The sequence below is a fragment of the Prevotella marseillensis genome (assembly GCF_900625065.1).
Taxonomy (GTDB): Bacteria; Bacteroidota; Bacteroidia; order Bacteroidales; family Bacteroidaceae; genus Prevotella; species Prevotella rara.
The window spans coordinates 1,531,029-1,761,714 of record NZ_UYXY01000001.1; the positions used below are offsets into that span (position 1 = coordinate 1,531,029).

At 43.8% G+C, this 230,686-nt stretch carries 194 protein-coding genes, 2 tRNA genes, 1 other RNA gene and 1 riboswitch (2 of these 198 only partly in view); of the genes, 97 read left to right on the top strand and 100 right to left on the bottom strand.

From position 1 onward, the window contains the following. Positions 1-874: the 5' portion of a carboxynorspermidine decarboxylase gene (gene nspC / locus EJL04_RS06415; protein WP_125104425.1), read on the bottom strand. It extends 302 nt beyond the left edge of the window; only the first 874 of its 1,176 coding nucleotides appear in the window; it begins with the start codon at positions 872-874; its stop codon lies off the left edge, out of view. A gap of 364 nt (positions 875-1,238) precedes the next feature. Here nspC and EJL04_RS06420 point away from each other — a divergent pair, with 364 nt between their 5' ends. The 3 genes from EJL04_RS06420 to EJL04_RS06430 are packed head-to-tail and all read left to right on the top strand — an operon-like array spanning position 1,239 to position 3,382. Beyond that, positions 1,239-1,847, top strand: coding sequence for a thiamine phosphate synthase (locus tag EJL04_RS06420; protein WP_021854402.1), 609 nt, complete (start codon positions 1,239-1,241; stop codon positions 1,845-1,847). A gap of 24 nt (positions 1,848-1,871) precedes the next feature. Continuing rightward, positions 1,872-2,810 (top strand): ribose-phosphate pyrophosphokinase, encoded by a 939-nt coding sequence (locus EJL04_RS06425; RefSeq protein ID WP_021854403.1) that lies wholly within the window; start codon positions 1,872-1,874, stop codon positions 2,808-2,810. Positions 2,811-2,815: 5 nt separating this feature from the next. Further along, positions 2,816-3,382, top strand: coding sequence for a TlpA family protein disulfide reductase (locus tag EJL04_RS06430; RefSeq protein ID WP_241209953.1), 567 nt, complete (start codon positions 2,816-2,818; stop codon positions 3,380-3,382). A gap of 1,136 nt (positions 3,383-4,518) precedes the next feature. Here EJL04_RS06430 and EJL04_RS06435 read toward each other — a convergent pair. The 4 genes from EJL04_RS06435 to EJL04_RS06450 form a co-directional block, all read right to left on the bottom strand. Then, positions 4,519-4,592: transfer RNA gene (locus tag EJL04_RS06435), tRNA-Arg, on the bottom strand. A gap of 78 nt (positions 4,593-4,670) precedes the next feature. After that, positions 4,671-5,288, bottom strand: a complete 618-nt coding sequence (locus EJL04_RS06440; protein WP_125104426.1) for a trimeric intracellular cation channel family protein — start codon at positions 5,286-5,288, stop codon at positions 4,671-4,673. Next, complete coding sequence (locus EJL04_RS06445; protein ID WP_125104427.1) at positions 5,288-6,241, bottom strand: D-2-hydroxyacid dehydrogenase; 954 nt, start codon at positions 6,239-6,241, stop codon at positions 5,288-5,290. The genes EJL04_RS06440 and EJL04_RS06445 overlap by 1 nt, the downstream gene beginning before the upstream one ends. 15 nt (positions 6,242-6,256) lie before the next feature. Next, positions 6,257-7,531, bottom strand: a complete 1,275-nt coding sequence (locus EJL04_RS06450; RefSeq protein ID WP_021855601.1) for a replication-associated recombination protein A — start codon at positions 7,529-7,531, stop codon at positions 6,257-6,259. 118 nt (positions 7,532-7,649) lie between these two features. On the opposite strand from EJL04_RS06450, the gene EJL04_RS06455 reads away from it, so the two are divergent. The 7 genes from EJL04_RS06455 (at position 7,650) to trxA (ending at position 15,369) form a co-directional block, all read left to right on the top strand. Beyond that, positions 7,650-8,405, top strand: a complete 756-nt coding sequence (locus tag EJL04_RS06455) for a nitrilase-related carbon-nitrogen hydrolase (protein ID WP_125104428.1) — start codon at positions 7,650-7,652, stop codon at positions 8,403-8,405. Positions 8,406-8,434: 29 nt separating this feature from the next. Further along, positions 8,435-9,241, top strand: a complete 807-nt coding sequence (locus tag EJL04_RS06460) for a hypothetical protein (protein ID WP_021855599.1) — start codon at positions 8,435-8,437, stop codon at positions 9,239-9,241. Between the two features lie 186 nt (positions 9,242-9,427). Next, positions 9,428-9,612: riboswitch (cobalamin riboswitch) on the top strand. 40 nt (positions 9,613-9,652) lie between these two features. Continuing rightward, a complete protein-coding gene (locus EJL04_RS06465; RefSeq protein ID WP_125104429.1) occupies positions 9,653-11,641 on the top strand; it encodes a TonB-dependent receptor plug domain-containing protein in 1,989 nt (662 codons plus the stop codon). Between the two features lie 12 nt (positions 11,642-11,653). Continuing rightward, positions 11,654-12,769 carry a YncE family protein gene (locus EJL04_RS06470; RefSeq protein WP_125104430.1) on the top strand — a complete coding sequence of 372 codons (1,116 nt, stop codon included), beginning with the start codon at positions 11,654-11,656 and terminating at the stop codon, positions 12,767-12,769. Then, positions 12,762-13,892, top strand: coding sequence for an ABC transporter substrate-binding protein (locus EJL04_RS06475; RefSeq protein ID WP_125104431.1), 1,131 nt, complete (start codon positions 12,762-12,764; stop codon positions 13,890-13,892). The genes EJL04_RS06470 and EJL04_RS06475 overlap by 8 nt, the downstream gene beginning before the upstream one ends. Then, positions 13,889-14,905 carry an iron ABC transporter permease gene (locus EJL04_RS06480; protein ID WP_125104432.1) on the top strand — a complete coding sequence of 339 codons (1,017 nt, stop codon included), beginning with the start codon at positions 13,889-13,891 and terminating at the stop codon, positions 14,903-14,905. The genes EJL04_RS06475 and EJL04_RS06480 overlap by 4 nt, the downstream gene beginning before the upstream one ends. A 161-nt stretch (positions 14,906-15,066) precedes the next feature. After that, on the top strand, positions 15,067-15,369 hold the full coding sequence (gene trxA, locus EJL04_RS06485; protein WP_021855594.1) for a thioredoxin: 303 nt from the start codon (positions 15,067-15,069) through the stop codon (positions 15,367-15,369). A 199-nt stretch (positions 15,370-15,568) separates the two neighbouring features. Here trxA and EJL04_RS06490 read toward each other — a convergent pair whose 3' ends face one another. The 3 genes from EJL04_RS06490 to EJL04_RS06500 form a co-directional block, all read right to left on the bottom strand. After that, complete coding sequence (locus EJL04_RS06490) at positions 15,569-16,291, bottom strand: nitroreductase family protein (protein WP_241209954.1); 723 nt, start codon at positions 16,289-16,291, stop codon at positions 15,569-15,571. Beyond that, positions 16,264-16,800, bottom strand: a complete 537-nt coding sequence (locus tag EJL04_RS06495; RefSeq protein WP_164511727.1) for a GNAT family N-acetyltransferase — start codon at positions 16,798-16,800, stop codon at positions 16,264-16,266. The genes EJL04_RS06490 and EJL04_RS06495 overlap by 28 nt, the downstream gene beginning before the upstream one ends. Before the next feature lie 64 nt (positions 16,801-16,864). After that, a complete protein-coding gene (locus EJL04_RS06500; protein ID WP_125104434.1) occupies positions 16,865-17,461 on the bottom strand; it encodes a YqiA/YcfP family alpha/beta fold hydrolase in 597 nt (198 codons plus the stop codon). Positions 17,462-17,869: 408 nt separating this feature from the next. On the opposite strand from EJL04_RS06500, the gene EJL04_RS06505 reads away from it, so the two are divergent. Next, positions 17,870-18,169: a glutaredoxin-related protein gene (locus EJL04_RS06505; RefSeq protein ID WP_125104435.1), complete on the top strand. Its 300-nt coding sequence runs from the start codon at positions 17,870-17,872 to the stop codon at positions 18,167-18,169. A 92-nt stretch (positions 18,170-18,261) separates the two neighbouring features. On the opposite strand, the gene recQ is transcribed toward EJL04_RS06505, so the two are convergent. Beyond that, the gene (recQ, locus tag EJL04_RS06510) at positions 18,262-20,079 is read right to left on the bottom strand and encodes a DNA helicase RecQ (protein ID WP_125104436.1); all 1,818 of its coding nucleotides are present in this window, start codon (positions 20,077-20,079) and stop codon (positions 18,262-18,264) included. Between the two features lie 241 nt (positions 20,080-20,320). Continuing rightward, the gene (locus EJL04_RS06515; protein WP_125104437.1) at positions 20,321-21,004 is read right to left on the bottom strand and encodes a GIY-YIG nuclease family protein; all 684 of its coding nucleotides are present in this window, start codon (positions 21,002-21,004) and stop codon (positions 20,321-20,323) included. A gap of 464 nt (positions 21,005-21,468) precedes the next feature. Between EJL04_RS06515 and EJL04_RS16335 the strand changes: the two genes are divergently transcribed. Then, on the top strand, positions 21,469-21,609 hold the full coding sequence (locus EJL04_RS16335) for a hypothetical protein (RefSeq protein ID WP_164511728.1): 141 nt from the start codon (positions 21,469-21,471) through the stop codon (positions 21,607-21,609). 503 nt (positions 21,610-22,112) lie between these two features. Here the strand turns inward: EJL04_RS16335 and EJL04_RS06520 are convergent. Next, on the bottom strand, positions 22,113-23,564 hold the full coding sequence (locus EJL04_RS06520) for a hypothetical protein (RefSeq protein WP_125104438.1): 1,452 nt from the start codon (positions 23,562-23,564) through the stop codon (positions 22,113-22,115). A 740-nt stretch (positions 23,565-24,304) separates the two neighbouring features. Here EJL04_RS06520 and EJL04_RS06525 point away from each other — a divergent pair. Next, positions 24,305-25,093, top strand: coding sequence for an inositol monophosphatase family protein (locus tag EJL04_RS06525; RefSeq protein WP_053397751.1), 789 nt, complete (start codon positions 24,305-24,307; stop codon positions 25,091-25,093). Positions 25,094-25,144: 51 nt separating this feature from the next. Here EJL04_RS06525 and EJL04_RS06530 read toward each other — a convergent pair whose 3' ends face one another. Both EJL04_RS06530 and EJL04_RS06535 read right to left on the bottom strand, forming a co-directional pair. Continuing rightward, complete coding sequence (locus tag EJL04_RS06530) at positions 25,145-25,939, bottom strand: ADP-ribosylglycohydrolase family protein (protein WP_125104439.1); 795 nt, start codon at positions 25,937-25,939, stop codon at positions 25,145-25,147. Between the two features lie 48 nt (positions 25,940-25,987). Then, complete coding sequence (locus EJL04_RS06535) at positions 25,988-26,668, bottom strand: NUDIX hydrolase (protein WP_125104440.1); 681 nt, start codon at positions 26,666-26,668, stop codon at positions 25,988-25,990. Between the two features lie 408 nt (positions 26,669-27,076). Between EJL04_RS06535 and EJL04_RS06540 the strand changes: the two genes are divergently transcribed. Continuing rightward, on the top strand, positions 27,077-27,475 hold the full coding sequence (locus EJL04_RS06540; protein ID WP_125104441.1) for a BamJ family beta-barrel-assembly machinery protein: 399 nt from the start codon (positions 27,077-27,079) through the stop codon (positions 27,473-27,475). A 35-nt stretch (positions 27,476-27,510) separates the two neighbouring features. Here EJL04_RS06540 and EJL04_RS06545 read toward each other — a convergent pair whose 3' ends face one another. The 13 genes from EJL04_RS06545 to nusB all read right to left on the bottom strand — a co-directional run bounded on the left by EJL04_RS06545 (position 27,511) and on the right by nusB (position 37,958). Then, complete coding sequence (locus tag EJL04_RS06545) at positions 27,511-28,272, bottom strand: arginase family protein (RefSeq protein WP_125104442.1); 762 nt, start codon at positions 28,270-28,272, stop codon at positions 27,511-27,513. Positions 28,273-28,416: 144 nt separating this feature from the next. After that, entirely contained in the window at positions 28,417-29,229 is an 813-nt protein-coding gene (locus EJL04_RS06550; protein ID WP_125104443.1) for a TrmH family RNA methyltransferase, read from the bottom strand. Between the two features lie 820 nt (positions 29,230-30,049). Further along, positions 30,050-30,619, bottom strand: a complete 570-nt coding sequence (locus EJL04_RS06555; RefSeq protein WP_125104444.1) for a hypothetical protein — start codon at positions 30,617-30,619, stop codon at positions 30,050-30,052. Positions 30,620-30,887: 268 nt separating this feature from the next. Beyond that, on the bottom strand, positions 30,888-32,156 hold the full coding sequence (locus EJL04_RS06560; RefSeq protein WP_125104445.1) for a Y-family DNA polymerase: 1,269 nt from the start codon (positions 32,154-32,156) through the stop codon (positions 30,888-30,890). Between the two features lie 7 nt (positions 32,157-32,163). After that, the gene (locus EJL04_RS06565; protein ID WP_021855570.1) at positions 32,164-32,601 is read right to left on the bottom strand and encodes a LexA family protein; all 438 of its coding nucleotides are present in this window, start codon (positions 32,599-32,601) and stop codon (positions 32,164-32,166) included. Continuing rightward, positions 32,598-32,882, bottom strand: a complete 285-nt coding sequence (locus tag EJL04_RS06570; RefSeq protein WP_125104446.1) for a hypothetical protein — start codon at positions 32,880-32,882, stop codon at positions 32,598-32,600. The genes EJL04_RS06565 and EJL04_RS06570 overlap by 4 nt, the downstream gene beginning before the upstream one ends. A gap of 353 nt (positions 32,883-33,235) precedes the next feature. After that, positions 33,236-33,934 carry a DUF2461 domain-containing protein gene (locus EJL04_RS06575; protein ID WP_125104447.1) on the bottom strand — a complete coding sequence of 233 codons (699 nt, stop codon included), beginning with the start codon at positions 33,932-33,934 and terminating at the stop codon, positions 33,236-33,238. Positions 33,935-33,990: 56 nt separating this feature from the next. Further along, on the bottom strand, positions 33,991-34,638 hold the full coding sequence (gene nth / locus EJL04_RS06580; RefSeq protein ID WP_053397743.1) for an endonuclease III: 648 nt from the start codon (positions 34,636-34,638) through the stop codon (positions 33,991-33,993). Beyond that, positions 34,622-35,056, bottom strand: coding sequence for a DUF5606 family protein (locus EJL04_RS06585; protein ID WP_053397742.1), 435 nt, complete (start codon positions 35,054-35,056; stop codon positions 34,622-34,624). The genes nth and EJL04_RS06585 overlap by 17 nt, the downstream gene beginning before the upstream one ends. A 46-nt stretch (positions 35,057-35,102) precedes the next feature. Next, a complete protein-coding gene (gene coaE / locus EJL04_RS06590; RefSeq protein WP_125104448.1) occupies positions 35,103-35,663 on the bottom strand; it encodes a dephospho-CoA kinase in 561 nt (186 codons plus the stop codon). Positions 35,664-35,669: 6 nt separating this feature from the next. Next, entirely contained in the window at positions 35,670-36,530 is an 861-nt protein-coding gene (locus tag EJL04_RS06595; protein ID WP_338142710.1) for a CdaR family protein, read from the bottom strand. Between the two features lie 122 nt (positions 36,531-36,652). Beyond that, on the bottom strand, positions 36,653-36,985 hold the full coding sequence (gene yajC, locus EJL04_RS06600; protein ID WP_021855563.1) for a preprotein translocase subunit YajC: 333 nt from the start codon (positions 36,983-36,985) through the stop codon (positions 36,653-36,655). Positions 36,986-37,016: 31 nt separating this feature from the next. Then, positions 37,017-37,958, bottom strand: coding sequence for a transcription antitermination factor NusB (gene nusB / locus EJL04_RS06605; protein ID WP_021855562.1), 942 nt, complete (start codon positions 37,956-37,958; stop codon positions 37,017-37,019). A gap of 228 nt (positions 37,959-38,186) precedes the next feature. On the opposite strand from nusB, the gene EJL04_RS06610 reads away from it, so the two are divergent. The 6 genes from EJL04_RS06610 (at position 38,187) to EJL04_RS06635 (ending at position 43,836) form a co-directional block, all read left to right on the top strand. Beyond that, positions 38,187-38,786 (top strand): 50S ribosomal protein L25/general stress protein Ctc, encoded by a 600-nt coding sequence (locus EJL04_RS06610; protein WP_021855561.1) that lies wholly within the window; start codon positions 38,187-38,189, stop codon positions 38,784-38,786. 10 nt (positions 38,787-38,796) lie between these two features. Continuing rightward, positions 38,797-39,369, top strand: a complete 573-nt coding sequence (gene pth / locus EJL04_RS06615; RefSeq protein WP_021855560.1) for an aminoacyl-tRNA hydrolase — start codon at positions 38,797-38,799, stop codon at positions 39,367-39,369. After that, positions 39,369-39,797 carry an RNA-binding S4 domain-containing protein gene (locus EJL04_RS06620; RefSeq protein WP_021855559.1) on the top strand — a complete coding sequence of 143 codons (429 nt, stop codon included), beginning with the start codon at positions 39,369-39,371 and terminating at the stop codon, positions 39,795-39,797. Before pth ends, EJL04_RS06620 begins: the two co-directional genes overlap by 1 nt. A gap of 29 nt (positions 39,798-39,826) precedes the next feature. After that, positions 39,827-40,402 carry a phosphoribosylglycinamide formyltransferase gene (purN, locus tag EJL04_RS06625; RefSeq protein WP_021855558.1) on the top strand — a complete coding sequence of 192 codons (576 nt, stop codon included), beginning with the start codon at positions 39,827-39,829 and terminating at the stop codon, positions 40,400-40,402. 499 nt (positions 40,403-40,901) lie between these two features. Then, positions 40,902-43,367 carry a TonB-dependent receptor gene (locus tag EJL04_RS06630; protein WP_241209955.1) on the top strand — a complete coding sequence of 822 codons (2,466 nt, stop codon included), beginning with the start codon at positions 40,902-40,904 and terminating at the stop codon, positions 43,365-43,367. Between the two features lie 55 nt (positions 43,368-43,422). Beyond that, positions 43,423-43,836, top strand: coding sequence for a secondary thiamine-phosphate synthase enzyme YjbQ (locus EJL04_RS06635; protein WP_125104450.1), 414 nt, complete (start codon positions 43,423-43,425; stop codon positions 43,834-43,836). Positions 43,837-44,049: 213 nt separating this feature from the next. Here the strand turns inward: EJL04_RS06635 and EJL04_RS06640 are convergent, their stop codons facing one another. Further along, positions 44,050-45,909 carry an SLC13 family permease gene (locus tag EJL04_RS06640; RefSeq protein ID WP_021855555.1) on the bottom strand — a complete coding sequence of 620 codons (1,860 nt, stop codon included), beginning with the start codon at positions 45,907-45,909 and terminating at the stop codon, positions 44,050-44,052. A gap of 301 nt (positions 45,910-46,210) precedes the next feature. Between EJL04_RS06640 and EJL04_RS06645 the strand changes: the two genes are divergently transcribed. After that, positions 46,211-48,346 (top strand): Tex family protein, encoded by a 2,136-nt coding sequence (locus EJL04_RS06645; protein WP_125104451.1) that lies wholly within the window; start codon positions 46,211-46,213, stop codon positions 48,344-48,346. Between the two features lie 868 nt (positions 48,347-49,214). Here the strand turns inward: EJL04_RS06645 and EJL04_RS06650 are convergent. Further along, entirely contained in the window at positions 49,215-51,644 is a 2,430-nt protein-coding gene (locus EJL04_RS06650) for a T9SS type A sorting domain-containing protein (protein WP_125104452.1), read from the bottom strand. 323 nt (positions 51,645-51,967) lie between these two features. Between EJL04_RS06650 and EJL04_RS06655 the strand changes: the two genes are divergently transcribed. Beyond that, positions 51,968-53,269 carry a helix-turn-helix transcriptional regulator gene (locus EJL04_RS06655; protein ID WP_125104453.1) on the top strand — a complete coding sequence of 434 codons (1,302 nt, stop codon included), beginning with the start codon at positions 51,968-51,970 and terminating at the stop codon, positions 53,267-53,269. 93 nt (positions 53,270-53,362) lie between these two features. Here the strand turns inward: EJL04_RS06655 and coaW are convergent, their stop codons facing one another. The 6 genes from coaW to EJL04_RS06685 form a co-directional block, all read right to left on the bottom strand. Beyond that, positions 53,363-54,202 (bottom strand): type II pantothenate kinase, encoded by an 840-nt coding sequence (gene coaW / locus EJL04_RS06660; RefSeq protein ID WP_125104454.1) that lies wholly within the window; start codon positions 54,200-54,202, stop codon positions 53,363-53,365. Between the two features lie 132 nt (positions 54,203-54,334). Continuing rightward, positions 54,335-54,679 (bottom strand): 50S ribosomal protein L20, encoded by a 345-nt coding sequence (gene rplT / locus EJL04_RS06665; protein WP_021852324.1) that lies wholly within the window; start codon positions 54,677-54,679, stop codon positions 54,335-54,337. A 33-nt stretch (positions 54,680-54,712) separates the two neighbouring features. Continuing rightward, the gene (gene rpmI, locus EJL04_RS06670) at positions 54,713-54,910 is read right to left on the bottom strand and encodes a 50S ribosomal protein L35 (protein WP_021855552.1); all 198 of its coding nucleotides are present in this window, start codon (positions 54,908-54,910) and stop codon (positions 54,713-54,715) included. 89 nt (positions 54,911-54,999) lie between these two features. Then, entirely contained in the window at positions 55,000-55,683 is a 684-nt protein-coding gene (gene infC / locus EJL04_RS06675) for a translation initiation factor IF-3 (protein ID WP_053397739.1), read from the bottom strand. Positions 55,684-55,819: 136 nt separating this feature from the next. Next, a complete protein-coding gene (locus EJL04_RS06680; RefSeq protein ID WP_021855550.1) occupies positions 55,820-56,332 on the bottom strand; it encodes a flavin reductase in 513 nt (170 codons plus the stop codon). A 198-nt stretch (positions 56,333-56,530) separates the two neighbouring features. Then, positions 56,531-58,144 (bottom strand): leucine-rich repeat protein, encoded by a 1,614-nt coding sequence (locus EJL04_RS06685; protein ID WP_125104455.1) that lies wholly within the window; start codon positions 58,142-58,144, stop codon positions 56,531-56,533. A gap of 544 nt (positions 58,145-58,688) precedes the next feature. Here EJL04_RS06685 and EJL04_RS06690 point away from each other — a divergent pair. Further along, positions 58,689-59,081, top strand: coding sequence for a VOC family protein (locus tag EJL04_RS06690; RefSeq protein WP_021855548.1), 393 nt, complete (start codon positions 58,689-58,691; stop codon positions 59,079-59,081). 199 nt (positions 59,082-59,280) lie between these two features. On the opposite strand, the gene thrS is transcribed toward EJL04_RS06690, so the two are convergent. Further along, positions 59,281-61,233: a threonine--tRNA ligase gene (gene thrS, locus EJL04_RS06695; RefSeq protein ID WP_021855547.1), complete on the bottom strand. Its 1,953-nt coding sequence runs from the start codon at positions 61,231-61,233 to the stop codon at positions 59,281-59,283. A gap of 412 nt (positions 61,234-61,645) precedes the next feature. Here thrS and EJL04_RS06700 point away from each other — a divergent pair, with 412 nt between their 5' ends. The 6 genes from EJL04_RS06700 to EJL04_RS06725 all read left to right on the top strand — a co-directional run bounded on the left by EJL04_RS06700 (position 61,646) and on the right by EJL04_RS06725 (position 67,531). Next, entirely contained in the window at positions 61,646-62,212 is a 567-nt protein-coding gene (locus EJL04_RS06700; RefSeq protein WP_125104456.1) for a hypothetical protein, read from the top strand. 329 nt (positions 62,213-62,541) lie between these two features. After that, positions 62,542-63,669, top strand: a complete 1,128-nt coding sequence (locus EJL04_RS06705; RefSeq protein ID WP_125104457.1) for a helix-turn-helix domain-containing protein — start codon at positions 62,542-62,544, stop codon at positions 63,667-63,669. A 264-nt stretch (positions 63,670-63,933) separates the two neighbouring features. Next, on the top strand, positions 63,934-65,199 hold the full coding sequence (locus EJL04_RS06710; protein WP_125104458.1) for an IS4 family transposase: 1,266 nt from the start codon (positions 63,934-63,936) through the stop codon (positions 65,197-65,199). Between the two features lie 245 nt (positions 65,200-65,444). Continuing rightward, positions 65,445-65,723 carry a type II toxin-antitoxin system RelE/ParE family toxin gene (locus tag EJL04_RS06715; protein ID WP_125104459.1) on the top strand — a complete coding sequence of 93 codons (279 nt, stop codon included), beginning with the start codon at positions 65,445-65,447 and terminating at the stop codon, positions 65,721-65,723. A 10-nt stretch (positions 65,724-65,733) separates the two neighbouring features. Further along, a complete protein-coding gene (locus EJL04_RS06720; protein WP_164511729.1) occupies positions 65,734-66,078 on the top strand; it encodes a HigA family addiction module antitoxin in 345 nt (114 codons plus the stop codon). A 187-nt stretch (positions 66,079-66,265) separates the two neighbouring features. Next, on the top strand, positions 66,266-67,531 hold the full coding sequence (locus tag EJL04_RS06725) for an IS4 family transposase (RefSeq protein WP_125104460.1): 1,266 nt from the start codon (positions 66,266-66,268) through the stop codon (positions 67,529-67,531). A gap of 441 nt (positions 67,532-67,972) precedes the next feature. Here EJL04_RS06725 and EJL04_RS06730 read toward each other — a convergent pair whose 3' ends face one another. The 5 genes from EJL04_RS06730 to EJL04_RS06750 all read right to left on the bottom strand — a co-directional run bounded on the left by EJL04_RS06730 (position 67,973) and on the right by EJL04_RS06750 (position 72,620). Then, positions 67,973-68,908 (bottom strand): alpha/beta hydrolase, encoded by a 936-nt coding sequence (locus EJL04_RS06730; protein ID WP_125104461.1) that lies wholly within the window; start codon positions 68,906-68,908, stop codon positions 67,973-67,975. A 198-nt stretch (positions 68,909-69,106) separates the two neighbouring features. Then, entirely contained in the window at positions 69,107-71,077 is a 1,971-nt protein-coding gene (locus EJL04_RS06735) for a tetratricopeptide repeat protein (protein WP_125104462.1), read from the bottom strand. 66 nt (positions 71,078-71,143) lie between these two features. Then, positions 71,144-71,704, bottom strand: a complete 561-nt coding sequence (gene def / locus EJL04_RS06740) for a peptide deformylase (RefSeq protein WP_125104463.1) — start codon at positions 71,702-71,704, stop codon at positions 71,144-71,146. Beyond that, positions 71,704-72,123: a Holliday junction resolvase RuvX gene (gene ruvX, locus EJL04_RS06745; protein WP_021853347.1), complete on the bottom strand. Its 420-nt coding sequence runs from the start codon at positions 72,121-72,123 to the stop codon at positions 71,704-71,706. The genes def and ruvX overlap by 1 nt, the downstream gene beginning before the upstream one ends. Positions 72,124-72,125: 2 nt before the next feature. Beyond that, positions 72,126-72,620, bottom strand: coding sequence for an SPOR domain-containing protein (locus EJL04_RS06750; protein WP_021853348.1), 495 nt, complete (start codon positions 72,618-72,620; stop codon positions 72,126-72,128). A 294-nt stretch (positions 72,621-72,914) separates the two neighbouring features. Between EJL04_RS06750 and EJL04_RS06755 the strand changes: the two genes are divergently transcribed. From EJL04_RS06755 to EJL04_RS06765, 3 genes are read left to right on the top strand one after another with little or no spacing between them, the layout of a single operon-like run. Then, complete coding sequence (locus EJL04_RS06755) at positions 72,915-73,133, top strand: YtxH domain-containing protein (protein ID WP_021853349.1); 219 nt, start codon at positions 72,915-72,917, stop codon at positions 73,131-73,133. Between the two features lie 14 nt (positions 73,134-73,147). Continuing rightward, positions 73,148-73,495: a phage holin family protein gene (locus EJL04_RS06760; RefSeq protein WP_021853350.1), complete on the top strand. Its 348-nt coding sequence runs from the start codon at positions 73,148-73,150 to the stop codon at positions 73,493-73,495. Between the two features lie 4 nt (positions 73,496-73,499). After that, the gene (locus EJL04_RS06765) at positions 73,500-73,745 is read left to right on the top strand and encodes a hypothetical protein (RefSeq protein ID WP_021853351.1); all 246 of its coding nucleotides are present in this window, start codon (positions 73,500-73,502) and stop codon (positions 73,743-73,745) included. 730 nt (positions 73,746-74,475) lie between these two features. Here EJL04_RS06765 and EJL04_RS06770 read toward each other — a convergent pair. The 3 genes from EJL04_RS06770 to EJL04_RS06780 are packed head-to-tail and all read right to left on the bottom strand — an operon-like array spanning position 74,476 to position 77,158. Continuing rightward, positions 74,476-75,237 carry an MBL fold metallo-hydrolase gene (locus EJL04_RS06770; protein WP_021853352.1) on the bottom strand — a complete coding sequence of 254 codons (762 nt, stop codon included), beginning with the start codon at positions 75,235-75,237 and terminating at the stop codon, positions 74,476-74,478. A gap of 2 nt (positions 75,238-75,239) precedes the next feature. Further along, complete coding sequence (murB, locus tag EJL04_RS06775; RefSeq protein WP_125104464.1) at positions 75,240-76,253, bottom strand: UDP-N-acetylmuramate dehydrogenase; 1,014 nt, start codon at positions 76,251-76,253, stop codon at positions 75,240-75,242. 56 nt (positions 76,254-76,309) lie between these two features. Further along, a complete protein-coding gene (locus EJL04_RS06780; RefSeq protein ID WP_021853354.1) occupies positions 76,310-77,158 on the bottom strand; it encodes a DUF4348 domain-containing protein in 849 nt (282 codons plus the stop codon). 141 nt (positions 77,159-77,299) lie between these two features. Here EJL04_RS06780 and pheS point away from each other — a divergent pair, with 141 nt between their 5' ends. Both pheS and EJL04_RS06790 read left to right on the top strand, forming a co-directional pair. Then, entirely contained in the window at positions 77,300-78,337 is a 1,038-nt protein-coding gene (gene pheS / locus EJL04_RS06785) for a phenylalanine--tRNA ligase subunit alpha (RefSeq protein WP_053397724.1), read from the top strand. A 115-nt stretch (positions 78,338-78,452) separates the two neighbouring features. Then, positions 78,453-79,688: an MFS transporter gene (locus EJL04_RS06790; protein WP_125104465.1), complete on the top strand. Its 1,236-nt coding sequence runs from the start codon at positions 78,453-78,455 to the stop codon at positions 79,686-79,688. Positions 79,689-79,920: 232 nt separating this feature from the next. Here the strand turns inward: EJL04_RS06790 and EJL04_RS06795 are convergent, their stop codons facing one another. Then, the gene (locus tag EJL04_RS06795) at positions 79,921-80,586 is read right to left on the bottom strand and encodes a B3/B4 domain-containing protein (RefSeq protein ID WP_125104466.1); all 666 of its coding nucleotides are present in this window, start codon (positions 80,584-80,586) and stop codon (positions 79,921-79,923) included. Between the two features lie 172 nt (positions 80,587-80,758). Beyond that, positions 80,759-82,759: an NAD-dependent DNA ligase LigA gene (ligA, locus tag EJL04_RS06800; RefSeq protein WP_125104467.1), complete on the bottom strand. Its 2,001-nt coding sequence runs from the start codon at positions 82,757-82,759 to the stop codon at positions 80,759-80,761. A 551-nt stretch (positions 82,760-83,310) separates the two neighbouring features. Here ligA and EJL04_RS06805 point away from each other — a divergent pair. Both EJL04_RS06805 and EJL04_RS06810 read left to right on the top strand, forming a co-directional pair. Continuing rightward, positions 83,311-84,600, top strand: a complete 1,290-nt coding sequence (locus EJL04_RS06805) for an MATE family efflux transporter (protein ID WP_125104468.1) — start codon at positions 83,311-83,313, stop codon at positions 84,598-84,600. A 12-nt stretch (positions 84,601-84,612) separates the two neighbouring features. After that, complete coding sequence (locus EJL04_RS06810) at positions 84,613-85,263, top strand: CatB-related O-acetyltransferase (RefSeq protein ID WP_125104469.1); 651 nt, start codon at positions 84,613-84,615, stop codon at positions 85,261-85,263. A 97-nt stretch (positions 85,264-85,360) separates the two neighbouring features. Here the strand turns inward: EJL04_RS06810 and EJL04_RS06815 are convergent, their stop codons facing one another. After that, complete coding sequence (locus EJL04_RS06815) at positions 85,361-85,597, bottom strand: hypothetical protein (protein ID WP_125104470.1); 237 nt, start codon at positions 85,595-85,597, stop codon at positions 85,361-85,363. 211 nt (positions 85,598-85,808) lie between these two features. On the opposite strand from EJL04_RS06815, the gene EJL04_RS06820 reads away from it, so the two are divergent. The 3 genes from EJL04_RS06820 to EJL04_RS06830 all read left to right on the top strand — a co-directional run bounded on the left by EJL04_RS06820 (position 85,809) and on the right by EJL04_RS06830 (position 87,859). After that, positions 85,809-86,234 (top strand): HIT family protein, encoded by a 426-nt coding sequence (locus tag EJL04_RS06820; RefSeq protein ID WP_021853361.1) that lies wholly within the window; start codon positions 85,809-85,811, stop codon positions 86,232-86,234. A gap of 263 nt (positions 86,235-86,497) precedes the next feature. Further along, entirely contained in the window at positions 86,498-87,175 is a 678-nt protein-coding gene (gene trmD, locus EJL04_RS06825; protein WP_125104471.1) for a tRNA (guanosine(37)-N1)-methyltransferase TrmD, read from the top strand. A gap of 150 nt (positions 87,176-87,325) precedes the next feature. Beyond that, positions 87,326-87,859, top strand: a complete 534-nt coding sequence (locus tag EJL04_RS06830) for a DUF805 domain-containing protein (protein WP_082335140.1) — start codon at positions 87,326-87,328, stop codon at positions 87,857-87,859. A gap of 439 nt (positions 87,860-88,298) precedes the next feature. On the opposite strand, the gene EJL04_RS06835 is transcribed toward EJL04_RS06830, so the two are convergent. After that, the gene (locus tag EJL04_RS06835; protein ID WP_021853366.1) at positions 88,299-89,147 is read right to left on the bottom strand and encodes a patatin-like phospholipase family protein; all 849 of its coding nucleotides are present in this window, start codon (positions 89,145-89,147) and stop codon (positions 88,299-88,301) included. A gap of 362 nt (positions 89,148-89,509) precedes the next feature. Here EJL04_RS06835 and EJL04_RS06840 point away from each other — a divergent pair, with 362 nt between their 5' ends. The 4 genes from EJL04_RS06840 to EJL04_RS06855 all read left to right on the top strand — a co-directional run bounded on the left by EJL04_RS06840 (position 89,510) and on the right by EJL04_RS06855 (position 96,157). After that, entirely contained in the window at positions 89,510-90,907 is a 1,398-nt protein-coding gene (locus tag EJL04_RS06840; protein WP_125104472.1) for an aminopeptidase P family protein, read from the top strand. Between the two features lie 25 nt (positions 90,908-90,932). Further along, positions 90,933-92,138: a C1 family peptidase gene (locus EJL04_RS06845; RefSeq protein WP_021853368.1), complete on the top strand. Its 1,206-nt coding sequence runs from the start codon at positions 90,933-90,935 to the stop codon at positions 92,136-92,138. A gap of 294 nt (positions 92,139-92,432) precedes the next feature. Next, positions 92,433-94,169 carry a single-stranded-DNA-specific exonuclease RecJ gene (gene recJ / locus EJL04_RS06850; RefSeq protein ID WP_021853369.1) on the top strand — a complete coding sequence of 579 codons (1,737 nt, stop codon included), beginning with the start codon at positions 92,433-92,435 and terminating at the stop codon, positions 94,167-94,169. Positions 94,170-94,240: 71 nt separating this feature from the next. After that, complete coding sequence (locus EJL04_RS06855; RefSeq protein WP_125104473.1) at positions 94,241-96,157, top strand: RecQ family ATP-dependent DNA helicase; 1,917 nt, start codon at positions 94,241-94,243, stop codon at positions 96,155-96,157. Positions 96,158-96,298: 141 nt separating this feature from the next. Here the strand turns inward: EJL04_RS06855 and ilvC are convergent, their stop codons facing one another. From ilvC to EJL04_RS06885, 6 genes are all read right to left on the bottom strand, one after another. Continuing rightward, complete coding sequence (ilvC, locus tag EJL04_RS06860; protein ID WP_021853371.1) at positions 96,299-97,342, bottom strand: ketol-acid reductoisomerase; 1,044 nt, start codon at positions 97,340-97,342, stop codon at positions 96,299-96,301. A gap of 124 nt (positions 97,343-97,466) precedes the next feature. After that, entirely contained in the window at positions 97,467-98,237 is a 771-nt protein-coding gene (locus EJL04_RS06865) for an acyl-[acyl-carrier-protein] thioesterase (protein ID WP_125104474.1), read from the bottom strand. Further along, positions 98,231-98,788 carry an acetolactate synthase small subunit gene (ilvN, locus tag EJL04_RS06870; protein ID WP_053397766.1) on the bottom strand — a complete coding sequence of 186 codons (558 nt, stop codon included), beginning with the start codon at positions 98,786-98,788 and terminating at the stop codon, positions 98,231-98,233. Before ilvN ends, EJL04_RS06865 begins: the two co-directional genes overlap by 7 nt. 8 nt (positions 98,789-98,796) lie before the next feature. Beyond that, complete coding sequence (gene ilvB / locus EJL04_RS06875) at positions 98,797-100,512, bottom strand: biosynthetic-type acetolactate synthase large subunit (protein WP_053397712.1); 1,716 nt, start codon at positions 100,510-100,512, stop codon at positions 98,797-98,799. Between the two features lie 169 nt (positions 100,513-100,681). Further along, entirely contained in the window at positions 100,682-102,484 is a 1,803-nt protein-coding gene (ilvD, locus tag EJL04_RS06880) for a dihydroxy-acid dehydratase (RefSeq protein ID WP_125104475.1), read from the bottom strand. Positions 102,485-103,326: 842 nt separating this feature from the next. Next, positions 103,327-104,469, bottom strand: a complete 1,143-nt coding sequence (locus EJL04_RS06885; protein ID WP_125104476.1) for an OmpA family protein — start codon at positions 104,467-104,469, stop codon at positions 103,327-103,329. A gap of 569 nt (positions 104,470-105,038) precedes the next feature. On the opposite strand from EJL04_RS06885, the gene cobU reads away from it, so the two are divergent. From cobU to cobC, 4 genes are read left to right on the top strand one after another with little or no spacing between them, the layout of a single operon-like run. After that, the gene (cobU, locus tag EJL04_RS06890) at positions 105,039-105,566 is read left to right on the top strand and encodes a bifunctional adenosylcobinamide kinase/adenosylcobinamide-phosphate guanylyltransferase (RefSeq protein WP_125104477.1); all 528 of its coding nucleotides are present in this window, start codon (positions 105,039-105,041) and stop codon (positions 105,564-105,566) included. A 46-nt stretch (positions 105,567-105,612) separates the two neighbouring features. Beyond that, positions 105,613-106,665, top strand: a complete 1,053-nt coding sequence (gene cobT, locus EJL04_RS06895) for a nicotinate-nucleotide--dimethylbenzimidazole phosphoribosyltransferase (protein WP_125104478.1) — start codon at positions 105,613-105,615, stop codon at positions 106,663-106,665. Next, entirely contained in the window at positions 106,640-107,461 is an 822-nt protein-coding gene (locus tag EJL04_RS06900) for an adenosylcobinamide-GDP ribazoletransferase (RefSeq protein ID WP_125104479.1), read from the top strand. The genes cobT and EJL04_RS06900 overlap by 26 nt, the downstream gene beginning before the upstream one ends. After that, the gene (gene cobC / locus EJL04_RS06905) at positions 107,443-107,970 is read left to right on the top strand and encodes an alpha-ribazole phosphatase (RefSeq protein ID WP_125104480.1); all 528 of its coding nucleotides are present in this window, start codon (positions 107,443-107,445) and stop codon (positions 107,968-107,970) included. The genes EJL04_RS06900 and cobC overlap by 19 nt, the downstream gene beginning before the upstream one ends. Positions 107,971-108,366: 396 nt before the next feature. On the opposite strand, the gene EJL04_RS06910 is transcribed toward cobC, so the two are convergent. The 7 genes from EJL04_RS06910 to ffh form a co-directional block, all read right to left on the bottom strand. Continuing rightward, a complete protein-coding gene (locus tag EJL04_RS06910) occupies positions 108,367-108,903 on the bottom strand; it encodes a 2-oxoacid:acceptor oxidoreductase family protein (protein ID WP_021853315.1) in 537 nt (178 codons plus the stop codon). A gap of 12 nt (positions 108,904-108,915) precedes the next feature. Continuing rightward, a complete protein-coding gene (locus EJL04_RS06915; protein ID WP_021853316.1) occupies positions 108,916-109,689 on the bottom strand; it encodes a thiamine pyrophosphate-dependent enzyme in 774 nt (257 codons plus the stop codon). A 3-nt stretch (positions 109,690-109,692) separates the two neighbouring features. Then, a complete protein-coding gene (locus EJL04_RS06920) occupies positions 109,693-110,778 on the bottom strand; it encodes a 3-methyl-2-oxobutanoate dehydrogenase subunit VorB (RefSeq protein WP_053397706.1) in 1,086 nt (361 codons plus the stop codon). A gap of 3 nt (positions 110,779-110,781) precedes the next feature. After that, entirely contained in the window at positions 110,782-111,015 is a 234-nt protein-coding gene (locus EJL04_RS06925) for a 4Fe-4S binding protein (protein WP_021853318.1), read from the bottom strand. A 206-nt stretch (positions 111,016-111,221) separates the two neighbouring features. After that, complete coding sequence (locus EJL04_RS06930; RefSeq protein ID WP_021853319.1) at positions 111,222-111,401, bottom strand: tetratricopeptide repeat protein; 180 nt, start codon at positions 111,399-111,401, stop codon at positions 111,222-111,224. Then, positions 111,401-112,279: a bifunctional methylenetetrahydrofolate dehydrogenase/methenyltetrahydrofolate cyclohydrolase FolD gene (gene folD / locus EJL04_RS06935; RefSeq protein ID WP_021853320.1), complete on the bottom strand. Its 879-nt coding sequence runs from the start codon at positions 112,277-112,279 to the stop codon at positions 111,401-111,403. Before folD ends, EJL04_RS06930 begins: the two co-directional genes overlap by 1 nt. Positions 112,280-112,385: 106 nt before the next feature. Further along, positions 112,386-113,732, bottom strand: coding sequence for a signal recognition particle protein (gene ffh / locus EJL04_RS06940; RefSeq protein WP_125104481.1), 1,347 nt, complete (start codon positions 113,730-113,732; stop codon positions 112,386-112,388). A gap of 484 nt (positions 113,733-114,216) precedes the next feature. Between ffh and EJL04_RS06945 the strand changes: the two genes are divergently transcribed. Both EJL04_RS06945 and EJL04_RS06950 read left to right on the top strand, forming a co-directional pair. Continuing rightward, a complete protein-coding gene (locus EJL04_RS06945; RefSeq protein ID WP_125104482.1) occupies positions 114,217-114,786 on the top strand; it encodes a helix-turn-helix domain-containing protein in 570 nt (189 codons plus the stop codon). A 218-nt stretch (positions 114,787-115,004) separates the two neighbouring features. Then, on the top strand, positions 115,005-116,909 hold the full coding sequence (locus EJL04_RS06950) for a heavy metal translocating P-type ATPase (RefSeq protein ID WP_125104483.1): 1,905 nt from the start codon (positions 115,005-115,007) through the stop codon (positions 116,907-116,909). 302 nt (positions 116,910-117,211) lie between these two features. Here EJL04_RS06950 and EJL04_RS06955 read toward each other — a convergent pair whose 3' ends face one another. After that, the gene (locus EJL04_RS06955) at positions 117,212-118,363 is read right to left on the bottom strand and encodes a PD-(D/E)XK nuclease family protein (RefSeq protein WP_125104484.1); all 1,152 of its coding nucleotides are present in this window, start codon (positions 118,361-118,363) and stop codon (positions 117,212-117,214) included. 126 nt (positions 118,364-118,489) lie between these two features. Continuing rightward, entirely contained in the window at positions 118,490-119,176 is a 687-nt protein-coding gene (locus tag EJL04_RS06960) for a hypothetical protein (protein ID WP_241209956.1), read from the bottom strand. A 345-nt stretch (positions 119,177-119,521) separates the two neighbouring features. On the opposite strand from EJL04_RS06960, the gene EJL04_RS06965 reads away from it, so the two are divergent. From EJL04_RS06965 to EJL04_RS07000, 8 genes are all read left to right on the top strand, one after another. Beyond that, the gene (locus tag EJL04_RS06965) at positions 119,522-120,391 is read left to right on the top strand and encodes a tetratricopeptide repeat protein (RefSeq protein WP_021853325.1); all 870 of its coding nucleotides are present in this window, start codon (positions 119,522-119,524) and stop codon (positions 120,389-120,391) included. Between the two features lie 315 nt (positions 120,392-120,706). Continuing rightward, positions 120,707-121,555, top strand: coding sequence for a prephenate dehydratase (locus EJL04_RS06970; protein WP_125104485.1), 849 nt, complete (start codon positions 120,707-120,709; stop codon positions 121,553-121,555). After that, entirely contained in the window at positions 121,530-122,720 is a 1,191-nt protein-coding gene (locus tag EJL04_RS06975) for a pyridoxal phosphate-dependent aminotransferase (RefSeq protein WP_125104486.1), read from the top strand. Before EJL04_RS06970 ends, EJL04_RS06975 begins: the two co-directional genes overlap by 26 nt. Before the next feature lie 43 nt (positions 122,721-122,763). Next, a complete protein-coding gene (locus tag EJL04_RS06980; RefSeq protein ID WP_021853328.1) occupies positions 122,764-123,828 on the top strand; it encodes a bifunctional 3-deoxy-7-phosphoheptulonate synthase/chorismate mutase type II in 1,065 nt (354 codons plus the stop codon). An 84-nt stretch (positions 123,829-123,912) separates the two neighbouring features. Beyond that, positions 123,913-124,707, top strand: a complete 795-nt coding sequence (locus EJL04_RS06985) for a prephenate dehydrogenase (protein ID WP_125104487.1) — start codon at positions 123,913-123,915, stop codon at positions 124,705-124,707. Positions 124,708-124,790: 83 nt separating this feature from the next. Continuing rightward, positions 124,791-125,744 carry an endonuclease/exonuclease/phosphatase family protein gene (locus EJL04_RS06990; protein WP_125104488.1) on the top strand — a complete coding sequence of 318 codons (954 nt, stop codon included), beginning with the start codon at positions 124,791-124,793 and terminating at the stop codon, positions 125,742-125,744. 176 nt (positions 125,745-125,920) lie between these two features. Next, a complete protein-coding gene (locus tag EJL04_RS06995; RefSeq protein WP_241209957.1) occupies positions 125,921-126,286 on the top strand; it encodes a rhodanese-like domain-containing protein in 366 nt (121 codons plus the stop codon). A 40-nt stretch (positions 126,287-126,326) separates the two neighbouring features. Next, positions 126,327-127,859, top strand: a complete 1,533-nt coding sequence (locus tag EJL04_RS07000; RefSeq protein ID WP_125104490.1) for an endonuclease — start codon at positions 126,327-126,329, stop codon at positions 127,857-127,859. Positions 127,860-128,117: 258 nt separating this feature from the next. On the opposite strand, the gene EJL04_RS07005 is transcribed toward EJL04_RS07000, so the two are convergent. The 7 genes from EJL04_RS07005 to EJL04_RS07035 all read right to left on the bottom strand — a co-directional run bounded on the left by EJL04_RS07005 (position 128,118) and on the right by EJL04_RS07035 (position 133,899). After that, entirely contained in the window at positions 128,118-128,900 is a 783-nt protein-coding gene (locus tag EJL04_RS07005; protein ID WP_125104491.1) for an SDR family NAD(P)-dependent oxidoreductase, read from the bottom strand. A gap of 4 nt (positions 128,901-128,904) precedes the next feature. Continuing rightward, the gene (locus EJL04_RS07010; RefSeq protein ID WP_125105317.1) at positions 128,905-129,993 is read right to left on the bottom strand and encodes a UDP-N-acetyl glucosamine 2-epimerase; all 1,089 of its coding nucleotides are present in this window, start codon (positions 129,991-129,993) and stop codon (positions 128,905-128,907) included. Between the two features lie 218 nt (positions 129,994-130,211). Continuing rightward, a complete protein-coding gene (locus EJL04_RS07015) occupies positions 130,212-131,165 on the bottom strand; it encodes an SPFH domain-containing protein (RefSeq protein WP_021853335.1) in 954 nt (317 codons plus the stop codon). A gap of 27 nt (positions 131,166-131,192) precedes the next feature. Then, positions 131,193-131,642, bottom strand: a complete 450-nt coding sequence (locus tag EJL04_RS07020) for an NfeD family protein (protein WP_125104492.1) — start codon at positions 131,640-131,642, stop codon at positions 131,193-131,195. Positions 131,643-131,888: 246 nt separating this feature from the next. Beyond that, positions 131,889-132,266: a DUF2023 family protein gene (locus EJL04_RS07025; protein ID WP_053397693.1), complete on the bottom strand. Its 378-nt coding sequence runs from the start codon at positions 132,264-132,266 to the stop codon at positions 131,889-131,891. Between the two features lie 22 nt (positions 132,267-132,288). Then, positions 132,289-132,792 carry a flavodoxin FldA gene (fldA, locus tag EJL04_RS07030; protein WP_125104493.1) on the bottom strand — a complete coding sequence of 168 codons (504 nt, stop codon included), beginning with the start codon at positions 132,790-132,792 and terminating at the stop codon, positions 132,289-132,291. A 744-nt stretch (positions 132,793-133,536) separates the two neighbouring features. Next, complete coding sequence (locus tag EJL04_RS07035) at positions 133,537-133,899, bottom strand: hypothetical protein (RefSeq protein ID WP_021853339.1); 363 nt, start codon at positions 133,897-133,899, stop codon at positions 133,537-133,539. A 454-nt stretch (positions 133,900-134,353) separates the two neighbouring features. On the opposite strand from EJL04_RS07035, the gene EJL04_RS07040 reads away from it, so the two are divergent. From EJL04_RS07040 to EJL04_RS07050, 3 genes are all read left to right on the top strand, one after another. Further along, a complete protein-coding gene (locus EJL04_RS07040) occupies positions 134,354-135,019 on the top strand; it encodes an FKBP-type peptidyl-prolyl cis-trans isomerase (RefSeq protein ID WP_021853340.1) in 666 nt (221 codons plus the stop codon). A 150-nt stretch (positions 135,020-135,169) separates the two neighbouring features. Beyond that, positions 135,170-136,246, top strand: coding sequence for a chorismate synthase (gene aroC / locus EJL04_RS07045; RefSeq protein ID WP_125104494.1), 1,077 nt, complete (start codon positions 135,170-135,172; stop codon positions 136,244-136,246). Between the two features lie 333 nt (positions 136,247-136,579). After that, entirely contained in the window at positions 136,580-137,488 is a 909-nt protein-coding gene (locus tag EJL04_RS07050; protein WP_125104495.1) for a TraB/GumN family protein, read from the top strand. A gap of 983 nt (positions 137,489-138,471) precedes the next feature. Here EJL04_RS07050 and EJL04_RS07055 read toward each other — a convergent pair. The 4 genes from EJL04_RS07055 to holA form a co-directional block, all read right to left on the bottom strand. After that, on the bottom strand, positions 138,472-139,386 hold the full coding sequence (locus EJL04_RS07055) for a dihydroorotate dehydrogenase (protein WP_125104496.1): 915 nt from the start codon (positions 139,384-139,386) through the stop codon (positions 138,472-138,474). Beyond that, complete coding sequence (locus EJL04_RS07060; protein ID WP_125104497.1) at positions 139,374-140,150, bottom strand: dihydroorotate dehydrogenase electron transfer subunit; 777 nt, start codon at positions 140,148-140,150, stop codon at positions 139,374-139,376. Before EJL04_RS07060 ends, EJL04_RS07055 begins: the two co-directional genes overlap by 13 nt. Positions 140,151-140,461: 311 nt before the next feature. Beyond that, positions 140,462-140,929 carry a helix-turn-helix domain-containing protein gene (locus tag EJL04_RS07065; protein ID WP_125104498.1) on the bottom strand — a complete coding sequence of 156 codons (468 nt, stop codon included), beginning with the start codon at positions 140,927-140,929 and terminating at the stop codon, positions 140,462-140,464. A gap of 775 nt (positions 140,930-141,704) precedes the next feature. Beyond that, positions 141,705-142,733 carry a DNA polymerase III subunit delta gene (gene holA, locus EJL04_RS07070; RefSeq protein WP_021853450.1) on the bottom strand — a complete coding sequence of 343 codons (1,029 nt, stop codon included), beginning with the start codon at positions 142,731-142,733 and terminating at the stop codon, positions 141,705-141,707. A gap of 194 nt (positions 142,734-142,927) precedes the next feature. On the opposite strand from holA, the gene EJL04_RS07075 reads away from it, so the two are divergent. Beyond that, the gene (locus tag EJL04_RS07075) at positions 142,928-143,377 is read left to right on the top strand and encodes a type I restriction enzyme HsdR N-terminal domain-containing protein (protein WP_053397688.1); all 450 of its coding nucleotides are present in this window, start codon (positions 142,928-142,930) and stop codon (positions 143,375-143,377) included. A 218-nt stretch (positions 143,378-143,595) separates the two neighbouring features. Here EJL04_RS07075 and EJL04_RS07080 read toward each other — a convergent pair whose 3' ends face one another. The 12 genes from EJL04_RS07080 to EJL04_RS07135 all read right to left on the bottom strand — a co-directional run bounded on the left by EJL04_RS07080 (position 143,596) and on the right by EJL04_RS07135 (position 159,453). Continuing rightward, positions 143,596-144,420 carry a DnaJ domain-containing protein gene (locus EJL04_RS07080; protein WP_125104499.1) on the bottom strand — a complete coding sequence of 275 codons (825 nt, stop codon included), beginning with the start codon at positions 144,418-144,420 and terminating at the stop codon, positions 143,596-143,598. Between the two features lie 317 nt (positions 144,421-144,737). Next, entirely contained in the window at positions 144,738-145,841 is a 1,104-nt protein-coding gene (locus EJL04_RS07085; protein WP_125104500.1) for a DUF3276 family protein, read from the bottom strand. Between the two features lie 229 nt (positions 145,842-146,070). Further along, on the bottom strand, positions 146,071-148,407 hold the full coding sequence (locus EJL04_RS07090; protein WP_125104501.1) for an outer membrane beta-barrel family protein: 2,337 nt from the start codon (positions 148,405-148,407) through the stop codon (positions 146,071-146,073). A gap of 241 nt (positions 148,408-148,648) precedes the next feature. Continuing rightward, a complete protein-coding gene (locus tag EJL04_RS07095) occupies positions 148,649-150,436 on the bottom strand; it encodes a fibronectin type III domain-containing protein (protein WP_125104502.1) in 1,788 nt (595 codons plus the stop codon). Between the two features lie 683 nt (positions 150,437-151,119). Beyond that, positions 151,120-151,722, bottom strand: a complete 603-nt coding sequence (locus EJL04_RS07100) for a thiamine phosphate synthase (RefSeq protein WP_125104503.1) — start codon at positions 151,720-151,722, stop codon at positions 151,120-151,122. A 150-nt stretch (positions 151,723-151,872) separates the two neighbouring features. Next, positions 151,873-152,643, bottom strand: a complete 771-nt coding sequence (locus EJL04_RS07105; protein WP_021853457.1) for a sulfide-dependent adenosine diphosphate thiazole synthase — start codon at positions 152,641-152,643, stop codon at positions 151,873-151,875. Between the two features lie 173 nt (positions 152,644-152,816). After that, positions 152,817-154,517 (bottom strand): phosphomethylpyrimidine synthase ThiC, encoded by a 1,701-nt coding sequence (thiC, locus tag EJL04_RS07110; protein WP_021853458.1) that lies wholly within the window; start codon positions 154,515-154,517, stop codon positions 152,817-152,819. Between the two features lie 7 nt (positions 154,518-154,524). Further along, positions 154,525-155,163, bottom strand: coding sequence for a thiamine phosphate synthase (locus tag EJL04_RS07115; RefSeq protein ID WP_125104504.1), 639 nt, complete (start codon positions 155,161-155,163; stop codon positions 154,525-154,527). Between the two features lie 12 nt (positions 155,164-155,175). Further along, entirely contained in the window at positions 155,176-156,012 is an 837-nt protein-coding gene (thiD, locus tag EJL04_RS07120; protein WP_125104505.1) for a bifunctional hydroxymethylpyrimidine kinase/phosphomethylpyrimidine kinase, read from the bottom strand. 459 nt (positions 156,013-156,471) lie between these two features. Further along, positions 156,472-157,779 carry an MFS transporter gene (locus tag EJL04_RS07125; protein ID WP_021853461.1) on the bottom strand — a complete coding sequence of 436 codons (1,308 nt, stop codon included), beginning with the start codon at positions 157,777-157,779 and terminating at the stop codon, positions 156,472-156,474. A 27-nt stretch (positions 157,780-157,806) separates the two neighbouring features. Then, the gene (locus tag EJL04_RS07130) at positions 157,807-158,664 is read right to left on the bottom strand and encodes a zinc ribbon domain-containing protein (protein ID WP_021853462.1); all 858 of its coding nucleotides are present in this window, start codon (positions 158,662-158,664) and stop codon (positions 157,807-157,809) included. 3 nt (positions 158,665-158,667) lie between these two features. Next, positions 158,668-159,453 carry a Nif3-like dinuclear metal center hexameric protein gene (locus EJL04_RS07135; RefSeq protein WP_125104506.1) on the bottom strand — a complete coding sequence of 262 codons (786 nt, stop codon included), beginning with the start codon at positions 159,451-159,453 and terminating at the stop codon, positions 158,668-158,670. A 349-nt stretch (positions 159,454-159,802) separates the two neighbouring features. On the opposite strand from EJL04_RS07135, the gene EJL04_RS07140 reads away from it, so the two are divergent. Next, positions 159,803-161,287 (top strand): Na+/H+ antiporter NhaC family protein, encoded by a 1,485-nt coding sequence (locus tag EJL04_RS07140; RefSeq protein ID WP_125104507.1) that lies wholly within the window; start codon positions 159,803-159,805, stop codon positions 161,285-161,287. Positions 161,288-161,784: 497 nt separating this feature from the next. Here EJL04_RS07140 and EJL04_RS07145 read toward each other — a convergent pair whose 3' ends face one another. Next, a complete protein-coding gene (locus tag EJL04_RS07145; RefSeq protein ID WP_125104508.1) occupies positions 161,785-162,648 on the bottom strand; it encodes a DNA/RNA non-specific endonuclease in 864 nt (287 codons plus the stop codon). Positions 162,649-163,187: 539 nt separating this feature from the next. Here EJL04_RS07145 and EJL04_RS07150 point away from each other — a divergent pair. From EJL04_RS07150 to EJL04_RS07160, 3 genes are all read left to right on the top strand, one after another. Beyond that, on the top strand, positions 163,188-164,234 hold the full coding sequence (locus EJL04_RS07150; protein WP_125104509.1) for an agmatine deiminase family protein: 1,047 nt from the start codon (positions 163,188-163,190) through the stop codon (positions 164,232-164,234). 92 nt (positions 164,235-164,326) lie between these two features. Further along, a complete protein-coding gene (locus tag EJL04_RS07155; RefSeq protein WP_125104510.1) occupies positions 164,327-165,202 on the top strand; it encodes a carbon-nitrogen hydrolase in 876 nt (291 codons plus the stop codon). A 72-nt stretch (positions 165,203-165,274) separates the two neighbouring features. After that, entirely contained in the window at positions 165,275-166,054 is a 780-nt protein-coding gene (locus EJL04_RS07160) for a ZIP family metal transporter (RefSeq protein WP_021853472.1), read from the top strand. A gap of 107 nt (positions 166,055-166,161) precedes the next feature. Here the strand turns inward: EJL04_RS07160 and EJL04_RS07165 are convergent, their stop codons facing one another. The 4 genes from EJL04_RS07165 to EJL04_RS07180 form a co-directional block, all read right to left on the bottom strand. Beyond that, complete coding sequence (locus EJL04_RS07165) at positions 166,162-167,922, bottom strand: 1-deoxy-D-xylulose-5-phosphate synthase (protein WP_125104511.1); 1,761 nt, start codon at positions 167,920-167,922, stop codon at positions 166,162-166,164. A gap of 271 nt (positions 167,923-168,193) precedes the next feature. Further along, positions 168,194-169,129 carry a cation diffusion facilitator family transporter gene (locus EJL04_RS07170; RefSeq protein ID WP_082335311.1) on the bottom strand — a complete coding sequence of 312 codons (936 nt, stop codon included), beginning with the start codon at positions 169,127-169,129 and terminating at the stop codon, positions 168,194-168,196. A gap of 161 nt (positions 169,130-169,290) precedes the next feature. Further along, complete coding sequence (locus EJL04_RS07175; RefSeq protein ID WP_021853475.1) at positions 169,291-170,598, bottom strand: MFS transporter; 1,308 nt, start codon at positions 170,596-170,598, stop codon at positions 169,291-169,293. 21 nt (positions 170,599-170,619) lie between these two features. Beyond that, positions 170,620-174,411, bottom strand: a complete 3,792-nt coding sequence (locus tag EJL04_RS07180) for a DUF4922 domain-containing protein (protein WP_125104512.1) — start codon at positions 174,409-174,411, stop codon at positions 170,620-170,622. A 977-nt stretch (positions 174,412-175,388) separates the two neighbouring features. Here EJL04_RS07180 and rlmN point away from each other — a divergent pair. From rlmN to EJL04_RS07230, 11 genes are all read left to right on the top strand, one after another. Beyond that, entirely contained in the window at positions 175,389-176,426 is a 1,038-nt protein-coding gene (rlmN, locus tag EJL04_RS07185) for a dual-specificity RNA methyltransferase RlmN (protein ID WP_021853477.1), read from the top strand. Then, entirely contained in the window at positions 176,423-177,427 is a 1,005-nt protein-coding gene (locus EJL04_RS07190; protein ID WP_125104513.1) for a DUF4837 family protein, read from the top strand. The genes rlmN and EJL04_RS07190 overlap by 4 nt, the downstream gene beginning before the upstream one ends. A gap of 43 nt (positions 177,428-177,470) precedes the next feature. After that, complete coding sequence (pdxA, locus tag EJL04_RS07195) at positions 177,471-178,607, top strand: 4-hydroxythreonine-4-phosphate dehydrogenase PdxA (RefSeq protein ID WP_125104514.1); 1,137 nt, start codon at positions 177,471-177,473, stop codon at positions 178,605-178,607. A gap of 282 nt (positions 178,608-178,889) precedes the next feature. Beyond that, positions 178,890-179,912: a lysylphosphatidylglycerol synthase transmembrane domain-containing protein gene (locus tag EJL04_RS07200; protein WP_053399257.1), complete on the top strand. Its 1,023-nt coding sequence runs from the start codon at positions 178,890-178,892 to the stop codon at positions 179,910-179,912. 289 nt (positions 179,913-180,201) lie between these two features. Then, positions 180,202-180,342, top strand: a complete 141-nt coding sequence (locus EJL04_RS16340) for a hypothetical protein (protein ID WP_164511703.1) — start codon at positions 180,202-180,204, stop codon at positions 180,340-180,342. Positions 180,343-180,374: 32 nt separating this feature from the next. After that, complete coding sequence (locus EJL04_RS07205) at positions 180,375-180,872, top strand: hypothetical protein (protein WP_241209958.1); 498 nt, start codon at positions 180,375-180,377, stop codon at positions 180,870-180,872. A 577-nt stretch (positions 180,873-181,449) separates the two neighbouring features. Then, positions 181,450-182,682 (top strand): sigma-54 interaction domain-containing protein, encoded by a 1,233-nt coding sequence (locus EJL04_RS07210; protein ID WP_021853481.1) that lies wholly within the window; start codon positions 181,450-181,452, stop codon positions 182,680-182,682. A gap of 74 nt (positions 182,683-182,756) precedes the next feature. Continuing rightward, entirely contained in the window at positions 182,757-183,272 is a 516-nt protein-coding gene (locus EJL04_RS07215; RefSeq protein WP_053399317.1) for an LptE family protein, read from the top strand. A gap of 18 nt (positions 183,273-183,290) precedes the next feature. Beyond that, positions 183,291-184,049: a tetratricopeptide repeat protein gene (locus EJL04_RS07220; protein ID WP_125105318.1), complete on the top strand. Its 759-nt coding sequence runs from the start codon at positions 183,291-183,293 to the stop codon at positions 184,047-184,049. 6 nt (positions 184,050-184,055) lie between these two features. Next, positions 184,056-184,469 (top strand): preprotein translocase subunit SecG, encoded by a 414-nt coding sequence (secG, locus tag EJL04_RS07225; protein WP_021853484.1) that lies wholly within the window; start codon positions 184,056-184,058, stop codon positions 184,467-184,469. A gap of 92 nt (positions 184,470-184,561) precedes the next feature. After that, positions 184,562-184,638: transfer RNA gene (locus tag EJL04_RS07230), tRNA-His, on the top strand. 680 nt (positions 184,639-185,318) lie between these two features. On the opposite strand, the gene EJL04_RS07235 is transcribed toward EJL04_RS07230, so the two are convergent. From EJL04_RS07235 to EJL04_RS07245, 3 genes are all read right to left on the bottom strand, one after another. Next, positions 185,319-186,476, bottom strand: a complete 1,158-nt coding sequence (locus EJL04_RS07235) for a lipocalin-like domain-containing protein (protein WP_125104516.1) — start codon at positions 186,474-186,476, stop codon at positions 185,319-185,321. A gap of 944 nt (positions 186,477-187,420) precedes the next feature. After that, positions 187,421-188,407 (bottom strand): type II toxin-antitoxin system antitoxin SocA domain-containing protein, encoded by a 987-nt coding sequence (locus EJL04_RS07240; protein WP_125104517.1) that lies wholly within the window; start codon positions 188,405-188,407, stop codon positions 187,421-187,423. 2 nt (positions 188,408-188,409) lie between these two features. Continuing rightward, positions 188,410-188,757, bottom strand: coding sequence for a toxin (locus EJL04_RS07245; RefSeq protein ID WP_125104518.1), 348 nt, complete (start codon positions 188,755-188,757; stop codon positions 188,410-188,412). Between the two features lie 1,445 nt (positions 188,758-190,202). Here EJL04_RS07245 and EJL04_RS07250 point away from each other — a divergent pair. Further along, positions 190,203-191,417: a tyrosine-type recombinase/integrase gene (locus tag EJL04_RS07250; RefSeq protein ID WP_125104519.1), complete on the top strand. Its 1,215-nt coding sequence runs from the start codon at positions 190,203-190,205 to the stop codon at positions 191,415-191,417. 260 nt (positions 191,418-191,677) lie between these two features. Here the strand turns inward: EJL04_RS07250 and EJL04_RS07255 are convergent, their stop codons facing one another. After that, positions 191,678-192,964: an IS1380-like element ISBf11 family transposase gene (locus EJL04_RS07255; protein WP_125103926.1), complete on the bottom strand. Its 1,287-nt coding sequence runs from the start codon at positions 192,962-192,964 to the stop codon at positions 191,678-191,680. Between the two features lie 326 nt (positions 192,965-193,290). On the opposite strand from EJL04_RS07255, the gene EJL04_RS07260 reads away from it, so the two are divergent. The 15 genes from EJL04_RS07260 to EJL04_RS07325 all read left to right on the top strand — a co-directional run bounded on the left by EJL04_RS07260 (position 193,291) and on the right by EJL04_RS07325 (position 212,710). Then, complete coding sequence (locus EJL04_RS07260; protein ID WP_241209959.1) at positions 193,291-193,932, top strand: transcription termination/antitermination NusG family protein; 642 nt, start codon at positions 193,291-193,293, stop codon at positions 193,930-193,932. Between the two features lie 1,034 nt (positions 193,933-194,966). Then, positions 194,967-195,119, top strand: a complete 153-nt coding sequence (locus tag EJL04_RS16345; protein ID WP_164511730.1) for a hypothetical protein — start codon at positions 194,967-194,969, stop codon at positions 195,117-195,119. A gap of 374 nt (positions 195,120-195,493) precedes the next feature. Next, entirely contained in the window at positions 195,494-196,228 is a 735-nt protein-coding gene (locus EJL04_RS07265) for a hypothetical protein (protein WP_125104520.1), read from the top strand. 1,663 nt (positions 196,229-197,891) lie between these two features. After that, positions 197,892-199,430 (top strand): lipopolysaccharide biosynthesis protein, encoded by a 1,539-nt coding sequence (locus tag EJL04_RS07270; protein ID WP_125104521.1) that lies wholly within the window; start codon positions 197,892-197,894, stop codon positions 199,428-199,430. Next, positions 199,427-200,644: a Coenzyme F420 hydrogenase/dehydrogenase, beta subunit C-terminal domain gene (locus tag EJL04_RS07275; protein ID WP_125104522.1), complete on the top strand. Its 1,218-nt coding sequence runs from the start codon at positions 199,427-199,429 to the stop codon at positions 200,642-200,644. The genes EJL04_RS07270 and EJL04_RS07275 overlap by 4 nt, the downstream gene beginning before the upstream one ends. Positions 200,645-200,651: 7 nt before the next feature. Beyond that, positions 200,652-202,004, top strand: a complete 1,353-nt coding sequence (locus EJL04_RS07280; RefSeq protein ID WP_125104523.1) for an O-antigen ligase family protein — start codon at positions 200,652-200,654, stop codon at positions 202,002-202,004. Then, the gene (locus tag EJL04_RS07285; RefSeq protein ID WP_125104524.1) at positions 201,967-203,082 is read left to right on the top strand and encodes a polysaccharide pyruvyl transferase family protein; all 1,116 of its coding nucleotides are present in this window, start codon (positions 201,967-201,969) and stop codon (positions 203,080-203,082) included. Before EJL04_RS07280 ends, EJL04_RS07285 begins: the two co-directional genes overlap by 38 nt. 40 nt (positions 203,083-203,122) lie before the next feature. Beyond that, positions 203,123-204,124, top strand: coding sequence for a glycosyltransferase family 2 protein (locus EJL04_RS07290; protein WP_125104525.1), 1,002 nt, complete (start codon positions 203,123-203,125; stop codon positions 204,122-204,124). Continuing rightward, positions 204,121-204,642, top strand: coding sequence for an acyltransferase (locus EJL04_RS07295; RefSeq protein WP_125104526.1), 522 nt, complete (start codon positions 204,121-204,123; stop codon positions 204,640-204,642). The genes EJL04_RS07290 and EJL04_RS07295 overlap by 4 nt, the downstream gene beginning before the upstream one ends. Position 204,643: 1 nt before the next feature. Further along, positions 204,644-205,543 carry a DUF6492 family protein gene (locus EJL04_RS07300; protein WP_125104527.1) on the top strand — a complete coding sequence of 300 codons (900 nt, stop codon included), beginning with the start codon at positions 204,644-204,646 and terminating at the stop codon, positions 205,541-205,543. 8 nt (positions 205,544-205,551) lie between these two features. Beyond that, complete coding sequence (locus EJL04_RS07305) at positions 205,552-206,607, top strand: acyltransferase family protein (protein WP_125104528.1); 1,056 nt, start codon at positions 205,552-205,554, stop codon at positions 206,605-206,607. Beyond that, complete coding sequence (locus EJL04_RS07310) at positions 206,604-207,668, top strand: glycosyltransferase family 4 protein (RefSeq protein WP_125104529.1); 1,065 nt, start codon at positions 206,604-206,606, stop codon at positions 207,666-207,668. The genes EJL04_RS07305 and EJL04_RS07310 overlap by 4 nt, the downstream gene beginning before the upstream one ends. Next, complete coding sequence (locus EJL04_RS07315; protein WP_125104530.1) at positions 207,665-208,417, top strand: WecB/TagA/CpsF family glycosyltransferase; 753 nt, start codon at positions 207,665-207,667, stop codon at positions 208,415-208,417. Before EJL04_RS07310 ends, EJL04_RS07315 begins: the two co-directional genes overlap by 4 nt. A gap of 222 nt (positions 208,418-208,639) precedes the next feature. Next, positions 208,640-209,659, top strand: a complete 1,020-nt coding sequence (locus EJL04_RS07320; protein ID WP_125104531.1) for a type I phosphomannose isomerase catalytic subunit — start codon at positions 208,640-208,642, stop codon at positions 209,657-209,659. Between the two features lie 621 nt (positions 209,660-210,280). Continuing rightward, positions 210,281-212,710, top strand: a complete 2,430-nt coding sequence (locus EJL04_RS07325; RefSeq protein WP_125104532.1) for a DEAD/DEAH box helicase — start codon at positions 210,281-210,283, stop codon at positions 212,708-212,710. Positions 212,711-214,292: 1,582 nt separating this feature from the next. On the opposite strand, the gene EJL04_RS07330 is transcribed toward EJL04_RS07325, so the two are convergent. Then, positions 214,293-215,810 (bottom strand): DUF4301 family protein, encoded by a 1,518-nt coding sequence (locus tag EJL04_RS07330; RefSeq protein ID WP_021855396.1) that lies wholly within the window; start codon positions 215,808-215,810, stop codon positions 214,293-214,295. 351 nt (positions 215,811-216,161) lie between these two features. On the opposite strand from EJL04_RS07330, the gene EJL04_RS07335 reads away from it, so the two are divergent. Further along, positions 216,162-218,372 (top strand): RelA/SpoT family protein, encoded by a 2,211-nt coding sequence (locus tag EJL04_RS07335; protein WP_125104533.1) that lies wholly within the window; start codon positions 216,162-216,164, stop codon positions 218,370-218,372. A gap of 251 nt (positions 218,373-218,623) precedes the next feature. On the opposite strand, the gene EJL04_RS07340 is transcribed toward EJL04_RS07335, so the two are convergent. Further along, positions 218,624-219,100 carry a DUF4252 domain-containing protein gene (locus EJL04_RS07340; RefSeq protein ID WP_125104534.1) on the bottom strand — a complete coding sequence of 159 codons (477 nt, stop codon included), beginning with the start codon at positions 219,098-219,100 and terminating at the stop codon, positions 218,624-218,626. Between the two features lie 245 nt (positions 219,101-219,345). On the opposite strand from EJL04_RS07340, the gene EJL04_RS07345 reads away from it, so the two are divergent. Continuing rightward, the gene (locus tag EJL04_RS07345; RefSeq protein ID WP_125104535.1) at positions 219,346-220,632 is read left to right on the top strand and encodes an IS1380-like element ISBf11 family transposase; all 1,287 of its coding nucleotides are present in this window, start codon (positions 219,346-219,348) and stop codon (positions 220,630-220,632) included. Positions 220,633-220,974: 342 nt separating this feature from the next. On the opposite strand, the gene EJL04_RS07350 is transcribed toward EJL04_RS07345, so the two are convergent. Then, positions 220,975-223,266, bottom strand: a complete 2,292-nt coding sequence (locus EJL04_RS07350) for an NADP-dependent malic enzyme (RefSeq protein WP_053398630.1) — start codon at positions 223,264-223,266, stop codon at positions 220,975-220,977. 155 nt (positions 223,267-223,421) lie between these two features. Here EJL04_RS07350 and EJL04_RS07355 point away from each other — a divergent pair, with 155 nt between their 5' ends. Continuing rightward, positions 223,422-224,060 carry a TetR/AcrR family transcriptional regulator gene (locus tag EJL04_RS07355; protein WP_021855392.1) on the top strand — a complete coding sequence of 213 codons (639 nt, stop codon included), beginning with the start codon at positions 223,422-223,424 and terminating at the stop codon, positions 224,058-224,060. 938 nt (positions 224,061-224,998) lie between these two features. On the opposite strand, the gene EJL04_RS07360 is transcribed toward EJL04_RS07355, so the two are convergent. From EJL04_RS07360 to ssrA, 3 genes are all read right to left on the bottom strand, one after another. Further along, complete coding sequence (locus EJL04_RS07360) at positions 224,999-226,591, bottom strand: glycoside hydrolase family 28 protein (protein WP_338142711.1); 1,593 nt, start codon at positions 226,589-226,591, stop codon at positions 224,999-225,001. Positions 226,592-227,054: 463 nt separating this feature from the next. Continuing rightward, positions 227,055-228,773, bottom strand: a complete 1,719-nt coding sequence (locus tag EJL04_RS07365) for a glycoside hydrolase family 43 protein (protein WP_125104536.1) — start codon at positions 228,771-228,773, stop codon at positions 227,055-227,057. 314 nt (positions 228,774-229,087) lie between these two features. Further along, positions 229,088-229,488: a transfer-messenger RNA gene (ssrA, locus tag EJL04_RS07370) on the bottom strand. A 244-nt stretch (positions 229,489-229,732) separates the two neighbouring features. On the opposite strand from ssrA, the gene EJL04_RS07375 reads away from it, so the two are divergent. Both EJL04_RS07375 and EJL04_RS07380 read left to right on the top strand, forming a co-directional pair. Beyond that, positions 229,733-230,320 carry a sugar transferase gene (locus tag EJL04_RS07375; protein WP_053398628.1) on the top strand — a complete coding sequence of 196 codons (588 nt, stop codon included), beginning with the start codon at positions 229,733-229,735 and terminating at the stop codon, positions 230,318-230,320. 17 nt (positions 230,321-230,337) lie between these two features. After that, positions 230,338-230,686, top strand: partial view of an SLBB domain-containing protein gene (locus tag EJL04_RS07380; RefSeq protein WP_125104537.1) — the 5' portion only. The gene runs 2,222 nt beyond the window's last position; 349 of the gene's 2,571 nt are visible here — the first part of the coding sequence; the start codon lies at positions 230,338-230,340; its stop codon lies beyond the right edge, outside the window.

Genomic DNA, 230,686 nt, shown 5'->3' on the forward strand with positions numbered 1-230,686 from the left:
CAGGCATATATGGCATTTCCAGGCAATCTGGCATATGACAAGTGAAACTGACATTTAAAATAGCCGTCTTTATACCTTTGTCTTCAACCAAATCTACTACTTGAGCCACAAGACATCCTGTCTGCCATCCAAAAGCGCTTCCTGGCTCCAATATAATCTTCAGCAAAGGATACCTGTCATGGAATCTATTCAAAGTATCAATCAAAAGATCCACGTCATAATCTTTTCGCGTCATCAAATGCCCGCCGCCGAAATTAATCCATTCAATCTGCCCAAACCATCTTGAGAATTTATCTTCAATATGTCCTAATGTACGTAAAAAAACATCAGCTCCACTCTCACAGTGACAATGACAATGAAAGCCCTTAATATCATCAGGTAAAACTTCAGGCATCTTATCTGCGGTAATGCCAAAACGAGTACCGGGCGAACAAGGATTATACAAATCCGTACCGATTTCAGAATATTCCGGGTTAATCCTCAAACCAAAGTTCAAATCAGGATTCACTTCTTTTGCCTTTTTCCCATAACGCGAATATTGTGACAGGGAATTAAAAGTTAGAAAACTTGAACATCTCGAGATATCCTCTATTTCATAATCCGTATAAGCAGGAGAATACGTATGCGCCTTTGTTCCAAACTTTTCATAAGCCATACGCGCCTCATAAAGAGAACTTGCAGTTGTTGCCTTTATATATTCTCTAAAGATAGGGAATGTCTTCCATAAAGCATAAGCCTTGAATGCGAGTATTATTTCAACGTTGGCTTTTTCTGCAACACTTTTTATCAGCTCCAGATTTCCACGCAGACGCTTTTCTTCTAATATATAATAAGGAGTACTCAATCCTTCAAACGTATTTAAATCAAATGTCATACTAAGAATTTATTTTTTGTCCGCAAACTTACACATTTTTTTTCATTCAGTACCATTTATAATAAAGATTTCGTACTCATCACACCCATCCAAAACTATTATTCTGCAAAATCAATCAAACAATGTCTTCACCAACACGCCTCAACAAGATATATTAATGCTAAATACAATTGAATTACGCTAATGTCCAAAAGTATTTTCCGAGCCTATTCGGGCTAATCACAATTACTCCAAATGCCGTACAAATAATACATGTCAAGAATAATTATTTGTCGAAAAAATACATTCTTCATTTTTATTGCATTATAGATTGTAGGTTTGGCTTTTTTTTTATACATTTGCATTTGAAAAAAAGAAATAAACGATGAAACTCGTTATAATGACTCAACCTACGTTTTTTGTAGAAGAAGACAAGATCCTGACAACTCTTTTCGATGAAGGGATGGACAACTTGCACCTATATAAACCGGGAGCATCACCTATGTATTCCGAACGCTTGCTCTCGCTTTTACCGGAGGCTTATTACAACAAAATAACCGTCCATGACCATTATTATTTAAAAAATGAATATGGTCTTGCCGGCATACATATCGACAATAAAGAAAAAGAAATTCCAAAAGACTATAAAGGAAAATTCAGCAGAACGTGTACAAGCATAAACGATCTCTATGAAATAAAGAAAAAAGCTGAATATGTATTTTTATACAATGTGTTTGACAACCATAACAAAAATGCTGAAGATAAACTCATTGCATATAAAGACATAGAAGGCGCAGCGAAAAAGGGACTCATTGACAAACACGTTTACGCTTTAGGAGGCATCAGCTTGGAAAACATAAAAGCCGCTAAAGACCTTGGATTCGGCGGTGTTGTCATATGCAATGACCTATGGAACAAGTTTGACATCCACAATGAATTGGATTATAAAGATTTAATAAACCATTTTGAGAAATTAAAAAAAGCTGTATCATAATAAATAATAAAACAAAAGACAGAAATGAGTGCCAAAAACTCTTTTATGGTATTTTCTGGAACAAACACCAGGTACCTGGCAGAAAAAATCTGCCAAAGCCTTGATTGTCCGCTAGGCAATCTTCTTATTACTAAATTCTCTGATGGAGAATTTGCCGTATCGTATGAAGAATCTATACGTGGACGCGACGTGTTCTTAGTCCAAAGCACATTCCCCAACTCTGACAATCTAATGGAATTGTTGCTTATGATAGACGCTGCCAAACGTGCCTCAGCCAAAAGCATAAATGCTGTCATCCCATATTTCGGCTGGGCACGTCAGGACAGAAAGGACAAGCCGCGTGTAAGCATTGGTGCCAAATTGGTGGCAGACCTTCTCGGAGTAGCAGGTATCGACAGACTCATAACAATGGATCTTCATGCAGATCAGATACAAGGATTCTTCGATGTTCCAGTAGATCACCTATATGCGTCAGGTGTAATACTCCCATACCTTCAGAGCCTAAAACTTGAAGACATGGTCATTGCATCTCCAGATGTAGGCGGAAGTAAACGTGCTAATACTTACGCTAAATACTTTGGATGTCCTCTTGTTTTATGTAACAAAACACGCGCAAGAGCAAATGTTGTTGAAAGTATGCAGATTATCGGTGACGTCAAGGACAAGAACGTAATTATCATTGACGACATGGTAGACACTGCAGGCACAATAACAAAAGCTGCAGACATAATGAAAAAAGCTGGTGCAAAAAGCGTCAGAGCATGCGCTTCGCATTGTGTAATGAGTGGCCCTGCAAGCGAAAGAGTTCAGAACTCCGCACTCGAAGAAATGGTTTTCACTGACTCTATACCATATTCTAACAGATGTGCAAAAGTAAAACAGCTCTCTGTTGCAGATATGTTTGCAGAAACAATCAGAAGAGTCGTAAACAACGAAAGCATCAGTTCGCAATATTTAGTATAATAAGTATGAAAATATTTCGACAGATAACATTTTCAACCATTATAATTATGTTTTTGACAGCGTGCCATTCACAAAAGAATGGCACGCCTCAAAACGGCAACACGCCCAACGATACAGAAATCAGCGAACAGAAAGAAAGCGAAACACAGTCTGAACAAATCAACTTCGTAATGGAAGACATCAATGGTAATAAGGTGTCTGTAAAAGACGTATTTTCAAAAAACAAAATAACAATCATTGACTTCTGGGCAAGTTGGTGCGGTCCATGTAGACAAGAAATGCCTAATTTAGTAAATACATATAATAAATATAAAGAACAAGGATTGGGTATTGTCGGCGTCTCTCTTGATGAAGACAAAGAGCAATGGAAAGACGCCGTAAAAGAAATGAACATGACCTGGATCCAATTGTCCGACCTTAAGGGTTGGGGCAACAGTGCCGCTCAGATGTATGGAATACAAGCCATCCCATTCACTATAATTGTTGACGAAAAAGGAAATGTTTTAAACATCGGACTGAGGGGGGAAGCACTTGAAAGCTTCGTACATAATTATATAAATAGCACAAAATAATATTGCAATATTATTTTGTGCTATTTATACCAAGGCAAAGACACAATCATCAAACATACTATACATAAAATACTCTTAACCTCATATTAAGGTGACATTTAGCATTTTTACACTATTTATCAAACATTTACACACATAAATATAAAACAAAAAAAGACAAAGGAAAGACCTTTTTGCTCTGTCTTCTACTCTAAAATGAGTTTATATTCAATACCGCATTTTCAAAGATTATTTCACCTAACGACACTCTAATTAGAGACAAATTGGGTAATCACTCAATTGTTTTTGCATCCTTATAGGTAAAAATCAAATAGCGACAAAAAGATGCAACGATGATTATCGAAAACAAAATTATAGAACTTTATTATATAATTGACGAGTTTTTCAAAGAAATTTGCCTCTGAAGCAGACTAAGGTCTGAAAAACATATAGTCGTAACGACAGGTAACGTCACCTCAAATGTCCGTGCCGTTTGTCGAAAAGTGAAACAATGTCCCTATTTGTATATTTTCATTTTGGCACATTCTGAAAATTCAAACACAATTAACCCTTCTTTGCCAGTCAATGCTTTCAATAGACAACCTTGCAAATTCATAGCCTTATAACCACTTTACCGAACTAACTTCAAACACGCACATGAATAGGACGATTACAACTTATGCACTTTTAGCCGATGCCTTGTTGGGCTCAAATTGATTAAATATCACATTATGAGTACAATACGCAAAATGCCATCTTTTATCACCCCAAAAGTAGCCTTTTACAAGCCCAAAAGCCACCTCTTGCAGGCAATTTTGGTGCAGTAGAAATTTAATGGGATATCCGTAGAGCTTTGCGATTCTAAAGAGCAATAATTCTGAATTCATCAAGGTGAATATGAATCTCTGTCGAAGATTCTTCAACACTTACTATACTAACAGAATCAGTATTTCTGAAGGCAGCACTAGGCGAGCTAACACTTCCAATTGATTCGTTTCCATATTGCAAATGGTCGGGATTTCTATGGAATTGCAACAAAAAATCCCAATTAAATTTCTACTGTCCCTAAATTTCTATTGTCCCCAAAAGAAAGCACAAGCATCAGAACCCTTTATACGAACAAATTAGGCCACCAATTATTAAGGTGGCCTAATTTGTGATCCCGACAGGATTCAAACCTGTAACCTTCTGATCCGTAGTCAGATGCTCTATTCAGTTGAGCCACGGGACCATTTCTTAAATGCGATGCAAAGGTACGCATATTTTCTAATACAGCAAAATTTTTCCGTATCTTTTTAATGAAAAACTATTATTTTTCTTCCATTTCATGTAAATGAGGCAAAGAAATATGATATTTCACAGCCATAAGCCTTACAACAACAACAGTTACAAAGCTTGAAATAACAATAATCTCCAAATTTAATCCCCAATAATAACATATCTGATATACAAAACCGCCTAATATGCACGCAACAGCATAAATCTCCTTTCGGAATATCAGCGGAACTTCATTTATCAGTACATCACGAATAATACCTCCGGCCACGCCTGTGATACACCCCATTATGATTGCGACCCAAAACGGGAAGCCTGCATATAATGTTTTTTGTATACCGGCTATAGTAAACAGTGCAAGTCCCAAAGTATCAAACAGGAACCATGTACTAGAAAACTTTACTATAGCCTTCTTAAATATTATAGCAAGCACCAAGGCTGCCGCCGTACATATTATATATATAGAGTTTGTCATCCAAAAAGGAGTTACGCCAAGCATAACATCACGAATTGTACCGCCTCCTATTGCCGTGGCCAACCCTACAACATACCCTCCAAACCAGTCAAAGTTTTTAAACGCCGCCCATCTTATACCAGATATAGCAAATGCGAATGTTCCCAAAAACTCTATAACAAGCTGCACTGTATTCATTAGCTGACAACATTTACCGGCTTACCGTCAAGAAAAGCCTTAATATTAGAGGTCACGATATTAACAAGACGCACACGAGCCTCATAAGTAGCCCATGCTATATGAGGAGTTATATAGGCATTGGGGGCGCTGAAAATAGGATTATCCTCAAGTGGAGGTTCCTGACACATAACATCAGCACCATACCCCCCGAGCCATCCTTCATTTAAAGCCTCTGCAACGTCATTCTCGTTCACCAATGGGCCTCTACCGGTATTTATCAATATCGAACCTTTCTTCATCTTTTTTAAGGTAGCCTTATTTATCATCTCTTTAGTCGTTTCCGTCAAAGGACAATGCAACGTTACTATATCACTGATACCTAAAAGTCCGTCCAGCGTCGTCTTCTGGATACCATCAGGAAGATCTGCAGAATTCTTGCTTGTAAAAGCAAAAACATCCATACCAAAATCACGTGCGATACATGCCACCTTATATCCAATACTACCAAGTCCAACCACACCAAGAGTTTTTCCGGCAAGTTCATTCAAAGGCGTATCCCAATAACAGAAATCTTCATTACTGCTCCATCGGCCATTACGATTTTGTTTTGAATAATGAGCAACGCGATTGGTAATGTTTAAAATATGCGCAAAAGTCATCTGAACCACACTGTCTGTGCTATAAGCAGGCACATTCGTTACAATGACACCACGTTTCCGCGCTGCTGCAATATCAACAATATTGACTCCTGTAGCCAATACTCCTATATATTTCAAATTAGGCAACTTAGCCATTATGGCATCAGACAACACAACTTTATTTGTCAACACGATATCAGCCTGCTCAGCACGCGACACTACATCATCAGGAGACGTTCTGTCATATACTGTCAAATCACCTAATTCTTTTATTCCGTTCCATGATAAATCACCTGGATTTACACTATATCCATCTAAAACAACAATCTTCATAGTTATATATTTTTGTTATTCTTTAAATCTGTTTCCCCAACACTTCAACATTCGTTGATACAACTTTTCCTCATTGGGCGAATGTTGCCCATGCCATATCCGCTCATTAACAAGTTCATCAGGCAAGAATTGTTGTTCAACAAAATGTTCCGGATAATCATGTGAATACTTATACCCGTCACTATATCCTAGATCAGCCATAAGTTTCGTAGGAGCATTACGCAAATGCAATGGCACCGGTAGATTACCAGTCCTGGCAACAACTTCAAGTGCATGATTAATGCCGTTATATGCAGAATTGCTCTTGGGACTCGTCGCAAGATACACCGTTGCCTCGGCCAATGGAATTCTCCCCTCAGGCCATCCTATTTTATTTACGGCATCAAATGCTGCATTGGCAAGCAACAACGCATTCGGATTCGCCAAGCCAATATCCTCTGAAGCACTTATAACAAGTCTGCGAGCAATGAACTTAGGGTCCTCACCACCTTCAATCATACGTGCTAGCCAATACAACGCTGCATCAGGATCCGAACCTCTAATACTTTTTATAAACGCAGATATTATATCATAATGCATTTCTCCGTCCTTATCGTACGCAAGAGGATTTTGCTGCAAGCACCCTACTACAGTTTCATCTGTTATCTCAATTTTTTCACTATTGACAGAATCAACGACCAACTCTAAAATATTCAACAATTTACGGGCATCTCCCCCGCTATACCTTAGAATGGCATTAGTCTCTTTCAGTTCTATATTTTTTTTCTTCAGTTCAACATCTTCTCTTAAAGCGCGCTGCAAAAGTCCGAGCAAGTCTTCTTTTTCCAAGGGCTTCAACACATAAAGCTGACATCTTGAAAGCAATGGTCTGATAACTTCAAAAGAAGGATTTTCCGTGGTTGCGCCTATCAACGTAACTATACCTTTCTCAACCGCAGCCAGCAAAGAATCTTGCTGACTCTTGCTAAAGCGGTGTATCTCATCAATAAACAATATAGGAGTAAAATTATTGAAGAAGCCAGCATTCTTGGCTTTATCAATAACATCCCTGACATCTTTCACACCACTTGTAACAGCACTCAATGTATAAAAGGGTACTTTTAGGTGATTTGCCACTATCAAGGCCAATGTCGTCTTTCCTACCCCAGGAGGCCCCCATAAGATAAAAGATGTCACTCTTCCGGCTTCCAACATATTACGGAGAACGGCATTCTTACCGACAAGATGTTTCTGTCCGATATAGTCGTCAAGAACCTTGGGTCTTAATCTCTCTGCTAAAGGCTTAACCATAAATGCAAAAGTAGAAAATATATGTCATTTATGCAAAAAATATCTATTAAAAACTTGCGAATAAAAGATAATATATTACTTTTGCAGCATTCATAGAAACTGAAAACGAGAATAAATAGTGAAAGTTACAATCCTCCAAACGGATATCAAGTGGGTGCAGCCTGATAAGAATCAGGTTGTAGCAGGTCAACTTATATCCAATAATCCTGGCTCTGATTTATACATATTGCCAGAAATGTGGGCGACAGGATTTATAACAGATCCAGCAAAATATTCTGCTGAAGTCAATTTTCAGGAATCACTTGAATGGATGAAAGAAACAGCACAATCCAACAGATGTGCAATATGTGGAAGTCTTTCTATCCTGACACATCAGTCGCAGTACAGAAACAGATTATATTTTGTAATGCCTGACGGAGAATATTATTACTACGACAAGCACCATTTGTTTAAATACGGAGGAGAAGACGTATACTATACAGCAGGCGACAAAAGAGTAATTGCGAAATATAAAAATTTCCGTTTTTTATTACAGACCTGTTATGATTTAAGATTCCCTGCATGGATGAGATATAAAGAAGACTATGACGCTATAATTTTTGTGGCCAACTGGCCTCAAAACAGGCAGGACGCATGGAACATCCTATTAAGAGCAAGGGCCATTGAAAATCAATGTTATGTAATTGGATGTAACCGCACAGGGGAAGATGATAGATGTCAATATAACGGAAATAGTGCCATCATTGACCCCAAAGGCGCTTTACTAGCCAAGTCTGACGAAAAAGAACAGGCTATCACTGCTGAAATTGATTTAGACAAACTGAATCATTATCGTTCAAAGTTTCCTATACTGACAGATAGAGATATATTTTAAAAATAAAAAGAAATTAATTAAAAAGAAATATGAAAGATATTGATAAGAAGTCACTTACATTAAAAACCATCAACAAAAGTAACGTTTGGGATATTCAGGAGAATGATGTTTTCAGGATGTTGGAAGTTGCAGAAAAAGACTCCGATATAAGAGAAAACATCAAGCACTACATTGATATCATCAAAAGCGCATTTGAAGTTGAAGAAATAAAGATAGACCGCCCTGAAATAATCAAGAAGTATGAAGCCCGCGGTTTCCAGATTGGCACAATGCCTGTAGATGAAAGCCAGAAGGTCAAAATAGGAATAAAAAAACGTCCTATATTAAGGGTAACAGACCTAACATACGAGAACATCCGCCATATTTCTGCAACAAAACTGCTTGAAGTTATCGATCGTAATTTTGGCGGAGGTTGGGATTCTTTGTCACAAAGCATTCAGGATATCATACAGAGCGGATTTGACATAAGTACAACAACTTTACCCAAAGACAGATTACATAAAGTTGGCGGAATGTACGAAAAGAAAGTTGCTGACGGATTTGAAGTATTGGAAATTTCAAAAGGTGCATGGATTGAAGCTATTTTTGCAAAACTTAAGCCCGAAACAGAAAAGCCCCGTCTTAAATTTGGAACAGACGACTCTCGCAAATACGATTCTGACGAAGATGACGACGAGGATCTGCCAGAGATTGATGAAAAGTATGACAATGACGATGATGATGACGCATTCGACGAAGATAAGCTGACAGAAGAAAGCTACAGAACAACAATCGAGGAAAATCCTGAAGACCTCGATCTTACAGCAGAAGATGTCGCAGATGATGACGAATACTAAAACACAAGCATACATTTAGCATCACAATTGTAAATATCATATAATAGCCATACCGTGCTTATCGCTGGTATGGCTATTTTTCGTACCACATCAATTTACCAAACATATATACGCACTTTCTATTAAAAGGAATGTATCATATCATCTTTTTAACTGTTTTATTATTAAAATTATAATTATTATCATTACCTTTGCACAATCAATCGGTTCATCATACGATGATTAAAAGGGAACAAGGTGAAAATCCCTGACAGTCCCGCTGCTGTAATTTGTCGTTTATGAAGCAAACAAAATAGCCACTGTGTATTATAGGGAAGGCGTTTGCTTTTATGACAATAAGTCAGAAGACCTGCCATTGAAACAGTTTATCCCACCAGCTTCGAGGAAAGCTGTTGATAAAACATTTTACACATGAAAAAAATAACGGCATTAGTTCTGGTATGCTCAGTTCCTTTTTGTGCTCAAGCGCAATCTGAAAAAAATGATACAATTGATAACACATATCAGTTGCAGGATGTTGTGGTCACAGAAAATAAAAAAAAGCAAGAAGTTACCAGTACATCGCCATTATATGTAATCAACAACAAAAGCCTTAATACTGCAGGCATCACTGATATAGCTGATGCCCTTAACCGTATGCCCGGAATAACCATACGTGATTATGGTGGTGCCGGAGGTATGAAAACCGTTTCTGTCAGAAGTTTCGGCACTCAGCATACAGGCGTTAGCTATGACGGAATCATGCTTAGCGACTGCCAGAGCGGACAAATCGACCTGTCGCGCTATTCCTTAGAAAACATTGACAACATGTCGCTTGTCATCGGCGATAATGACGACATTTTTATACCCGCAAAAAATGCTAGTTTACCGGCATCCATTAACATAAGGACAATAAAGTCTCCTACAGAAGACACAGCTCCTCATCTGACCACTCAGCTGAAAGTTGGTTCATTCGGATATATTAGTCCATTTATAAGATACGAACAGAATTTTTCAAACAAATTTTCTTTCTCGGCAATTGGAGAATTCGTCTATGCGGAAAACGATTATCCTTTCACGCTACGCAATATTTCAGTCGTTACAAAAGAGCGCCGCACAAACAGTCGTATGAAATCAGGGCATGGTGAGACTAATTTTATATGGAACATTAATACCCGCAATGAATTAAGCGGCAAAATATATTATTATGATAACGACAGACAACTGCCCGGACAAGTCAGATATTACACAAATATAAGCAATGAAGAGCTCAGAGACCAGAACTTCTTTGCCCAAATCGGCTACCGCACATTTAACAGCAGCAATCTATCTTTAAAAGTTAATGCAAAATATAACTGGGCAGCTTCAAAATATAAAGACGGTTCATATAGCGACGGCATAAAAGATGCTGATTATTGGCAAAGAGAAGCTTATACATCTGCAAGTCTCCTATACACTCCATTTAAAGACTGGGCATTCTGCTATTCTGCCGACTACAGCTATAACAACATGAACAGCAGCCTTTCAACAGATACACACCCATTTAGACATACCGTTCTTCAGGCAGCTACAGCTAAATATAAATCAGCAAGACTGTCTATCATCGGAAAATTGCTGCTTTCACTATATTACAATGGTGCAGAATATGGAGAATCTGCACGCGACATGAGCAAACTCTCACCATCTCTGTCACTCTCATATAAAGTTTTTAAAAATAATGACTTTTATATTAGAGCATCATATAAAAATATATTCAGGGCACCAACATTCAATGAGTCATATTTCTATCATTACGGCAGCACAAATCTGCTTCCTGAAAGCACTGATCAATATAATATAGGATTCACATTATTACAAGATGTCACAAAAAAGACAAATATCAAAATAACATTAGACGGATATCTCAACCATGTTAAAGACAAAATAGTTGCCGTACCATACAATATGTTTATATGGACAAACATAAATGTCGGAAAGGTAAGAGTGTTGGGCTTAGACGCAACGGCTAATGTAATGCATAAGTTTTCAGACAAGCATTTGATAACTCTTACAGCCAGCTATAGCCTGCAGAATGCAGAAAACCGTACTAATCCGGAATCTCCATATTATGGATACCAGATTGCCTACACACCATTACACTCTGGAAGCGTTTCTGTTTGTTACGAAAATCCATGGATAAACCTCACAGTACACGGCACCGGTATGAGCAGCCGCAGTTCAAATAACGAACATTATGAAGACTCTAACATACCGGGATTTTTCGAAACCGGCATAACCCTTTTCAGATCGTTTAAAATAGCCAAAAACACGATTACCCTACGAGGAGATATCAAGAACCTTCTCAACAAGCAATACGAAATTGTCAAGGCATATCCGATGCCGGGAATAAGCTATCAATTTTCAATAAATTATAAATTTTAATCAAAAAAAGAAATGAAAAAATTTTTAAGTTTTGCAGCAATTGCATTATGCGTATCATTTACATCGTGCAGCGACGATGACGATAATTACGTTCCGAAACCTATTGATGTCAGCACAGGTGCTTTCATTGTCAACTCAGGAAACATGAGTTCTCAAATCAGCGGCAGCATCACATCTATAGACTATTCTACACAGACAGCCGCCCAGAAGGTATTTCAGGCTGCCAACGGACGCAATCTTGGCACAACACCTAATGACGCACTGATTTATGGTGACAAGATGTATATTGTTGTAACGGGCGAAAATACAGTTGAAGTTGTCAACAAGAACACAATGGTGTCTGTCGGAACAATAAAGACAACCGAAGTTATGGGAGCAGACAAGGGTGAGACACCCAGACGTCTTGCAGCAGGAAACGGAAAAATTTATGTGTCAACATTCAAAGGCTACGTTGCAGCAATCGACACAGCATCTTTAAATCTGGATAAGATTTATCAGGCTGGTTCATATCCTGAGGGAATTGCTATAGACGGCAATATGCTTTATGTAGCAAACAGCAGCTATGGCAATGGCCAAAATCCTTCTATTTCATACATCAACCTTACCGATGGAAGCGTTACAAATCTCACCGACCCATTGATAACAAACCCTGTTGGCATCAGTGTTATCGACGGAACACTTTATGTGATGGACAGTGGTCTTTATGATTCTAATTACAACCAATATGGCGCCGGTGTAAAGAAGATTACTGCAGACAAGAAGGTTACAAACCTTATCGACGCAACAATGATGGCGACAGATAAGAAAAACATCTACGTAATAAATGCTCCTTACAGCTATGTTTCTCCCGTCACTCCTACTTACAGCGTCTACAACATTGCAAGCGGCGAAGTTAAGACATTCATAACAGACGACCTGCCGTTCAGCCCATCTGCAATTGGAGTTGACCCTGTTAACGGATATGTGTTTATCACTTCTTACAGCAAGAATCCTGACACCGGATATGCAAGCTATACTACAGATGGCTATGTCAACATGTACAAAGAAGACGGAACCTTCGTTAAGATGTTCTCTACCGGAGTTGGCCCTAATGCAATAGCATTCAATACTGGTGTTGTTTATGAATAAAAATTTAACGATAACCTCTTTACTGATATCAGTGCTGATTACCCTGTGCGCATGCCGGGGTAACAGCACTGATACATCTTTTAGCGGTGACACCCTAGAACTTAAATATGCCAAGCAGCTTCATATAATCAAATGCGACGGTTACAACGTTGTCACCCTGAACGATCCTTGGAACAAAGGAAAAATACTTCATACATACATCCTTGTACCGTCAGACAAAGAACTGCCTGCCAATCTGCCACAGGGCACTATTGTCAGAACACCTTTGCAACGTGCGGTTGTAACGACATCTGTTCACTGCGGCCTGATTATGTCTTTTGGCAAAGGTCAGAACATCAAAGGGGTTTGTGATGTCAAATATATTAATCTGCCATGGATTCAGCAACAATGCAAAGAAAACAAAATTGCTGACTGCGGCAGCGGAATAACCCCAACACTCGAAAAGATTATAGGTATAAACGCTGACGCAATATTGATTTCACCATTTCAGAACAGCGGAGGCTACGGACGTCTTAATGAGTGGGAAAAGCCCATCATTGAAACTGCTGACTACATGGAAACTACAGCATTGGGAAGAGCAGAATGGATGAAATTCTATGGAATGCTGTTTGGTGCAGAAAAACAGGCTGACAGCATCTTTAATGACGTTGAGACAAAATACAACAGCCTCAAGCAAATTGCTAAAACTGCCAAAACAAGACATTCTGTAATTATCGACAAGATAAACAGTTCTGTATGGTATGTGCCTGGCGGACAAAGCACCATCGGACAGATAATTGCTGATGCAAATGCGGCATATCCTTTTTCTGCCGAAAAGAGCAGCGGCAGTCTACCTCTACCTTTTGAAATAGTCCTCGAAAAAGCCGGCAACAGCGACATTTGGCTTATCAGATATAATAGTCCTCAAAAAGCCACCAACAAATCATTGTTGACGGAAAACAGCGGATACTCACAGTTTAAGGCATTCAAGAACAAGATGGTCTTCGGATGCAATACTTACAGTAACACGTTCTACGAAGACACCCCATTCCATCCAGACTTGTTGCTGCGTGATTTCATCATAATAACACATCCGGAAATAACCGAACTTGGCAAAGCGAAATACTTTGAACATATAAAATGAAAAAATATTGCAGATTTTTTGTTGTAATAACTTTGGCAATAATTGCTCTGTTTGTAATTAACATCATCTATGGAGCCGTGAAAATACCGATAAACAGCATTATCGATATTTTCAGCGGCAATGATGATGTTAATGAAAGTTGGAAATATATAATATTGCAGACTCGCCTGCCCCAGGCTCTTACGGCCATTTTATGCGGTGGAGCATTAGCTGTCAGCGGATTATTACTTCAGACCGCATTCTGCAATCCTCTTGCCGGTCCGTCTATATTCGGTATCAACAGTGGTGCCAGCCTTGGCGTGGCTTTCGTTATGCTTCTGTTTGGTGGAAGCATAACGGCAGGAGCAGTTTCTGTTACTGGATTTCTGGCAGTACTTATTGCCGCATTTGTAGGTGCTGTGGCAGTAATGGCTGTATTATTGTTTTTCTCTAATCTTGTAAACAATAACGTCATGCTCCTTATCACCGGCATTATGATAGGCTATATATCCTCATCTGCAATATCACTGCTCAACTTCTTTGCGACTGAAGAGGGCGTTCACTCATATATGATATGGGGATTGGGCAACTTCGGAGGAGTGTCTATGGCTCAGATGCCTCTGTTCGCAGCTGTTACAATAGTAGGTCTAATATGTGCCTTGCTTCTCATTAAACCTCTCAATGCCGTGTTGTTAGGCGAACAATATGCAGAAAATCTTGGTATAAACACCATCAAGTTGCGCAATTGCCTTTTATTGGTAACAGGCCTTCTTACCGCTGTTACCACCGCCTATTGTGGCCCTATTGCATTTATCGGACTTGCAGTTCCACATATAGCACGTATGCTTCTTAAGACAGACAACCACCGCTATCTCATACCTGGCACTATTCTTTCCGGAGCAGCCATATCACTTCTGTGCAACATAATATGCGTTCTTCCTGGCGACAACGGCATCATACCCCTTAATGCTGTCACCCCAATAATGGGCGCACCAGTTATCATTTATGTAATCATCAAAGGGAGACATCAATAACAGCCAGTGTATGTAGCATGATGATTTATTACAGAAAAATAAACCTCATCCATACAAAAACGAAATACCTGAAGCTCTGTTGCCCGTTTACATACGCCAGCTTGGCACACACTTTGCTTGTTAGAATTACAAATAAGTTATTAATTTAATCACGAAAAGCGATGGAAACTTTTAACGACGTAATATCCGGCAATGGTCTCGTCCTAGTAGACTTCTTTGCCACATGGTGTGGTCCATGCAAAATGATGCACCCTGTATTAGAACAAGTTAAGGCAACTCTCGGCGACAAGATACGTATCATTAAGGTTGACGTTGACAAACACAATGATACAGCCGGACGCTATGGCATACAATCAGTCCCCACTCTTATGCTCTTCAGAAATGGAGAAATTCTTTACAGACAAAGTGGTGCAATGTCTAAATCAGATTTGATGGCTCTTCTCGATCCGTTCTTGAATCAATAAACATCGCAGATACAATGCTGTAGTTGGCACAACTGATAAGAATAAGTCCAAACCGACAAAAGTCAATAATCGGTTTGGACTTATTTTATTATAATGTCATAAGGTCTTAGCTCTAAAATTTGATAATAAGTCCACAGACAATTGAGCTACCTCCACTAGCCGTCGGTCCATCTGTGTTATAAGCATTTAATATCTATACTTATTCTGTCCACACAAAGTTCTCCAGGCCTGCTCCTATTTCGAAATGCAGTTTGGCTATACCTAAATCCATTTTAGTATAACCTACCAATGAGAACTGACGCCTTGCACGTACCTTTGCAGGATTTATTCCGTCGGCACTAACATACTCAAAATAAAACTTCTGCTGATTCACTGCTGTAGGAGCGAGCAAGGCGGCCTCAACTCCACTCTTAAACCATTCAGGAGTTGCCCCGTCAGCATTGCTCACCTGCTCCATGCGCTTTATTTTGTGCGACACGCCGTTTGTCTCGCCGTAGCCTATCGAAATATAGGCTTTTATTGCTTCATCATCATCAAGCACATACGTTCCAGGCACTTTCTTATAGCTCAATCCTACCCAACAGGTATTCATCCCGGCCATCTGCGCTGCCAGCACCAGTTGTTCACCATAATAGCCGATACGCTCATCAAGGTCATCTGCCTTCTTTCCTGCCATAACGATATAGTTGTTAACGTTTCTGAACTTGCCATACTTTGCCAGCATACCATGAAAAGCCTTAGGCTCATTCTGTATCAGCTGCATATGCAGATGCCCCATGGCATTAAGTTCTTCTATCTTACCCTCAAGCAGTTTCACATCGTTGTCTGTCAGAGGCATGTTCTTATAAGCCCTCACGCTATGCCTTTGCTTTATAGCTTCATCTATCGTCATCATCAGTCCTCCTTTGGCAGATTCTTCCAAAACTTTCTTAAATCATCTATTATGCTGTCGTAGTCATTTTGCGTAAACGTTCCTTCCCCCAGCAACAAAATTGTGTAGTCAATACTTTCAAAACTCTTTGCCGTCTGGGTGTCGCGGAATCCGTTACGCTTATAAAACTCATATCTTCTGCAACGCTGCTCCTTGTTGTTGCAGTCTGTCTGCCATGGCGATTCTATATCTATAACCAGTCGTCTGTCTGCATATTTTGCCTTCAATGCAGTTAGAATATGCTGTCCGTATCCCTTGCCGCGCAGCTCTTCCCTTACGGCGAAATACCAGCCCCAGTTAAAATCTTTGCGGTTAAGAACCATCGTCAAGCCAACAAACACGTCTTCGTCATAATATGCCATAAAGTCTATGGGCATAACTCCCAACAGCCCTTTTAACTCATCATATGGTATACGCTCTTCCTTCGGAAACGCACTCTCATACAGACTTTTCAGTTGCACGTTGTCTACATTCTCTGCGGTTATCTTTTCTGTCCTCATAATATCAATTATTAACATCTGTCAAGATAAGAAACACTTTCCTTCCTGCCGTTAGCATTTACAGCTATAAATTTTGTACCAGCATTTTTTCAGCCAACGGCACATACCATTCCTTCACCTCATCTGCCGTAGGTGTATGTCCTCCCGGGAAATGATAAGCATGTTTATAATGTTCCATAAACAACGGTTCGAAATGCGCCAGAGTGTCATTCTCGCCGAACAGTCCCCATATCCGTTCCTTGTTTTCATCCTTGCAGCACTCAAACTGAACAGCTTCCATCTCGGAAAATTCACAGATAAGTTTCTTGTCAATCACCAGACGTTGCCTGCCGTTTTGGCGCGGCGACTTATATTCATGCTCACCTATTCTGGTTTTCAGAAACTCCGTCATCATAAAATACGGATTGCCCAGCAGTGCCGGTATGCCTTCTATGTTGGCAGCCATCTGTGCATAAAACGACCCGCAACTGTTGCCTACAAGCACGTCAGGTTTCTCACTGTCGCAGATGTCTTTAATCATCGCCATGGCCTCATCTGGATGTATCGGCAGGTCGGGCGTTATCACCTCAGCCTTTCCCTTTAGAGCCTCTCTAAGACTAAGTGCCGGCACACATTGGCCACTGGCAAAAAATCCGTGAAGGAATAATATCTTTTTATCCATATTCGTCATTGAAAAATTCAAACTATACATGCCACAAACAAATGAATGCCCAATGATTCTCTATACGAAAACCACACAAACCGGCACTATTCATTAAGCGGCAAATATTCTACACTTTACAAAAGTACAAAATTAAAACCAAATACATCATCACAAAGCCACAATATCATATAAGTTTACACTGCTGCTACAGCTTTTACGCTCATTGCCTTACAGCCGACATGCATTTATACTATTTGCCGCCAAACCTCACATTCTGTAATCCTTGCCGGCCGTTTCTGACATATATTTCATATTTTACACAACATTTATCGCCGCAGCACATACTGATATAAGTAAATTTCCTTAACTTTGTCATTGGCATTATATGCCATGACATTTATTCGTCAAACTAAAAACATTTGCATTATGATTAAAATTTATGTAATGAACACATGCCCTGACTGCACCGACGTTAAAGAGCATGTTAAGGGGAACGACAAATATGAAGTCGTCGACATCGGCGAACATGTAAGAAATCTTAAAGAGTTTCTAAGGCTGCGCGACAAAAATCCAGCCTTCGATGTCATGAAGCGTGTAGGCTCTGTAGGTATTCCATGTTTTGTTCTTGAAGACGGCACCATTACATTCCGTGCGGATAAAGCCGGCTTACAGCCGCCTGTAAAGGAAGAAGGACAATCATGCAGCATTGACGGAAGCGGATGCTAGAACGCTCCTTGTTCCCATTTTATGTTATTGTCTACGCAAATACGATACGTAGACAATAACATATGCAGTCATCATTCCCGACACCACCATCGTCATGAATTGACATATCCTTTTATCACATCCACAAATCTCTTGCCGTAGGTATTCAGTTTATATTCGCCTATGCCATATATGTTGCTGAAGGCATTCAGCGTTGTGGGTTTTTCTTTGGCAAGGGCGTGCAGTGTCTTGTCAGACATAACCACATACGCCGGCCAGTTGTTTTCTTCTGCAATATTCTGCCTCAGCTTACGCAGCACACTGAACAGGGCCGGGTCTTCCGTCTTATCGCCATTACTATACTGCATGGGCAATTCCTGCTGCGCCTGCTTGATTTTATTCTTCCGTCTGTCCTCTCTCCTAATCATCGCAAGCTCCACTTTTTTGTCGCCAAACAATGCTTCACGTCCCAGCATCGTAACCTTCAGATGCTTGTCTTCGGTATATGCTATCTCTATAAAGCCCATCTGCAGCATCTGCAACAGATAGTCGCGCCAGTCGCGTGCCGGAACGTCGTGCCCCACTCCAAAAGTCTTAAGCAGATCATATCTGTTTGCCGCCACGTCGGCAGACATCATGCCGCGCAGAATGTCTATCGTCGTAGTAAAGCCTATACACTCTTTTGTGCGCATTATTGCCGACAGTGCTTTCTTCACTATCATCGTGCCGTCAAAATGCTGCGGAGGATTGTTGCACACATCACAGTTGCCGCAGTCGTGTTCGCTCACCTCACCAAAATAGTTTAACAGTATGCGCCTTCGGCACACCTGTGCTTCGGCATACTCCTGCATTCTGTTCAGTTTCTCGTTGTTAAGCTCGCTCTGTCCACTCTCGTCGGCAAAGCTGCGCAGGGTTACAAGGTCGCCTATGTTATAAAACAGCACCGTCTCCGTGGGCAGTCCGTCGCGTCCTCCGCGTCCTATTTCCTGATAAAAGCTCTCTATGCTCTTAGGCAGGTTATAGTGTATCACATACCTCACGTTGCTCTTGTCTATGCCCATGCCGAAAGCCACCGTTGCCACCACTACGTCTATCTTGTCTTTTATAAAGTCCTCTTGTATTCTGCTGCGCTCTTCCATCTCCAGTCCGGCATGATATGCTCCGGCTGCAACGCCCTCACGCTTCAGCTTCCCTGCAAGCCGCTCTGTTTCTTTACGCGACAGACAGTATATTATCCCGCTCTCATAAGGATGCCTGTCTATTATGTCCAATATGGTGTTCAGCTTCTCCTTGGCCGAGTATCCGCGCCTTACATCAAGACTAAGATTGGGGCGGTCAAACGAACTTACAAATATTTGTGGATCGCGTAGGTTCAGTTTGTCTATTATGTCTGCCTTTGTCGTTTTGTCGGCAGTAGCAGTCAATGCTATTATAGGTACATCGGCAAAGCGTTCATGCAACACGCCAAGATGTACATATTCAGGCCTGAAGTCGTGTCCCCATTGTGATATGCAGTGAGCTTCGTCTATTGCGAACAGCGACACCTTCATCATCTGTCCTATCCATACTATTTCTGTCATAAAGCGTTCAGGCGAAATATACAGCAGTTTTATCTTTCCCTGTCTGCATTGTTCGCGTATCACTCTGTCTGTTGCCTCATCGTTACCGCTGTTCAGTGTTGCAGCCATTATTCCGTTTGCACGCAGTGCCTCCACCTGGTCTTTCATCAGTGATATCAGAGGCGATATAACCACAGCCGTACCTTCAAGCATCAGCGCCGGCAGTTGGAAGCATATCGACTTTCCGCCGCCTGTAGGCATAAGCACTAAAGAATCTTTCTTTTGTATCACATTCTTTATTATCTCTTCCTGCATCGGTCTGAAACTGTCATATCCGAAATATGATTTCAATATCTGTTTTAATGCTTCCATTTATTTTTACACATCTTCTATTAAAAAGATCTCACTTTAAAAATATCACTTCTAATTACGAACACGTGAACATTATGCCATGCTTACTAAATATAAGGAATGATACGAAAAAAATAACTATGCGACAAAATTGAAAATATTTTCATTCCTTTCACAGTCCATATAATCATTATATAACTGAACCTTTTGATTTATAATCAATATTTCCAAAAGTTCCAGTTTTAAATGTTCTTTTATATTATTATTTTAATAAAAAATCTTCCTTTTCATTTCTCAAGTCACTTAATATTTTGCCATTATAGCTAAAATATTTAGGACCTTGATATGCACCGGATGAGTTTTGTTTTTCTTCTGGCAAAAAGTTTGCCGTAAAAGCTGATAAACTGTACAACCGTCCTTCATACTCAATCTTATCATCGCTGGCTATTCTTACAGGAAGTTGAAGAGCATCAAAAATTATAGTGTCGCCTACATTAAGGCCAATCATATGAAACTTAAATGGTGGCTTTGGTGCCTTACGTTGTTTTTCTTTCGACTCAGCCTCAATCTTCTTATCCTCATCCTTACTCTTACTAATCACTGGCTTGCCGTCAACGTACACATACAACTCAGCATCATCAAGCAAATCAGCAATATCACGCATAATATCTAAAGCAACAGACGGTGCAATATTAAAGAATTCACGATTCTGTCTTATCCTTAAATCTGTCAGGCGGTCAATTTGTTTATGTATCTGTTTCTCAACTTTAGCATATTTACTAGTCTTGAGAGTTGCATAAATTTCAAAAGGTAAAGGCACAGCAGTATTGTCAAGCTCTTTACTCCGAACATCTACAGGACGTGAACTTTTACCAATCTTTACCCAATCTTCTCTAAAACTTGGATTGGTTAATATATAAACAAAGCCAGAATCATTTTTCTCCATAATCATTACACATTAATGGCCTTTATCAGGCTTGTACCAATATTGTTCTATTAAAATCAAACAACATATAATCAGTTTTTATATAACTAAAAACAGAATATACCAAAACATTCATAATGTCCTTATTTCAAAATACAAAAATACAAAAATTTATCGAGATAAAATTCAAAACACAATATTATTATTCCAAGGAATAATCGAACAAAGAAAACTAATTCATTATACAAACTAATCCAGCATATCAAATCATCCACCCTCCTCAATCATTTTAAGGCACAAAAATTTGAAACAAGAATATATACTTTTCGTTAACAAACAAGAGAAATGAAGATCAATTTAGTACAGACCGTAAGCAAAACAACACCCATAGGTTTCAAATCATTAACCTATTGTTTTTGAGTCGTAACTCGGCCACTTTTGATGCAAAAGTGACTGAGTTTTTAGGCACAAACAAATGAGTTTTAATGGCAAAACTGATGCGTCGGGATATGTCGCGAGCAGCTAAACAAAAATGGGGTAAAAATGCAGGCAACAAAAACCGGCCTATACAGTCAAAAGGAGAAAAGGAAGAGTTAATAAATCATAAAAATAATGACGGCATATAAGTTACGCCGCAACATAACAGCAAGCGACGTAACTATCAGATAATCAATGCCTATTTAAAACAAAGTAAAAAATAAGGCTTTAAGCTCTTTGAAAACGCCTGAAATGCCTTTACGCCGAACAGCATCGGACAGCGACACGACAAAAGAGGATTTGGCAATATGAACAAAACAGACTATATTTGCTGCGTATTTAACCCATATTATATGAAAGATTTTACTGAAGAATTGATTCTCTTTATCAGAAGACACAAAATCCTGGCATTAGTTGTCTATGCGGCTGCAGTAATGACGGTGTTGACTATGACGTTTAGCGAAAGCAATGACGAAAGATGGTTGAACCTTAATCTTTTAGACATCATAAATCGGATGTCAGATTAATAAACGACCTAACAAAAAAACAGAACACGGAACAGTTTTTATTGATTCCGTGTTCTGCTGCTATATGTTTAATCCTAAACCGGCCATCCGGCCGCATACTTGGTTTACAATATTATCACTGCGCTTTATTTAACAAGCACTTTATATGAATTATTGTTGATGCGAACAATAAACAGACCCGGCTCTGAGCTTATGTCAGATGCCTTGCCGCTATAAACCATCTGTCCGCCAACGGTGTATACCTGCATCATCTCTCCGTCTGCACCCTCAACAACAATTCTGTTGTCAGCTGCATAGACATTGATATTGTCATTAAACGTCTGGCTTGCAATTCCGGTGCCGATAGACTCCATGAAGCTCAAAATCGGGAAGCCGTTGTTTATGTTCTTTGTATCAGCTGCCCATACCTTATCTTCGCTGCCGCTACCGTTGTTGAGCGTAGTAACAAAATCTTCAGCCTTCATCTGCTCTGAAGTCATGACAGGAGCATTTGTTATTTCGAAGGCACCAAAGATATCGGTAACTTCACCGCATGAAGAACCGGCAAACACATCAGAGCTGAAATACATGTCGTGCATCTTAAGCGTGTTGAAATTCAGGAACATGGCAAGACCAATGATACCGCCTAAAGTAGAGTTGCCATCTATTGCACCGACATTATAGCAGTTGTATAATTCACAGTTATCTCCACGGCCTAAGGCATCACCAATGATACCGCCGAGACGCTCCGGACCACTCACTTTACCGGTATTAATACAGTTGCGTATAACGCCACCCTCAAGCAGTCCGATAACGCCGCCTGCACCATTTGTCATAGCTTTAACATCACCGAAGTTTGCACACTCTTCAATCAGGCTGTAGCATGTACCGGCAACACCTCCTGCTGACATACCGTTTCCGCCTTCGCTTCCGGCTGTAATATCTCCATAATTAACGCACTGTCTGATGACGCCTTCTCTGTAATTAGAACCAACGATACCGCCGGCATAATAGTAAACACATGATATGTCAACCTTGTTGACACAATTCTCAATGATACCGCTGTTTGAGCCTACAAACGGACCAACAACCATATCGCCCGTAATCGAACCGCTCTCAATTGTCAGGTTTCTCAACTCAAAGCCCGGATCAGTGCATCCAAACATACCCATTGACTTATAGTCAGTCAAACCAGGAATGGTCAGATTAGTAATTTTATGGCCGTCGCCGTCTACTTTTCCGCTGAAAGCAACTATTACATTTTCCTCACCAACAGAACAGTTGTATCCGATAGGGAACCAGTCGTGACCTGCCAAATCTATATCAGCAACCAGTTTGAAATATGTATTTTCGTATACAGAGGTACCGTCGTAAACATCTTTAGCCAGTTTAGCAAGCTGCTCCGGAGTTTTTATCAGATAAGGCGATTCTGCCGTACCCTCGCCACCTTCAAAACTTGAAGCAGCGAAATCTGTCCATTGTGTCCCGTCGGCAACAGCAGATACATGATTGACACTTTTGTCGAACGAATAAGACGCTGAAGCTGTCAGACTCTGCATAGACAGTCCTAAGCAAAATAAAAGTAAAGTTTTTTTCATAGTTAAATTATTTTATAAGAATTTATATGATTATATTTGTCAAATATAGACAAAATAAAACAAACCGCAATGAATTATTACAATTAAATATCATTTCGCTTTATAAATTAAGCCATATAGACATATATTTTAATTTATTAATATTAAAACTTTTCACTTTCAGATATCAGCTGAAAGGGTTAATGTAAAGATATTTTCTGCCTACCTAAACGGAAGATGAGATGCAAATATTAGAACACTATATAGGATTATGAGAAACTATTTCGCAAGATTTACCCCCAATCGGTTATCAGACCGCATATAACTTTATCAATTTTATGTATTCATGCTTTCAGCCCGCCTTTTGTTTCTGTTAGCGTCTTTTTGTTCGCTTTTTCTTGACATGGCCCGCTATGCCTGCAAAAAATCCAACAAAAAAGCCGCTCTATATAAAGCAAAAATACAGACCGAATGCAAATAACCTATTAGGAGTTAAAAGTAATTAAAGAAAATAACATTGGCTTTTATACTTTTGCCCATGACCCTGTTATGACAGTAATCATAAGGTCTAAAACAAAAGAATAAAGTAACAGAAAAGCCTATACATCAGAGCAAGAAAAAAGAAACAACAACAGGTCATTATAATCAAACAAGAAAAAAGTATAAAATATGAAAATATGACGACAAATGAGCGTAAATTTAATAATTTTGCAAGTTGAACGGCTTAAGCCGGAATCAACAACATATTAACAGAACAGAATATGAACACTCCATCGTTACAGCAAATTATAGACATAGTTAAGGAGGCTGCGGGACTGATGCAGACCGATGCCTTCGAAATATCAGAAAAAGAAGGATTTGCCAACATCGTGACATCATCAGATGTGGCTGTGCAGGACTTCCTGTGCGGCAGACTGAAAGAACTGATGCCTGACAGCGGATTTCTGTGTGAAGAAGAAGACATGTGGGACACATCGCACGAATACACATGGATAATAGACCCAATTGACGGCACGGCAAACTATAGCCGCGGCATAGCGCAATGCGCAATATGCGTAGGCCTGAAGCACAATGAAGACATGGCTATGGGCGTGGTGTATATACCGATGACAGGAGAAATGTTTTATGCCGAGCAAGGCAAAGGTGCTTTTCTGAACGGACGACAGATACACGTGTCAGACCGCCCGTTTGAGAACTCGCTGCTATGCACAGCCCTGCCTGTATACCACAAAGAGTATGCACAGATGTGCTCTGACATTATAGTTGAAGCCTTCGGCCGCTGCAACGACATAAGGCGCTTCGGCGCTTGCGCCCCGGAACTGTGCTATCTGGCAATGGGTCGCTGCGAACTCTACTTTGAATATCTGCTCAGCCCATGGGACTATGCTGCAGCCTCACTAATTGTGACTGAAGCCGGAGGCACAATAACAGCCACAGACGGATCGCCTGTAAAACTGACGCAAAAGGGCGGTGTCATAGCAGCCAACAACGCAGCCAACCATAAACAGATGGCAGACATCGTGGCAGAAAAGACCAGAAGCACAAACTGACAGGCACGCACGCGAAGGCATAAAGACCTGAGCGGCACGGACAAGACGCGGCTATAAAGAGACAGCCGCGTCGAAATCGCTGTTGACCCGGCGCATCCATTCAGGAAGCATAGCCAAAGCCTCATCCTGCAAGTTGTCAGGCATAGACCTGTAGAAGGCATAAGCCATAGGCCCGGCAATGGCTGCAAGAGTGTCGGCATCGCCGCCGAGAGAAATGGCAAGCTTGATGCAGTCGACATAATCTTTCGACTCAAGAAAACAAATAAGAGCTGCCGGCACCGTGCCCTGACAGGTGGTGTCGTTTACGTAGTCATCATGAATATCGGCATAACCTTTTAATGCCCAGTCTGGATAGAAATGTTCGAGAACACAAGACCTGACATACGCCTTGTCGCGGCCCAACTTGAGATGATACACAGCCAGTGCCGTTGCCATAGCCCCCTTTATACCTTCTGGATGATTGTGAGTGGGCATAGCCGTAAGACGTGCCATATCGACACACTCTTCTTCTGTTCCGGCAAGCCATCCGGCAGCACTGCATCTCATAGCGCTGCCGTTGCCATAACTGCCATAAGGATTATGGACAGATGAAGCCATCCAAAGCCTGAACCTGTAGCCGTAGCCTGCATGCGGATGCCCGTTGGTACGCTTCCACAGATTATCGGCCATGTCGAGATTGTTCAACAAGGCTTCGGCACAAGCAAAAGTACATACTGTGTCGTCGGTAAAACGTGCGTGAGAAGCAAACATCTCAACGGCATCATAATTCTTCGTACTATTATATCTGCTCTCATAAGCACTGCCGGCAATGTCGCCAATGGCTGCACTCAACAATAAATTCTTCATATCGAAACAACTATTATCTGATAATAACAAGCAAAACTCTGCCGGCAGCTAAAACTCCGGAAATATGCCGTTACGCCTGAGTTCCTCATACTTTTCAGCGTCAAAGCGATAGACTGAACTTTTATGACCTGATGCAGGCGCAACCTTAACAAGAAGGCCTGTACGCAACATTCTGCCACCAAAGCTCCGATGATCAAAGCTAACACAAAATACTGCTTCATAAAGGGTGCGCAACTCCTTCATGGTAAACTCTTTTGGCAGAAGGCCGAAGGCTACGGGATGAAAATGGATGCGCTCACGCAAACGTGTAAGGGCATCTTTCAATATACGTGCATGATCGAAGGCCAAAGGCGGCACCTCGTTGAGCGAAAACCACCGCGCCCTTGAAGCATCGTCGCCGGGACGCACCTCACTTGTGCGTACAAGAGCATAATGTGCTATTGTTATTACACGCTCACGCGGATCGCGGTCAGGGGCACTATATGTATGAAACTGCTCCATATAAGCCCCGGTCAGTCCTGTTTCTTCTTCAAGTTCGCGCATGGCACCCTCGTCTGCCGACTCATCCATATTGAGAAATCCGCCGGGAAATGCCCAACAGCCTTTAAACGGCTCAGCACCACGCTCGATGAGCAACACCTGGAGACTGGAGCCATCAAATCCGAAAATGACACAGTCAACCGTAACTGACGGGTGAGGATGCTTATATGTATAAACCTTATTTCCCATATTGTCTTTGTGTATTGATTCTGTTGCAAATATAGTGAAAGGCGAGAGCAATGCAAAACAAAAAAAACATTTTTTTGAATCTGCAATGCCGAGCCGAATCCTATATTATGAAAATATAGTGAAAGGCGAGAGCAATACAAAACAAAAAAAAGTTTTTTGAATTTGTATTGCCGAGCCGAATCCTATATTATGAAATATATAGCGAAAGGCGGGAGCAATGCAAAACAAAAAAAACATTTTTTTGAATCTGCAATGCCGAGCCGAATCCTATATATATCAGGCACGAAATGTCCAGTCTGCCCAAAACATGAGCAGCAGACAAATGTTTGCAATATAAAAGGCACAGAATAATCAAAAAAACAGCTATATTTACAGCCGGAAAAAATTATATAAACAAAGAAAAACAGAATGGGAAAGAAAGAATATATCAAGGCTAACCGCGAATGGCTTGAGGCAAAAGCCGGCGAAGACGGCGTAATGGCTCTGCCGAAAGGCGTTTATTACAAAGTGCTTTCGGCTGGAAACGACAACGGCGTACACCCTACTCCACGAAGCATTGTAACGGCACACTATACAGGACGCACCATTGACGGCAAAACATTCGACTCAAGTGTTGGCGGAACTCCTGTGGCTTTCAGACTGAGTGACCTCATTGAAGGATGGATTATTGCCATGCAATACATGTGCGTAGGCGACAAATGGGAAATTTATATACCGGCAGAACTGGGTTACGGAAAATTCTCACAACCGGGAATACCGGGCGGCTCAACATTGATATTTGAGATAGAACTGCTCGGCATTGCATAAAGTCAACGCAAAGATAAAGACAGACAGCAGGGCCATCAACGGGCAGAAGCAAGTCTGCAATAAAGAGACAAAAGTTCGTGATTGGCCTTGCCGTCAATACTAATGCTGCGCTGTTCGTCAAACAGGTCGAGCGAAGGGGGACATTCTCCACATACATCTATACCTATGACGTTCTCGTTTCGAAGTATTATTGAAAGCAAACTCTCAAGTGATGCAAGCGACAAAGAGCCCTGATCCCAGTTGGTAACGGCAGAGTCAGTATTAAGCACATCCTTGTCTACTGAAATATACACAGGCTCGTCGACATGTTCAGCTGAGAACTTTCTCCATGCCTCAGCATGCTCTAAAGAAGACTCACCATAAAACTTTACCCGGTCGCGATACTCATCAGGAACAGCCAGGATAAGTCTGTCGGCTGCCCCAACGATAAGCACCTTGCGCAAGAACTTATTAGTGTCGAGCATGGTCTTAACCCAAGAGCCACACGAAAGCATCTCATCGAATAAAGACGGCTGCATGTCGGGATGATGGTCGAATACTACCATTGAGAACGGTTCGATTATTTTATCGGTCCAAAACTTGCTGACGTAATGATAATTGCCAGAATCGATAAAATGCAGTCCGTGTGGACTGTAAGGCTTCATCCTACGTCTGAGCGCATCGGCTGCTTCAGCATCACAGTAACAGTCGGTGCCATTAAGGTCGGTACAGTCAATCCAGCGGAAATGACTGTTTGACAGAAAACGCTCCTGCTCATATACATGAGTGAAGTTCATCACCACAATTTCAGGTTTCATCTTACAGTTAGTTTTTTATGTTTATTTGCTGTATTGCGCCTGCAAAGCCACAAGCTACTCGACCGCAACACTTCCGGCATTAATCCTAAAAACTGCCGCACAGAGCAAGAGCGAGCAGAAGAGTCAAAAGTCAGGCATGAAAAATCAGCCTTGCTGACGCTGCGGTCTAAGTTCCCAAAAAGCTACGGCTGCCGCAGCAGCCACATTAAGAGAGTCGACCTGATGTGACATAGGGATGCGCACCACATAGTCGGCCTTACAGATAGCTTCAGCAGGAAGTCCGTCGCCCTCGGTACCCATAATGAGCGCAAGACGCGGCTCGTCTTTCAGCGGTTTATAATCAAGAGGCACAGAACGGTCGGTAAGAGCCATTGCCGCCGTGCGGAAGCCAAGGCGTGACAACTCGCCAAACGGATCGTCGCACCATGTCCACGGAACAAGAAAAACCGAACCCATAGACACCCTGACAGCACGACGGTTAAGAGGATCGCACGAATCGGGCGTTATCAGCACGGCATCAATGCCCAAGGCTGCAGCGGAACGAAATATAGCACCAATGTTGGTTGTGTCGACAACACCATGAATGACTACAACCCGGCTTGCATCACGGCAAACATCACTGACAGAAGGCATGACAGGACGACGCATGGCACACAGCACGCCACGCGTAAGTGTATACCCGGTAAGTCCAGACAAGACATCACGCTCACCGGTGTATATCGGCACATCACCTATACGCTCCACTATATCGGCAGCATCGCCTGTGATATGCTTACGCTCGCACATAAGCGCCAAAGGCTCATATCCGGCATCGAGAGCCACACGTATAACCTTAGGACTCTCAACAATAAACAGACCTTTTCCCGGCTCTACACGGTTACGGAGCTGTGCTTCGGTAAGTTTACCGAATATTTCTACTCCGGGATGACTTAATGATGTTATCTCTATTACAGGCATGCAGCAATGATAATCTTTTTACGTTTGTATTATGACGATACAAAAGTAGCATTTATTTGCCACACTCCATAAATATTCATGCACAAAAGACTATAGGCAGATGCTGTTTTTATAGAACTTATAAGAAGTTAACGGAAGTTTGCGGCATATCAAGACATTAGATTAATGCCACAATTATATGGATGCACAATATTCTCCCGCATGATAATGGCATATAAAGAACAGCCACAAGACAAACCTACATTAAAATGAAAAATGAACAACAAAACAGCCAAAAACATCTATGACCAACCGGGAATAGCATAAAGAAAACCTGCCGCACCATAATGGCACGGCAGGGCAATCGCTAAATCTAAAAGACACTCACGTGCCAATAAAAAAGAAACCAACACGACACTCACGTGCCAAAATAAAAGGAAAATCAAATTACAACGCCAATATAAATGTAGCAATTGTATGACATCAACTACCAACAAATCCGTAATCGGCATTAAGTTTCCATATCAACAAATTACTTTAACCCAAATCAGTAATCAGGCTATGTATTGTTTAATACAATTGGTATATTCATACTTTCAGCCGTATTTGTATTTTCTATCGTCGGAGTTCATAAACCGCACGCCAGTGAAAGTTATACGGCAATCAACTCAATATAAAATGACAATACAGCAGAAAGCCAATAACCAGTTGGGGGTAAATCTCATCAAGCAAATTGTCTATGAAAAGACATCTGCAAGACTTCATCAGCACTCCGCACAAAAGTCATAATAAAGCTATAATTTGAACATAAAGCCGAAAGCATAATCAAGCAGCAATAAAGTCAGGCTTTTTCTGGGAGGCCCAATTCCCTACGCTGCCGCTGAAGGTCAAGTTCGCGTTTTTGCCGTTCTCTCCTTTCTTTCATCATATCCTGCCATTTTGCATATTGTCCGTCATCAAGAATCTTTTTCATCTTCTTGTCCATCTTCTCTTCACGCTTTTTCATCTGTTCAGCCTTCTCGCTGAAATCTGCATTATCCGTTCCATCACCTGGTCTAGGCCTCATTCCTCTACCGGGCCCCATGCGCATACCATCAGGTCTCATTCCCGGATGCATTCCGCCGCGACCTTCCCCAGGGCCTACCATGCCATCAGGCATTTCTGGTTTATTTTCATCGGCCATGGCCTCAGCTTCTTTCAGGTTGAGCTTGTAAACCTTTTTATATTGCTTTTCTGTAAGTTTCAGTTCCTCTTTCATCCTGTCTGTAAGCTCACGCACCGAAGTTTCTGGGTCAACAACTTTTCTCATTGCCGGTTTACGGCCCTGTTGCTCTTGTGCATAAACACCCGGTGAGCCCAAGACACAGAAAAGCGACATTGCAAAAGCAGCTATAAAAGTTAACTTTTTCATATCATTTAATTTGTTTATGAAACATTTCTGCGGCAAAATTACAAAATGCGTAATTCAAATAAAAACATAATCAACAAACAGGAAGATTATATATACCAAAACGAATAGAAATCTTAACCCGAAAAAAATTTTTAATAATCTATCATAAAATCAGTCCGCTACATATGCCGGAATACAGGAAATGACTAATAATGGAAAATTACGAAAGCAAATAATAAAAAGGCAAAATATGCATGCAAATGCCTAAAAAATATGAAATAATCAGGATTTATGCCTTCACCTTTATTATCTCATTCAAGTCTGTCGTATATCTTTGTGAGGCATGTTCGTGCTTGAGATGCCAATTGTTGCCTGTGCCCTGCACGGCAATCTTAACCATGCCATAGCCGTTTTTGCGGTTTATACAATCTATTGCGGCAGCAAGTCGGGCCTGCTTTGCACGGTCAACCTTATCAAAAAGATAAGTCTGAACTGCCGTGTCAGGACAAATGTCCCACACTATTACACCAGCCTTCTTAAAGCGGCATGTATCAGCCGGCCACTGAGAGCGCAAGGCATCTACTGCCGTTGACACGAGTTCACGCAAATCATTTGTGGGAACTGTCATCACTGACGTATGGTTTATTGCACGGCGAGGCACATCTGTACGGAAACGGCATGTATAGGCAAACACTGTAACGGCACCACAACAGCTGTGCTGTTGCTTAAGCTTGCGAGAACATGCCGAAGCAAAGTTTGCCACGGCCTCCTCTAAATGACTGAGTTCAGACAAGCCTTCATCGGCAAAACTTCGGCTCGTGCATATGCTCTTTTTCTGCGGCAACTCTTCTATATCTATGCAACTTTCGCCATGAAGTTCGCGCCAGGTTCTTACTCCTGATATGGTAAGCATTTTGCGCACCCAACTCTCACTGCGCTGCACCAGGTCGTAGGCGGTGTGTACTCCATAATAGTTGAGCTTAGACACGCTGCGCCGTCCAATGCCCCACACATCAGCCACATCAAGTCCCTGCAGAGCTTTTATACGTTTGTCAGCTGTATCGATAAGGCATACGCCGTGATAGCCCTTGAAACGTTTGCCATACTTAGAAGCCACCTTAGCCAAAGTCCTGGTAGGAGCAATGCCCATGGTTACCGGTATACCCGTACCCTTGCCTATGGCACGCACAATCTTCATTCCATATTCGCGCAGCATATCGCCGCTGCCAAAACCAGAAAGGTCAACAAAAGCCTCATCAATTGAATATTGACTGACATCGGGAGCGAACTCGGAAAGAAGCATCATTACGCGCCTGCTCATGTCGCCATAAAGGGTGTAATTTGAACTGAACACGGCCACCTTGTTTCTCTCGAGCATATCTTTAACCTGATAGAACGGAGTGCCCATGGCAATGCCCATGGCCTTTGCCTCATTGCTGCGCGCTATGATGCATCCGTCGTTATTTGAAAGCACTACGACAGGCGACGTTCGCAAGGCCGGATTGAACACACGCTCACACGAACAGTAAAAATTATTGCAGTCAACCAAGGCAAACATTGTATAACTATCTTCTTAGCTGCCGTTTTATATTATAGGTAAGAACGCCCCACACGATAAAATTGTTCTCCTCTGTTACCTTTATCGGAGGATAATCGTCATTGGCAGGAATTAGCCAAAGACAACTGCCATCTGGATCTATCCTTACTTTCTTCAGTGTAAACTCGCCGTCGATAAATGCCACGACAATATCGCCGTCATGCGGGTCGATAGACTTGTCTATAACGAGCAAATCGCCATCGTCAATGCCACATCCCTTCATTGAGTCGCCGACAGCACGAGCGTAAAACGTTGTGGCCGGATGACGCACAAGTTCACGGTTAAGGTCAATGCTGTCAGACAAATAATCTTGTGCCGGTGAAGGAAAACCTGCACGTATGCCTCCGTCTGCATAAGTAAGGCTTAACTCACTGCTAAGATCTGCCGAATATAGTATAAGGGTCATCTTCTGAGTGCGTTTTTAATCATATCCTCTCTTACAAGTTCCTTCTCCATAGCCGAGAGTTTAGGCAACTTCACCCTGTCGGGACATTCAGTCTGATACGCCTTAACCTCGTTAATAAGCTGTTGCCAATCGTACAAGAATTCTTCAGAGCAGCCATGCTTACGGTAAATGTCCATAGCCGCCTCCAATATTTCGGGAGCACAGCTGTCGTCACCCTGAAACACAACAGCCGGTATATAGTTGGTTATACAATCTCTCAGTAACCTTAACTGGTCCTTCATTAGCGTTTTTAATTAAATTAATGCATAATAGACGTAACTGCCACAGAAATATGCCAAACGGCAATATGTCAAAGAAAATAGCTTATCTGACAACGGTATCATGTATCACCTGTAAATATCTATTTTACAGCTTATTATGAAGCATGCTGCAAAAGGCCTTGTTTTAGCGTTCAAAAAGCCGTCTTTTACAATCCAATATGCCGTCTTTCGGGATGCAAAAGAATGTCTTTTGCAATATCACTGCCGGAGCTCAATATAAAAACTTGCCGTGCAATATTCACTCAGCACAATACATTGGCATGCGGGGCGTATCGCACATAGCTCTAACAGTAGCCATAATATCTGATTAGCGGTTATTCATAATCATCTATAACCGAATTGACAAAGTCCATCATTGGCTTACCGACAGCCAGGATGTCTGACATCTCGTCGAGCCATGTGCTCTTTGAAAAGAATATGTCGGGCACAGCTGTCCAGCAGCAGTAATCTTTCATTCGCAGATACTGGATAAACTCATAATCGCGCGGAAATCCAGACGGAGCAGTCTTCAGACTTTCCAATCCAAACCCCTTAGGTGAATCCCATGTTCCTTCGCCCGGACGGCCAAAGAGTTCTACAAACTTCTTGCTCTCAACAATGCCTCTCCATGTATCTATGTTAGCCATTATCTCGTTTCTGCAGGAAGTAAGGATATTGGTAGGAAGCCAATAGCTGCCACATGACAACAGACAGTGTCCCGGCTCAAAATGGATGTAATAACCTCCATGAAGCGCCTTCTTGCCATGGGCTGCAATATATGCCCCAAGATGAGTCTTGTACGGAGACTTATCCTGCGAAAAACGTGTGTCGCGATAGAAACGGTAAGTTACATCCTTTATTGTAAGATGTTTTACCGAAGGGTCGAACTCTGTAATCCTTGCTATTGCCTCTTCTATACATTTTTCAAACACAGCCTTGGCTGAAAGATATTCGTCCTTATGGCTGTTAAACCATTCCCTGTTGTTATTTTTTCTTATATTTTCAAGAAAATCGAATATTATTTTTGTTTGCATAATACCTACAGACCATTAAATAAGACTACAAAATTCAATAAAAAAGAATACCGGTTCTACAACTTTGAGCCGTCCATTATTTTAGGACAGAAGTGATCAAAAGGACACTTCTCACAATGAGGCTTACGGCTCGTACATACGTACCGGCCGTGCAACAACAGCCAATGATGTGCATCTGTTGCATATTCTGCCGGGATGTTAGCCATAAGTTCACTCTCAACTTTAAGCGGCGTGTTGGCCTTACGTGTTACAAGTCCGAGCCTGTGGCTCACACGGAACACATGCGTGTCAACGGCAATGACCGAACGCCCGAAAGCTACGGCCTGAATGACATTGGCCGTCTTGCGCCCCACTCCCGGCAGTTTTATCAACTTATCCATTGTGTCGGGCACTTCGCCGTTGAAGTCAGATATCAGCATACGTGCCATGCTGACAAGATGCTGCGACTTGGCGTTAGGATACGACACGCTCTTTATATACTCGTAAACCTCATCCGCCTCCGCCTCGGCCATAGACTTAGCATCAGGATAACGGTCAAACAGCTGCGGCGTGATAGAGTTGACGCGCTTGTCGGTACATTGGGCACTGAGAACAACGGCAACCAATAATTGAAAAACACTACCGAATTCTAATTCGGTAGTGACTTTCGGCATTTCTTCTTTGAAATAATCAATTATGTACTGATACCTATCCTTCTTGTTCATTCTCTTCAGCTGAAGCCTCGGTATTGTTCTCAAAATCAGTTATTCCGTTCTTAACCAATATGTTGTACCATTGATACAGCTTCTTGATGTCGCTGTCGTGAACTCTGTCCTGATCGAAATCCGGAAGAACCTTTGCAAAGTGATCACGAAGTTCCTTTGAAGGACATTTTCTGTAATCTATTGATACCTCGCCACCATTCTCTACTTTATAGAGGTCAGCAAGAATCTTTGTCAAAGGCACATCATCGGCATTTGTATACATGGCTATGTCGTTAAGACTTGTTACACAGTCACTTGCAAACACCGGCATACGCTTATGTGTTTCGTCTACTTTTTCAACTATTAAATTAGCCTTGCCTCTTGATACCAAAATATAAAGGCCTGGTTTTCCTGAGATAGAAAGAATTGTCTGTTTCATCTTTATATTCAAAAAAATTATAATTAAATTAATTACATTATTATCATTACTTGTCCAACGACTCGAGCACCTTGTTTATCTGGCTTTCGATGTCGCTATGACCATCGTTCACGATAACATAGTCGCTCAGCGCAGCCATATCCTCCTGAGACATCTGATGGTTTATCCAGTCGCACGCCTTCTGACGAGAAATGTTATCGCGCTCCATCACTCTCCTTATCCTCACCTCCAATGGAGCAGTGACGCATATTGTCTTGTCTACCAACCTATCGAAACCGCTCGAAAACAAAATAGCACATTCCATCCATGTATAGTCAGAATGAACAAAATCGTCTGCCACGGCAGGATGTACAATAGAGTTGATCTTTTCTGTATTTTCAGGACTCTTCAGCAGAAATGATGTCAGAGCCGGCTTGTTGAGCACTCCGTTGACATAAGCATTGTCGCCCACTAATGCCGTAAGTCCGGCATGTATCTTTTCGGATGTGGCCATAAGCCGCTTTGCAGCATCATCACAGCTGTAAATACGTATGCCACGCTTCTCAAGCATACTGCAAATATAACTTTTTCCGCTTCCTATACCGCCTGTAACTGCAACTTTCACCATTTTACTCTACTGCTCCTCTATTAAATAGTCAACCTGATTCACATCCATCTTTGCATTGCGTACGCCGTGAGGAATATAACGCAGATATACATTACATTTTTCCGACGGACTGTCAATCAGTTCGTTATAATCAACAATAACCTTAAACTTATCAGGCTGAATGGTTCTGAACATGCTGGCACCAACCGTAAACGTAACAGTTACGCGAGACGGGAACGTGCGCAATATTTTTCCTTCCGGCATATTCACTGCAACGATAGGCACCTCGACCTTTTCTTCTGTCAGAATATCCGGGAACAATGATATCTTTACATTATCAGGCACACTCTTGACTCCACGTGTCTTAAGCAACGGCACCTGACGTATCACAGTATCTGTTAAATTTGTTATGTTAAGGCGTTCTGTATATACATATTTAATACTGTCGAGAACATCACGCCCTGCATATATGTCTATTGAATCCGGAGAGAACATGACCTTGGCAAGATAATAGCTTCTACCAAGACGTATCTTTCCGTTTAACTTAACGGGCACCCGCTTCTTTAATCCATAATTGAAAAAGAACTCATACTTGTCGGGCTTTATGCTCGTTATATGGGAAGAATTAAAAAGCTGCTGATATATCAGTTTCTGCAATTCAGCAGAAGCTACGGTTCCTGTACCTGTGTTTTTTGCGTAACTGTTGAACTTGACTTTTATTGGATGTATCTTATTGCTGTACAAATATGTAAGCAGATAATAGCCTTTATCACGAACCGTAACACGTATGTCAGTTGTTGTGTCGCTTGTTAAAACAACATTTTTAGGTATATCGACCAATGTGACCGGTACCTCTATTTCTTTTTCATAGGTTTCATTCAAGGTCATCAACAACCAGAATGTACCGCTTAATATTAAAAAAAACAAGAAAATCAGAAACTCCTTGTTTACAGAACTAAACAAGAAGCTTCTGATGACTTTAAATATATGAAACAATTTTGAATCGTTCATTATTTGTTTTGACCAGCTGTAAGCTCTGATGATGTCGCATCGGCAAATACATAACCTTTGTCAACACGAATTGTCACACCTTTTGCAATCTCTATTTCAACAATATTGGTTGCAAGGTCTATTCTTTTAACTTCACCATAAATTCCACCGCCGGTTACGACCTTTGTACCTTCCTGAAGAGCATTCTGGAACTTACGGATCTCTTTCTGCTTCTTCTGCTGAGGACGTATCATAAAGAACCACATGATAGCGAATATAGCCACCATAAAGATTAGAAAACTCATACTTCCTCCCTGCTGAGCCTGAGAAGCCAAAAACATAAATGTGTTCATTTCGTTAATTCAGTTAATTTTATTTATTAATTCATTTTTTATTGTCACTTATAGGTTTCAACAGCACGCCAGTATTTATAAGATGCCTTGCGATTGTGTCAAGCATACCGTTGATATATCCGGCACTCTTAGGAGTGCTGTAAACCTTTGCCAGATCAACGTACTCATTAATAGTAACGTTAATAGGGATATTGGCAAATGTAAGCATCTCGGCTATTGCAATCTGCATAATCACGACATCCATATATGCCAGACGTGAGAAGTCCCAGTTACGTGAAGTCTCGCTCATATAATGCTGATACTTGTCTGCATTTAATATCGTTGAGCGGAAAAGTTTACGTGCGAAGTCCTTGTCTTCGTCGTCTTTATACTCCGGCAGCAGTTCCTGCTTATCATCATTTGCAGGATCAAAGCGCTTTATTGTCTTCAATACAAACGTATCAACAATCTCTTTGTCATCATTCCAATAAAGACTTTTTTCCTCGAGCAGAGCATCAAGTTCCTCATTTTCCATAATGAATGTCTTATAAAGCTTGCGCCACAATTCACGGTCTGCCTCATAAGAAGAGTCGTCACTGCTCATATAGTCTGTGTAGATTCTGCTCTGAACGATCTGAGAATATAGTTTTCTTACGAACTCTATATCATCATCCCATGTCTGTTTCTGAGTTGAGATAAAGTCACAGAGCTGCTGGTTTGCCTCCAGCTGTATGGCAAACTTATTATCAACGAACTTACTTGACGGCATGGCAGTATTTTCTCGGTTGGCCCTTGCCACTTCGACATCATAATGCTTGCGTGCCTCTTTTGACACGGCAACAACCAATGCCAATAAATAATGGTAAAGATGATAAGCTTTTGAAAGACTGAACAACAATTCTTTCTCTGCCACATCTATATTCCGATTGCCGTTTTGATAGTATGCATAGGTTAACTGGACTATCTTTATTCTAATTAATTCCCTGTTAATCATTATTTTATAGATTATTTTCTATTTTAATACGTGCAAAAGTAGGTAAAAATAAGAACATTTGCAAGAAAACGGTATAGTTTTTATATGTTTTTATTGTTATTATTTGCTCATTAGAATAAAAAGTAATAACTTTGCATCGCTTTTTCAGAGCACATCGTGAAATTTATTCTCGTGTGATGGTGAATTAAGCAAGATTTTATTAACTTAATTTAGAGTAACACAATTATTATGAAAGAAATTGAAGTAACCGGTAAAAAAAGAAGTACCATCGGTAAGAAATCTTCTAAGAACCTGAGAAAAGAAGGATTTATCCCATGTAACCTTTATGGTGAGGCAAAGGACGAAAACGGCGCACCTAAAGCATTGGCATTCACATGCCCGATGAACGAGCTCCGCAAAATCGTTTACACTCCTCACATCTATGTAATAAACCTTATTATCGATGGTGAAAGCCATACTGCAATACTGAAGGAACTGCAGTTCCACCCGGTAACAGACGCACTTCTGCACGTAGACTTCTATGAGGTTAACGACCAGAAGCCTATCACAATCGGTATACCTGTTAAGCTCACAGGTCTTGCACAGGGTATCCGCGACGGTGGACGTATGAACCTTTCTATCCGCAAAATCAACGTTACAGCTAAATATCAGGATATTCCTGAGCACCTCGACATCGATGTTACTGACCTGAAGATCGGTAAGAGCATCAAGGTTGGCGACCTGCACTTCGAAGGTCTGGAGATGGCTACAAGCAAAGAGGTTGTTGTATGCTCAATCAAGGCTACACGTAAATCTAATGCAGCCAGCAAAGCTGAAGACGCTGAATAATAACTAAAGAATGGATAAATACTTGATTGTAGGACTGGGAAATCCTGGTGATGAATACCAGAATACCAGACACAATACCGGATTTATGATATTGGACGCTTTCGCGAAAGCGTCCAATATTATTTTTGAAGACCGCAGATACGGCTTTATAGGAGAAACATCCATAAAAGGCCGCAAGCTCATACTGCTTAAACCAACTACATACATGAACCTCAGCGGCAATGCCGTTAGATACTGGATGAACAAAGAGAACATATCTCTTGAACATCTTCTTGTTGTAGTTGACGATTTGTCACTGCCTTTAGGCGCATTACGTCTGAAAGCAAGCGGAAGCAATGGCGGGCACAACGGTCTGGGAAATATCCAAAGCGTTATCGGTACGCAACAGTATTCACGTCTGCGTGTAGGCATCGGCAACGATTTTCCTAAAGGAGCACAAGTAGACTGGGTATTGGGAAAATACGACGAAGAAGACATGAAGACGCTTACTCCGGCAATAGACACATCTATTGAAATAATCAAAAGTTTTGTACTGGCTGGAGTCAACATTACAATGAATCAATATAACAAAAAGCACCAATAATGGCAGACACTGCGAGAATAGACAAATGGCTGTGGGCGTCAAGAATATTCAAGACACGCTCACTGGCCGCCAATGCCTGCAAGAACGGAAGAGTAACCATAAACGGCGTCAACGTAAAGCCCTCGCACATGGTTAAAATAGGGGAAACTGTATCCGTGAAGAAGCCTCCTGTAACATACTCATTTAAGATATTACAATGCATAGAACAACGCGTAGGCGCCAAGCTCATTCCTGGCATTTATGAGAATGTTACAGATCCTAAACAATATGAAATTCTTGAGATGAACCGCATCAGCGGTTTCATTGACCGTGCACGAGGAACAGGTCGTCCGACAAAGAAAGAAAGAAGAAGTCTGGACGCATTTATAGAACCGGCAGAATTCGGATTCGACGACTGGGATGACTCTTTCGATGACGATGAGTTTTGAAAACAATAATATCATTAAATACAAACCAAATGACAAACATCGCAATATTTGCATCCGGAAACGGCACTAACTGTGAAAATATAATAAGATATTTCACTGACCACAAAGATATAAACATTAATCTTGTTATCAGCAACAAGCAAGATGCTTATGTCTTGACTCGTGCCAGCAAATATAATGTTCCCTGCAAAGTATTGACAAAAGCAGAAATAAACAATGCGGAGATAATGTTGTCTTTGTTAAAAGAGAATGATATTAATTTCATCGTATTAGCAGGATTTCTGCTCATGATACCTGATTTTCTCATTGAAAATTTTGAAAATAGAATTATAAACATACATCCGTCACTACTGCCCAAATTTGGTGGCAAAGGCATGTACGGACATCATGTTCATGAGGCCGTTAAAGCTGCAAAAGAAACAGAAACAGGCATCACGATACACTTTGTGAGCAATGTATGCGATGGTGGCGCAATCATAAAGCAATATACAACCCCACTCACAGAAAACGACACGGTAGAAGTTATCGAGTCAAAGGTTCATGAACTTGAACAGAAATATTTTCCGAAGACAATAGAAGATGTTGTGTTAAAAATGAATTCTTAATCTGATTCCCTAGATTTCTGTACAATATATAACACAATAAGCTCCACACTTTAATATGTGTGTTTCACACAGCTTTAATTACCAAGTTATATCTCCATTTAGATAAACGCATAAAAGCCAGTGATATATTTTGCTGACTACATTAATTGTACAATTTATTCTGCATGCAATGCAATATAAAATCGGCATAGTATATAAATCAAAATGCCAACTCAAAACCAGTTTTACCACTAAACAATATTAGACTTACCATATTAACACTTTCCTTTTTATAATACTATCTGTTTTATAAAACAACCAATATACCAGCAGAAACCATAGACGACCTATTTTATATAAATAAAAATACGTCAGGAGCTTATGACCTGTTGTGATAAAAATAGAACGAAACCAACAAAAAACACATACAACTACAATACAAAAATCCACATAAATAAGGATTGCACATAAAATGTGTAATACTTAATTTTGCAGGCGAAAATAAAAACGGTGAATACAAATGGATACAAAAAAAATAACATACATGGCAGTTGCCTTGATGTGGTTAACAACAACCGAAAGTCAGGCTGCAGTGTTTAAATATTACAGTAACACAGCATTTTCTGAAAACAAAGTTTCTTTGACAAACGTTGCAAATAAAATTGAAGCAACAGACACTTCACGAGTATACAACCTTGATGAAGTTGTCATCGTATCACAGCCCAAAGAAGCTTTGCTTCTGAGGCAGCAGCCACTTAGCTCTTCAATGTTCACCGGCAACGACATAAACAGCCTTGGAATAACAGACCTGAGCATGCTTGCCAGCTATGTACCTTCTTTCGCAATGCCTGCATACGGTTCACGTCTTACATCTTCAATGTATATCCGTGGTATAGGCTCGCGAGTAAACAATCCTGCAATAGGAATATATGTCGACGGCATCCCCATGGTAAACAAGAGCGCATTCAACATACATACATACCAGATTGACCGAGCCGACATTCTGCGTGGTCCACAAGGCACACTGTATGGCATGAATACAGAAGGCGGACTGTTGCGCTTATATACAAAAAATCCGATGAAATATCAGGGAACAGACATTCATCTTGGTCTGGGCACACATTTTCAAAGGGATTTTGAAGCAGCTCATTACGGAAAGCTTGGTGATAACGCTGCCTTCAGCATTGCAGGTTTTTATAGCGGAAGTAACGGATTCTTTAAAAATCAGACAACAGGCAACAGAGCTGACAATTATAATGAGGCTGGCGGCAAGGCACGCTTTGTGTCAAGACTAACAGACAGGTTCACCATAGACTTTACAGCCGATTATCAGTATGTAAACCAAAACGCCTTCCCATATGGTCTGCTTGACATAACGACCAACAATGTTGAATCACCATCGGCCAACAGACAAAACAGCTATAAACGAAATATGCTTAACACTGGCCTTAACCTTAAATATGCAACAGACAAATTTACACTGACATCAACCACAAGTTATCAATTCATGGACGATTGCATGATGATGGACCAAGACTACCTTGCATCAGACTTCATGCATCTGGAGCAGCGGCAGCTCACTAACGCAATAACACAGGAACTGACCGTAAGAAATAACACAGAAGGTAAATGGAAACATGCTACAGGCCTTTATGGATCGTACCAATGGCTAAGAACTGACGCCCCTGTATTTTTCGACGAAGACTTTACCGGCCGTATATCAGGCGGAATACAATCGGCAATGTATAATTCAATACTTAAGGCAATGATCGACAAGATGGTTGCAGCAGGCATGCCGCAGGCTGCAGCCGAAAAAGCAGCAGCCGCGGCAATAGAGAAAGCTGGAGGAATTAATGTAAGCGCAGACATGAAAGTTCCGGCTACATTCAACACTCCACAGCTCAACATCGGCGTCTTCCATGAATCTAACATCAGTCTTACAAACCGGCTGACAGCCACACTTGGACTTAGATACGACTACAACAGGGTAAAAGTTCATTACGACACATACGCTGCAATGGCAATTACGGCAAATGTTATGGGACAAAGCATGACAAACACATTGACATCAATGCTCAACAACATGTCGCACGACAACTATAGCCAACTACTTCCGAAAGTAGGTCTTAGCTACACAATTGACTCTAACGGAAGTAACGTGTATGCCACTGTATGTAAGGGATACAGGGCCGGAGGCTACAACATACAGATGTTTTCAGACATACTTCAACATGAACTTAACGAAAACAGCAACAAAGCCATGACAGGAAGCTATGACATACCTCACACACAGGCAGACTATGATGAAATAAACAATACGATATCATACAAGCCGGAGGAAAGCTGGAACTATGAAATTGGTGCACATCTTAACCTGTTTGACAATAAGATTCATGCCGATTTAGCCGTGTATTACATGCAGATACGCAACCAGCAATTATCAGTAATGGCCGGTGAATACGGATTCGGACGAATGATGGTCAATGCAGGAAAAAGCATAAGCTGGGGACTTGAAGCAGCACTGCGCGGCAGTGCGTTCGACAACAGTCTAACATGGTCGGCTGGATACGGCCTTACAAGAGCGACATTCAAAGAATACAACGAGACAAGTAATGACACCGAGATAAGCTACAACGGAAAACGTGTGCCATTTATACCAATGCACACTCTAAATGCCAGAGCTGACTACAGAATAAGACTCAATGGGTCAGCCGTACAGTCTGTTGTCATCGGCGCAGACGTAACAGCTCAGGGACGCACATACTGGAATGAGGCCAACACATACAGCCAGCCATTCTATGCTCTGTTAGGAGCACATGCCGACATTAACTTCACCGGCGTAAGCCTGAAACTGTGGTGCCGTAACATTACAGACACTCATTACAACACATTCGCATTCGACAGCAGCGCATCCGGACAAACCATTTATCTAGCTCAGCGCGGCACTCCGATACAAGCAGGATTTGACATCGACCTGCATTTCTGACACAATGGAGGACAGAAATTTACATAACAACAAGCAACAGATAATTTTATAAGAAATGATAAAACAGACGGAATTTACACTGAAACCGCGTACACGAGGCTTTCATCTTATAAGCAACGAGATAATAAGCCAGCTGCCGCAACTGCCTAAAAACGGACTGCTGAATCTATTTGTTAAACATACAAGCTGCGGACTTTGCATAAACGAAAATGCTGACCCTGACGTACGCACAGACATGGAAGGCATATTCAACCACATAGTACCCGAAAATCAGCCATACTTTTGTCATACCCTTGAAGGAAGCGATGACATGCCGGCCCATGCAAAATCTGTCATATCAGGCGTAAGTCTCAGCATACCCATAACTGATGGCCGTCTGAATCTCGGCACATGGCAGGGTTTTTATCTCTGTGAATACAGGAGCCACGGCGGCCCGAGACGCATAGTTGCCACGATTATAGGCGAATAAACACACCCCTGCCAGCACTGTTTGGCATTTAAATTGACAAGAACCCGCACAAACGGAGCAGACAATAATAAAACTGGCCATATCATCACTCAGAAAAGAGTGTCATGATATGGCCAGTTTTGCTTTAATAGACAATTATATTAAAAGTAAAACCGGATAATTTTGTATGAATGGTTTATCACTGCTTATCCGTCCACAGCAAATACCGGTTTGTCAGAACGGGAAAAGCAGAGGCAGAACAAACACCATAACCAGACCTATAATTATCTGCAGAGGAAGTCCAACTTTTACATAGTCCATAAATGTGTACCGCCCGGCCTGCATGACAAGTGCATTTGGCGGTGTTGAAAACGGTGAGGCAAAACACATGCTGGCACCAAGCGTAACGGCAAAAAGGAAAGGATATGGACTTAGCCCAGTTTCCGTTGCGGAAGCCAAGGCAATGGGAGCCATAAGCACGGCCGTAGCAGTGTTGCTTATAAACATAGTAAGAAGCGACGTCGTGAAATAAATTCCTGCAAGCAACACAAACGGGCCGTATGCACCCAATCCGCTTACAAGCGAATGAGAAATCAATGCCGAAGCTCCGGTTTTCTCCAATGCCACAGACATAGGCAACATGGCAGCAATAAGCACCACGCTCTCCCAGTTAATTGTCTTATATGCAGCCTCAACGTTACGGAAACATCCCGTAAGCACCATCAGCACGCCGGCTATCATAACAGCCGTAACTGGAGCTACAGGAATAAAGTCGAACACCATCATGGCTATCATTAGCAACATTATGCAGGCTGCCAGCGGTGCCTTATAGTCGAGAGTTACCTTTGCGGCCTCTTCGAGCGGCTGTCCCAGCACCACCCAGTCGTCTTCATCCCTGCCTAAACGGCTTATGTTGGCCCATGTTCCCTGAACCAGAAGCACGTCGCCCCCATGCAGGCGCACATCAGGCAGACCCTCCATTATATATTCGCCCTTACGCCTTATACCGATTATGTTTATGCCATATTTAGAGCGGAACGACGATTCCTTTAGCAGACGGTTTACGAGGCGCGACGTAGGCAGCAATACTATCTCAGCAATGCCAATGTCATAAAAGTCGAGTGACTCATGTTCTGCATGTCCGTCAGAAACAGCCTTTGAAGGGATGTCCAAAGAGTAGTCTGCAGCAAGCCTCAATGCCTGTTCTCTCTCCCCTATCACGTATATTATGTCGCCGTCCTGCATTATTGTATTCGGACCGGCAAGTTTCTGACTTACACTTTTTATTATACCCTTCTGCCTGGTTGTCTCACGCCTTATTTCCAGCACAGTAAGTCCATAACGGTTGTGTACGTCAAGCTCAGCCACAGTCTTTCCCTTAGCCTTAGATCCGGCCCCTACGACAAAGCGCGAAAGATTTTCATCAAGACGATATTCACGCACAAGTTCGTCGAGAGATTTTGTCTTGTGCTCCTTATCCTTGTCGCCATCATTTTTCTTGACAAGCAGCCACTTGCTGAGCGGCAGAAGCACGATGATGCCGATGACAATGCATATCAGTCCGACAGGAGTGAACGAGAAAAACGACAACGGAGCATAGCCATTCTCAGAAAGAACGCCCTGAATAACAAGGTTGGGCGGCGTACCGATAAGCGTCAGCATACCGCCAAGGCTGCTGGCAAAGGCTAACGGCATGAGCAGGCGCCCCGCACTTATGCCGGCCTTGGCTGCAAGACTCACAACGATAGGCAACATAAGGGCTACCGTACCCGTGTTGCTGACGAATGCCCCAATAACGGATGTAACTGTCATAACCAGAAGAAACAGGCGCAGTTCGCTGTCGCCTGCCAGCTTCATTATGCGTCCGCTTATCATCTTTGCAAGTCCTGTCTGAAATATAGCTCCGCCAACAACAAACAGGCCTACCATCATTATCACCACCGAATTTGAAAAGCCTGAAAGAGCCTCTTCTGGCGTCAGTATGCCCAACGACATAAGCAGTATAAGAGCACACAGGGCAACAATGTCTGAACGTATTTTTCCTATTGCAAAAAAGAAAGCGGAAACAGCAAGTATTATTAATGTCGTTATCATATAAACAAGAATAGTTTTCTGAATCAGTCTATCAAAAAAAACATGACATACACCTACGGCCGCAAACCTGCCAGCACGACAGACATACAGCTCAGGCAACCATGTTATATGGTTATATGCAAAGATAACCATTTTAAAAGAAAGACTGCTGACGGGCTTCTCTTTTTTACTATCCTTTAACGAAACAAATAAAACCTGCACTCCGTGCTACATAACATTTAACTTTTAAAAATAGGTGCACAGGATTGCATTTTAACCGAAAAGCAGTATTTTTGTAACAAAGTTAATCAATACAGTAAAGATGAATCTATTTGCCAAACGAATATCCGACCTTCTGAACATCAACATAAAATATGTTGACAACACCCTGGAGCTGCTCGACTCGGGATGCACCATCCCCTTCATAAGCCGTTACAGGAAAGAACGTACAGGAGGGCTTGACGAAGTTCAGATAACACAGATTTGTGAACTGAACGAGCGCATGAAGGAAACCGCCAAACGTAAGGAAACCATAATAAAGACAATAAGCGAACAGGGTAAACTTACCCCCGAACTGGAAAAGCGTATTAACGAATGTTGGGAGCCGGAAGTGCTTGAGGACATCTACATGCCCTACAAGCCGAAACGGCGCACAAGGGCCCAGGTGGCAAGGGAGAACGGCCTCGAACCGCTGGCAACAATAATAATGCTGCAACGCGACAACGCCCCCGAGACAACAGCACGGAGATTTATAAACGAGAACGTCAAAAGCGAGGAAGACGCCATAAAGGGAGCTTTGGACATTATAGCCGAGAATGTCAGTGAGGACGAACGCTCACGTAGCCAGCTGCGCAATGCCTTCAGACGCGGGGCAATAATAACCTCGAAAGTAATAAAGAGCAAGGCCGACACTGACGAGGCCGCAAAATACTCCGACTACTTTGATTTCTCCGAACCGCTGAAAAGATGCTCGTCACACAGATTGCTGGCAATGAGGCGGGGCGAGAAGGACGGCATACTGCGCGTAAGCATTTCTGCCGACGACGAAGAATGCGTTGAAAAGCTAAAACGTCTTTTCGTAAGAGGCTACGGCAGGTGTTCAACACTAGTAGGCGAAGCTGTGACCGATTCGTTCAAGCGTCTGCTTAAGCCTTCAATAGAAACGGAGTTTGCCACCCTGAGCAAGGAGAATGCCGACGGCGATGCCATAGCCGTATTTGCAGAGAATCTGCGCCAGCTTCTGCTTGCCGCGCCTTTAGGACAGAAGCGCGTGATGGGCATCGACCCAGGCTTCCGTACAGGATGCAAGGTGGTATGCCTCGACGAGCAGGGCAACCTGCTTCATCACGAAGCCATATTCCCCCACCCTCCGCGCAATGAACAGATAGAAGCATCAACACAGATAAAGGAGATGGTGAAAAAGTATGGCGTAGAGGCCATAGCAATAGGCAACGGCACGGCAAGCCGTGAGACTGACAGATTCGTAAAGACTCTCGGACTTGCAGACAGCATACAGGTCTTCACAGTAAGCGAAGACGGAGCTTCAGTTTATTCTGCCTCAAAGACTGCGCGCGAGGAGTTTCCCGACAAGGATGTAACCGTGCGCGGTGCCGTAAGCATAGGCAGGCGACTTATGGACCCTCTGGCTGAACTTGTAAAGATTGACCCTAAAAGCATCGGCGTAGGACAATATCAGCACGACGTTGACCAGGCCAAGCTGAAAAAAAGCCTTGACCTTACCGTTGAAAGCTGTGTCAACTCGGTTGGTGTAAACCTTAACACCGCCAGCAAACACCTGCTCACCTATGTGAGCGGCCTTGGACCGACGCTTGCACAGAATATAATAGACTACCGCACGGCCAACGGAACATTCAGCAGCCGTTCTCAACTGCTGAAGGTGCCACGGCTCGGCCCGTCGGCATTTGAGCAGAGTGCAGGTTTCTTGAGGATACCTGACGCAAAAAATCCGCTTGACAATACAGCCGTACACCCTGAAAGCTATAAGATTGTAGAGAAAATGGCAAAAGACTGTGGATGCAGCGTGACAGAACTGATTAAAGACAAAGACAAGCGAAAGAGCATCAGGCTTGACAGATATGTAAGCGAAAAAGTAGGCATGCCAACGTTAACAGATATTATGGCCGAACTTGAAAAGCCTGGACGCGATCCGCGCGAACAGCTCGAAGAGTTTGAATTTGATCCTAACGTGAGCACTCCCGATGATCTTGTTGAAGGCATGGTTCTGCCGGGCATTGTAACCAACATTACCAACTTCGGAGCTTTTGTCGACATTGGAGTTCATCAGGACGGACTGGTGCACATATCACAGCTTGCCGACAGATATGTAAGCGACCCCACACAGGTTGTCAAATTACATCAGCACGTAATGGTGAAGGTTATAGAGGTAGACCGCAGACGCAACAGAATATCGCTTTCGATGAAAGCCGTAGACAAGTAATGCCAAAGGCAGACAGGATGTCAGAGGGCATTTACGATGTCTGCAAGACTGAAAAAGGACACATCCTGCCGCCGCTACACACACGACAATATAACGGACAAATGTCTGGACATTAAACTCCTGCATTTGTCCGTTATGTTTTTTCAATCCCAATAGTGCATAAATTAAGCGGAAACGTCATATTTCTTACACATTGGATTTCGTTGATGCGCTCAGGCTGAGATATTTGAAAATAAAAATCCGACGGGCGTAAAAATGCCACAAATCCGTGTGCAATTGTAACATACATTCAATCAAGACATTACATACACAATAAATGTTTTGTGCATTATTTTCTTGCCATTTACACATCAAAAACCAATTATCTGATGCCCGGAAATGGCCGTTTTGCCTTAAAGAAACTGCCGTTTTACGATGCAAAAGACAGTATTTTGTCATACAAAAGACATTGTTTGAATATGCCAAAGCCTACATTTCGTCATTATATGTAAATATAATTTACCTAAAAGACTGACTCTATCTTATTGCGTTCTCTATTTTATCTAAAATTTATGACATAACTGAAATATCATTATGCACATCCATCCGCCGTTTTTACTTACACAAAGCAAAACGCATAAACTCGTGGCCAGATTACAGGAAGCACAGGCTCAGGCATGCCGAATACAGCCAATAAAAAAACAATAACAAACACAAGCAGCTTATTAAGATACACCGAAACGTAAGAATCGTCATAATCCCCCAATAAAAAAAGGAGCATTCAGGAGAGTCTGAGGCCATACAGTCGGGCGTATGTCACGCTGCGCCAAAGGCCCTCTCCCAAATGCTCCGCAATGCTAACTCTCTCTATTAATTAAGCCACGTGCAATCAATGCTTAACGATAACCTTGAAGCTCTTATGGTTTCCGTTGGCATTTACGTCAAGAATATACAATCCTTCAGTCAGGTCGTCAACATTCATTGTGTTGCTTACGCTTGTTGTTGTCATAGACTTAACACAGCATCCCTGAGCACTATATAAGCTGATACGTGTGCTGACGCCCTCGAAAGGCAGGTCTATATGCAGCTCTGATGCAACAGGATTCGGATAAACAGCAGCCTTTGTCTGCTCTATTTCCTTTTCTATACTTGTAGCATTAGCTTTAAGGTCTGCCACATACGCATATTTACCAAGGTCTTTCATACACCATCCTGTTATATATCGTCCATTAGGCGAAAGGTCCATCACGCCGCATATTGTATGTCCGTCAAGATCAATACCGAGATATTCTGTCAGATATCTGTTCATCTCAACCATTCCTGTCTCTTCGCTCCAAATCCATGCACTATTACCAGTTCCAAGCTGACCAACCACGAAAGATCCGTCGTTTGTCATGTCATATACCATGTCATCTGCACCTTCTTCAGGATTAAGCAGCTGCAATCCTTTCTCTTCGCTCCAAAGCCATGCACCCTCTACTGCATACAAAGAATTACCACGGCCACCAATAATCTTTCCGTCTGAAGACACTGCGTTACACATACCCAACAGTTTCGACTGCATGTCAAGATATCCTGCTGCTGTATCGCTCGTGTCAAGGTCATCTTCTGTCATTTCAGGATCTTTAAACATAAAGCTATGGTCATATCCTCCATCTGCGTTTTTACGCCAAACAGAGCTAAACCAAGGTCCGTGATGATCCTGCCAACCAACGATAACACTACCGTCATAGCTTGCTTTATAGGCCAATGAAGCACGGTTCATTGCTGCAAACTTATTACCCAGGTCTATCAATTTGCCGTTTACCCATGCTGCTGCGTCACATCTGATGGCGCTACTTGCAGTTAACTGCTCATAAGCATAAACTCCACCAACAACAGTTGAACCGTCTCCTGATATATCATACGCATTTGATGCAACGCCATCTGATAAATATCCGGTACCAGAAAGTCCTGTCCATTCACCCGTTTCAACATCGTATATAGCAGCAGTGTATCCGCTTACACTTTCAGCCTTTTCCTGGTGGAAGAAGGTCCCGTTCTCTGCACAGATATTAATTGAAGACTCCTCATTTGCAATGCCGAACAAATTGCAGTTATCAGCATCGGCAATATCCACCTTATTCCAATTAGCACCCATGTCTGAGCTTTCATAAACATTGCCATTGTTTCCAACTATCATAGCTGTACCGCCAGAGAAAGAAACATCATTCCAACTTATATCTTCTGTACCAGAAGCAACTTTAGCATTAGTCCATGTTGCACCGCCGTCTGTAGTAATATATATGCTTCCTACGCACAATGCCATACCATTATTTTCGTCAGCAAAACGTATACGGTTGAACACCTGTGTGTTTTCATCAGAATAAGGATTTACAGAAGCGCCTGCTTCATATACAGTTGTCCATGTCTTTCCGTAGTCTTCAGACTTCTGTATAAATCCATTGTCTGTAACCATAAAATAAATCTGGCCTACATGACAGAAACTTACAGGAACACCCTTAACACCTGTTGCAACTTCAAAAGTTTCAGAGGCATCTGTACTATACCAAACAGCACCTGTGCCATCCTCAAGTTTCATTCCCAACACACCATATTTGTAGCGATAATTTTCCTCTACAGGAATGAAATCCATAGCACAATAAACATCAACCTTATCTGTATTTCCGGCCGGATGTGGATCTACTTCAGACCATGAACTTCCATTATTGTTCGTAAAATAGAAACAGCCATTATATCCGCCTGCAAATCCATTGTATGTAGACAACCATGCCACAAATTTAAGACCGCCTTTCCAAGCCTGGATCTGACTTCCGGAACCACCTTCATTGTTGATTACAGCAATACTGGATGTCATCCAAACCTTACCATTATTGGTGGTCTTTGTCATATATCCTTTCTGCTTATCTTTGCTGGAGCCGACAGTAAATAAGCTTGAGCCTTTAGCGCGAGAAAATTCGGTAAAATTAATGTCTATATCTTTTAAAGTTGTTTTTACCCATTCTGAGAAAACATTAATTTTATCACTATGCATAACAGCTGCTATGCTCGCGCCGTCATCTGAGTAACGGCCTAATCCTCCCACACCATTTCCGGCAGATATACCGCCTATAGTTTTTATATCTCCTGTAGTTGGTGTCCATATTTCATAAGGCTTACCTTGATCGACGAAAACAATTGCCTGTCCTTCATTATTCACACCACTAGAATAATACTGTGTTTCAGTAAACCATGCCTTCTTTCCATCATCACCGCTCTGTGCAAATACTGCGCATCCGCCACAAAAGCCGGCAAGCATAAGTAAAAAATGTTTTTTCATAATTATATAAATTTAGATTCGTGAATAAAAGTTTTCCCAAAATTATTACATTTAAAAATTAATGCAAAGAAAACCTTATGGACAAAGGACGGGACACGTTTGTTAAAATATGTTTCATCATTGATATTAAAGAATTTACGACATATTATTATTCAGAAAAATATGTTACCTTTGCGTTAAAGTTTACTGCATTTAAAATGATGAAAAACCATATAAAACTCATATCAAGTCTTATTTTACTATTCATTTCAGCTCTTATAATAACAGGATGTGCCAATAAAAAAGAAGAAGGACAAGCTCTATTTGAGAATGGACTGAAAAATATGAAAAACGGCAATCTGCCGATAGCATACAGACAAATACGCCAGGCTGTCATGGTGTTTGAAGAAGAGAATGACAGTATCGGCATGTTTGAAGCAAAAACCCATCTCAGTCTTTTATGCAGTGTCATCGGACAAAAGAAAGAAGGTTATGAGCTGATAAAATCTACACCATATTTCCATGTAAAGCGTAAAGGCATCTATAGTTCACAATACTATTGGCGCATGAAAGCATATTATGCCTTTACTCTTGAAAACGACTACCAAACGGCCTCTGTCTGCATAAACAATCTCCTGAAGCTTGACAGTATAGATTTTCCTGAAAAAAAGACTTACCTTTACATGGACAAGGCCAACCAGGCGGAAATGTATTTGATGACAAAACAGACAGACAGGGCATGGGAAGTAATCAGAGAACTGGAAAACAACCCTTTGAAAGATGACCAATATCTGTCGCAGACATATTATATACACGCCCTTCTGCTTATGCAGGAAGGAAAGGCTGACAGTGCATGTGCGTATGCAAGACGAAGTATAGAATACTCTTCAAGATACAATGCCCCTGAAAACGAAGCCAACGCAATGAAAATAATAATGAAAAATGACAGTGCCAAAGGAGACATTGCTTCATATATCAGACAACGCAACTCTTATGACAGCCTGACAAACCATATAAGGGGAAACGAAATAACACATCATATTGCTGTTATTCAGGAGCAGCATAAGTTTGATTTGACGCTTAAAGAAATACAGAGAAAGCACATGGAAAGAAATCTATGGTTCGGTGGATTTACCATCGGCATCGGAGCTTTATGTGTAATAATTTTCCTGATATACAAGCAGAATAAGCTGAAACTTAAGTCTGAAACAGCTGAACGCATGCGCCTTGACCAGGAAATAGAATACAAAAAACTGGAAAATGAGCTATTGACACTGAAAATGCAACAAACAAAAGAGGAACTGCAGAAGCAGCACGACGACAATGCAGATGCGATAAGACAGCTGGCATCATCTGACGACAGAAAGAACACTAACACCAGACTGAAAATGCTGGAAGCCACACTGAACACTAACCATAATGCATTCATCCAATACATCAACAAGAACTTTCCGCAGCTTACGCATAATGACATCTTAATATTAGGGTTTATGCGCATGGATATGAAACCTCAGGAGATAGCCTCCGTATTAGGAATTTCTGTAGACAGTCTGCATAAAGCAAAATACAGACTGCGCAAAAAATTATCCGTAGACTCAATGGCTGCACTAACCGAGTTCACCAAAAACTGGAACGACAACGATTAACAGTATAAAAAATAAGCATCCTGCAAACCGTTGCAATAAACACGGTTGCAGGATGCTTATTTCCAGGTTTAAAAATTTAAAAGCCGTAAACGTTTATACCTTCATCTTAAACCTCTCATCATAATAACAAAGTGCAGCACCTATGGCTGTACAGAATTCTGAATTCTCAGGAATGACAAGTTTCACGCCATAAAGTTTCTCGATTGGCGGGAAAACCATTCTGCACTGCGGCAGTAAGGTCAGGTTACCAATCATTATATACTCACGGATGTTGCTGCCCAACGATGCCAAGACTGCAGACTGGCCAACAGACTGCAGCACCATCCAAATTAGTCCAATAGCAATGTCTTCTCTCGAGGCGTCACTCTTGGCATTGCCAAAAAGTGAGGCAACGGCACTCATAGGCAATCCGGGCAGCGGATGAGCGCTGATATCCTTAATGCGCAGATTTACGTTTGACACATCTCCTTTTACAGCAATCTCTGACACAGTACGTATGTCATCTGTCTTCAGCATAAGACGCGCCAAACCCTGCAAAGTTCCGCCTCCAATCCCTATTCCGCCAATGTGCTCTATCTTATCGCCGTCACATTTTACAAGAGATGTTCCGGTGCCCATGCTCACAACAATTATCTTGTCCCTTCCTGACTCATGTCGGGCGCCAAGTCCGTCAGCTATAAACTCGTTAGCTTTATCGGTAGGCAAGCCATAAACAGGTTCGTTTATATATGCGCTGCCAACACCTGTAAGCATAACATGCTCTACATCAGAAAGTTGTATCTTATTGTCATACAGATACTTTCCGAATGCGCCATATAAAGAAGTAACAGGGTCTGTTGCCTTGACACGTATAGGCGAAACAACATGCCCGTCACGTATTCCAACTATTTTTGTCGTACTGATTCCGACATCAATACCGATAACTATTCCCATAATATTTAAACTTTTTACAAAGACAATGATTAGCAAGAAAAAAGCCTAAGCAGAGCTCACTCTATAATATAAAGAAAAACCGCAACCTCTCATCAAAGAGATTGCGGTTAATATATAAGATTCGGTTACATCTTATTTAACTTTCTCAACGATAGCCTTGAAAGCCTCAGGATTGTTTACAGCGAGGTCAGCAAGAACCTTACGGTTAATCTCGATACCAGCCTTGTGCAAAGCACCCATAAGTGTTGAGTAGCTCATATTCTCAAGACGAGCTGCAGCATTGATACGCTGTATCCACAAAGAACGGAAGTTACGTTTCTTGTTACGGCGATCACGGTAAGCATAGGTCAAACCTTTCTCCCATGTATTCTTGGCAACTGTCCAGACATTTTTTCTAGCTCCGTAGTATCCACGAGTGAGCTTTAAAATTCTTTTTCTTTTTGCTCTTGAAGCAACGTGATTTACTGATCTTGGCATAATTTTTTTCCTCTAATTTTTGTTCGACATTGATTAACGGAGACACAGCAAGTCGCGTACCTGCTTCATGTTGCTCTGGTCTACGATTGTCTGGTGTACCAGATTACGTTTCTGCTTCTTTGTTTTCTTAGTCAGGATGTGACTGTGGTAAGCATGATGTCTCTTAATCTTACCTGTACCGGTGAAACGGAATCTCTTCTTTGCACCGGAATTTGTCTTCATTTTTGGCATTTTTTCTTAAATTTAAATTAGTTGTTATTTATTAGCTGTGGCAACGTATATACCAGGACGTTACGCACATATTTATTATTTCTCGTTAATTAGTCGTTTCCTTCACTGAGCTTTTTCAGTGCATCAGCTCCGTTCTTGGCGTTATCAAACAAGCCACCGGCTGCAGAAACATTCTTCTCTGCAACGCTGTCAGCAGCTTTTGCTTCAGCCTCACGACGCTCACGGTCCATCTTCTGCTGGCTCTTCTTGGCAACGCCAGCCTTTTTCGGACTTAGATAAAGGAACATCTTCTTGCCCTCAAGTGCCGGCATCTGCTCAACTTTACCATATTCTTCCAAATCGTTAGCGAAACGCAACAACAGCACCTCACCTTGCTCTTTAAACAAAATTGAGCGGCCGCGGAAGAATACAAAAGCACGAACCTTATTGCCTTCTTCAAGGAACTCTTTCGCATGCTTCAACTTAAAGTTGTAGTCATGCTCATCGGTCTGAGGTCCGAATCTTATTTCTTTAACCTCTTGCTTAACCTGCTTTGCCTTAAGTTCCTTAGCACGTTTTTTCTGCTGATAGAGGAATTTACTATAGTCGATGAGACGACATACAGGTGGCTGTGCATTAGGAGATATTTCCACAAGGTCAACACCTTCCTCACGCGCCATCTCCAACGCCTGACGTGTTGGTACTACTGTTGATCCGTTATCACCTACGATACGGACTTCCTTTACGCGAATTTGTTCATTCACGCGATAATGATTGTTCTTGTCGTTCTTCATTCAACTATTTCATTCAACTATTTTATGAAAATCGGGTGCAAATTTACTATTTTTCAATCAATCAACAAAAATATTTCTTACCTTTTTTATCTTTATCGTCAAAATCATTATGACGGACATGTCTTGCACACCTAAATTATTGACTTACATATACATTTTTGATTTCCAGAATGTAAGCATCATGGTATCCGCCATGCGAACCGCCGTACCATTTGCTTATTTCAGGATTGAGAAAACACTCTGGCTTGATGTTGTCTTTATAAAGCTTTTCACACTCAAGCGTAAGACGTGCCTGCTTAAACGTAACGCTGCCGCATTCTGTGTCAACCGGCATAAGTCCTGTTGCCTTGACTTTATCACATTCACGACCTGACTTTGAACCGCAAAGATTGTATATGCTGCGCATATCTGGATCTTTTCCTAGAAAGGACAACGTCACAACGGCATTGTCTTCAATAAAATCATGAGTAAAACGTTCGGGCCTAACAAATATCACGGCTACAGGTTTATTCCATAACCATCCTACACAGCCCCATGAAGCTGTCATGACATTAAAATGGTCTCTGTTTCCTGATGCTATAAGCATCCATTCTTTGCCTATTGCTTCTATAAAATTGTCGTTCAGAGTTTTTATATCTACCTTCTTCATCTTCTGTCATTTATAAATAATAGTTGCAAAGATAATGCAAGATTACAGCAAAGCAAAACTAAGAGCCGAGTTTTTGTATTGCCGGCAAAGATATTGTCATATTTGAAAAAGATTTCTTTTTGAAATATGCATAAAAAAATATGAAACTGCCCTGCTTACTGAGGACAGTTTCAGATAAAAACTTAAACATTCAAACTGTTATGGTATTAACACTTTTGACGCAACATCGTTTATGCAAACCACATACATACCAGACTGAAGAGCAACCGACATACTGCCGGATTCTGATGCCGCCGAATATACTTTCTGCCCGGCCAATGTATAAACAGAAACTGCCGAACCATCATTCATATTATCTATGTTCAACATTCCCGGCACAACTCTAATCAGCGGCATTTGTCCCTCTGAAACAGAAGTAATTGATGTTGTTGTGGTCATGAAGTCTTTCCATTGTTCTGCCTCTTTATACTTATCGATACTTTCTTCAGGAACAAGCAACTTGCACTTGTCTACCGGAGTGAGATTAAAGACATAAGAACCGAGACTTGGAGGCTCAACGGCATAAACGCTGAACTGCTGCAAACCAGATAACCCGGAGAAGCACTCTGTACCTATATGTGAAACGCGACTGCCTAAAGACACACTGAGCAATCCACTGCAATCCTGGAACACGTAATCGTCTATATATTCAACACTTTCGGGCAACGTGATATCATCTAAAGATTTACATGAATAAAAAGCACTCCAGTCTATACGGGTAAGTTTGTCATTCCAAGCTATATCTTTAAGTGCCGTACACTCAAAGAATGCTCCATTTCCAATAGTCTCAAGGTTTGCGCCCAAAGTCAGCTTCTCTAAAGCCGTACAGCCTTGGAACATCTTTACGCCTATCTCTTTATAAGAATCAGGAATAGTAACTTCTGTCAGTGAAATACATCCCTGAAATGCACCCGAAGCAAAAGAAACAACATGGTCAGGAAGCACAAGAACAGACAGTTTTGCACAGTCTAAAAACGCCTGGATTTTTACTGTCTGCAAAGCATTCAGGCCAGACATATCCAGACTGGTTAATCCGCACCCGCTAAATGCCCCTTTACCGATGGTCTCTAAAGAAGTATTGAAATGGATGTCACTAAGCTGAGAACATTCTACAAAAGCATTCGTGCCAATCTCCTTCAATGATACAGGAAACGATATTTCCGTAAGTGACGAACACAACTTAAAAGCCTCCTCGCCTATTGTCTCTACCTTGTCACCAAAGGTAACAGACGACAGACTATAGCAGCTGTTAAACGCTCCGTCAGGCACAGATGTAACCTCTGCCGGAATAATAATTTTATCTATTGCAGCACAATTATAAAAGACAGAATTTCCCATACTCTTCAACGAGGTTGGCAAAACCACATTCTTCAGTTCTGTGCAACTTGAAAAGCCGGCACGTCCTATAGTTTCAAGACCATCAGGCATCACAACTTTTTCAAGAGAGGTACAATCTAGGAATGCGCCGGCGCCTATCGTCTTTACATTCTCTCCAATCACTATGCTCTTAACGTTCGTATTACCGTCAAAAGCATAGTCTGCAATCTCATTAACACCTTTCAAATTTGCATCAGAATTCATGTCGATGTCTGTCTCATCCCCCTTCCAAATCTCAAGCACAGTCTTGTCATCAGACAGTTTGTAAGACGTTTCGGGGTATCCTTGTGCAAAAACTGAAGATGCAGCACAAAGAAATATTGCCGCAAATGCACATCTACGCAAATTAAATCTCCTGATTCTTTTCTGCTCTAAAAAATAAGTAAATTTTTCCATACACTTTTTATCTTTAGTTAAACAATTGATTGCAGAGCTTTATCGTAACCATTTTTCGAATTAACCCATATACTAATACCAGACTTGTTTTAAGAGGCATCAACAAAATTCCATTTTATAACAGCCATAAAAATACGGCTACATGACACACATCCGACAAATGTATCAAAAAAGGAAATAAGTTTCCAAATATATGACATTTTCTATATGAAACAAGATAATGTCACCATAAAAGACAATAAATTAACAATTATTTTGTAATTAAGTGGAGAAACGACGCTTCCTTGTCTTATGGAGACATCTATCTACAACGTTCGCAACCTTTATATAATATAAGGTATGACAAGCTATCTCCCGCCCCATCATTTGACAGGCCAGCCAACGATAAAGATCAAAATCCATACATTAAAATAACATGTTATCGCTATCGTTTAATATAGGATGCAGCCCGGCATTATAAATTCAAAAAATGTTTTTTTGTTTTGCATTGCTCTCTCCTTTCATTATCTTTGCATAGTCAAAAAACAAGATAAACAAAGAAATTATGAAAGTAACTGGATTTTTAGACCACTGCAACATCAACGTAACGGACATCGAACGCAGCATTAAATTCTACGAAGAGGCTGTAGGACTGCACGTCAATTCACGTATGGAAGCGAAAGACGGCTCGTTTATTATAGTAAAACTTACAGACGACAAAGGTCTGTATGAACTTGAACTTACCTGGCTTAAAGACCATCCGCAGCCATACGAGCTGGGAGACAACGAGAGCCACATCTGTTTCAGAGTTGCAGAAGACTATAATGAGGTGTTTGAATTCCACAAGTCAAAAGGATGGGTTTGTTATGAAAACCATGACATGCATCTCTACTTCATCAACGACCCTGACGGATATTGGATTGAAATTCTACCGGTAAAGAATAAAAGCGACAAATAACATTTGCGACAGAATAGCACAAAAATCTGCCAATGATATTTGCATAGTCTGCCTATACAAAAAAGTATTTTGCACATACTTTCACTAAAAACGCAGCCTTACGCAATGGCGCATGATATTACTATGTCATACAAAATAAAAAGAGGTAAAAGACGCATATTGTCTTTTACCTTTTTTATATTATAGCATTCGCCAGAAATTACATTTCAGTTGCCTTCAGCTGCTCTGCAACCTCATCATTAATTTTCTTTGCGAAATCTTCCTTAGTCATTGTACCCTGGTCACCCTGTCCCTGCTTTCTTACAGCAACAGTGCCGTCAGCCTGCTCTTTCTCGCCTACAACAAGCATATAAGGAATACGCTTCATCTCGTTGTCGCGTATCTTACGTCCGATTTTCTCGTTGCGGTCATCAACAATTGTGCGCACTCCAACTGAATCGAAATACTTAGAAAGCTGAGCTGCATAGTCGTTGAACTTCTCGCTGATAGGCAGAATTGCCACCTGATCAGGTGTCAGCCACAACGGGAAATGACCTGATGTATGCTCAATAAGCACGGCAGTGAAACGCTCGAGTGAACCAAACGGAGCACGGTGAATCATCACAGGTGTCTTCTTCGTGTTGTCATCGTCTGTATATTCAAGCTTGAAGCGCTCCGGCAGGTTATAGTCAACCTGGATTGTTCCGAGCTGCCAGCGACGGCCGATGGCGTCCTTAACCATAAAGTCGAGCTTAGGACCATAGAATGCAGCCTCGCCATACTCTATCTTGGCGTTCAGGCCTTTCTCCTTACATGCATCGATAATAGCCTGCTCTGATTCAGCCCAAACCTCGTCCGAGCCTATGTATTTCTCGTGGTCGTTAGGATCGCGCAGAGAAATCTGAGCCTCAAAGTCAGTAAAGTTGAATATTGAGAACACCGTATTAATGATATCCATTACTCGCAAGAACTCGTTCTTTACCTGGTCAGGACGGCAGAAGATGTGTGCATCATCCTGAGTGAACGAGCGCACACGTGTAAGTCCGTGGAGCTCACCGCTCTTTTCATAGCGGTAAACAGTGCCGAACTCAGCAATACGCAAAGGCAGGTCACGATATGAACGCGGTTTCCATGCAAACACTTCGCAGTGATGAGGACAGTTCATCGGCTTCAGCATGTATTCCTCATCGTCCTCAGGAGTATGTATCGGCTGGAATGAGTCCTTGCCGTAATGAGCATAGTGACCTGAAGTTACATAAAGATTCTTGCTTCCGATATGCGGAGTGATAACCTCCTGATAGCCGTAGCGCTTCTGTATACGGCGCAGCATATCCTGAAGGCGCAGGCGCAACTCTGTTCCTGCAGGCAGCCAGATAGGCATACCCTTGCCCACACGCTCAGAGAACATAAACAGCTCCATCTCCTTACCTATCTTGCGGTGGTCACGTTTCTTGGCCTCCTCAAGCATAACGAGATACTCGTCGAGCATCTTTTTCTTCGGGAAAGAGATACCGTATATACGCGTCATCTGCTCGCGCTTTGCGTCACCGCGCCAGAATGCTCCTGCAACGCTTGTTATCTTTATCGCCTTAATAGCGCCAGTGCTTACGATGTGCGGACCTTTACAAAGGTCAGTGAACTTACCCTGAGTGTAAGTTGTAATCTCACCGTCGGCAAGATCCTGCTCTATATGCTCGCACTTATAGTCCTGACCGTCGGCCTTAAACTCCTTCAAGGCGTCTGCCTTAGATATTTCTTTTCTTACAACCGGCTCGTCTTTTGAGGCCAGTTCCTTCATTTTCTTTTCTATCTTCTCGAAGTCGCCTTCCTTTATGACATCGCCTTCCTTCGGCATAACGTCATAGAAGAAACCGTTTTCTATAGCAGGACCAAAGCCAAACTGTATGCCCGGATACAACTCCTGAAGAGCCTCTGCCAGCAAATGGGCTGATGTATGCCAAAATGCATGCTTGCCTTCCTCGTCCTCCCATTTGTAAAGCTCTATCTTTGCATCCTCGTTAATAGGGCGATTAAGTTCCACTGTCTCACCGTTTACGCCGCAAGCCAACACGTTGCGCGCCAAAGCCGGCGATATGCTTTCTGCAATCTGAAGCCCCGTTACACCCTGTTCATACTCACGAACAGAACCGTCGGGAAATGTGATTTTTATCATAACAGCTTTTGTTTAAATCTATTTTGGGCACAAATTTAACCATTTATTTCTTGACATGATACATTTTATAGTAAAATTTTGCAAACCAGTGTATTTTTATCACGCATTTATAAATAAAATGTAGATGCATTAATAGTCATGCAATTTTCTTACAGACAAAAGCGTAGACATTAATAATATATATATTCACGCAGAAATGCATATACGGGCACTCTCCGTTATGCCTTGAAATAAAGCGGACGATATAATAATTTTCATAAAAAAGTATTCTTCGATTAAACCAAAAGCAGTTTTATCAGTCTTATAATTGTAAACGGATTAAGACTGCTGCTCTAAACGGCGTAAGGTACCAACCGCACAGAGTCAGTTGTATCCCAATAAATCAGAATAATAAACTTAAAAGTAGAAACTTATGAAAAAAATTATTATGTCTCTGGCCATAGCATTCATGGCAATAATGCCTACAATGGCACAGGACAACAAAGTTGAGAAGAAACAGCTTACACCGGAAGAGAGATTTGAGCGCAAGGCTAATGCTCTGTCTGACAAGATGATGCTTGACGACGCCACAAAGGCAAAGTTCGTACCGATGTATACAGAATACCTAAAGGAGCTTAAAGAAGTATGCCCCAATAAAGAGGTTGCCAAGAAGCCTTGCTCAGAACTTACGGAAAAAGAAATTAGCGAACGTATAGAAAAGCGCTTTGACGCCAGACAGAAACGCCTTGACGTTGAAAAGAAATATTATAAGAAATTTAAGACCGTGCTGAACGCACGCCAGTTGCAGCAGGTGTTCTGTAAAAACGGAAAAGGCAAACGTGCCTGCGCAAAATTCTCACCCCGTATGAACTGTAAAAACAACAAAGCATTCAAGCGCGGCCCACAAAACATGCGTCAGTGCAAAGGCGTATGCCCGGGCAATCAGGCAAACTGCGCCGGCAAGGAATGTAATAACAAAGAATGTCCCAATAATAAATAACATTGTTGTATAATTCCCCTCATATTTTTATGTCTTAATAATTTATAAGGCTTAAAATATGAGGGATTTCTGTTTCCATAAGCTACATCTGCCTATGCCATAAGATTATGCTGCATCTAAGATGTCTTGCATCAAATGCTTCTGTATTATTCCGGCGTATCTAAGCCACAGGCACTCTTACAAATTTGCGTTTAAGCCTTATTGCCTGCACTGTCTTTTGATTTATATTCATTATTACAGAAAAAAAGACAAAAAAAGAAGGAAAACCAGACTACCGACTGATAATTTTTTATACCTTTGCAGTATAACATAATCGCAGACAACACCTTATGGACGATTCTATATACAGTTTTTCATTATGCATAGCCCTGCCGTTGATGATATTCTTCGGCTTTTATTTTTTATTGGCGCACACGCCCGACAAGGCTATCTTCAGCAATTATATACATTCACGGCGCATCATGGGCATAGCCATGCTGCTGCTCGCCGCCAACTATTCGGTACATTTCTTTTACGGCATAAGGTTTAAGAATGTCAATGCCGCCATACTGATGAACCTCTCAACCTATTTTCTGTGCTACTGGCTCTTCAGTTCGGCACTCACAACTCTGCTCGACCGCTTCTACATCACACGCCACCGACTGCTCACCCACATCTGTCTCTGGCTGCTGTTCTCCGTGCTTTCGGCCATTGTTCTGCTTATGCTGTCCGAGGGCATAGCCCAAAAGACCGGACTGCTTATCATGGCCACATGGCTCGTGATCTACGGCTTGACTCTTGCCCGAAGGCTCGTCCTGGCATACCGCAGGGCGGTAAAGATTTTCGACGACACTCATTCCGACAACATCGGGGCCTACATACGCTGGCTCTCCGTCTTCACCTATTGGGCCGTCGTGTTTGGCGTTGGCTGCGGCCTGCTCACGTTCCTGCCCGACAAATACATCTATGTGTGGATACTTTCGTCGATACCTTTCTACATTTACCTGTTCCACTGTTACCATAACTACATGCTCTTCTATGAGAAGGTTGAGAATGTCATGGAGAGCGAGATTGCTTCTGAAGACGACATCCTGTGCGATGCCGACGCCGGTGAAATCTGCAGCGACGACTTGCCTACGTGCCATACCGATATTGCAGATAATATAAAGAAATGGATTGAAAATGAAGGCTATCTCATACAGGGACTTACGATAAAGGAACTTGCCGAAACCCTGCATACCAACCGCACCTATCTCTCTGTCTATATCAACACATCGCTCAACACAACCTTCCGCGACTGGATAACGCAACTGCGCATAGACTATGCAAAGCAAAGAATGGCCAACCATCCCGACCAAAAGATCACCGAGATAGCCGAAGCCTCAGGCTTCCTCTCGCAGAGCCACTTTATGAAGACTTTTAAAGACAAGGAAGGATGCTCACCAGCAAAATGGAGAAAGACCAAGAATAATTCATAATTCACAATTATTTCCAATCACCACAAGTAGCATATCCGCCAGAGCATTAGCCTTATTGCTTCTCTGAAACAATTCTCCCTACAAGCGGCATATACCAACAAGACTAATGTCCGGCTGATTTGTAATCTGCCGGAATTAAGTATAAGGATTTTTCAATCACTAGTGTTCGAAAGATTTTAACTATCTGAAAGTCAGTTGTTTACTTGCATATATCAATATTTTTTTGTATCTTTACATCATAATAATAGAGCAAAAAATATTGAAATGAAAGATGTAAAAGTTCATGCAAAAGACATCCTGCGCATGATACCCGATGAAGAACTGGCCAAACTGTCCAGCTCTACAAAGGTGGACTATTGCGCCAAGGTATTGAGCGGCGAGCGGATGTTCTATCTCCTTGTCTTTGCCCTCCTGGCGGCAGATCAGATAAGTCAGCGCAAGCTTGAGGTCGTATTCAACAATTCCATTTTCAAGACGCTGTTCAACATAAGTGCAGACGCCCATGTGACGCACAGTTCCATTTCCACCCGCCTGTCAAAGATAGACCTGAGCTTCTTTGAGAAGGCCTATGAGATTATATACGGGCGCTTCTCCAAACTGTACACTGAAGAGGAAATCCTGCATCTGTACCTTATACGGGTCGACAGCTCCATGGTGGCCGAATGCTGCAACAGGCTCAAGGCCGGTTTTACCGTCGGCAAGAAACCCGGAGACGGAAGGCAGCCGCGCAAGCAGATAAAGTATACCATGGCATATGACGGTTTCGCCGTAAGGCTTGCCGAGGCGTTCAACGAGGCTGTATATCTTAGCGAGGACATGGCCATCCCGAAGGTCGTGCTCAAGCTTGTCAAAAAAGACAGCAAGCATACGAACTTATATGTTATAGACCGCGGGCTCAGCTCCCTGGACAACTTTAACGCCATAAACGAGTATAATGGAAAATTTGTCGGAAGGATAAAGACCAACCGCAACATGGAGGTAGTGGAAAGCCTCATGAAAGAAGACACGGACACCGACCTTGGCAATCTTGAGCTGTATGAAGACAATATCGTACATCTGTATGACAATGAGGAGAAGAAATACTGCGAAACGCCATACCGCGTTATAAAGGCACGCTTCAAGCAGCCGCGTGACACTACGCGCCCTGCAAACAAAGGCAAGGTAAGGAGGGTTGAGAACGAGGTGTTCCTGATAACCAACGATTTCGGCCTTACGCCGAAGCAGGTAGCCGAGGCATACAGGAGACGTTGGGATATAGAAGTGTTCTTCAAGTTCCTGAAGCAGAACCTGTCCTTCTCACATTTCGTGTCAACAAGCGAGAACGGAATAAAGGTTATACTGTACATGACGCTCATAACAGCTATGCTCGTGATGATTTACAAGCGTGAGAACGGCTTGGGATTCTCTATAGGCAAATTCATGTTCTTTATGGAGATGCAAGATTGGGTCTGTCAACTTATGGTCGTGCTAAATGGCGGTAATGCGGACAAACAGAATGGTGACATCCGGTTGAAGGCAAGAATTCCGTAAAACGGATTTTAGCCATTGCAACATAACCTGAATAAAATAATCTTTCGAACACTAGTGATTTTTCAATCCGCTTGCTTCCTATTTTTTTGATTAATAGGTATGAGTTTCGGATTACAGAAACTTATGGCAGCTATACAAAATAAATCCACCTAATTAGTGGACTATTGCAAATAATTTACTATCTTTGCCACGTGAACAGGTCAGAATAGCATGGAAATCATATTCAACGAAAAAATTTGCAAGAAATGTATGTCACAGGACATACTGACAAAAAACATCGATATCAACCACAAGTGGTGCGCAAATATATTCGCGTAATAGACGTAATGATGGAAACTCCCAACGTACAAGGGCTTATGAGATATAACTCGTTGAATTATGAAAAGTTGAAAGGCGACAAGGCCGGACTTTCGTCAGTAAGGGTCAACGACCAGTACCGCATCGAGTTTGAAGAACGGACAAAGGAAGGCGAAACCATAGCTACGATTTGCAATATAACAGATTTGTCGAACCATTATAAATAACGGACAGATTATGATTGAGATACAAGGAACAGATCCGAATATGATTGCCAACAACCTTAAGTCAGCATATCCCACTCATCCGGGTGAAGTGCTGAAAGAAGAAGTTGAATACCGCAAGCTGTCGCAGCGCAAGCTGGCAGAACATATGGGCATTTCATACAAAATGCTGAACGACATACTTAACTGTCGCCGTCCTGTCACGGCTCAGACGGCCATGCTCTTCGAGGCGTCACTCAATATACCGGCTGATTCACTGTTGCGCCTGCAGATGAAATACAACATACGGCAGGCCGCCGAAAACCCGTCGTTCATGGAGCGGCTCAAGCAGGTGCGCAAACACGCCGCCATGCTTTAGACTGCTTACATGCCTAAATCTTCCCGTCCCGGCATATTCCACAAAATGAATATGCCGGAATAGATATAAGGATTTTCAATCACTAGTGTTCGAAAGATTTTAACTATCTGAAAGTCAGTTGTTTACTTGCATATATCAATATTTTTTTGTATCTTTACATCATAATAATAGAGCAAAAAATATTGAAATGAAAGATGTAAAAGTTCATGCAAAAGACATCCTGCGCATGATACCCGATGAAGAACTGGCCAAACTGTCCTGTTCTACAAAGGTGGACTATTGCGCCAAGGTATTGAGCGGAGAGCGGATGTTCTATCTCCTTGTCTTTGCCCTCCTGGCGGCAGATCAGATAAGTCAGCGCAAGCTTGAGGTCGTATTCAACAATTCCATTTTCAAGACGCTGTTCAACATAAGTGCAGACGCCCATGTGACGCACAGTTCCATTTCCACCCGCCTGTCAAAGATAGACCTGAGCTTCTTTGAGAAGGCCTATGAGATTATATACGGGCGCTTCTCCAAACTGTACACTGAAGAGGAAATCCTGCATCTGTACCTTATACGGGTCGACAGCTCCATGGTGGCCGAATGCTGCAACAGGCTCAAGGCCGGTTTTACCGTCGGCAAGAAACCCGGAGACGGAAGGCAGCCGCGCAAGCAGATAAAGTATACCATGGCATATGACGGTTTCGCCGTAAGGCTTGCCGAGGTGTTCAACGAGGCTGTATATCTTAGCGAGGACATGGCCATCCCGAAGGTCGTGCTCAAGCTTGTCAAAAAAGACAGCAAGCATACGAACTTATATGTTATAGACCGCGGGCTCAGCTCCCTGGACAACTTTAACGCCATAAACGAGTATAATGGAAAATTTGTCGGAAGGATAAAGACCAACCGCAACATGGAGGTAGTGGAAAGCCTCATGAAAGAAGACACAGACACCGACCTTGGCAATCTTGAGCTGTATGAAGACAATATCGTACATCTGTATGACAATGAGGAGAAGAAATACTGCGAAACGCCATACCGCGTTATAAAGGCACGCTTCAAGCAGCCGCGTGACACTACGCGCCCTGCAAACAAAGGCAAGGTAAGGAGGGTTGAGAACGAGGTGTTCCTGATAACCAACGATTTCGGCCTTACGCCGAAGCAGGTAGCCGAGGCATACAGGAGACGTTGGGATATAGAAGTGTTCTTCAAGTTCCTGAAGCAGAACCTGTCCTTCTCACATTTTGTGTCAACAAGCGAGAATGGAATAAAGGTTATACTGTACATGACGCTCATCACTGCCATGCTCGTGATGATTTACAAGCGTGAGAACGGCTTGGGATTCTCTATAGGCAAATTCATGTTCTTTATGGAGATGCAAGATTGGGTCTGTCAACTTATGGTCGTGCTAAATGGCGGTAATGCGGACAAACAGAATGGTGACATCCGGCTGAAGGCAAGAATTCCGTAAAACGGATTTTAGCCATTGCAACATAACCTGAATAAAATAATCTTTCGAACACTAGTGATTTTCAATCCGATTGCTTCCTATTTTTAATTAATAGGTATGAGTTTCAGATCAAAGATTAGCTTCGCTGACCGTTGGTTCTTATATTTTTTGCTGTCGAATTTTTCGCTGCGCTCAACAACACGTGCATATCCGACAGAACATTTGTCTTACTGTTTTTTAAAACCGACGATTATCGGATTGCACAAAAAGCTCTATGGTTTCCGGTCAGAAAACAGGCCATTTATCACACAAAAGTGGCCGAGTTACGATGCAAAAACATATCACTAACAGTCTGAAACAAAAGCCAAGCCGGAGGGTTAACAATCACCAGTATTTCAATACAAATGTATCAAATCAATAACATAAACAGCCGTAAAAGTTACGATTTTTACGGCTGTAAAACTACTCCTTCTCCAGAAGGAACATAAATGGTATAAAAAGGCGCTTTGCCCAGTCGGTCTCAGTATGAGCCATGCCTGCATAATAATTTGTTGTCCAATAAGGCACATGCCACCCTTTTCTGCGCAAGACATCGTCTATTTTCTGCTGATAAGGGGCATAATATGAGTCAAGAGTCTTGTCTCCATAATCTATGTATATCTTCGACCTGTTGGCCTCGGGCAGCTTTTCTTCAAGATATCTGCAAAATGCCGGAGCCGCAATCTCCGTATTACGGATGTTCATCAGTTTTGAGGTTACCATGAGCGTGTGCATCGAAAGACAAGCTGCACCGCCAAACACATCGGGGTATTCGCACAAGCCGTAGAGAGAAATCAGTCCGCCCATGCTTGACCCCATAAGAAAGGTGTGTTCACGGCCTTTATTTGTAGAGAAATTCTTGTCTATATATGGTTTCAGCTCATTTACGATGAACTTCAGATAGCTGTCTGCATTCATCCTCGAGGCGTCAAGTTCCTTGTCGAACTCACAAAATTCTGCTTCAGACATATAGTTAAGCGTCTTCTGCGGAAAATAATCGTGAAATCTGCTTTCAGCAATATTCCACACTCCTACAACTATGCAGTCTCGTATTTTGCCTTCAGCTATCAATGCCGAGACGTTCTCGTCAACCTTCCATTCCTGATGATTCCACGTTGTCTCCGCATCAAAAAGCATCTGCCCGTCGTGCATATACACAACATCGTATCTTTTCTGTGAAGAATAATTCTCAGGAACCCACACATAAACGTTTCTTGCCCGAATAAGTGAAGTGGGAAAATTCTTATACTCGTATAACTTTCCTCCGGATACGCCGGCATCGGCCACAACCATGCCATCGCCTGCCGCATTGGCGCACAGCATCTTTGTCAACAACAAAGCAATAAAAAGTTTTTTCATAATCTATATTTCATTCACTAAAAAACAATAGTTCCATGCAGACAATCGGATAAGGCAATAAAGCCATACGGACATAAGTCCGCCGCAACGAATTGCAAAATATACGATAACGAATTATCATGTTTTTCATCTGCGGCATCAAAGCAGCAGTATTATCATATAAGACATTTTAAGGGCAAGCCTCGCGGCAAGGCCGCATCACTTCTTATTGCTGTATTTCTTTATGATACTGTATGCATTATATAGGCCTAATTCGCCCGCCTTGCTAAGGTCGCGTATGCCCTCTTCGGTTTTCTTCAGGTTAATGTTTGCAATGCCCCGGTTATAATATGCCTCAGCAAAATTGGGATCAAGCTCAATGGCCTTTGTATAGTCAGCAACAGCCTTAACATAGTCTTTACTTACAGCATGCAGATTGCCGCGGTCGTAATAAACATAGGGATTGTGCGGGCTCAGGCTTATCGCCTTGTCGAGGTCGGCCATGGCATTAAGCGTCAGCAGTCCGACATCCTTACCTTGCGATGCCTCAAACTCGTTCATGCGGGCCTGACACACCGCACGCTGCCAATAAGCCATGGCAGATGTGCTGTCGGTACTGATATAAACAGTCAGGTCGCTTATAGCATCGGCATAATTCTGCACCACGGTATTTGCCACGGCACGCTGAATAAGAAGTCCCTTCTCCTTAGCAATGTTACGTGATGCGCCGATAGCCGCCGACAACGAGTCGATTACAGCAAACACGGCCTTGTTCTCGTCTTCGGTAAGAGTCTTTACATCACAGCGCACATATAACTTGCGCAAAGGCTTTTGCCTGAGGTTGAACTGCTCTACATCGCGATCGTATGCCTGATAAGACTTTACGCCATTGTCATACTGGCTGAACGACAGCTGGAACATTGGCAGGAACACGGCGTCAATCTTACGGTTCTGCACACGTCCGCGGTATGACGAAGAGTATTCATGAGTGACGGCATTGTCGTCTGCCACGACAAGCTGGTTATACTTGTCGAAATCAATCTCGCTTTTCTTGCGCACCTCGTGCTTTTTCTTCTTGCTCCAGCGCGGCTGAACACCATAATGCTTGTTCATCTGCGCCTTGAATATGCGGAACTCGTCAAGTTCGGCCTTAGCCGTCATGCCAAGTTTACGGTAGCATCTTGCACGGCTGTTAAGACCAACCCAGAAATTAGGATACTGGTTGATGATAGTGGTATAGTCGCGTATGGCTCCCCGTATGTTTCCTGTGCGTTCGAGCAATATGGCGCGGTTGTAAATGGCCATCACATTGTTGGGCTCCATGCTTATAACATAGTCGAAGTCTTCAATGGCCCTGTTGTCATCACCTACCATCACACGCAGCTGGCCACGGTTGTAATGGGCAAGAAAGTTGTTGGGATCAATCTCTATGGCCTTGTCGTAGTCGGCCATGGCACCTCGCAGATTATTATAGTTATAACGGGCCAAGGCACGGTTAACATAATTGTTGGCCGTATTGGGCTTAAGATGTATAGCCTTGGACAGCTGTGCATCGGCGTCTTTCCACTTCTGCTGCGAAAGACTTATCATGGCACGCATTGTCCATGCGTCGCCGTCGTAAGGGTCAAGTTCAAGACTCTTGTCAAGATATTTGGCACAGCCCACGGTGTCTTTCTGCTGGAGGCAGACCTCGGCCTTAAGTGAATACGTCTTCGAATAATTCTTCCACATATTCATCATCGAGTCGAGATCGGCGTTGGCCTTGTCGTAGTCCTTCTCCTCTATCCTGCACAGCACACGATTGTACCACAGATTCTTGCTGTAAGGATTAAATTCGAGCGTCTTGTCATAGTCGGATATTGCCTCGCTAAACCTGTTTTGCTTGATAAAGCACAAGCCTCTGAGTTCGTAGATGTCAGACACATAAGGATTTATCCTGATTGCCTCAGTACAGTCTTTTTCCGCACCGACATAGTCATCAAGATAAAACTTTGCCACAGCCCTGAAAAACCACGGCTCATAAAGATAAGGCTTAGAAAGGATGGCCTGATTAAAGTATTGTATGGAGAGAACGTAATCCTCGTAATAAAGCGCGCTCCTGCCGACATCAATGAGCCGGTCGGTACGAAACTGTGCCGACGCTCCTACAGATGCCAATAATAGCAGCAGCGATATTACGAACTTACGCATAACAACCTTTCAGAATAAACTACAAATACCTACAAGCCAAAAAATCAGACGAAAAGCCGGAAGGGCTTATCGTCTGGCAACCTTAGTGCGATAGCTGCAGCGGAAACGTCCCTGCAGAATAGCCTTCAGCTTGCTCTTTATCAGCTGACGGCGCAAAGGCGACACACGGTCGATAAACATCTTTGCGTCGAGATGATCAAACTCGTGCTGCATAACACGGGCAAGATAACCCTCAACCCACTCGTCGTGCTCATTGAAGTCGGCATCCATATACTTAACATGTATGCGTGTTGCACGCTTTACGCTCTCATGGATGCCAGGGATTGAGAGGCAGCCCTCTTCCATTGAAACGACCTCGCTGTCGTCAACCTCAACAATATGGGGGTTGATGTAAGCACAGCGGAAGTCCTTGTATTCAGGATATTCTTCCGACAAGACGTCTAGGTCGATAACAGCCAGACGTATATTAAGTCCCACCTGAGGAGCAGCCAGTCCGACACCGTCTGACTCGGTAAGCGTCTCGAACATATTGTCTATGAGCTCCTTCAAGCCCGGATAATCAGCATTAATATCCTGTGACTCCTTACGCAGCACAGGATGTCCGTAAATATATATAGGTAATATCATTATCTTCTTCTAACAGATTCTAAATAGCTTTGCAATATTATCGTGGCACTTATCTCGTCGACAAGCGCCTTGTTCTGCCGTGCTTTTTTATGCAGACCGCCGTCAATCATCGCCCTGTGAGCCAGCACGGAAGTAAAACGTTCATCATAAAATTCAATCGGGATTTCAGGATAAGCCTTGCGCCAGCGGTTTACAAACTGTACCACTCTTGCCATATTCTCACTTGGCCTTCCGTCCGGTTGCTTAGGCTCACCTATTACAATCCGCTCAACGGGTTCTTTTTTAATATAATCCGTCAAAAAGCTGAACAGTTCAGACGTGGCAACTGTTACCAGTCCGCCTGCTATAATCTGAGCCGGATCGGTAACAGCCAGTCCTGTCCGTTTCTTGCCGTAATCAATCGACAGTATACGGGCCACAATTATTTCTGATTAAACAGTAACCATGCGTCAGGATACTCAGAACGCAATTCGTTACGGCTACGCACAGCGTCGGTCTTGATGTCGAATGTACCGGCAACGACACGATACATCTGATTAGAAGAATTGTATGCGATCTGTGCATCATAGCCACGGCTCTTCAGCGTGCTCTGCAATCCTTCAGCGTTAGCCTGTACAGAGAAAGAACCTACAACGACGCTAAAGTTTTTAAGTCCTGCACCGCTGACAACAGACAGGCTCTCCTGACGTACAGGCACATTGTCTACATTGTCAACAACGACCGTTTCTGTTGCAGGCTTCTCAACAACCGGAGTAACAACAGCTATCTCCTCGCTGCCTTGATTCTGAACTGCAGTCTGCTCTTCCTGAGCCTTAGCTTTCTCATAAGCTTTTCTGTAAGCGCTCTCTGATGATTTACAACCAGTGAATGCCAACGCCACACAAAGGCCGGCGCACAATACAGTGTACTTTTTCATAATTTCCCTTATCTTATTATTTAGAAATTAAACATATTTTCTACGTAATATTGTGCGAAATTACACAAAAACAGCCAAAAACTCTGACAAACCGCACATAAAGTTTGTTAAATAAAAGAAATACGCCCTTTCAGACAAAAAAAACCGGTAAAAACGTTGGTATTTAAGAAATAATCATTAAATTTGCTTACGAACAAAATCAAAGCACCAACGGCAGAAAAGCCTAAACAAAGACGACTGCCCACATGCCGAGAGAAATAAAATTATTATTCACATAATTAAAAATCAAAATTTATGAAAACACTAGGTTACATCGGCGCATTCTTAGGAGGCGCAATCGCCGGAGCTGCAGTAGGTCTGCTTCTGGCACCCGAAAGAGGAAAAGACACTCGCGAGAAAATAACTGACGCAATTGACGATTTCTGCCAAAAGCATAATATCAAGCTGAGCCGCAAAGAAATGAGCGACCTCGCATCAGATATTAAAGACGCAGCTGAGGCTGAAGAAGTTTAACAAACAGCTGACAAATGTTCTCAAGCGATAAAAACATTGAAACAATAGGCCAACTGGTAGAGTTGGTGAAACATCGTATCGGGCTTCAGGGTGAATACCTGAAGCTCGAAATTACAGAAAAGACAGTGAGGCTGATTACTGCCATACTGCTCTTTACGCTGTTTTCGCTGATACTCATCGCAATACTCATATATGTGTCGTTTGCCATCGTATTTGCAATGGCGCCGTCTATGGGTTTCCCTGCCGCATTCGGAATAATGGCATCGTTCTACATATTAATCTTTGTATTGCTGACAATTTTCAGAAAAAGCCTAATAGAGAAACCGCTCGTAAGATTCATAACCAGTCTGTTAACAGAATAAGCACATGGACAACGCCACAAAACCACAGACATATAACAGCATAAGCGAAATAAGAGAACGCAAAGAGGCCATTCTTGCTGAAATGAGAAAAGACAATGCCGACATTGGCAAAAAATGGAAAAGCTTGTTTCAGAAATCACCAGAAAGAAAGAAGGGCATCACCGTGGCGTCTGTAATAAGCACAGGGACGGGTCTTATTGACGGTTTCTTGTTCGTATGGAAGATATACCGTAAATTCAAGAAACGGTAACATATCTGACAGTATCATTTTCACACAACGGTCATCCTGCATATCTGTTTCGTACAGAATATGCAGCAATGTGTGCAAACCGTTTTTATGCAAGCACCGGCACAAAAACCAAGGATTTAAGTACGTATTTACATACGACACAAGATATTAAGCCCCAACCGGCCATTATGCCATATACGGCTTAATCACACAAGCAAGCCGACATCTTCTGCCGTCTTTTTGTTTTCTATTGGTATTTTTCAGTTTTTCCTGACACAACCCGCTACCCCTGCAAAAAATCTAATGAAAATCAGCTCAATATAAAACAAAATCAAGACCGAATCCTAAACCGATTTGCGCCCAAAAGGCAAGACACCATACGCAAAAATAAATCCATGCAGAAATATTATGCTCATGACAACGCCATGACAACGTCCGGCTAACCATCAAAATATTTAAGTTTCGTCTGACTGCATACACAAAGAAAAGAACATTGAACATAAAAAATTTAAGCCAGCACCGGCCTGCTTATAACACGCAAAAAGCACGCCTCTACTGACTTAAACCCGTGTCCCTAAAACTTACGGACACAAAAAAAGGAGTACCGCTGTACTCCAACCTTGTTAACCTTAAATCTAATACTATGAAAAACACGATGCAAAGGTATGCATTAAATCCCATACTTCCAAATTTCAGTGTAAAAAATACATCCTATTTATACACTTTTAACACTTTAAGCCCATTTGAGGGGCTAAATCTCAATAATCTGACCATCGTAAGCCAAATTTATATCTTCAGGCAATATGCCGTTAGTCTCACTATGCAGGCCGATATCATGCCCCATATGCGTAAAATATGTATGTTCAGCACCTACCCTTCTTGCAAAGGCAATTGCGTCTGCAACAGTCTGATGGGAATGATGTTCGGGGGCAAAGCGCAGCGCATTGACAACAAGCGTCTTTATCCCGCTGAAATAAGAAAATTCGCTCTCGCTGATTGTCTTCATGTCTGTTATGTAAAGCAGGCGGCCTATTCTGTATCCAAGAATTGGCATCTTGTCGTGCATCACCTTTACAGGCATAATATCAAAATCTCCAATGCGCAATGACTCATGGGGCTCTATTGTGTTTAGATTAATCTTCGGCACACCGGGATATTTGTTTTCATCAAAACAATAAGGCATTGTATGCATCAGTCCGTCGGCGGTATGCTTATCGGAATAGACATTAACCTCTCCGAACTGGCAGAACGGGCGGAGATCGTCTAATCCGCCAACATGGTCATAATGAATATGGGTCAGCAATACGGCATCAATCTTTCTGAACTCAAGTCCAAGCATCTGCTCCCTGAAGTCAGGGCCACAGTCGATAACAACTCTTGTATTGTCCGTTTCAATCATGGCAGACGCCCTCAGGCGCTTGTCATGCGGATCATTGCTCGTACAGACCTTGCACTTGCAGCCTATAGTCGGCACTCCAACCGAAGTACCCGTTCCAAGAAAAGTGAGTTTCATTGTCAGATTATATTCACTTCTGGAACAATATCAATGCCAAACTTGTCCTTCACGTCACGCTTTATGGCATCACAGAGTGCAACAATATCCTTACCCTCGGCACCGCCTCTGTTGACAAGCACCAGCGCCTGACGCGAATGAACGCCCGCCTTACCGAGAGACTTGCCCTTCCAGCCGCATTGGTCAATCATCCATCCGGCAGGAATTTTCTCATTATTATCATCAACGCTATAATGAGGCACATTGCCAAACCTGGCCACAAGTTCCTCATATTTTGCTTTCGGTACAACAGGATTCATAAAGAAACTTCCGGCATTGCCTTCAACCTTAGGATCAGGAAGTTTCTCGTTACGTATGTCTATTATCACGTTGCGGAGCTGCTCTGCCGTAGGAACCTTTATGTTGCGCTTCTCGAGTTCAGCCCTTATATTGCCATAATCAAGGCATGGGCAGAACACTTCTGAAAGTTGGTAGGTTACATATGTTATCACGAAGCGGTTGCGCCACTCGCCCTTGAACTTGCTCTTGCGGTAAGCATATTCACATTCTTCGTTTGTAAACTCACACATCTTTCCGGTCTGCAGGTCCACGGCCTCAACCTTCAATATTATGTCCTTAGCCTCAGCTCCATAAGCACCTATGTTCTGCACGGCAGACGCGCCTACATCACCGGGAATAAGCGAAAGATTCTCTGCTCCGTACATACGGTTGGACACGCAAAGGCTTACTATGTCGTCCCACACCTCTCCGCTGCCGCAACGCAACATTATGCCTTCGTCCGTCTGGACAGCGACATGGCCCTTTATAGCCGAATGCAGCACTGTGCCTTCATAATCGGCCGTAAATAACATATTGCTGCCGCCACCAAGCACCAGCAACGGCTTGTCAGCGTCTGTAAGCGAATTTACGATCTGCAACAATTCGTCTACACTCTCAAACTCTATAAAACGGCGACACTTTACATCTATACCGAATGTATTGTGCTCCTTGAGATTAAAATCGTAAAAATCTTTCACTTAAATCTTAATTTTAAAATCCTACAACAAAAATATCCGGCATGACAATACATGTCTTATTCAGACAGCTTTGTCAGTTTCCAGTTTCCTCCGATACGCTTGAACGTCAGCTGCATTTCCATACCATTGGCTATTCCGCGCATAACAAAAATCTTCTGGCGTCCCTCGGTATATTTCTGTCCATACATTATATTGTAAATGAAGTCGGCAGGGAGTTCCGGCGCAAAGGCCGGCCATGTGCCCGGATCAATCTCGCCTGTCATTGTGCTGAAATCATCGTCAGGGTCAGGTCCGGTAAAAACAACAGGATTGTTCAGGCTCTCAACCTGGAAAGCAGAGTCGGTGACAAAACGCTGATAAAATGCGAGGAATGAGGCATTTGTGTTCTGATACATGGCGTTGGTCTGAATAGACTCAAGCATCCATTGGCCGTTTTGTCTTTCAAACATGTACTTTTTCACTTTTTTCCTTTTCAAGTACACTTTTTCTACCACGACATTGTTTATCGACGTATCTTTAACAACGTTCATCTGCCGCGTATTGTCGAAGATAAGCGTATAATAACCCTGATTCATGAAGAAGTGCTCCATTTTCCATTTTGACTTCTGAATATAGGACACTTTCTTTCCGTCTACAACCTTCAATGGGAAAACAATACGCTTCATCTGCAACTTGCGGTTTGCCGCAAAGTTAAAAATAAAGTCGTCAAACAATTCGTCGGCGGCCTTAGGCATCTGCTGCTCAGAAATCAGCTGATCCATGGTGTCTACTGCCGTAGTGTCGGGAACAGAATCAACAACAAGTGTGTCTGCCGCAGGCTTCTTGTCCGTACATCCCGTTGTCCACATCATTGTAGAAACACAGAATGCACAAATTACAAAGACTGATACAACCCCTTTTTTCATAATTTTACTACTCCTTTCGTAAGTAACAATCTCTCAAAATTTGCGCAAAAGTACAACTTTATTTTGATTTATGACATTATTCAATGTAAAAATGTTACCTTTGCAGCAATATTTTAATACGCATATAAATTTATCGTTAACATGATACTCGACAAAATTGAGAAACTTCTTGAAGAAGTAAAAGGTCTTACGGCCTCTAATGCCGAAGAGATTGAGGCAATGAGACTGAAATACCTTAGCAAGAAAGGCGAAATTAATGCCCTTATGGCCGACTTCCGCAATGTGCCGGCAGAACAGAAAAAAGAGGTCGGAATAAAAATCAACGAACTTAAGCAAACTGCACTTGAGCGCATCAACTCGCTTAGAGAACAGTTTGAGACTGCCGAAGCTCAGGACGACGACCTCGACCTTACACGCACGGCTTATCCGATAGAGCTGGGCACACGCCACCCGCTCACCATCGTAAAGAATGAGATTATCAACATCTTCTCACGCATGGGCTTCACCCTTGCCGACGGTCCTGAGGTTGAAGACGACCTGCACGTGTTCACAAAGATGAACTTTGCCGCCGACCACCCGGCACGCGACATGCAGGACACATTCTTCGTAGAATCTAATCCGGATGACGTAACAAAGAACATTCTGCTCAGAAGCCATACCAGCTCTGTACAGGCACGCGTGATGGAAACGACACAGCCGCCTATCAGAATTATCTGTCCGGGACGCGTTTACCGCAATGAGGCAATCACTGCGCGCGCCCACTGCTTCTTCCATCAGATTGAAGGTCTTTACATAGACAAGAACGTGTCGTTCACCGACCTTAAGCAGGTGCTGCTGACATTTGCACGAGAGCTGTTCGGTCCAGACACCAAAATACGCCTGCGCCCAAGCTACTTCCCGTTCACAGAGCCTAGTGCCGAGATGGACATATCATGTCACATATGCGGCGGCAAGGGATGCGGATTCTGCAAACACACAGGATGGGTGGAAATCCTTGGATGCGGAATGGTAGACCCCAACGTGCTTGAGCTGTGCGGCATAGACAGCAAAGTGTACAGCGGTTATGCCTTCGGACTCGGTGTGGAGCGCATAACCAACCTGAAATATCAGGTGTCAGACCTCCGCATGTTCTCTGAAAACGATGTAAGATTCTTAAGAGAATTTGAATCGGCCAACTGATAGAATATAACGACATTTCAAGGAGGTGAAAAGTAAAAACGACTTTCACCTCCTTCGTTTTTATCCCTTTATGCCTGTCGGGCAGATGCCATAAACCCTTAAATCAGTTATCAACATGAAAGAGCGCCTTTTCACACGCAGTTATATGTTCATCCTGGCAGCCAACTTCCTCCTGTTCTTCGGCTTCTGGCTGCTAATACCTATTCTTCCGTTTTATCTCAAAGAAACATACAGCTGCCCTGAAGCCATGCTTGGTGCCATACTGTGCTGCTACACGGTCAGCGGCCTGTGCGTCCGCCCGTTCTCGGGCTTTCTGATGGACAAGTTTCCGCGCAAGCCTATCTACATTCTCTGCTATTTTGTCTGCGCCTTAATATTCCTCGGCTACATGACAGCAGGATTGCTTACATGGTTCATCGTGCTGCGCGCGCTCCACGGAATAGCCTTCAGCAGCGTAACCGTAGGAGGCAATACGCTCTGCGTTGACATAACGCCCAGCAGCAGGCGCGGCGAAGCCCTGGGGTATTATGGACTGACCAATAACACGGCAATGGCTCTTGGCCCTATGACCGGTCTGTTCATGCACGACCACGTTAGCTATGAGGGCATCTTCATCACAGGCATGCTGTTCAGCTTGGTCGGACTGCTATGCGCAATATGCGTAAAGGCACGCACTCCGGAATCGATAAAAAACAGGCAACAGGAAAAACAACAGACAGAAACAGCTACCACAAACAGCAAGCTCTCGCTCGACCGCTTTATCCTTATAAAAGGCATACCCGTAAGCATAGCCTTGATGATGCTGTCGATACCTTATGGTGCCACAACCAACTTCGTTGCAATGTATGCCCGCGAAATTCATCTCGATGTGCCTTCGGGCTTCTTCTTTACACTCATGGCCGTAGGCATGGGAGCATCGCGCCTTGTTGCAGGCAAGAAAGTTGACCAAGGCTACATCACACAGTGCATACACGTGGGGCTATACCCTGTCATCCTTGCCTTCTTCATGCTAAGCATGTGCCGCTTCATTGCTCCAGAGAGCATGAACGCAGCCGAATGGATTTTCTTTGTCGTGCCGCTGCTTCTCGGCATAGGGTTCGGCATAATCTTCCCGGCAATGAACACGCTCTACATCAACCTTGCACCCAACAACCAGCGCGCCACGGCCACAAGCACTTATCTTACGGCATGGGACGTAGGCATTGGTATCGGTATATTAAGCAGCGGAGTAATAGCCCAGCACTTCACATTTTATATGGTATATCTTATAGGTTCTGTTCTCTGCACTGTCTCACTGATATTCTTTGTATGCAAAGTTACGCCGCATTACAACAAAAATAAGCTGAGATAACACTAATTTTACGCTTTCATCAGAAAGCTGTATAAATGAATGGAAAAAACGTAAAAAGTGCATTTAAAGTAGATTCGTTTTTATATTGCAAAGAGATAGTTTCTGCAATGTAAAAGACAATAATAATGCAGTATATATAGAAAGGCAAAGGGATTAAAGTCATCACAAAAGGAATGGCTTTAACCCCTACTATTATCAAAAGCTTTTTTAACAGGAAAAAATGCCGAAAGGGCTATCTGTATACAAAATAGCTGCAGTTTTTTCCTTGCGCATATTTCTCGAACAGTCTTACAAGAAATTCGGCGTTGGCCCTTACATTGTCTTCATTACCGTCGTATCCGTTGATAAGCACCAGCACATTTTTAGTAGACATCTCCATCTTTGTGCGCTCGTTGTCGCTTGTAGGAGTGCCCACACCTCCTTCGGCATCACGATACACGGGCAATCCGGCTATGTTGAGCATTCCACGGCCTATACCCTCATAAGGTTCGCCTTCACGCCCGACACCGAGCGTGAGCGTGTCGCCGACGAACTTGTCTGCGTCAAAGCCACCTATGCTGTAGCCATAGGCAATGCTTGCAAGATTTACAAGGTCTACCAACGTGTCAATCTGATACAGAGCCTTGCCCTGAAGCATTCGCCTTATCAGAGCCTCCGAAGCCGGACGATAGCGGCTGGGATCCTTGCCGCAGGCACGATACACGCGGCGTGTGGCCTCAATTCCGGATATATGCTTTATTGTCTCCGTGGTGTATCCGGCACGATACTTTGCCCCCCACTCTTCTATTTCTTTCCAAAGGTCCTCGTTATATTTCGTGTTGACGACCTCTGCGCTCACTGCCGCGCCTACAAATCCCGGGCAGACGCTCTCTATCTCTTCTGAAACCAATACTTTCATCTTCAGTTATTTTTATACTTCAGTCAATTGTCAAACTTAATTATCGCTATACTTTAATTCTGTCTGTAATGCCCATGTCAAGACATTCTTACCACATTTTAACCGCGCACAGCCTTTCATCATCACTAAACGTGTCATATCCTTACAGACAAAGAACAAGTAACTAAGTCCATTATTCTATCATCTTAAGGAACGTCTCTTCGTCCACAATCTGTATGCCAAGCTTTTCGGCTTTCTGCAGTTTTGCCGGTCCCATGTTCTCGCCTGCCAATATAAACGATGTCTTGCCGCTTATGCTGCCTACATTTTTACCACCGTTCTGCTCTATCATCTGTTTATATTCGTCGCGGCTATGATGTGCAAACACGCCACTTATAACAATGCTTTTTCCGGCCAATTTGTCGGTAGCCGACGACATCTGCTCTTCGCTCAGCGCCATCTGCAGCCCGTATCCGCGCAAGCGCTCTACTATCTGCATCGTTACAGGGTTTCTGAAATAGGTCATAACGCTCTTGGCTATAACCTCGCCTACACCCTCCACCTCTAAAAGGTCTTGCAGGCTTGCCGCGGCAAGAGCATCTATAGTCTTGAAATGGCGGGCAAGCAGGCGTGCCGTTGTCTCGCCTACAAATCTTATTCCAAGCGCAAAGACCACACGTTCAAACGGCACTTGCTTAGATGCCTCAATGCCGTTTACAATCTTTTCGGCCGACTTCTGACGGCTGCCGTCGCCGTTTATCTGCTGCACTTCAATGTCATACAGGTCGGCAACATTACGAACAAGTCCGTGTCTATAGAAATCGTCAACGGTCTCAGGTCCAATACTGTCTATGTTCATTGCCTTGCGCGAAATGAAATGCTCAATGCGCCCCTTTATCTGAGGAGGGCATCCGGCATCATTAGGACAATAATATGCGGCTTCGCCCTCATACCTTACCAACTTGGCTCCACACTCAGGACAGTGGGTTATAAACGTCACTGGCTGGGCTATAATCGGGCGCTGCTCAATGTCAACGCCGACAATCTTAGGAATAATCTCGCCACCTTTTTCAACATACACATAATCACCTATATGCAGGTCAAGGCTGCGTATAAAGTCTTCGTTGTTGAGCGTAGCACGCCTTACGGTTGTTCCGGCCAGTTGAACCGGCTCCATATTGGCAACAGGAGTAACAGCTCCGGTACGCCCCACCTGAAATGTCACTTCATTAAGACGTGTGCAGGCTCTTTCTGCCTTAAACTTATAAGCTATGGCCCAACGCGGATTCTTAGCAGTATAGCCAAGAGCTCTCTGTTGTCTGAGTGAGTTCACCTTCAGCACAATGCCGTCTGTTGCCACAGGCAGGTTTTTACGCTCTGTATCCCAATAGTCAATAAAGTCATAAATCTCCTGCAGCGTCTTCACCTTACGCATTCCTTCACTTATCTTAAAGCCCCACTCACGTGCCTTTTCAAGATTCTCATAATGGCCGTCGCCGGGCAGTTCGTCGCCAAGCAGATAATAGAGATATGCATCGAGGTTGCGACTCGCCACCAAAGCAGAGTTCTGACTCTTAAGCGTTCCGCTTGCCGCATTACGCGGATTGGCAAACAGCGGTTCTTCAGCAGCCTCACGTTCCTGATTAAGTCTTTCAAACACGTTCCAAGGCATAAGAATTTCGCCCCTTATCTCAAACTCCTTAGGCCAGTCGCCATCTTTCAACACCAGCGGTATCGACCTTATCGTCTTCACGTTGGCTGTCACATCATCGCCATGAACGCCGTCGCCACGCGTCACTCCTCTAACCAGTTTGCCGTCTTCATAGGTAAGAGATATAGACAAACCGTCATATTTCAGTTCACAGCATATTTCAAAGTCTTCACCGTTAAGCCCTTTCTTAACGCTGTTATAGAAGTCGGCCACTTCCTCCTGGCTGTATGTGTTAGCCAGCGACAGCATTGGATATTTATGCGTAACCTGCGTAAACTCCTGATTAATGTCGCTGCCCACCCGTTGTGTAGGCGAATTGGGGTCGAACATCTCCTCATAGCGTGCCTCCAGTTCCTGCAGTTCCTTCATCATGAAGTCAAACTCTTGGTCGCTTATTTCAGGTTGGTTAAGCACATAATACTTATAATTATGTTCATGCAGTTCCTTTCTGAGCTGCAATATTCTCTGTCTTTCGTCTGTCATAAACTTAAATATATTCTAAAAACAATGCAACGCAAACCGACAACAGCCATTATCGTGCTTGCTTATATATAGCCGCATATATCTTATGCAAAGATGATGCAAGTGAGAGCAAAGGCATAAAGTTTGCCTGAATGGCTATGCCGAGCTCAGCTATATCTTATGCAAAGATAATGCAAATTTTCGCAAAACAGCAATGTAGTTTCTATCTAAAATAAATTAAATAATAAATCACCGCACAGCAATAACACAACAAATTTATATATAGAAGAAATAAATGTCATTAACAAAACGCCCATAAAAGTTATCAAGTACAAATAAATTTAATATCTTTGCAACAGCAAAGCATAGAATTGTTCAACAATATGAAATGGCAAGTATGCATATAGCAATGCCCAACGAATAGCAACCCGACAAACGCTATATCGTTTCTTTGACAGACTTATATTATAAGTTTGTCCATTATTATTTTATCATTATCCATAATTATAAATCTACAAGATGTTACGCTGCAGAAAACGGCATAACTTATTGTGTCATATTTGTTTAAACAAATGAATTATACATACAAGAAAATATGGCTCATCGCTTTCCCTGTGATGATGAGTATCCTTATCGAACAACTGATAAACATAACAGACGCTTTGTTCTTGGGACATGTAGGCGATGTGGAATTAGGTGCATCTGCACTTGCGGGAATATGGTTTCTGGCAATATATATGCTCGGTTTTGGGTTCAGTTTAGGTCTACAAGTAGTTATCGCCCGCCGTAATGGAGAACAACGGTATGCAGAAACAGGAAAGACATTATCGCAAGGGCTCTTTTTTCTGTCCGTTCTGGCAATCATCATTTATCTATCGTCAAAGATATTCTCTCCCATTATATTGAATAATCTGATTAGTTCGGATGACGTCTATAATGCAGTTATGAGTTATCTTGACTGGCGTATTTTTGGATTGTTTTTCTCTTTTCCCTTTTTAGCCCTACGTTCATTTCTAGTAGGCATTACACGGACAAAGGCTCTGAATATTGCAGCTTTAACTGCCGTATTTATGAACATTCCTATGAACTGGCTCCTTATATTCAAATTTAACATGGGGATATCAGGAGCAGCTGCGGCATCGTCATTTTCAGAAATGTGCTCACTCATCGTATTGACTGCATATATATTACGGCATATTGACAAAAACATGTATGGCTTATGTTTTGCCTTTGATCTGAAAATACTGAAAGAAGTCTTTTTTGTTTCGATATGGAGTATGTTACAATATTTTACAAGCGTAGCCATTTGGTTTCTGTTCTTTCTGGCTATTGAACGTTTAGGAGAAACAGAACTGGCCGTATCAAATATAATAAGAAGCATATCCGCACTATTTTCCGTTATTGTCAACGCATTAGCCGGCGTGACAAGTTCGCTTGTAAGTAACTTAATCGGTACCGGTGAAAAGAAGTATGTATTTCCTCTTTGTAACAGAATTATCCGTATTGGATATACAGCAGGCATTCCACTGGTTATTCTTGCATTGCTCTTTCATCATTATATAATAATGGCTTACACGGACAATCTGGCAATCATGCAAGCTGCATTACAGCCATTCATTGTCATGCTGCTGAATTATTTCTTTGCATTACCCGGCTATGTATATCTGAACGCTGTTACAGGAACAGGAGCTACGCGTGCGGTATTCGTATTTCAGATGACTACTACCGTCGTCTACCTGTTTTCATTATGGACATTAGGACATTGCTGTGTCCCGTTAGCTGCTTATTGGGCCGTGGAATATTTATTTGTAATATTACTCGGCACACAATCTGTCATTTATTTGAAATATAAACAATACTAAAAATTTAAAGTGATGATGAATAAGACATATCCTCACAAAGGTGACAAGCAAACCGTTTATCTGAACTCTGTTATTAAAGACCCGTCCATTATTGTCGGCGATTATACCATCTATAATGACTTTGTTTCCGACCCGATACATTTCGAGAAAAATAATGTACTATACCATTATCCGATTAATCGAGAGCGGCTTATAATCGGCAAATTCTGCTCCATTGCCTGTGGTACAAAATTCCTGTTCAACTGTGCCAACCATACGCTAAAATCTTTATCTACATATACATTCCCGTTGTTTTATGATGAATGGAACTTAGAAAAATCAGATGTGGCAAAAGCATGGGACAACAAAGGTGATATCATTATAGGAAATGACGTATGGATTGGCTATGAAGCCGTCATCATGGCAGGCGTCAACATTGGCGACGGTGCAATTATCGCAGCTCATGCTGTCGTTACAAAAGATGTGGCTCCATATACAATAGTGGGCGGAGTTCCTGCCCGACCTATACGCAAACGGTTTGACGATGGAGTAATACAAAAACTTGAAACATTAAAATGGTGGGAATGGCCAATAAACAAGATTCGCCAATGTCTGCCACATATTATTAATGGAGATATTGACGAATTACTTAAATATCAAAAAAATGAATATTTTAAGAGATAAATAGTCACAATAACGCGACACCAGAAATTAATCACTGAAACATGGCTGAAAACTCATTGATTTTCATATAAAAACTCAATGAGTTTAAAGTCATATTTCAGTGGATTTTAAAATTTAATTTATCAGACCGATATAAAAATATAAAACCCATTGAAAATAAAATAATTTCAATAATTTTGAATTCATCATGAATTGGTGTATCTTTGCATAAAATATCGCTGCGTTCAGCATAACATCCAAGCAAGCTTGACATTTCTGCACTCACTTGCTGCATCTTTACATAAGATATTGCTGCCCTCGGCATAACATCCAAGCAAGCTTGACGTTTCTGCACTCACTTGCTGCATCTTTGCATAAAATATTGCTGCGTAGGCTAAATAACAACATAAAGTTATTATTAGTTATGCTTTGGACTTGAAACATGCCGTAACTTTATATGACGAGAGAGAAATATATGTCTATGCAGAACTTTAAATAAAGACAAACACTACGCGAAAAAAACGCGAAACGAAATAATAAAAACAATCTAAAACAAAAGCAAAAACATGAAAAGTGATCCTAAAGAGTGCCTTTATTGCCAAAACAATGAGACACAGCACGAACTGATGATTGAAGTAGCCAAACTTAGTGTGTCGCGCCTCTTTATCTTTAAGGAGCAGACATATCACGGACGTTGTCTCGTGGCTTACAAAGACCATGTGGACGACCTCAACCTCCTGAGTGATGAGGACAGAAACGCTTTTATGGCAGACGTGGCAAAAGTGACAAGAGCCATGCAGAAGGTGTTCAATCCTGACAAAATAAACTATGGTGCATATTCAGACACGCTGTCGCACTTACATTTTCACCTGATTCCTAAATATGTAGGCGGACCTGACTTTGGCGGAGTGTTTCAGATGAATCCAAAGAAGGTTTATCTGACAGACGAAGAATATGCCGACATGGCTGAAAAGCTGAAAAAAGAGTTGTAATAAACATAACACAAATGCCGCCTGTAAGACAATAGAAAATAAAACCTACAGGCGGCATTTACAATATACAATTATACTGCAAGGCACGTATCTGCATTATAGACATCAATAAGCCTTTATTACAAAGCCAAATATTTTTTAAACAAAGAAACAGTATGCCGAACTAAACCGACATCATTTTTCGCTTGCAGTTTTATATAAAAAATATAAAAATAAAGGCTAAAAATTGTGATATTGGCAGAAAATTAGATAATTTTGCAAATATGCGAATTGATATAATTACAGTTTTACCTGAGATGCTCGAGGGATTTGTAAGAGAATCCATATTGGCACGCGCGCAGAAGAAAGGACTGGCAGAGATATATCTGCACAACCTGCGCGACTACTCTACAGACAAATGGAAACGCGTGGACGACTATCCTTACGGCGGATTTGCGGGGATGGTGATGCAGTGTGAGCCAATAGACCGGGCCATATCGGCTCTGAAGGCCGAAAGAGAATATGACGAGGTAATATTTACTTCGCCTGACGGTGAGCAGTTTGACCAGCATGTGGCCAACAACCTGTCGCTGAAGAAAAACCTGATAATTCTGTGCGGACACTATAAAGGCATTGACCAGAGAATACGCGACCACCTCATCACGCGCGAAATAAGCATAGGCGACTATGTGCTTACGGGCGGAGAGCTGGCGGCAGCAGTGATGGCTGATGCAATAGTAAGGCTTGTACCGGGAGTTATAAGCGACGACCAGAGCGCTCTGTCTGACTGCTTTCAGGACGACCTGCTGTCGGCACCTATATATACAAGACCGGCCGACTATAAAGGTTGGAAAGTGCCTAACATTCTGTTAAGCGGAAACGAGGCGAAGATAAAAGACTGGGAGATAGAGCAGAGCTACGAGCGAACCAGACGGCTGCGCCCCGACCTGCTGAAAGAATAAGACAGAGAGTATATTGGATACATTCGAGACATTGAATTAATGTCAAACACTCTGACGTGCAGAAGACAGGGCCTGAATAAACGAAAATACGGCCCGTGTCTGAAGCCGTAGACATAACAAATATAATTAACAAACAATTTTATTGAAACTATGGAAGACATCGTAAGATTACCGCAGATGAGCTTCAGCGAGTCTGTAAAAACAGTGTTAAGCAAACTGACCGACTTTAAGGGCCGTGCACGCCGTTCTGAATTATGGTGGTTTTGGCTTCTTTATGCCGTTGTAAGCGTTGTACTCAATCTGTCACTTGCAGGAATGCAAGTCGTAAGTTCTGTTGTGTCAATGCTCCTTCTGCTCTCTATCTGCTCCGTTACGGTGCGCCGCCTGCACGACCGCGGACACGGAGGCTGGTGGGTTGCAGCAAGTATCATAATAAATATATTGTACAATATATATATGTCGTCAACAGGATATCTCGAGGCCATGACTACGGTAAATCCTGACCCAAGCATTGCCGTAAAGATTATGAGCGACCCTATCGTCATGACTTCAATGCTGCTGCTCTTCTTCCTGAACATCAGCATCCTGGTGTTCTGCGTCATGGACGGCAAGCCTGAAGAGAATAAATATGGCCCGTCGCCTAAATATATTGTAAACAACGGCGACTTTCAGGAAATCAAATAAAAAGCAAACAGACAAAGAGTTGCAATAAAAGGATTTACAGCACGATGGCAGCTAAAAAACTTTAGCGGACAAGCTTGCCTAATTATTGCATCACTCTTAACAGACAAGCATGATGACATTTTACGAAGAAATATTGTAAAAACTCATGCTGGAGTTTACAGACATACAATCATCCGTTTTTCAATATGCCTCCTTTCGCAACGCAAAAGGAGGCATATTAGGTTATAAAAGGCCATGTTTCGCGATGCAAAACATGGCCTTTTACAATACATTGACAATCAACGAGTTAGAGCAAATACATTTTTCCTGTCCTCGCCGATATTGACGCCGGCATAAATTCAAGAAATAAAACAGTATGCGGAAACAGACTACACATTAATAAGTCCACGACATTTAGCCCCCCGCACCTACAACATGCTGCCACATGACACCGGCTGGCTCAGCAATATCCCTGCTCACGGCAGAACTTCTCACCTAAGGCATAGCCTTCCTCATAAAGCCGTTCGAGTTTATCTACATCCTTCTCTATACGTCCAACCTCCATAGGGCGCTCTGGACGTATGCATAATATCTGTCCGGCACGCTCCATTTCCTCTATCATTTCAAGTTGGCGGTTGTAAGCCTCACAGCGATGGCTCAGCACCACGCGCAGCCGTGGATAATTCTTATATACAAAACGCGGTATCTTATGGTCTTTCTCCTTGCTGCGAAAACCATAGTTGCGCGTAAGGACAACAACATTCTTGTGATGCCCCTGCTCCATGGCCCTCATTACAGGTATGCTGTCCACTATTCCTCCGTCTAGCATAGGTATGCCGTCAACATTTACAATCTTGCTGACATAAGGCAGACTGCTGCTTGCACGAACAATGTCAAGCAGGCGCTGGCGGTCGTGCTTCTCTGTAAGGTAGCATGCACGTCCGGTCAGGCAGTTGGTGGTAACCATCTCGAAGACGTCAGGATTATTGAAGAATGCTTCAAAATCATAAGGCAGCAACGTATTTGGGAAATCGTCATAAAGCAGTTTACGGTCGAAGATGCAACCCTGCGTAACCAAATGTCGCAGACCTATGTACTTATATTTTGAAAGATAGTCGATGTTGGAAATACGGGCGCGGCGTATCTGGCGGCTCATATACGACATGCCGTTACATGCTCCGGCCGAAACTGCAACAACGTAATGAAAATACATGTCATGCTTCATAAAGCCGTCCAGCACGCCACTGGTGAACACACCGCGCATGCCGCCGCCCTCAAGAACCAATCCTGTATTTCTGTCAATACGCATAACTCACTAAAAAACTTTGCAAAGTTAATGATTTTAGTTTTAACGGCATATATTTTAAAGTAATTTACAATATAAAAAATCAAAAAAACAAACATCTGTAACTTTTTTGCATGCATATTCAGCCCTGAGGATATCATTATAACATGTTTTACAGACCAACAAATTAAAATAAGTGACATTTTGTTATAAAAATAAATTGATTTTATTTTGTTCTGCACATGATTTGCATTATCTTTGCAATATTGAAGTTATATATCTGTGAAAAACGAGTTGAAAAAGCCTGACACACCATAAAAGTTACTGGAAAAACAACCACGCCACAGAGTGACGAAATTTAGTTTAACAAGCATTTATATACGAATATGTTCAGCAAGGAAACCTACGTAAGCCGCCGCGCCGAGTTGAGAAAGCTCGTAAAGAGTGGCATCGTGATTTTGTTCGGTAATAACGACTCACCTGTCAATTACCCTTCAAACAGCTACTATCCGTTCCGTCAGGACTCTTCGTTCCTGTATTACTTCGGACTTAACCGCGACGGGCTTGTAGGCGTGATTGACATCGACGAAGGTACCGAAACGCTTGTGGGCAACGACATCGACATTGAAGACATCGTATGGTTCGGCTCTGTAAACAGCGTGAAGGACATGGCTGAAAGCGTTGGCGTAGCCAATACTGCCCCGATGAAGTCGCTGCAGATTATATGCAACAATGCGCTGAAACAGAAAAGGCCAATACATTTCCTGCCGCCATACAGATATGACACAAAGCTGCAGATATTCGACCTGCTAGGCATTCATCCAAACCAGCAGAAAGAGGCAGCATCGCTCGAACTGATAAAAGCTGTGGTGAAGATGCGCTCTACGAAAGAGCCGCAGGAGATTGCCGAGATTGAAGACGCATGCTCTATTGGCTACAAGATGCATACAACAGCCATGAGGCTGACTAAACCCGGACTCACCGAGAAGTTTATCGGCGGACAGGTTGACGGAACAGCACACTCTTATGGAGCAATGGTAAGCTTCGCAACAATATTCACACAGCATGGAGAGATAATGCACGGCACACCGTCATGGGACGTTCTTGAGAGCGGCAGGCTGGCTTTGTGCGACTCTGGTGCAGAAAACCGCAACAACTACTGCTCAGATAACACCCGCACATATCCCGTAAACGGCAAGTTCACTCAGCGCCAGCGTGAAATATACAGCATCGTTGAGGCCTGCCACGACTATGTGCTCGATGTAGCCAAACCAGGTGTAAAATGGTATGACGTACATATGGCAGTATGCCGTCTGATGACCGACAAACTGAAAGAAATCGGCCTGATGAAGGGCGACACAGAAGAGGCTGTAAGAGCCGGAGCACATGCAATGTTCCTGCCTCACGGACTTGGCCACATGATGGGTATGGACGTACACGACATGGAAGGACTCGGACAGAACTATGTAGGCTTCGACGACGAGATACAGCCTTCAACACAATTTGGCACAAACTGCCTGCGCATGGGACGCCGCCTCGAAAAAGGCTTTGTTGTCACGGACGAACCGGGCATTTATTTCATACCTGCACTCATAGACGACTGGAAGTCGCAAGGACTGCACAAAGACTTCATCAACTATGAGATGCTCGAAACCTACAAGGATTTCGGCGGCATACGTATTGAAGACGACCTGCTGATAACTGACGACGGATGCAGATTCCTCGGCAAGGAGCGCATACCTTATCATCCGGACGACGTTGAAGAATTCATGAGAAACAACTAAAACCCAAAACAATACTTATAGAAAAATGAAAAAGTTAATTGCAATGGCTCTGTTGGCTTGTATAGCAACAGGCATGAACGCGCAGGACAAGAAAGGAACTGCGGAAAAGAACAAACCTGTGTTCACAACCATTAAGGAGAACAAGATCACAAGTATCAAAGACCAGAACCGCAGCGGTACCTGCTGGGCTTACTCTACACTGAGTTTCTTTGAGAACGAAATTCTGAAAAAGACAGGCAAGACTTACGACCTCTGCGAAATGTTCGTAGCCAACAAGGACTACATGGAGCGTGCCATCCTTACAGTAAGAATGCACGGCGACAGCCAGTTCTCACAGGGCGGAAGCTCTGAGGACGTGCTCTATATCCTTAAGAACCACGGTATCTGCCCTGAAACAGCCATGCCGGCACCCGGCACTCTGACAGGCGACTCTCTGGCTAACTTCGAAGAGTTCTTCGGTGTTATGGAGCCGTATGTTGCAGCTGTATCAAAGAGCAAGGCAAAGAAGATTTCTAAGCAGTGGCAGAAAGGTCTGCAGGGTATAATCGACTCATACTTAGGAGAATGCCCGAAGGAGTTTGTTTATGAAGGCAAGAAGTATACTCCGCAGACATTCGCAGCAAGCCTCGGCCTCAACTTTGACGACTATGTTTCAATAACAAGCTACACACATCACCCGTTCTACACACAGTTCCCTGTAGAAGTTCAGGACAACTGGCGCTGGGCAACATCATACAATGTTCCTATGGACGAGATGATGAAGATTATTGACAATGCCATCAACGAAGGCTACACCGTAGCATGGGGCGGCGACGTTACAGAAGACGGATTCACACGCATGGGTCTCGGTATCGCATACGACGTAAAGAAAGTACGCAGCATGGCCGGAACAGACGCAGACAGATGGTTCAAGCTTTCTTCTACAGAAAAGAAGAGCAAGCTCGATTCTCTCGGAGTTGACGCTCCTGAAATCGTTCCTACACAGGAAATGCGCCAGGAAGCATTCGACAACTGGGAGACAACTGACGACCACGGAATGGTAATCTTCGGTATCGCTAAAGACAAGAACGGACGCGAATACTATATGGTTAAGAACTCTTGGGGCGAGTATGGCGACTACAAAGGAATTTGGTACATGTCAAAGAACTATGTTGCATACAAGACTATGAGCTTCATGGTTAACAAGAACGCCATTCCTAAGGATATCCGTAAAAAGCTCGGCTTAAACTAACATACGGCCAACTGCTGGACTGACCGGAAACATAACATTGCAGACAGACAACACGAGGTTGCTGCATAAAAGACATAAAAGCCTTCGAATGTCAGCAAAAAGCTGCAGGAGACGGGCACCTAAAACCGGCAGGACAAACAAAAGCAGTTACAATGTAGCTTAAGAACAAAAGCGGTGATTTCTGAACTTTTCTGTCAGAAATCACCGTTTTCTTGTTTTTTATTTGTAACTTTACACGCCATTTTATACAAATTGACAATGGCAACCGGGAAAGAGAAATAAAAAACAATATAAATGCACTTCAAATGGAACTACGAATCACCAACATCAGAACAGAAAAAGGCAGCTGAAGAGCTGGGAGCAAAACTGGGCATAAGCCCCGTTATGGCCGGAATATTAATACGGCGAAACATTACCACCGAATCTGCTGCTAAACGTTTCTTCCGTCCTCAGCTCAACGACCTGATAAATCCGTTCCTTATGAAGGATATGGACGTGGCCGTTGACAGACTGAACGATGCCATGGGACGAAAAGAGCGCATTATGGTGTATGGTGACTACGATGTTGACGGATGCACTGCCGTCGCACTCGTGTATAAATTCTTACAGCAATTCTACTCTAACATAGATTACTACATACCCGACCGCTACGACGAAGGATATGGAGTGAGCTATAAGGGTATTGACTATGCCCATGAAACTGGTGTAAAACTGATAATAATCCTCGATTGCGGCATAAAGGCCATAAGCGAAATTGAATATGCCAAGAGCCTTGGCATCGACTTCATTATATGTGACCATCACGTGCCCGACGAGATTATGCCTCCGGCTGTAGCAATACTTAACCCCAAACGCCCTGACGACTCTTACCCGTTCAAGCACTTGTGCGGATGCGGTGTAGGCTTCAAGTTTATGCAGGCTTTCGCCAAGAACAACGGCATACCATTCTCACGTTTAGTGCCCCTGCTCGACTTTTGCGCAGTAAGTATAGCTGCAGACATTGTGCCCGTAGTGGAAGAAAACAGAATATTGGCATACCACGGTCTTAAACAGCTCAACCAGAATCCGAACATCGGACTAAAAGCCATCATTGATATCTGCGGACTAAACGGACGCACGATAACAATGAGCGACATAGTGTTCAAAATCGGACCACGCATCAACGCATCAGGACGCATGGAGAACGGACGCGAGAGCGTAGACCTGCTTGTTGAAAAAGACCTTGGCAGCGCACTTAAAGAGGCAAAGCATATAAACGAATACAACGAGCAGCGCAAGGACATTGACAAGCAAATGACAGAAGAAGCCAACCAGATTGTGGCAAAAATAGAGAGTCAGAACAGGCGCTCAAGTATTGTGCTGTATGACGAAAACTGGAAGAAAGGCATAATTGGCATAGTGGCTTCAAGGCTGACAGAAATCTATTTTCGTCCAACAATAGTAATGACGCGTGAAGACGATCTGGCCACAGGTTCTGCAAGGAGCGTTACGGGCTTCGACGTTTATTCCGCCATAAAAAGCTGCCGCGACCTGCTGATAAACTTTGGCGGGCACACTTACGCTGCCGGTCTGACACTGAAATGGAAAGATGTGCCCGAATTCATGAAACGTTTTCAGAAATATGTTGACGAGCACATACAACCCGAACAGACAGAAGCCATACTCAACATTGACGCTGTAATCGACTTCAAAGATATAACGCGTAAGCTGCATTCTGAAATCAAGAAGCTAAGTCCGTTTGGTCCACAAAATCCCAAACCCCTGTTCTGCACTACAGACGTTTACGACTTTGGCACAAGCAAGGTGGTAGGAAGAGAACAGGAACACATAAAACTCGAACTTGTAGACTCAAAATCAAACAACGTGATGAACGGCATTGCTTTCGGGCAAAGCGGATCGGCACGATATATAAAATCAAAACGCAGCTTTGACATTGCATACACCATTGAAGACAATGTTTTTAAACACAATGGTATCCAGCTGCAAATAGAGGACATACGTCCTGCTGAAGACGAAGAAGAAACAAACTAACAATATTTTGTCTGTCCACGGAAACGCTTGCATATTTCGTGGACAGACAAAATAAATCATATACACAAACAATGGTGACGGCTGACGACAAATACAGAAAGATACTTCGCGACAACTGGGGGTATGACGACTTTAGGGGCATTCAGCGAGAGATTATCGACAGTATCTGCGCCGGACGTGACACACTTGGTCTGATGCCGACAGGCGGAGGCAAATCAATTACTTTTCAGGTGCCGGCTCTCTCAATGAAAGGGGTATGCATCGTCATCACGCCCTTGATTGCACTGATGAAGGACCAGGTAGTAAACCTTAGGCACAAAGGCATCAAGGCGGCAGCTGTTTATTCGGGTATGATGCATGCAGATATTATAACTACACTAGAAAATGCCATATTCGGCGGAGTAAAAATCCTGTATGTATCACCTGAACGCCTGTCTTCTGAACTATTCCAGAAGAAGATGAGCCATATGAACGTAAGTTTCATAACAGTTGACGAAGCCCACTGCATAAGTCAGTGGGGCTATGACTTCAGGCCGTCTTATCTCAAGATATCAGACATAAGAAAACTAAAGCCAGACGCACCATTACTGGCCCTGACAGCAACAGCAACACCAAAGGTTGTAGACGACATTCAAGACAAACTCGGCTTCAAAGAAAAAAATGTGTTCAAGATGAGTTTTGAACGCAAAAACCTTGCATATATCGTAAGAAAGGCCGATGACAAGTTTGAAGAGATGCTCCACATTCTCAATAGTGTAAGCGGCTCAGCCATTGTTTACGTAAGAAGCCGTAAGCGATCAAAAGAAATTGCAGCCGAGCTATGCAAACGCAAGATAAGCGCAACCTACTATAATGCCGGACTGGAAAGTGCCGCAAGAGACGAACGCCAGAAGGAATGGCATGAGGGCAAGGCACGCGTTATGGTTGCCACAAATGCCTTCGGAATGGGCATAGACAAACCTGACGTAAGACTCGTTATACATCACGACTGCCCTGATTCTCCAGAAGCATATTTTCAGGAAGCAGGAAGAGCTGGACGCGACGGAAAGAAAGCCTATGCCGTACTGCTTTATAACGGCAGCGACAAAGGCAAACTGAGAAGAAGAATAGAAGAGACATTCCCAGACAAAGACTATATACGCCTTGTGTATGAACATCTTGCCTACTTTTATCAAATAGGCATGGGGAGCGGACAAGGATGCAGATTCGAATTCAACATCGACCGCTTCTGTGTTGCCTTTAAGCATTTTCCCATACAAGCAGGATCGGCACTAAAGATTCTTTCCAGAGCCGGATATATCGACTATGACGAAGAATCAGACAATAAGGCTCAGATAAGAATGCTTCTAGGCCGCAACGAACTGAATATGCTCGACAGCCTCAACGAAAGGGAGAATGCTGTGATAACGGCACTGCTAAGGTGCTACGGAGGATTATTTTCCGACTTCTGCTACATTGACGAAAGTCTTGTGGCACAGCAAGCCGGACTAACCGTGCCTGAAACATACATGATTCTGAAAGACATGACTGCACGCCGTATTCTTCATTTCATACCAAGGAAAAAAATTCCACACATAACATACACTCAGCGACGCGAAGAAATGGAGCGTCTGGTGCTGAGCAAGGAAATATACGACAACCGTAAGAAAGAATACATGGAGCGCATCGAGGCCATGATAAATTATGCTACAAATGACGACATATGCCGCAGCCGGCAGCTGCTAAGGTATTTCGGCGAAGAGCGCTCTACTGATTGTAACCAATGCGATGTCTGTATTGCACATAAAAAGCACCGCGAAAACAAAAACGAACAGAAAAGAGCCGAGGAACTTATTACAGAACTCCTCAGCGATAAAAAACCACACTGCATCACAGAGATAAAAAACATTAACTTCAACAGAGATGCAATAGAATACGCTGTTGAATACATGCTAAACGAAGAAAAAATATATCTCTCAGACGGAATGGTAGTGCTCAGAAAAGGATAACAGACCGTATGCTACAACCTGAATACCAGACACATCCGAGCATCTATCCAGATACAACAATACAAACTCTTACATAATAAGAACAGACGCGGAACATCACTGCCCCACGCCTGTATAATTATCAGCATGTCAAATATATAATCAATTATTTTCAGGACGCAGCTTGCGGACAGTCATACCAGCCTGCCACATCTCGCTCTCACGCATCTGCCGCAGTTCCTCATTAAGCTTTTCACGATAATCAGGCTTAGAGTTGCTGTCGATGGAAATCTGTGCCTCGTTACCCGACTTTACAGAAAGATAAAGCCACTCCATCACCGGCTTAATAGCATCACGGAAACGTGGAGCCCAGTCAAGAGCACCGCGCTGGGCCGTTGTAGAACAGTTGGCATACATCCAGTCCATGCCTTTCTCGCCGAAAAGCGGAGCAAGACTCTGGGTAAGCTCCTCAACAGTCTCATTAAACGCCTCTGAGGGAGAATGTCCATGCTCACGTAGCACCTGATACTGAGCCTCAAAAAGTCCTTCAATAGCACCCATCAGCGAGCCACGCTCACCGGTAAGGTCGCTTGTAGCCTCACGCTCAAAGGTAGTCTTAAATAGATATCCAGCCCCGATACCTATACCGAATGCTATTGTACGCTCTTCAGCCTTACCGGTAGCATCCTGATAAACGGCATAAGAACAGTTTAGCCCACGCCCTTCACGAAACATTGTACGGAGCGATGTGCCCGAACCCTTTGGGGCAACCATAATAACGTCAACATCACCTGGAGGAACTACACCCGTGCGGTCGCTCCAGTTTATGGCAAATCCATGAGAATAGTAAAGTGCCTTTCCTTTTGTCAGATAAGGTTTAACCTTAGGCCACACCGATATCTGACCGGCATCAGACAGCAGCATACATATTATCGTACCCTTTGCAGCAGCCTCTTCAATTGAAAACAATGTCTTTCCGGGCACCCATCCGTCGGCAACAGCCTTATCATAAGTTTTGCCTTCACGCTGACCTACAATAACATTAAAACCATTATCACGCAAATTGCATGCCTGCCCAGGTCCCTGAATTCCATAACCTAATACAGCTATCGTTTCGTTCTGAAGAACTTCACGTGCCTTCTCTAAAGAAAATTCTTTACTGGTGACCACTGTTTCTATCACGCCACCAAAATTCATTTCTGCCATAATAAAAATGTTTGTTTAAGCAGCCCCGTATCCGAGGCTGCAGATTAGACGTTACATATTTCTTACTTTCACATAAAGACAGCAGTAAGCACCTGCCGTTAAAACAAAAATAGTGCTTGAACTGTTAATCTTTAACAAATTCTATCTTACATCTACAGACTTCAGTTTCTTCTGAGGACTCTGGCAGCACTCTTGTTATGCGTACGCAGAACACATCATCGGAAACATCTTCCCTGTAATAGTTCAACGTATCCCCATAATAGCTTTCGGCCACATAAGCAATGTCGAAACGCTTTATCCTATATTCACGATACGTATCAAGCGCAAATAAATCGAGCACATGCTCAATATACTTTACGCTGTTAATATGACCGTTTACGTCAACGTCGCTGTAATGAGTTGGCACAGAGGCAACAAGCCCGGCGTCTTTACTCATCCTGACACGCGACAATGCACCAATAGGACAAGCCTTGTCTGTTTCTATATAGTTGAGTATCTCACCGTCACGTATATCCATGATGTTCTGCGGCTGACGAGAGTCTGTGTCTATCAGGGCCCAAATACTGCGGCCATAGCCATAAACCAGATTTTCGTCTTCTGCATCAACTACACGAAAATTACGATTGGTAAAAAATTTCATCACTCCTTCGACCCATGTTTCAACATAAAACTTGGCATATTGCGGCGGCATCTTTTCCATCTCGATAGCCAGACGCGACAACACCCATGTCTTATGCAAAGGGTTAAGGTATGTCATGCCAAAACCACGATGGGCTGCATGAAAATCTGCGGCATTAAGCATGTGATTGCCAAGATGTCCCATAAAGAGACGTTTTGAGAAATCACAATGAAACGGTTCTGCCAAAAACTCGTATTTTCCTACTTTGTCTAACATTTTTTATTCCTATTTTTTTCCTGTAATTCTAAAAATTCACTGACCTGCTCCACTTTACTGCGGGTTATGGCAATACGCCCGCTGCGGGTATACTGCAACAAGCATTTAAACTTGTCGAGAGCGTAATAGAGTCCTGTAATATCTTCCGTCATTCCGCTCAGCATTACGCAGCAGAACGTAGGGTTTACATCAATAATGCGGGCGTCAGCCTTTCTGATTACACGCGATATTTCTGGATTAGCAAGCACTTCGCCAGTTGAAAGTTTATAAAGCCCCACCTCACGTATAAAAAGGTCATCGTCCGTGTAATAATCAGCCTTTATCACATCTATTTTCTTCTCGATATGCTTGGTTATTGTTTTTATCAGGTCTTCGTCGCTCCATGCCGTTATGGTGTACTTGTGAACACCCTCGATGCTTGAGGCTGACACATTCAGACTTTCGATATTAACCTGACGCCGCGTAAACACGGCTGTTATCTGGTTAAGTATACCGGCAATGTTTTCTGAATAGACCAACATTGTATATAATTTTCTGTCTTTTGTTTCCATACCCGCCATTATCTGTTTACTTCAAGCAACATCTCGTTGACCGAACATCCCGGAGGAACCATCGGCATTACATTATCTTCCTCCTTAACAGCACACTCCAACACAAACGGTCCTTCTGTTGACAACATTTTATGAACTGCATTCTTCAACAATTCTCTTTCAGACACAAAAATATATGGTATGTGATACCCGTCACATATTCCGCCGTAACATGGATTTGTCATCCTTGTAAACGCCTGACGGCTGTCGAAAAACAAATCCTGCCACTGACGCACATTGCCCAAATAGTTATTGTTCATCAGAATCACCTTAACCGGAATACGATGTTCCATTATCGTACCGAGTTCGTGTATGCTCATCTGAAAACTTCCGTCGCCGGTAAACATACAAATCTGACGATCAGGCACGGCATAGGCAGCTCCTATAGCAGCCGGAAGTCCGTAGCCCATGGTTCCCAAGCCGCCGCTGCTCACTACGGAGCGTTTCTTGTTATATCTAAAGTAACGGCACGAAAACATCTGATTCTGTCCTACATCATTAACGAGAACGGCATCGCCTCCTGTTGCATCAGCCACTGCCTTAACCACTTCACCCATAAGAAGCGGACCTGACGACGGGCAAGTTGCAGGTCTGATAACCTTCTCGTATTCCTCTTCATACAACGGTCTGAAACTCTCACACCATTCTTTGTGTGAATTAGGCCTTAACAGCTTTGTAATTGCCGGCAACGACTCCTTACAGTCAGCTACAACGGCAACGTCGGTCTTAACGTTTTTGTCTATCTCAGCCCCGTCAATATCGAGCTGTATTATTTTTGCCTGTTTGGCATAAGTGGCAGGATTACAGATAACACGATCGCTGAAACGCATGCCTATGGCTATCAGCACATCACACTCCTGCTCTTTCATGTTTGGTGCATAGTTGCCGTGCATGCCTAGCATCCCCATATTAAGCGGATGGCCGGTTGGAAGAGCCGAAAGTCCAAGCATGGTGCGGGCGGCCGGTATGCCGGCCTTCTCGATAAAGTCGACAAGCTCTTGCTGTGCATTGCCAAGCTCCACACCGTGTCCTACAAGTGCCAACGGTTTTTTTGCGTTATTAATAAGCTCTGCAGCACGGCTTACGGCCTCTGCGTCTACAGTGGGATAAGGCACATAGCCACGTACAAAGTCTACACGACACGGCTCATACTCTGTGAGAGACACCTGGGCATTCTTTGGAAAATCTAACACGACAGGACCAGGACGGCCTGAGCGTGCTATATAAAAGGCACGGCTTACGGCCCATGCCACATCCTCTGCACGGCGTATCTGATAACTCCACTTGCTTATAGGCTGCGACACGCCAACAAGGTCGACTTCCTGAAAAGAGTCAGTGCCAAGCACATCTACGCCCACCTGTCCGGCAATAACGACTATCGGTGTTGAGTCCATCATTGCATCTGCAATGCCTGTAAGCGTATTTGTTGCTCCCGGACCACTTGTTACGATACATACTCCTACGTCTCCGCTGGCACGTGAGTATCCCTCTGCCGCATGTGCAGCCGACTGTTCATGCCTGACGAGTATATGCTCAAAAGCCTTTTTGTCACCGCGTGTATAATCATAAAGGGCATCGAAAACCGGCAGAATAGATCCGCCTGGATAACCGAAAATGGTTTTCACGTTTTCTTCTTTCAGAGCCCTCATCAGAGCCTCTGCTCCTGTTATCATTTCCTTTGCCATACTCTCTCAATATTTTTTGTTGTGTCAAGTAACAAGTAACATAACCGACGCCATACGCACAAAGCCGTGCGCACAAAGCAATATACGTCAACAGTGCCATGCAGGGCATTACACCAACGCACGACAGGCGCAGGCACCGATTATGAAACACACTTCACAAAAACTTATACTAACCTATAATCCTCACTCCGCCTTTATCTGCCGAACTTACGCTCTGAGCATAAGCTCTCAGGGCCTTGCTTACTACACGCTTTCGGGTCAGCTTGCGCTGCGGCCTCAAGTCAAGCTCTTCAGCCGTCAGCCTGACATTTATTGAACGGTTGGGGATGTCTATGTCTATGATGTCACCATCAATTATCTTTCCGATGTTGCCTCCGGCAGCGGCTTCCGGCGAGATATGCCCTATGCTTAGTCCTGAAGTTCCGCCGCTGAAGCGTCCGTCTGTAATCAAGGCACACTCCGTTCCGAGATGCATACTCTTAATATAAGACGTTGGATAAAGCATCTCCTGCATGCCGGGACCTCCCTTAGGGCCTTCGTGCGTGATAACCACACAGTCGCCACTCTTGACCTTACCGCCGAGAATAGCCTCACAGGCATCTTCCTGTGAATCAAAGACCTTTGCCGGTCCGCTAAACTTCCATATTGAAGGGTCTACGCCTGCCGTCTTGACAACACATCCGTCTTGTGCGATGTTGCCAAACAAGACTGCCAATCCTCCGTCTTTTGTATAGGAATGCTCTATGTCGCGTATGCAACCTGCCGAGCGGTCGGTGTCGAGCGTATCCCACTGTTCGTCCTGCGAGCCCATGACGGTAGAAAACTTTCTGCCAGGCGCACTGCGGTATATGCGTTCCGCATCACCATCAATGCCATTGCCCGTTATGTCATATTTTCTAAGTTGTTCACCCAGCGTTTTTCCGTCAACACGCATCACGTCTTCGTTGATCAGTCCGCCCTTGGCCAGTTCATTTATTATTCCGAATATTCCGCCGGCCCGGTTACATTCTTGTAGGCTATACTTCTGCGTATTTGGAGCCAGCTTACACAGACAAGGCACCCTGCGGCTAAGCTCATCTATGTCAGACATGGTAAAATCAGCCCCAGCCTCTTGAGCAACAGCCAAAAGATGCAGCACCGTATTGGTGCTTCCTCCCATGGCTATGTCGAGTGTCATGGCATTCAGAAAGGCTTCACGCGTAGCAATATTGCGCGGCAGGACACTCTCGTCTCCTTCTTCATAATACCTCATGGCATTTGTCACAATCTGGCGCGCGGCATCCTTAAACAGCTGTATGCGGTTCTTGTGCGTGGCCAGAATTGTACCATTGCCAGGAAGCGAAAGGCCTATGGCCTCTGTGAGCGAATTCATAGAGTTTGCCGTGAACATACCCGAGCAGCATCCACAGCCAGGACAGGCACAACTCTCTATCTGGCGCATTTCGTCATCGCTGACACTCGGGTCGGCTCCTTTAACCATGGCCGTTATCAGATCGGCATTCTCGCCGTTCCATCGTCCAGCCTCCATAGGTCCGCCGCTGCAGAATACGGCCGGTATGTTTAATCGCATGGCTGCCATAAGCATGCCGGGCGTAACTTTATCACAATTTGAGATACATATCATTGCGTCTGCCTTATGGGCATTAACCATATATTCAACAGAGTCGGCAATGATATCGCGCGACGGCAGCGAATATAGCATTCCGTCGTGTCCCATTGCTATACCGTCATCAATCGCTATCGTGTTGAATTCTGCGGCATAACATCCCATACTTTCAATCTCAGCCTTTACGATCTGGCCGATTTCATGTAAATGTGTATGTCCCGGGACAAACTGCGTAAATGAGTTGACGATGGCAATGATGGGCTTTCCAAACTGCTCATGCTTCATGCCTGCAGCAACCCACAGGGCTCGCGCCCCTGCCATACGCCGTCCTTCTGTACAAACCGTACTTTTCAACTTGTGTTTCATATTCTCTCAAATTTTTCACTTGTACGTATGTGCAAAGTTATACTTTTTTCTCACAAACAGCAACAAATATACTAAATAATTAAGCCATCAAATAAATTTTATCGGAAAACAAGTATAAAATGTGATAAATCGAAAGACTTTGTTGCACATATGTATCTTAAATGTGCAATTTCAAGATGTTACAATTATCCCATTTATGCAAAACACTTGTCATGATTATCGACAATATAATAAAATAATGTCACACAACAAAGTATAAAAATATTCGACATAAAAGCGAAAAAAATCGAACAGGAATACATCAACGGCATCAATTATTTATTGCCACACAAATATACATGTGGACAATCATAACGGATTATAATATTTCTCTCTCTGATCCGGCATAACAAAACCGGATAAAGCTAAATAACATCAATAATGCCACAAAACACGACAAGCGGCAAAGACATGGAAAACTGGACAAACTTTATGGCAAATATTGAACAGATTTGGCATGACAACTAAAAGATAAAAATCTGCATCAACAACAAGATACCAAAATGCAAACAGATTCGACGCCAAAAATATGTAATATTTCCCCGTAAATAAATTACAAATTAACATGTTATATAGAAAATACAATCAATACAGAAAGAATCTGCACTATGTTTTGTTTCGAAATGAAAGTGGGTTGTTTTTGATGTGAAAACCACCCACTTTTGCATCAAAAGTAACTGAGTTACGACTGCAAAACCAGTCATTAATTTCAGGGAAACAAGCTTTATACATGCAATATAATTATACAAAAAAATCTCCGCCCTATTTGGGACGGAGATTTTTTTATGATTTACTATGTAAAATTACTTAGTATTGTCGTTGAATGTAGCTACGCGGTTGAATTCTACCTGCTCGAACAGCTTGTCTGTAGCGCCACAACCTACTGTTGTAAGACGGTCAGCAGAAATCTTGTACTTGTTAACCAAAATCTTCTTAACGGCTGCCGCACGCTCTTCTGACAGCTGCTGGTTGCGCTCTGCAGAGCCTTCAGGAGAAGCATATCCCTTAATTTCAACCTTTGCATCAGGATGATTCTTCATGTACTGTGCAATAAGCTCAATCGGAGCATACTGAGCAGGATCTACTACAGACTTGCCCTGACGGAACAATACTGTAGGCTGCAGGTTGGTTGCTGTTGCAGGCTTCTCATACTTAGGTCTTCTGTTGCACTCATCAAGAGCCTTCTGCAGATCTGCAATCTGACGGTCTTTAGCAGCAAGCTGTGCATCCTTACCGTTCAAATTGCTGCGCAGGTCGTTGATTTTAGCATTCAGGCCGTCAATCTCTGACTGGTCACGCAGTTCGGCAATTGTGAAGTTGTGTGTGCCGTTAGAATTCTTGAACTTGTAGTTGAAACCAACATTAAGCTGGAAGCCAGAGTTGTTTACATTATACTTAATAGCGTGTGTTCCGCCATTATAGCCTCCAAGTGTCCAAATCATAGCAGGCTCAATGTAGAACTGCCATGCCTTAGCCTTGCCAAGATTAAATGTAAAGTCAATGGCTGCCTTAGATGTAAGAGCGTCGTCGTTATACACTTCAGACGGATGACCAAACACGTGTCCCCATCCTAAACCGCCGAGAACAGAAACTTCAAACAAACGCGGCTCACCAGGATATCCGCCAAACCAGTTGCTCAGGTTAACAGTTCCGAGCAAAGATGTATTCATCGAACGCACAAATGTTCCGATTGACTCGCCCGGCTTGTTAGACAAATAAACATTGCTTTCTGCAGCAAGACCAAATACCGGAGTGAAATTACGGCCGATACGCAATCCGAGATTAGGATTCAGATCCTTAAGCCATGCATGACCGGTAGTTTTGGTCGCAAAACCGCCATTGACTCCAATATAAAAATTATCGAAAGTCTTGCTTTCAGTTACTGTCTGAGCTGAAACAGATGCAGTTGCCAATGCAGCAACAAACATAAATAATAACTTCTTCATTTTCTTAAAATTTAAATTATAAACAATTTATTAATAATTGCAGTACACAAAGATACAAATTAATATTTACAAAACAAATTATTAGAGACAAATAATTAGATTAAGAAAAATATATGTATTAACGTAGAAAAGGACAAAATATTGGTACTTTATAATAAGCAGCAGCAAATTAAAAGTGATTTAACTGTGAGATTTACAATATGACGTTTTTTAGTTTTATAAAATAAAAATATAAAATATATACAAAAAGTCAGGAAAACGGCAATAAAATATGCCGCAACGTCCTATTTGTAAATATATTTGAATACCTGATTAAGCTAAACGCCACGTTTATTATTCACATTGCTTATTGTCCCTCCCGCTGTCAGGCATTATGCAGCATAATAGTTTTATATGTTTTCATTAAAGTTTAGCCAACCATGGCATAGCCTGCATAAAGGTAAAAACACGGCTGACAGCCAAAACTACCCGAAAGGCAAATACCAATCATAAATAAAAGAATACTACGGAAATAAAAAACGAATAAACTTTTTATCATATTAATGTAAATTGCATTACCTTTGCATTATATGAAAAAGATTATTCTTATTACCGGCGGACAGCGCTCGGGTAAAAGCGTATATGCAGAGAAACTTGCTTTGAGCCTCTCGGACAATCCTGTATATCTTGCCACGGCTCACGTATGGGACGACGAATTCAAGGAAAGAGTAAGAAAACATCAGGAACGAAGAGGTGAACAATGGACAAACATTGAAGAGGAAAAATATCTCAGCAGGCACGACATATATAATAAGGTAATAGTGATTGACTGCGTCACCCTTTGGTGTACCAATTTCTTCTTTGACCGTGAAGCTGACGCCGACACCCAACCTACTGTGAGCGAGGCTCTCGAAGAAATAAAGAAAGAGTTTGACAAGTTTACGGATAAAGACAACACTTTCATATTCGTCACCAACGAAATTGGCAGCGGAGAAGTGAGCGGCAACGCCGTTCAACGCAGATTTACCGACATGCAGGGATGGATGAACCAGTATGTGGCATCAAAGGCTGATGAGGTGATAATGATGGTCTGCGGCATTCCGGTAAAAATAAAGTAAGCCACAAGACTCTATCCGGCAGTAAAGATCCTTAAACTATATGATTATGAAAAATTTTGAAATAAAAGCACCAGACAACGGTATAAAAGAGGATATAATAAAAAAAATCGACAATCTGAACAAGCCCAAGGGCTCGCTTGGAAGACTCGAAAGTCTGGCAGTTCAGATTTGCCTTATACAGCAGACATTGTCGCCAAAGCTCACGGGCCAGTGCCATATTCTTTTTGGCAGTGATCATGGCGTTGAACGCGAGAACGTAAGCGTGTCGCCGCGCGATGTTACATGGCAGCAGATGATAAACTTTACCCGTGGCGGCGGCGGTGTCAACATGTTTTGCCGCCAGCATGGCTTCAGACTTTATCTTGTTGACACGGGCGTAGACCATGACCTGACGGAATATAAGGAGATAATCAACCGCAAGATTGCAAACGGAACAGCCAATTTCAGATACGAGGACGCCATGACTGAAGAACAGTTTGAGCAGGCCATAAACATAGGCTGCGAAATGGTTGACAAGTGCGTGGCAGACAACGGCTGCAATATTATATGTCTTGGCGAAATGGGCATAGCAAACACATCACCTTCAAGCGTATGGATGAGTCTGTTTGGAAACATTGAGCTTGAAGAGTGCGTAGGTGCCGGCGCAGGACTCGACTCGCCGGGAATAAGACATAAATATGAGGTTTTGGCAGACGCAGTGAGAAACTTCAGAAACAGGCACGGCAACACACCCGACCCGACTACTATAATACGCTGCTTTGGCGGTTTCGAGATGGTGAGCACAATAGGTGCCATGCTGCGTGCGGCAGAACGTCACATTATCATAATGGTTGACGGATTTATCATGACAGCATGCGCTCTGGCAGCCAGCATTCTTTACCCTGAGGTAAAGAATTATATGATTTTCGGACATAAGGGCGACGAAACAGGACACCGCAAGATGCTTGAACTTCTTGGCGCAAAGCCGCTGTTGAGCCTGGGACTAAGGCTTGGCGAAGGTACAGGCGCGCTGTGTGCCTTCCCTATTATAGACAGCTCTGTCAGAATGATTAACGAAATGAACAACTTTGACAATGCGAATATCACTAAATACTTCTAAATGGTACGACAACATATGGGCGTCGTTTATCTTCTTTACAAGACTGCCTTTTTGGCGACTGCACGAACCTCCTAAGGAAAGCTACCGCACTGTGGTTGAGCACTGGCCGCTGACAGGGTGGCTTACAGGCGGAATCATGGCTGCCGTCATTTATTTTGGCGGAATGATTCTGCCGCATACAATAGCCGTACTTATAGCTATCGTGGCAAGACTTCTGATAACGGGAGCCTTACATGAAGATGGTCTTACCGACTTTTTCGACGGTTTTGGCGGTGGCGGAAACAACAGGCAACGCATTCTAGACATAATGAAAGACTCGCGCACGGGTACCTTCGGCGTAGTTGGAATTGTAATGTATCTGCTGATTCTCTTCTTCGCTCTTACAGCCATGCCGGCGAAACTGGCTGCACTGACAGTATTAGCAGCCGACCCTTACAGCAAGATGCTTGCAGGGCAGATTATAATGATGATGCCGTATGCCCGGACGGAAGAAGAGTCGAAAGCACACGTTGTTTACCGCAAAATGAACATTAAGGCTGGCATAAGCCTGTTTATTCAAGGCATGGCGCCGCTAGCTCCACTCGTGCTTACATGCTGGGGACTTGTTCGCTGGGACTTGATAATATTCATTCCCGGCCTTGTTATGTATTTTCTTTATCTCTTAATTTGGCGTAGGCTGAGAGGATATACGGGCGACTGCTGCGGAGCGATGTTTCTGCTTATTGAGCTGTCGTTCTACCTTACAGTTTCATCCCAATTTTTCAACAACAGACAATTATGGACGTTATTCTCATAAGACACACAAGTGTAAATGTGCCTAAAGGCACATGTTATGGATGGAGCGACGTGCCCGTGGCCGATACATTTGAGCAGGAAGCAGCCATAACAAAGAAAAACATTGATCATCTCAAGTTCGACATGGTGTTCTCATCACCGCTTACAAGAGCAAGAAAGCTTGCCGAGTATTGCGGATGGGCAAATCCTGTTGTTGACGACAGACTGAAGGAAATGAACATGGGCAGCTGGGAGATGAAACTCTTTGACGAGATAGAAGATGAGAACCTGCAAAGATGGTATGACGACTATATGCACCAACCAACAACCAACGGCGAAAGTTTTCCGATGATGTATGCGCGCGTAGCCGGATTTTTAGACGAGCTAAAGCAAAAACCTTACAGACGCGTTGCCATTTTTGCCCACGGCGGAGTACTTATGTGCGCAGGAATTTATGGCAAGCTATTCAGTGAAAAAGACTGTTTTAAACATCTTGCGCCATACGGAGGAATTGAAAAAATTACCATCTGAGATATTCAGCATCAATAATCATCTGCGCCACTTATAATAATTTTGGCAAACATTTCTTTTACTGTGATGAGTTATAGTACAGGCTCATCACAGCAAAAGATTCTCACATTCAATATGTTATGCAAGAATGTGATAAGTGATAAGTTTTCCAAGAAAATATATACATGCCACACAAGCAACGCAAAAACATACCTTTTGCATAACAAAATAACGCATTTCATCATGTAAAATAGTACTGTTTAATAGTCTGTTTACATCATTCTTAATATTTTAATAAAAAATCAGACCGTTTTCAACGCTAGTACAAACAAATATACTAACCTTTGAAAACGGTCTGCCGGTTATCTTGCATCCTGCCAGCCATGAAGGCCAGGCAAGAGCAGTGATAACTTATGTTTAGCCGATGATTTCCTTACCAGCTGTTATAGCCTCCATGTTCAGAGGAATAAGTCCATGGTGACGCTCAGGCAGAGTCTTATACAGAGCCTTCTCGACACCCTTGTCGCTTACAACAGGACAAACCTTGAGCAGTCCGCCCAAAACAATCATATTGAAAACCTTTGAGTTCTTCATCTCAACGGCCTTGTCCATTGCTGCGATAGGACATACTGTAATATCTGTACGCTTAGGAGGATTGATTATACCTGATGTGTCATAAATAAGGAAGCCGCCCTTCTTTACTTTCGGCTCGAATTTATCCAGTGAAGGCTGGTTGAGCACGATAGCGACATCATATTCACTCACGATCGGAGAAGACACGCGCTCGTCACTGACGATAACAGTAACATTACACGTTCCACCACGCTGTTCAGGACCATATGCCGGCATCCATGTGACTTCCTTGTCCTCCATAAGTCCAGAATAAGCAAGAATCTTGCCCATAGACAGCACACCCTGTCCGCCGAATCCTGATATAATAATTTCCTTTTTCATAGGTCTGCTTTTTTATTTGTCCTCTGTTGTATCCTTGAGGTCGCCCTTAGGATAGAACTTGAATAAGTTTTCTTTCATCCACTCGTTAGCCTTTACAGGTGAAAGTTTCCATCCGCTGTTACATGTACTTACCACCTCAACAAGGCTTGAACCCTTGCCGGCCATTGATGCCTCGAAAGCCTTACGTATAGCCTTCTTTGTTGAGCGGATAGCAGCCACAGTTTCAACGCTCTGGCGTGTAACATAGCATGTACCTTCCATTAAAGCTGCCATTTCAGTTATCTTCAGCGGATATCCGTGCAGCTCAGGTGTACGTCCGTAAGGACATGTAGATGTCTTCTGGCCGATAAGTGTGGTAGGAGCCATCTGACCACCTGTCATACCATAAATGGCGTTGTTGATGAATATTATAGTTATGTTCTCACCGCGGTTAAGAGCATGTATTGACTCTGCTGTACCAATACAAGCAAGGTCACCGTCGCCCTGATAAGTGAACACCAGACGATCAGGCCATACACGCTTAATAGCAGTAGCAACAGCAGGAGCACGTCCGTGAGCAGCCTCACTCCAGTCAATATCAATATAACGGTATGCGAAAACAGAACATCCTACAGGACATACACCCACAGTTTTGTTCTCCATGCCCATTTCCTCAATAACTTCTGCAACCAACTTGTGAACAACTCCATGAGAGCAGCCCGGGCAATAATGCATCGGGGTTTCGTTCAACAATGCAGGTTTTTTATATGCTAAGTTCTCCGGAGAGATTATTTCATTCTTATCCATGGCTTATTTCATTAATTTGTTTTTTAAGGCTTCTACAATCTCGTCCGGTCCTGGCACGATTCCGCCAAGACGTCCGAAATGCTCAACAGGAACTTTACCATTAACAGCAAGGCGAATGTCTTCAATCATCTGTCCTGCGTTAATCTCAGCAGAAAGAATACCCTTCTTTCCTTCAGCAAGGGCTGCAATCTCTTTCTCCGGGAAAGGCCACAAAGTAATAGGACGGAACAAGCCGACCTTGATGCCTTCTTCACGTGCCAGCTCGACAGCTTTCTCTGCAATACGTGCTGCACTACCGAAAGATACAATTATATATTCTGCATCGTCGCAGAGAGTCTTCTCATATCTAACCTCATTGTCCTTAATCTGCTGATATTTACGCAGCAATGCGAGGTTTCTCTGTTCCATCACTTCCGGCTGCATCTCAAGAGATGTCATGATATTGGGCTTACGGCCGTTTGTACGTCCCATTGTAGCCCAAGGACATTCTTTTGCAATCTGCTCTTCTGTACGGCGTGGCTTATATGGAGGCAGAACCACCTTTTCCATCATCTGACCGATAACACCATCAGAAAGAATCATTGCCGGGTTACGATATTTAAATGCAAGTTCAAAGGCCAGATCAACGAAGTCTGCCATTTCCTGCACACTGTTAGGAGCAAGTGTTATAACATAGTAGTCACCATTACCGCCACCACGTGTTGCCTGGAAATAATCTGCCTGAGATGGCTGGATAGTACCAAGGCCAGGGCCTCCGCGCTGTACGTTTACAAACACACCGGGAATTTCAGCACCTGCCATATAAGCGATGCCTTCCTGCATGAGGGCAACACCAGGGCTTGAAGAAGATGTAAGCACACGCTTACCAGCACCGGCAGCACCATACACCATATTAATAGATGCAACCTCACTCTCTGCCTGAAGCACAACCATACCAGTTTCTTCCCATGGTTTCAGTGCAGCAAGAGTTTCGATAACTTCACTCTGCGGAGTAATTGGGTATCCGAAATAAGCGTCAGCACCACAGCGTATAGCTGCATGGGCAATGGCCTCGTTACCCTTCATCAAAATAGTTTCTTTCTCTGCCATTTGCTAATCCTCCATCTTTTTCTTATAAACAGTGATACACCCGTCTGGGCATACAATTCCGCACGAGGCACAACCTATACAATCGTCTGGCCTTACAGCCTCGGCATAGGCATACCCTTGTACGTTTACACAAGTGGTTGTGAGCGCTATGACATCTTTAGGGCATGCCACAACACATAGCGAACACCCCTTGCAGCGGTCGGTATTGACCACAATAGCTCCTCTGATTTTACTCATAAATACTATTTTAAGGTTATTATTATGAGCGGCGGAATAAACCACCGCCCGTGTTAATTAATTTTTTTGTTCTATTAAACTAAGATACTCAAACAAGCAAATCACGCGTATAAGCATGAAGGATGAACTGAGCATTGGCATCAGACAGTCGAAATGAAGCATCTTATGACACTTAGCAGTCACATTCAGCCTCACAACTGACCGACTTATGGATTAAACATATCCTTGCAGTAATAATTAAGGATGCTGTCAATCATTCGTTTGGCTTCAACCGCAGGACTCTCCGGATCAAGCTTTATTGCCTCAAGATAATTATTGAGCGCAGCCTGCCAGTTGCCTTCCTTGCGGTACTTATTGCCTTCTAAATAATACTCTTCTGCTGTCATTACTTATAATATTCCTTTTTTCCAGCTGCCAAAGTGTTTTTCATAAGAGAGCATATTGTCATTGGCCCCACCCCACCAGGCACAGGAGTGATAAACGAACATTTCGGTGCAACCTCATCGAACTTCACGTCTCCGTTAAGACGGAATCCGCTCTTTCTTGTAGCATCAGGAACACGTGTCGTGCCGACATCAATAACAACAGCCCCTTCCTTAACCATATCAGCTGTAACGAAGTCTGGGCGACCTATTGCCGCAATGATTATGTCTGCCTCGCGACACTCCTCCTTCAATGTCTTCGAGTGGCTGTGGCATACAGTAACGGTTGAATCGCCATACTGCTTCTGCATCATCAGCTGAGCCATGGGCTTGCCGACAATGTTGCTTCTGCCAAGAATGACACACTTGCGTCCTGAAGTTTCTATGCCATAACGGCGAAGAAGAGTCAGTATGCCTAACGGAGTAGCTGAGATGAAACACGGCAGACCAATTGCCATACGTCCTACATTAACCGGATGGAATCCGTCAACGTCCTTACGGTAATCTATTGCCATGATGATTTTCTGCTCATCGATATGCTTCGGTAAAGGAAGCTGAACGATATATCCGTCAACATCGTCGTCATCATTAAGTTCCTTAACCTTTGCCAGCAGCTCATCCTCAGTTACATCTTCCTCAAAGCGTATAAGAGAACTCTTGAAGCCACACGCCTCGCAGGCAATAACCTTATTCTTTACATAAGTCTCACTGCCGCCGTCGTGTCCAACGAGTATTGCTGCCAGATGAGGACGCTTGCCGCCTCCGGCCACTATCTGTCTTACTTCTTCAGCTATTTCGGCCTTTATCTGTGCCGCCGTAGCCTTGCCGTCAATTAATTGCATATATTTTGGTTTTCTTATAATCAAATTTCATACTCCACCTGCCATCCATGTGCACTTCACGCATAAGCTAAAAGCTGCACAGAAAGCAGTGCGCTAACAAACAACATCAAAACTTCGGCATACCGCCCTTCATACCTTTCATAGCCCCCATCATCTGGCTCATCTTTGAACCTGTAACCATCTTCATCATCTTGCGGGTCTGGTCAAACTGCTTTATCAGGCGGTTAACGTCCTGAATGTTTGTACCCGATCCTTTGGCTATGCGCTGGCGGCGGCTTGTGTTAAGTATTTCAGGATTAGTACGCTCCTTTGGTGTCATGCTGAGGATTATCGCCTCAATGCCTTTAAAGGCGTTATCGTCAATATCAATATCCTTGATGGCCTTGCCCACACCGGGAATCATAGAAGCCAGGTCCTTAATGTTACCCATCTTCTTTATCTGCTGTATCTGGCCAAGGAAATCGTTGAAGTCGAACTTGTTTTTCTGTATTTTCTTCTGCAGGCGCTTAGCCTCTTCCTCATCAAACTGCTCCTGAGCACGTTCAACAAGGCTGACGATATCGCCCATTCCCAAGATACGGTCGGCCATACGTGAAGGATGGAACACGTCTATGGCTTCCATCTTTTCGCCTGTTCCTACGAACTTGATTGGCTTTGTGACAACAGTACGGATACTTATCGCAGCACCGCCGCGTGTGTCACCGTCAAGTTTTGTAAGCACCACGCCGTCGAAATCGAGACGGTCGTTAAACTCTTTGGCTGTATTTACAGCATCCTGACCGGTCATTGAGTCTACGACAAACAGAGTCTCATCAGGATTAACTGAGTTCTTCAGAGTCTCTATCTCGTTCATCATCTCCTCGTCAACAGCCAGACGGCCGGCGGTATCTATGATGACGACATCGTTACCTTTGGTCTTAGCCTCCTTTATAGCGTTGTTGGCAATCTCTACAACATTCTTATTATTGTCTTCCGAATATACGGGAACTCCAATCTGTGCTGCCACGACCTTGAGCTGCTCTATAGCGGCAGGACGATAAACGTCGCAAGCCACCAGCAAAGGATTCTTGTGCTGCTTTGTCTTAAGCATATTGGCAAGTTTTCCACTGAATGTGGTCTTACCAGAACCCTGCAGACCGGACATCAATATTATTGCGGGACGTCCTTCAAGTTTCAGGCCGACGCTCTCGCCGCCCATAAGATCTGCAAGCTCATCGTGAACAATCTTCACCATCATCTGCCCCGGCTTCACAGCCGTAAGCACGTTCATACCTAACGCCTTTTTCTTGACAGTATCCGTGAATGTCTTTGCCACTTTATAGTTAACGTCGGCATCGAGCAATGCACGTCTTACATCCTTAAGGGTTTCGGCCACGTTAATCTCGGTTATTTTGCCTTCACCTTTAAGTATTTTAAAAGAGCGTTCCAGTCTGTCGCTTAAATTCTCAAACATAATTATGTATATATATTATCTTATTCGTTTTATTCACTAAGTAAAATCCGCTTCTAATCATTTCTGCTGCCTGCCTCATCCTAATTTCACCACACCGAAAACCCATCGTAAATCGGGTATGGAAAACGACATCGGCCGGCATAAAATATAATCGGCTTTCTCTTATGCAAAAATAATCATTTAATAATGAAATACACAATAACTGGCATTGTATTTAAAATATTTTAAAACACTGACGCAAAAAAAATGCTCATACGCTTTTTAATTGTGCAATATTTTCCACTTTATGTCATATCTGGCATGGTCTTAACTGCAAATACGAGCCACAAAAAGCCACCAAACAAGCATTTTAGGTCAAAAATTATAGCAAAATGTCATTTCGAAACATTATAACCGCATGCATTCACAATATGAAAGAATATGCATCAAATTTGATTATATTTTATGTTTCTGTTTGAAAATTATGCATTATCTTTGCCGGCAGATGAAAGATACAGTGCTTTATATCAAGAACATGGTTTGCGACAGATGCAAGATGGCCGTAGAACATGAGTTGCGCAATCTTGGACTTACCCCCACAAAGGTTGAGCTGGGAGTTGTATGCGTAAAAGAAGAGGTCGATTCTGAATGCCGCGCCAAAATACGTGCCGGACTAGAGGTACTCGGTTTTGAACTGCTTGAAGACCGACAGCAGCAGACTGTTGACCGTATAAAGAGCCTCATCATTGAACTTGTGCATTACAGAAACAACAAATCGGGAACAAATCTCTCCGCATATCTTTCAGAGCAGCTTGGTTCAGACTACAGCGCACTCAGCAAGCTGTTTTCAGAAAACACAGGCATGACCATTGAAAAATTTTTCATCTTGCAAAAGACTGAACGCATAAAGGAACTGCTGTTTTACGGAGAAATGTCGCTGAGCGAAATAGCGGACATGATGAACTATTCGAGCGTAGCCTATCTCAGCACACAGTTCAAGAATATTACAGGAATGACTCCATCGCAGTTTAAGGCCCTGAAGGAAAAGAACCTGACACAACTCGACAAACTATAGCGGCAGTTGCGACATCAAAGTATAGCCTGACCAACACAATATAGCGACAAAATGTTATAAATGTTTTCCATTATTTCGTAACGCCTCCACCACACATTATAACTACCTTTGCTCAGAAAAGGCAGAAGCAATGGCGCGACCTGGGATTACGCAACGGCAAAGCACTCAGACCGGACTTGCAGCCAGGCTATGCCATTACTTAAAAAACATACTAAACAATGGAAAAAAAGACGATAGCCGTCATAGGCATGGCATGCGCCGGATGCGCAGCCAACGTGGAAAGAAGGCTGAACGAACTGAACGGAATAAGTTCTGCTGCAGTGAACTTTGCGGCACGCACAGCCCTTGTAGAATACGACCCGAAAGTGATAACGCCGCAGATGATGAAAGATGAGATTATCAAGGCTGGATACGACCTGGTGATTGATGAAGACGAATCGGTTGCAGCCATTGAACGGCATGCATATAGTCAGCTGTTCAGACGCATGGCTGCGTCGTGGGTGTTTGCCGCCCTGACCATGGGCATATCCATGAGATGGCTGAATGTCGGCAGCACATCAGCCGCAAACCAGACAATGCTGATAATCGCACTGGTAAACATTGCTTACTGCGGACGCGTGTTTTACGTCAACGCTTGGCGGCAACTCATGCACAAAGCTGCCAACATGGACACGCTTGTGGCTATGAGCACGCTCATTTCTTTTCTGTTCAGCGTGTTCAACACATTCTGGGGCGACTCTTTTTGGGGCTCGCGCGGCATAGAAAATCATACATATTATGACGCATCGGTAATGATTATCACTTTCGTGCTTACAGGACGCGTGCTTGAAGAACGTGCAAAAAGCAGCACGGCATCTGCCATTAGGGCCCTTATGGGTATGGCACCTAAGACAGCGCACCTTATTAACGGGGACAGAATAGACGAAGTTCCGATTGCTGCTCTTGGCTCAGGCGACATTATTGAGGTTAGAGCCGGAGAAAAGGTTCCCGTAGACGGTTCGATAACAACAGGCGAGACTTATATAGACGAAAGTATGATTACGGGCGAACCTACTCCTGCACGGCGAAGCGAAGGCGACAAGGTGTTTGCAGGAACAATCCTGAAACAGGGCACCATCCGTTTCCGTGCTGAGGCTACAGGCGACAAGACTATGCTGGCACAGATAATAAGAATGGTGCAGGAGGCCCAGGGCAGCAAGGCGCCGGTGCAGCGCGTGGCAGACAAGATTGCCCGTGTGTTCGTACCGGCTGTGCTGTGCCTGTCGCTCATAACGTTTATTTTATGGTATGCTGTCGGCGGCGACAGTCAGCTCCCGCGCGCAGTTCTTTCTGCCGTATCAGTATTGGTTATAGCATGTCCATGTGCTCTCGGACTGGCCACGCCCACAGCTCTGATGGTTGGCATAGGCAGGGCGGCACGCAACAACATCCTGACAAAGGACGCAACAGCCCTTGAAAACATGCGCCGCATAGATGCAATAGTGATAGACAAAACGGGAACACTGACAATACCTAATAAAGATGTTGACTTCACTAAAGCCGACTCGCTGACGCTTGACCAGCGAGAAACGCTAAAGCCTGGAGCTCGCGAGGCCATGCAGATGCTTCATGAAGAGGGCGTAGAAGTGTATATGATGAGCGGCGACAAGGAGGAAGCAGCCAAATATTGGGCCGACAAAGCCGGAATAACCCACTGGAAGAGTCGCGTTATGCCGCAGGATAAAGAAGACATGGTAAGAAAGTTGCAGTCAGAAGGACATCACGTGGCAATGGTAGGCGACGGTATCAACGACACTCAGGCACTGGCTGCCGCCGACGTAAGCATCGCCATGGGCAAAGGAACCGACATAGCAATAGACGTAGCCCAAGTAACACTGATGGGAACCGACCTGCGCAGAATTGCCTACGCGATAAAACTGTCTAGACAGACCGTAGGCATGATACATCAAAATCTGTTTTGGGCATTTATATATAATGTGGTGTGCATTCCTCTTGCAGCCGGACTGCCATACTTATTCGGCGCCCATTGGCAGATAACCCCGATGTGGGCAAGCGCGCTCATGGCATTTTCAAGTATCAGCGTGGTGATGAACAGCCTGCGACTGAAATTTATGAAGCAATAAATAGCAATAAAAAAGACCACGATATAATGCAAAAAGTTACGATAAAAAGACAGAGTATCTAACAATGTCTCGAAAATCGTAACTTTTTGCGTTTATTTTAATTACAAGTAATAAAATTTACTGGCTTTTTAAAGAAATCATTTAAGCAAAAACAGTATTTATACTTTCAGATCATTAACCATAGGTTTACGCATCGTAACTCGGTCACTTTTTAACCGAAAACGGCCGAGTTTTTATGCAAAACTCAGCCGTTTATTTTTAGTATTTCAGTACATTTTTATTTAAAATAAAATCACAAATCATTATTCCGTAATATTCAATTTTGATTTTATCTTATCAATTACCTTTTCTATCTCTATATTAGCTTCGTCTTTGTTTATCATATCAAAAGTTTCTCGACATTTAAAATTACAGAAGTTGATTCCGCTTAAATAATCAATCTCTTTTGATTTTTCATCATCAATACTCAGCTCTATGCCCTTACTACTAAAGCATATATTGTAAGATTCACCTTTATAATTAAACGGAACATCTGCTTTACCTGTCTTATTGTGAGCCATTCGAGTGATTTTTTGATGCAAATCTGTCTTATTGATTTGATATTCTCCATTAGATATGGGAATATTAAAGGTGATGCCTTCTATGCATTTCATTTTATTAATCAAATCAGTAATAAAATCATCTATTGTATGCCACATCACATGTTTCAGTGCATCTTTAAAATCATCAACATCTTTATTTTCTTCAGAAGTATACATAGAAAATGCGTCGTCAAGATTTCCTGCAACCAGTCTTTTTAAATCAAGAATGTCTTTTACAGCAGGTAGAGCAAAATCAATCATATCAAGATATTGTTGCATCAAACTCTTCTTAAAATCATCTGTTTCCAACTCAATACATGCTTTAATCCAGTTTCTTATGTTGACATCATAGCTTATTGTTATCAAATTCTTATCCTCAAACTCTTCTTTTTCAGAAGGGAACACACCTCTAAGACTCAGATACACGTAATAAATGTTTTTCTCATCCCTAATATTTTTGAATTCTGCTGATTCTATAATCTTCTTCCCATAACCTAAAAGCTGTGGGTTACCATCTACTATTCTGTCTTTTGCAAATGTTTTGTTCTCGATGATAATTACCTTGTTTGTTGTCTTTGAAGTAATCAAAATATCTATATTTAGTTTTTCTGCGTGATCATTTATATTTGGGAAGACAACGCATTTACAAAAATCCTCAACACAAAAATTACCTTTATCATCATTCTTTTTTATTTCCTCAATGAACAGCTTGAGATATCTTTCATCAAGTGATAACATCATACTTATAAAACTTGAATGCAAATATTTCTCGTTATACCAATTGAACATTGACATAAAGAGATTAAAACCATTCTTCTTTCCTTCTATCTTTCCAACAATAGTTTTCATTTCTTCTTCATTCTTAGGTTCCATATCGATTTTAATATCAATTATTTAAGTTATAAATTTACAGGATTTCCTTAAACAAACGTACCCCACAACAAAATAATGACAACTCAAACATAGAATTGCCATTCATAACAAAAAAGTCTGTATCATTTACTTCATAGTCCGGCCTTCGACAGCCACTTGAATGCTGAAGCTCGGACTGAAGTTATATTTTACGGCTGCGCCTATGCGGTCGCCAATATTGCCTATATCATAAAGAGGATAAGGCATACGCTTGTTAGAAAGCGACTTTTGTCCGTAGATATAACCTTCCCAATGCTCGTCAAACTTATAGCCTATCACGGCGTTGAGCCCTGCATTCATGTATGAGTCGCTTGTCCAATAAAGATGATTGAGATATCCGCCAACGGCTATCGACAATTTATTGTTCACCGGTATGGCATACATTGCGGCTATGTTCTGCCCAAACCCCGAACCACGCCATGCGCCCTTGCCGAACGAGGCAAAAACAGATGCGCCGAGGTTAACATTAAGTCCTTTGTGCAACTCCCAATTATATGCGCCGCACCAGTCGAGCGGATACATGTTTACATACATACGCCCAAACGAATCGAAAGCAGGAAGGTGGAGCGAGTCGGTCTGCGGCATGCCTACGCCGAAGTCTCCGTCCTGAAGATAAACATGAGTAGGACCGTCGGCAGAACCTATTATTTCGTTCTGCGGCATCATATCAGAGCCGTCAATAGTGTCGGTAACAGCTATGTGCCGTCTGTTTTCCTGAGCATAAACAGAAACTGCCGACACACATAAAAACAATATAATCAACAACTTTTTCATCACAGGCAAAATTAATCCGTAAGCATGAAAACTCAAAATAATACTGCCTTTTTTCATCATAATTAACTCTAATTCATTCTTAGTCAGACATATTGCAGCTATATGAAGTAAAGGCCTATACGCATACGGGGCAATGCATGGACAGAAAAACACGACTCTAGACAAGCCGCCGTCGGCAAGGACAAACATTGACGTTTTATTTGCAGATATCATCACAAATTAGTATATTTGCACAATTAACGCCGCATGATGCCGCGCCTGACATGCAACGACTAAAAAAACGGGCGCATGGCATCCGGCACACTAAATTAATATCATAAAAAACAACAAACACCATACTAAAATATGAAATTCTTCAAAGCTCTGTTCGGCAGTAAAGAAGAAAAGCCGGAAGAAAAGAAAAAGGCCGAAGAGGCTAAAAACTTCGACGTGTTGAAATACGACGGCGTGCGTGCACTGCGTGCCGGTCAGGCCGAATTTGCAATAAGATGCTTCACTCATGCCCTGCAGATGCAGGACGATCTCGAGATACACGACTATCTGTCGCAGGCATACATACGCACCGGCGAACTTACGCTGGCCTACGAACAGCTGCAGAAACTGGCCGAAGCACAACCTGACAATCAGCAGATATTTATCCGCATGGCCAACGTGGCATATATGATGGAAGACTACGGAGCCATGGCCGGGGCATGCGAAAAGGCAATGCTCATTGACGACAAGACAGCCGAAGTGATGTATCTTTATGCAAGGGCGTGCATCGGACAGGAGGACGTAACCAACGCCGTGGCAATGCTGACCAAGGCAATATCTCTTAAAGAAGATTATGGCGACGCCTACCTGCTGCGCGGAGAGACATTACTGAAAAACGGCGACACTGACGAGGCTGACGAAGACGCCACATGGCTTATTGAACACACCGAGGACAACGAAGACGTTATGATGCTGAAAGCCAGAATTGAACGGGCTAAAGGCAACACCGACGCAGCAAAAGATTACTATACAAAAGTGACCGATGCCAATCCGTTCAACATCGATGCATACCGCGAACGCGGAGAACTGCGGCTTGCAACAGGCGACGAGAAAGGCGGAAACGAAGACATTGAACACGCCAAAGAACTGACGGCACAGCTGCCCGAGAACAACGACGAAGAAGGAATAGAAAACAAAGTGAAGGAGAAATACAAGTCTATGGATCCATACGGAGTGTTCTGATATACAATAAGACATTATTATAATAATAAAAAAGCAAAAATGAAACCTTATAACAAAATTTTAATATAAAATGTTTGTAGGTGTCATTTAAATATTATACTTTTGCAAGCAAATAAGAAAATATATCAAAAATGAGAAATAATTTATACGCATCTTTCTTTTACTTTTATTTTTACTTTGCAAGGAATTGTGAAGCGGGAAGTTGCGTGTAGATTTCAACTTATGACAAGACAATCTTTTAAGAAAGATACAAACAAGTCCCGCTTCATAACAATGAGGCGGGATTTTTCATTATAAAGAAAATAATAAATAAACATGAAGAGAATAGCAATACAGGGTTCAATCGGGTCGTTTCACGACATTGCAGCACATCAGTATTTCAAGGACGAACAAATACAGCTGATATGCTGCTCGACGTTTGAACAAGTGTTTGAGAACATAAAGCACGACCCTACGGTGATAGGCATGCTTGCAATAGAGAACACCATAGCAGGTTCGCTGCTCCACAATTATGAACTGCTGCGCGACTCGGGAACAACCATCGTCGGCGAGCACAAACTGCACATTGAGCACAGCATATGCTGTCTGCCGGAAGACTCATGGGAAACGATAACCGAGGTACACTCCCACCCCGTCGCACTTATGCAGTGCCGCGGATTTCTTGCCGGACATCCGGAAATGAAAGCTGTAGAAGCTCAAGATACGGCCGGAGCAGCAAAGTTTATCTCTGAGAACAAATGCAAGGGATGGGCCGCAATATGCAACGCTAACGCCGCACGCCTTTATGGAATGAAAATCCTGCAGGAATCTATTGAGGACAACAAGCACAACTTCACAAGATTCCTGGTTGTAAGCAATCCTAACAAAGCCGACTTTCTGCGTCCGCTAGAGCAGACAAACAAGGCAAGTATTGTTTTCTCTCTGCCTCACGAGGAAGGCAGCCTTTCACAGGTGCTCAGCATCTTCTCGTTCTACAAAATCAACCTGACAAAAATACAGTCACTGCCTATCATTGGCCACGAATGGGAATATATGTTCTATGTTGACCTTGCATTTAACCAGCTGACCCGCTATCGCCAAAGCATAGACGCAATAATGCCGCTGACAAAGGAACTTAAAATTTTAGGAGAATACCAAGATGACGGAAAACAACCCAAACCATAACATAAAGCCGGCAGAAAGAGTTTCGGCTGTAAGCGAATATTACTTCAGCCGCAAGCTGAAAGAGGTGGCAAGGCTTAACGCCGAAGGCAAGGACATAATAAGCCTGGCAATAGGCAGTCCGGACATGCCGCCGTCTGAAGCCGCGATAAACAAACTGTGCGAAGTGGCAAGACAAGACGGTTCACACGGCTACCAGCCCACAATGGGAACGCCGGAACTGCGTGAGGCCATGGCCGGATTTTACAAACGCTGGTACAATGTTGAGCTTGACCCTCAGAAAGAAATACAGCCGCTCATAGGCTCAAAGGAAGGCATACTGCACGTAACGCTTGCCTTTGTCAATCCCGGCGATGAGGTGCTGGTGCCTAATCCTGGATACCCTACCTACACTTCGCTCAGCAAAATACTTGGCGCAAAGGTGGTCAACTATAATCTGCGTGAAGACAACGGATGGCAGCCAGACTTTGATGAGCTTGAGAAAACGGACCTGAGCAAGGTGAAACTGATGTGGACCAACTATCCAAACATGCCTACAGGAGCAAATGCGCAGGAGGATACATACCGCAAACTTGTAGACTTTGCAAAAAGACATTCAATAGTTGTGGTGAATGACAACCCATACTCGTTCATTCTCAACGAGAAGCCGTTGTCGATGCTGCAAATTCCTGAGGCAAAAGACTGCTGCATAGAGTTCAACTCCATGAGCAAGAGTCATAACATGCCGGGATGGCGCGTCGGCATGTGTGCATCCAACAGCCGTTTTATTGAATGGATTCTCAAAATAAAGAGCAACATTGACTCGGGAACATTCCGCGGAATACAGCTTGCCGCCGCCGAGGCCTATAATAACAGCGACGAATGGCACCGCCAGGCAAACATAACGACATACAGAAGAAGGCGCGACACAGCCGAACAAATAATGAAAGAACTCGGCTGCACATTCGACCCCAAACAGGTCGGAATGTTCCTGTGGGGCAAAATTCCTGAGAAATATAACGATGCAGAGGAACTCACAGAACGTATATTGCATGAGGCAAGAGTGTTCATCACGCCGGGATTTATATTCGGGAGCAACGGCGAAAGATATATACGCATATCGCTGTGTGCAAAAGACGACAAGATTGAGGAGGCTCTCAGCCGCATAAAGGGCATGAAGCAGAAATGATACTTACTAACATTCGAAACAACAAATAAAAGAAAATACAATTATGGAACTTGATTTACTACCGCTGAACCTTCCCAGCGACAACGAAAAACTTACCGTAATAGCAGGCCCCTGTTCAGCAGAAACAGAAGAACAGGTTATAGAGACAGCACGCCAGCTGGCTTACAAAGGCTGCCATATATTCCGTGCCGGTGTGTGGAAGCCACGCACAAAGCCCGGAGGCTTCGAGGGCAACGGTGAGGCAGCTCTGCCGTGGCTGAAAAGGGTTAAGGAAGAAACAGGCATGCTAACTTCTACAGAAGTGGCAACACCCGAACATGTTGAACTGGCCCTTAAATATGACATTGACATCCTGTGGGTAGGTGCGCGCACATCAGCCAATCCTTTTGCCATGCAGGCCATTGCAGACAGTCTGCAAGGCGTTGACATACCCGTACTTGTAAAAAATCCTGTAAATCCTGACCTTGAGCTATGGATTGGAGCCATGGAACGCATCAATCAGGCCGGCGTAAAGCGCATCGCAGCCATACACCGCGGATTCTCAAGCTATGACAAAAAGATTTACCGCAATCTGCCCATGTGGCAAATTCCTATCGAGCTGCGCCGACGCATACCCGAACTGCCTATATTCTGCGACCCAAGCCATATCGGCGGACGTCGCGAACTTATAGCCCCCCTGTGCCAGCAGGCCATGGATCTGGGTTTTGACGGTCTGATTATCGAATGCCACTGTGACCCGGACAAGGCATGGAGCGATGCAAAGCAGCAGATAACTCCCGACATTCTTGACTATATACTGGGACTTCTCGTCATTCGTGACCAAAGCGTAACAACTGAAGGAATCAGCGCGCTGCGCAAACAGATTGACGACCTCGACAATCAGCTTATGGAACTTCTGTCAAAAAGGATGAGAGTGTGCCGTGAAATAGGACATTACAAGAAGGAACATAACATGACCGTTCTGCAGACGTCTCGCTACAACGAAATTCTGAATAAACGAGGTGCACAAGGCTCACTATGCGGAATGGACCCAAATTTCATCAAGACGATATTTGAAGCTGTTCACGAAGAGTCGGTAAGACAACAAATAGAGATTATAAACCAATAATATAAGTATACGGAACGCACGCGCCATTCATAAAACTGATGATGGCGCGTGCAGACCGCCTGCTTATACCAAAATACGAAAAACATGAGAATACTTGTACTAGGCGCAGGCAAAATGGGAAGCTTCTTTCTCGATTTACTCAGTTTTGAGCACGAAACCGCAGTATATGAAAAGAATCCCGAACGGTTGAGATTTACTTACAACACATTGCGCTTTACTGCACTTGATGAGATTGACGAATTTCGTCCGGAACTTGTGATCAACGCCGTTACAGTAAAATACACCATATCGGCATTCAAAGAAGTTATGCCACATCTGCCGGCCGACTGCATAATAAGCGACATCTCGTCTGTAAAGACCGGCCTGAAAGACTTCTATGAACACTGCGGACATCGCTATGTATCCACTCATCCTATGTTCGGACCAACATTTGCCAATCTAAACCAGTTGAGCCATGAAAACGCCATAATAATAAGCGAAGGCGACTACATGGGACGAATCTTCTTTAAAGATCTGTACAGCCGGCTCGGCCTCAACATATATGAGTATTCTTTTGAAGAGCACGACAAGACAGTCGCCTACTCACTGAGCATTCCTTTCGTCAGCACATTTGTTTTTGCGGCAGTCATGAAGCATCAAGACGCTCCCGGAACAACGTTCAAACGCCATATGAACATTGCCAAAGGTGTACTCAACGAAGACGATTTTCTGCTACAGGAAATACTGTTCAATCCGTACACATCAGAACAGGTGGAACAGATAAGGACTGAACTGAAACTGCTGCTCGAGATAATTGACAACAAAGACGCCAAAGGCATGAAAGAATATCTAACAAAGATACGCGACAACGTAAGACGTGACATTGCCATAGACAGATAATAAGACATAGGGCAACAACTCACGGCAGATATACCTTCCTGCCAAAAACGACCAAAGCTAATAACCTGACAACGACTAATATCATGAACACATTTCTTTTTCTAACGGCTTTTCTCACATTTGTGGAATTTAACTGTGAGAATCTTTTTGACTTCAGACACGACAGTCTGAAAAACGACATCGAATTCACTCCTGAAGGAGACCGCAAGTGGACAGAACGAAAATATTGGAATAAGCTGAACAATATCTCAAAGGCAATTATCTCATGCGGAATAGACGGCAAAGACTGGCATCTGCCAGACCTCGTTGCATTATGTGAGGTTGAGAACGACAGCGTTATGCGAGATCTTACCAAACGCTCACTGCTACGCAACGCAAATTACGAATATTTAGTGACCAACTCGCCTGACGAAAGAGGAATAGACGTAGCCTTAATATACGACCCCATGCATTTTCAGCCAATACGGCACTATCCGCTACGCATAAGACCGATGGAGGGAATGAGGCCGACACGCGACATACTGTATGTGGCAGGAAGAATTATAACCGATGACACGCTGCATATATTCGTAGTTCATGCGCCAAGCCGCTATGGAGGCGAAAAGCCGACACGCCCACACAGAAGGCTTATCGCCAAGACATTATGCGGAGCTATCGACTCAATACGTCTTGCCAGCAGTGACCCAAACATTATAATTGCCGGCGACTTTAATGACTATGCTGACAGCAAGGCACTTATGCAACTGCAGCTTCATGGAATGAAAAACGCCTCACATGACGCTAAAGGCAGCAACGGAGCTAAAGCTACATACAAATATAAAGGCGAGTGGAACAGCATTGACCATATTATGGTGAGCCAAAGGCTTTATGACATGAAGGTCTTCGGAAGAATAAACGACCAGACATTCATGCTTGAGCCTGATGAAAAATACGGCGGAGTGCAGCCATACCGCACATACAGAGCATGGAAATACCGCAACGGCTACAGTGACCATCTGCCTTTGGTGGTAAGATTTGCATTGAAACAGCCAGACTGATAACAACCTTTTTCATTCTGTCAGTATAAATATTTATTACCAAAGGAACAATAACAGCCAACCTGCCAATATGATAAAATTATATGAAAATCCTTGGCAGGCATTTTCTGTTTGAGTCAAAATAAGTATATTTGCGGAATATTTCTTATTTTATGAACAGATTAATTTTATCAATCATGACGTTAGTTTCAGGCAGCTTGTTCAGCTGCGGACAACAAAACTTCAAGACTGTTGACGCCAATGAATTTGAAACTGTCATTTCTTCAGACAGCGTACAATTGCTTGACGTAAGGACAGCAGAAGAGTTTAACGAGGCACACATCGATGCCGACAGTGTTATTAACATCGACAAACTGCAACCAGACTTTATGACAAAGGCACGCAAGATACTGAAAAAGGACAAAACTGTTGCAGTTTACTGCCGAAGCGGAAGAAGAAGCGCTGACGCAGCCCAACTTCTGGCTGAAGAAGGATACAAGGTGATAGACCTTGACGGAGGTATTATAGAATGGGAAAAGAGAGGCAAGAAAACCTGCAAATAACCTCTTTTGGCTTTTATAAAATAAACATAAAACTTAAAATATGATCAACCTTAAAAGAACGGTCGTGCTGAACAGCCTGATCTTGACGCTGACTCAACTGTTTGCGCAAGGCCCCAACAACAGCGGAACTTACTACAAGAACGCTGACGGCAAGAAAGGAAGCGAACTGAAAACAGCGCTTTCTGAAATTATCAGAAACCACAAGGAATTGTCATACGACGCTTTGTGGGACTGCTTCAGAACAACAGACGTACGCGACGACGGAAAAGTATGGGATATGTATTCAAGTATCACAAACTTTACTTTCGGCTCCGACCAGGCTGGAAACTATAAAAACGAAGGCGATGTATATAACCGCGAGCACTCTATGCCCAAAAGTTGGTTTGACGATGCCAGGCCGATGTATACCGACCTCGTTCATCTCGTACCGACCGACGGATACGTCAACGGAAGACGAAGCAACTATCCTTTTGGCGAAACAGACAGCCCCTCATACACATCAGCAGGAGGCTTCAGCAAACTAGGCCCTTCGTCTGTCAGCGGATACAGCGGCATTGTATTTGAACCAAACGACGAATACAAAGGCGACTTCGCACGCATATACTTCTATATGGTTACTTGCTATGAAGAGAATGTATCAACCTGGAACAGCGACATGCTGGCCCACAACAAGTATCCCGCATTGACCGAATGGGCATTGAAGATGCTGCTGAAATGGGCTGCGGAAGATCCTGTGAGCCAAAAGGAGATAGACAGAAACAATGCCGTGTACGGATTCCAACAGAACAGAAATCCTTATGTCGACTATCCGGGACTTGAACAATATGTATGGGGCAATAACACCGCAGACAGTTTCAGTTACGACAACTACGTTGAACCTGAAACAGGAACAACTCCCGACCCGGATCCTGACCCTGACCCAGATCCCGATCCAGACCCGATAGAAGGCGAACAGACTTACAAAAAGGTTATGTCTGTCGATGACCTGACTGTGGGATACGGTTATATCATCGTGTGTGAAGAGGCAGGAACAGCATTGGCAGAAAGCGGAAATAACATAAGAAACAGCGCAACAGTGAGCATATCAGACAATCAGATAACTACAGAAGTCAACAAGGACGGCAAGCCTTACCAGCTTATCCTCGGAACATCCAACGGATACTATACGTTCTATGATGCTACCGAAAACGTCTATCTGTCTCTGAACAGCAGTGATAATAAACTGGGAAACAAGACCGACGCTGACACGGACAACGCATTGTGGGAAATAAGCATAAGCAACGGCAACACGGAAATAGGCAACAAAGCCTACCCTGACAGATTTATCAATTACAACAAAATGCAGCCGCGCTTTGCCTGCTACAAGGCCAGCAGCCAACAGACAGCTGTATGTCTATACAAAAACACAGTGTCAACCGGTATCGAAAGCATAACCAACGGCGCAAACGATAATGTTGATGTATATAATATTGCCGGACAAAAAATCCGCTCAAACGTAAAGGCAGACAATGCACTTGACGGCTTGACAAGAGGTGTTTACATCATCAACAAGAAGAAATATGCCGTAAAATAACTATGCGGAAACAAATGTCTGAAGGCAACAAAAACAAGGATGCCAAATAAAAAGACATGATGTTATATTTTAAAATATAGACAATAAACGAAAGAGGGACAAACCATTTAGGCTTGTCCCTCTTTCGTTTATGTAATACAGTAACTCTGTCATGGATTGTATTGCCAACAAACTAACAGACCAGATGAAACCTCTATTCAAGTATATTGCAAACAGCATACAGGCGTGATGGGCCAGCACTGTACACCAACCGGCTCATTATGAAAGATGCTCCACCATGTCAGGATTACGGTCGATAACCGTACCGTTGGCCTGATGCGTAGCAAGAACAAGCACTTCAGCTATCTGCACATGCTCAGGAGCACTTGCTGCATAGAATGCAACATCAGCTATATCATCGCCTGTAAGGGGCTGAACTCCTTTATATACATTGTCGGCCTTCTCCTGATTGCCATGGAATCGGACAACACTAAAATTGGTTTCAACCAGCCCGGGCTTAACGTTTGTAACACGCACAGCTGTGTGTGCAACATCGATACGCAGTCCGTCAGAAAGAGCTTTCACAGCAGCTTTCGTAGCACAATAAACATTTCCTCCAGCATAAGCAGCATCACCTGCAACAGAACCGATATTGATGATATGGCCCTTGTTGCGCTCTACCATAGCAGGAACAACGAGACGCGTCATTATGAGCAGTCCCTTTATATTGGTATCAATCATTGTTGTCCAATCTTCCCAATCGCCCTCATACTCCTTATCGAGTCCAAGAGCAAGACCAGCATTGTTTATCAGCACGTCGACAGTCTTCCATTTTCCCTGCAACGACTCAACAGCCGCAGTGGCAGCTTCGCGGTCTCTGACATCAAATGTCAGCGGCAGCACGTCAGCTCCAAACGCCTTTACCTTTTCACATATTGCCTTAAGTTTATCCTCATTACGTCCTGTAAGGATTAAATCATAACCTCCTTCGGCAAACTTACGCGCACAAGCTTCGCCAATACCGCTTGTGGCACCGGTAATCAATACAACCTTCCTTTCCATTTTGTTATTTCATTTCTAAAAGAATCTGCACAATACGCTCTGCCGTGCGACCATCCCAGCGGTCGGGCAACGAGCATTTCTTCCAATTTCCGCCAACCATGTCGGCAACGGCTTCAGCCAGTTTTTCTGCATTCTCGCCAACAAGCACGTTTGAACCGCACTTAACCGTCTCTATATGCTCTGTATAGCTGTTAAGCGTTATGCAGGGAATGCTGTTGAAGGTGGCTTCTTCTGCCACATTGCCCGAGTCGGTAACAATACCCATGGCGTTAGCCGTTAGATAACCAAACTCAAGATATGACAGAGGATTGACAATGACAAGATTGCCGCATTCTGCCGCAAACTGCTCGACAACAGCCTTAGCCGCAGAACGGAGCGGTGCCACAATCTTAATGTCACCTGCAGCACGACACATGGCAACAACCATCTTCTTCAGGTTGTCGGCATCTGCAATAAGAGCCTTACGGTTAAGAGTGAAAACCAGATAGCGGTTGTCGCTGATGCCAAGTTCATCGAGGACGGCAGGACGCACAAAGCGGGCGCGGTTGTAGCGCAGCGTATCCATAAGGATGTTGCCCACCATGTAGACCTGCGACAGCTCGGCACCTTCGCGCGTAACGATGCTGTTGCTGCCCATACCAGCCGTGAAAAGAAGGTCTGAAAGGCCGTCGATGACAAGACGGTTGATTTCTTTCGGCATCTTGATGTCAAACGAACGTGTTCCTGCCACGAGGTGTGCAAGCGTAACGCCGTGTTTCTTTGTAACAATGGCAACAGCCATTGTTGAAGCCAAGTCGTCGACAACGATAACCACATCGGCAGGATTGGCTTCAAGATATTTGTCAAACTCGGCCATGACACGGCCTGTAAGTTCATTAAGACTGACACAGTCGACGCCCAGGTAAACATCAGGCTCACTGATTTCGAGGTCACTGAAAAGAGACGACTCAAGCGTGGCGTCTTCTTTTGTTCCTGCATAAACCAGACGGTAGTCGATTTCGCGGCCTTCTTCCTTGGCCTTGATAACGGCTCTCACAAGCGGAGCCACTTTGATAAAGTTTGGCCGTGCGCCGGCAACTATACAAATATTCAACATAACAAATAAAATAAACGGAGAAACGCAAACTGTTATCCGGCCGGAACTCTATATAGACTTAATGAGGCAATGACTAACGGCCGCACTATTTGAGCAGCGGCCAGACAGTGACACATCACCGTAACGGCCCGCTGCCACCAACGGCAGCAACCTTCGGCCCCAACCGGCATTATAACTTATTCACGTCTCCTTATACCATAAAAATTTTAAAGTTATTATTCTGACTTAAACAAATCTTTTATTCCTCCTATGCTGCCCATAAGGTTTGTGGCCTCATAAGGCAGATAAACGGTTTTGGTCTTGTCGCCGCTGGCAACGTCTTCGAGCATCTTGATATACTTCTGTGCCAACAGATAATTGGCGGGATTGGTGCTCTTGCCCACAGCTTCAGTAATCTTCTGTATGGCTATTGCCTCGGCCTCAGCCTTGCGTATCTTGGCCTGAGCTTCGCCCTCGGCGTTGAGTATGGCCATCTGCTTGTCGGCCTCAGCCTTGTTTATTATGGCTGTCTTCTCACCTTCCGACTTAAGTATGGCAGCAGCCTTCTCGCCCTCGCTCGTAAGAATGGTGGCGCGCTTGTTGCGTTCTGCCTGCATCTGCTTTTCCATTGCCTGAAGCACGCTCTCAGGAGGAGTGATGTCCTGAAGCTCAACGCGGTTAACCTTAATACCCCATTTGTTGGTGGCATCGTCGAGCACGGCACGCAGCTTGGTGTTTATCGTGTCGCGCGATGTGAGCGTCTGGTCGAGTTCAAGCTCTCCGATGATGTTACGCAGAGTGGTCTGCGTAAGTTTCTCGATAGCATTGGGCAGGTTGCTTATCTCATAAACAGCCTTGAACGGGTCTACAATCTGAAAATAAAGCAGGGCGTTGATCTGCGTCTGCACATTGTCTTTTGTAATCACGTTCTGCTTGTCGAAGTCGTAGACCTGCTCACGAAGGTCGATAGAGTTGCTGTAGATGTAGCGGCCGCGGCGCATGGTTACAATCTCCTTTGCGCGGTCAATAAACGGTATGATGATGTTTATTCCGGGTTTCAGCGTGGCATAATACTTGCCGAGACGCTCTATAATCTTTGTTTCCGACTGAGGTATGATGACAAGACTCTTCTTCACTACGATGAGCGCACATATAATTAGCGCAATAAAGATATAAGCAACGATGTCCATAATTTAAAAGATTATTAGGTTATTAAATCAAATTTTCTCTACCGTGATGATAATACTCTCGCGCCCTATCACCCTTACGCTCTGCCCTACAGCCACACTTTCGCCATTGGCCGTAACGGCTTTCCAGTCGTCGCCGTCGATGGCCACGCGCCCGTATCCGCCTTCAACGATGGTCTCGCTGACGCGGCCTGTACGGCCTATAATGGCATCGGCATTGCTAAGGCGCTCCTTACGGCTGCCATGCAGATACCTTATGGCAAACGGACGCACAAAGAATATGCACAACACCGAAAACAGCAAAAACAGGAAAAGCTGCAGATAAAAACCCGGCACAAACAGCGAGACAAGAACCGTAAGCAGCGCACCAATGGAAAAACACATCACATAGAAGTCTCCGTTGGTAAGCTCTACTATAAGACAGACAATGGCTATGAGAGTCCACATCTGCCACAAATTATCGGCAAAATATTCTATCATACACACTAATCTTATTTATTTGCGAAGATAATGAAAATTATTTGTTCCTACAAATAATAAGAAACAAATTAAACATATAAAACGTAATACCACAGAATGGCGGCATACGGAAAGACACGGCAGCCAACATAACTTTACAAACAAGACGTGGCCGACTTCACAGCCGGCCACGATCAGTGTATACAAAAACATTATGAATTTTACTTAGCGAACAAGATTTCTAAAAAGTTTATCATCTACTTTACGTCATTGTGCCTTCATGCAGCTGCGGCATTTGCGCTCACAATAGCGCTCACACTGCGCGCAGATATCATAGCCGAGCATAGCTCCGAGGATGAAGTCTTCCTCAGGCGTGAGCTGGCTCAGCGGCCGTGTAACCATGAGACGGATAGCCTCGAGACACTGCTTGCGGCCGAAAAACAGGTTTATGCGGTCGTTGCCCACCGGCTGAAGTATATAGCTGATGTTCTGCCGCTTAAGACGCGCCGTGGCATAGTCCTCATATCGCTTGTTGAAAGTGAAGAGCACCATCTGGCGCACACCTTTCTTATACTCGTAAATATGGTTCATCAGCACCTTCATGTCAGGCGGCAGTATCTCTGTAACAATGGCATCCGTTCTCATAATTCATGTTGTTTTAAATTAACTAAAGACTGTTCTTTATACTTTCAAGCCATGCGTCGATGCGGCAGTCTGTCTTGTCCGGCTCATTGACATCGTCGAGCGCAAGCCCCACAAAACAGCCGTCTACCACCGCAGCTGAATCGTCATAGGTGTAGCCGTCTGTCGAAACGGCACCGACAAACTTTGCTCCGCTGTCTTTAAGCGCATTGTAGATCTCGCCGATAGCCGAACAGAACGTGTCGCCATACGACTCGCTGTCGCCGCAGCCAAACAGAGCAATGGTCTTTCCGGCAAGGTTGGCCTGCTTAAGTGCCTCAAGTCCGTCGTACCAGTCGTCCTGAAGTTCGCCTGCTCCCCATGTAGAAGTGCCCAAAATCAGATTTGTGTAAGCATCCGGAGTTGAAGCGTCTATACTTGAAACGTCAAGCACGTCGGCTGCTCCCACACCCAGCTTGCCGGCTATATTCTCGGCAATGGCCTGACAGGTTCCCGTTGACGAACCGTAAATTATACATGTCTTTTCCATATCAATTTTATCATTTATGAGTTATTTGTCTTTACGGCTGCAAAGATAACGTACAAGAAAATATACTGCAATACCTAAAAATAGGGTTTCTGACAATACCTAAAAATGATTAGGCCGTGGCCGTAACGACTGAGTTTTGCCCTAAATCAAAGTCAACAGACTCACGAAAATATTTTCAAGAAAAAGTCAAAAATCATGTCATGAGTTTTCTGTAAAATAGGAATCATAATGCTAACATAAGTTAATTTGAGGCAATCAACAGCAGCAATAAATTAACCTATATTCACAAACGGCAACTCTTAAAACCTAAAAAGCACTTGTTTTTAATCAAAAAAGCATTGATTTCGGCTGGTAAAACTTGCCTTTTTGCATGCAGAAACCTATGCTTTTGCAACACAAAAGGGCACATATTGGGCAACATCCGACTTACATTTATCTGATAGAATATCCTAAACTACTGATATAATGCCATTTAGCAGAGATTGCGATATCCGGCTATTTTTCAGAGGAAAAACATACTTTCATAAAGAGCAACGCCATTCTGAGAGCGTCAAAATAAAAAAGTTTTCTGTTTCAGCGGTAATATTTCATTACATTTCAGAATACCATACCGCGATAATGAGACACAATAACAAGATGCAGCAAAATGCCAAACGACACATACAAATATGGCAGTCAGGACACAAAACAAAAAAAGTCCGTCTGAGCTTACGCACAGGCGGACTTCCTGATATACGATAATGATTATCTTTCTATTCCACGGTTGTTGAATGTTACGTTCAGAAGCATCAGATACTTGCGGAACTGATCACCGGTAAGAACGTTACGCATGTACTTCAGGTCTTTCTCTACTGCACCGTTAACCATAGATGCACGCTCATCTGAATTAGCGTTGGCAGCATTCAACATGTCTGCGCAGAATGAAGTGTGAATGTCCTGAACAGCCTCAAGCTGGTCTGAAGAAAGACCGAGGAAGTCAGCGAGCTTGCCGTAGTTAACTTCCATGTTGTAAGCTTTTGCGCTCTCAACGTTGTTCAACTTCTCATCTTCTGCAAATGTCATAGTCATGCTGAGCACAGCTACGACGGTTAAAAACAATCTTTTCATAATCCTTAAATTTTCATTTTACCTTGAGCCCCGGCTCTTTTCTCACGAATCGCCTCAGCTCGTTATCCTAAATTTATTTATCTCTTTTTGTCTTTCGACGGTGCAAAGATACATCAAAATCCGACAAAGCGAAACAAAAATATCATGCTGTTTGCGTTAACAGCTTACTTTTTTGACCTAAATCAAATATTTAAAATACTTTTAGCAATCTGTTTACAATATATTACAACAATATGAAATAACTGCAAAATATTTGTAACATAAAGTAAGACAATACCCCTTCATCCGTTCAAAACGGCAACAAAAGATACACCAGAAACAGGCAAAGACAGGGCACGAGAACAAGAAACGGGCATGAGAATAAACAGAAAAACAGAAAATTTAAACACGATTTATTTTATTCTGAGCACAAATTGCATTATCTTTGCACTCAAAAGAAAATTTTAGTCAAGAAATGGAAAGTAACAAGAACAAATACATAGCAGTAGCTTACAGACTGTATGTTGTAGACAACAACTCTAACGAACTCGTTGAAGAGGCTACCGATAATGAGCCGTTCCAGTTTATCAGCGGATACGGCATAACGCTCGATGCATTCGAGAATGCCACTGCCGGGCTGAACAAGGGTGAAGAATTTGACATCACCCTGTCGAAAGACGAGGCTTACGGCGACTATGAGGAAGAGCATGTGCTCGACCTTGACAAGAACATCTTCTGCATAAACGGACACTTCGACCATGACAACATATATAAAGACGCCATTATTCCGCTGCAGAACGAAGACGGAAACAGATTTTTGGCAAAAGTTGTATCAGTAGGCGAAGACAAGGTTAGAGTGGACCTCAACCACCCGCTGGCAGGCAAGACACTCAACTTCAAAGGACATATCGTTGAGTCTAGAGAGGCTACTAACGAAGAAATTCAGGGCCTTATCAACCGCATGAGCGGCGAAGGATGCTGCTGCGGACACCATGGCGAAGACGGAGGCGACTGTTGCTGCGGACATCACCACGGAGATGGCGAAGGATGTCATCACGGACATGGTGAGGGATGCCACCATGAGCACGGCGAAGGATGCCACCACGGACACGAAGGCGGCAACGGATGCTGCTGCAACTAAAGAAAAGCACAGCACAGACAAAGGTCTGAAAAGCATATAGGCAAATACGGCAACAGACCTGAACCAATAACGGCAAAAGGCTATGACACGACAAGCGCTGTAGCCGTTTTGCCGATTTTTTATGTTAAAGTAAAAACGGTTCTGCAAAACATGAGTAACTCTTTCGGAAAATTGTTCAGACTGACCACCTTCGGCGAAAGCCACGGCGAGGCTGTCGGCGGAGTTGTAGACGGATATCCGGCAGGAATAGACATCGACCTTGATTTCATACAAGGCGAGCTTGACAGAAGAAAACCGGGACAAAGCGCCATAACAACAGCGAGGAAGGAGGCCGACAAGGTTGAAATATTGAGCGGAGTGTTTGAAGGCAAGTCTACAGGCTGCCCCATCGGATTCATCGTGAGAAATTCCAATCAAAGATCGTCCGACTATGACAACATGAAGGACGTTTTCCGTCCGTCGCATGCAGACTTTACATATAATTACAAATATGGCATACGCGACCACAGGGGCGGAGGCCGCTCGTCGGCACGAATAACCATAAGCAGATGCGTAGGCGGAGCGCTGGCCAAGCTGGCTCTAAAGCGTTTAGGTATATCGGTTAATGCCTACACATCACAGGTTGGCACCATCGCTCTCGACAGCGACTACAGGAAATACGACCTTGAGTCGACCGAGGAAAACATTGTAAGATGCCCCGACAAGGCTAAAGCCGAAGAGATGATAAAGCTTATTTCGGAGGTTAAGGCTGAGGGCGACACCATAGGCGGAACAATTACGTGCGTGATAAAAGGCTGCCCGGCAGGACTCGGAGAGCCCGAGTTTGACAAGCTGCATGCAGCCCTCGGAAGCGCCATGCTGGGCATAAACGCCGTGAAAGGCATTGAGTTTGGAGCTGGATTTGGCATGAGCGCCAGACGCGGAAGCGAAGTGAACGACCTCTTCTTCAATGACAACGGGCGCATAGCCACAAGAACGAACAACAGCGGAGGCATACAGGGAGGCATAAGCAACGGCGAGGACATCTACTTCAGAATAGCGTTCAAGCCCATAGCAACACTGCTGAAAGACCAGACGACCGTAAATAAGGACGGCGAAGAAGTGAACCTTAAAGCCAAAGGGCGACATGACCCATGTGTGCTGCCACGCGCCGTACCCATAGTAGAAGCCATGGCTGCCATGACAATACTTGACCAATATTTGTTATCAAAAACAATAAAACTTTAAAATTTTGCAGAAAAGTGTAAAAAGGCGCATAATTATTTGGTTGTATAAAAAATATATCGTATATTTGCATCGACAATTCAGGGTTTGTGAAAATCTTGATTTCGTCTAATTAAGTCTAGTTTAGTTTTTGTGTTGGTTGAGAGCGGTCAATTGGCCGCTCTCTTTTTTTTGCTGCACCGTAACATGCTAAAAACAAGCACTTTAGATAAAAATAAAAAGGCAGGACACAAAAAACTTTCTTATCATTTCGTTTTTGCATGACAATTGGCTATCTTTGTACGGAATAATTTTTTAGTGTCATGACAAATGTGTAATCCCTAAATAAATCTATCTATGAAAAGAATTTTATTTTCTGCATTTTTGCTGTTTGTTGCGTTAATAGGCATTCAGGCGCAACTTTTATGGAAGATATCCGGCAACGGACTGAGCAAACCGTCGTACATAATAGGCACATACCATCTTGCACCGGCATCTTTTGCTGACAGCATACCTGGACTGAAAAATGCCCTAGACGCATCCGAACAGGTTTACGGAGAAATAATAATGTCGGAAATGACTGCTCCTGAAAACATGGCAAAATTACAGAGCGCCATGATGCTCCCTGACGGACAGACGATAGACAAGATGTTCACGGCTGAGGAAATGGCACGTATCAACGCCATGATAAAGGACATTATAGGCATAGACATGACCAACCCGATAGTGGCACAACAGTTCGGGAAAATGTCGCCACAGGCCCTTACAACACAGTTGACCGTACTGATGTATCTTAAAAAGAACCCGAAATTTAACCCGAACCAGACTTTCGACGAGTATTTTCAGAATAAGGCCAAGGAACAGGGTAAGCCTGTTGGCGCGCTCGAGACAATAGACTTCCAAATGGAACTGTTGTACAAGGGACAGACGGAAGAGCGCCAGAAAGAACTGCTGCTATGCCTTGCGGACAATAAGGATATGTATGAGATGATAACAGAAAACATCACCAAAGCCTTCTTTACACAAGACCTGAAGGCCATAAACGACGCTATGGAAGAAAAACTGAACAACAGCTGCGACTACACTCCACAGGAAAAGGACGCGCTGATATATAACCGCAACGCCGACTGGATAAAGAAGATGCCGGAGATAATGAAGAAGAGAGCTACATTCTTTGCCGTAGGAGCCGGACATCTGACGGGAGAAAAAGGCGTGCTGGAACTGTTGAAGAAAGCCGGATATAAGGTTGAAAGCGTAAGACAGTAAGCTCAACAGTATCTGACAAATCATAACGCTACACGGCATAACAGAGACAAAAACGGGCAATGCCCTGCCCCTTTACAGGCAGGAAAGCCTGATGACAATAGCGTTTTGCTACAAAATAATGCTCCGAATATGGGATAGCCTTTATTCGGAGCATTTTAATTTTTACAGAAATAAGCTTTACGACAAATCTAAGCAGGGAAACAGATAAAAATGACAATATTCTGCAATATTAACCGTCAACAAGCATTTTGAGCAAGATAATGCTACAATCGGCCATAAGACCGCATATTGTTTTATCTATTTGGCGTATTCCTGCTTTCAGCCCCCCTTTTATTTTCTATAGACGCCTTTTCGCCCGTTTTTCTTGACATAGTTCGTTACATCTGCCCAAAAAGCAAACGGCAAGGCGACGGATATTAAGCAGCTATCCAACAAAATAATAATGCCCGGTTGGAGTTAAACGGCCTAAATTTATCACTAAAGACTCTGTTGAAAAGGCGGAATGGAGCTATATTAGCCCCAATTATTAGGCAAAACACCATAAAAGTAGGCAAATTGACACATAAAAGACCACCTTTCGGGCTCTAAAAGACGGCAAAACGCAACGTGAAAGGTATGCTTCTGCAAACTCGTCAATATGCAAAGACATCCGGATTAAGCTTTGTCAACCTGAAACAGGAATAACGCAGCCTCAGGTAAACCGAAATCAGGATTAAATCAAAGAATATAAAGAAAAAGGTTTCTGAATAAACTCATCACTCATCACAAGCAGACATAACTTGCTGATTTTCAACGACATTGAATGTGATGAGTTGAAAAACAGACTCATCACGCCTAGCATAAAGCCTATGCTGTGATGAGTCTGCCTTCAAAGTCGTCACATCATAAGTGATTAAATTACAGCACTTTACATATCATTGTGACGAGTGACGAGTTTATTCAGAAAACTTTTTTTTATAAAAATCTCGTAAAAAGCAGAAATATCAGCAGTCTTCCAACGTACCGATAATCTCCTTAACCGACTTGCAGCCGTGGCTGTCAAGCCATTCATTGATTCCGTCGCGCACTTTTATCGTAACCTGAGGATCGATAAAGTTAGCTGTACCAATCTCTATTGCCGTAGCACCGGCCATAAGGAATTCGATGGCATCATGGGCATTACAGATACCTCCAAGACCGACAACAGGGATATTCACAGCCTTAGCCACCTGCCATACCATACGCAGGGCAACAGGCTTCACGGCAGGACCGCTAAGTCCGCCCGTATTGATGCTAAGCAAAGGCTTGCGCTTCTCTATATCAATAGCCATGCCCATAAGAGTGTTGATAAGCGATACGCTGTCGGCGCCCTCAGCCTCAACGGCACGCGCTATCTCGGCTATGTCGGTAACATTGGGAGAGAGCTTTACTATCATGGTCTTGTCGTATCTGGCACGCACAGCCTTTACTACGCTTGCCGCACCGGCACACGTAACGCCGAAGGCCATGCCTCCCTGCCTTACGTTTGGACATGAAATATTAAGTTCTATGGCCGGAATGTTGTCCAGCTCGTTGATACGGGCGGCACATTCAGCATAATCTTCAGGAGACGAGCCGCTGACGTTTACAATCATATTTGTATCAATGTCCTTTATCTCAGGATATATATGCTCACAGAAATAGTCTACGCCCTTGTTCTGCAGTCCCACGCAGTTGAGCATACCCGAAGCCGTCTCTACCATACGGGGATAATCGTTGCCCTCACGCGGTTTTAGAGTGGTTCCTTTCACAATAATACCGCCAAGACCTTCCAACGGTATGAAATCAGCAAATTCGGGGCCATAGCCAAATGTTCCCGAAGCCGTCATTACAGGGTTCTTCAACTGCAATTTGTTGATATTTACGCTTAAATCTGCCATAACAATTTCTTTATGTTTACAACCGGTCCTTCCTTACATACACACACGTTGCCTTCTGTGGTCTTTTCAACGCAGCAGAGACATGCTCCCAGTCCGCAGGCCATCTTATTTTCCAAAGACACCTCACATTCTATACCTTTTGCCTTGGCATATCTTGCCACGGCAGCCATCATTGGCTTCGGACCGCAAGTGGCTATACGGCCGAAAGCCACCTCATTGAGCACAGAATGGTTTGTAACAAAGCCTTTCTCGCCCATTGAGCCGTCTTCTGTCGTTACGCATACGCGCCCGTACTTTTTAAACTCATCCAGCAGAAGCAAATCTTTTCCGGAACGTGCCCCGAGAAGAAATACAGGGGGTATACCGGCATCGCAGAGTTTCTTGCCGAAATACAGCAGCGGAGCCACACCTACGCCGCCTCCAACAAGCAAAATCTTCTCTGAGGCGCCTTCAGGCATTGTAAAGCAGTTACCCAAAGGGAACATGCAGTTAAGCACGTCTCCGGCCTTTAATTGAGCCATACGGCGTGTTCCGTCGCCTATAGCAGCAACGAGAAGCCACAGCTGATTTGTGTCATAATCAACGAAATTAATTGAAATGGGACGCCTAAGGAATGTAGAAGGCGATCCGTCTACTCTTATCTCAACAAACTGTCCCGGGAGCATTTCCGGAAGTCGTTCGTCCTGAGTAAGCTTTATCAGAACATATTTGTCGTTTATATGTTCTACAGAAACGACCTTGAGGTCTGAAACATATTTTTTCATAAGAAACGAATTTATCTTATTAAACCAGGCGCAAGAAAGACTTTATCGCCTTACTTACAGAATACAAAGGTACAAAATAAGCCTGCGCTTTCCAAAAAAACGAAAGTCACAGGCTGTTAAATATATGTTAAACGGCATATATGATGCCATAAAAGGCTATTTAACGTCAAGAAAAACGCTCAACAATGAAAGACAGACACATGACAGAGCCAATAAATGCCTCAAAAAACGTATGTACATGCCATAAGCCTACAAAAAAGGGCATACCAGCAAAGCTAAATCAACATATTATCGGTTTTTACACGGCAATTCTATTTCTTTGGGACGAAAGTCTCATAGGTAAGGTCGTCAAAATAAACCCTTATCTCTGTAATCTGTCTTTGCGGACGCTCAACATATTTCACTTCAGGCCGAATAACGCTCTCAACATGTCTGTGCACAGACTGTTGAACAGATGCTCCGGTCTGGTTGCCTCCGAAAAGATCCGGCACGCCGCCTCCAAAGTCAGTAACATGCTCACTGCCCATATCTGTATCCTCAGCAGGAGATGGGTCGGTAGTCGGAGTGTCGTCGATAAACATCGAGCCTCTTCCGAACATGAGCCAGTCGGTACTCAGGCGAGGCATTTTGCTCTTAATCGCTTCAACGGTGTTGAGCGTCGGTTTTGTACGGTTGTTAAAAATGCTGCTTAATGATGCAGCAGACATTCCGATGAAGTTAGCGAAGGTCTGTTGACTCATATGTTGAGACTCCATTATCTGCCTGATTCGGTCTTTCATTTCTTCCATTTTCTTACCTTGATGTTGTTTTTTGCTATTTTTCTTAGACTTTACAAAGGTAAATCATTTTTTTGACATACACAACAAACCTAAATATAATTTTAAAATTTAAATATTAAATTTATATATTTATATTTGTAAATGTAAATATCTAAATCTTGTAATTTGGTATTTAAAAATACAAATGTAAATTTAGACTATTAAAACGCCCGATAAGCCTTTATTTAAAGGATTTTGCTAACTAATTCATTAGGCGAGCGTTATTTGCGCTGATAAAAAGCGTAAATCTGGCTTTATGCAGTATTTTAAGTCGAAAATAAGTAAAATTGCATAAATTTACTTCATAAAATATCGTATTTAGGCTGAAAATCAGGCATTTAAACAATAAATCCGAAAATGCATAAATATAACTCGTAATTTGCAAATTTAAAGATTTAAATATTAAAACATAAATTCAACTGTCAATATATTTGTATTTAAATATAAATTCACGCTTTACATTTGCGTTTTATATAAACAAATATAAACATTCAGATAGCTAAATTTTGGTATTGTAAATCATAATAAATGCAAACACTAAATTTTAACACCTGTTTTTCGGTCGAAAAACAGAAAAATTAAGTATTTCGAAACGAGGTAAAGAAAGCTCAAAAATACACGATTCTGAGAGCGTCAAAAATCATAAAAGGCTCTGATTTTTACGACTTTAACCCTATTTTTTTTGTTCAGAAAAAAATGCGAAAGAGAAAAAAATAGCCCCAAAATGGGGCTATTTTTAGTGTAAAATGAAGAAAATTAGCTCTCTTAACAGCTCCCCGACAGGGGTATTTGGGTTGTCTAAACCCTTACTTTTGGCATCTGTCTCTCTAATTTTAGAAATTATCTGCATCACTTTCACACCAGTATAATTTCTCATACCCGTGATGTAGTCCTTTGCAGCCCACCCTGCCCTGAGGTCCAACCAGCGTGCAACACTCTCGTCAGTTTTAGGTTGAGGAGCATAAAATGCTATAAGTAAATTTTGAAAATAAGAGAACAACATCGGTATAAGCATGTATGCATTTCCGGTCTTCGGGTTGTCATTAAAATAATACAAAATCCGTGTCGCCTTCAACACATCACGGTTAACTATCGCGCTGCGTAATTCGTAAGCATTAAAATCCTTGCTCACTCCTATCCTCTCCTCTACAACCTCAGGAGTAACACGCCGGTCATTCTCTGGCAAAGAAAGAATCAGCTTGTCCAGTTCACTCGTCAACCTGCTAAGATCTGCCCCGATATGGTCGGCTATCATCTGGGATGATTTATGGTCTATTGCAGCGCGTCCATAATTTTTAAGATAACTCTCTATGAAAGCCGGCAATTCATAATCACGCTTCTTCTTGCTCTCAAACACCACACCCGTAGCTGCAGCCTTGGCCAATATTTTCTTTCGGCCGTCAATACTGCCGTTTTTATGACACAAAACCAAAACTGTTGATTTCACAGGTTTTTCAACATACTTTTCCAGTTGTTCCCAGTTTTTTATGTTCTGAGCCTCTTTCACTATCACAACCTGCCGCTCGGCCATCATCGGAAAACGTCTTGCCATGTCAACAATCTGACTTGAAGAAACGTCAGAGCCAAAGACAACAGACTGGTTGAAGTCGCGTTCTTCAGGAGTAAGAGCATTCGTCGAGATAAAATCCGTTATCTTATCAATATAATAAGACTCCTCGCCCATAAGAATATATACGGGCGCATAATTACCTGCACGCAAGTCGCGCATTATGCTCTCAAAAGTAACGATCTTTTTCTCTGCCATATCTTTATGCTTTATCTGAAAGACATTGCTACCAAAAAAGGACGCTGACGTTCACCGTTTAAAATAATAATGGCTAACTTTGCAAAAATTACAGAGTCAGCGGCCTGAAGACATAAACTATCTGTCTGAGGCTATAAACTCATACGCCCTAATACATGGCAACTTAAAGCCATTCAGAATGCAAATTTAATAAAATGTATCGATTAAACCTACCTCAATACGAAATAAAAATAAAACAGCAGAACGGCAAGACTCTGATTCTTGACACGCTGAGACGCAAGTTTGTAAGTCTTACACCGGAAGAATGGGTGCGCCAGCATTTTGTTCATTTCCTGACAGAGCACAAAGGTTATCCGGCATCACTCATTGCCAACGAGACAGAACTGACATGCGGTCAGAAAAAACTGCGCTGCGACAGCGTTCTATACGACTCACAGGCGCGTCCGCGCATGATTATGGAGTATAAAGCTCCAACAATAGCCATCACACAGAAGGTGTTCAACCAGATTTCGGTTTATAACATGCTGCTGAAAGTGGATTATCTCGTAGTAAGCAACGGCCTGCAACACTATTGCTGCCGAATGGACTACGCAAATAACAGCTATTGTTTTCTGAAAGAAATACCTGATTTCAGCGAACTTTAACGCCAAACTGCATTAGTTTTTTGGGCAAAGATTTATAAAGAATAAAACATTACCCCCAAAAAGTCTGATTTTTAATCATAAAAAGAGAGCGGACAAACACCTGATTCATTTTTTAATGGTATTTGTCCGCTCTTTATTATATATCTAAACTGCACAAATAAAAGTTGGCAGATTAGCCGTTCTGTGTAAGCATGAGAATATTTAACGGGCCAAAACTTCTACATACCCCTTGCCTTAAATATCTTTTCTTTAGCCTCATTGATTTCCTGGAATTTCTTCTCAGCCGCACGCCTGATATCCTCGCCAAGCGCAGCCACACGGTCGGGGTGATGCTTCAAGGCAAGGTTACGATATGCCTTGCGCACTTCATCGTCTGTCGCATCAGGCGATACGCCCAACACAGCATAAGCATCTTCCAGTGTGTCTTTTTGCAGATTCAACATCGAGTCAAGATCTTCCATATCCATGCGCATATAGCGAACGCACTCTCTCAAGGCAGAAATTTCCTCATTTGGCATAGAACCGTCTGACCTTGCTATCATTACGAGGAAGTTTAGCAGCTGCAGACGCTGACCATAGTCGAGATTCATAGCTATCTGCTCGCAGCTCTGACGTATAACATCCCTGAAAGCATAAGGATTTGTGGCATTCAGTCTCTTCTGCTCGTCAAATAGGCGCAGAAGTATGCTGTTGCCCTGCTCCACGGCTACTTCACCGAAGTTTGCACGCAAGAACTTCCGCACAAACTCCATCTCGCTGTGCATCACCTTGCCGTCTGCCTTAATAATATACGACGCCAGAACAAGCAGAGAGAACAAAAAACTGTTGCGCTGCCCCTCATAATATTGCTGTTCGCGCGTCGCGCTGCCGAAGCCTTGACGGCCAGAAGAAGTACTTCCGTATCCGTTTTTGGGCTCTCCGTCTTTGTTTACCGCATTAATTCCATAATCAAACAAGGCTCCCAGTGCCACTCCGGCCAAAGCTCCGAGCGCACCGCCGGACATAAAGCCCAATATGCCGCCTATCCATTTTCCTGCTGCCATAAATTTCTGTTTTTTACGTTTAAAGCGCCATTCGAGTCTAATATACAAGACAAGATGTCTGACATATAGTCACAAAAGCGCCATTATAATTTCATTTTTAGTATATTTTCCCTTATGCAAATATAATGCAAACGGCGGGCTGAACAAAATAAATTTATTTAATTAAACCCAAATCAGGCTGTATATCGCGGATGTATCGCCATAAACGCTCATGTTTACAAACTTTTTGGATGCTACATGCCTGAACCTTGGAAAATTCTGACGAGTATTACCAACACCCGGCTATCGCCTACATCAGGCATTTTTTTGCCTCTTTATCAGCTTATTATGCGCCAATGACGGGCTGCATCAATCACTACGTCAAAAAAAGCCGACAACTCCGTGACGCAAAATCCTATCGTCTGACGCCTGTGTCCCATTGTCAGCAGCTCTTTTTCCTGAGTCATCATACACATTTTCATGCCTTCTGACATGACCATATTCAGACTTATGTCGCCGCTTGCCGACCTTACCACGATGTTTTTGTCTAATTTTTCATCACGCTCCACAGCCCTTGTTACATAGCCTATTGTATCATAAAACGCCCTGAATTCGCTGCGGTCCATGAATATTTTGTTGCGCTCATACTTTCCGTCTGCCGATTTTGTACTTTGAGTAAGTTTGATATAAACATCCTTTCCGGCCTCGTTAAAATCAAAATATATCGTGCTATATCCAAAATCAAGCCTGCGGCTCCACTGTCCTACGCCATTATCAGCCTGTCCTGCCACTGCCCTGCCACCTTGACTGAATCCATTGGAAGCATTCTGATTTGCAGAAAAACTACGTCCGTTATACGAACGTCCGCCCTGCAAACTGCTTTTTTCGCGCTGAGAATCATCGGGAAAACGGCGTCCGGCATACGAACGTCCACCCTGTTGCGGTAACGGTTCCTTAGTTTTTGCCCTATTGGCTTGATTGCCTACAAGGTATCTCACATTGCTGTATCCGGCCAAACCGCGCTCCAGATTGCCGCCTTTTGAGCAATATCCGACTATAATTTCGTCAGCAAGAGCCATCATCTGTGCGTTGCGGTCGAATGCCGAGCGGGCGCATACCGTATGCACCTCTGGTCCGCAATGGGTTATTATTAGTAGCCGGCCACTGCCCAAAGCCGCGCTCACAGGCTCGCTCCATTGCTCATGCATGGCTTCTGCCAGCACCAATATTGCCGGAATTTTTCTTTCAAGCAATGATGAAAACACATGTTTTTCCATTGGCGACTGGTCGCCGCACATTACGCAAACCTTATCCGGTTGCAGGGTTGCAATCCATCTGTCCACTGCAGGCTGAAGTCCAGACGGCTCCTTTCTCGAGCAAAAAAATGCCATTTTTCGCAGCTGCATGATATTTTCGTTGCCCAGTTTACTTCTTATTTCCATGTTTTTCGTTTTGTTATCAAATTCAAGGTTATAATATAAATCCAAGCAGTAAGCCTAAAATTAGTCCCGGTTTTATACCGAAATGCAGATTATCTTATACTAAGATTTATGCAAATATACAAAAAAACGGCATGCCACGTATAAAAACTGATGCCGATTAATGCCTTCAGGCAATAAAAACATCATAATCTTCATACGCAGCATGCCGTAAAGTCAACACACTTGCCGTCTACATACGGCTTTTCTGGCTCTGTCCTGCTCCCGTGCCCTTATATTTGCTCTTGTCAACATTAAACTTATAGCGCACCGTAAGGCTAACTCTGCGCTGAGCCGGAGCGCCCCAAAGCGTCTCGCGCATGGAGCCATAAAACATGGTCAAGCGCTGGCGTGAGGTCTTGAATAAGTCCTTTACTTGCAGCTGCACCGTAAGCCGGTCTTGCATAAATGCCTTATATAAAGACATATCTGCCCTGAAAGACGGCTTCCTCATGTACACATTCTCGTCGCCTCCACGTGTCGTATAGCGCATATTTAGCGAAATACGGCATATTTTAGTGTCTAATGTGTTGTCAAAACGGAATGTTCCAACGGGATTGTCGAGCGGATTATGCCCGTGAACCTGCATGGCGAACCACTGCTTCTGCACGCCGAGCATAAGCGACGGATGCCACACTCCAAAAGTCGGACTTATATTAAGCGAGGCGTACATCTTGTCGTACGACTCACCGTTTACCTGCCTGAAAAGCACCACCGACGGGTCGTCTCCGTAGGGTTCGCTGTGCTGTATTATCGGATCAATTACATGCGACCATCCTGCATTCAACATTATCCACTTATATGTAAGCGCCAAGTTGACGTTGTTTGACCTTGACGGCAGCAAAAACGGATTACCGCCCTCATAAGTGTAGCGATTATCGTAGGTTATGTTGCTGCGAAGCTGGTTATAAGACGGCCGGGATATGTCTGACGCATAGCCCAACTGAACGCCAAAATCGCCTAACATGCCCGAAAGCGACAACGAAGGAAAGACATTGTTAAACACACGACTCTGTTCGCCCACATACACTCCGTCGTCATAATAGTCGAAATCTACATTCTCATACCTCACTCCGGCCTGCATGCTAAAAGGCCCAAAATGGCGGACATATTCAACAAAGGCCGAAGCCATACCCTCTTCTATACGGCTCTTGTCGTCTTCGAGGACATCTGCCGGAAGCACACCATAAAGAGTCTTGCGCACCGAATAAGAATACTCTCCGCCAAAAGACAAGGTGCCGCCAAACAGCGGAGACGTCAGCACCAGCTTTGACGCCACAAGATTGTTAAGATCATCTGATAGAGTGCTGACCTGCTGAGTTACAGGTTCGAGCCCTGTTTCTTGATAAGTTTCCTTCGTTGACATATTTTTTACAGACTTGTTCCAATACCAATCTGTATTAAACTCTATGTCAAAGTTCCATATTTTACCAACATAATAAACATTTCCTTGTAAAACAGTTGCCTGAATATCAGCATTATAATAACTTTTAAGTTTTTCTAAAAGAATATTATCTTTTATAACTTCTGAATTCATATATCCACAAGCCTTATACCAAGGCTCGCGATAAGACATAAAACTAAATCCAAGGGAATTCTTGTTATCAAACGAATAATTCAATGCCAAACGCCCATAAAAATCTGTATTTTTATATACTTGATCTATTTCATTAGGCTGCATCAATGTCTTATCTATATACGTTATCTGGTCTATCCGCTTAGGGTCTAATCTGTTTTCCCTTGATATATTGAACGTTCCGCCTATGTCGAGGCCTCCGCTGCGCCAGTTCATGTTTATGTGCTCCTGCCCCGAGACATAGCCTCGCTCTTTAAGCTCACCCGACAGTCTGTTGTCAAAGCCAAAGCCCTCGCCAACAGCCTTTTTGGTGGTTATGCGTATAACCGACTTGACACTTGCGCCATATCTTGCACCGGGATTTGTTACAACCTCAACCGACTTTATATTGTCCGAACTAAGGCGTTCAAGCTCCACTTTGTCGAGCATCTTGCGCCCGTTTATATAAATTTCGGGCTCTCCGCGCCCAAAAACCTCTATTTTCTCGCTGTTTGCCGACACATTTGGTATGCGGTCGAGCAGATCTTCCATACTTCCTGCCGTCTCCAGCACCGTCCCCACCACGTTTGTCACCATGGCATCGCCCTTCAGCCTCGTCTTCGGCATGCGGCTCCTGACAACCACCTCGCCAAGCATCTGCGTGTCTTCTTGCAGACAGATGCGGCCCTCATTGCCTGTCCTGTCGGCATAAACGGTCTTATATCCCACGCCCGAAACGCGCAACAGGCGTCCTTCTGGCGGAACATCGAAACCGAAACGACCAATGCTGTCGGTCATAACGCCCGTAACATAAGCCGAATCAGGCAGCGACAAGGCCACCACATTTATATATGGTATGCCATTACCATGCGCATCCACCACCTGTCCGCTGACGTTCTGTCCTGCTGCCGTCAATGTCATCAACGTTGCCGGAAGCAGCATCATCCGCTTTATATCAACACGTATCTTTGTCATATGTTATGCTTTTTTTACTGAAAATCTTTAACCTCAAACAGCATTTCTGACTTTTTAAGGCTGCAATGCTTTTGATTTTTTCACTTTTAAGACGGATAAACCATAACAAACGTTGCACGGGCAAGCTTATATTTATTTTTTTAACAAATACGGTTAAAAACTATATAAAACAACTGAACGTCTGCCGATGAATTACGGCAGACGTTCAGAAAGACTATTATGTATAACACATGACGGTAACTTATTCAACTATCACCTTTCCGTAGTAGCTTTTGTTGCCTTTTATGGCCTTAACAATATACAGGCCGCTGCCCATTGCATTAGTGGCAATTGTTGTTCCTGTATAGCGTCCTGCCAATGCACCGTTAGAAGAATATACCTCAACGCTCTCAGGCTCAACACCTTTAATAACAATCTGCTTGTTGTCAGAGTCGTTATAAATCCTTACGGGAGATGTCTCTGCCTTAGAAACGCCCGTAGAGCTGCCTTCTTCCTTGATAATCTTGAACGAATCAAACAGTGTTGCGCTGCCTGCGTCGTTAACGGTGTATGTGCTTACAAATATCGTGTCGGCCGTTACTGTAACGTCGCTAAATGTAGGTTCGCCTGTCTGACCGAATTTTCCAGAGAAGAGTCCCCAGTAATTGTCAACTCCATGAGCCGAATATGCGTCAATCATAGCCTGTTCGTCGCGCGGCTCATACTTCTTCTTGCCGGCAGAATTGTTCAGGAAGTACAGAGTGCCTTCGTTTACGTTGAACACACCGCCCTGCTTTCCTGTCATATTCTCACGCACTCCGCCGGGAACAACGGTCTCAACCTCTTCTACGGCACCGTCTACAAGAGTCTTTGTCAGGTTGTTAACCGGACCGATAACTTCGTAGATATGGTCGTGGCCCTGCAAGGCAACGTCTATATGAAGCTCGTTGAACACGGGGAGCATGTTTTCACGTACAAGACGTCCGTCGCTGTCGCTCTGGTGCGACTGGCTGCCTGTAAACATGTTCTTATGGAATGTGGCAATGCGCCATTTAACGTCTTTATGCTCCTCAACCTGCTTTCTCATCCAGTCGGCAAGGGCGTCAAAGTAGCCTTCTTTCTTGTAGTCCTCGTAGTTTATCACCATGAACAAGGCGTCGCCCTGAACAAACGAATAAACTGTTCCTTCCATTGTAGTAGGCACGGCCGAAGTTGTGTTGAACGTGTTGTCTGTGTTAAAGTGCCATGCAAAGTTGCTGTTTGAACTTGTATCGTGGTTACCCTGCGCAACAACCAACGGATAGTTCATCCAAATATCCTGCATTGTGCTGAACCACTGCTCATATTCCCATTCAGAGTTGTTGGCTCCTGAAGTTTCAACCAAGTCGCCGTTCACCAGCACAAACTTGGCATCGGGCACCATCTTCTGTGCTGCATGGGCTGTTTTCTGAGAAACATCAAACATGCCGTCATTCTGTGCCTGGGTGTCTGTTATATAGATGAACGAGAATCCTTCTTTCTTGTCGTATGACTCGGCGGCTGTGGTAAAGTGGCCAATCTCGCTCCAACCCTCCTCGTTACCAACACGGAACGAATAGGTTGTGCCCGGTTTCAGGTCTTTTGCCAGAGCCTTATGGCTTGTGTATGAGCGCTTTGTGTTGGCCTCAATGCCTTCCACTCCGTTTTTGCTCGTCACGTAGTTAAGGTCTTTTACATCAGCAGAAACAGCATCTATTGTGATGTCGGGCTTGCTGAAATCTTCTACACTTGCGTCTGCCTTCAAGACAATCTGCACCTTGCCAGTCTTCACAGAACTGTTGGTAAACCAGGCAAAAGCCATACGCGTAGTAGGATCTCCGTTAAGTGTCATGTTGATGCTGTAAGGCTGACTTGCCGACTGCATTTCTGCCATGAGGCGTGTCAGACGTGTCCATGACGGAACGGTGTAGTTGTCCTGATTCAAACTGATTTCCTGTGCTGATGCTGACAGCATACCGGCTGAAAGGAATGCCACAACTACGCCAGACTTGATTGTGTTAGAAATTTTCATAAATAATTTTGTTTTAATGAAACATAATTAAATTTTCGTATGCAAAATTATCTGTATGGTGTTTCATCTTTCTTACAGCATAACTACGAGTTTGCAGCAAAATAATTACGAAAATAATACACCTAAAAAGCCCATATTTTAATGTACACGTAAGAGATTTTTATTAAAATGAAATAAAATCAAGGTTAAGTTACGGTTAATATAACAGGACGGACAACAGCACAGCAAATAATCTTCGGAATATGTCTTTCCGCAGAATTTTTATGACTATATTTTTACTCAAAGCGAAAAGACGCTCAAAAATCGAAAGTTTTTACCATAGAAACACTTTCGATTAAACATTTATCCAACACAATTTACATGGTTTGTTAAGTAAATGACAGTTGTTTACTTTCAAACTATTAGTGGCTGAGTTACGGGTCATAACTCTATCACTTTTGATGCAAAAGTGGCCGCTTTTCAGGTCGTAAGTCATAGGATTTTTTCTGATAAAACGGCTTGGTTTAAACCTAAATCTGTGATTAGCGTACGAAAAGATGCAGACAAGCTAAAGAAAACGGCTATATATACAACAAAGAAAATGACGCAAAAAACTTTTGCCAACAGCAAAGAAACGACAAAAAAACAAAAGCCATAACTACACGCAACAGCCTGTAGCCATGGCTTTTATCGGCAAAACAACATCAATGCTGTCTAAAACATTCTCTTATGCTGTGTAAACGTGCGCAAAGTTGCGCTTCGCTCAGTCCGGCCATACTGTTGATACAGCCCAGCATTGCCGCGCCGCCGAAATTTAGAGACTTCAGATAGTGTATCTTATCCGGCGTAACACCGCCAAGAGCCACAACCTTATTGTCCAGAATGCCCTGTTCTGACGCCTGACGGAGCGTTGCATCAGTGAAGGCAGAGGCATATCCCTGCTTTGACACGCTGTCGAATATCGGGCTGAGAAATACATAATTGCAGTTATCTTTGTGCTGTTTTACCTCTTCAAGAGAATGACACGAACGGCTGACATGACCGCTGTAACCTTCGGGCACAATGTTTCGGCGCGCGTTAAGGTGTATTCCGCGCAAACCATAAGGCTCCGCCAGTTCAAAAAAGTCGTGAACTACAATATGCGAGCGGTCTTCTGCCGACAGCTCTTCAAGCAGGCGCGCACAGTCAGCAGCCGATGCTCCGGGTTTACGCAGATGTATTATGTCAACGCCGTTGGCCAACAGACGATGAAGAAACGTGGCTTCATCTGATAAAAAAACGGGAGAAGTAACTACAATCCAAAGCATTGTTTAAGCAAAAATGAAAAGCGAAAAGTAAACAAAACGAATTTCGGCGTCTGTCTGCACAGACAAAATGCCAGACGAATACACCTTATTATATATAAGGGGCTATGAAGTCCGGACAAAAAGCCGCTACTTCATAGCCCCACACCAAAACTATTTAAGTTTCTTGATAATCAGTTCGGCAACCTTCTTGCCCGACATGAGCATACCGCCGAAGATAGGTCCCATACGGGGAGTTCCGCTTACGGCAGAAGCAGCCATACCGCAGACATAAAGTCCGGGATAAATCTCCTTTGTGCCGTTAACCACCTCATTCTCGCCTGAAACCACGTCGAGCGAGCGCTCGCCGATAACATCGCCCGTATCAGTTGCGAGGCGGATGCCGTTCTTGCGTGCTACAGTCTTGCACATCTCGCTGTCATGGCCCGTTCCGTCGATAACACACTTTGCCATAATGTTAATCGGGTCTACATGCATACCTTCACGCAAAACCGGAGTCCAGTTGACAACAACACCGCTGACAACATTGTCCTTAAACACAACATCCTCAACAGAATAGCAGTTGAATATTGTTGCTCCGGCATGAACGGCCTTATATAGCAGCGCAGAGGTACTCTCAACAGAATCCATCACAAACAGGTCTTCGTCGTAGCTCTCAAAGTTGATGTCAAAGTCTTTCACGATTTCGATGGCTTCTTTCTGCACGACAATCTGATTGAACATCATTGCGCCGCCCCACATACCGCCGCCGGGAGACAACTTGCGGTCGAACTGGGCAACTTTAAGTCCGGCCTTTGCCAGATAATATGCGGCAACAATGCCTGACGGACCTCCGCCTACAATGGCAACATCGAGGTCAAGATTACGTTCCAACTTGCTGAAATAGGTACTGATAATACCCTGTGATACTTTCTTTTCTATCATTTTATTTTATTTTTTATATAGTAAATTTCTTATTTTCAATGAGTTAAGTTTTTCCTTTCTTCATGCTTCATTGCGCTCACGCAAGCTTGGCATAACGGCATGACAGGCACATATACAGCCTGTCATACTGCTGCGCAGACAGCTTAACGCCGAGGCATTAAAGCCCACAGACATTAAACGTCGCACTCGCCTTCTTTTATCGTCTGGCTTATACGCATGGCGCAGAAGTTAGGACCGCACATAGTGCAGTATTTTCCGCCCACATGGTTAGCCGTCTTGTAGTATTCAAGCGCACGTTCAGGGTCAAGACTCAGGTTAAACTGGTCTTTCCAGCGGAACTCATAGCGTGCCTTGCTCAGCGCATTGTCGCGCACAATGGCACCGGGATGATGCTTTGCCAGATCGGCTGCATGTGCAGCAAGCTTGTATGTCACCACGCCCACGCGTACATCGTCGCGGTCGGGCAAGGCTAGATGCTCTTTCGGCGTTACATAGCACAGCATGGCAGTGCCGAGCCATCCTATCTGAGCCGCACCGATGGCACTTGTTATATGGTCGTAGCCGGGCGCAATGTCGGTTACCAACGGGCCGAGCGTATAGAACGGCGCGTTGTGGCACTTCTCTATCTGACGCTGCATATTCTCAGGAATCTTATCCATTGGCACATGACCAGGACCTTCGATAAATGCCTGAACATTCTTTGCCCAAGCACGCTCCACAAGCTCTCCCATCGTGTCGAGCTCGGCAAACTGGGCGCGGTCGTTGGCATCATAGACACTGCCCGGACGCAATCCGTCGCCAAGCGAAACGGCTACGTCATATTTAGCCAGAATGTCGCATATATCATCAAAATGCTCATAGAGGAAACTCTCTTTCTGATGCATCTGGCACCACTTTGATATAATGCTTCCTCCACGGCTAACCATGCCTGTCATGCGGTTGTCAGCAAGATGTATGTTCTGCAGACGTATGCCGCAATGGATGGTGAAATAGTCAACTCCCTGCTCACACTGCTCGATAAGTGTGTCGCGGAACAGCTCCCAAGTAAGGTTTTCAGCATGGCCGTTAACCTTCTCCATGGCCTGATACATAGGCACGGTGCCTACGGGCACAGGACAGTTGCGCACAATCCACTCTCTTGTCTCGTGAATATTTGCTCCTGTAGACAGGTCCATCAGCGTGTCGCCACCCCACTTGCAGCTCCACACAGCCTTCTCAACCTCCTCGTCTATGCTCGAAGTTGTGGCCGAATTGCCTATGTTTGTGTTGATTTTCACAAGGAAATTGCGGCCTATAATCATAGGTTCTGCCTCGGGATGGTTGATGTTTGCCGGAATTACGGCGCGTCCGGCGGCAATCTCGCTGCGCACAAACTCAGGAGTGATGTGCGTTTCGATGCCAAGTTCCTTGCAGTTCATGTTCTCACGTATGGCGACATACTCCATTTCAGGGGTTATTATGCCCTGCTTTGCATAGTAAAGCTGGCTCACCTGGCAGCCTTCCTTAGCCCTGAGAGGCAGGGCTATATGCTCAAAGCGGAGAGAATCGAGAGAGTGGTCATCACGCCTCATGCGTCCGTATTCAGACGAAATCTCCTTCAGGCGTTCCACTCCTCCACGCTTCAGTATCCACGGTTCGCGCAATCGCGGCAGACCTTTGCGTACATCAGTAGCAACATCAGGGTCGCTGTAAGGACCGGAAGTATCATAAATATACACAGGAGGATTAGGACGCTCCGTGCGTTTGTCACCATCAACGGTAACTGTGGGAGTCTGCTTTACGACACGCATGCCCACACGAATGTCGGGAAAGAGTTCACCCTTGAGGTAAACTTTCTCTGAACCCGGATAAGTTATTCTTACATTATTTTCCATAAATATATTATAAGGTTTGTTCTTTTTGATTTATCAGATCTGCTATACGGCGCATCTCGCTGACCGGATCAGCGGCACGCAGGATGCTTCCGCTAAGAGCTATGCCCGTAACACCTGCACTGAAAAGGTCAGGAATGTCGTCGTAGCCAATGCCGCCAATGGCTATCAGCGGCAGGTTTATTCCTCTGTCGTGCATCTGTTTAAGCAGACGTCTGTATCCGTCGAGCCCGAGAATGGCAGCAAGATTCTTCTTTGTAGTAGTGAAACGGAACGGGCCGCAGCCGATATAGTCGGCACCTTGGGCGGCAAGACGGCAAATATCGTCGAATGTGTTGGCCGTTCCACCTATTATATAATCAGGACCTAAAATCTTTCGCGCCTCGTCCACCGGCATGTCATTTTTGCCAAGATGGACGCCATCAGCACCAACACGCTGCGCCATCATCACATTATCGTCAATTACGAACGTGGCATCATAGCCGGCGCATAGACTCTTCACCTGCAATGCTGCCGCTTCGAGCTCTGCCTCTGTGGCATCCTTCATGCGCAGCTGAATCCATCGGCATCCGCCTTCAAGAGCCATTCTGGCTGAGTCGACGTAAGTATATTTGTCAGTAAAATGTGTGATAAACTGAAGTCTGTTCATATCTTTTTGTCTTTATTCTTTATCAATTACGATTGCCGGCACAGGACTGAAAAAATGGTTCAAGGGGCCTGTTCCAGCACCTATTGTTATATCTGCTCCTGCCGCAAGCGCAGAAGTAAGATAACGTTTAGCCTCGCCTACAGCCTCAACAAGACTATCACCGCGGGCAACAAAAGCGGCAATGGCAGACGAAAGTGTACAGCCCGTGCCGTGAGTGTTGCGGCTCGCTACAGAAGGAGCCGAATATTCATTTAAGGAGATGTTGCCGTCAAGGATGCTGAAAAGCATATCTGTCTTTACACAGCCCGATGCATGACCGCCCTTTATCAGTACGGAACGAGTGCCATAACCAAGGATGGCGCGTGCCGCAGCCTCAACATCATTAGCAGATACAGACGGCATGCCGGTCAGCACTGAAGTTTCAGGAATATTAGGAGTGAGCAGGTCTGTCATGGGCAACAGCTTTTTTTCAAGCAAAGTGAGTGCACCTGAACTCATGAGCATCTTTCCGCTGCTCGAAACCATGACAGGATCAACAACAAGAAAATGCGGACGGCAGTCTGTCAAGGCTTTTATTATGGCATCCAATGTTGCTGCATCGTTAACCATACCTATTTTAACTGCATCGGGATGCAGGTCTTCCATGACTGCCACAATCTGGTCGTAGACTACCTGTGCGGGCACGGAATGAACATACTTAACGCCCTTGGTGTTCTGTACGGTTACGGCTGTAACGGCAGCCGCGCCGTAAACTCCAAGCGCAGAAAAGGTCTTCAAGTCAGCCTGAATGCCTGCACCGCCGGACGGATCAGAGCCGGCCACAGACAAAGCAACTGGATAACGCTTCATAAAGCGACCCTCCGCAGCATGCAGCAGTCAGCACCCGACTTTACGGGGATAACGCACAAAAAAGAAATAAAAGTCATACTTAAATCTCCTCTTTTAAGATCAGTCAACACTCTCAAAAGCAGGTGACGCGGAATAACCGCCATAAAAGAATTGCATCAAAATCCCAGCGTCGGCATTATCCGTACTGGTTCAATGTGTATAATCTCAGACACGGCAGCCATAAGGCATGCCGGACACCACCTTTTGAGTACATTGCAAAGATAAGACAAAATAACGGCACAGCCAAACTTTTGCTGTCTTTTTTGTGTGCATTGATATCGTTCACGACACAGAAAACAAAATTATCACTACTGAATCCCGGGACAAGCCGCAAAACAAAAGCCGCAAGACTGATAACAATCTTGCGGCCTACAGACTTAAAAAGTCTCAATTTATTACTATGAAAAACGATTTTCACATTTAATCTACAGGGATGTCCTTGTTGACATTCTTACATCCGAGCAGAGCATAATAAAGAAGGTATGCCAAAGCTACAAGCGGCACGATATAAGAAATCATGTAGCCGGCCTTGTCGGCAATGAAGTTCTGCAACAGCGGCAGTACACCTCCACCGACAACCATCATCATGAATATGCCTGAAGCGGCAGCAGTGTATTTGCCAAGTCCTTCCGTAGCAAGATTGAAAATACTTGCCCACATGACAGACGTACACAATCCGCAGAGAACAAGCAGCAGAGCGCTGACAGGCACTGTTACCATTGTGAACGAAGAACCCGTAAACACAGGCATAGACGTTGTTGAAGTCTTAGACGAGAACATTGCCACCAACATGAGCACGATAGCCACGAGCGATACAGTGATCATCATGGCGCGGCTTGAAACCTTGTCGGCAATGAAACCGGCAACGAAACGTCCTACAAGCATCAGCAGCCAATAAGTTCCGGCAACAAAACCGCCTATGGCAGCAGCATCGCCAACAACTCCTGCACCCTTCGACGTCGTGTCAGAGATATAGAAGTTGAGAGTGCCTGGGATACCAATCTCTATTCCAACATAAACAAAGATACCGATTACGCCCAATACGCAATGACGGAAAGCCCACGGACTGTGTTCAAATACGGTGTCTTGTGTAGCCTTACCCATCTCCGGATCAGCTATCGGTATGAACGAAAGCACGATAAACGCACCGGCAAACACAGTCATGGCAATGTAGAGCACGAGGTTTACATCGCTTATGGCAGTGTCTTTAGTAACTGTACCTACCAAGGCGCCCACCAGCATAGGTGTCAGCGTTCCGGCAAGCGAGTTGAGCGTTCCTCCGATAAGGTTGAGCTGGTTGCCACGGTTGCCGCCTCCGCCAAGGAGGTTGAGCATGGGGTTAACCACTGTGTTGAGCATACATACAGAGAAACCGCATACGAATGCACCCAAAAGATACACCCAGAATCCGGTAAGACCTGTAGGGAAGCCCGACAGATACTGCACGAGCACACCCACAAAACCAACTGCAATGGCCACCATTGCAGTCTTTTTATAACCTATCTTGATAAGCAGCTTGCCGGCAGGTATACCCATAAACAGGTATGCAAGGAAGTTCATCATGTTTCCCATCATGCCTAATGTGTTGCTGCCCATCAGTTCGGGCTGATTCTTCCATATTACGCCAATCGGTGCCGCCAGGTTAGTGACGAACGAAATCATGGCGTAGATAAACATCATAGCTATGATGGCTATGATACGTCCACTTTGTTTATTTGTCTGTTCCATGGTTTTTATTTAATAAGGTATTGCTTTTTATGACAATCTTTCCTCTGGAACAAAATCGTCATCATCCTCTTTCTTCGTAGTACGCTTACGAATTACGCGCTTACGCTTCGGCTTCTCCTCTACAGGCTTCTCGCTCTTAACACCTGCCAGTTCAGGATCAATCATGATGCGTCCGCAATACTCACACACAATAATCTTCTTGTGCATTCTGATGTCGAGCTGACGCTGAGGCGGTATCTTGTTGAAGCATCCGCCACATGCATCACGCTGCACGTAAACGATACCCAGACCATTGCGCGCATTCTTGCGTATACGCTTGAAACTTGTAAGCAGACGCGGCTCAATCTTCAGTTCGAGTTCCTTTGCCTTCTCCTTAAGCTTCTCTTCCTCAGCTCTTGTCTCGTCCATAATCTCGTCGAGCTCGTTTTTCTTTTCTTCAAGAGCTACACGGCGGTCCTTAATAAGCTCCTCATTGTTCTGGAGATCTTTGTTTTTCTCCTCAATCTTAACGTTAGCCTCTCTTATCTTCTTGTTGCAAAGCTCTATTTCGAGCGACTGGAACTCGATTTCCTTGCTCAGTGTGTCATACTCGCGGTTGTTCTTAACGTCGTTGAGCTGCTCTTTATAGCGCTCCACGCTGGCCTGAGCCTCGTTAATTTCAGCCTTCTTCTGTACAACGGCATTCTGAAATTCCTTGATGTCGTTCTTTATTTTCTCAATACGTATTGTAAGACCGGCAATCTCGTCTTCGAGGTCCTGAACCTCAAGAGGCAACTCACCTCTCAGGGCTCTCTTTTCATCGATAGCCGACAATGTGGTTTGCAACTGGTAGAGAGTTTTCAGTTTCTCTTCTACAGACAAATCTGTTGGATCTTTTTTAGCCATATTTTATAAGTAGATTATAGGATTAGTGTTGGTCTTTGTGAGATAAGTCACAACTCCCGGACACGCTTCCTCGATTATTGATTTAAATATTTCGTTAGTATACTGTTCGCTCTGATAGTGGCCAATGACGGCAATCTGTATTTCCTGCTCATGACCGAAATACTCATGATAGTGCATCTCGCCTGTGATAAAGGCGTCTGCTCCCTGTGCAATTGCCTCAGACAGGAGGAACGACCCTGCGCCTCCGCAGATGGCAACGGTCTTGATGGGACGGCGCAAAAGCTGATTGCACTGCACACACTCGACATCAAACGTGCGCTTCAGCATCAGCACAAAGTCGTCGGCGGCAAGCGCCTCGGGCAACTCTCCTATAACTCCGCTGCCGCACTCGATGCCCATAACCGTCTTTTCTGCAAAGAAACGGCAGTCATGAAGCTCCATTTTTTCAGCTATCTTGAAGTTAACACCGCCACGGGCATTGTCCATGTTAGTGTGCATGGAAACCACCGTGATATCATTCTTTAAAGCCTTGGCCACGGCACGCTGCACGTCGTCGGCATAGGTGATGCGCTTCAGTGCATGAAAAATCAACGGATGATGACTCACGATGAGATTACAGCCTAAAGCCACAGCCTCGTCGACCACTTTTTCGGTAACGTCAAGGCACAATAAAGCCCCTGATACTTCCGCCTCTGTCAGTCCTGCCTGCAGGCCGGCATTATCAAAGCTCTCCTGCAGGGGCAGAGGCGCGAAACGTTCAAGGGCGTCAACCACTTCTCTTATTTTCACGCTTTTCAGCCTTTTAAATAATAATAATGTGCAAAGATAGCTATTTTCAGCGGCTTGTCAAAGAGCGGCGCAATTTATTTACATTCTTTAACCACTATTATTCATGATGCGCTTCTGCCAAAATCGTCAACAATGCAGCCGGACCATCTGTTGCTTGTCATACAACAGTAAAAATTCATGACACACGACATGCGTAACATGCCGATTTTTCACACATTTATGTAATTATTTTGCATGTTTATTCTTAAATGAGACAAAATGCACCTTTTTGTTGAAAAACAGAAGTTTTTTGCAGACTTATAGCAGCAGAATTATTACTTTTGCAGCCAAAATTTTCAATAGGTTAGTTATGAACAAAAAGACAAGGATACCAAATCCAATCGTAGCCCTGACTCCTTTAGCCGTTCTCGTGGCCCTGCTGGCCATGGTCATCCCTACCTTCGGGGGCGACGCCCTGCTTGGCGGCAGTCAGGTGTCGCTGCTCATAGCCTCGGCTGTTTGTGTGGGCATAGCAATGATAAAATACAACTACAAGTGGAGCGTGCTTGAGGAAGGAATGGCCAAAAACATAAAGAAGGTTACTCCGGCCATAGTGATACTTCTGCTCATCGGAGCAATCTCTGGCACATGGATGCTCAGCGGAGTGGTTCCCACGCTGATATACTACGGTCTGCAGATTCTCACGCCGCAGTTTTTCCTTGCGTCGTGCTGCATAATATGCGCCATAGTGTCTATCATAACCGGCAGCTCATGGACTACCATAGCCACAATAGGCATGGCACTGCTCGGCATAGGCAAGGCGCAGGGTTTCGACGAGGGATGGATTGCAGGAGCAATAATATCGGGAGCCTATTTCGGCGACAAGATTTCGCCGCTGTCAGACACGACAGTGCTGGCATCGTCAACAACGGGCACAAAGCTGTTTACCCACATACGCTATATGCTCATAACCACCGTGCCGTCGATAATAATCACTCTCGGCATATTTACCGTTGCAGGACTTGTCATGAGCCACAGCGGCAACGAGCAGAGCGAGCTTTTTGCCGGCACGCTGGCACAGACATTCAACCTGTCGCCGTGGCTTCTGCTGGTGCCGGTCATCACGGCTTGTCTCATTCTGGCCAAGCTGCCAACCATCATTACGCTCTTTATATCGTCTGTTATAGCCGGAATATGCATTCTGCTGTTCCAGCCTCACATCCTTCTGCAGATAGTAGACGGCAGCGTTCTCGACTTTGCAACAGGATTCAAGGCCCTGATGACGTCAATATTCGGAAGCACATCCATATCAACGGGCCATGCCGAGATAGACGCTCTTGTTGCCACAAGGGGCATGCGCGGCATGATGGACACCATCTGGCTGATAATATGTGCGATGTGCTTCGGCGGCGTGATGTCTGCAAGCAACATGATAAGCAGCATAACCAATCTTTTCGTGCGCTTTGTACGCAAGCCCGCTAGTGCCGTATGCTCAACGGTAGGCGCAGGTCTTTTCTTCAACACATGTACGGCCGACCAGTATCTGTCTATCATCCTGACAGGCAACTTGTTCAAGGACCTTTATCAGAGCCGCAGACTCGAGAGCAGGCTGCTGAGCCGCACCGTAGAAGACTCTGTAACGGTTACTTCCGTGCTGATACCATGGAACTCGTGCGGCATGACTCAGGCCACGGTGCTTGGCGTAAGCACGCTGACCTACCTGCCCTACTGCTTCTTCAACATACTCAGTCCGCTGATGTCTATCCTCGTTGCCTTCACAGGCTTTAAGATAAAACGGCTGATTACGTCAACAAGCGACGAAGCTCCGGTTGAAACAATAAGGCAGACAGCATAATTACGTGAAATAAACTAACGCTGCTGATGCAGCGCAGAATGAAATGACCGCCGCGCAGTAAACAATGAGTTGCTGCGCGGCGGTCATCATTCCATATGGCACGGCTGCATTAAAGCGTTGTTATTCCGTTACTCACATCTCGACATAAAGCCATATATGCAGGCTTGCAGCACAAACCTCATAGCTGCAAGAAACCGGACAAAATGCTACCCGAACAAGACCAATATGCAAAAGACCGTCTTTTAGCTTCTAAAAGGTGGCCTTTTACAAACTGAAAAGCCACCTTTTGCAGGCTAATTTGTGACCTTTCATAAAGCCAAACACCACTATTCACATAACAAGCTGACTATCAATAATATACAGTCACACACTATAACATCAACAAGCAGCAGGCAACACTTTTTTTGCATCGTAAATGCAAACAGCACAAGGCATCAAGTCTATTCTCTTGATATAGAATATTGCAACCTGAAAAGCCTTAATTTATCGGCATGATGTTACCATAAGCCTAAATCACATTCTGCCTCAACCTTCTTCTCGACATCATCAGGAAGCGAAGGGAAGAAGTCGATGCCCGTGATGCGCTCCACCTCGTCTACGGTGTTAACGTATGAATCTTTTGGCCGGTTGCCTGAAGTATTCTTGTAGATAAAGCCTATTGCCTGCGGATCATCGCCCGTGCGCAGCACTACTTTGAAAAATGCCTCGGGCACAACCACCTTGTTCTTGCCTATTGTCTTGTGCTTACCTTTATATAATATAGGGCCGCAGACTATGTACAGGTCGCCGTATTTCTTAGCCCATTTGCGGCATGCCATCTCCATCTCGTTCCAGTCGCCGCGGTTAAGATTGCCGTTCTGCGGACACATGTTGGTAAAGAGGAACGACTCCTCCATGGCCTTCTTGCTCCATTTGTTGTCGGCAGCCGGACACATGTGGCCACGGTCGTAGCCCGAATTATAGTAGTCCCAGTCTGTTGCACGCGGCTCCGGCACTTCCGTATCCTCTGCAAAGTCTACGCCCGAGCGCTTTGCGCTTCCCTCGGTGCGTTCAGCCGTAAGATGCCATGCCACCCAGTTCGGCAGCAGAGTGGTCTTGTTATACGATGCCACATACCCCGTGCGCTTCAGTATCTGCTCAGGTGTCCCCTTCGGTGATGTCTGCATAACCAGCTTGTCATCAGCTTCTGCTGCTCCGGCAGACGCATCGCATGCCCCGGCCTCGCCGTCTTTCTGGTCAAGTTCCTCTACCAGCGCCTTGCCAGCCTCGCTGATAAGCGCCTTGTTATTCTTTGCCAAGTCGCACGAACACAGCGCAACGACCGCAATAAACAATAAAAAATAAGCTCTAAAGTTCTTCATATCATCTGCGAAGATAGCTATTTATACGGTTATAAACAAGAAAATCGGGCTGATTTTACAGCTTATGCTATAAGACCAGCCCGACTCTTTTTATTCTACGTCAGCTTAAACAGGCATGTTTACGCGTCCGTAGTTGTACATTTTCAAAACGTTCACACAATACTTGTTGAACTTCTTGTTGTCTAAAATCCTGTTAACAATCTTTTTCATAATCTTTTTACCTTTCCTATTTTTAATTTCTACCTGTAGGATGCATCTTCACATCCTTGTTATCCTTTTTCCTTTATTTCTAACGCAAAGGTAATACCATTTTCAGCATGTCAGAACGTTTTTGTCTATGAATTTGGCTTATAGTGCCTCTATTTTGACATGCGTCAAACAGGTTGATTTACATCAACGAAAATCTGACATAATGACACCTTATATAATAAAATGCAGCTTTTATTTGCTCATTATCCGCACTTATATTATTTTTGTAAAGCAATCAGAAAAGACATACACACATTTTGCATAACACAAACAAAACCGAAGCAAGAAGTATGAACAACAATGCCATATTGCTGCCCGAATGGGCAAATCAAAGCGCCATACAGCTGACATGGCCGCACGAAGACACCGACTGGCGTGAGTATCTTGACGATATATGCGCAACATACGCCGAAATGGCTGACGCCATAACACGATATGAGAAGCTGCTCGTGGTTGCCCCTGAGCCGGAATTGGTGAAAAAGGAACTCAGCAAGAGACTGACAAGCTGTCAGTTGGACAATATAATATTCCATAAATGCCCCACAAACGACACATGGGCACGCGACCACGGATTCATAACACTTGGCGGCGACGGCACCTACACGCTGCTCGACTTCCGTTTTAACGGATGGGGCGACAAGTTTGAAGCCGCTCTTGACAACGCCATAAACCGAAGTCTATACGACAATGGTGTCGTAGAAGGCACTTACACCGACCTTAACAGCTTTGTGCTGGAGGGCGGATCTATTGAGAGCGACGGACGCGGCACCGTGCTGACCACAAGTCAGTGTCTTCTGGCACCTCACCGCAACCAGCCGTTAACACGCAGCGAGATAGAGCTGAAACTGAAAAGTATGCTGCATGCCGAACGCATCTTATGGATAGACTACGGACATCTTGAAGGCGACGACACCGACGGCCACATAGACACACTGGTAAGAATAGCTCCCGACGACACCTTATTATATATAGGATGTGACGACAAGAGCGACAGCCACTATGACGACCTGAAACGCATGGAAGAACAGCTGAAGACGTTCCGTACAGCCGACGGCAAGCCATACAGACTGATGCGCCTGCCCATGCCTGCGGCAATATATGACGACGGCGACAGGCTTCCGGCCACTTACGCCAACTATGTGATAGTGAACGGCGCCGTTATTTATCCTACATACAATCAGCCAGACAACGATGCTGAGGCCGAAAGAGTAATCAAAGCGGCCTTCCCCGGCAGAGATGTCATAGGCATAGACAGCCGCACCGTTATACGTCAGCATGGCTCGCTGCACTGCTGTACGATGCAGCTCTACAGTAAAATAACGGAACAGAAACAATAAATCATCAAAGCATATACGGCTCATAAAGTCCTGAATGTCAACACATAAGGCAGCAACGTAAATTAAATCAAACAAAACAACAGCAAAACAGAATGAAAACAGGAATAATTCAACAGCATAACACAGCTGACAAGAAATACAACATGCAGCGCCTTGCAGAAAGCATAAAGGCACTTGCATCTGAAGGAGCAGAACTGATAATATTGCAGGAGTTGCACAACTCGCTGTACTTCTGCCAAGTTGAGAACGTCAACAACTTCGACCTGGCAGAACCGATACCTGGTCCGTCGACCGAGTTTTTCGGCAGTCTGGCCAAAGAACTTGGCGTGGTAATCGTTACTTCGCTTTTTGAAAAACGTGCAGCAGGACTTTACCACAACACTGCCGTGGTGATAGAACGCGACGGAACTATAGCAGGCAAATACCGCAAGATGCACATTCCTGACGATCCTGCATATTACGAGAAGTTTTATTTCACACCAGGCGACCTTGGTTTCCACCCCATCGACACATCTGTAGGACGTCTCGGCGTGCTCGTATGCTGGGATCAGTGGTATCCGGAAGCAGCCCGTCTGATGGCTCTTCAGGGCGCCGAAATGCTAATCTACCCCACAGCCATAGGCTTTGAAAGCTCTGACGAACCTGCAGAACAGCAGCGCCAGCGCGAGGCATGGACAACAGTGCAGCGCGGACATGCCGTAGCCAACGGACTGCCTGTGGTGGCAGTAAACCGCGTGGGACACGAGACCGACCCGTCGGGAATGACCGGAGGTATAGAGTTCTGGGGCAGCTCATTCGTTGCCGGACCGCAGGGCGAACTGCTATACAGGGCATCAGACCATGAGGAAGAGCGCAAAATAATAGACATCGACCTGGCCCACAGCGAGCAGGTGCGTCGTTGGTGGCCGTTCCTTCGCGATCGCCGCATAGATAAATACACTGATATTGTGAAGCGCTTTATCGACTGAGACATCACATCATGGCATTAAATTCATAATGTCCCATATGTCTCATTTGTCTCATAAATAATTAAAACAGCAATGGAAGGAATAATCTTAGGACTCCTCATCCCCCTGATGGGCACAATGTTAGGTTCAGGTTTCGTGTTTTTCATGAAGAAAGACATGCCCCCGCTGCTGCAGAAAGCCCTGCTTGGCTTTGCCTCAGGCGTTATGGTGGCAGCCTCGGTGTGGTCGCTTCTAATACCCAGCATGAATATGTGCAGCCATATGGACAAATGGTCTGTCATGCCTGCAGCTGTCGGTTTTCTGGCCGGCATAGGCTTCCTGCTGGCCATCGACTATATCACACCACACCTTCATCTTGGCAAGTCTAAGCCCGAAGGACCGCGCAGTCATCTGTCACGCACGGCAATGCTGTCGCTAGCCGTCACCATACACAATCTTCCTGAAGGCATGGCTGTAGGCGTAGTACTTGCAGGAGCCATGCAGAGCGGAGCCGGTATAACGGCAGCCGCAGCCCTTGCCATGTCACTCGGTATTGCAATACAGAACATTCCCGAAGGCGCAATCATATCTATGCCCATGCGTGCAGAGGGCAACAGCCGAATGAAATCGTTTCTTTTAGGCAGTCTAAGCGGAATAGTTGAGCCGTTAGGCGGACTTATAGTCATTCTGCTTGCCTCGATGATGACGCCCGTGTTGCCTTATCTTCTGGCCTTTGCGGCAGGAGCTATGATCTACGTTGTTGTCGAGGAGCTTATCCCCGAAGCCTCTGAAGGCGAACACTCCAACATAGGCGTAATTGGCTTTTCCGCCGGTTTTGTCCTCATGATGATTCTTGATGTCGTGCTGGGATAAGGGATGATAATTTAGAATGGAGAATGGAGAATTATGATTACTCTTGATGGATAGGAGTAATAAAACAAATCATAATTCTCCATCCTCCATTCTCCATTCTAAATTTTCTAAATAAGATTTAGAACATCAGCTACAATTTGTTCCTCGGTCAGATGGTTGTCGCGCAGCAGCTGCTCAACATCATATCTGTCGTAAAGAGCCTTACGCACGCCGAAACATATTGTCTTCATTTCCGATGGTCCGTAATAGCGGCTTATACGTTCTCCGAAGCCACCGTCTATGCATCCGTCTTCTATCGTAACAACCAGTTTGTGGTCTTTCTTCAGACCTTCAAGCATTTCTTCGTCAATGCCGGACACAAAACGGGGATTGATAAGCGTGGCATTTATACCTTTACCGGCAAGCATATCTACCACCTTCTGACCCTTCTGATAGAAGTCGCCAAGAGCAATCACGGCCACAGTGTCGCCCTTTTTATCCATCTTATACTTATTCAGCTGGCTGTAGTCCGTGTCATACTTCTCATCGCTATGTGCCACGAGAGCCTCCGGTATGCGTATTGCCACAGGATATTCTGTCTGCTTTATAGCCCAGTCTTCCATGGCAACAAACTCTTCGTATGTCGTCGGGGCAAGATAAACAAGATTAGGAATATGACTGAGCATAGGAATATCAAAGAAACAAATATGCGTTATGTCATTCATTCCGTAGACAGATGCGCCTACAACATTTATCACAGCAGCGTTTCCATTCACACAAAGATCCTGTGCAATCTGGTCATAGGTGCGCTGAATAAATGTGGCATAGGTCGTGTAAACAGGTCTTACGCCGCCTTTAGCCATACCGGAACTCAAAGCCACGGCTTCTTCCTCGGCAATGCCAACGTCGGTATACTGGCGTCCCATCTGTTTTCTTATCTCCGGAGTAAAGCCAGCTCCGCCTGGAACGGCAGACACTACGGCAACCAACTTCGGATCGTTCTTTGCCTTCTCTGCAAGATATTGGCCTATAAGTGCCGGAAAATACTCCTCGCCATCACCTGCAGAAGCCTTCAGATTACCTGTCTCAAGGTCGAAAGGCATGCTCCAGTGGAATCTTTCCTTGTTCTCTACTGCAGGCGCATAGCCATGTCCTTTCTCCGTATGAATGTGTACAACGACAGGGCGCTCGGCGTCCTTCACTTGCTTAAATGCGGCTATAAGCGAGGCTATGTCGTTGCCGTCCTCAACATAAACATAGTCGAGCCCCATAGCCTTAAAGAAGTTTAGTTCTGCTTTTCCGGCTGTATCACGCAGCAGCTTCAGGTTTCCATACAGTCCTCCGTGGTTCTCGGCAATAGACATTTCGTTGTCGTTAACCACTATTATCATGTTTGTACCTATCTCAGCGGCCATGTCAAAGCCCTCAAAGGCCTCGCCTCCGCTCAGAGATCCGTCACCGATAACAGCCACTATATTCTCCTTTCCGCCCCGTATGTCGCGCGCTTTCTGCAACCCTGTAGCCAAAGCCACAGACGTAGAAGTGTGCCCTATCTCAAAACAGTCATACTCAGGCGACTCTTCCGGCGAACTGTATCCTGACACATCATCAAAGCGCTTGTTGTCTAAATATCCGTAAGCGCGGCCTGTAAGCATCTTATAAGGATAAACCTGATGAGACACATCGAACACGATTTTGTCCTCGGGAATGTCAAAAACATACACAAGTGCTATCGTCGCCTCTGTTATACCGAGGTTAGGGCCTACGTGACCTCCGTGATTGCTGACACGGTTAAGCACACCTTCACGAATTTCTCCGGCAAGGACATCGAGCTGCTCAATACTAAGTTTGCGGACATCCTGCGGACTATTAATTTTCTCTAAATACATAAATATATTTCCATTTATCTTATTTCAAAGGCAAAATTACAACAAACCCTACAAAAACAGGATAAACAAATTACATTAAAAAGTAAACATTCTACTCTTTCACACCTTTCAGGCAGTAAACATTAAGCCATTCAAGACACCCAAGTTGGTGTGATGAATGGCCATTACCCCACTGCTGAACAGCCATAAAAACAAGCCTGACAGCAGCATATTTCACATCTTACGCCTCAAATTTCACATTCAGCTTTCAGTTCATACGAGGCGTTGCAGATTATTTCTCTCCGTCATTTTCAGGAGCCACATATTTGCCGTCAACCTTCAACGGCTCAACATGAAGCCCCACATGAGTATCTTCACCAAAATGCTCACGCAGTTTCTCTTCTATATCGCTTGCCCTTCTGTGGGCCTCATAAAGAGATATATCGCCCGGCATACGCAGGTGCATCTCTATCGCTATGTTGTTTCCTATACGCCTTGTGCGCAGGTTATGTATTCCGCTCACGCCGATCTCACTTTCGGCAATGCTCTTTATCTCTTTCTCCACATCATCAGAAAGACTCTTTTCCAGCAGTTCATCAGATGCCTGACGAATCAGTGTCAGGGCTGTCTTGATGATGAACAGACTCACAACAACAGCTGCTATCGGGTCAAGCACGGCCCAACGGGAGCCCAGGAATATGGCTCCGCCAATACCCAAAGCCGTACCTATTGACGAGAAAGCATCGCTTCTATGATGCCATGCATTAGCTATGACAGCCTGAGAGTCGACAGCCTTGCCAACCTTAACAGTAAAACGATAAACCCACTCTTTTAGAACCACGCTGAGCACAGCGGCAATGAATGCCACATATCCGGGCTGCTGAAGCGGCTCACCATTAAGGGCCATTATGATTTTCTCCACTCCGCCATAGCAAATCATCACTCCCACAAAGAGCAAGGCCAGTCCGATGAGCGATGTTGCAAGAGTCTCATACTTGCCGTGTCCATAATCGTGGTCGCTGTCCTGCGGTTTGTTGCTCAGCTTGACAAACAGCAGAACGACAATATCCGTTATCAAGTCTGACAATGAATGGACAGCATCGGCAATCATGGCGGCCGAATGTCCAAGTATTCCGAACACAAACTTCAGCACGACAAGAACAATATTGACCACGCTTCCAAGCACAGTCACCTTGTAGATTTTCTTTTCACGCGTTTTCTTATCCATCATTTTTACCTGTAAACCAATATTTATAAAAACCGATAATTATTTTATCCTCAATATAAAGTTGACGCTTCCGCCGCCAGACTTTTGTCTGGCAGCAGAAACGTCACATAATATCATATATGCTGCAATCTCTTCATACACACCATAACATGCAGCCCGGCTTATTGCCGCTCCTCATGTTCTTTCTTGCCAAACTCCGGATCGATGTCGACAAATGCCGCGACAAGGAATGTGATGATACAAAGAATGACAACTATGATGAAGAACCACAGATAGCCCACAAGCTCCTGAAGATATCCTGCCACAAGTCCGGGCAGCATCATCGACAGCGCCATCAGCGCCGTACACAGTGCATAGTGAGACGTCTTATATTCCCCCTGACTATAATAAATAAGGTAGAGCATGTAAGCCGTAAAGCCGAAGCCATAGCCAAACTGCTCAATAAACACGCACACGTTGATAATAATGAAACTGTCGGGCATGGCGTAACTCAGATAAACATAGACAAGGTCAGGCAGCGTTATGGCGCACACCATGGGCCACAGCCACTTCTTCAGTCCGTCGCGTCCGGCAGCCATTCCTCCTAAAATTCCTCCGAGCGTAAGTCCTATTATGCCAACCGTGCCCTGCACAAAGCCATATTCCTGAGGTGAAAGTCCCAGTCCGCCATTGCTTCCGCTGTCGATAAGAAACAGCGAAGAAACCTTCGCCAGCAGTCCTTCGGGCATACGGTAAAAGAGCATGAACAGGAAAGCTATGAGCACCTGTTTTGCCGGCATCTTGGTGAAAAACGTCTTTACAGACAACACCAGCTTTGTCCACACCTCACGTGCACCGGCATTGCGCAGTCCGCGGTCTGACACAGGACACGGCAACACCAGGCTGTGCCACAGCCACAAGGCTATGAACAAGCCCGTAACGCCATAGAACATAAGGCTCCACGAATACTTTATGCTGTTGCGGAAAAGCACCTGTAAATTGCCGGCAATCATCACGAGGACACCCTGTCCGAATATTGTAGCAAACCTGTAGAACGTACTTCTGATACCAACAAACCACGCCTGTTTATGCTGGTCCATGCCGAGCATATAGAATCCGTCGGCTGCTATGTCGTGCGTGGCACTGCTGAACGCCATTACCCAAAAGAAGAACAGCGTGCCCTGAAGCCAGAAACTGGTGGGAATGGTGAACGCCACGCCTCCAAAAGCCGCACCGATGAGCAGCTGCATGGTGATTATCCACCAGCGCTTGGTCTTTACTATGTCTACAAACGGACTCCAAAGCGGCTTTATTACCCAGGGCAGATACAGCCACGAGGTGTAGAACGTAATCTCTGCGTTTGTCAGTCCGAGCTGCTTATACAGGATGAGCGAAATTGTCATCACAGCCACATAAGGCAGTCCCTCGGCAAAATATAGTGTAGGAACCCAGCTCCAGGGGTTCCTGCTCAACTTCTTACCAGAATTCATTTTCTTGTTCAAAGTTTTATGTTAACCATATATTTTTCTTATTTCCGCACCGCGGTAGTAGTGCAGAAGTATCTCATCATACTTATATCCGCGCTCGCCCATCACGGCAGCACCGATCTGACAGAGGCCTACTCCGTGGCCCCAGCCTGCACCTGTAAGGACAAAACACTGCGGCACGCCGTTGCTGATGTCTGTCTTGTCAACGACAAACGCACTGCTGTAAAGATGGCTCTCGCTCAGCACGCGCCTTATTTCAAGCTCCTTGCCGATGGTGAACGAGCCCTTCGTGCCCACAATCTTCAGTTTCCATATACGTCCGCTCTTTCCGCGGGCAACAGGCTGCAGATCGACAATATCACCGAGATCCAGTTTCAACTTGGCAGCAATAAGTCCTGCCAGCTGCTCCTGTGTGTACTCCACCTTCCAGCGGTAGAAGTCGGCAGTCTCCTGATCATAGTCGTTGAGCACCTGCGACAATATCTTCTTGTCGTGCGTGTTGCAGAAGACTTCGCCGTTGCCTCTTATCCATGCCTCGGCCTCATCTTCCTTCGTCAGGTCGGGCAGCACGGCTCCGCCTGAAGCATTGTCGCGCAGGGCTACCAGATATGGCTGCGGCGTGTCTTCCCAGCAATACTGATACTCCTCGGTTATGCCGCCGCAGCATTTGCTGAAACGGGCATCGCAGATGTCCTCGCCCGACATCAGTATCTGTCCGCGAGTCTCGCTCACGGCCTGCTCCACATGCCTGTTCTTGGCTTTGGTTATGCCCTGATAGCGCTGACAATGGTCGTCGGCACACACGTCGAATATGGTATGGTCGTCGCGGTCGTACCAGCGTATCAGCTCGTCGTCTTTCTTTATGAACGAGAAGAATCCGTTGCCTCCGCTGCTCTGACGCTTGCGGCGCTCCATCTGTGCCAGCAGCCAGCTGCGCGATATTACGGCATGAGCCTTGAGGAACTCAAGCGACGAAGTGGCCTTCATCTCACTCGAGATGACGCTTATCAGATAGTTTTCCACTGGCAGACGGTTGATGGCACATATCTTGTCGGCCTCAACAACTATTTTCAGCGTGCCCTGGAATGTCTGTGTCTCCTTGCGTTCCCAATGGAAGTTTACTCCAATGGTTACGTCGCTCAGCGAGAACGACGCGTCCTTGTCACAAGGCGTAAACGTAAGTTCACGGTAAAGATTGCCGTTCCACAGGATGCCCCCCTCTGAGAACGACACCTGCTGCGGTCCCGTGATAACCTCGCCCTTTGCCATATACTCGCCGTTGAGCGAGAAGCAGATGCTCTCGGCGCTTACAATGCCTACATGCACCTCTGGCTCAACATGCTTGTAAAGCCTTGCGCCCGGAGCCTCGCCACAATGTGCCGATGCCTTTATCTTAGCCACGACCTCACACATTTCGTCATCCGTGATGGCCACCTCGCGCAATATGCCCTCGGCCTGTTCTGCCGTCAGCCGCTCAAAGTCTTCTCTTCGCGGCGTTATTATCAGTCCTGCCATGTCGAGCGCGCCCGGACTGACAAGCATCTTGGCGTCACCGTCTGCCGAATAGCAGTCGGGTCTGTGCTTGCGGCGCGGAAATACCACCGTCAGCCACTGGCCTGCAGACATCCAGCTCACTACATTCATCATCGGCTCTATGTCGCCGTCGTGCATAGGCAAAGCATTGTACACACAGCGGAAGAGCATCTCGTCGGCCTCGGCATTGCGGCTCCTTATCAGCAAGGCCGGACATGCCCAGCTGTTGACGACTGATATGTCGTTGTCGGCGTCGAGCGCATGCACCACCGTTATGTCGCGCACCAGTCTCGACCATGATGCCTGCAGGGGCACCTTGCCGCTCGTTCCGGCCTGGAAGTGCATGTGGTCAGGAGCAGATGCTCCGCACTTCGGACCGTTATAGAACACCATAATGTCGGGATTCTGCGTCAGTATGGCGTGCATCTCTCCGTAATATTCGAGTATGTGCTGCGGCTGATGCTTCACTGCCGGCAGCGTGAAGTGTACGGGAAGTATGGGATATGGATTAACCAGTATGTCGAAGTTGTCGTCAAAGCGCTTTATCTGCTGCTCCTGCGGACGGTTCTCCTTGCACAGGAAGCATGGGCGCTTGCTTATCGAGGCCTTGTCTATCGAAGCTCCGGTTGACACCATGCGGGCAGGGTTAAACTGTGCCACTAGGGGCATGCCGCCGTCGCTAAGGTCGCGAGTGAGCACCTCCTGCAGGTCTCTGAAGTTGTGGCGTGCCAGGCTCCACGTCTCTATCTGTCTGTTAAAGAAGCGATAGAGCGAACTGTCTGCCATCATGTCTGCCTTGCCGGCTGTCATCTGCTGACGTGCCAACAGCTCCATGGTGCGCAGGCGGTCTTTATACAGGTTGTTGGCGTTGACCTTGTCTACGGTCAGCGCTGCGTCGCTGTTGCCGCCCCAACGGCGGCACAGATACAGTTCGGTGAATATTCTGCCTATCTTATAGCGTCTGCTGAAGGCCAGTCCGGCAGCATAGTCTTCGCCGTAGCTTGTGTTCGGGAAGCGTATCTGCCTGAGCAGCGGCGTGAAGAACGCGCGCGGCGCTCCCAGTCCGTTGATTCGCAGGGCGTTGTTGCATCCGTTGTCGTCGGTCCATTCTGCATGACTTATAAGTCCCGGCGGCAGCGTGTTAAGGTCGAAGTCGCACATACGGTAGCTGCCTACAATCATGGCGGCACGCTGCCTGTAGAACTCGTCGACAATAGTCTGCAGCGTGTTTTCCGACGAATAGAGGTCGTCGCTGTCGAGCTGTACGGCAAAGCGTCCGCACCGCTCGTCGTCTATGGCAAGGTTCCAGCATCCGCCAATGCCAAGGTCTTTACGCTGCGGTACTATGTGTATCAGAGGAGCACGCCCGTCGCTCTTCGCGGCATACTGCTCCAGCAGCCTCGTAGTGTTGTCGGTCGAATGGTTGTCTACGACGATGACGTTGAACGGAAAACTTGTTTTCTGCGACAGCGCGCTGTCAACGGCATCGCATATTGTCTTTTCACGGTTGCGCACGGGTATCACCACAGACGCCTCGTATTCGAAGTCCTGCTCGTTGAAGTCGGGCTCACGATAGAGCGATGTGTCGATTAGGGCGCCAACGGCCTTCAGGTGTGCCGTAACGGCCTGCTCCATCTCTATCTGCACCTCACGGTTGGCAGGGTTGACATAGTCAAACTGCTTGACGCCGCTGGCCCTGAGGTCTCTCTCCTCTTCTGTGTACAGCAGCTCGTTGATATGGAACAGGCGTCCGCAGCGGCTGAGATAGAGCCACAGCTCATACCATCCAGCAAATCTGTATGCCGACTCTTCTACGTCGCGTGCAAACCTGTTGAGCAGCGTTCCTTTGATCATAACCACGCTGCCGAAGTCGAAGTCGTCGCGCAGACTGCCTTCCTGCCAGTCTATCACGGGGTGTGGCTTTGGTTCGCCGTTCTCCACCGATATGCGGTCGCTGTACACCATCGACGCGTCGGTCTCGGCTGCCACACGCATCATGCGCTGTATTGAATACTGCCCAAGACTTACGGGCACGGTCTTCAGGAATACCAGTGCATAGTCGGCCATGCAGCTCTCGGCTATGGCGTGCATTGCCGATGCCGACAGTAGGCCGTCGACGGCAATAAACGAGCAGTTTTCGGGCACGGGTGTGCTCATAGCCATATCTTGTGTAACCATCAGGTTTATATGCCGTATCATGCGGCTGCCTTTAAGCTGACGCAGGGTGTTGGCCACCGCACTGATGTCAGCGCAAGGCAAGAAGCAGTCTATTGTTCCTCTCATTTCTGTTTTTTCATAAATTGTTACGCCGCGCCTGCCGCTCCATGCCGCCACACGCGGAGGCACGCAACAAAGCCACGGCGACTCGTAATTATATTGACATGCAAAAGTACACAAAAATCCTGACAACTCGGTTGCATTTACCCGAAAATAGACATGGCACAAAATCAAAATCAGCAAAAAAGATGACGGCAATATCCACCAACACGTTTTCACCTTACGCAACAATGCCTCATGACTTGCCCCTGCGTCCGTTTCAACGGATAACGGCAAGAATATTGCATCTCACGAAATGACGCGCCAACCCATTTATCTTTATTAACAAAACATACATTTTAGCGCCCACAATTTTAACTTTTCATTTTTCATGTTTTAGCAAAATACATCTGCCCAAAACTGCCCTTACAGCACAACTTCAGGCATATCAGCATGCAGTCTGTGGTCTTTCGTATTGCAAAAGGTATGCTCTTGCAGCACAAAAGACCGCCTTTTGCATAGCCGCTTGATACCTATTGGTGCCCAAAACCGCCTTAATAATGGGCTAAAAGGACGTAAAATAGATACAAAAGAAGCCGTAAAAATACTGCCGCACAAGCTATCCCAAGCATCAATTTCACGTACCTATCTGACTGTCAGCATCTTGCAAATAACGGCATAAAACGGGCATTTCTCGCCGGAAACTTTACTCCGTTTATAAATAATGCCATTTTCAAACTTTTTAAGTTAAACAGAACTACGTCGATTTAACCTGCATTAACCATAAAACATTACACCATCAAACCCAATATATACACTGCCAACCGCCGGCATTACAGCCAAAACTCAGCCGCGCCCTTCGCGTTTCCGCATACCAAAGGCCTGCATAATACCGGCATGCAACGATATGGCAACACATTTATAATAAAGAAAAAACATTAAACATCCCGATTATCTCACTTTTTTTAGCTAACTTTGTCGGCCGTAAACAAAGAATTTTTGAGATGGAACAAAGCACTACACCGTTATTGGGATTAACACTTAACGAACTTAAAGATGTTGCCAAAGCCATGGGCATGCCGGCTTTTGCGGGGGCTCAGATGGCTAAATGGCTATATACTCAGCACGTAAGCTCAATCGACGACATGCTGAACATCTCGAAAGCTAACCGCGAAAAGCTGAAACAGCACTACCGCATAGGATGCCTGCCGCCGGCCGACTGCCAGAAGTCTGTTGACGGAACGATAAAATATCTGTTCCCGACGGAGAGCGGTAAGTTTGTCGAGACGGTTTACATACCCGACAAAGACCGCGCCACGCTGTGCGTGTCGTCGCAGGTGGGATGCAAGATGAACTGCCTGTTCTGCCAGACCGGCAAGCAGGGCTTTGAGGGCAGCCTCACAGCCACCGACATACTTAATCAGATATACTCGCTGCCCGAGCGCGACAAGCTGACAAACATCGTGTTTATGGGCCAGGGCGAGCCTATGGACAACCTCGACAACGTGCTCAGGGCTACGGAGATTCTCACAGCCGACTACGGATACGCATGGAGCCCCAAGCGTATCACGGTGAGCAGCGTAGGCGTAAAAAACAAGCTGAAGAGGTTTATCGAGGAGAGCGAATGTCACGTGGCAATAAGCCTCCACTCGCCAGTCCACGAGCAGCGCGCCATGCTCATGCCAGCCGAAAAGGGCATGCCTATCGCAGATGTTGTTGAACTGCTGCGCAACTACGACTTCAGTCATCAGCGCCGCCTGTCGTTCGAATATATCGTCTTCGGCGGACTCAACGACTCTATGGTGTTCGCCAAGGAGATTATCCACCTGCTCAGGGGGCTCGACTGCCGCATCAACCTCATAAGATTCCATCAGATACCGGGCGTTGACCTCCACGGAGCCGACGACGCCACAATGGAGAAGCTGCGCGACTATCTTACGTCTCACGGCGTGTTCACAACAATAAGGGCAAGTCGCGGACAGGACATCTATGCTGCCTGCGGACTGCTCAGCACGGCAAGGAAGGAGAGTCAGGATAAGTGACAAAGTGTCTGCGGCTATTGCTCCTGACGGCCATCGTGGCCTTATGCTCATGCAGCGGCGGCCCGCAGTCGCTGTTGCCAAAGAGCGGCGGACGGCCTTACGAGGTTCTGCTCGTGGCTTCCGACAGGCGTTGCGCAGCCGTAGTAGACAGCGTCCTGACGCAGGACATGCCTTCGCTGCCACAGCGCGAGCCGATGTTCGACGTGTCGCAGATAGACACCACACGCTTTAACCAGACCACACGGCTGGCGCGCTGCATAGTAATAGTAACCGTCAATCCGGCGGTGTTCACGTCGACACGCATCAGATACGAGAAAAACGTATGGGCAAGACCGCAGCTCGTGGTATATGTCAACACGCCGTCGGCATCACAGCTCAGCCAATATATGGCAAAGGCTGGCCACCGGCTCACAAGTCTGCTGACAAGGGCAGAAATAAACACGGCAATATCAACGCTGCGCGCCGGAAGCAACCGCAAGGCCGAGAGCAGCATAAGGCGTATGTTCGGATGGGACATGCTCATACCAGCAGAGATGAAGGCGGGCAAGACGGGACGCAACTTTATATGGCTTTCGGACAACAGGCCCGACCGCATGCGCAACATCTGCGTCTACTCATACAGCGGCACCACTCTCGACGCACACCGCGCCCTGGCTGCGCGCGACAGCGTCATGAGACTTAACATACCGGGCGAACTCGACGGCATGTATATGCAGACAACTCCCGGAAGCGTGACGGCAGGACTGGCAACAGAAGACGGACGCACCGTGATGATAAGCCGCGGACTGTGGGAGATGCGCAACGACGCCATGGGCGGACCGTTCGTGTCGCTCTCTACAGTCGACTCAGTCAACAGCCGCATCATAGTGGCAGAGGCTTTTGTCTATGCGCCGGGCACCAACAAGCGCAACCTGATAAGGAGTGCCGAGGCTGCACTATACACTCTAGGCAGGCACGCCGCCAGCGGCAATAACAGCAAAGGCAGCCGGCAGACCGACTGACATAAGGTTAAGAAAGAAACAGATATAACAAACATATACGAATATGGAAAACAGAAAACTACGCGTTGCCATAACGCACGGAGATACTAACGGCATAGGGTATGAAATAATATTCAAGACATTCTCTGAGCCGGCCATGCTTGAATTATGCACACCTATCATCTACGGCTCGCCCAAGGTGGCAGCCTATCACCGCAATGCTCTCGGCATTCAGGGCAACTTCACCATAATCAACTCGGCTGCCGAAGCCCACAACAACAAGGTGAACCTGCTCACAACTTTCGACCAGGAGATAAAGGTTGACCTTGGCAATCCGTCTAAAGAGGCTGGCATGGCATCGCTCGCTGCTCTCGAAAAGGCAATGGCCGACTACAAGGAGGGACTGTTCGACGTGCTCGTAACGGCACCTATCAACAAGAACAACATACAGAGCGACGACTTCCATTTCTGCGGCCACACCGAATATATCGAGGAGCGTGCAGGCAATGGCGACAAGGCTCTCATGATATTGCTCAACGACATGCTGCGCGTGGCTCTCGTAACCACACACCTGCCCATCAGAGACGTTGCTGCGGCTATAACCAAAGAGAGCATCATAGAGAAGGCAACGATATTCCACAATTCGCTGAAACGCGACTTCCGCATCTCTAACCCGCGCATCGCCGTGCTGGCGCTCAATCCTCATGCCGGCGACGACGGACTGCTGGGACGCGAGGAACAGGAGGTTATCATACCGGCCATCAAAGAACTGTCTGACAACGGCATACGTGCCTTCGGACCATACGCAGCCGACGGCTTCTTCGGACATGAGAGCTACACTGCATTCGACGGCGTACTGGCAATGTATCACGACCAGGGCCTGGCTCCGTTCAAGTGTCTCGATCTCGGCAACGGCGTAAACTTCACAGCCGGACTGCCTATCGTGCGCACATCGCCCGACCACGGCACGGCATACGACATCGCAGGCAAGAACATGGCTGACGAAAGCTCTTTCAGAAATGCCATATATCTCGCACTCGACGTCTTCCGCAACCGCATCGAATACGACGAGCCTTTCAACAATCCGCTGAAGAAGCTCTATCACGAGAAGCGTGACGACAGCGAGAAAGCACGGTTCTCTATAAACAAGTTTAAGGAACAGGACAACAGCGGCGACGACAAGAACGCCAAAGATGAATAACTTCAGGTGAGACATCTTGATTCGGCATGGCCGACAGTTTGACTTTAGCGCAGAGCATGGACACTGACAAACAGATGACCAGCCCCGAAAGTCTGCAAAAATAAGTCATAAAGGCGACGGCATCGCCTTTATGACGATAGAAAGACAGACTGCAAACGCAAGGACAAGCATCCGGCTGCGCTCCGGCATGGCCGTGCTTAACATAAACTCACTTATAATAAACCGCATCGTCTGATTACACAGTGCGATGAAATGCCTGGCGGGCAACATAAAAGATTAAATATGAAAAAGAAATATCAGAACGCATTTTTTGTGTTCGGAATAGTTGTGCTCATCATCATGATAACACAACTCGACTTCAAACAGGTATGGGACGGCCTTCAGCATGCCGGCTACTGGTTTTTCGCCGTTGTGGCCTTATGGGCCTTTCTGTATATATTCAATACCGCCACATGGTATATTATAATAAGGAGCGGCTCTGACGAGAAGCCCAAGATCAACTTCTGGTGGCTCTACAAGATTACCGTTTCGGGCTTTGCCCTCAACTACGCCACGCCCGGCGGACTCATGGGCGGCGAGCCTTACCGCGTGATGTCCTTGTCGCCTAAGATAGGCACAGAGCGTGCCTCGTCGTCGGTCATACTTTATGCCATGACCCACATATTCAGCCATTTTCTGTTCTGGCTGCTCTCCATCCTGCTCTTTCTGCTCACCGAGAAGGCAAACTTCGTAACGGGCATAGTCCTTGCGCTCTCAGGCGCATTCTGCATCCTCGGCGTATGGTTCTTCATCAAAGGCTATCAGAAGGGCATGGCCGTAAGGATAATGAACCTGATAAAGCACATACCGGGCATAAAGAAACGCTCGCGCAACTTTATCGACAAGCATAAGGAACAGCTCGACACCATCGACCGCCAGATAGCAGCACTTCACCGTCAGAACAAGAAGTCGTTTGTCTCTGCCGTAATGCTCGAGCTTGTCTGCCGCTTCCTTTCTGCATTCGAGATTCTTTTTGTACTGCGCGTCCTCACACCGGATGTCAGCTTTGCCCCATGCGTGCTTATCCTGGCTTTCACCAGTCTTTTCGCCAACCTGCTGTTCTTCATTCCCCTTCAGCTCGGTGGCCGTGAGGGTGGCTTCATCATGTCCACCGCCAGTCTCGCCATGTCTGCCAGCGCCGGCATCTTCGTAGCCCTTATAGTGCGCATCCGCGAACTCATCTGGACCGCAATAGGACTGCTTTTAATAAAGCTCGAGAAGAAGAACACAGGAGAAGCCGTAAGCGAGAAAATCAAGCAACAATAGCCCGGCTTTTCAAGTGAAAAACGAAAAGTGAAGAGTGAAAAAATAAGTTCGACGTTAGTCAATCCAAATGCCAAGTATTGATAATACCTACAAAGCATATGAAATTCCTAACAGGACTTTGCATATGTTTTTCACTTCTTAATGTTTATTTTCGTAAGAATTGTTGTTATAACATTTAATTTTATTTAAAAAAGCTCATTGTACGATTTATATTATTGCTTTTATTATCAAGATAAAGCACAAAATGCTATCTTTGCCAAAGGAACAAATATTTATATCAAGTTAAATAATGGGACAGAAAATGCAACATTCAGATAAGCCAAGTATGGGAAATGTAAAACATTCCCCTAAAGACAAGTTTGTGCTTAATGATGTCTCAAAAGAAGAATTAGAAAAAAGAAGAATACCGATATATTCTTATCTTTTATAATGCTGGAAAGCGCTTATCCGTTTCTATTTATAATGAATTTAAAAGATGAAGCAAACCAAGATGGTTTGCTTCAAGTAAAACTTTATAGATTCAAATCGACAAAATCAAAAATCACTTACATTGTTAGAGTCGAAAAATATATGTACAATATATACGCTGTAAAGTTTTATCCTAAAAAGTATAAAGACAGCAAAAACAAATACCGTATAGCAACAAACACTTTTGAGCCAAGAAGAATAATAAATACATGTATAAATATTATGCTTTCAATTTATAAAGAAGACACAATGGCTTCTTTTGGCTTTATCGGAGCTAATGGTTTAAATGAGAATAGCACAAATTGCACGAAAAGATATAGAGTGTATTCCAAAATAATGGCTACATACTTTAGCAGTGAGAGATTCTATCACAAAGAAAACAAGGAGAAAAGTGCTTATATGCTTATCAACAAGAAGTCTCTACACAAAGATGAAAATCTTATATCTAAAATAGAATCATTTTTCATGGAACAATATGATTACTTTGATTAAGCTTCATGAGATGAGGTATATAAAGCATGAAAAATTGTCTATTGGATTTTTACTTTTCACTTAACTTTCGTAAGGCATTGTTTAATTAGCTAACGCTGAAGTTATGATGTAATGCCACATAGGAAGTAATCAGATTGCAAATCTTTATACTTTATTCCGGCGGAGCGCAGATCCGCCGGCACAATAGCAACGTAGTGCGTGCACTTCGTCGATTATTGTCAATTGTATCACATTGAATAGAATCAACAATGCAACTGGTATAAGGCGATGTCAAATAGGAAGTAATCGGATTGAAAAATCCTTACATTAAATTCCGGCGGAGCGCAGATCCGCCGGCACAATAGCAACGTAGTGCGTGTACTTCATCGATTATTGTCAATTGTATTACATTGAAAAGAATCAACAATGCATTTGACTCTAACTCCTAGCTCACCTTCGTGAGCGATAACTACTCTAACTCCTTTAACTACTCCAACTACCGACAATCCCCCTCAAAGCACATGATATAACTAAAATTACATTAAAAATGCAATGCATCGGTGTTATATAAAATAAATTATGTAACTTTGCAGAATAAATGAACACTTCTGAATTACAGAAAGTAAAACAGCGTTATAATATCGTCGGCAACTGCGACGGATTAAACCGCGCCATCGATGTGGCCATGCAGGTCGCACCGACCGATCTCTCTGTACTCATAATCGGCGAAAGCGGTGTGGGTAAAGAGATTATTCCACGTATAATACACGACAACTCTCCGCGACGCCGCGAGAAATATTTTGCCATCAACTGCGGATCTATCCCCGAAGGCACGATAGACAGCGAACTGTTCGGCCATGAGAAAGGCTCATTCACCGGTGCCATCGGCGAGAGCGAAGGCTACTTCGGCGTTGCCAACAAGGGTACAATATTCCTCGACGAAGTTGGCGAGCTGCCAATGGCCACACAGGCACGATTGCTCCGCGTTCTCGAAACAGGCGAATACATACGCGTGGGAGGACAGAAGATAATGAAGACAGACGTCAGAATTGTCGCTGCCACCAACGTCAACATGCGCAAGGCCATCAGCGAAGGCCGTTTCCGCGAAGATCTGTATTACAGGCTCAACACCATTCCAATACAGATTCCGCCGCTGCGCGACCGCGGTGAAGACATTCTGCTGCTATTCCGCCTCTTTGCCATGCAGATGGCTGAGAAATATCATCTGCCCAAAATAACCCTTTCTGACGAGGCCAAATATATAATGCTTAAATATAAGTGGCCCGGCAACGTAAGACAACTGAAGAACATCACAGAACAGATGTCCGTGTTAAGTCAGGAACGCGAAATAAGCGGCGAGGCAATACACAAGTTCATCCCTGAGGACGCCGAGAGCACACAGCTGGCAACGATAAGCTCGCCCGGAAGCCACTCTTACGAGAGCGAACGCGAGATTTTATATAAGATTCTTTATGAGCTACGCGGCAACGTAAGCGACCTGCGCCGCGACATGAACAGTCTGCGCAAACAGCTCGACGCTGCACGCAGCGCCACGGTAGACACGTCAGCCTCTAACCTGCCGTCTATCATTACAGACCAGCCGTCGGCAACCATCAGCTCACCCGCACGCACAGCGGCACCGACCGTACAAGACGCCGTGGCTGAAGAAATATCAGAGCCCGAAAGTCTTAATCTTGAAGACATAGGACGTCAGATGGTTGAAAAGGCTCTCGAACGCAATGGCGGCAACCGCAAGAAAGCGGCTCAGGAACTTGGCATTTCCGACAGAACATTATACAGAAGAATAAAGCAGTACGGACTGGAGAAATAATGTCCTACGGCCAACGATATGACAAGAAGCTCATATTAAGCAACAAACATTTACAAAGCGGCAACAAACAACTTATGCGAATCAATCATATAAAGACAGCACTATTAACCGTCATGATGCTCCTGCTGGTGTCATGCAGCGTGTCATATAAGTTCAACGGAGCAAGTATCGACTACACCAAGACCAAGACAATACAGATAGCCGACTTCCCCATCCGCTCAAGCTACGTATGGGCTCCCATGGCCAGCATCTTCAACAACCAGCTTAAGGACGTGTTCGCCAACCACACACGCCTCATTCAGGTAAAGCGCAACGGCGACATGAAGATTGAAGGCGAAATAACACAATATTCGCAGCGCAACAAGGCCGTAACGGCTGAAGGTACATCGGCACAGGCAGAGCTGTCGATGACGGTGAACGTAAGATTTACCAACAATGCCAACCACAGCGAGGACTTCGAAAAGCAGTTCACTGCCACGTCTACATTCGAGACTACACAGTCGCTCAACTCTGTTCAGGAAGAACTCGTAACACAGATGGTTGAGGACATCACAGATCAGATATTCAACGCTACAGTAGCAAACTGGTAACAAGCAGACCATATGAACATAGACCTCGAGCAGCTAATAAGGCATCCGGAACAGATGGACAAGGAAACGCTCTACGACTTGCGTTCCCTCCTTGCTCTGTATCCCTATTACCAGCCGGCCCGTTTGCTGTTACTGCAAAACCTGTATCTTCTTCACGACCCTTCGTTCGACGAGGAGCTGCGCCGCTCTGCCGTCTACATCACCGACCGCAAGGTGGTGTTCAATCTCGTGGAGGCTGCACACTACAAGCTGCGCACCACACAGCAGGAGAAGAAGACTGAGAAAGACAATAAGAAAGAGGCAGAAGGCGGCAACAGAACCATATCGCTCATAGAGCAGTTCCTCGACACCATACCCGAAGACAAGAAGGAAGAGGAAAACAAGGAGCGCAAAAAGAAGCGCAAGCCCACACCTGCCGACGCTGCCATCGACTATGTGGCCTATCTGCTTGATACTGAAGGCGACACAGACGACACACAGCAGCCCGTCATGAAGGGACAAGACCTCATAGACAACTTCATCAACAACGAGAACGGAAAAATAGAACTGAAGGACGAGCCCGAATATGTGCCTGAAATAGAGGACAACGACAAAAAAGAGGGCGACGAGAACTATTTTACCGAGACTTTGGCGCAAATTTACATAAAACAAGGCCGATATTCAAAGGCATTGGAAATTATTAAGCGTTTAAATTTGAATTATCCAAAAAAAAATGCTTACTTTGCAGACCAAATCCGATTTTTGGAAAAACTGATAATAAATAATAAATATAAATAAAAGAAAATGTATACATTATTCGTAATCTTAATCGTGCTGGCAGCACTGCTCATGATAGGCATCGTGCTGATCCAGGAGTCTAAAGGAGGAGGACTTGCGTCAAACTTCTCATCATCAAACCAGATCATGGGTGTGCGCAAGACCACTGATTTCATTGAGAAAACGACATGGGGACTTGCAATAGCCATGGTTGTTCTCAGCGTTGTATGCGCTTATGTTGCTCCTAAGGCAACAACATCTGAGAGTGTTATCGAGAAGGCTGCAACAGAACAGCAGCAGACTAACCCGACAAACCTTCCCGGATTTGGCGCTAGCCAGACACAGAAGGCAGCTCCGGCTAAGGCTGGTAACAATGCTCAGAAAGCTGACCAAAAAGCAGCTCCTGCAGCGCCTCAGGCTCCTAAAACACCGGCAAATTAAACAAAAAGCAAAAAAAATACGGGATTTATTTGGTAGTTTAAAATAAATCCCGTACCTTTGCACTCGCTTTAAGACATTAAGCAACTAACACGGTGGATGTAGTTCAGTTGGTTAGAGCGTCAGATTGTGGTTCTGAATGTCGTGGGTTCGAGCCCCACCCTCCACCCCAAGCGGAATTCTTAAAAAGAGTTCCGCTTTTTTGTTATTAGAGGTTGAAGTAATTCATAATTGGATTAAACCGAACGACGTTTCATAATTAGCTGCGCTGAACCACGTTTCACAATTAGCAAACACAGAAATGGATTTCATAATTGGATTAAGCAAAACCCCAAACCACGTTGCATAAGCACTACGTTTGGTAATGTGCCGGCGGATCTGCGCTCCGCCGGAATTAAATATAAGGATCTCTTGATCCGCTAAAAGTACCGCTATATTATGAAAGTGAATAATGACAAACGAAGTTCTACGTTAGTCAATTCAATGTTTTACTACAAGAAATAGGAAGTAATCGGATCATAGATCCTTATATTTAATTCCGGCGGAGCGCAGATCCGCCGGTACATTACCAAACGTAGTGATTATGAAGTTATGATAAGAATCAACAATGCATATGACTCTAACTACTAGCTCACCTTAGTGAGCGATAACTTCTTTAACTACTTTAACTACCAATAATATTAGCGCCTGTTTTTTCACTTTTAATTTTTCATCTTTAATTGCGCTTTGCGCCTGCTTTTCGTTCTTCACTTAGAAAAAGCTCCTTTAACTACCGAGAAACAAAAGCCTCCCCACGGGGGAGGTTTGGTGGGGCTTTCACTCTTTAATTGCGCTTTTGCGCCTGCCTGCTTTTCACTTAATTTCCACTATTTCCCTTACGAAGAACACGCCGTCGTAGTCTTCGGCGAAGCCGGTGTCCCATTTGCCGTTATATTCCAGTCGCAGAGTTACGTCTACAGGGTTGCCGTTCTTCTGTCCTCCCGTTATCTTGTCGTACATATCCTCCAGGCGACCGGTCTTGTCCACTATCCAATATTCGTCATCCGTCCCGTCGGGCCTGAAGGAGCGCACCTCATGAGCCAGACTCATCTCGCCCTTCATCGTGTAAAGCACATCGCGCGACAAGGTGCTGTCAGGCTCATCACATAGCGTTACGCTGTTTTCGTCGAACAGAGGAGCATCCTGACCAATCTCTACAAACACCACCTTGCCCGGATGGCCGTCGTACATCTCAAAATATCTGCTTCCGCTGTTGCCTACGCCCCATCCGTTGCATGTCGATGCCACAGGCTCCGTCTTCATAAGCTCATCCGTTGCCTTGGCATAGTCGCCGTCAGGAACCATCACGTAGCGTTTCACGCCCTCGCGCCCCGACTTCACCTGCTTAAACTTGCCCGGCTGCTCCTTGTCCCATTCTCCGGCCTTCTCAATGGCGTCTATCACCCCGTTGATGTCATTGCCGTTGATGCTGAACACCTGAATAAGCCTGTGCGGCCTCTCGTCGCCGTCTCTCACCATCACGATGCCCGGAAGCAGCGGATCGGCCATCAGTCTTATCTTATCGTTACGCTGAACCCTCAGTTTCATCCCGGCTCCTTTCAGCTCACGCCATTCAAAGCCGGCATGTGCAGTACGCTGCACCCTTCTGCCTTTTATAGGCTCATTGATAGCCGACTTGCGCACATACACCACCTTGTTCATGCGCCTTTCAAGCGTCAGCGTGTCTTTAGCTACGTCGATAATGCGCAGCGTGTCAGAGAAATTTATCGTCTGTCCGTTGCCGATGCTCTCTCCGTCAAGTATAAGGCAGTCGCCTTCAGTCCTCCAGTAACAGTATCTCAGCGTAGCCATGCCGATAGACTCCGCGCTGCCGTCGTCGTTAAGACACATGCCCCGCATATATGCTATTTCCTTAGGCACCTGCTCAATCCAGCATCCCGTCAGGTCTGTTTCGCATCTTCCTGCAAGCGGACTAAGCATCAAAGCCGCCAATAAAACTATCTTTTCCATCTTTTCCTCCTTATTCTATACGTTAATAAACTTCTACGGCACAAATATATGAAATAATTGATTAGCAAGAAGCGCCGTTAAGATTTTTACTCTTTAATTGTCCTTTTTCAACAGAAGCCCATCTGGCTTTTGCACCAGCTCTTCGTTCTTCACTCTTCACTTCCGTCAAGCGTTTTGACTTTTCACTTTTAATTTTTCATTTTTAATTGCGCTTTGCGCCTGCTCTTCACTCTTATCTTTTCACTTAAATACGCACTACGTTTACTATTGACTCTAACTCCTATAACTACTTTAACTACTCTAACTACCAGAGTTAAGAAGATATGAAAGCAAGCACTACGCCGGCACATAACATTTTAAGTGAAGAACGAAAAGAGAAGAGTGAAAAATCCAATTGCAAACGTAGTGCTTACAAGTAGAAACCACAATACATTTGGATTTTTCGTTTTTCACTTTTAACTTTTCACTTTCGTAAGACGCACTACGTTGCTATTGTGCCGGCTGATTTGCAATCTGCCGGAATTGAATATAAGGATCTTTGATCCGATTACTTCCTATTTTGTCATTGCATCATTTATACTTCACCTAAATCAGCGGTACTTTTAGCGGATCAGGAGATCCTTATATCATATTCCGGCAGATTGCAAATCAGCCGGCACATTAGTCTTGTTGGTTATTATCGATCGTAACACATTGAAAAAATCTACAAGGCATATGACTTTAACTCCTATAACTACTTTAACTCCAAATGACAATACCCAACAAGGCAATTGGATTTTTCACTTTTAATTTTTAATTAGCTAACGCAGAGCTGCGCTTGCGCCCTCATTCCGCGCCTGTTCTACTCTTTCGTAAGACGCAGGCAGAATTTACGGGGAAAAGATGGCTGAAGGCATGGATACGTAAAATAAATAAGCCAGATATGGGCTAATGCCTAATTTGAATTAAATACCCTTCAAAAAAAATGCGTATTTAAAATCAATATATGCATGTAATCCGTTGTTATCTATCCACGCTAATTCATCATGACTTTTACGTGATATAGATGCTGCATTGTCATTTTTAAATGCATTATAAACTTTTTCCAATACCTCCATTTGTTCATTCGTAAAACATGATAAATCACACGAAATATCAGATACTAGCTTATTTCCTATATATCCATTTTTAACTTCTACTTCAATTTGCTTTATGTCATCTAATAATGCATACACCTTATCCCATCTGTCAGGCACAGGCCCATATTGTATAGCCTTAAATTTCAATCCTGTCAGTGCCTGTCCATTTTCTCTATAAGACAAGAAATCTGTATAAAACAACAACTTGTTCATTTGAGTTACAAACACCCCGTTAAATTTCTCGATGAAAAACAATATTACATTTTTCAACCTACTTAAGGACAACATAGCATAACCATTATACTTATTACGTCCTTGGTCCCCATAAATCAAACTACATAATATTCCGTCCATGAAAGACCTGCTCTCATAGTCTTCCAGACGCTTCTTTATTTTCTGATACTCGTCGTCAGACAGAACACCTATTGCTGCATCCACAAACGTCTCAAACGTTCTTGGAGATTGTATAGCTTTCAATACTCGTCCGTTTGCCAAACTTGGCATTTCTCCATTTTCATATAAACGGTATTGGTTATCTCCAAAGCCTAAAATCTTAGACATCTTCGATGCCGACAATTCATATCTGCTCCTTATATCCTTTATTTCATCCGGGAAAGGAATCCCGTGTCTGATACGATAAGCATTATATATCTGAGATGTATTTACAACATCCATCTGAGTAGTAGTGAATGTTTCTTCAGTATCCACACACTTATAATATATATATGTGTATTCAAACTCTTCTTTACGAAAAACAGCCTTTCGGGTTTCAGTAAGGAAAACAGCATCCCCTCCGGTAAATGGACTTCTCATAATTATTTAAATTTATATCTAATTTCTTGTTCGGCAATATGAAAAGATATGCAAATTGCACTTGAATTACTTACTCCCATAGATATTTTAATATATACATCCCTACTCTTTACGTCTTTACCAAACACCCACATTTCTCCTTTCTTATTTAAGGTGTCTTTTATTGGTCCGTCAACATAATCATTAGCTTCAAGTTGCATTATTATATCTTCCCTGTATTTAGGAGTTATTTCCAGATCTAAGAGCGTTTGTAAATTTTTACCTCTGTCATCACGAAAAACAAGTCCAAAAACTTTTACTTTTTGGTTGAATTGAGAAAGAAAATGTTCTACTTCTTCTTTTGTAGCCATAAACTATTTGCATTTGCCGCAAAAATAACGATTTAGTTTAATATATGCAAGTTTTTACGCATAAAATCAACTTTAAAATTGAGCAACAATCAACTTAAACACAAAGTTTAGCATCGGCTAATTAATAAAAATGGAAGTTAGCGGAATATTTTAGAAGTTAAGGAGAAGTTCCTTGAGCGTAGTGCAAAAAGACATATGCCTTGAAGGGTATTGTCATTTGTAGTTAAAGTAGTCTACAGACAGAAAGGCTGTAGGTTAGCGATAATATAATTAAATTGATATGTCGGTATATCTGTAGCCGTGGGTGATACACCCACGGACAACAACACAAAACACGATCACCAGAAGTGGTGCTACTATTGTTATTATGTTACTTCCTTGCTTTTTATTATGTTCTTTTATTTGCTCAAATATAGCACCACTTCGGGTGCACGCATTGATTGGACTTTAATCCGTGGGTAATGACCCACGGTTACTGAAGTGTAGCCCTTCGGGCTATAAGTTCGTATTAACCTTTGTTCCGGCGGATCTGCGCTTTCGAGTCGGGAGTTAAAGTAGTTACAGGAGTTATCGCTCACTAATGTGAGCTAGGAGTTAGAGTCATATGCATTGTTGATTCTTGTCGCAAGCACTACGTTGCTATTGTGCCGGCGGATCTGCGCTCCGCCGGAATTGAGTATCAGGATCTTTGATCCGCTAAAAATACCGCTGTATTATAAAAGTGAGTAATGACAAACGAAGTTCGACGTTAGTCAATTCAATGTTTTACTACAAGAAATAGGAAGTAATCGGATTAAATAAATCCTTATACTCAATTCCGGCAGATTTTTCGCTGTGCTCAACAACTCGTGCAAATCAGCCGGCACATTAGCCTTGTTGGTTCTTTTCGCAAGCACTACGTTTGCATTTGACTTTAACTCCTATAACTACTTTAACTCCTTTAACTACCGAAACAAAGGATATGAAAGCAAGCACTACGTTGCCATTGTACCGGCGGATCTGCGCTCCGCCGGAATTGAGTATTAGGATCTTTGATCCGCTAAAAATACCGCTGTATTATAAAAGTGAGTAATGACAAACGAAGTTCTACGTTAGTCTAGTCAATGTTTTACTACAAGAAATAGGAAGTAATCGGATCATAGATCCTTATATTTAATTCCGGCAGATTGCAAATCAGCCGGCACATTAGTCTTGTTGGTTATTATCGAAGATTAATTCTATTGACTGTCGGCTGCACTCGGCATAACCAAATGAGATTTGCTTCTGCTCTCACTTGCACGACAATTGCAAATCCGCCGGCACATTAGTCTTGTTGATTATTATCGCAAGCACTACGTTTGCATTTGACTTTAACTCCTATAACTACTTTAACTACTCTAACTCCTACCCCCATTATTTATTTGTTAATTTCCCAATCATATATTTTATATTAAAAAACATTTACCATGACTACAGTAAGACTAACATTCAGGATGGCGGCTGACAGCAGTCGCAAAGGCACATTGTATTTTCAGATTATACACCGTAATACGGTTAAGACACTCAGCACCAGATGCCGCATCTTTGCCGACGAATGGGACGAGCCCAACAGCCGCATATTCATCATGTCGCCGGTGTCTGCCAGACGTACAGCCACGCTGCTCGGCATACGCAACAGGATCAGACACGAGATGCAGCGGCTCAACGGCATAATCAGCAAATACGACTGCAGCGGACTGCCTTACAACACTGCCGACATCATCCATTGCTACCGCAACTCTCAGCCGGCTGTCAACCACTCGCTGTTCGCCTTCATGCACCGACATATCCGCATGCTCAGTGCCCAGGGCAGACTGCGCACCGCCGACACTTACCGACAGACGCTCAGCAGCATCACCACATTCCGCAACGGCGCCGACATCAGCCTCTCCATGCTCACCGCCCCGTTCGTCGAGTCGTATGAGTCGTGGCTGCGCTCCCGTCGCCTTTGCCGCAACACCACGTCGTTCTATATGCGCATCCTGCGCAGCGTCTACAACAAAGCCGCGGCCGAAGGCATCGTCCCTAAGGGCAATCCCTTTGCCACAGTCTACACGGGTGTCGACAAGACCTCGCGCCGCGCCGTCAGCCTTGCCGACATCAGCCGCATCAAGGCTCTCAACCTCGCAGCCCACACCCCACTTGCCTTTGCGCGCGACATGTTTCTCTTCTCGTTCTACATGCGCGGCATGTCGTTTGTCGACATGGCGTTTCTGCGCAAGAAAGACCTCAGCAACAACTACGTCGTCTACAGCCGCAAGAAGACCGGGCAGCAGCTCACCGTCAGATGGGAGCGCCCCATGCAGGCCATCGTCGACGCCTACGGCCCTTCTTCCACACAATATCTCCTTCCCGTCATCGTCCGTGAAGACGGCACCGAGCGCAGCCAGTATCTCAACGCCATGCTCCGCGTCAACCGCAACCTCAAGAAGATAGGCGTCATGGCAGGCATCCCCATTCCGCTCACCATGTATGTTGCGCGCCATTCGTGGGCCACGGCTGCCAAGGAAAAAGACATCTCCATAGGCATCATCAGTCAGGCAATGGGCCACGACTCCGAGAACACCACGCAGATATATCTCGCATCCATCAAGACCGGGAAAATAGACGATGCCAACCGCGACATCCTCAATGGTATCTGAATAAATATTTAGGGCTGTATGTTCAAAACGACTTACTCTTACGAAGAGTACATCTAACGTTGCAAATTTACGAATTTATTTTTTATTACCCTCAAATCCGCAACCGCCCTCATAAGATGACACAGAGGTCAAAAAGGTAGCGACACTGTGGCAAAAGAGGGTGCAACGCAGCAAAAATCGCCACAAAGACGCATTAAATCCCCTTACCCCACCATGCGACTTGAGGCAATACGCAAAATCACGACCATAAGTTGTCGGTGTCATCCAAAGTCATTCTGGAACACATCAGCATAAGCGTTGTTGCATGAATAGATATTCAGCACATACTGCCTTGATGTCCTGACCCATTTGGCTGGCACAGAGATGAACTTGAAGACAAACGCCTTGATGCGGCTTGTTGCTTTGAGTCCGAACCTCTTCACGTCAAGCCTCGCCATGATGAATTTATAGAAGTTGCGTATGAGTGCCGTAAGCAGAAGAAACACCGTGTTTTCTCCCATGAAGGATTTTGGAAGCCTGTTCCAGCCGAATCCGTTATTCATGTCATCGAAGATGCGTTCCTTCCCTCCACGGAGGTTATAGAATTCGACAATCTCTTTCTCGGAAGACTCGTAGTCATTTGTAAGGATGCAGCGGTAGGTGTATTCTCCTTCCCACAGGTCGAGTTCGCCGTCTATCCGCTTCTGTCTTTGAATCACAAGACGGTATGCCTTCCCTTTCCATTTCTCGATGAGAATGGAGGCCAGCTCAAACTCAATGCCGCCCAATTCCACTTTCTTCCAACCTCTGAGGGCAAAGATGTCATTGTAGAGCGAACTGCATCGGTTGGCACGGATATAGAAGGTCTTGCAGTGTTTAGCAATCTCTTCCACTATCTCTTCAGAACACGAGCCGCAATCAGCTCTGAAACGGTTGATAATAAGCTTGTTCTGTTCAAACCTTTCAAAGAACCTCTTCAGCGTGTCCTTCTGGTGGAAACGGACATTTGTGTTGCCGTCGCTGTTCTCAATGCCGACAATCAAGTCGCCAATAACCGCCACGCCAGGGTGATAACCAAGGAACTTCTTGTATGTAGGCTTCGCATCATACTTCTCAGCCTCTATGAACTGGTGGTCGAAGTCAACGTCATACCCCTCGCCCTCTTTCAGTTGCCCTGTGGACAATAGGCAATTGAGGAGCAGTGTATTCAGCTTGTCTGCCGTGTTGAAGTCGTAGGTCTTGCCAGTGTCGGATGTGTAGGAAATGTTATCCTGGGTCAGTTCCTTTATGGCTCTGAGAATCGTGTCGGCACTGCATGTGCGAAGTGTCGGATGAAGCGAGAGGTGGTACATCAGATGAGTGGTGACATCCTCTATGCATGAGCCGCCACAGAAATAAACGCTCATAAGCGAACGGATGATTTCGCTGTATTGATAACCATACAGCCTGCATCTCATACCGAGGGTTGAGTCGATTACAGATGAGAGATTGGAGTCAAATTGCTCCATTATTGAAAAAATTCCTCCAAAAGGAGAGAGTTTCTCAGATTTTATTGCTACCTTTGCCATGTCTGTCGGGTTTGATACATATTTTGATTTGCAACACTAAGATAGGTGAAAAATCTGACATAGCAAAATCCTGAGCAACTTTTTGTTGCTCAGGTACTTATAAAATAAGTTAAACTAAAATGCTGCGGAATTTAGGTATTACCAATATTTTGCCGATAAAAATAGTGTTTATTCATGTTTACAAAATTGTTACAATATGAACTTCTGTGAACCAAATTTATGTCATATTGATTCTTATTCTCTGATTATCAAATATTTAGCAACGTTAGATGTACTCTTCGTAAGAGTGAGTCATCAATTTGTTGAGCTAAGCAGACGAGACTATTATGGATAGTAATACACCGATGCATGTTAAAAGTCCGACGGTAACACCTACCGACGGCGCCGTAGGCGTGCCAAAAGCAGCCAAAAACGGCAAACATTGGTATATAGCCGTCGTAAACAACAACTCCGAAAAACTTTGTTGCGAGAGGCTTCTGGCACGCATTGCGTCGCAGCCTGACAGCGAAAAAGACTATGAGGTCTATGTGGCAGCGCAGAAGGAGATGCGCACATGGCGCAACGGCCGCCGCAAGCTCGTAGAGCGCATCATCTTCCCCACCCTCGTCTTCATCCGCTGCACCGACCTCATGCGCCGCAAGGAGATAGTGTTCCTGCCATACATCAAGCGCTTCATGGTCAACATAGCCGGCAGTCCCGAAAACGGCCACCGCCCCGTTGCCGTCATCCCCGACCAGCAGATGCGCAGCCTTATGCGCATGGTCAGCGATGCCGATAGCGACGTAACCATCGACCCGCGCCCGTTGCGCCGTGGCGAGAAAGTACGCGTCAACGGAGGCAAGCTCATGGGCCTCGAAGGCTATGTCCTTCAGTGTCCCGACAACAGCACCAGCCTCGTCATCGACATCGGCATCCTCGGCAGCGCCAAGGTCTATATATCGCGCGACCTGCTCGATCCGATAGAGTAACAGAATCGTCATAATAAACACCACATATATCATCATATCTCCAATTAATTTCAGAACTTAACCGTAAAGGCGGGCAATATCAGTCAGGTAAAAAATACACCGGACACACATCGCCCAAAGCTTCATCGGCAGGATAACACCCCACTCCATTAGCTACAGACTGTGCAAAGATATAGCCACTCTGAACATATTTCACCATTTTGTCCCCAACGGGACAAAAAAGTTGCTAACGCAACGCTATATAAGTGAAAAATTAACAGTGAACAGATGGCAATAAAAAAATAAAAAGTAAAAATTAAAGGCTAAAGAAATTACTCGCAATCACTACCTACGTTTGCTAATGTTTGGTATAAAGTTATGATGTAATGCCACATAGGAAGTAATCAGATTGCAAATCTTTATATTCAATTCCGGCGGAGCGCAGATCCGCCGGTACGAAAGATTAGGAGTTAAAGGAGTTAAAGTAGTTATCGCTCACTAAGGTGAGCTAGGAGTTAGAGTCATATGTAAACATAGTGCTTGCGAAAAGAATCAACAAAGCATATGACTTTAACTACTATAACTTCTTTAACTACTATAACTACCGATAAAAGCGCAGATCCGCCGGCACATTACCAAACGTAGTGATTATGAAGTTATGATAAAAATCAACAAAGCATATGACTTTAACTACTATAACTTCTTTAACTACTATAACTACAGATGATAATCCCCGTCACAAAAAGTTATGATAAGAATCCACGAAGCATATGACTTTAACTACTATAACTTCTTTAACTACTATAACTACCGATGATAATCCGCCGGCACCAAAAATGATATTGTGTAAATTCAATTATACAACAATGAAAAATTTAGAATCAGCCGAAAAGAAGGCACGTCTGTTAACCACAGTGGTTATCGACAAATTAGTTAAGTCAACCTGCCGCAGCTGCAGGACACTAGAAACAGAGCTGCATGTACGTCACGGATTCATTAAAGCAGTCTAAGACAACAACCTGAAGTCTGGCGACAGCCTTACCTGCATCCAGCTGTTGGCCGCCAACTCGATAATAGTAGACGGCTACAAGCGCAGGATAGAAAACTATCGCCTCATCAAGTCGCCACAACAGCAGGCAGAACAAGAAAAGCTCAACGAGTGGCGCAACTACTTCACACAGCTCATCACACAACTCACAAGAGACTGAGGTGCAAATAAAGAGCCCCACCAAACCTCCCCCGTGGGGAGGCTTATGTTTCGATTTTTCTAAGTGAATAACGAAAAGCAGGCTTGAGCAATTAAAAATTAAGAAAGTTAGTCCTGATGCTAAGGCCTTGCCTTCAACAATATACAAATCACAATATTGCAAGAATGATAAATCTGGCGTAATAACATGTCAGCAGTACAGAAAAACAAATACATCATATAACATTAAACCGACTAACTCTTAATATCAATCATCGACATCGGTTAATTCATTCTTACTGACTATTTTCTGCTGACCCGTTGCGGCTGACGCCATAGTAGATGTTTAATGCCCTCCACAGCCGGGAGGGCACAAATAAAACAAAAAGAAAAAATATGTTTGACACACTGTCCAGGCAGTTTAAGGAACTACTTAAATTTCCCTTTATCCACAAAATACGTAACGGCTGCAAGCACTATGCCGGCCGCTATCTCGACGGAAAGGCCTATTATTACTACGACGAGCATGCCGACGGCCGCGTCTATGAGGGCAGCTTCTATTATCTGGGCAAATATTATTACCACCCTCACGGCAAGACGACCGACTATGTCAGCGGCACCTATCTGCACAGCAGCAAGCATGGCCGCTGGAAGTTCCATCATAAGCGCCATGGTTCCAACAAGCTGCTCTACGTCGACTATTTCGAGGGCCGTCACAATGGCATCTATAAGTATAAGTCATCCGGCAAGAACGGCAGAAATGCCGTTGACAATCTTCTCTTAGTGGAAATGAGCGACGGTCATCCCTGTGGTGCCATAAACGGTCATTTCTCCGGCGAGATCTTCACCGGCCGCTGTGATGCCGAAGGCCGTCCCGACGGCACATGGACCATGGATCTTTCGCATACACCGGAGTGCCGCACCGACTATGAAGTATGGGATCACGGCCATCTTACCGAGTCATACACCATCGACCTCACCACCGGCACCAGAAAGTCTAACGACAACAGCATACTGGCCTTCCTCAGAAGTTTCGTCTATTACGAGTGTCTCCCTATGGAGCGCCTCATCACTAAAGGCTCAATCGCCTGGCGCGGCAACTTCAAGACGGAAGAGGAAAAAAGAGAATAGCAGCCCAGGCGAAAAGAACCAACAAAGCACATGGATTTTTCACTCTTCACTTTTCACTCTTCACTTCCGTCAGGCGTTTTTCATTTTTAATTCACCCTGTTATAGGCTAGTAACCTGCTCTATAAACTCCTTACGCGCGCGCCCGAGGAATATAAGTGTTAATATCCATTTTGGATGAGACAAAAAACAAATATTATATAAAAGTTACGAAACCTACTTACCACCCTATCACACCCTAATGCCTGTTTTGTCGTAATTTCGGAACCATTATCTGGTGTAAGTCGTTGATAATAAATGATATAAGATAATGCGTGATGATGAGGCGTATACCACTGCAACCTTATAGGCAAGGTTGTCACTTTTATGCGAAAACATGCCTAAAAAAGCGAGTAAAAAAACGTTAACAATGTTAATATCCAAATTTTGGATGACAAAAAATTAACATTCATTATATGTTGAAAATCGACTAAAATGCGCAAAAACGTGATAAGGTTACAGTAAGGTGATTATGCCCTCAATATGTAAAGATAAACTATTAAGAATAGAGGTAAAAAAGAAGGACAGATGCAGAATCCGGATAGGAGTTAAAGAAGTTAAAGTAGTTATAGGAGTTAGAGTCAATAGCAAACATAGTGCTTGCGAAAAGATCTAACAAAGCGATTGGATTTTTCACTCTTCACTCTTAACTCTTCACTTCCGTCAGGCGTTTTTCACTTTTAATTTTTCATTTTTAGTTGCGCTTTTGCGCCTGCTCTTCACTTAGAAAATACTACTCAAACTACCGAGAAGCAAAAGCCTCCCCACGGGGGAGGTTTGGTGGGGCTTTTTAATTCACGCAGTGACAGGGTTACCACCTATTTATAAACTTTTTATATTATATACGCGCAAAAAAAATAAAATGAATATATATACATGCCGATAATTTATTTTATTGCATATATATATAAAGTTTTGAAAACAGCTTACCACCCTATCACTCTTACAGTGCTCTGGAAGGCAGAAAATGGCATAAGAAACAAACGTAACATGCATATATACAGCGACTTGCATCTGTGCGGTTGTCCTTTGACAGAGCACTGCAGGCTTTAATCACTACCTGTAGCAAAAAACGCGAAAAAGTCCAAATCTTTTTTGAAATAAAAAAATAAAACCGAAAAATAAAATGTAAATATTTATTTTCAAAATCTTTTTCAAAACCGAAAAAAGATTTTCTGATATAGAACAATAAATGTTGTATAACGAACAAAATATATACAACCTTACCACAAGGTGATTATGCAGCCTACATGTAAAGATAATTTACTAGCAACAGAAGTAAAAACGAAGTTATGATAAGAGACCACAAAGCACATGGCTTAACTTCATAACTCCCGAAAAGCAATCATTTCTACATAGAAAATCATTGTTTTTCTCCTCAAAACTCACTGAGTTTTAACTCGCAAATCAACACGTTATGAAAGAAATAACAATAGCAAAAAATAGATTCAAAGCTCTATGATACAACATTCAATAGGTACAATCAACAGCATTATAATTCAAAAAATGCAATGGTATTTAATTTTTAACTTGTAACAATTCATTTCCGCTAAAACGTTTAACTTTTAATTTTTAATTAATAATTGCGCAAGCCCGATTGTACTTTGCGCCTATTTTATACTAAATAATGACTGATACTACACAAAATAACAAAAGAATAGCAAAAAATACATTATTGTTGTATTTTAGAATGCTACTTACAATGGCAATCACTCTTTACACATCACGTGTCGTATTATCAGCACTCGGTGAAGTTGATTTTGGTATATACAATGTTGTTGGAGGATTTGTTACAATGTTCACCGTAATTAGCGGTGCGATGACGACAGCTACGCAAAGATTTTTATCTTTTGAAATAGGTAAGAAAGAAAAAGGTAATGTAAGATCAATGTTCTCAACAGCTGTGATGATTCATCTGATATTAGGTGGAATAATTTTAATTTTGGCGGAAACATTAGGAACATGGTTTTTAAACACCCACATGAATTTTCCTGCAAACCGTTATGTTGCAGCAAACTGGGTGTTTCAGTTTTCTTTATTAACGTTTATAATTAATGTGGTGAGTGTTCCTTACAATGCTGCAATTATAGCTTATGAAAAGATGAAAGCATTTGCTTATGTCAGCATTGTAGAAGTAACATTAAAGTTGTTAATAGTTTATTTAATTATTATTTCTCCTATTGACAAATTAATTCTTTATGCTATATTACTTGCACTTATTGCTGTTACAATCAGAATCATATATGGAATTTATGCTAAACGAAATTTTCCTGATTGTGTCTTCGACTGGAAGTGGAATAAAGAGTATGGCAAAAATGTAATGTCTTTTGTAAGTTGGAATCTTATTGGTTCATTAGCTGGCGTGGCGAAAGAGCAAGGTATCAATGTACTTTTAAATATTTTTTTTGGTGCAGCAGTTAATGCAGCTAGAGGTATAGCATATCAAGTTTCAAATGCCATGAACGGTTTTGTTAATAATTTTCAGTTGGCCATGAATCCACAGATTGTTAAATCTTATGCATCCAATGAAAAACATGATATGTTTAAATTAGTTTTTAGAGGAAGTAAATTGTCATATCTTCTTTTATTAACTATGTCTCTACCAATAGTATTGGAAGCGCCTTTTATTCTTGAAATTTGGCTAAGAAATGTGCCTGAATATACGGTAATATTTCTGAGACTCGTATTGATAACAGCATTGATAGATTCATTATCTGGCACATTAATTACATCAATGCACGCTTCTGGGAAAGTGAGAGATTATCAAATAATGGTAGGAGGAATATCATTGTTAACATTACCAATTGCATATTTGTTTTTAAAGATTGGGTATCCACCTTATTCTGCAATGTTTGTAGGAATTTTTATTTCTATTGCATGCCATTTTGCAAGACTAATACTTCTGAACAAAACAATAGGTTTACCAATTACAATGTTCATCAAGACAGTAACTCTACGTGTTTTCATAATTTCTATTCTTTCATTAATTATTCCAATAATTGCATTCCTATTAATAAAAGGAAATTCATGGTTAACATTCATTGCTATATGTATTATATCATTCATGTCAACAATGACTATTAGCTATTTATTAGGATTAAGTAGAAACGAAAAACTATTTTGTAAAAATAAAGTATTAGAAATAATAAACAAGATAAGAAAATGAATATATCTAATATACATGACTGTTATGGCTGCGGAGTCTGTGCAGTTGTTTGCAGTCAAAAAATTATAGAAATCAGTTTAAATAGTGATGGTTTTTATGAACCAAATATAACCGATGCATCAAAGTGTACAAACTGTGGTTTATGTGTGGATGTTTGTGCCTACAGTCATGATGAATTAAGCGTTAATAATTCACCTTTAAAGAGTTACGCAGCATGGAGTAAAGAGCCGGCTGTGAGACGCAAATGTTCTTCTGGTGGTGTCGGTTTTGAAATAGGACGTTACTTAATAAATCAGGGATATAAAGTTTGTGGTGTCAGATACAATGTTGAAACAAATCGTGCGGAGCATTATATAGCCACCAATGATACAGAACTTATACATTCTATTGGTAGTAAGTATATACAAAGTTATACTGTAAATGGATTTAAAGCAATAAATAGAAAAGAAAAATATCTTGTAACAGGAACGCCATGCCAAATAGACTCTTTTAGAAGATATATACGCAAATTTAAAAAAGAAGATAATTTTGTGTTGCTGGATTTTTTCTGTCATGGAGTACCGTCTATGCTAATATGGGATAAATATGTGAAATGGGCTGAAGCAAAAGTGGGTAAACTTACGTACATTTCATGGCGTAATAAGTTTATCGGTTGGAAAGATCCATTAACAATGTCAACTGATGATATGAAAGAGATTGAATCAGTGAACTGGCATGACTCATATAATTTATTAATGAAAGGGAAAAATGATTTTTTTAATTCACGATTATCACAAGGTGATATGTTCTATCGATTATTCCTAAGTGATGTATGTTTAGGTAAGGCCTGTTATGATAAATGTAAATATAAATATGATAAATCTGCTGCAGACATACGAATAGGAGACTTGTGGGGAAAGACTTATTCTAAAGAAGATAAAGGTGTTAGTTGTGCTATTGCTTTTACAGAAAGAGGTAACGATGTATTAAAACAATGTGATACGCAATTAGTAACTCATAAGTTTGAAGTTGTAGCTGAAGGGCAGATGAAGGAAAATGCTCACAAGAACAAACAAAGGGAAGTCATATTGAGTAAGTTGCAATGTAAACAAAATGATATTATGTCATTTAAAAAAGTTCTGAACAAAATCGCATTAACACGTAATTTTAATAGTTTGTTAAAACATCCTCGTTCATCAATGATTGGGATTTTAAAAATTATATTTACCAAATAATTATACTATGCTTTTAGCTTGGATTATTTTATTGTTTGTAACAATATGTGCCTTGAGAGATTTTAAAAAGACATTTATAATTTGGATGCCTTTTCAGATGTTGTTTAATGCACAGGTTGCACTAAAATATAGTTCACCTGCCATGTCTTTAAATTTAGGTGTAGCTTTAATTCTATTTTGTATATATTTTTTTAAATATAAAAACAAGTCCAAAATATGTCATAATGATCGTTTCATTTTAGGTACAGCAGTAATAGCTTATTCTATTTCATATCTTTTATCGTTTATCGTTTCGATAGCTCCTATATCAGGTGGAATAAATGCTGTAATTAAATTTTTTTTGATGACTTTTGGTCTAATGTATATCTTTCAAAAATTAATCACAACAAAAGAAGATATACGTTTGTTCGTAAAAGCAAGTATTGTTGTCGTATTTTTGATTGTAGGATTAGCCATTTTTGAATCAATATTCAAAGACAACCCTATATTGAATTATGTATATAATAATTCACCTCACGATGAGTCAACAATGGGAAGAATGTGGTATATTCCACCTTCTATTCGTGGTACAATGGCAATGCGTTTTGGTATGGTAAGAGCATACTCATTTTTCGGTATACCTATAGAATTTGGATGTGCATGTGCATTTTTCTTCTTTTTACTCATGTTACTATATAAAAATAATTTTTTCAAAGATTTGAATATAAAGAAAAAATTATTGCAGATATCAATAATATTAAGTTTCATAGGTGTTTTTCTTGCAAATTCTAAAACTGCTTATGTAGGAATTCTATTCTTGGTATTCGGATTATTTGGTATTAAACAGATACTGAACATAAAAGTAATTCTCCCATTATTAATCGGAATATTTGTTTTTTTCTATTTCTTCCCAGAATATATACTGAACTTTACATCTCTGTTTGATGAAGACGTAGCTATTGAGGGTGGCGGAAGCACTGTTGCAGGTAGAGAAATACAATTTGCGGTAGCGTTAAGAATGTTTGAGATGAATCCTATTTTTGGAAATGGTCCAGGAAGTATTGATGTTTTGAGACAAATTGGTAGTAATAGTGATATTTTAGGAGCTGAAAGTTCATGGATGCAAATACTTCCGGAGCGTGGTATTATTGGAGCAATTGCATACATAATCTTTTATTTATCCATTTTCAAACATTGCATAGTCTATATACCTGTAAGAATTATAGGAGGATTATTGCTCGGCTTATTTGTAATGGAAACAGCTACAGGAGTAATTAGTGCAGTTTATTTTATGCCTGTAATAATTGTTATATATAAATCATATAAATTTAAGTATCTTAATTATGCGTATCGGAATAATAACAATCCACAGACTTACTAATTTTGGAACAGCTTTACAAGCATTTGCATTACAACGATATTTACAAAAAAATACAAATTACCATGTTGAAATAATTGATTATGTATTTCCAAATGCTTTTCATAAAAATAAAAAAACAATAATAAAAAGAATCAGAGGATGGGCCCGTATATTTCTCGATTATATATTTGAAAAAAAATATAGAACTAATAAAAGATTTAAAGAATTTCAGAATAAATATTTTAATTTATCTGAAAATAAATATCCAAACATACAATCGTTAAATAATAACCCTCCATTGTATGATATTTATGTTACTGGTAGCGATCAAGTTTGGAATACAAGAACTGTTAAAAACGATCCTAATTTTTATTTGTGCTTCGCTCCTAAAAATAAGCCCAAGATCGCTTTTTCTGCTTGTTTTGCAAACGACTCATTAGATGATAAATATAAAGATTCTATTAGAGAAAGATTATATAATTATAAATATATTGGCGTACGTGAGAAAAGTGCAGTTGATATAATCAATGATTTGCATATTTCAAAAGATATATTGGTACGCAATACATGTGATCCTACAATGCTGTTGTCAAAAGATGACTATAAAGAAATATCATCTGAATCAAGAATAAATATTGGAGGTAATTATATATTAGTATATATGCTGATGTATGCGTTTAATCCTTATCCTGCATTAGAAAATATACTAAAAAAGATAGAAAATCAAACTAGATTGCCAATTATTGTTATAGGAGACCACAGGTTTAGATACAAAGGAAAATACAAATTTATAAAAGGTATAGGACCTTCTGATTTCTTATGGTTGTTTGAACATGCTTCTTATGTAGTAACAAGTTCTTTTCATGGAACGATGTTTTCTTTGATATATCGTAAACCATTTATTTCTATTTCACCATATACAGGAGATAGTCGTATAAAAGATATATTAGAGGAAATTGGTTTAACAAGTAATTTTGTATATAGTAATAGTGAAAATCCTAATATAACGACGGCAAATCCTTATACAGAGAATGTTGAAAGAAAAATAAGAAACTTTATTGAGGCATCAAAAAACTTTTTAAATACTGCGGTATCTTAAGTAAATGAATGCATATAAAAATACTAATAAATAATTTAATATGGACGATACTCAATATTTTGTTTCTATATGTGTCCCTATTTATGGCGTGGAAAAATATATAGAACGGTGTGCAATTAGCTTGTTTGAACAGACATATAAAAATATAGAGTACATATTTGTCAATGATTGCACACAAGACAACTCTATAGATGTTTTAAAATCTATTATAGAAAAGTATCCAGTAAGAAAGAATTGTGTTAGAATAATAAATCATGAAAGAAACAAAGGGTTAGGAGCTGCTAGAAATACAGCAATAACAAATGCAACAGGTATGTTTATTATGCATGTTGATTCTGATGATTATGTTGAGAAAGATATTGTTGAAAGACTTGTAAAAAAACAAAATGAGAATAATTCTGACATAGTAACGTGTGGATATATATTATATAGACAAAATAAAGTAAATAATATTTTGCCATTGATGGAATATAATATCCAAAGTTTGATTTTAAACATTCTATCGCGTGATGCAACAATGATGATTTGGGGTAGATTAATAAGAAAAAGCTTATATGATAATAATAATATTACTGTCCCCAATGGAATAAATATGGGAGAGGATTATGTAACGATTCCCAAATTACTTTATTATGCAAAAGTAATTGATTTTGTAAATTTACCATTGTATCACTATGATTGTTATAATGGAGGATCATATACAGCATCAATCTCTGAAAAAAATATTATTCAGTTTATACAGTGTTGTGATAATTTAAGAGTTTTTTTTGATAAGAAACGAAAATATATAAAAAGAATAGATATTGCAGAGTTAAAATTCATAGCTAATAGTATGATAAATTGTTTTACTAATGGTAAAAATTTACTTGATTGTTATGCAATATTGTATAAAAGGAAGATTCTTTTAAATAAGGAATTATATAAATATGTAAAACTCTCAAATCGAATTGTTTTATATATTGATAATTCCAAATTGATTAGATGCTATACTCGAGTAGCAAAATTATATCAGTGCTTATTCAAAAAGTTTTTACAAATATGAAGAGAATTATTTTTTTGGTTTTGTATTATGGTTTTGCGCAGTATTTACCAGATTCTTATTTACCTATTATTGGAGAGATTTGTAATAAAATTAGAATCATTTGTGTAAAACAGATAGCAAAAAAATGCGGAAAGATTGATACAATCAATAGAAAAGCACATTTCGGAAATGGAAAAGGACTTATTATTGGGGATCACAGTACCCTTGGGGCAAATACCGATATTCCTAATGATACAATAATAGGTAATTATGTTATGGTTAGTCGCCAAACTCATATATTACATGGGAATCATTGTTTTGATAGAATTGATATACCAATAAAACTTCAAGGTAGTTATCCTGATAAACAGACTATAATAGAAGATGATTGTTGGATAGGTATGCGTTCATTTTTAACTCCAGGAAGACATGTTAAACGTGGTACTATTGTTGGCGCATGTGCTGTATTAACAAAAGACTTCGATGAATATAGTATTGTTGGAGGAAATCCTGCAAAATTAATTAGGAAAAGAATATAAAATGGATAAGAAAATAGCGATAGTTACACAATCATATAAAAATGATTATAGGGAATGTAAATTGCTTTGTGAAAGTATAGATAGATTTGCTTCTGAAATTTCACACTTTATATTTGTAAATGATGAAGATGCAGATATGTTTGCGGATTTAAATTATGGCAGACATAAAGTATACAAGAAATCTGTAATATTACCAAAGTATTTAATCAGGTTACCTTGGAAAATTATGGGGCATCATTTTCATGTTAGCCCATTTACAATTCCTGTACGTGAATGGATAATACAGCAAATATGTAAACTGGGTGTTTTTGAAGTAATTGGAAAAGAATTTGATGTAACATTGAATATTGATTCAGAAACAGTTTTGATGAAACCGTTTAGGATTGACGAATTATATAAAGAAGGAAAATGGTTGATGTATAGAGTTCTCAATATAAATGAGCCAAGCCACGATGACTATTGTAACGCTGCATATAATTTGTTAAAGTATACAGGAAAAATTGATGATATTAATAAATGGAATTATATGAATACTCCTGTAGCTTTTGTCAGAGAAAATATAGAAGCACTATTAAAGACAATCGGCAATGGGTATATTGGAGGGTGGAAGAGGCATTTATGTAATACATACAGATTTTCAGAGTACTATACTTATGCAATATTCACGGAACATTATTTACATCTGAAAAATCATTTTATTACAGACAAACATGTTTTTCCGCAAATAGATATATCTGAATGTGAAGATGTTAATGACTTTAATAAAAAGATAGGATCATGCTTAAATAATGATTTCGCATTTGGAGTATGGTTGCAAAAGAAAGACAGGAAAAGACTTTCTGAAAAATATTTAAGCTTTGATGATATTGAAAAAGTAATAAAAAATTATTGGTACACATAATTAAAATTATGATAAAACTTGAAAATACAAAAAGTCAAAGATTAGCATTCTTTGACTTTTTAAAAATGTTTGCTATGTTTATGGTCTTGTGGGGACATACAATTCAGCATTTACAAACTGGGGATGTATGGGGTAATTCTATGCATAAAATAATATATACTTTCCATTTACCATTATTCATGTTTATTTCAGGCTATTTTAGTGCTTCTTCAATGAAATTAGATTTCATTGCTTTTTTAAAGAAAAAAAGTATTCAACTAATTCTACCATGTGTTACATGGAGTATCATATTATATTTAATTATATATATGATGAATACTTTAATTAATACATCATTATCATATAGCCCATTTTTTGTGTTTTTTCAACATTTTTGGTTTTTAAAAAGTCTATTTGTATGTTATATTATATCCTATATAGGAATCCGTCTTACAAATAGCTTGCCGTTATATATTATACTTACATTACTTATAGCTCATATAACAACAACTCACCAAATTCCTATTATGTATTTTAGCTTCTTATGTGGATTGTTATTACGTATTTATTTCAATAGATTTATGACACACTATAAACTTTTAAGCGTGATGTCTGCTATTATATATATTGCGATTCTAACGATTACTACAGGTGATTTGCCTCTCAAAGGTATAAATTTAATTGATCTTATAAAGACACATCAGATATCTCCATCAATTATAATTTATTTAGGAAAAATTTTAATAGGTATTTCTTCGAGTATATTCTTAGTAGGATTAATGTATGGACTTTCTAAAATAAATAGTATTAAACAATATTTAGAAAACAGCTATTTAACAAAAATGGGTAGGCATACTTTAGACATATATATATTGCAATCTATTTTTCTAGAAACCATACTTCCAATAATAAAAATCGACAAATTAGGTGGTGTATTTTCAAATTTAAATTTTGATATCTATATAGTTTTTCCAATACTCTCATTTTTAATAATGATTATATGTACAGAAATAGGTATTTTAATTCAAAGAAATAAAACATTAGATTTTTTATTATTAGGAAATACAAAACATTTTCATATATGAATATATTTGTTGACAGCAAAAAAATTCTCTTCCTTGGTGTGTCCATGAAAACCAAAGGAGGTATGACTGCAGTATTAGTTTCATATAAAAAGTATATAGAAGGAATGCAGTTTATACCAACATGGAAATTAGGAAATAAATTAGTAAAATCATGGTATGCATTACAGGCCGTTATACGTACATGGCTTAAATGCAAATTTGATAAAAATATAAAGATTGTACATATTCATGGAGCTGCAAATGCCTCATTTTACAGATGTAAGATTTTTATTAATTTGGCAAAAAAGCTAGGCAAGAAAGTAATATTGCATGAACATGCAGCAGATTTCGTAGAGTTCTACAATAATACGACTAATAAAGCCGACATAACAGAAACAATCAATAAATGTGATAAACTGATTGTTTTATCTGAATCGTGGAAACACTATTTTATTTCTATCGGTATTGATCAAAATAAAATATGCGTATTAAATAATATCGTTTCTCCTCCTGAACTAAAACCAATAAAGCGAATTGATGATAAACTGCATTTGCTGTATATGGGAGAAATAAGCAAAAGGAAAGGGGCATTCGATTTACTAAAAGCCATTTGTAAAGAAAAAGAGTTTTTTAAGGATAAACTCTTATTAAGAATGGGCGGAAATGAAGTTGACGGAGACATAAATAAGTTTATCAAAGATAATGGATTAGAAGGCTTTGTAAGTTATGAAGGCTGGATTGCCGGTGAGCATAAAAAAGAATGCCTAAATTGGGAAGATGTATATATCCTTCCCTCATATAACGAAGGCCTGCCTATTGCGATATTGGAAGCCATGAGCTATAGTCATCCTGTAATATCAACTCCCGTAGGCGGTATTCCTGAAGTTGTTGAGAATAAAAGAAATGGTATATTGGTAGAACCCGGAAATCAAGAGGAAATAGCTGATGCCATAAAATATTATATTGAGAACAAAGACGAGATAAAAACGCAGGGTGAAAACGGATATAAAATAGTTAAGGACTTTTTCCCGGAAAAAGTCTTTAGCGACTTGAACAATATTTACGAAACATTACTAAAATGAAGACAATAAACTTTTTGAATACAAAAATTCAAGTTATAACTCAAAAAGAACTATTGAAGAACTTGAAAAAAGGCGTATTGATAACTCCTAACGTAGACCATCTGGTAAAACTTCAGAAAGATAAAGACTTTTATGATGTTTATCAAAAGGCAGAATGGGTGGTATGCGACAGCAAAATATTATACCTGATGTCTAAACTGCTGAAAGATCCGTTGCCGGAGGCTATTCCCGGAAGCAGCTTCTTTACTGCATATTATATGTATCATAAGGATGACACTGACTGCAAGATATTCTTGCTGGGTGCAGCAGAAGGTATAGCAGAGAAAGCTAAAAGAAACATCAACGAAAAAGTGGGCCGTGAGATTGTTGTCGGCGCACATTCGCCTTCGTATGGATTTGAGAAGAAAGAGGCAGAATGTGAGGAACTGATAAAGATTGTAAATGAAAGCGGCGCAAACGTTGTTCTTGTAGGTGTAGGTGCGCCCAAACAGGAGAAATGGATAATGAAATATCGTGACAGGATGCCAAACGTAGATGTGTTTATGGCTCTTGGCGCAACGATAGACTTCGAGGCTGGTACGCTGAAACGTGCGCCTATGATATGGCAGAAATGCGGAATGGAGTGGCTGTATCGTGTGATAAAAGAACCAAAGCGCCTGTTTAAGCGTTATTTTGTTGACGACATGCAGTTCTTCTATTACTTCACTAAGCAGTTGCTTGGCATATACAAAAATCCATTTGAGAAATAAGAATTCTTATTTCCTGAACAGCTTCGCTATTATGGCTATAGGAACAAGCACTATAGCCGAAAGATAAGATAACACTATACGAAAAAACGATTTCATTGGTGCAAAGATAATAAAATATTTATTATTGTTTTCACCAAAAGGAGCTTTTACTATTTTTTGAATTGTTGGTGACATTGCTCTCATTTAACAATATTCTTATAAACTGCAACAAACGACTAAACCATGCTTTATCCATTATTATTCGAAAGCAACTTGTATTCAAAGGTCTGGGGCGGCAATCTGCTGAAAGCCCTGAAAGGCATAAACGACGGCGACACTGCCCCTATAGGCGAGAGCTGGGAGATAAGTGCCGTACCGGGCAAGGAGTCGGTAGTGGGCAACGGTTCGCTGCAGGGACGCAAGCTTAACGAACTTGTGACGGAATATAAGGAAGAACTGATAGGACGTACTGTTTATGACATGTATGGCGAGACGTTTCCGCTGCTGATAAAGTTTATCGACGCTGCGAAGGACCTGTCGATACAGGTGCATCCCAACGACGAGATGGCACGTAAATATCACGACTCGTTCGGCAAGACGGAGATGTGGTATATTATGGACACAAAGCCGGGAGCTAAGCTCTACAGCGGCTTTAAGAGTCTGATATCGAAATATGAATATGGCAAGCGCATAGAGGACGGCAGCATCTGTGACGTGCTGGCATCGCACGACGTGAAGGAGGGCGACGTGTTCTACATTCCGTCGGGACGCATCCATGCGATATGCAGCGGTACGCTGCTGGCAGAGGTGCAGCAGAGTTCTGACCTGACATACCGCATATTCGACTATAATCGTCCGGGACTTGACGGCAAGCCAAGGGCACTGCACACGGCGCTGGCATCGGAGGCGCTGGACTATAAAGTGGAGGACGACTACCGCACGCACTACACGCGCAGGATGAACCATCCGGTGCTGCTGGCAGAGAACAGGTTCTTTACGGTGAAGCTGCTGGAGGTGAACCGTGCCTTCCACAGAAAGCTGTATAAGTATGACAGCTTCGTGGTGTATATGTGTCTTGAGGGCAGCAGCGACATCGTGATAAGGTCGTGGAAGGGCGAGGAGCCTGAGATAAAGCAGGTGCATCTGACAAAGGGCATGAGCTGCCTCGTGCCTGCCTGCGTAGCCGACATGGACGTTGTACCGAACAACGAAGACCGCGTGTCGAAGCTGCTCGAGGTGTATATTGATAATAAGAACTACTGATTTAAGTGAAGAGTGAAGAGGGAAGAGGGAAGAATCCAAATGCATTGTTGGGTATTGTAATTAGTAGTTAAAGTAGTTAGAGAAGTTACCGCCAACGGAGTTGGCTAGTAGTTAAAGCCAAATGCCTTGTTGATTCTATTCAATGTAATACAATTGACAATAATCGACGAAGCGCACGCACTACGTTTGCTAATGTTCCGGCTGATTTGCAATTGTCGTGCAAGTGAGAGCAGAAGCAAATCTCATTTGGTTATGCCGAGCGCAGCCGACAATCAATGAAATTAATTGTCGTGCAAGTGAGAGTTAGAGTCAAATGCATTGTGGATTCTTATCCTGACCTCATAAGCACTACGTTCGCTATTGTACCGGCTGATTTGCACGAGTTGTTGAGCACAGCGAAAAATCGGCCGGAAATGAATATCAGGATTTATTTAATCCGATTACTTCCTATTCTTAAATATGCTATTGTACCGGCGGATCTGCGCTCCGCCGGAACATTAGCCTTGTTGGTCATTGTCGCAAGCACTATGTGAAGTCATGATAATAATCTACAAAGCATTTGACTCTAACTCCTGTAACTACTTTAACTCCTTCAACTTCTAACAACCACTTCCATAATCCGTGGCTTACTTACGCGACTATCAGACGGACATAATGGCTCGCATCATTGACGAATGGCAAAGATGCAAGAGCGTGATGGTGCAGATGCCTACGGGCACCGGCAAGACGAGAGTATTGGCTGCACTCGTGAATGAAGAACTAAACGCTAATAACGAAACGACAGGACGGACGCGTAGCGTGTGGATTGTTGCACACAGACGGGAACTGGTGGAACAGATAAAGGAAACGGTAGAACAATTCATAATTCATAATTCACAATTTATAATTGGGTTAAACCGAACTACGTTTCATAATTGGGTTAAACCGAACGATGTTTCACAATTAGATTGTGACAAACGTTGTTCAACGCCTATAAATAAGCACAAGGCAAATCATAATTTTCCATTATCAATTATCAATTCTCAATTGTCTTACGCCAGTAAGATCCACGTGTTGTCGATACAATGGCTGGCGAGACACTGGGAGGACGTGAAGGACGAGATGCCGAGTCTGATAGTGATAGACGAGGCTCACCATGCGCTGGCTGACACTTACGCCGAACTGTGGCGAAGATACCCGGAGGCTAAGAAACTGGGAATGACGGCCACGCCATGCAGAATGAACGGCAAGGGATTTACGGATCTGTTTGACAAGCTGATATCGGGATGGAGCATTGCGGAGTTTGTAAGACGCGGATATCTGTCGGTGTTCGACTATGTGTCGATAAGACGTGAGAGCGAGGAACAGAGACTGATAAACGAACTGAAAAGACGGGGCACCGACGGCGACTACCAGATAAAGGAGATGAACGAGAAGCTGAACAGGCAGACGAGCATCGAAAGGCTGTATGACGCCATGAAACGCTATGCCGACGGCAAAAAGGGCATTGTGTACGCCATAAGCATTGAACACGCCAGGAACATTGCGGAATACTACAGCAGACGGGGCGTGAAGGCGGTGGCGATAGACAGCAGGACGCCGCGGGCGACACGTAAAGCCTTGGTGGACGACTTTAAGGCGGGAAGGATAAAAGTGATGGTGAACGTTGACGTGTTCAGCGAGGGCTTCGACTGTCCTGACGTGGAGTTTGTGCAGATGGGCCGACCTACCCTGTCGCTGGCTAAATATCTGCAGCAGGTGGGCCGCGGACTGAGAATGAGCAAGGGCAAGGATGCGTGCATGCTGATAGACAACGTGGGGCTGTATCGTGTGTTCGGACTGCCGACAAGGGAACGCGACTGGCAGGCTATGTTTGAAGGCAGGATGACGGGAAAGGCGGAGACGGAAAGGCGTGGCAGGCAACTGGCTGCGACGGCACGGACAGCTGACGAAGAGGCTATAGGAAAGGACGAAATGGAAGTGGTGATGAACCACGAAAGGCTGCTGACATATATAGAGAAAGCCAAAGACGGAGACGAGACGGAGGCTAAGGCACTGACGGCATACAAGGACAAACGGAGCGGAACATGGGGCCTGAAACGCGGCAGGAAGATAACGGCGAAGGCGCAATATGCGAAGGTGTTTGACATAAAGGACAACATGGCTGCCGTGAGATTCGGCGACATGCGCGTTGGCGTGGTTGACGGCGACGGTAATGTGATGATGAGAATAGACAGATACAGCGGCATGAGGTTTGTGAAGAACGACTTCGTTGAAGTGAAAGACAACGGATGCAAGACGTTTTATATTGACATAAGGACAAACAGACTGTACAGGGAGAAGCCGGAGGTGATGGTATTCGGAGGCGTGGAGATGCTGAAGATGGGCAGAACGCTATACAGCAGGACTAAGGATGTGTATGTGAACGCTCAGGGCATAGGACGCGGCGAACTGGCATGGCGCGGCTTTTATCTGGAAATACCTGACAGCAACGTGCCGGAGACGTGCCGCAAGGCTGCGCTGACGCTTAGCACGGGCTACGAGACATCGGCATGCGTGATAGAAGGTGACGAGGAAAGGGCATACTGGTGTTGCGGCAGACTGGCTGACGGAAGTATTATAGCGGCAGACAATGACGGACGCTTCTATCACATGGCTAAAGGCATGACGCCTGAACGGATAGATGGAAAGGACGACATGGAAGCCCAGCTAAGGAGGCTGAAGACGGAAGCCTGCGCAAGGGCTGCGGAAAAGAGACTGAGAAAGGAACAAGAGGAACAGGAACAAAGGCTGAAAAGACTGGAAAGGATAACCGACGCACAACCGTTTAAGAGCGGAACGAAATGGGGATTGAAGTCGGGCGACAGAGTCGTAGTGCCGCCGAAATACAGAATGATAATGCCGCCGATAGGCAAGCTCTGTGCCTTTGAGGACAGTCCGAGACAATGGGGCGTAATGGAAGTTGACGGAAAGGTGGTGGAAAAGGCAAGATATATGAAAGTGGCAATAGAAGAAAACGGCACCATGAAACTGACCGTGATACCGGGAAAGGTGATTACAAGGAGGAAGTAAAAGCCCCACCAAACCTCCCCGTGGGGAGGCTTTTGTTTCTCGGTAGTTAAAGGAGTTAGAGTAGTTATAGGAGTTAAAGTCATATGCTTTGTGGATTCTTATCCTGACCTTATAAGCACTACGTTCGCTAATGTGCCGGCTGATTTGCACGAGTTGTTGAGCACAGCGAAAAATCGGCCGGAATTAAATATAAGGATCTTTGATCCGATTACTTCCTATTTCTTGTAGTAAAACATTGAATTGACTAACGTAGAACTTCGTTTTTCATTACTCACTTCATAAGGCAGCGGTATTTTTTAGCGGATCAAAGATCCTTATATTATATTCCGGCAGATTGCAAATCAGCCGGAACAATGGCAACGTAGTGCGTGCGAAAAAAACAACAAGGCTATTGTGCCAGCAGATCTGCAATTGTCGTGCAAGCGAGAGCAGAAGCAAATTATATTTGGTTATGCCGAGCGCAGCCGACAATCAATGAAATTAATTGTCATGTAAGTGAGAGTTAGAGTCATATGCTTTGTGGATTCTTATCCTGACCTTACAAGCACTACGTTCACTAATGTACCGGCTGATTTGCACGAGTTGTTGAGCACAGCGAAAAATCTGCCGGAAATGAGTATAAAGATTTATTTAATCCGATTACTTCCTATTCTTAAATATGCTATTGTACCGGCGGATCTGCGCTCCGCCGGAATTAAATATAAGAACCGAAGGTCAGCGTAGCTAATTTTTAATCCGATTACTTCCTATTTAGCATCATCTTATACTTTTAATGCAAAATTATCATTAGATTTTTTATTACTCACTTCATAAGGCAGCAGTATTTTTTAGCGGATCAAAGATCCTTATATTATATTCCGGCAGATTAATTCTATTGATTGTCGGCTGCGCTCGGCATAACCAAATGAGATTTGCTTCTGCTCTCACTTGCACGACAATTGCAAATCAGCCGGAACATTACCAAACGTAGTGCGTGCGCTTCGTCGATTATTGTCAATTGTATTACATTGAAAAGAATCAACAAGGCATATGACTCTAACTACTAGCTCACCTTTGTGAGCGATAACTTAGCGTAGTGCGTGCGATAAGAACCAATAAAGCTAATGTGCCGACTGATTTGCAATCGGCCGGAATTGAGTATAAGGATTTATTTAATCCGATTACTTCCTATTTGACATCACCTTATATTTTTAATGCAAACATAGCATTAAATTTTTCATTATTCACTTTCGTAATACAGCGGTACTTTAAGCGGATCAGGAGATCCTTATACTCAATTCCGGCGGAGCGCAGATCCGCCGGCACAATAGCCAACGTAGTGCGTCTTACGAAAATGAAAAGTTAAAAGTGAAAAACGAAAAATCCAAATGTATTGTGATTTTCAGCCCGCCTTATTGTTTACATTGGCACTAAGCGCAAACGAAGTTCAGCATAGCTAATTATGAAACGTAGTTCAACATTAGCTATTTATAAATTATGAAACGCAGTTCAGTGTAGCTAATTATAAAACAAAAAATATATTATATAATAAAGAAAAATAGAGAATTGGGCATGTAAAGAATCCCAATTCTCTATTTTTATCTTATTGATGCTGCTCGCGAAGAAGGTCGTTGACGGTCTTTACGGGGTTGAATGTTGACAGAGGAACTTCTACGAACACGGTGTTCCAGTTGCTCATGGCACCATTCCACAAGCCCGGCAACTCGAGAGCCTTCAGCTCCTTGCCGTTCTTGCTCTTGCTGCTGATAAATCCTGTTGTCTTGTCAACATAGTCAGGCAGATTGAACGGCTCGCCCTTATAATTCTTAACGGCACAAACGAGGTCAACGGGATTGAAGTGTGTGCCCTCGGTAAACATCTTCATGTATTCGGTGTTGCTCTTGTCAATCTGGCTGCTCTCAAGTATCTGCAGACTGATGGTGCCGTCCTGATTGTAGGTAAGGAACGGACCTCCGCCCGGCTCGCCAACGTTCTTTACAACTCCGCAGACACGGATAGGACGGTTGAGCTTTGAGCGCAGATAGATAACGAGGTCGGCATCCTCAAGATTCTTGATGTCTGGCTTGCGGCAGCACAGATCGTTCTGAACGAAACGTATGATTTCTTCAATCTGTGAATTGCTATACTCACCGCTGTCGAGCAGGCGCAGATAGCTGAACACCTTCTCCTGCAACGTTACAAGAATTCCGGCAATGAGCTGCTTGTAGGTTACGGTGTCGTTCTTAAGACGGTCGGGCACAACGTTGTCGATGTTCTTTACAAAGATTACGTCGGCGTCGATGTCGTTAAGATTCTGGATGAGAGCGCCATGACCTCCGGGACGGAACAACAGAGAGCCGTCGGCATTGCGGAACGGAGTGTTGTCCGGGTTGGCGGCAATAGTGTCGGTGCTGGGCTTCTGCTCAGAGAAAGAGATATTGTAGTTGATGCCGAACTTGGCAACATATTTGTCTTTCTTCTCAGCCACCTTCTTCTCAAACAGAGCCTTATGCTCATGGCTTACGGTGAAGTGAACATTAGCCTCGCCTGCGCTTGACGCATATAATGCTCCCTCAACAAGATGCTCCTCGAGAGGAGTGCGCACGCCGTCTTCATATCTGTGGAAGAGCAGCAGGCCCTTAGGCAGCTGTCCGTAGTTAAGGCCCCTAGACTCTAGCATATTGGCAACAACAGCCTTATAGTTGCCGGCAGCAACAAGGGCTGCGATGTCCTTGCCCTCATTCTTTACGCAAGCTGCGTTAAGCTCATCATAGAAAGCAAACTTCTCTATGTTGTCGAAGAATTTCTTTTCGAAGTCAGTACGCGGTTCGTCATAGTCAGCGCCGAGAAAAGCGAACATATCCTTGAACATACGGCTGGCAGCTCCACTGGCAGGAACAAACTTTACGATCTTCTTGCCTTCTGCCTTATAGGCTTCCCACTTTGCGATATAGTCGGCACGCTCACTGTCGGCAGGAGCAATGACGCCACGGCCTATGCCTGCTGCTGCCTCGAGCTTCAGGAAAGGAAAGCCTTTTTTAAACTCTTCGAGTTGGGTTGCTACTTGTTCTTCGGTTATGCCTTTTTCGGCAATCTGCTTTAAGTCTTCTGGTGATAACATAAGTATTATAATTTTATAAGGTTTCAGTAAATCAGTTACAAATATATAGTTTTTTTCTTAAAAAACATAACTTTAGATATTAAAAAGTTATTACTTATTGTCAGAAATGCCTTATTATTTAATTTATTTGAAAGAACATCCGAAAATATCAGGAAAAATGTGTAAGTTTGCATAACAATGTACTCCGGCAGACCATGAAAAGTTGCCGTGCAAAGGCATTATTAACCTGTAAGCATACACGCCGGCACGCATGCTGAAACATGGAAGACAAGCCAAAGCCGGACATTTAAAGATAGATTCATCAACGGCAGACGCCAACAGGCGGCAATGCCCTTAACATACAAGAAGGATATGGCTGAAAAACTGTTCTTTACCCAAAAAGAGAGAAACGACATTGTAAACATAATACGCGGACTGCGCGAGAACGCACACGGCATGCTGAAAAGAGAAGACGAGAAAAACGTCTTCAGGCATCTGAAAACCGCTCTCGAAAACGACCTTATACAGCGCGATGTGTTTGGAATGAACCCCATACTGCTGAGTCTGCAGACCGCACAGATTGCCGTGAGCGAGATTGGACTGAAGCGCGACGGCGTGATGGCCATACTTCTATATACAAGCGTGGCTGAAAACGACAACTCGCTTGAGGAAATAGAAAAGAACTTCGGAAAAAACGTATCTACCATAATTCACGGACTCAGAAGCATACAGGAACTGTATAAGAAGAATCCGGTGATAGAGAGCGAAAACTTCAGAAACCTGCTGCTGTCGTTTGCCGAGGACATGAGGGTGATACTGATAATGATTGCCGACAGGGTGAACCTGATGAGGCAGATAAGGGACACCACAAACACTGAGGCAAAGATGAAGGTGAGCGAGGAGGCAAGCTATCTGTATGCCCCGCTGGCACACAAACTGGGACTGTATAAGCTGAAAAGCGAGCTGGAAGACCTGAGCCTGAAATATCTTGAGCACGACGCCTACTACATGATTAAGGCGAAACTCAACGAGACAAAGAAAAGCCGCGACGCTTATATAGAAAAGTTCATAACGCCTATAGACAAGAAGCTGAAAGAGGCCGGACTGAAGTTTCACATGAAGGGACGCACAAAGAGCATTCACAGCATCTGGCAGAAGATGAAGAAACAGCAATGCGGCTTTGAAGGCATATATGACCTGTTTGCAATAAGAATAATACTCGACTCGCCGGCAGAACTGGAGAAGATGCAGTGCTGGCAGGTGTTCGCCATAATAACAAACATGTATCAGCCTAACCCGAAACGTATGCGCGACTGGCTGAGCGTGCCTAAGTCGAACGGATACGAGAGTCTGCACATAACCGTGCTCGGACCTGAAAACAAATGGGTGGAGGTGCAGATACGCACAGAGCGCATGGACGAGGTGGCAGAAAGAGGACTGGCTGCCCACTGGAGATACAAGGGTGTGAAGGGCGAAAGCGGACTTGACGAATGGCTCAACAGCATCAGAACGGCGCTGGAGAACAAGGACGACCTGCAGGTGATAGACCAGTTTAAGATGGATCTTTATGAGGACGAGGTGTTTGTGTTTACGCCCAAAGGCGACCTTATGAAGTTTCCGAAAGGAGCCACCGTGCTCGACTTTGCCTACCGCATACACTCTAACATAGGCAACCACTGCACGGGAGCAAGGATAAACAACAAGGCGGTTACATTCAGATACATACTGAAAAACGGCGACCAGGTGGAGATTATGACGTCGAGCACGCAAAAGCCGAAACAGGACTGGGTGAACATCGTGAAGACAAGCCGCGCAAAGTCGAAGATAAGAATGGCCATAAAAGACCTTATGGTGAAAGACGGAGCGTATGCAAAGGAGATGTTTGAACGCCGACTGAAAAACCGAAAGATCGACTTTGACGAGAGTGCCGTGTCGCACCTGATAAAGAAACTGGGATATAAGGAGGCAAACGACTTCTACAAAGACATGGCTGACGGAAGCCTCGACGTAAACCAGACAATAGAAACGTATCAGCAGGTGCTGATGTTCGACAACAACACCGCACCAACGGCTCCGGCAAGAAGTGCGAAAGAGTTTAGCTTTGAGAACCCCAACGAGGAGATTGCCTACTCGAACGACGACGTGCTGGTGATTGACCAGAACCTTAAAGGCGTGGACTATACGCTGTCGAAATGCTGCCACCCGATATACGGCGACGACGTGTTCGGATTTGTAACCGTGAACGGCGGAATTAAGATTCACCGCACCGACTGCCCCAATGCACCCGAGCTGAGAAAGCGATTCGGCTACAGGGTGGTGAAGGCGATGTGGAGCGGAAAGGGTAAATCGCAATACTCTATCACGCTGAAGATTATAGGAAACGACGACATAGGCATCGTGAACAACATAACGAGCATTATATCGAAAGAGGAGAACATCATGATGCGCAGCATAAACATTGACAGCAACGACGGACTGTTCCGCGGTAATCTCGTGGTAAACGTGGAGGACACATCGAAACTGGAACAACTGATAAAGAAGCTGCGCAACGTGAAGGGCGTGAAGCAGATTATAAGACTGTAAGAAGAATGAGGGTGTGGCAGCGATGCCGCACACAATGAAGACATACAAAAGGCTATGATGCCTTGACTATAAAAAGGAAACGGACAAATGCACAGGCACAACAGCCGGCATTTGTCCGTTTTTATATAAACCTTTCTTTAACTTAAAACACAATAGGTTATTAGCCCGCACACAGCATTATCTGTTTTGTGCATTCATGCTTTCAGCCGTCTACTTGCTGAAGAATATGCGGAGCAATGACCTGTTTACGGTTAAAGAATCTGCTGCAGCATGTCTTTGTTCAGGAGCTTCATGGCGTCCTCCTTGCTTATCTTGCCGGTAACGTCGATAAGGGCACAATCTTCATCGTCTGAAAAGGCGATGAAAAGTTCGGTAACATAGTCGCCCTCACACTTGCCGAATACTTTTATGGTGTCTGATTCGTCAACGAACGAAGCCATAGCTTCATAAGATTCAGAGTCTATCTCTCCCACCCTGTCGTTGAATGTCTTTATCTGCTCGTCGGTGCCCTCAGACAGCAGGACGAGAGTGCCGCCGTCAAGATTAGACAGGAGAGCCTTGACATTTTCAGGCATGGCGGCAGCCTGCGCTGCAATAAGGTCCTTGCTGAGCGTTATGGCCTGCGCACCTGTAGACTTTGTGATCTCGTTGATTACCTCTTGTGTGCTTTTGGCAAAGCCGGCCATGCAGAACATTGCTGCCAGCGCCAGAATAAACAGCTTTTTCATAATAGTGTCGTTTTGTTGTTAATTATGTCATTTGTTTCTATTGTCATAGACGTATGACAAGGCCGTCAGTGACATGAAAGATAAAGTTTTTCACACTTTTTATATTATACCTAAATTCCGCAGCATTTTAGTTTAACTTATTTTATAAGTACCTGAGCAACAAAAAGTTGCTCAGGATTTTGCTATGTCAGATTTTTCACCTATCTTAGTGTTGCAAATCAAAATATGTATCAAACCCGACAGACATGGCAAAGGTAGCAATAAAATCTGAGAAACTCTCTCCTTTTGGAGGAATTTTTTCAATAATGGAGCAATTTGACTCCAATCTCTCATCTGTAATCGACTCAACCCTCGGTATGAGATGCAGGCTGTATGGTTATCAATACAGCGAAATCATCCGTTCGCTTATGAGCGTTTATTTCTGTGGCGGCTCATGCATAGAGGATGTCACCACTCATCTGATGTACCACCTCTCGCTTCATCCGACACTTCGCACATGCAGTGCCGACACGATTCTCAGAGCCATAAAGGAACTGACCCAGGATAACATTTCCTACACATCCGACACTGGCAAGACCTACGACTTCAACACGGCAGACAAGCTGAATACACTGCTCCTCAATTGCCTATTGTCCACAGGGCAACTGAAAGAGGGCGAGGGGTATGACGTTGACTTCGACCACCAGTTCATAGAGGCTGAGAAGTATGATGCGAAGCCTACATACAAGAAGTTCCTTGGTTATCACCCTGGCGGGGCGGTTATTGGCGACTTGATTGTCGGCATTGAGAACAGCGACGGCAACACAAATGTCCGTTTACGCCAGAAGGACACGCTGAAGAGGTTCTTTGAAAGGTTTGAACAGAACAAGCTTATTATCAACCGTTTCAGAGCTGATTGCGGCTCGTGTTCTGAAGAGATAGTGGAAGAGATTGCTAAACACTGCAAGACCTTCTATATCCGTGCCAACCGATGCAGTTCGCTCTACAATGACATCTTTGCCCTCAGAGGTTGGAAGAAAGTGGAATTGGGCGGCATTGAGTTTGAGCTGGCCTCCATTCTCATCGAGAAATGGAAAGGGAAGGCATACCGTCTTGTGATTCAAAGACAGAAGCGGATAGACGGCGAACTCGACCTGTGGGAAGGAGAATACACCTACCGCTGCATCCTTACAAATGACTACGAGTCTTCCGAGAAAGAGATTGTCGAATTCTATAACCTCCGTGGAGGGAAGGAACGCATCTTCGATGACATGAATAACGGATTCGGCTGGAACAGGCTTCCAAAATCCTTCATGGGAGAAAACACGGTGTTTCTTCTGCTTACGGCACTCATACGCAACTTCTATAAATTCATCATGGCGAGGCTTGACGTGAAGAGGTTCGGACTCAAAGCAACAAGCCGCATCAAGGCGTTTGTCTTCAAGTTCATCTCTGTGCCAGCCAAATGGGTCAGGACATCAAGGCAGTATGTGCTGAATATCTATTCATGCAACAACGCTTATGCTGATGTGTTCCAGAATGACTTTGGATGACACCGACAACTTATGGTCGTGATTTTGCGTATTGCCTCAAGTCGCATGGTGGGGTAAGGGGATTTAATGCGTCTTTGTGGCGATTTTTGCTGCGTTGCACCCTCTTTTGCCACAGTGTCGCTACCTTTTTGACCTCTGTGTCATCTTATGAGGGCGGTTGCGGATTTGAGGTTATACACACCTCATTCAGTTAAAGCCGCCAGGCATGGCGTTGCCCTGACATAAGGCATAAGCCCAAATCAGCAATCAGGATTTGGGGTAAAACGGACGACGGCTCCGATGACATGTAGTTACATCATTGGAGCCGTCATACATAATGTTATATCGCAGGCAGCTGCGCCGTTATTGTCTGTTCTCCTTTATCTTCTGCACGTAAGCGTCGATAACGGCCACGGCAGTGATGTTGACAACATCGCGTACGCTGCACTCGAAGTCGGTGAAGTGTATAGGCTTGTTAAGACCCATCTGGATAGGACCGATAATCTCAGCGTCAGAATTCATTGCACGCAACAGCTTGTATGCGTTGTTGGCACTGCTTAGGTTAGGGAACACAAGCGTGTTGACATCCTTGCCCTTAAGGCGCGAGAACGGATACTTGGCGTCGCGCAACTTGTTGTCGAGAGCAAAGTTTACCTGCATCTCGCCGTCGATGGCCAGGTCAGGATAACGTGTCTGCATAGCCTCAACGGCAGCATGAACCTGAGCCGGACTGCCTATCTCGTCGGAACCGAAGTTTGAATAGCTTATCATGGCTATCCTCGGCTCTTCGTTGAAGAATCTTACGGTCATTGCGCTCAGACGTGCAATGTCTACGAGCACGTCCTTGTCGGGATGGCGGTTGATAAGCGTGTCGGCCATGTAGAACACACCCTTCTTGGAGTTGATGATATGCATCGTGCCAAAATGGTTGTATCCGGGCTGTATGCCGATAACCTCCTTTGCCACCTTGATGGTGTTTGAATACTTGGTGTAAAGACCCGTGATGAAGGCGTCGGCCTCGCCGGTCTCAACCATCATCATACCGAAATAGTTGCGCTCAAACATCTTGTCGTTGGCTTCCTGGAATGTGTAGCCCTGGCGTTTGCGCTTCTCGGCAAGTATGCGTGCATAGCGCTCACGGCGGTCGTTCTGGTTGTCGTGGCGCAGATTTACTATCTCTATGCCGTCGAGATTAAGATCGAGTTCCTTGGCAAGCTTCATTATGCGCTCGTCGTTGCCCAGCAGGATAGGCTGGCAGATGCCCTCGTTCCTGGCCTGTACGGCAGCCTTGAGCATCGTAGGGTGTATGCCTTCGGCAAAGACTACGCGCTGCGGGTGCTTGCGTGCTGTATCATAAAGCTTCTGCGTGAGCTTGGTTTCCTGTCCGAGCATCTCGCGCAGATGGTTCTTGTATTCGTCCCAGTCGGTTATCGTGGTGCGTGCCACCCCACTCTCTATGGCTGCCTTGGCAACGGCTGCCGACACTTCGGTGATGAGGCGCGGGTCGACAGGTTTCGGAATGAAGTAAGACGGACCGAAAGTAAGGTTGTTTACCTGATATGCGTCGTTAACAACATCGGGCACAGGCTGCTTTGCCAGGTTGGCAATGGCGTTGACGGCGGCAAGCTTCATCTCCTCGTTTATGGCAGAGGCATGAACGTCGAGAGCGCCTCTAAAGATATACGGGAAGCCGATAACGTTGTTAATCTGGTTAGGATAGTCAGAACGGCCGGTAGACATGAGCACGTCGGGACGGCTGGCCATGGCTTCCTCATATGAAATCTCGGGCACGGGATTAGCCAGGGCGAACACAATGGGCTGGTCGGCCATAGACCTTACCATGTCCTGAGTGAGCACGTTGCCCTTGGAAAGACCGACAAACACGTCGGCTCCCTTTACAGCCTCCTCGAGTGTATGCACGTCGCGGCGGTCGGTAGCAAAGAGCTTCTTCTGCTCCGTAAGGTTTTCGCGGTCGCTGGTGATAACGCCCTTAGAGTCGAGCATCACGATGTTCTCGCGCTTTGCGCCGAGAGCCATATACAGCTTTGTACATGATATGGCTGCCGCACCTGCTCCGTTGACAACAATCTTAACCTTTGATATGTCCTTGCCGTTCACCTCGAGAGCATTCTTCAGTCCGGCGGCAGATATGATGGCCGTGCCGTGCTGGTCGTCGTGCATCACGGGGATGTCGAGCGTGCGCTTCAGTCGCTCTTCGATGTAGAAACATTCAGGAGCCTTTATGTCTTCAAGGTTGATGCCGCCGAACGTGGGGGCTATCTTCTCTACAGCCTCGCAGAACTTTTCGGGGTCTTTTTCGTCAACCTCAATGTCGAACACGTCGATGCCGCCATAAATCTTAAACAAGAGTCCCTTGCCCTCCATGACGGGCTTGCCGCTCATGGCTCCGATGTCGCCCAGACCGAGCACGGCGGTGCCGTTGCTTATCACGGCAACAAGATTGCCCTTAGCGGTGTATTTATACGCGTCATCGGGAGTTTTCTGTATCTCAAGGCACGGAAACGCAACGCCCGGCGAGTAAGCCAGACTAAGGTCGGTTTGCGTACTGTAGGGCTTTGTCGGTTTAACTTCTATTTTTCCGGGTTTCCCGTTCTTGTGATATGCAAGAGCGGCCTCTTTTGTTATGTTTACCATAGGCGTTTTCTGTTATCTTATTTTGTATTGTCTTTTACCTTATAACCATTTCACTTTATCATGAAAAGTCATGCAAATGTAATAAAAATAAAGGAAAGCAAATAGTTTTTTTTAGAAAAATTATTAACTTTGCAAATAAAATAAGAATAGTGTTTATGCGCAAAACAGGCAACATAACAGTTTATCGTGAAAATCTGAAAACAAGGATACTCGAAACGTCGATGCAGCTCTTCAAACAGAAGGGAATCAGGGCTGTGAAGATGGACGATATTGCCACGGAAATGGGAATATCCAAACGCACCCTGTATGAGATTTACAGCAACAAGGAAGACCTGCTTTACGAGTGTGTAAAGCACGACTCTGAGAAGATGACCAAGCAGCTGCAGGAGTATGCCGAAAAGACGGACAACGAGATGGACGTCATAGCCTTCTTCCTTAAAGCCAAGCTGAGAGACCTGGGAACCATCAATCCGCGCTTCTTTCTTGAAACGCAGAAATACTCTAAGATTGTAGCTTTTCTGCAAGAGTATAACGAGAGACAGCGCGCCAACTCGTACCTCTTCATGAAGAAAGGCATAGAGCACGGATTCTTCAGGGGCGACATCAACTATGACATCGTGCACAAGATGAGCGACGCCGCTATGAACTATGTTATGCAGACAAAGATGTACCGCAAGTATTCGCTGAAGGAGATATTCCACACCTTCATAACGGTCTACATGCGCGGGTGCTGCACAAACAAAGGGCTCGACTATCTGGAGAAGTATATGGACGAAAGCAAGATAAACAAATAGGACACCGACAAGAGAATGACGCTGCGCGGACGGCGGCCCAAGGAGCAGGACAACAAAGATAAGATTCAGGACGAAGCGCAACAGGAGGGCTTAAAATCCGAGAACGATCAGTATACTAAAACAATTCAGCCACATACGCAACCGCATCAAGGAAGCAAAGGAAAATCATAACATCAGCAGAAAACGGCATACGCAACCGTGACGTCTCTACACACGGAGAGCATCAGCGCACCCATGAAAAGACATTATAAAATGGTGTGCGACAACGGTCTGTGCATGCTGACATATTGCCGGCACGGCGGACACGGTGCTTACGTTGTGATTTCTGTCAACGCTCCAGAATCTTGCTATTATAAAATTTCTTTCAACAGGGCGTAAAATACCGCTGTTTTTGTGTGCAAGCGTAAACTGCTATACAGCAACATGTTGGCACGTCAAAGAGCATCAGTGTGCATTTTTCTTACACTAAAACAGCGGCATTTTGCCTCAAAATTCACTCATGACACAAGGCATAACGCATGGCAAAAGGTGGCTTTTTAGGATGCAAAAGGCCACAAACGGCAACACGAAAGGCGGCATTTTGCAGACCGGGATGCAGCCGGATGCACAAAAGCGGCATATTATCGGGCACATATTTTCTATTTTGTCTGAAAATCCATACAAAGGCAAAATATCATTATGAACGGCATAAGCCTCAATATGCTTACACTTATCAATATTCAAATGTCCCAATCATAAACCAACACTTGCCAAAGAATGGCATACCGTCAATACACACGGAAACCCAGACAGAAGCATGCTCAATATAAAAACAAAAATCCTGCGGATAATAATTGACCTATTTAGGATAAAAAAGTAACGCTCACACAGGAGCCAAGCCTGCATGAGCGTTTCAGTCACTATGTTTAAACAGAATTAAAATATATAAAAACAAAACACTAAAGTTTGTTCAATCCCGGCTTGCAGACCATGTCTGCCCCATTGCTGCGGATGACTATGCCCGAAGCCTTGCTGCCCTTTATGTCCATGTTGAGCGCGCCGTCGGGCACATAGAACGTAACATTGTCGAAGAGCACGTTGCGGCTGTCGTCTATCACCATCGTGTTGTCAGTAGCCTGTATCTCCATGTTGCGCAGCGTCAGTCCGTCGGCATCGTTGAGCGTCTTTATTATCCTGTTGGTCCTGACACTGCCGTTCTCAAGTAGCACGCCAGAACACGGAATCTCTGGTATGCCGTTGACGGTCATTAGCCTGTCGGCCGACTCAACGATGAAGTTGCGTATGGTTATGTCCTTAACCGTAGGCGTAAGCGGAGTGATGTCGAGCGGCGGATAGCGGCGCGCAAGCTCACCCATATACATCTTTGAACCGAGCAGATCCCACGTGAAAGCCTCACGCACGTTCACCAGTCTTATGTTCTCATAGGTGATGTCTTCAACGGTGCCGCCGCGGTTGCGCCTTGTCTTGAAGCGGAAACCCGTGCGTGTGCCGTAGAACACGCAGTCGTGAAGATACACACGGCGTATGCCTCCTGCCGTCTCGCTGCCGCAGGTGATGCCTCCGTGACCGTCCTTGGCGAGACAGTAGCGTATGAGCACGTTCTCCGTAGGACGGTTGACGCGCAGTCCGTCTTCGCATCGTCCGGCCTTCAGCGTGAAGCAGTCGTCGCCGCAGTTGAGCGTAGAGTATTCTATAAGCACGTTCTTGCATGAAGAGATGTCTATGCCGTCACCGCTCGGCACGTCTGTAGAGTTTACGGTTATGCCTCTTATTATCACGTTCTCACAATAAACGGGATTAACGTTCCACAGAAGGCTGCGCTCGAAGGTTACGCCCTCAACGAGCACGTTCTTGCAGTTGATGGGCGAAAACGACTTGGGACGGTAGAACGTGCGGCCTTCCTTGCCGTCGCACAGACGCTCTTTCACAGGCATGCGGTAGTCGATGTCGTTCTCAACTACGCTTTTGCCGTTAGGAAACTTGCGCATGGGCACGTCCATCGGCGGCCCCATAATCACGCCTTTGCCCGTAAGGGCTATGTTCTTTGCACCGTTGGCATATATAAACGCACCGGCACCCATAACCTCGACGCCCTCATGGCGCGTAAACACGGCAGGCTGATAGTCGTCCACCTCGCCAGAGAACTCTATCACGGCACCTTCATCCAGGCGAAGCTCCACGTTGCTCTTCAGTTCTATTCTGCCTGAATACCACTTGCCGGCAGGCACAACCACGGTGCCGCCGCCATGCTTAGAGAGGCGTTCTATCTTTTCATTGATTGCAGGAGTTATCTTGCCCGATGCCGAAATGTCGGCCTTGCCCACGGTTTCGCGGCGGTCGGGAAATTCGGGGCGCCTTATCTTCTTCAGCTTGAAGGGCGCTTCGTCTACAGGAGCTATGCCGGCAGGCATTGCGGCTGCTCCTACGTTCTCTTTCTCTGGCACTACAATAGTGTTGCCGGCATCAGCCCCGTTGGCGAACACCGGCAACATTAAAATTAATGATAATAAAGATTTTGCGTATCTGTCCATTGTTATGTTTCTTTTAAAGAAAGAACGTAAACAGATTTAATTTGTAACGTTATTTATGCTGACAATTTTCACAGAATGTTTCTATTTTGGTTAATGTTTCGCATATTTTAAGCCAAATCGGTTATTTTAATCCGACCTTATTGTCGTTTTGACATTTAACCGACTGCCGTTTGATTCTTTGCGAACACTGCGGGCAATGTCAAGAAAAGGCAGACGGCAAGACGCCAACAGAAAGCAATAAGACAGCCGGAAGCCTCAATCTGCAGATAGAAGTAAGACAATGACCGATTTTAGACTTGACGCATTTATCTTCAACATGCATCCTTCAGAAACAGTCTGTAAGGCTGTCAATGTGTTGTTTCAGTCTGTAGGCCAGACCGTTATTTATATAAGGCAGGCAGTGCCCCGGCTGTTTCAACCATGCCAGAATGCATCCGGACTGCACTGCCTTTACCATTATGTATTATCCGCGTGTGGCATACAGGCCGATGGTGGTGCCTGTAAATCCGCCGGCGTTGCGTGTCGACAGGAAACCGGCGTCTACGTTGTTCTTCAGCAGTTTCCATTCGCCTTTGCCCACTGCATAATAGAAGTCGAACGTCAGACCGCGTGAAACAATCTTCAGGCGTATGTCCTTGTCGGCATTTGCGAGAGCCGAACTTGCCAATATTTCGTCTTTGCCCCCGTCAGCTGTCTTTCTAAGTTCAACGGCCTTGCCTGCTGACGTCTTGGCAACGCAAAGCAGATACTGATGTGTCTCGTCCTTGAAGAGCAGCATGCCTGCGCGCTCGTTTACAGTCTGAGGCTCGAATACCAGACGTGAAGAGCACTCAAACTTATGATGCTGTATGCGGCGGCCTACGTATGCAGGAACAGCTTTCTCGGCAGTTGTAGTCTCAACGCACTTCATTGACAGATAACCGGGCACGGCATTTGTGCTGCAGATAGAGTCAACAGGACCGCGAAGCGAGAACCAGTCGAGCGACAGTGTCTTTTCAGAGAAATCGTCGTTGTATGCAAAATTACCGAAGGTTACGTTCTTTCCGCGTACAGCTCCCTTTACATTGCCTGTCATAGGCACGGTTTTTCCCTGTTCAAGTATGAGCGGGAAACCTTCGTCAGTCCAGCTTACAGGCAGGAGGAATGTCTCACGTCCAAGATTCTCAAACTTGCCCTCACACGGACGGCATGCAAGGAACACAGCCCACCAGTCGCCGGAAGGAGTCTGCACGAGGTCGGCATGACCTGCACATGTAACAGGGTCTATGCGGTTAGGATCAAGGTCGCGCTGAGTAAGTATAGGATTCTTCTTGGCAGGAACGAATGGTCCAAACGGGCTGTCGCTTCTGAAAATCACCTCTGAGTGCATGTCGCTGGTGCCGCCTTCGGCCGACATCAGGAAATATTTGCCGTTAATCTTATACATATGAGGACCCTCAATCCATATCGGCTTGTCCTCCGGATGCACGCCCTTGTTCACGAGAATCTTCTCAGGACCAACAGTCTTGTCGGTATTTACGTCAAATTCGCGCACGCGGATAGCCCTGTGGCCGTCGTATTCAGCCTTGCCTTCGGGTTCGTCATTGTTTACGATATAGGCCTTACCGTCGTCGTCAAAGAAGAATGAGGGGTCTATGCCTTTTACATCAGGCAGACGGATTGGCTCCGACCATGAGCCGAACGGATCTTTTGTCTTAACGAAGAAGTTGCCCCACCCCACGTTTGTGGTTATCATATAAAAGGTCTTGTTGTGAGGATTATACGATATTGCAGGAGCAAAGATACCTGCTGAAACCTTCTGACCGGCAAGAGGCAACTGCGACGGACGGTCGAGGATATAGCTGATCTGCTTCCAATTTACGAGGTCCTTGCTGTGGAACAACGGCACTCCGGGATAATAAGAGAAGCTTGAAGTTACCATAAAGTAGTCGTCGCCGACACGGCAGATGCTCGGATCAGAATACCATCCGGGAAGTATCGGATTGTAGAATCCGCCCTCGCCTTCGAGCTTCACTTTCTTATAGATGTCGTCATCTCCACTATAACTGAAATAATCGAACAATGCCGTATGGGCAACAGTGGCAGGCGCCTTTGCGGCACTTGCAGCTTGAGCGCCGGCTGTCTGTGCCGAAAAGGCAAGCAATGCAGACGCAAGAATGCAGCTAATTTTAGTTTTTTTCATATCTCTATATATCAGAATATTAAAGTTTTTCATGTCCATGCATAGGTCTTCGCCATAGATATGCGCCATCCGCTTATGGCTTATGCCGTAAAAGACCTGTACCGAGTACAAAGGTAAAAACTATAATCAATTAGCGCCCCACTATTCGTCACAAATACATTAATATTTGTTTCATGCACATAATTCATCACCATAAAACACATGAAATCAGGACAAAACAGAGATTTTCATACTAAATCTGCAAGTTCAGGAAAGATTACAGATATGCCGTAAAGTAAACAAAAAGGCGGCGTAATAAGCTTACACCGCCTTTTGTGTGGAGCTGGAGGGATTCGAACCCTCGTCCAAACAGGGAAACCATACGCTTTCTACACGCTTATTCCGGCCTTCGGTTTTCGAGCTGCAGCAAGACCCGGACCACCAACTGCAACCTTATCCCCTAAAACTTCATCTTGAGTGCGGGGCCGCACAAGACTATTTCCGATTTAACCGCACCGCTTTACCGAAACGCTTCGGAACAACAGCTTTCGAGCAGTGTCTCGTCCTGTCACCTTGTGACTGGATTAAGCCGATAATCTACTATGCTTCGATTAGGCAGCGAGAGCGTATTTGTTTTCGCCAGATAAATTTTTGACCGCTGAGATTTAGGAGCCAACAGACGACGCTCCGCGTGCTTACGTACCATTCCAACCCGCTGTCAAATCCGGTCAACCCCAATCTGCCAAACGTGCCGGAGCTACGTTTTATCCGTGCAAAGATAACTCTTTCTGTAAGAATACGCAAATTTATGGCTATTTTTTCAATAATCAGAGAGCAACTAACATTTTTTTCAAATTATTTGTGTTACCTTTGCAACAAATTTGAATATTTGGGGTTATTATAGAGAAACAATATTTTTTTAGAAGGTGAACAACGTCTATACGAAAGAGGCGGACTGCATAAGCTGCAGCCATGATGCTATGAATGCTACACAAAGGGCAATAAAAAGGGCTTTCGACTTTATATCAGCCTTTTTAGGACTGATTATATTATCACCATTGTTCCTCATTATATATATAATGCTCAAAAGACAAAAGAACGGACCTGCAATATTCTCGCAAGAACGCATAGGATACAGAGGCAAGCCGTTTACCATATATAAATTCAGAACTCTCAGCAAGGCTGAGGACAAACCACAGCTGGTGGCTAAATGTGATGACAGCAACTCGACCAAAACCGAAAGATTTTTAAGAGAGCATCATCTTGACGAGCTGCCACAGCTTTGGAACGTGCTTATCGGCGACATGTCGCTCGTAGGACCACGCCCTGAACGCAAGTACTATATCGACCAGATAATGGAAATAGACAATTCGTATGTGCTAATATATGAAATGAGGCCCGGACTGACATCCGAGGCGACATTATATAATGGCTATACTGACAGCATGGAAAAGATGCTGAAACGTCTGCAGATGGATATTCATTATCTCGAGAACCGCTCGCTGGCGCTCGACTTCAGCATAATAATGCGTACAGCCGCAAGTATAATTAGTGGCAAGAAATTTTAAGTGGAAATTAATTTAATATGAAAAAATATATCATTCTTTTCTTATTCGCACTGCTGTTGCCTTGTTATGCAACAGCACAATCGTCAATGACAGACGAACAGATACTGAAATTTGTAATGAAAGAAAACGCCGAAGGCACATCGCAGGCGCAGATTGTAACAAAACTGATGCAGAAAGGCGTAACTATAGAACAGATCAGGCGCGTAAAAGACAAATATGAACGTCAGGCAAAAAACAAAGGCCTTGGCACCGTAAGCAGCAAAGACTCGGAAGAAGATAACGGACGCCAGAGAAAGAATAACGGAAAGAAAGGCTCAAGCAAAAACGACGATGACGAAGAATCACCGCAATACAGAATAAAAGATA

Coding starts and splice junctions, on each gene's coding strand:
- EJL04_RS06420 (WP_021854402.1), top strand. CDS start 1,239: ATGAAACTCGTTATAATGACTCAACCTACGTTTTTTGTAGAAGAAGAC.
- EJL04_RS06425 (WP_021854403.1), top strand. CDS start 1,872: ATGAGTGCCAAAAACTCTTTTATGGTATTTTCTGGAACAAACACCAGG.
- EJL04_RS06430 (WP_241209953.1), top strand. CDS start 2,816: ATGAAAATATTTCGACAGATAACATTTTCAACCATTATAATTATGTTT.
- EJL04_RS06440 (WP_125104426.1), bottom strand. CDS start 5,288: ATGAATACAGTGCAGCTTGTTATAGAGTTTTTGGGAACATTCGCATTT.
- EJL04_RS06445 (WP_125104427.1), bottom strand. CDS start 6,241: ATGAAGATTGTTGTTTTAGATGGATATAGTGTAAATCCAGGTGATTTA.
- EJL04_RS06450 (WP_021855601.1), bottom strand. CDS start 7,531: ATGGTTAAGCCTTTAGCAGAGAGATTAAGACCCAAGGTTCTTGACGAC.
- EJL04_RS06460 (WP_021855599.1), top strand. CDS start 8,435: ATGAAAGATATTGATAAGAAGTCACTTACATTAAAAACCATCAACAAA.
- EJL04_RS06465 (WP_125104429.1), top strand. CDS start 9,653: ATGAAAAAAATAACGGCATTAGTTCTGGTATGCTCAGTTCCTTTTTGT.
- EJL04_RS06470 (WP_125104430.1), top strand. CDS start 11,654: ATGAAAAAATTTTTAAGTTTTGCAGCAATTGCATTATGCGTATCATTT.
- EJL04_RS06475 (WP_125104431.1), top strand. CDS start 12,762: ATGAATAAAAATTTAACGATAACCTCTTTACTGATATCAGTGCTGATT.
- EJL04_RS06480 (WP_125104432.1), top strand. CDS start 13,889: ATGAAAAAATATTGCAGATTTTTTGTTGTAATAACTTTGGCAATAATT.
- trxA (WP_021855594.1), top strand. CDS start 15,067: ATGGAAACTTTTAACGACGTAATATCCGGCAATGGTCTCGTCCTAGTA.
- EJL04_RS06495 (WP_164511727.1), bottom strand. CDS start 16,800: ATGAGGACAGAAAAGATAACCGCAGAGAATGTAGACAACGTGCAACTG.
- EJL04_RS06500 (WP_125104434.1), bottom strand. CDS start 17,461: ATGGATAAAAAGATATTATTCCTTCACGGATTTTTTGCCAGTGGCCAA.
- EJL04_RS06505 (WP_125104435.1), top strand. CDS start 17,870: ATGATTAAAATTTATGTAATGAACACATGCCCTGACTGCACCGACGTT.
- recQ (WP_125104436.1), bottom strand. CDS start 20,079: ATGGAAGCATTAAAACAGATATTGAAATCATATTTCGGATATGACAGT.
- EJL04_RS06515 (WP_125104437.1), bottom strand. CDS start 21,004: ATGGAGAAAAATGATTCTGGCTTTGTTTATATATTAACCAATCCAAGT.
- EJL04_RS16335 (WP_164511728.1), top strand. CDS start 21,469: ATGGCAAAACTGATGCGTCGGGATATGTCGCGAGCAGCTAAACAAAAA.
- EJL04_RS06520 (WP_125104438.1), bottom strand. CDS start 23,564: ATGAAAAAAACTTTACTTTTATTTTGCTTAGGACTGTCTATGCAGAGT.
- EJL04_RS06525 (WP_053397751.1), top strand. CDS start 24,305: ATGAACACTCCATCGTTACAGCAAATTATAGACATAGTTAAGGAGGCT.
- EJL04_RS06530 (WP_125104439.1), bottom strand. CDS start 25,939: ATGAAGAATTTATTGTTGAGTGCAGCCATTGGCGACATTGCCGGCAGT.
- EJL04_RS06535 (WP_125104440.1), bottom strand. CDS start 26,668: ATGGGAAATAAGGTTTATACATATAAGCATCCTCACCCGTCAGTTACG.
- EJL04_RS06540 (WP_125104441.1), top strand. CDS start 27,077: ATGGGAAAGAAAGAATATATCAAGGCTAACCGCGAATGGCTTGAGGCA.
- EJL04_RS06545 (WP_125104442.1), bottom strand. CDS start 28,272: ATGAAACCTGAAATTGTGGTGATGAACTTCACTCATGTATATGAGCAG.
- EJL04_RS06550 (WP_125104443.1), bottom strand. CDS start 29,229: ATGCCTGTAATAGAGATAACATCATTAAGTCATCCCGGAGTAGAAATA.
- EJL04_RS06555 (WP_125104444.1), bottom strand. CDS start 30,619: ATGAAAAAGTTAACTTTTATAGCTGCTTTTGCAATGTCGCTTTTCTGT.
- EJL04_RS06560 (WP_125104445.1), bottom strand. CDS start 32,156: ATGTTTGCCTTGGTTGACTGCAATAATTTTTACTGTTCGTGTGAGCGT.
- EJL04_RS06565 (WP_021855570.1), bottom strand. CDS start 32,601: ATGACCCTTATACTATATTCGGCAGATCTTAGCAGTGAGTTAAGCCTT.
- EJL04_RS06570 (WP_125104446.1), bottom strand. CDS start 32,882: ATGAAGGACCAGTTAAGGTTACTGAGAGATTGTATAACCAACTATATA.
- EJL04_RS06575 (WP_125104447.1), bottom strand. CDS start 33,934: ATGCAAACAAAAATAATATTCGATTTTCTTGAAAATATAAGAAAAAAT.
- nth (WP_053397743.1), bottom strand. CDS start 34,638: ATGAACAAGAAGGATAGGTATCAGTACATAATTGATTATTTCAAAGAA.
- EJL04_RS06585 (WP_053397742.1), bottom strand. CDS start 35,056: ATGAAACAGACAATTCTTTCTATCTCAGGAAAACCAGGCCTTTATATT.
- coaE (WP_125104448.1), bottom strand. CDS start 35,663: ATGGTGAAAGTTGCAGTTACAGGCGGTATAGGAAGCGGAAAAAGTTAT.
- EJL04_RS06595 (WP_338142710.1), bottom strand. CDS start 36,530: ATGACCTTGAATGAAACCTATGAAAAAGAAATAGAGGTACCGGTCACA.
- yajC (WP_021855563.1), bottom strand. CDS start 36,985: ATGAACACATTTATGTTTTTGGCTTCTCAGGCTCAGCAGGGAGGAAGT.
- nusB (WP_021855562.1), bottom strand. CDS start 37,958: ATGATTAACAGGGAATTAATTAGAATAAAGATAGTCCAGTTAACCTAT.
- EJL04_RS06610 (WP_021855561.1), top strand. CDS start 38,187: ATGAAAGAAATTGAAGTAACCGGTAAAAAAAGAAGTACCATCGGTAAG.
- pth (WP_021855560.1), top strand. CDS start 38,797: ATGGATAAATACTTGATTGTAGGACTGGGAAATCCTGGTGATGAATAC.
- EJL04_RS06620 (WP_021855559.1), top strand. CDS start 39,369: ATGGCAGACACTGCGAGAATAGACAAATGGCTGTGGGCGTCAAGAATA.
- purN (WP_021855558.1), top strand. CDS start 39,827: ATGACAAACATCGCAATATTTGCATCCGGAAACGGCACTAACTGTGAA.
- EJL04_RS06630 (WP_241209955.1), top strand. CDS start 40,902: ATGGATACAAAAAAAATAACATACATGGCAGTTGCCTTGATGTGGTTA.
- EJL04_RS06635 (WP_125104450.1), top strand. CDS start 43,423: ATGATAAAACAGACGGAATTTACACTGAAACCGCGTACACGAGGCTTT.
- EJL04_RS06640 (WP_021855555.1), bottom strand. CDS start 45,909: ATGATAACGACATTAATAATACTTGCTGTTTCCGCTTTCTTTTTTGCA.
- EJL04_RS06645 (WP_125104451.1), top strand. CDS start 46,211: ATGAATCTATTTGCCAAACGAATATCCGACCTTCTGAACATCAACATA.
- EJL04_RS06650 (WP_125104452.1), bottom strand. CDS start 51,644: ATGAAAAAACATTTTTTACTTATGCTTGCCGGCTTTTGTGGCGGATGC.
- EJL04_RS06655 (WP_125104453.1), top strand. CDS start 51,968: ATGAAAAACGGCAATCTGCCGATAGCATACAGACAAATACGCCAGGCT.
- coaW (WP_125104454.1), bottom strand. CDS start 54,202: ATGGGAATAGTTATCGGTATTGATGTCGGAATCAGTACGACAAAAATA.
- rplT (WP_021852324.1), bottom strand. CDS start 54,679: ATGCCAAGATCAGTAAATCACGTTGCTTCAAGAGCAAAAAGAAAAAGA.
- rpmI (WP_021855552.1), bottom strand. CDS start 54,910: ATGCCAAAAATGAAGACAAATTCCGGTGCAAAGAAGAGATTCCGTTTC.
- infC (WP_053397739.1), bottom strand. CDS start 55,683: ATGAAGAACGACAAGAACAATCATTATCGCGTGAATGAACAAATTCGC.
- EJL04_RS06680 (WP_021855550.1), bottom strand. CDS start 56,332: ATGAAGAAGGTAGATATAAAAACTCTGAACGACAATTTTATAGAAGCA.
- EJL04_RS06685 (WP_125104455.1), bottom strand. CDS start 58,144: ATGGAAAAATTTACTTATTTTTTAGAGCAGAAAAGAATCAGGAGATTT.
- EJL04_RS06690 (WP_021855548.1), top strand. CDS start 58,689: ATGAAAGTAACTGGATTTTTAGACCACTGCAACATCAACGTAACGGAC.
- thrS (WP_021855547.1), bottom strand. CDS start 61,233: ATGATAAAAATCACATTTCCCGACGGTTCTGTTCGTGAGTATGAACAG.
- EJL04_RS06700 (WP_125104456.1), top strand. CDS start 61,646: ATGAAAAAAATTATTATGTCTCTGGCCATAGCATTCATGGCAATAATG.
- EJL04_RS06705 (WP_125104457.1), top strand. CDS start 62,542: ATGGACGATTCTATATACAGTTTTTCATTATGCATAGCCCTGCCGTTG.
- EJL04_RS06710 (WP_125104458.1), top strand. CDS start 63,934: ATGAAAGATGTAAAAGTTCATGCAAAAGACATCCTGCGCATGATACCC.
- EJL04_RS06715 (WP_125104459.1), top strand. CDS start 65,445: ATGTATGTCACAGGACATACTGACAAAAAACATCGATATCAACCACAA.
- EJL04_RS06720 (WP_164511729.1), top strand. CDS start 65,734: ATGATTGAGATACAAGGAACAGATCCGAATATGATTGCCAACAACCTT.
- EJL04_RS06725 (WP_125104460.1), top strand. CDS start 66,266: ATGAAAGATGTAAAAGTTCATGCAAAAGACATCCTGCGCATGATACCC.
- EJL04_RS06730 (WP_125104461.1), bottom strand. CDS start 68,908: ATGAAAAAACTTTTTATTGCTTTGTTGTTGACAAAGATGCTGTGCGCC.
- EJL04_RS06735 (WP_125104462.1), bottom strand. CDS start 71,077: ATGCGTAAGTTCGTAATATCGCTGCTGCTATTATTGGCATCTGTAGGA.
- def (WP_125104463.1), bottom strand. CDS start 71,704: ATGATATTACCTATATATATTTACGGACATCCTGTGCTGCGTAAGGAG.
- EJL04_RS06750 (WP_021853348.1), bottom strand. CDS start 72,620: ATGAAAAAGTACACTGTATTGTGCGCCGGCCTTTGTGTGGCGTTGGCA.
- EJL04_RS06755 (WP_021853349.1), top strand. CDS start 72,915: ATGAAAACACTAGGTTACATCGGCGCATTCTTAGGAGGCGCAATCGCC.
- EJL04_RS06760 (WP_021853350.1), top strand. CDS start 73,148: ATGTTCTCAAGCGATAAAAACATTGAAACAATAGGCCAACTGGTAGAG.
- EJL04_RS06765 (WP_021853351.1), top strand. CDS start 73,500: ATGGACAACGCCACAAAACCACAGACATATAACAGCATAAGCGAAATA.
- EJL04_RS06770 (WP_021853352.1), bottom strand. CDS start 75,237: ATGAAACTCACTTTTCTTGGAACGGGTACTTCGGTTGGAGTGCCGACT.
- EJL04_RS06780 (WP_021853354.1), bottom strand. CDS start 77,158: ATGAAAAAAGGGGTTGTATCAGTCTTTGTAATTTGTGCATTCTGTGTT.
- pheS (WP_053397724.1), top strand. CDS start 77,300: ATGATACTCGACAAAATTGAGAAACTTCTTGAAGAAGTAAAAGGTCTT.
- EJL04_RS06790 (WP_125104465.1), top strand. CDS start 78,453: ATGAAAGAGCGCCTTTTCACACGCAGTTATATGTTCATCCTGGCAGCC.
- EJL04_RS06795 (WP_125104466.1), bottom strand. CDS start 80,586: ATGAAAGTATTGGTTTCAGAAGAGATAGAGAGCGTCTGCCCGGGATTT.
- ligA (WP_125104467.1), bottom strand. CDS start 82,759: ATGACAGACGAAAGACAGAGAATATTGCAGCTCAGAAAGGAACTGCAT.
- EJL04_RS06805 (WP_125104468.1), top strand. CDS start 83,311: ATGAATTATACATACAAGAAAATATGGCTCATCGCTTTCCCTGTGATG.
- EJL04_RS06810 (WP_125104469.1), top strand. CDS start 84,613: ATGATGAATAAGACATATCCTCACAAAGGTGACAAGCAAACCGTTTAT.
- EJL04_RS06820 (WP_021853361.1), top strand. CDS start 85,809: ATGAAAAGTGATCCTAAAGAGTGCCTTTATTGCCAAAACAATGAGACA.
- trmD (WP_125104471.1), top strand. CDS start 86,498: ATGCGAATTGATATAATTACAGTTTTACCTGAGATGCTCGAGGGATTT.
- EJL04_RS06830 (WP_082335140.1), top strand. CDS start 87,326: ATGGAAGACATCGTAAGATTACCGCAGATGAGCTTCAGCGAGTCTGTA.
- EJL04_RS06835 (WP_021853366.1), bottom strand. CDS start 89,147: ATGCGTATTGACAGAAATACAGGATTGGTTCTTGAGGGCGGCGGCATG.
- EJL04_RS06840 (WP_125104472.1), top strand. CDS start 89,510: ATGTTCAGCAAGGAAACCTACGTAAGCCGCCGCGCCGAGTTGAGAAAG.
- EJL04_RS06845 (WP_021853368.1), top strand. CDS start 90,933: ATGAAAAAGTTAATTGCAATGGCTCTGTTGGCTTGTATAGCAACAGGC.
- recJ (WP_021853369.1), top strand. CDS start 92,433: ATGCACTTCAAATGGAACTACGAATCACCAACATCAGAACAGAAAAAG.
- EJL04_RS06855 (WP_125104473.1), top strand. CDS start 94,241: ATGGTGACGGCTGACGACAAATACAGAAAGATACTTCGCGACAACTGG.
- ilvC (WP_021853371.1), bottom strand. CDS start 97,342: ATGGCAGAAATGAATTTTGGTGGCGTGATAGAAACAGTGGTCACCAGT.
- EJL04_RS06865 (WP_125104474.1), bottom strand. CDS start 98,237: ATGTTAGACAAAGTAGGAAAATACGAGTTTTTGGCAGAACCGTTTCAT.
- ilvN (WP_053397766.1), bottom strand. CDS start 98,788: ATGGAAACAAAAGACAGAAAATTATATACAATGTTGGTCTATTCAGAA.
- ilvB (WP_053397712.1), bottom strand. CDS start 100,512: ATGGCAAAGGAAATGATAACAGGAGCAGAGGCTCTGATGAGGGCTCTG.
- ilvD (WP_125104475.1), bottom strand. CDS start 102,484: ATGAAACACAAGTTGAAAAGTACGGTTTGTACAGAAGGACGGCGTATG.
- EJL04_RS06885 (WP_125104476.1), bottom strand. CDS start 104,469: ATGAAGAAGTTATTATTTATGTTTGTTGCTGCATTGGCAACTGCATCT.
- cobU (WP_125104477.1), top strand. CDS start 105,039: ATGAAAAAGATTATTCTTATTACCGGCGGACAGCGCTCGGGTAAAAGC.
- cobT (WP_125104478.1), top strand. CDS start 105,613: ATGAAAAATTTTGAAATAAAAGCACCAGACAACGGTATAAAAGAGGAT.
- EJL04_RS06900 (WP_125104479.1), top strand. CDS start 106,640: ATGCGAATATCACTAAATACTTCTAAATGGTACGACAACATATGGGCG.
- cobC (WP_125104480.1), top strand. CDS start 107,443: ATGGACGTTATTCTCATAAGACACACAAGTGTAAATGTGCCTAAAGGC.
- EJL04_RS06910 (WP_021853315.1), bottom strand. CDS start 108,903: ATGAAAAAGGAAATTATTATATCAGGATTCGGCGGACAGGGTGTGCTG.
- EJL04_RS06915 (WP_021853316.1), bottom strand. CDS start 109,689: ATGGATAAGAATGAAATAATCTCTCCGGAGAACTTAGCATATAAAAAA.
- EJL04_RS06920 (WP_053397706.1), bottom strand. CDS start 110,778: ATGGCAGAGAAAGAAACTATTTTGATGAAGGGTAACGAGGCCATTGCC.
- EJL04_RS06925 (WP_021853318.1), bottom strand. CDS start 111,015: ATGAGTAAAATCAGAGGAGCTATTGTGGTCAATACCGACCGCTGCAAG.
- EJL04_RS06930 (WP_021853319.1), bottom strand. CDS start 111,401: ATGACAGCAGAAGAGTATTATTTAGAAGGCAATAAGTACCGCAAGGAA.
- folD (WP_021853320.1), bottom strand. CDS start 112,279: ATGCAATTAATTGACGGCAAGGCTACGGCGGCACAGATAAAGGCCGAA.
- ffh (WP_125104481.1), bottom strand. CDS start 113,732: ATGTTTGAGAATTTAAGCGACAGACTGGAACGCTCTTTTAAAATACTT.
- EJL04_RS06945 (WP_125104482.1), top strand. CDS start 114,217: ATGAAAGATACAGTGCTTTATATCAAGAACATGGTTTGCGACAGATGC.
- EJL04_RS06950 (WP_125104483.1), top strand. CDS start 115,005: ATGGAAAAAAAGACGATAGCCGTCATAGGCATGGCATGCGCCGGATGC.
- EJL04_RS06955 (WP_125104484.1), bottom strand. CDS start 118,363: ATGGAACCTAAGAATGAAGAAGAAATGAAAACTATTGTTGGAAAGATA.
- EJL04_RS06960 (WP_241209956.1), bottom strand. CDS start 119,176: ATGAAAAAGTTGTTGATTATATTGTTTTTATGTGTGTCGGCAGTTTCT.
- EJL04_RS06965 (WP_021853325.1), top strand. CDS start 119,522: ATGAAATTCTTCAAAGCTCTGTTCGGCAGTAAAGAAGAAAAGCCGGAA.
- EJL04_RS06970 (WP_125104485.1), top strand. CDS start 120,707: ATGAAGAGAATAGCAATACAGGGTTCAATCGGGTCGTTTCACGACATT.
- EJL04_RS06975 (WP_125104486.1), top strand. CDS start 121,530: ATGACGGAAAACAACCCAAACCATAACATAAAGCCGGCAGAAAGAGTT.
- EJL04_RS06980 (WP_021853328.1), top strand. CDS start 122,764: ATGGAACTTGATTTACTACCGCTGAACCTTCCCAGCGACAACGAAAAA.
- EJL04_RS06985 (WP_125104487.1), top strand. CDS start 123,913: ATGAGAATACTTGTACTAGGCGCAGGCAAAATGGGAAGCTTCTTTCTC.
- EJL04_RS06990 (WP_125104488.1), top strand. CDS start 124,791: ATGAACACATTTCTTTTTCTAACGGCTTTTCTCACATTTGTGGAATTT.
- EJL04_RS06995 (WP_241209957.1), top strand. CDS start 125,921: ATGACGTTAGTTTCAGGCAGCTTGTTCAGCTGCGGACAACAAAACTTC.
- EJL04_RS07000 (WP_125104490.1), top strand. CDS start 126,327: ATGATCAACCTTAAAAGAACGGTCGTGCTGAACAGCCTGATCTTGACG.
- EJL04_RS07005 (WP_125104491.1), bottom strand. CDS start 128,900: ATGGAAAGGAAGGTTGTATTGATTACCGGTGCCACAAGCGGTATTGGC.
- EJL04_RS07015 (WP_021853335.1), bottom strand. CDS start 131,165: ATGGACATCGTTGCTTATATCTTTATTGCGCTAATTATATGTGCGCTC.
- EJL04_RS07020 (WP_125104492.1), bottom strand. CDS start 131,642: ATGATAGAATATTTTGCCGATAATTTGTGGCAGATGTGGACTCTCATA.
- EJL04_RS07025 (WP_053397693.1), bottom strand. CDS start 132,266: ATGAGAACGGATGCCATTGTTACAGAGATACTGCCGCCTGACATGAAG.
- fldA (WP_125104493.1), bottom strand. CDS start 132,792: ATGGAAAAGACATGTATAATTTACGGTTCGTCAACGGGAACCTGTCAG.
- EJL04_RS07035 (WP_021853339.1), bottom strand. CDS start 133,899: ATGAAAAGATTGTTTTTAACCGTCGTAGCTGTGCTCAGCATGACTATG.
- EJL04_RS07040 (WP_021853340.1), top strand. CDS start 134,354: ATGGAAAGTAACAAGAACAAATACATAGCAGTAGCTTACAGACTGTAT.
- aroC (WP_125104494.1), top strand. CDS start 135,170: ATGAGTAACTCTTTCGGAAAATTGTTCAGACTGACCACCTTCGGCGAA.
- EJL04_RS07050 (WP_125104495.1), top strand. CDS start 136,580: ATGAAAAGAATTTTATTTTCTGCATTTTTGCTGTTTGTTGCGTTAATA.
- EJL04_RS07055 (WP_125104496.1), bottom strand. CDS start 139,386: ATGGCAGATTTAAGCGTAAATATCAACAAATTGCAGTTGAAGAACCCT.
- EJL04_RS07060 (WP_125104497.1), bottom strand. CDS start 140,150: ATGAAAAAATATGTTTCAGACCTCAAGGTCGTTTCTGTAGAACATATA.
- EJL04_RS07065 (WP_125104498.1), bottom strand. CDS start 140,929: ATGAAAGACCGAATCAGGCAGATAATGGAGTCTCAACATATGAGTCAA.
- holA (WP_021853450.1), bottom strand. CDS start 142,733: ATGGCAGAGAAAAAGATCGTTACTTTTGAGAGCATAATGCGCGACTTG.
- EJL04_RS07075 (WP_053397688.1), top strand. CDS start 142,928: ATGTATCGATTAAACCTACCTCAATACGAAATAAAAATAAAACAGCAG.
- EJL04_RS07080 (WP_125104499.1), bottom strand. CDS start 144,420: ATGGCAGCAGGAAAATGGATAGGCGGCATATTGGGCTTTATGTCCGGC.
- EJL04_RS07085 (WP_125104500.1), bottom strand. CDS start 145,841: ATGGAAATAAGAAGTAAACTGGGCAACGAAAATATCATGCAGCTGCGA.
- EJL04_RS07090 (WP_125104501.1), bottom strand. CDS start 148,407: ATGACAAAGATACGTGTTGATATAAAGCGGATGATGCTGCTTCCGGCA.
- EJL04_RS07095 (WP_125104502.1), bottom strand. CDS start 150,436: ATGAAAATTTCTAACACAATCAAGTCTGGCGTAGTTGTGGCATTCCTT.
- EJL04_RS07100 (WP_125104503.1), bottom strand. CDS start 151,722: ATGCTTTGGATTGTAGTTACTTCTCCCGTTTTTTTATCAGATGAAGCC.
- EJL04_RS07105 (WP_021853457.1), bottom strand. CDS start 152,643: ATGATAGAAAAGAAAGTATCACAGGGTATTATCAGTACCTATTTCAGC.
- thiC (WP_021853458.1), bottom strand. CDS start 154,517: ATGGAAAATAATGTAAGAATAACTTATCCGGGTTCAGAGAAAGTTTAC.
- EJL04_RS07115 (WP_125104504.1), bottom strand. CDS start 155,163: ATGAACAGACTTCAGTTTATCACACATTTTACTGACAAATATACTTAC.
- thiD (WP_125104505.1), bottom strand. CDS start 156,012: ATGAAGCGTTATCCAGTTGCTTTGTCTGTGGCCGGCTCTGATCCGTCC.
- EJL04_RS07125 (WP_021853461.1), bottom strand. CDS start 157,779: ATGGAACAGACAAATAAACAAAGTGGACGTATCATAGCCATCATAGCT.
- EJL04_RS07130 (WP_021853462.1), bottom strand. CDS start 158,664: ATGGCTAAAAAAGATCCAACAGATTTGTCTGTAGAAGAGAAACTGAAA.
- EJL04_RS07140 (WP_125104507.1), top strand. CDS start 159,803: ATGAACAAAAAGACAAGGATACCAAATCCAATCGTAGCCCTGACTCCT.
- EJL04_RS07145 (WP_125104508.1), bottom strand. CDS start 162,648: ATGAAGAACTTTAGAGCTTATTTTTTATTGTTTATTGCGGTCGTTGCG.
- EJL04_RS07150 (WP_125104509.1), top strand. CDS start 163,188: ATGAACAACAATGCCATATTGCTGCCCGAATGGGCAAATCAAAGCGCC.
- EJL04_RS07155 (WP_125104510.1), top strand. CDS start 164,327: ATGAAAACAGGAATAATTCAACAGCATAACACAGCTGACAAGAAATAC.
- EJL04_RS07160 (WP_021853472.1), top strand. CDS start 165,275: ATGGAAGGAATAATCTTAGGACTCCTCATCCCCCTGATGGGCACAATG.
- EJL04_RS07165 (WP_125104511.1), bottom strand. CDS start 167,922: ATGTATTTAGAGAAAATTAATAGTCCGCAGGATGTCCGCAAACTTAGT.
- EJL04_RS07170 (WP_082335311.1), bottom strand. CDS start 169,129: ATGGATAAGAAAACGCGTGAAAAGAAAATCTACAAGGTGACTGTGCTT.
- EJL04_RS07175 (WP_021853475.1), bottom strand. CDS start 170,598: ATGAATTCTGGTAAGAAGTTGAGCAGGAACCCCTGGAGCTGGGTTCCT.
- EJL04_RS07180 (WP_125104512.1), bottom strand. CDS start 174,411: ATGAGAGGAACAATAGACTGCTTCTTGCCTTGCGCTGACATCAGTGCG.
- rlmN (WP_021853477.1), top strand. CDS start 175,389: ATGGAACAAAGCACTACACCGTTATTGGGATTAACACTTAACGAACTT.
- pdxA (WP_125104514.1), top strand. CDS start 177,471: ATGGAAAACAGAAAACTACGCGTTGCCATAACGCACGGAGATACTAAC.
- EJL04_RS07200 (WP_053399257.1), top strand. CDS start 178,890: ATGAAAAAGAAATATCAGAACGCATTTTTTGTGTTCGGAATAGTTGTG.
- EJL04_RS16340 (WP_164511703.1), top strand. CDS start 180,202: ATGGGACAGAAAATGCAACATTCAGATAAGCCAAGTATGGGAAATGTA.
- EJL04_RS07205 (WP_241209958.1), top strand. CDS start 180,375: ATGAATTTAAAAGATGAAGCAAACCAAGATGGTTTGCTTCAAGTAAAA.
- EJL04_RS07210 (WP_021853481.1), top strand. CDS start 181,450: ATGAACACTTCTGAATTACAGAAAGTAAAACAGCGTTATAATATCGTC.
- EJL04_RS07215 (WP_053399317.1), top strand. CDS start 182,757: ATGCGAATCAATCATATAAAGACAGCACTATTAACCGTCATGATGCTC.
- secG (WP_021853484.1), top strand. CDS start 184,056: ATGTATACATTATTCGTAATCTTAATCGTGCTGGCAGCACTGCTCATG.
- EJL04_RS07235 (WP_125104516.1), bottom strand. CDS start 186,476: ATGGAAAAGATAGTTTTATTGGCGGCTTTGATGCTTAGTCCGCTTGCA.
- EJL04_RS07240 (WP_125104517.1), bottom strand. CDS start 188,407: ATGAGAAGTCCATTTACCGGAGGGGATGCTGTTTTCCTTACTGAAACC.
- EJL04_RS07245 (WP_125104518.1), bottom strand. CDS start 188,757: ATGGCTACAAAAGAAGAAGTAGAACATTTTCTTTCTCAATTCAACCAA.
- EJL04_RS07250 (WP_125104519.1), top strand. CDS start 190,203: ATGACTACAGTAAGACTAACATTCAGGATGGCGGCTGACAGCAGTCGC.
- EJL04_RS07255 (WP_125103926.1), bottom strand. CDS start 192,964: ATGGCAAAGGTAGCAATAAAATCTGAGAAACTCTCTCCTTTTGGAGGA.
- EJL04_RS07260 (WP_241209959.1), top strand. CDS start 193,291: ATGGATAGTAATACACCGATGCATGTTAAAAGTCCGACGGTAACACCT.
- EJL04_RS07265 (WP_125104520.1), top strand. CDS start 195,494: ATGTTTGACACACTGTCCAGGCAGTTTAAGGAACTACTTAAATTTCCC.
- EJL04_RS07270 (WP_125104521.1), top strand. CDS start 197,892: ATGACTGATACTACACAAAATAACAAAAGAATAGCAAAAAATACATTA.
- EJL04_RS07275 (WP_125104522.1), top strand. CDS start 199,427: ATGAATATATCTAATATACATGACTGTTATGGCTGCGGAGTCTGTGCA.
- EJL04_RS07280 (WP_125104523.1), top strand. CDS start 200,652: ATGCTTTTAGCTTGGATTATTTTATTGTTTGTAACAATATGTGCCTTG.
- EJL04_RS07285 (WP_125104524.1), top strand. CDS start 201,967: ATGCGTATCGGAATAATAACAATCCACAGACTTACTAATTTTGGAACA.
- EJL04_RS07290 (WP_125104525.1), top strand. CDS start 203,123: ATGGACGATACTCAATATTTTGTTTCTATATGTGTCCCTATTTATGGC.
- EJL04_RS07295 (WP_125104526.1), top strand. CDS start 204,121: ATGAAGAGAATTATTTTTTTGGTTTTGTATTATGGTTTTGCGCAGTAT.
- EJL04_RS07300 (WP_125104527.1), top strand. CDS start 204,644: ATGGATAAGAAAATAGCGATAGTTACACAATCATATAAAAATGATTAT.
- EJL04_RS07305 (WP_125104528.1), top strand. CDS start 205,552: ATGATAAAACTTGAAAATACAAAAAGTCAAAGATTAGCATTCTTTGAC.
- EJL04_RS07310 (WP_125104529.1), top strand. CDS start 206,604: ATGAATATATTTGTTGACAGCAAAAAAATTCTCTTCCTTGGTGTGTCC.
- EJL04_RS07315 (WP_125104530.1), top strand. CDS start 207,665: ATGAAGACAATAAACTTTTTGAATACAAAAATTCAAGTTATAACTCAA.
- EJL04_RS07320 (WP_125104531.1), top strand. CDS start 208,640: ATGCTTTATCCATTATTATTCGAAAGCAACTTGTATTCAAAGGTCTGG.
- EJL04_RS07330 (WP_021855396.1), bottom strand. CDS start 215,810: ATGTTATCACCAGAAGACTTAAAGCAGATTGCCGAAAAAGGCATAACC.
- EJL04_RS07335 (WP_125104533.1), top strand. CDS start 216,162: ATGGCTGAAAAACTGTTCTTTACCCAAAAAGAGAGAAACGACATTGTA.
- EJL04_RS07340 (WP_125104534.1), bottom strand. CDS start 219,100: ATGAAAAAGCTGTTTATTCTGGCGCTGGCAGCAATGTTCTGCATGGCC.
- EJL04_RS07345 (WP_125104535.1), top strand. CDS start 219,346: ATGGCAAAGGTAGCAATAAAATCTGAGAAACTCTCTCCTTTTGGAGGA.
- EJL04_RS07350 (WP_053398630.1), bottom strand. CDS start 223,266: ATGGTAAACATAACAAAAGAGGCCGCTCTTGCATATCACAAGAACGGG.
- EJL04_RS07355 (WP_021855392.1), top strand. CDS start 223,422: ATGCGCAAAACAGGCAACATAACAGTTTATCGTGAAAATCTGAAAACA.
- EJL04_RS07360 (WP_338142711.1), bottom strand. CDS start 226,591: ATGGACAGATACGCAAAATCTTTATTATCATTAATTTTAATGTTGCCG.
- EJL04_RS07365 (WP_125104536.1), bottom strand. CDS start 228,773: ATGAAAAAAACTAAAATTAGCTGCATTCTTGCGTCTGCATTGCTTGCC.
- EJL04_RS07375 (WP_053398628.1), top strand. CDS start 229,733: ATGAATGCTACACAAAGGGCAATAAAAAGGGCTTTCGACTTTATATCA.